Here is a 163,290-nt window from a genome sequence, read left to right as displayed (position 1 = left end):
GGGATTTTTTGTTTTATAGTGGTGAGACTTGTTTAGAGCTATTAATTAATAATTAATCCTTTTACTTTTTAATTCTTATTTGCATCGCATAATTATAAGGATCAAGTGGTGTAAATGATATTTTGTCCTGTTTCACAAATTCAAAATAGCTGTATATTTTTTCTTTTGTAAATCTTTGCGACCAAAATCTTTCTTTTGTAGCCGTAAAGCTATCTTTAGCATCAGTTATTACAGTCATTCCCATTCTTTTATAAGAGAGTTCTTGTTTTTTTCTTGTATTCTCATTGTCAATATAGCAAGCTCCAATTAAAATTTCTCCATTAGCATGTAACATTTCATAGGCAAAGGTGAAAATAGTATCAAATTTTTCATTTTTTGATAAATCGATTTTTTCTGTCAATGAATTATAATTTTCAAAAGGGAAGTTTTCAGGATAAAAATTTCCTGCAGTAAACCAAGTTGTAATAATTAAATCATACTGCTTTAGTAATTGATTTAATTTTACAGCATCTAAAAAATAAACTGTCACTTTATTTTCAATTTTTAATTTATTTACTGTGTTACGGGATAAATTAACACATATTTCGGCATTGTCAGTACCATCATATGATTCAATCATGTCCCACATTTCGGGAATTGCACTTAAATGTTTTACTATTCGAGCATTACCAATTCCTATATCTAATATGGTTATCGGACTTCCTTTTTTAAGGTATATTTCTGCAATTACTTTTTTTAGTTTTATGAATTCAGCCCATTGTGCCTGTAATAATTCTTCTGATAAATAATTTTCATCGAATGATTTTTGAGAAGTATTGGTATTGTCATACATTTCCATGATTACTTTATTTAGAAACCTATTCAAATTTAGTCATTCATTTGTAAATGAAAGAAAATATATTCTTGCAAATTTTAATTAACTATTGCGTAAATATTTTTTAATTAAGTTAAGAATGGATTAAATTATTATCCTTAGGTCTTTGTTCGGAGTTTGATTAAACTTTAAGTTGTATTTTTGTTTTAAATATATAAATATAATATGAAAAGAATTATTTTGTTTTTGACATTTTTTATGTCTTTAAACTCTCAAGCTCAGCAACGCCCAAAATTAGTGGTAGGTATAGTGGTAGACCAAATGAAAATGGAGTATTTATATCGTTTTTCAGATGATTTTTCTGCGAATGGCTTTAAAAGATTAATGAATAATGGATATACTTTTCATAATATGCATTATAATTTTGTACCAACTTATACAGCTCCCGGCCATGCAAGTATTTATACTGGAACGACTCCATCAACTCATGGAATAGTAGGAAATGATTGGTTTAATAAAGCAACAGGAAAAGATATGTATTGTACCGATGATGCTTCTGTAAAAACAGTCGGTGATGGTACAGAAAAAGAGGGAGCAATGTCCCCGAAAAACTTGCTAAGTACCACCATTACAGATGAGTTGCGAATGGCGACAAATTTTAAAGGGAAAGTAATTGGGATGAGTATTAAAGATCGTGGAGCAATTTTACCGGCTGGTCATTTTGCTAATTGGGCATTTTGGTACAGTAAAACTGGAGCTTTTATCTCAAGCACTTTTTATGGTCCTACATTACCTAATTGGGTAACCGAATTTAACCAAGAAAAACGATACCTAAATTATATTAATAAAGGTTGGGATTTATTGATGCCGATAGCCACTTACAACGAAAGTCTTCCTGATGATAATCCGTATGAAGGAAAATTAGATAAAGCTAACGCGCCTGTTTTTCCATATGATTTAAGTAAAATATATAAAGAAAAAGGAGCCGATGTTTTAAGAACTACACCTTTTGGGAATGATATCTTGGCAGAATTAGCTATGAAAGCTATAGAAAAAGAAGAATTAGGTAAAGATGATATTACTGATTTTCTTACCGTAAGTTTTTCTTCTACTGATTATGTAGGACATACTTTTGGACCTCGTTCTATGGAGTTACAGGATACTTATTTGCGTTTAGATCAAACGATAGCTCAGTTTTTAAACTATTTAGACAAGACCGTTGGTAAGGATAATTACTTGCTTTTTCTAACTGCTGATCACGCTGGTGCTGAAAATCCAAATTATCTAAAAGATAATAAATACAATGTAAAAAATATTCCATCGAAAGACATTGTTGCGGCATTAAAAAAACATTCTAATGAAACCTTTGGTTCAGATTTGATATTAGATTATTCTAACTTTAATATTTTCTTCAACAAAGAAACTATTAAACAAAGAGGTTTAGAATTAACTAAAGTAAAACAAAGTTTTAAGGACTTTTTGATGACACAAGAACAAGTTAAAAGAGTCTATACTGAAGAGGAAATTTTAGCATCTTCTGGCGACGATTATTTTTTAAGTTTTATTGCAAAGGGTTATGATCCTAAACAAAATGGAGATATTGTAATCCTTGATAAAACGGGTTATATGGAATATCAAGCGACAGGAACTACACATGGTTCACCTAATAGCTATGATACACACGTTCCGCTACTTTTTTATGGATGGCAAGTTCCAAAAGGAGAATTGCATACTAAAAAATACATTACTCAAATAGCACCGACGCTTTCTCAAATGTTGAAAATTCCATTTCCTAATGGAACAGAATCTGAAGTTTTGGAAACGCTTTTGGAAAAAAAATAAAAGATTTAAAATCTTTTTAGATGAAAAAAAACTCCTCTCTTTTTAATAAGATTGGAGTTTTTTAATTTTATGGTTGTTTCTAAAATTTATTTTCTACTTCAGCAGCCTCTAGCATTAAATAATGTAAGTCGGTGTTTTTTATGAAAGGTTTTAGTAAATCACTTCCGGGTCCGTACATGGCTAACTCACTATAATCTGCAGAGTGATCCATACTGATCCAACCTACTGAATTGTGTTTCTTTTGAATTTCAGCCAGTACTTTGAAAGGTAAATGTTTTGGATTATAGAGCCCTTCCTCTAATTTTATATTCGAATAAAAATTCAAAATTTCTTTTGCCTCATCTTCTTTTAAAATAGTTTTATTGGCATATTCAATTCTTTCAATTACTTGTGATACAGATGTTTCTGGACCAATTCCGTTTAAAATCCAATCGTTAGTTTGTGTGTAATTTTGGATCGAATCAAAATTTTCATTGGCATCTTTTCCATAGATAATTCCCGGATTTGCATTCCCATGATCTGTGGTGATAATAACCAACGTGTTTTTATCTTTTTCCGCAAAATCAATAGCAACTTTTATGGCTTCATCGTGAGCTACTTGGTCATAAAGTAATCCAGTTATGTCATTTCCATGTGCTGCCCAGTCTACTTTTCCTGCTTCAACTTGCAGTACAAAACCATTAGGATGATCTTTCATTTTAGCAATGGCACGTTCCGTCATTTCAGCTAGAGTTGGAATAGTTCCAGTAAGTTCTTTACTGCTTTCTCTGTCTTTAGAATAGGGTAGACCATCATTATGAAACACACCAAGTATTGGTTTACTGTTATCACAGGCCAACATTTCACTTTTATTTTTTACAACAGAAAATCCATTTTTTGAAAATTCTTGGTACATATCACGTTTGTCTTTACGGCTTTCAGAGGAGAAATAGTTACTTCCGCCACCCATCATGATATCAAACTTCAAGTCAAGATACATTTCAGCAATACTTTCCTGACTGTTTCTACTTTTTGAAGCAATACAAAAACCCGCAGGTGTGGCGTGTGTGATAGGAACAGTCGTAACACATCCTGCCATTTTTCCTGCTTTTTTGAATTTTTGCCATATTGGAATGTATTCCTCTCCGTTTACACCAACATTTAAAGAGCCATTTTTGACACGAAACCCACTTCCCCAAGAAGAACTTGCTGCAGCGGAATCTGTAACAATTGATGATGCTGATGCCATGTCCATCAATGCTCGTGTCACTTTGTTGTCTTTATACAATTGGATCCAATTACTCCCTATACCTGTTTTTCTATTCAAATAGATGTCAGCCATATTTAGTGTACCAATGCTCATTCCGTCACTAACGATTACAATTATATTTTTTGCTTTTTTATTTTTTTTTAAAGTGTCAAAATCTAACTCGTTCGCATTACCTTCAAAGGGATTTAAGAGTGAAGCACCAATAGCAAATAAAGAACCGTTCTTGAAAAATTTCCGTCTATTCATTCGTTTGAGTTTTTTTGTAAGAATTTCAAAAGTAAAGAAACTCTTTCACTGAATATGTTAAGGATTGATTATTTTTTGGAAAAAAAAATATTATAAAGAGATTGGTTGTGGTATCTAATAAATAATCCCATTTACGGTCGCAAATGGGATTATTTAGTTTATTCTGTTGTTACAGCAACTGGTAGCGGAATTTGATTTTTAAGAATATCTTCAAAGGTTTCATGTGCTCTGATTAAATGCCCTTCCCCGTTCATCCATAAAACTTCGGCGGGCTTGTATCTCGAGTTGTAGTTTGAAGCCATGGAGAAACAATACGCCCCTGCATTTCTAAAAGATAATATGTCTCCTTCTTTTATTTCTGCAATTTTTCTGTTATTAGCAAAAGTATCAGTTTCGCAAATGTATCCTACTACGGAGTAAAAGCGTTCTTTCCCTTTTGGATGAGAAATATTTTCGATATGATGTTGTGAACCATAAAACATTGGTCTAATCAAATGATTAAAACCACTGTCTATTCCCGCAAAAACTGTTGAAGTTGTTTGTTTAACGACATTTACTTTAGCCAAAAAGAAACCTGCTTCACTTACTAAAAATTTCCCAGGTTCAAATATCAAGGTTAATTCTTTTCCATATTCGGTACAAAAAGCATTGAATCTTTTTGATAGTTTTTTACCTAATTCTTCAATGTCAGTTTCGATATCGTCTTTTTTATAAGGCACTTTAAATCCACTTCCGAAGTCTAGGAATTCAAGGTTTTTGAAGTTTCTGGCGGCATCAAATAATATTTCTGCTGCATACAAAAACACTTCGATATCCAAAATATCAGAACCTGTGTGCATGTGAATACCCACAATGTTCATTTTTGTATTTTCAACAATACGAACTAAATGAGGCAATTGGTGTACCGAAATACCAAATTTACTATCGATATGACCAACAGATATATTTGCATTTCCACCAGCCATTACGTGCGGATTTATTCGGATGCATACAGGAACATTTGGATGTTTTGTTCCAAATTGCTCTAATATGGATAAATTATCAATATTAATTTGAACTCCCATTGCTGAAACTTCTTCAATTTCTTCAAGAGAAACACCATTTGGAGTATAAAATATTTTTTCTGGTTCAAACCCGGCATGAAGTCCTAATAGTACTTCTTGAATGGAAACCGTATCTAATCCTGAACCCATTTCTTTCAATAACTGAAGTATAGCAACATTCGACAAAGCCTTCATTGCATAATTGATGCGTAACTTTTCTACCTTTGAAAAAGCTTTAGTTAATCTATTGTATTGAGATTGTATTTTTTCGGCATCATAAACATATAATGGACTGCCAAATTGTTCTGCTAATTGTACTAAGTCTTTTGATTGCATGATTATTAATTTTGGGCAAATTTATTACTCTTTATTTAGTCCCACAAGTTAATGAACGAATTCTAACAAATTCTAACAAAAAGTTATATATTAAACATTTATTTGGAATTTTATAAAAAATAAGCCTTGACAAAATTTTTCTATCAACGGTTATGTAATGGTATCAGGAACTATAAGTTAGGTAAGTCACCATTTCCTTTCGTAGGCAAATTGGTATAACCCATTAAGTATTTATCGACTTCTCTGGCAGCTTCACGACCTTCAGATATTGCCCAAACAATTAATGATTGTCCTCTTCGCATGTCCCCCGCAGTAAAAATATGCGGAACATTCGTTTGATAATTAGTCGCTTTATAATTGCTTCTCATATCAATTTCTAAACCTAATTGATCACTTAATGTTTTTTCAGGACCTGTAAATCCAAGTGCCAATAAAGCTAAATCACAAGGCCATATTTTTTCTGAACCTTCTTTTTCTATCAATTCAGGTCTTTGTCCAGGTGTCATTTTCCAAGCCACTTCAACGGTTTTTAAACCTACAAGTTGGCCGCTTTCATTAGAAATGAATTCTTTGGTGTTGATCAACCAGTTTCTATTACAACCTTCTTCATGTGAAGAGGATGTTTTTAATTGCAATGGCCAAAATGGCCAAGGAGTAGTTTCACTTCTTCCAACGGGTGGTTTTGGTAAAATCTCAAAATTAGTAACCGATTTAGCTCCGTGTCTGTTTGAAGTTCCCACACAATCAGAACCAGTATCTCCACCACCAATAACGATCACATCTTTACCGGTCGCCATTATTTGATCAGCAACGACCTCTCCATATAAAGATTTTGTTTGTTGAGTCAAGAAAGTCATTGCTTGAACAACTCCCTTACTTTCTATTCCTTTAGTAGGTAAACTTCTTCGTTCTGTTGCGCCACCACATAATACTATAGAATCAAAAGTGTTCAATTCTTCAATACTATAGTTTACGCCAACATTGACATTCGTATTAAAAGTAATTCCTTCAGCTTCTAAAACAGCAACGCGTCTGTCTATAATCCCTTTTTCTAATTTGAAATTTGGAATTCCGTAACGCAATAATCCACCAATGGCATTGTCTCTTTCAAAAACAGTAACAGTATGTCCAGCACGATTTAATTGTTGTGCAGCTGCTAAACCAGCAGGACCAGAGCCTATTACAGCCACTGTTTTTCCTGTTCTAACTTCTGGTGGTTGTGGTTTTATCCAACCTTCTGCAAAACCTCTTTCGATAATATTTTTTTCAATATTTTCAATAGCTACTGGCTCGCTTATAATTCCTAACACACATGATTTTTCACATGGAGCCGGACATAAACGACCTGTGAATTCTGGAAAGTTATTGGTTGATTGTAGTATTTCCAAGGCGCTTTCCCATTCCTCCTGATGCACCATATCATTAAAATCGGGTATCAAATTCCCTAATGGACAAGCGCTGTGGCAAAATGGAATTCCACAATCCATGCATCTCGATCCTTGTTCTTTGATTTTATCTTTAGGTAATGTAATTGTGAATTCATTGTAATTCGATACTCTTTCTGGAACAGCAACATTACTTTCGTCGGTTCTAGTATATTCTTTAAATCCTCCTATCTTTCCCATAACTATAGTGCTAGTAGTTCTTCAATTTGTTTTTCTTCGGCCAATCTTTGCAATGCTTTTTTGTAATCTGTTGGCATTACTTTGATAAAATGGCCGCGTTGGTTTTCCCAATCTTCTAAAATTCTTTTTGCTAAAGGGCTGTTGGTATACATTGAATGATTTTTTATCAAACGTCTCAGTTTAGTAAAGTCATCATCTTCCAATATTTCAAAGGCAACCATTTCCATATTGCATAAGGTAGCGTCGAATTTTTTATTTGGATCAAAAACATACGCAATACCACCGCTCATTCCAGCTGCAAAATTTCTTCCTGTTTTTCCTAAAACTACTACAGTTCCTCCAGTCATATATTCGCATCCATGATCTCCAATTCCTTCTACAACCGCTGTTGCTCCAGAATTTCTAACACAAAAACGCTCTCCGGCCATACCATTTATATACGCTTCACCAGTGATTGCCCCATAAAGTGCAACGTTACCAATGATGATATTCTCTTCTGGTTTGAAAGTAGCTGCAGGCGGGACTTTGATGATCAGTTTACCTCCGGAAAGTCCTTTTCCTAGATAATCATTACAGTTTCCATGAATTTTAAATGATAAACCATTGGTTGCAAAAGCACCAAAACTTTGTCCAGCTGATCCTGTAAAATCGACTAATATGGTGTCTTCGGGTAAACCTTGCGCACCATATATTTTTGAAATTTCATTACTCAATATAGCGCCAACAGAACGGTCTGTGTTTTTGATATCAAAAGTAACTCTTGTTTTTTCTTTTCTATAAATGGAAGGAATAGCTGCTTTTATAATTTCAAAATCAAGTACATGTTCTAAAGCATGGTCCTGTGTAGTCGTATTGTGATTTGGAACTTCTTTGGCTTTTTCTGGCTTATATAAAATTGTAGATAAATCTAATCCACTTGCTTTATAATGTTTGATGGCTTTGTTGACATTCAATTTTTGAGATTGTCCCACCATTTCTTTAAGTGTTCTAAATCCAAGTTGTGCCATGATTTCTCTCAACTCCTCAGCAATAAAATACATGAAGTTGATGATGTGTTCCGGCGTTCCTTTGAAATTTTTTCTCAATTCAGGATCCTGCGTTGCAATACCTACTGGACACGTATTTAAGTGACATGCTCTCATCATGATACAACCAGATGCTACTAAAGGAGCCGTTGCAAAACCAAATTCCTCAGCTCCAAGTAATGCAGCAATAGCGACATCACGTCCTGTTTTCAATTGTCCGTCACATTCCAAAACTACGCGGCTTCTTAAATCATTTAAGATTAATGTTTGTTGTGCTTCGGCAAGTCCAAGTTCCCATGGAATACCGGTGTGTTGCAGTGAAGTTAACGGTGCAGCTCCAGTTCCTCCGTCGTAGCCAGAAATTAAAATCACATCGGCTTTTGCTTTAGCAACACCGGCAGCAATTGTTCCAACACCCACTTCAGAAACTAATTTTACATTAATTCTAGCTTCACGATTGGCATTTTTTAAATCAAAAATTAACTGTGATAAATCCTCAATAGAATAAATATCGTGATGTGGCGGCGGTGAAATTAATCCAACATATGGTGTTGAATTTCTCACTTCAGCAATCCAAGGCACTACTTTTTCACCTGGTAATTGTCCACCTTCTCCAGGTTTTGCACCTTGAGCCATTTTTATTTGTATCTCTTTGGCGTTTGTCAAATAGTTGATAGAAACCCCAAATCTTCCAGAAGCTACTTGTTTGATAGCACTGTTTCTGGAATCTCCATTTAAGTCTTTTTGGAAACGTTTTGGATCTTCTCCACCTTCTCCAGAATTGCTTTTTCCTCCAATTCTGTTCATGGCAATCGCTAGATTTTCATGGGCTTCTTGGCTGATAGATCCATAAGACATGGCTCCAGTTTTGAATTTTTTTACAATCTCAGTCCAAGGTTCCACTTCGTCAATTGAAATAGGGTCTAAGTTATTAAATTCAAATAAACCTCTAATAGTCATCAAGTTTTCACTTTGATTATTGACCATTTTGGAGTATTCCTTATAACTTTCAGGGCTATTTAGACGGACTGCTTGTTGTAATTTAGAAATCGTTGTTGGGTTAAACATGTGTTTTTCCCCATTTCTTCTCCATCGGTAAATTCCCCCAATTTCTAAAGGCAGTAAACTACTGACTTTTGAATTTGGAAATGCTTTTTGGTATCGTTTCTTGATTTCTTTTTCGACTTCCATCAGACCAATTCCTTCAATTCGGGAAGGAGTGTAAGGGAAATATTTAGAAGTGAATGTTTTATTTAATCCTAAAATTTCAAAAATTTGTGCAGCTCTGTACGAATGTAACGTCGAGATGCCAATTTTATTCATGATTTTCAGAATCCCTTTTGCAATAGCTTTGTTGTAATTTTTGATGGCATAATCCGCTTTTACACCAGTGATAAAACCTTCGTTTACTTGGTTATGAATTATTTCATTCACCATGTAAGGATTGATTGCGCTGGCTCCGTAACCAAATAATAAGGCAAAATGATGTGGTTCGCGAGGTTCTGCGGATTCAATTATGATTCCAAATTTAGAGCGAACTTTTAGAATGTTAAGCGAATGATGAATGTAAGAACACGCCAGTAACATTGGTATTGGAGCCATTTTTTCACTTACACCTCTGTCAGAAATAATTACAATATTGCAACCTTCAGTAACTGCTTTGAAAGTCGCTTGTACGGCTCTTTCTAAAGCACGTTCTAATCCGTTTACTCCTTTTTCTATATCATATAATGTAGAAATAGTGACTGATTTGAAATCAGCATGATCAATGTTTCTTATTTTGTCTAAATCTTCGTTTGAAATTACTGGATTTTGAATTTTTAATTTTTTACAATGCTTTGGAACAATGTCAAAAATATTATAATCTCCACCAATCGCTAAACTAATATCAGTAATAATTTCTTCACGGATACCATCCAATGGTGGATTGGTAACCTGAGCAAACAACTGCTTGAAATAGTTGTATAAAAGCTGTGGTTGATCTGATAAAACTGCTAACGGAGTGTCATTTCCCATGGAACTTAATGCTTCTGCGCCTTGAGCTCCCATCGGGTTTATGATTGTTTTTAAATCCTCTAACGTGTAGCCAAAAAGTCTTTGTCGTGTTTCAAAATCTATGTTTTCAACAGGAATTGGATTATCAGTATATGGTATTTGAGCCAATTGTACTAAATTTTCATCCAACCATTGTTGGTAAGGACGTTTGGTAACAATAGCATTTTTGATTTCGTCATCTTCAATAATTCGACCTTCGTTCATGTCCACAAGGAACATTTTTCCGGGTTCTAAACGACCATGTTGTATCACATCTTCTGGTTTGATGTCGAGAACACCAATTTCTGAAGACATAATTACGAAACCACTTTTAGTCAATGTATAACGGGAAGGACGCAATCCATTTCTATCCAATAAAGCACCAATAACGTTTCCGTCAGTAAAAGGAATAGAAGCCGGGCCATCCCAAGGCTCCATGATACAAGCGTTATATTCGTAAAATGCCTTTTTGTCGGCTGACATTGTTTGGTGTTTTTCCCAAGCTTCAGGAACGACCATCATCATGGCTTCCGGTAAAGAACGACCGGTCATTAATAACAATTCAATTACCATATCCATTGAAGCGGAATCTGATTTTCCTTCTAAAATAATTGGAAATAATTTTTTGATATCATCACCAAAAACGTCACTTTTCATCAGTTCTTCACGAGCACGCATGCGGCTAATATTGCCACGAAGTGTATTGATTTCACCATTGTGACACATATAACGGAAAGGCTGTGCCAATTCCCAAGATGGAAATGTATTGGTAGAGAAACGTTGGTGAACCAAGGCTAATCGGGTTACCAAATCATCATCTAATAAATCTGTATAGTACCTGCTGATGTCTTCAGGCATCAACAAACCTTTATATATTATGGTAGTAGTTGAGAAACTGGAAAAATAAAACATGTGACTTTCTGAGATTCTTGAATTTCGAATCGCATGTTCTGCTATTTTTCTCGCTGCAAATAATTTAGCGTTAAATTGTTGTTCTGTAAGGTCTAAACCATTTTTACCTACAAATACTTGTTTTACTGTTGGTTCTTTCTCGCCGGCTATTCGTCCTAAATTTGTTGCGTCAACCGGAACGTCTCTCCATCCTAAAATCTCTAGATTTTGATCGCGCACCGAAGTTTCAAAAGTAGTTTTACAAAAAACAACTTGGTTTTTACTTTTTGGCATAAAAACCATCCCTACTGCATACTCCTTAGTTTCCGGGATATCAAATTCACAAACTTTCTTAAAAAAATCATGTGGGATATCAAACAATATTCCTGCTCCATCTCCAGTTCTGCCATCTGAACTCACAGCACCCCGGTGTTCTAATTTGATCAGAATATCTAATGCTTTGTGTATAATATCATTTGACTTAATTCCATTTAAATTACAAATGAATCCTGCTCCGCAATTGTCGTGTTCAAATTCGGGCAAATAAAGGCCTTGTTCTTTAACTTTCATGCTTAAATTTTTTTCTACAAAATTAAAGATTTGGTAACATATAATAGGCGTAAAAGTTAAAAGCGCCTTGTTTTTACAGTTCTAACAGAAAAAGGTTAAATAAATCTCAATAATGATATTTAAACACTTCCGATTTGATTTTTCGATAAAAAGAAAATGTAAATGGGTAAAGGAAAGCACTGTTTTTGAAAGAAATACTTTGCCAATGAATTTTGCCTGATAATTATAACAAATTTGTAATTAATTTTTATATTTTTTTAAAATTGCAGTAGGTTCTGTTTTTGTTTAAAATATCTCTATTTTGATCTAATATTTAATTAAAAAAAAAATAACAGTTAAGTTGAATTTTGCTATTTTTGTGCCACTTTTATTCTGGAATAAATTCAGAAACCAGACAAATTCTATCTTATGAACATACACGAATATCAAGGAAAAGAGATTTTAGCTAGCTACGGAGTACGTATTCAACGCGGAATCGTTGCTAATAGCCCTGTAGAAGCGGTTGCTGCTGCAAAACAATTAACTGCCGAAACTGGTACAAGTTGGTATGTTGTAAAAGCCCAAGTTCATGCAGGTGGACGTGGAAAAGGTGGTGGAGTGAAACTTGCCAAAAATATCCAACAAGTAGAAGAAATTTCTGAGCAAATAATTGGAATGCAATTGATTACACCTCAAACTTCTGCTGAAGGTAAAAAAGTACACAAAGTTTTAATCGCTGAAGATGTGTATTATCCTGGCGAAAGTGAAACTTCTGAGTTTTACGTATCTGTTTTATTAAACAGAGCTACAGGTCGTAACATGATCATGTATTCTACTGAAGGTGGAATGGATATTGAAGAAGTTGCAGAACATACTCCTCATTTAATTTTTACTGAAGAAGTAGATCCTTCTGTTGGATTACAAGGTTTTCAAGCAAGAAGAATTGCTTTTAACTTAGGTCTTTCTGGAAATGCTTTCAAAGAAATGGTGAAATTCATCGATTCTTTATACAACGCTTACATAGGATCTGATGCTTCGATGTTTGAAATCAACCCGGTTTTAAAAACATCTGACAATAAAATTATGGCTGTAGATGCTAAAGTAAATATCGATGATAATGCTTTATACAGACAAAAGAAATATGCTGATATGCGTGACATTCGTGAGGAAAACCCAATCGAAGTGGAAGCAAAAGAAGTAGGATTAAACTATGTAGATCTTGACGGTACTGTTGGATGTATGGTGAACGGAGCTGGTTTAGCGATGGCAACTATGGATTTAATCAAGTACGCTGGTTTTGAGCCTGCTAACTTTCTTGACGTAGGTGGAACTGCTGATGCAAAACGTGTTGAAACTGCTTTCCGTATTATCTTAAAAGATCCAAACGTAAAAGCAATTTTAATTAATATTTTTGGTGGAATCGTTCGTTGTGACCGTGTGGCGCAAGGAGTTGTTGATGCTTACAAAAATATGGGTGATGCAATTAACGTACCTATCATTGTTCGTTTACAAGGTACAAATGCAGCTATCGCAAAAGAATTAATTGATAATTCAGGAATGCCAATTTTATCTGCTGTTGAATTTCAAGAAGCAGCTGATCAAGTAACGGCAGCACTTTCTTAATTAGAAAAAATGTTATATTTATTAAATCCTGAGTGAGAACTCAGGATTTTTTGTTTTTGGAAACTACAAGTTTTTTGTTAGAACAAATCATAATATTAATTGAAAGTGTAAAGTTTTCTGGGTTACAACAATTATCTTTGTTTCTAACTTTTTTTAGTTATTATGAAGCTCCAGATACAAAATAATTTTACTGCCGAATTGCCTGCGGATTCTAATGAAATAAATGTTCCAAGACAGGTTCATGAAGCTTGTTATTCGTACGTATTGCCAAAAAAACCATCCAATCCATCACTGATTCATGCTTCAATTGAAGTAGCTAATGCTATTGGTCTTTCTCAAGAAGATATACTTTCAACTGATTTTTTAAATACTTTTTCAGGAAGCGCAGTTTACCCGGGAACCAAACCGTATGCTATGCCTTATGCTGGACATCAATTTGGGAATTGGGCAGGACAGTTAGGAGACGGTCGTGCCATTAATCTTACTGAAGTAGTTCATGAAAATAAGACATACACTTTGCAACTGAAAGGAGCAGGTCCTACACCTTATTCCAGAACAGCTGATGGGTTTGCGGTTTTACGTTCTTCTATACGAGAGCATTTATGTGCCGAAGCGATGCATTATTTGGGAGTTCCTACGACACGTTCGCTTTCGCTAATGCTTTCTGGTGACCAAGTATTGCGCGATATTTTGTATAATGGTAATCCTGCCTATGAAAAAGGCGCTATCGTTTGTAGAGTGGCTCCTTCCTTTATCCGTTTTGGTAGTTTCGAATTATTTGCTTCCCGAGAAGACCACGTTAATCTCAAATTATTGACGGATTTTACTATAAAACATCATTTCCCTCATATTCAAAAAGAAGGAGTCGAAAAATATCTAGCCTATTTTCAAGAAGTTACCCAAACCACATTGAACATGATTGTACACTGGCAACGCGTTGGTTTTGTTCACGGAGTTATGAATACCGATAATATGTCTATTCACGGTATTACCATTGATTACGGACCTTACGGTTGGTTGGAAGATTATAATTCTGCCTGGACGCCAAATACAACCGATAATCAACATAAAAGATACCGTTTTGGCAATCAACCTGAAATCGCGCTTTGGAATCTGTACCAATTGGCGAATGCTTTGTATCCTTTGATTGAGGAGGCTAAACCGCTGCAAACTATTTTGGATGCTTTTAGTACGGATTATGAAAGAGAGTATTTGAATATGATGCAAAATAAGCTAGGGTTCCAAATCAAAAAAGAACAAGATATTATTTTGATTCAAAGTTTGACTCAATTGCTGGAACGAGTAGAAACAGATATGACTATTTTCTTTAGAAATTTAAGTAATGTAACCAAAGCTGATTCTGCAATAAAAGCTTTCAATACCATAAAAGAGGCTTTTTATAATGAAAAGGATTTGGAGGAAACAATCTTGAAAGATTGGCACGATTGGTTGGAGAAGTACAGCATTCGAATCAATGAAGGAACGCTTTCGGATGCTGAAAGAAAAGGGCAAATGAATTTAGTAAATCCAAAATACGTGCTGCGAAATTACATGTCGCAATTGTGTATTGATGACGCTGATAAAGGAGATTATTCTTTGCTAAACGAATTATTTGATATGCTTAAAAATCCGTATGACGAGCAACCAAATTTTCAAAAATGGTTTGCCAAAAGACCCGATTGGGCCAGAGATAAAGTAGGATGTTCAATGTTAAGCTGTAGCTCTTAAAGTCTTTTTATGATGAAATATTTAAAGTTCAATTAATATTGGCATGTGATCGCTCCATTGTAGCCATTCTGTTTCATGACCTATTTTAATACTTTTTATTTTATTAAAGGTTTTTTTATCAGCAAATACATAGTCAATATGATATGGTTTTAAAATATTTTTTTGCAAGTAAAAAGTTGGAGATTTCTCCTCGCCTTGTTCTTCATTAAAATATTCGTGATACAAACTTCTAATTTCAATTTCTTCTAATTCTCTTACTACATCAGAATGGTTCCACCATCTGTCCCATTTGTCCCAAATTTTATTACTATTGAAATCACCAACAATTAGAGCTTTGGACATTAAAGATTTATTGATTTGAAGATATTTCCAAAACTGTCCGATATAACCAAAAGTTGGTGAATTTGCATGATGATTCCATAAACCAATTATATTAAAATCATCATTAATATTTGCAGATATAAAATATTTTAGATCGTTTGTTTCCCAATTATTATTCGATATTTTCAAGGATTCTGTGCAAAATATACCTAGCCCTTTATTTTTGTTATCCCCAATCCAAATAAAATTTCCAGCCCATTCTTTGTAATTTTGATCGTTTGACCTTTCTGGGTCTTCACATTCTTGTATGACAATAATATCTGCTTCAAATTGCTCAAGTTGTTTAAACTTTTTTCTAAATGCTCCATTACAATTCCAGTTAATTATTCTCATAAATGATTTTAATTTCTATATTCTTTATTCAAATATAAGCAAATAAAAAATCCTGAACTCTCATCCAGGATTTTAATATCGTATTAGTTTCCAATTTCTTGAATCGCATCCGATTCATATATTTTGAAACCTTTATTATTTGTTTGTGCAATTTTCAAAAGTGCTTTAGCTACTGTTTTGCCTTCAATAGGTTTGTATTTTTTTAAATTTCCAAGGAATAAAAAGGAAAGTGTTTTCATGAAAAACGCACCCACTTTTTCTCCTAATCTAAATTCAGTTCGGTTTCCCAAAAGAAGGGAAGGTTGCAATACAGCAACGCTTTCAAAATTACAATCCTTTAGGAAATCTTGAATTTCACCTTTAGTTTTCAAATAGAAATTTACGGAATTTGCATCTGCGCTAAGAGAGGAAATAATCAAGTATTTTTGAACTTTATTCTGCAAAGCAAAAGCAGCGAACTGCCGCGGATATTCAAAATCTACTTTTCTAAACGCTTTTTTACTTCCCGCTTTTTTGATTGTTGTGCCAATCGTGCAAAAGAAATCATCGCCTACGACTAATTCTTTATAGGTTTCGGGCTTGTCAAAATCGATGATGTGTTGCGTTAATTTCGAGTGCTTTATTCCCGTATCTCTTTTAACGAAAGTGATTACTTTAGCGTAATGCGGACTTTCTAAAAGTAAATTTAATAATTCGGAACCTATTAAACCGCTGCTGCCAATAATCAATGCCGTTTTCACAGTTATGATTTTTTATTTTTGCCGAAATTAAATTTCACTTTCTCTACAACCTGAACTTTTGGAGTTCCTTTTGAGAATTGTTTTTTGAACGGTTTTTTAGCAGCAGGTTTCGATTTTGATGGACTTTCATCGCCTCTTGATCTTTCTTCGTCTCTTGGTTTTGCTTTGAATTCTGCTCTTTCCGAAGCTCCTTCTTTTACAGGAATTTGAGCTTTGTGTTTCGCTAAAACATCATTTGGATTTTTTGGATTTTCTTTCGTTCCACGTAAATGAATTACCAATGCATTTAAGAAGTTACGCAACACTTGGTCACCACATTCCATATAATTTTCATGTTTATCATCACGGAAAAAAGCACCTAATTCTGATTTAGTGATTCTGAAATCTACTAATTCTAATATTTCAACTATTTGATCGTCACGTAACATTAAAGCTACGCGAAGTTTTTTAAAGATATCGTTGTTTGTCATCATATTCTAATTTTTTACAAAGGTACGGTTTAAAAGCAATTAGAGCACAATTTTAGATTCAGAATTGGTTCTGGTTCAGAAGGTAAATTATGGTATCCAAATCTTCTTTTTTATGATTAGTAGTAATTACAATTCTGTTTAAATCTTTAGTGTCTGTCGCGTATTTAAAATTGGTTATAATAATTTTATTCGCCGTGAAAATTTCATTTATTCCTTCGATTTTCGGATAAATGAGCGGATATTCAGGATCAAAAAGGACTGCTTTGTTTTTAATTAAATGAGCATTAATGTAGTTTAAATTGTCCTTTAATTTCAGATGCTGTTGCAAATAAATCGCTGTTGCATTAGCCATGGTTTGCACAAACGCAGCATTCATTCCAGCGCTGGAGACGAAAGTGTCGTGAGTTGACATATTATTAATAAACTCAGAATCGCTTGCAATTACGCCACCTGTCAATCCAAATGCTTTTCCTAATGAAGATACCATGATTTTCCTTTTGATGTTGGGAAGATTAATTGTCGAATAAATTCCGCAACCATTTCTACCCAAAATTCCAAGTGAATGTGATTCGTCGATAACCAAAGTGATTTCTTTATTGGACGGAATAGAATTTAAAATCGTAAAATCGACTGGTTGTACATGAAATGATGGAACCGAATCCGTAAGAATCGTAATTTTTTCAGTTCTATTATCCAACAAACGAGGATTTAATTTTTCTCCGATAAAAACTGGTAAGCTATTTGGCACTTTGATGGCCGCGTGCGTATCCGGAAAGTGAAAAAACAAATCGGTTTCAGGAGTTAATGTTTCAACAACTAATTTCCCCGCCAACATACCGGAAGAAACCGTAAGTACAGCATCCGCTTTGATGAAATCGGCTAAAAATCGTTCTCCATCTTTATATGCGCTTAGTTGGATATTGGCACTTCTGGAACTTCCATAAGCTGTTCCCCAGCGCAAAATATTTTTGATAAGCAGTTTTTGAAATTCGGGATGCGTTGGCAAACCTAAATAAGCTGTTCCTCCAAAATAAAGATATTCTTCATTGTCGATTTCAATTGTTCGATCAGGAAATTGGTTGACTTTCATTTAAAATCAAATTAAAGTTACACCGGTTCCGTTTAAGTCAGAATAGGTTATTTTTCCAAAATCAATTGTCACTCCGGTTGCAATATCTTCTGCTAAAAGCAATGCGCCGTCCATATCTACATAATCCAGTTGTGGCAATAAATGCGCAATGGCTGATATTCCAACAGTCGATTCGGTCATGCAGCCCACCATCGTTTTCAGCCCTAATTTTTTGGCTTCCTGAATCATTCGTCTTCCGGGAGTAAGACCGCCACATTTTACTAATTTAACATTTACACCATGAAAATGGTTATGACATTTGGCTACATCTTCCTCTATAATACAACTTTCGTCAGCGATAATAGGCAAAACCGAGTGTTTGAAAACTTCCTTGTGTGCTTCCCAATTGTCGGCTTTCATCGGCTGTTCCAAGAATTCTACGCCTAATTTTTTTAACTCGACGGCATTATTTATGGTTTCTTCCACGTCCCAACCACAATTGGCGTCAATTCTAAAAATGGCATCAGTATGTTTTCGAAGTTCAGTTACAATGGCAATATCTTCTTTGGTTCCCAATTTTATTTTATAAATCGGCCAAGGCAGTTCTTTCATTTTTGCAACCATTTTTTCGATAGATGCAATTCCAATTGTGTAATCTGTTAATGGATTTTTGTCGATAGTGTAATTCCATAGTTCATATAATTTCTTTCCTTTTTTGCGCGCAAATAAATCATTGTATGCCATATCCATAGCGCATAGCGCAAACATATCGTGTTTTAAATACGGATGAATTTTTGACCAGAATTCCTCAGGTGTTTCATTTGTAGTGGTTTCGATTATGGTGCGAATATTTTCTAAATCGTGCATCATCACTGGAACTGTGGTCTTGTAATACGGATTAGAAGTTGCTTCGCCAAAACCGGAATAACCATCACTTTTTAATTCCACAATCAAAGAAGGCTGAGAGTCAATCGATTCTCTCGAAATCGTGAAAGTATGTCTCAATTTGAGATCGTATTCTCTTAATATTAGTTCCATTTGGGGTTTAATTTTACTATTTGTTGTGTTTGTATGAAGCAGGATTTTTCAGAAACCAAGCCATAAAATTGCATCGACAAAACCGTCGCGCCATAGTTTTTCATTGTGCTTTCCGTCTTTTACAATTGTTTTTTTATTTAAATTAAGGCAGTAACATCGATTATAATTCAGTAAATATTCCATTTTGTTCAAATCCGAAACCATATCGTCACTTTCAGCATCGCCACACATAAAATATATTTTAGATTTTATCTTTTTGGATTTTTCTGTCAGCGTGTAGATGTCTTTGCTAAACCAAAACGAAGGCGAAAAAACACCTGCTTTTCCAAAAATTGTGGGGTATTTTAAAACCGCATAATAGGAAGTCAAACCTCCCAATGAGCTTCCCATAATAATCGTATTTTTCTTTTTGGTTTTTGTTCGATATGTTTTGTCGATGTGTGGCTTTAATGTTTTTACGATAAATTCTAAATAGCTATTCGCTTTTCCGCCACCGTATTTTTCGTTTTTAAAAGGTGTTAATTCATCGATTCGTTTGTCATTTCCATGTTCGATTCCTACCACAATAACTTGCGCTTTTAGGCTGTCCAGTTTTTCATCCACATTCCATTCACCTGAATAGGAAGTTTTTGAATCAAATAAATTTTGAGCATCGTGCATATAAATTACGGAAAATTTCTTTTTTGACGTTAAATAATTTTCGGGCAAATAAATCCAAATTTTCTTTGTGGTTTGAAGTTGCGGCGCTTTAATAGTAAAAGTAGAAACTTGTTTGGAATCCGTGCTCTTCTTTGTCTCTTCGCCTTGAGCCGTAATTTTTACGATGGTGAAAAAGAAGAGTAGGAGTAGGAACTTTAGTCGAATCATTATTAGTTTTTGTGTTTTGATTTAAAAACAATATTTTAGCTAAAAATAATAATTTGATGAATACATTCGAAGAAAAGAGAAGTTTAGTTTTAGAGATGATTGCTTTTTCTACAGTTGACGGACATTTACATAAAAGGGAGTATGAATTCTTGGCAATTGTAGCTAATGAGCTGGGTTTCGAGATGAATGTTTTTAATGATTTTTTTCATCAGGAATTACCTTTATTGCCTATTAAATCTGAATTTCAACGGGTGCAGCAATTTTACAGATTGGCTCTATTAATGTATTGTGACGGAGTTTTACATGAAAAAGAAGCTGTTGCAATCCAACAAATAGCACTTGAAATGGGACTTAATCCTGTAGCTACAAAACGAATTCTTAAGCTGATGAATGAAGCGCCTAATGCAATTATTGATGCTGAAATTTTACTTAATGTTTTTCAGGAGCAACATAATTAAATGTTCATTTTTTGAGGAATTTATTCATTAATTTTTCATTTTTATTGATGTATTTATCTTTTGAAAGACATTTTTACTCCAAAGCTAGTCTGCAAATCGGGAGCATTATCCAGTCTAAGATCTTCTCTTAACGACACGTAATAAGAAAATTGCTTAACGGAGTACGTGCAAATAAAATTCCATCCTTCTAGATTTTTATACAAATGCGAGAAGGTTTGTTGCCAATGCGGTTTGATTCTTTCGCCAGTCAGAATAATGTGGTCAAAATCTTTCTTCTTGTTGTAGGATGTTTGAAAAGCATAATTGATTCCATACGAAATCGAATGGTTGTTTCTAAATTTTATTTTGTAATCAATAAGCCCATCAAGACTGTACAGAAAAGTTTGATTGCTTATGTTTACTCTGTCGCCAAACTGAATAAATCGTTGTCTCAATGCGCCAGCACTTAAGCCAATGCTTAAAATATTTTTGTCTCTCACAATGATTTTTTTTATTGCCGATGAAGAAATCCCGATGTCAGCCACTGGATTATATCTCGAAATATTGATTCCTAAATGAGTTCCAAAATTCATGTATATTTTATGGCTTTTGTTCATTTCTAATTTCGGATAGTAAAAATAATTGATCTCAATTCCCGGTATACGGAAGTCGCCGTTATTCATTGTGATGAAATTATTATTTTCATCTCCATAAGAAATTTTCGCTTGGTTTAAACCATAATAGCGTCTTGAGAAAGGATCTTCACCTCCGGCAATAGTACTGTGAAACCACTCAATAGATTCATCAGACGTAAACACTGAAAAGGGATATTTTCCTTTGTCTAATGAAAATGCACGAACGCCGAAATTAAGTTCATGATGCCCAGTTAAAGGCAAGGAAAATGTGAATTTATAAGATCGGATCACTCCGTCGGCGATGAATTCTTTGGTTTGTGCAGGAGCAGTATTAAGGTCAAATTTAAATTCTCGGTCATGCCAAGGAAAACTTGCAGCGTATTCCCGATCTGTTGGGTTTGTTAACTCATATGATTTTACATATGGCAACATCACATTTCCACTAGAAACGTCCAATGAAAAGGAGAATTTCGCAGGAGAACGAACTTTGAAATTATGGTTTATTCGCGAAATGTACATTCCTAGCGGATGATTGGACAGTAAATTTGGTTTTATGATATCGGAATTGTTTTCTATTTCAAAACTCAATATATCCTCGTTGGAGGATTGCGCTGAGGCAAATGAAATTAGTCCGAATAAAATAAAAATGAGTAAGCGATATTTCATTTGAATGCGTGAATTTTAAGAAAACAATCAGAAAATAATTACATTCAAATTTAAATAACTTTACTGGATTTAAAAGTTTTTAGACAAAAAAATGGATTCAAAAGTCATTTAAAATAAATAATATCTTGTGTTAACGTTAATATCTCGTTTTGAAAATTATTTAGGTCAGTTGTCCTTGCAGTCGTTTGATATCATCTCGTAATTTGGCAGCTTGCATAAAATCCAATTCTTTTGCTGCTTTCTCCATCGATTTGCGTTTTTCCCGAATCATTTTTTCAATTTCAGCTTTAGGTAAATAAAGGTTTTCAGGTTCTGCAGCAGTGTCTAAAGTTAAGCCTAACTCATAATCGGCTAAAGGATTTTTAGTAAAGGCACTTTCAATTTTTTTATTTAAAGCCTGCGGAGTCTGGTTGTTTTCGGTGTTATAATTGATTTGTTTGGTTCTGCGATAATTGGTTTCGTCTATGGTTTTTTGCATGCTAGCCGTAATTTTATCAGCATACATAATCGCTTTTCCGTTCAGGTTTCTTGCTGCACGGCCAATTGTTTGCGTAAGCGAACGATGGCTTCGTAAAAAACCTTCTTTATCAGCATCTAGAATGGCTACCAAAGAAACTTCTGGTAAATCCAGCCCTTCACGCAGTAAATTGACACCAATTAGTACATCAAAAATTCCTTTTCGTAAATCTTGCATGATTTCAATTCGTTCCAGAGTGTCAACTTCGGAATGAATATAGCGACAACGAATATTAACTTTGGTTAAATATTTAGCCAATTCTTCCGCCATTCTTTTGGTTAAAGTCGTCACTAAAACACGTTCGTCAATTTCAGCGCGAACCTGAATTTCTTCAATTAAATCATCGATTTGGTTTAAACTTGGTCGGATTTCAATGATAGGATCCAATAATCCCGTTGGACGAATCACTTGTTCCACAACAACGCCTTCGGTCTTTTGTAATTCATAATCGGCGGGTGTTGCCGAAACATAAATTACCTGATTTTGCATCGCTTCGAATTCTTCAAACTTCAAAGGGCGGTTGTCCATCGCAGCGGGAAGTCGAAAACCATATTCCACTAAATTTTCTTTTCGGCTTCGGTCTCCGCCATACATAGCACTGACTTGAGAAAGTGTTACATGACTTTCGTCTACCACCATTAAGTAATCTTTTGGAAAATAATCCAGCAAACAGAAAGGTCTGGTTCCAGGTAAACGACCATCCAGATATCGGGAATAATTTTCAATTCCGGAGCAGTAACCAAGTTCACGAATCATCTCCAAATCAAAATTGGTTCGTTCTTCCAGTCGTTTTGCTTCGAGATGTTTTCCAATTTCCTTGAAATAATCGACTTGTTTTACTAAATCTTGTTGGATTTCCCAGATTGCACCTTGCAAAACATCTGGAGAAGTCACAAACATATTGGCTGGATAAATCGTCAGTTTGTCAAATTTTTCAAGAATCTGAGAATTCTTGGTATCAAAACTTTCAATTTCTTCTATTTCATCGCCAAAGAAATGAATTCTATAGGCTTCATCCGCATAACTTGGGTACACATCTACAGTATCACCTTTTATCCTGAAACTTCCTGGATTAAAATCGGCTTCCGTTCTGGAATATAAACTTTGTACCAATTGATGCAATAATTTGGTACGAGAAATAATTTGTCCTTTCTCAATTGGAATCAAGTTTTTCTGAAATTCAATGGGGTTTCCAATACCGTACAAACAGGAAACAGATGCTACTACCAAAATATCTCTTCGTCCGGAAAGCAATGAGGCAGTGGTTGACATTCGCATTTTTTCCAGTTCTTCATTGATGGATAAATCCTTTTCGATGAAAACTCCGGTTACTGGCATAAAAGCTTCAGGCTGGTAATAATCGTAATAGGACACGAAATATTCCACGGCATTATTAGGAAAAAACTGCTTGAATTCCGAGTATAATTGTGCTGCCAACGTTTTGTTGTGTGCCAAAACTAAGGTTGGTCTTTGTACTTCCTGAATCACATTGGCCACTGTAAATGTTTTTCCGGATCCAGTAACTCCTAAAAGTGTCTGGAATTTTTCACCATCAATAATTCCTTGAGTCAATTTTTCAATCGCTTGTGGTTGGTCGCCTTTCGGTTGGTAATCGGATACTACTTGAAAATTCATTTGTATTAAGGGGCAAAGATTTAGAGCTGCAAAGATACAACGTTTGCAATCTTTTTTTTCCAAAGTTTAAGCCAAAAAAAACCATCCCGATGTGAAGGATGGTTTCATTTTACAAATAATATTTCTTAGAAACTGAAGCTTAATCGAGCAAAAACGAAACGACCGTTTTGACCAAATTGGGATACGTTTCTGGAATATACAAATTGATTTGCATTTGACAAATCGATTACAGCCGGAGCAGCTGTGTAGTCAATAGCTCCTGAAACTAATCTTGGACGAATCGCGGTTTGTGTACCAAGATTTGCATCTGGATAAATATCAAAAATATTATTGGCACCAATAACAATTTTGGCAGCTTCTGTAATTTTGAATCCTACAGATAAATCAGTTATGATTTTTGCTCCCCAAATTGGATGCTCAATTTCCACTGCCTGTCCATTTACAATAATACCTTCAACTCTTCCGTCTCCATTAACATCGGCAGTATTTGGATCTGTCACTTTACCAAAATAAACATTTCTCAAGAAGAAATCAAATTTTTTGTACGTTACAGAGTTTGTTAAATTAGCTTTTACTCTGGGAATAGCTTCCTGTAAATATACTCTACTAGCTTCAGAATAATATCTGTTTATCTGACCTGCAGCTTCTAACACTGGTGAAGCGTTAATTTCTCCTACTCGGTAAGTATTAGAAAAAGTTCCTGATAAATCTGTTTTTAAAGACACATTATTTCCAAAACTTGTTTTATGACTAATGACCACATCAATACCTTTTGATTCGGTGTTAATTGCGTTTGCAAAGAATGTAGCTGCAGTTGCACCAGCTGTATCAAATAATCCATTCAAAATTGCATTTGGAGTTCCTGCTGCGGGAGTTCCGCCTGGTCTTGAAAACTGATCTGTAAGCACCACTCTGTCATCAATTTTAACAATATAAGCATCTGCTGTTAAAGTTAAATTAGCCGTTGGAATTTTCGCGGTAAATCCAATACTAGCACTTTTAGATTCTTCTTGTTTTAATTTTGGAATTCCTAATAATTCTGCTGCTTGAGAATCATTACTGAAAGTTCCAACTTCAAACGGTACGCCACCTACGAATTGTGTTGCTGTTGAATTGAAATAGATTTGGTGTAACGATGGAGCTCTGAATCCAGTTGAAACTGCACCGCGCAAGTTAATGTTATCAGTGATTTTGTAACGAGAAGCTATTTTAAAATTAGTCGTATTTCCAAAATCAGAATATTTCTCAAAACGAACCGCTCCGTTAACTAACCATTTATCCGTAACGTCTAATTCTAAATCAGTATACACCGCGACACTGTTACGGTCCTTGTCAATTGCATTTGCGGGTCTGAAACCTGGAAAAACTTGTGAGCCATTTGGTCTGGCACCGTTGTAAGCAGTACTCGTCGTTCCATAAATTGCACCAGCATATCCTCCAAAAACACCATTGTAAAAATCAGTAACTTTTATGTTTGCTGGAGTAGTTCCAGTAACTACACCTCCATTAATATCATATAAATTGTATGATTCCGGTTGACCTGCATTAATAGAGAAGTTCTCATGACGGTACTCTGCTCCAAAAGCAACGTTTAATCCCGCTAGTACGTCAAATTTTCTGTTCATGTCAAAATTTGTTGTGTTTTGGGCGAAAGCTAATCCACCTGCGTCAAATTCAGTAGGAGAATTTTCTCTTAAGGAAGCATTCACAGTATTTTCAACGCCATAATCAAAAGCATTTTTCCCAAATGTGTTACTCAAGTCAAAATTCCAGTTTTCGAAGATAAGACCTCTTAAACCAGCTGCCACAGAGACATCGTTAATTGTAGAATGTATTTCCGGTAAAAAACCGTTTGGATATAATCCGGTATATGATCTGGATTGATTTGGTCTTCTGTAAAATCCTGCAGCTTCTCCATCTCTAAAACTTGTTCCCCCGAAGGCATAGGCTTCTAATTTTTCATTGATTGGGTAAGCAGCATTCAAGAAGAATTGGGCACTTTTTAAAGATGATTGTCCCACTCTCATATTGAAATTTTTTCTTTCAAGACTTCTATATGCCAATTCGCCTGCTGTAGCATCAAAATTTAATGCTGTTTGCATTTGAGAAATAGTAGTGGCGCCAAGTATTGCAGTTTGCTGCGCACCTGTGAAATAAGATACACCTGGAGCATACTGTTTTATTGTAGTAAGGATTTGAGCTGTATTTGGTGTATTTGTAATATTTCCAAAAAGTCCATTGATATTAGTCCCTGCCTCAGCTGCTCTTTGCTCTACTGCATTGTAGGCGTTAAATAAAGTTCCTGTAACTTCTTTTGCTCTGCTAGTTGCATCTCTAAGTTGCAAGCTAGCGGTTGCGTTAATAAAACTTTTTTCTTTACCAAGGCTTGTTCCGTAATTTAAATCCAATTGGTAATTTCCACCATCAAAACCGCCATCATGGTCGTTAGCGCCTTTTGAAAGATTTCCTCCACCAAAAATGTTAACGTCTAATTTGTTCGTGTTCTTCTTAACATTAATATTGATTACACCAGCAATAGCATCTGAACCATATTGCGCGGAAGCTCCGTCTCTCAAGACTTCGATTTTTTCGATTGCAAAAGCTGGAATAGCATTTAAATCCGTTCCTACTGATCCTCTACCCGGAGATCCATTAATATTTACCAATGAAGAAGTATGTCTTCTTTTTCCATTTATTAAAACCAATACTTGATCCGGTCCTAAACCTCTTAACTGCGCCGGGTCAATGTGATCTGTTCCATCAGCAACTGTTTGCGTATTTGAGGTAAACGATGGGGCAACCATGTTTAAAATCTGATTTAAGTTAACTTGTGCTCCCTGAGAAGCAATTTCTTTCATAGAAATCACATCAATAGGCACTGCAGATTCTGTTACAGTTCTGGTTGGATTGCGGGAACCAATTACGACAACATCTTGAAGTGTTTCACCACTTCCCGTTAAAGTAACATTTAATGTTGTTCCGGTTACAGTAACCGATTTCGTTTCTAATCCCACATAAGAAAATTGTAAAACGTCACCAATCTCAGCACTGATGCTATAAGTTCCATCGATTTCTGTTGTTGTTCCTTTTGTTGATCCTTTTACAATAATTGTTACACCTGGTAATGATTCTCCTTTTTCATCCACTACGCGACCTTTGATAATCTCAGCAGTTGTATTTTGATTTAATGTAGAGAAAAATTCACCATTCATTCCGGTTTTAGCAATACCTTCCTTTTGTAAAATAATTTGATTACTTACTTCGGTATAATTCATTTTTAATGGTTTCAAAATGCGTGTCAATACACTTGATAATGCTTCGTTGTTAGCATAAACACTCACTTTTTCATTCAATTGTGACATTCTCGAATTATACGAAAACTTCACATGTGCCAATTTCTCAAGTTTAGTCAGCGCAGTATCTAAGTTCAAATCGGTCACGGTAATAGTTACCTTTGTGTCCAGTTTTTTTTGACCTCTGATATTATTCGCAAATGTTATACTTGAAAAGACAAGGGCTAAGACAAATTGAAATAAGGTTATTTTCATAATTCGAATTAGTAGTCGTTGTTTAAGGACGGTTTTTTTCATAGTTTTGGACGGTTTTTATTAATATTCGTTTAAGGGTATTGGTTTAACACTACAATTGCTCTTTACAGAGAGCGGATTGATTCTATTTTGGGCGTCGAAAATGTTACAGCATTTTCGGCGCTTTTTTTATTGTAAATTTTTATTCATCGGCAAGTTGTTTTTAATTACATCCATCGGATATAAAACTAATTTGGTTACCATTCATTTCATAACTCGTATTGTTTCCAAGGCTTTTGCAAATAATTTTAAGCTTTTCAGGCAACGGTTGGTCATTTAAGGATGTTGTAAGATGGCAATTTTTTAATTTTTCTACCGGAAAATCAATTTTGATTAAATAAGCTTGCTCGATAGTTTTGAATATTTGGCTAATTGGAATATCTGTGAATTCAAAACTTAATTGTTCAATATTACCCTCGTTTTGTATCAAATTTTTGTCTAGTGTAATGTCTGTTATTTTATTGAAAATCATTTTTTTACGTATAAATCTAAGGGCCTGATTGGGAAGTAAAACAATTTCTTTTTCTTTAGAATCTTTAATTAATTGACTCGACTTAACTTTTACCTTACCTGTACGAACAATAACTTCAACATTTGGTTGATCATTATACGCTTTTATTCTAAAACTTGTACCCACGACCTTAGTAACGATTTCATTTGCATAAACTAAAAATGGTTTTTTTGGGTTTTTACTTATTTCAAAAAATCCTTCACCTGATAGGTATACTTTTCGTTCATTTCCAGTAAATATTTTTGGATAACTCAACTTGCTGTCAGGTTTTAATAAAACGGAACTACCGTCAGATAAAGTTATGATTTGCGCCTTATTTGAGTTGTTGGTTTGCTCCACAAGACCTTCCCGATTTTCATTAATGAGTTCGTTGTAGGTGATGATGTTACTTTCAGGGACATAAAGACTGTTGTAGAACCAAGTTGATAAAAGAGCAAAAAGTAAAACAGCAGCAGCTATATTTACGCTATACTTTTTCAAAAGTTTTACTATACGAATTGTAGGATCTTCTTGCTTTTCTTTTTTATCAATTTTTGCCCAAGTGCTTTGTAATGCAGTTTTAATAACGATAGGCGATAGCAATGTTTCATTTACTTTCATAGCTAATATCCATAACCTAGCTTCCTCAACTAATTTTGCGCGTTTAGGATTTTCTAAGGTCCATTCTTCCCAACCTTGTTGGTCGTTTTTGAATCGAATCCATCTTTGGAATGATTCATTGGCTAAAAAATCCTCTATTTCTGTATAATTGTTTCGTTCTAGCATCAAAAAAGTGTTACAGATACATAGAGGACGGTTTTGTTAATATATACTCACTAAATTATGATTTTTTTTTGAGTTTGTTTAAAAAAACTAAAAAAGACTTGATGATAGTAAGAAAATAAGCGAAAGGTCTCCCTTCCATTCTTTACGAAGATTCAATACAGCACGATATAACAAATTGTTTGCTGATTGATAATTGACTTGGAGCATATCGGCAATTTGTTCGACATTAAGGCCCTGATGATAGCGAAGATACAAAGCTTCTTTTTGCCGAGCAGGTAAATTATTTAATAGCTCATTGAGATGTGAAACTTTCTCTTTCGTTACTTCATCAGAAATTAGTTGATGCTCAACAGAGAAATCAAAGAGAAATTCAATCGAGTCTATTGAAGTAGTTTTGCGAAAAATATGGTCCCGCTCTTGCAAACGAGCGATTCGCTTGCGAACACTTGATAGTAGATAGGCTTTTACTACAACCGAATCATTTAGCGACTGTCTGTAAACCCAAACATCCGTAAATACATCTTGCACACAATCTTGTACTTTTTCAGGAAAAGGAGACAACGAATTTCCATACCGTACCAAATGTCCGTAGTATTTTTCAAAAAGTAATGAAAAAGCCTTTTCGTCACCCTCTTTTAGATTCCTCCAAAGAACAATGTCATCAAGAGTATCGATACATAATGTTTGACTTTTCATAATTTAGTTAGGATAGTTTAATTCTTTTCCGTGCAAATTGGTTGAAACACAATTCAATTGAGATTTTTATTAAAATATTTTTGACAAGAGCTGTACGAGTTAGCAAAAAAAAAATCAACATTCATCTGCGATAAATTGATGTTTAGAAAACTTTTTTCATTATCAGGGATGTTTAATTTAATAAACAGTCAAATTTTTTTTAACATTTTACTTAATTTTAACTTCATTAATTCGGGATTCATTCTTTCCGCTATTCTCATTTGCAATATTTTTGAAGGTCTGTTGCTAATGTTATTAATGCCTTTTTTTGCTAATTAGATCAACTTTTTAAATACTCAAAAACCTCCCGTTCTTTTATCTTATTAATACTAATCTTGCTAAACTTCTAAACGGAATTTTTTTATGTCCTAATTAATTTTTTTGAAAGCTTAGCTTTATGGTATAAAATTACTTAAACTCATATATTTCCAGAAGCAAAGAGAATGATTGTAGGATTAAATTCCTGTTTTTAATCTAATCTGAAGCAAATTTAAAATTGAATTGACGCCTTAATAATTTAATGTTTTATTAACAAACATAAGCAATTATATGTTAAAAATTATTCCTAATGGCTTAAAAACATAGAGAAATGCAACAATTTATGAATAGATGCATTTTTTTTTCGGTAAAATAAATTTTTAGAAGTTTAATTACTGATTTAATAATAGAAGTTTTTAAGGACTTCATTTTAAATGCATAATAGGAAAAAATAGAGGTACAGATTGTTTTTCCCGACTATCAAGAATGATTGGTGGGATTCAATACTTAAACAAAATAGGAGTTTTTATTCGAATTTCCAGGCCTTTTGCTGTGCTTCACTCAAAAAAGTCCAAGCAACAATTCGGCTTGTTTTTTGGCCTTGAGCCATATCAATTGTTTTAATTTCGACCGCACTTACTTTGTTTAAAGTTTTATAAAGACTGGCAAGATTTTCTCTTTTAGAAACCAAAGTGGTGAACCATAAACACTGCATGGGATATTTAGCGCTTTCGTAAATCATTTGAGTTACAAAACCTAATTCGCCACCTTCACACCATAGTTCCGCGTTATGGCCACCAAAATTTAAAACAGGTTTAGTCACTTTGCTCGTGGCGCTTCGAGATTCTAAATTATTGATTTTTCGAACCGTACTTTTCGTAGCTTCATCTTGTGAGGCATGAAAAGGAGGATTGCAAATGGTGAAGGTAAACTTGTCTTCGGGAGTGATGATGTTTTTAAAAATAAAACGCGATTCCGTTTGTTGTTGTAAACTGATAGCATCAATCAATTTTGGATTATCTTCAATGATGGCACTACAATTTTCAATTGCTTTTAAATCAATATCGGTTCCTACAAAACTCCATCCGTACGCTGAATTTCCAATGATTGGATAAATACAATTCGCACCTACACCAATATCTAAACCTTGAACGGTTTCTCCTTCAGGAATGATTCCGTTATTGCTTGAAGCCAATAAATCAGCGATATAATGAATGTAATCTGCTCTACCGGGAATCGGCGGACAAAGATAATTTTTTGGAATATCCCAGTTTTGTATGTCATAATGGGATAATAACAAAGCTTTGTTAAGCGCCTTTACCGCATCGGGATTACTAAAATCAATAGTTTCTTCCGAAGCATCTGGATTGTGCTTATTGGTAGAAACAAAAGGCTTTAATTCAGGAGATTTTTGAATTAGTTCCTCAAAATTATATCCAAATCTATCCAGATTTCTGGGATGTAAATTAGTCTTTTCGGTAATCGTTTTCGCTTTCATTTTCTTTATTTCGATGCAAATATAGTCATAACTATTTTGTAAAAGCGTTAAGAAGACTTTAAGCAATAAACAGATGGAAAATAAATCATAAAATTAGAACGTTGCGTTTTTTTCGAAACATAAAAACGGTTACTTTTATAAAAAATACTATCAGAATGACCTTTATGCCCGCTTCATTTCATTTCAAAAAGAGATACATAGTTTACAGTTTGATGTTTTTGTATATCGTAATTTGTCAATCTTGTATGACGATGCGTTTTTCAAATAAAGAAACAACAAAATTTTTTGGTGCATCTAAAACAGAATTTCAGGATAAAACAATTGCTTTTGAAGGCTATAAAATACATTATGTAGCAACGGGAAATGTGCAAAACCCGACTTTGTTTTTTGTGCATGGCTCGCCTGGTAGTTGGAATGCCTTCAAAGAATATCTTCAGGATACTTTGTTGCTTAAAAAATACCGAATGGTTGCTATTGACCGACCGGGTTTTGGATTCAGTGATTTTGGGGATGCTCAAAATTTAAAGGTACAATCTCAAAGAATAGCTGAGTTTATCAAAAAAATAGATAACAAAAAGCCGCTAGTTTTAGTAGGACATTCCGTTGGCGGGCCAGTTGTAGCTCAGTTAGCTGTAGATAATCCGTCTTGGTACAAACGATTGGTGATACTGGCAGGATCATTAGACCCGAAAGCTGAAAACCCAGAGAAATGGAGAACTGTTATCATGGCTTCTCCTTTGCGTTATTTAATTCCCGGAGCATTAAGGCCTTCTAATGATGAGTTGTGGTGGCTCAAACAAGATTTGGTGGACTTAGAGCCAGAGCTGAAAAAGATTACTTGCTATGTTACCATTATCCATGGAACAAAAGATGCTTTGGTACCGTACAATAATATTGCCTTTATGCAAAAAAAGTTTGTCAATGCTAAGTCACTGGATACAATAACGATCGAAAAAGCGAATCATTTTATTCCTTGGAGTCATTATGAGATTGTGAGAAACGCTTTATTGAATATTCAATAAATTCCTAATCCAAACATTCCATCATCAATAAATCACCTTCTTCATGTTCAATTGTTACGATTCCGTCTTTGATGACGTGATTGCTGCTTCCGGTTCTGTAACCAATGGTTAAACTGTCATCTTTCAACGGATAAAATAAGTTATCAGAATGAATTCCAGTCACGTGACCGATGGGAATTAACGAAATAGGAGTGTTCGCCGTATACCATTTTTCGAATTTCTTAGGCAATAGAAAAACTTTCGAGTGATCGTCCAGAATCACAATTTTTAACAGATTTCTGTATCTGGTAATGTTAGTAATATTGGTAATCGTATGATCGGCTCTTCTTCCCGTTGCCCAAACGACGTTTACTGCAGGAATTTTTCTTGCTATTAAATAGTCAAAAGCCTTTTCTAAATCGGTTTTATTCTGATCCGGCGTATGAATGATTTCTATGGGATATTGTGATGTTTTGTAAATTTCAGGATCAAATCCTCTGTCGAAATCTCCTAAAAGTACATCGACTTTGATGTCTAATTCCATGACTCGAACCATAGCTGAATCTAATACTACCACAAGCGGCGACCATTCGAGTAATTGACCCATTAGTTCCGGATTACAGGAAGCGCCATTGGCAATGATTAAAGCGGGTTCTTGGTCGTCGCGAACGATATGGTGTGAAGACATAATGAAGTATAAATTATAAATTATGATGTAAAAGTAAATAAAAGTTCTCGTTAAATCTCTCACGTACTAGCCCAGATGGCAATGAAAACCAAAACAGGTTGTAAACTTTAGATTTCCGGCTGTAGAAGAGCGACCAAAGGAAGCTCCTTTTACGGGCTGGAAAACTGTTTAGAACCTGTTTTTGGTTGTAATGAACAGCTGGATTGGCTCCAAATTATTCAATCGTGTAATTTCGAACATCGACTTCACTCAGGGAGAAATAGCCCAAAGGATAATTTGCCGAATCCGTGGTATTGATGATGTTTCCTCTTACGGTTGCTGGTGGAGATTGGAAGGGTCCTCCGCCATTATTTCCCGCGATACTCACTAACACACTCATGTAATTGTAATATGCTTTTGAAATTCCGTAATGGGTTACCTCAATTTTATCGTCTTTTTTTAATTCGTCATTTTGTGAAATGCTGAAGAATTCGTTACCGTTAAAAAACTCATCTTGGTCCACATAAAAGTTTGATTTTACTTGGTTTGAATACACATATTTGTAAAGGTAATAATTGCTTTCGCCGGCCGGATCTTGGTAGAACGTCTTAATTTCAATGTCGGTTCCAGTGAAACCACCTTGATTGTTTTGAATAATTTTTGTGATTTGCGTAACGGGTTTCAATGTTTCGGTTGCGGTGTAAGTATTGCCTTTACTAATAACTGTCAGTGTATAGGTTTCATTGATTACAGGAATAAAAGTAGCGCAAGTATATTCGCCGGTATTCGCAATTTCCGAAAAAGTAAAAACCACATTAGCGCTATTTTTTATAGAAACTGTTGCTCCGGAAACTTTAGGAATTTCAGTGCTGTAAAAACCGGTTGTAGTGGTTAATTTTATTTTTTGTTGATTTCCCGAAGTTCCTTTTTTCCAATTGATTGCTGCTTCAATAACTAGTTTTGGAGGCGCATTGTCTAAATCTATTTCGACAACATCTTCACAACTTGCCGAAAAAATAGCGATGAGAAGTACCAGATATAATGTTATTTTTTTCATGATTTCATGTTTTTATTTTGTGCTCTTAATCGATTTTGCCTTTAAAACTTAAAGTTATAACTCACTGCCGGAACAACCCCAAAAATTGAAGTTTTTACAGCTTCATTGCTTCCGGTATCTGTATTTTGTCTAAAATTGATAGAAGCGGCATTTTTCCGATTGTATAAATTGTAAATACTAAAAACCCATTCCCCTTTCCATTCTCTATTTTTGTTTTTTGTTGGAGTCAAAGTAGCGGCAATATCTAAGTGATGGTAAGACGGAAGACGATTTTCATTTCTCAATCCGTAACTGGGAACATTGATTCCTAAGTAGTCATATTGCCCAACAGGATACGTTACTGGCTGTCCGGTTTGCAGGGCAAAATTAGCTCCGAAAGACCATTTCTCATTCAAATTATACGATGTGGTTACAGCAACATTATGCAATTTGTCGTATACTGAATTATACCATTGACCATTGTTGATTCCAGTTTCTACTGAAGTTCTTCCCGGAGTTTGTTGCTCAGATTTTGATAATGTATAGGATATCCAGCCATTAAACTTTCCTTCGTTTTTTCGGAACATGATTTCTAAACCGTACGATCTTAATTGACCGTTCAGAATTATTTGTTCAATTGCTTTATTGGCAATCAAATCAGCGCCGTCAATATAATCCAATCGGTTTTGCACCTCTTTATAATACGTTTCTACTTCAAGGGAATACATATCGTCACTGAAGTTTTTAAAGTAACCCAAAGCCACCTGATCGGCAATTTGTGGTTTGATAAAACTATCACTTGGCGTCCAGACATCAAGTGGGGTAGGCGATGAGGTATTCGAAATGAGTTGTAAATACTGCACCATTCTGTTATAACTCGCTTTTACAGATTGATCGTTGTTGATTTGATACGCCAATGAAAAACGCGGTTCCAAGTAATTATAGCTTTGCATGACTTTATTTCTGTCATAAAACTTCGTGCCAATTGGAGTTGCTTTTTCATAAATCTGTAAAGCGGAATTGAACGTTACAGGATTATTGTCGGCATAAATATTCACGGTAGATTGTCCCAAACGATAAAACATACTGTAACGAAGTCCGTATGAAAGTGCTATTTTATCGGAGATTTCGTGATCTGCATTGATGTATAGTGCCGGTTCAAAAGCATATTTTTTATCCAATTGAGCAAAATTTATTCCAGAGTTCTCATCAGATGGTCTGATGGTTCCCGGATTGAACTCGTAATAAATTCCGTTTACCCCGTAATTCAATTTGAATTTATCCGAAATATAATTCTTGAAGTCGTATTTGATATTGTAGTTTCTAATACCGGAATCCCATTTGAAACCTACAAAATCCAAATCTAAACCGTAATAATAATCGCTGTAAATAAGTGATAAATTCGAAAATAATTTTTCAGAAAACAAGTGATTCCAACGCAGGTTTACTGTCGCATTTCCATAAATATTGGTAAAGCTTTTATTGAGGCTGAATACATCACGGCCAAAATAACCCGATAAATAAAGACTGTTATTAGAATCTAATTTATAACTCAATTTCGTATTCAAATCATAGAAATAAGCAGAGTTGTTTTTTTGTTCTTCGGAAAGCTTCAGAAATAAATGTGCGTATGAACTTCTACCACCTATAAGGAACGAACCTTTATCTTTTACCAATGGTCCTTCGGCCAAAATGCGGCTAGAAATCAATCCGATTCCTCCATTGATATGAAAACCTTTGCTGTTACCGTCTTTTTGATAAATATCCAAAACAGAAGACGCTCTTCCGCCGTAGCGAGCCGGAATTCCGCCTTTGTATAATTTTAAATCTTTGATAGCATCTGGATTAAAAACAGAGAAAAATCCAAAAACATGCGATGAATTAAAAATTGTAGCTTCGTCCAATAAAATTAAATTCTGATCCGCACCGCCACCACGAACATTGAAACCTGAGGCGCCTTCGCCAGCATTCGTAACTCCGGGAAGTAACAAAATAGATTTTAAAACATCTACTTCGCCCAGCACAACGGGCATTTTTTTGATAGCCGAAATAGAGAGTTTATTTACGCTCATTTCTGGTTTTTTGATATCAATTTTTGTTTTATTATCAGTAATAATCACTTCTTGCAAAGCAGTTTCATTACTGAATAAATTAAAATTGTTCTTTATATTTTGGTTTAGAAATATCGATTCGGAAATGGTCAGATAACCCAAATAACTTATTTGAACGGTATAATTTCCTTTTGGTAGTGTAATGGAGTAAAATCCATATTCATTGGTAGTTACGCCAGTTTTTAATTCTGGAATTACGACGTTGACACCTATTAATGTTTCATTGCTGTTGGCGTCAATAATAGTTCCGCTTAGCGTAAATTTCTCTTGGCCGAAAGAGGAGAGCGCTGACAGTAATACAACTAAAAAGGTAATAATTTTCTTTGGAGTCATTGTTTAAATTTTATCGAAATGAAAAAACGCAAAGTACACTAAATTGAATAGCAATTGTCATATAACAACTGTTAAGGTATTGCTAATATAAAAAAAAGACAACCGTTTCTGGTTGTCTTTTAAATATAGTTTATAACGTGATTAAGCGATTTTTGCCAATATAGTATTGAAAGTTTCGCTTGGACGCATTGCTTTGCTTGTTACTTCAGGATTTGGTTGGTAATGACCACCAATGTCTTGAGGTTTTCCTTGAGCTGCAATTAATTCGGCGTTGATTTTCGCTTCGTTTGCTGCAAATTCTGCTGCAATAGGAGCAAAGATAGCTTTTAAAGCAGGCTCTTTGTCTTGTGCTGCCAAAGCTTCTGCCCAATACATTGCTAAGTAAAAATGAGAACCTCGGTTGTCAATTCCTCCTAGTTTACGTGCAGGAGATTTATCAGTTGCTAAGAATTTCTCTGTTGCAACATCAAGAGTTTCCGCTAAAACAATTGCTTTAGAGTTGTTTAAAGTTTGTCCTAAATGCTCCAATGAAGCACCCAAAGCCAAGAACTCACCAAGAGAATCCCAACGTAAGTATCCTTCAGCCGTAAATTGCTCTACGTGTTTAGGAGCTGATCCACCTGCACCAGTTTCAAACAAACCACCGCCGTTCATTAAAGGAACAATAGATAGCATTTTTGCTGATGTTCCTACTTCTAAAATTGGGAATAAGTCGGTTAAGTAATCACGTAATACGTTTCCTGTTACAGAAATAGTATCCAAGCCTTTGATGATTCTTTCCAATGTGAAGTTTGTAGCTTCAATAGGATTCAGGATTTGAATATCTAAACCAGTTGTATCGTGATCTTTTAAATATTTAGTAACTTTTTCAATAAGTTCTCTATCGTGTGCTCTATTATTATCCAACCAGAAAATAGCAGGGGTATTAGATAAACGTGCTCTGTTTACAGCTAATTTAACCCAGTCTTGAATCGGGGCATCTTTTGCCTGACACATTCTGAAAATATCTTTGGCTTCTACAGCTTGTTCCATCAAAACATTTCCGTTTGTATCTACCACACGCACTACGCCGTCAGTAGTTATTTGGAATGTTTTATCATGAGAACCATATTCTTCTGCTTTTTGAGCCATCAAACCTACATTAGGAACACTTCCCATTGTAGTTGGGTCAAAAGCACCATGTTTTTTACAAAAATCAATAGTTGCTGTATAAACACCTGCATAACATCTGTCCGGTATCATGGCTACAGTATCTTGCAGTTTGCCTTCTTTATTGTACATCTGTCCTGAAGTACGAATCATAGCAGGCATAGAAGCATCTACAATCACATCCGAAGGAACATGAAGATTTGTAATTCCTTTTTCAGAATTCACCATGGCTAATGCTGGACCATTTTCAATTGCTTGGTTTAATGAAGCTTCTACTTCAGCTTGCATTGGATGTGCTGCGATTTTTGCATATACATCACCCAAACCATTTCTGGTATCAATGTTCAATTCATCAAATAGAGAAGCGTATTTTTCGAAAACAGCCGCAAAATATACTTCTACAATCGCTCCAAAAATAATTGGATCTGAAACTTTCATCATGGTCGCTTTCAGGTGAACTGAAAGTAGTACGTTTAATTTTTTTGCTTCAGCAATTGTTTTGGCAACAAACGTTTTTAAGGCGTTTAAGTTCATTACTGAACTGTCAATTATTTCACCCACTTTTAGTGGAGTGCTTGCTTTTAGAACGGTAGTTGAACCATCTTTAGCAACGAATTCGATTTTTACATCGGTAGCGTCAGCAACAGTAACTGATTTTTCACTTCCGTAAAAATCACCACTTTCCATAGAAGCTACGTGTGTTTTTGAGTCAGCAGACCAAGCTCCCATAGAATGTGGGTTTGCTTTAGCGTAATTTTTTACTGCTTTTGGTGCTCTACGATCAGAATTTCCTTCCCGTAAAACAGGATTCACTGCTGAACCTAATATTTTAGAGTATTTAGCTTTGATGGCTGTTTCTGCTTCGTTTTGCGGTTCTTCAGGGAAGTTTGGTAAATTATAGCCATGAGATTGTAATTCAGCAATAGCAGATTTTAATTGAGGAACAGACGCCGAAACATTTGGTAATTTTATGATATTAGCTTCTGGAGTAGTTGCTAATTGTCCAAGTTCTAATAAAGCATCTCCTGTTTTTTGATCTTCGGATAAGAACTCCGGGAAATTTGCTAAAATTCTTCCGGCTAATGAAATGTCTCTAGTTTCAATTTCAATGTCAGAAGTTGATGTAAATGCTTGTACAATAGGTAAAAATGAATACGTTGCCAATAAAGGCGCTTCATCAGTAAGTGTGTAAAAAATTTTTGATTTCTGTGTCATTTTTTTATTTTTATAATCGAATCACGTTAAATGTAGCTTATCTAAGGTATTTCACTTAAAATAAGGCGGACAAATATAAGAAAATCAGATGTAATAGAGGGTGGATTTTGCATAGAAAAACATGAATTTTAAGATTACTAACTTGTTATTCTTATATTGTTAGTTTTAAAGGTTCAATAATCCTAAATTATTAATTTATAAGGAAAATAGTAAACAAAAAAAAGTCCCAACAGTGTTGGGACTTTTATAGTAAAGAGATATTTGACTATCTTCTTTTGTCTTTAATCTTAGCTTTTTTACCAGTAAGTTCTCTGAAGTAGAAAATTCTAGCTCTACGAACTGCACCTTTTTTGTTGATTTCAATTTTTTGCAAAGCTGGCAAGTTTACCGGGAAGATACGCTCTACTCCAATAGCACCTGACATTTTACGAATTGTGAAAGTTTCTGTATTAGCAGAACCTCTTCTTTGGATAACAACTCCTTTGAAAAACTGTGTTCTAGTTTTTTCACCCTCTCTAATTTCGTAGTAAACAGTGATAGTATCTCCAGCTGCAAAAACTGGGAATTCTTTTCTTGTTACAAATTCGTCTTGAACGAATTTCATTAAATCTGCCATGATATTTTTTAATTATGGTTTGCATTAAATCAACATTCACGGATCTCGCCAGAGGTTGAACTAATGTGGGCGCAAAAGTATAGAAAAAAGTTTAAAGTTTAAAGTTTTTCTTGTTTAAAGTTTAGAAGTTCTTGAATACCAACTTTAAACAAGAAAAACTTTAAACTTTAAACAAACTTTTAATCTTCAAGTAAATCCGGTCTTCTATTCTTTGTGTGTTCGTAGGCCATATCTTCGCGCCATTTATCAATTTTGGCAAAATTCCCGCTGGTCAAAACCTCTGGAACTTTCCATCCGTTGTAATCCGCAGGGCGAGTGTAAATAGGTCCCGATAATAATCCATCCTGAAAACTATCCGTCAAAGCTGAGGTTTCATCACTCAAAACCCCCGGAATCAATCGGATCAAGGCATCCGATAGTACCAACGCTCCTAATTCACCACCAGACAAAACATAATCACCAATAGAGATTTCTTTCGTGATAAAATGATCGCGTACGCGTTGATCCACACCTTTATAATGTCCGCATAGGATAATGATATTCTCATACATCGACATTGTATTTGCCATTTTCTGGTTCAGGGTTTCCCCATCCGGCGACATATAAATGATTTCGTCGTAGGTTCTTTCACTTTTCAAATGCGTAATACAAGCATCAATAGGTTGCACCGTCATCACCATTCCGGCACCACCGCCATAAGGATAATCATCCACGCTTTTCTGTCTGTTGGTGGTATAATCCCGCAGATTATGAAAATGAACTTCCACCAATCCTTTGTCAATAGCACGTTTCATAATCGAAGCCTCAAACGGACTTCGCAATAATTCTGGGAGAACAGTAACAATATCAATGCGCATAATTTCTTTTATAAGTTTCAATCCCGAGGATTCGGGAGCAAAGGTACAAAGATGCTGAGGTTTTCAAATAACCAAATGCCCAATTCAACAATTAAACTTTTCTTTAGGAGCTATTTCCAGCTTTATACGCTATCTTTTCTTGCTTAAAGAAATCAAGAAAAGGATGTTGTTTCAATCTGGGCTAGGGTTTAGTTGAATTAGAACTTTTTACTTATTATATAGACTTTGCGAGATAGCACCACAAACAAAAACTGCTATGACTGATGTAGAGGTTTGTTTTGTTTTAGCAAATCCTAAAGTATTCTAAATTGTATTGATTTACAACTTTTTATTTCTGAATTTTGATATTCAATGAAAGATGATGAAAAATAAAATTCGAGTTTTAGGAAGTATAACACTGCTCTCTGTAAGTCTGTTGATTATGAATTCCTGCAGCTCTATACCTAAGGGCGCTATGGTAATTCAAGATTTTGAAAAAGATAAATACTTAGGCAACTGGTACGAAATTGCACGGCTAGATTTTATTTTTGAAAAAAATTTGAATAATACAACCGCTGAATATTCATTAAACGAGGATGGAACGATTAAGGTGGTAAATCGAGGGTATAATTACATAAAGAACAAATATGTAGCATCAACAGGTAAAGTGAAGTTTGCAGGTGATTCAAAGGAAGGAAAATTAAAAGTTTCTTTTTTTGGACCATTTTATTCGGGATACAACATTATTGAACTTGATTCAGACTATAAATATGCTTTGGTTGCAGGGAAAAGTCTGAAGTATTTGTGGTTGCTTTCGCGGGATAAAACAATGCCGCAAGAGGTAAAAGAAGCGTATTTAAAAACGGCGAAAGATCTTGGTTACAATACTTCCGAACTCATTTGGGTAAAACACGATTAGTTTATACAAATAGAAGAGTGAATTATTTACAGTCTTTTTTTGCCAAAATGGCTCAGCACAATCACTAAAAAATGGTCTTCAATTAAGTGAATCGATTTAATGAGAATTTTCAAATTGTCTAATTAAATTCGTAAATTTGCCTTTCAATAAAAATTAAAAAAAATGGAAAACGGAATATATGCTAAATTCAACACCACTAAAGGTGCTATTTTAGTAAAACTAACACACGATTTGACTCCTGGAACAGTTGGGAACTTCGTAGGATTGGCTGAAGGAAACTTAGAAAATAAAGTAAAACCACAAGGAGTTAAATTTTATGACGGATTAAAATTCCACAGAGTAATTCCTAACTTCATGATTCAAGGTGGTTGTCCGCAAGGAACAGGAACTGGAGATCCAGGATACAAATTTGATGATGAATTTCACCCAAGTTTAAAACACGATCGTCCGGGAGTTTTGGCTATGGCTAATTCAGGACCTGGAACAAACGGTTCTCAGTTCTACATCACGCACATTCCAACGGATTGGTTGGATAACAAACATACTGTTTTTGGTCATGTTGTCGAAGGTCAGGATATTGTTGATGCAGTAGAACAAGGAGATGTTTTAGAGTCTTTGGAAATCATCAGAGAAGGAGAAGAAGCTAAAAACTGGAATGCAATCGAGGCTTTCATTACTTTCAAAGGATCTCGTAACAAACGTGATGCAGCTCTAAAAGCGGAAGTGGAAGCAGCTATGGAAAAATTAGCAGCTGGTTTTGAAAAAACAGAAAGTGGTTTGCGTTACCAATTCATCCAAAGAGGTGAAGGTAAAAAAGCAGAAAGCGGAAAAACAGTATCTGTTCATTATGAAGGTTCATTAGAAAACGGAAAAGTTTTTGATTCATCGTATCCAAGAAAAAAACCAATCGAATTCAGATTGGGTCAAGGTCAGGTTATCGAAGGTTGGGACGAAGGAATTGCGTTGTTGCGCGTAGGTGACAAAGCACGTTTCGTGATTCCATCTGATTTAGGATACGGATCTCGTGGTGCTGGAGGAGCAATTCCACCAAACGCTACTTTGATTTTTGATGTAGAATTAATGGAAGTAAAATAGTTTAAACTATTCATCTATAAATTAAAAAACCCAAAACGTAAGTTTTGGGTTTTTTTATGCTTTACATTAAAATCATAAGTAATTGTAATAGAACTGACTGTTTGTTCTATGAATTTAAAAATTCAATCAAATCTTTGTTTAATTTGTCTTTTTCTATGTAAAATAATCCGTGTGGCGCTCCTTCATAAACGATAAATTTATTGTCGGGAATTAATTTCGCAGCTACTTCAGACGTAATTTCAATGGGTACAGTTTTGTCTTCATCCCCATGAATAATCAAGGTAGGAACATTTACAGCTGCCATTTCTGAACGAAAATCGGTTGTTGAAAATGATACGGCACATTCCAAAGTTGCACGAGGCGAAGCAAAAGAACACAGCATTCTGTAATAGTCCAATAAAGGAGTGCTGATTGGCTTACTGATTAAACTCACACCAAAAAATGTTTTTCCAAAATCATCTAAAAAACCAATTCGGTCAGCTTTAATTTGTTTCGCCATTTCATCGTATTTCTCCTGTGGAACTCCGTTTGGATTCGAATCTGTTTGTAATTGAAAAGGGGTTACCGATGCAATAAGAACCGCCTTTGAAATTCCTTTACCACCATGACGACTGAAATAACGAACTACTTCTCCGCCACCCATCGAAAATCCAACTAGCGCTGCATCATCTAAATCTAAATGTTCAATAATGACTTTCAAATCGTCAGCCAAAGTATGGTAATCATATCCATCCCAAGGTTGAGATGATTTCCCAAAACCCCGACGGTCATACGTTATAACTCTGCAGTTATTCTGCATCAAAGCATCAATTTGGTATTCCCACATTTCATTCGATAATGGCCAACCATGAATAAGAATTACTGGTTTTCCTTGACCATAATCTTTCACGTATAATTTTACATTTGGCGCTGTTTCAATATACAGATCTATACCAGAATTACTTTCTTTGCGCATTTCACTACCATTCATTTGACTCATTTCCATAATATTTCCTGTTTAAAAGATGAATTTAGTATTCGTCTTTTGTAAAATTATAAACATTTTACAAAAAAAGTTTTACAGAATTAGTTTGAATAGTTGCAAAATTTATAGGTTTGTTATTCAGTATTTTATTAGAAAAACTATAATATGGAAAACCTGAGCTGGACTGAATTCGAAAGAGTAGAAATGCGTGTTGGAACCATTTTAGAAATAAATGATTTTCCCGAAGCCAGAAAACCTGCGTATCAATTAACGATAGATTTTGGTTCTGAAATCGGAATCCGAAAAACATCGGCGCAAATAACCAAACGTTATCAGAAAGAAGATTTACTCAACCGCCAAATCGTAGCGGTAATCAATTTTTCTAAAAAACAAATTGGGAAATTCATGAGCGAATGCTTGGTTTTGGGCGCAGTAGGGGAAGAAGGAGATGTGATTTTATTGGCGCCCGATTTTAAAATTGAAAATGGATTGCTAATTGGGTGATTTATGACTCTAAAGTACTGACTCTTTTTACCTCTAAGGTCTCATATTTATTGTGAATAGCTAATATTATAACGCCAAACAATACTGCAGCGACAATAAGTATTGCGTTCAAAACTCCTTCTGTCCCAAAAGAGAGCTTTATTAATATTGTGGAAATGATAAAGCCTGAATTGCGAATGACTTTATTGAATTTATCCGAAAGGAAGAAGGAAAACAAAAGCAAAAGCACTTCAATTAAAATTAGAATTGTAAAAAAATCAGCAAAGAAAATCTTATTGATGTCTTTAATTGTAACAACGATTTGCGTAATTGAAAAGAAATTTTCGTAAATCCAGTGGGCTAAACTGTATATTGAAAGCACCAAAAATATAGGGATGAGCCCGATAGCAAAAATATTTTTTAGCTTTATGAATGAATTGATGTCCAACGTTTTTTGGAGTTTAGACTGATTAATTTCATTTTTTTTGTTGAGGTTGTAAAAGATAAATATTAAAAAGAACAAGATTATTGTAGACAGAATGTCAAAGGTAAAATTCACATTAGCTTTAGAATCAAACCAATTAGAATCAAACTCTAGTTTGGTTAAGTCTTTAAAAATTCTTCGGATGATAATTAGCGTAATAATTTCATATTGTTTACCTATATAGATAGTTGTTGATTTAGGAAGATAATAGACTAATAGGTAAACTTCATAAATCAAAATAAAGGAGAATGGAGTGTAAATTGCAGATATTGGATTACTTAATAATTTGGAATAATCATTAATCAAAATAATATTAAGATCAACTAAGGCGATGATCGCCAAATGCAGTAAAAAACTTATTATCGCTAATGACACAAAGAAAATTTCAGCTCTTTTTTTGGTTTTTTCAGACAAAAGTGCGGCGTACAAAAAACTAAATACTGAAGTGGCTTCTTTCATGTGTTGTCAGTAATTTTAATGCTGTTGATACGATTAATTATTTTTTATACTATGTTTACCAGTTTTGGCTGATCTCTATTTAAGTTTCAAAACAATAGAGGTTTACTGTTGCAAGTTCCTATTAGTAAAGATTATGCTATTTTTTGCCTTTGAGTTAGCACTAAAGTATCTAAACGTAGGTTTAACTCTTTTTATGGTGGGATAAATGTAATTAATTAACATGTAAAATCAGGTGGAAAACCCTCTTTTAACTTCCGTTTAAAGAGGGTTAATACTTGATTTACAGTAAGGTTTAAAAACAGATTCGGTCTTAAATTAGTAGATCGTGAGACTTTTGACTTTAATTTGAAATAAATTAGTTTACTACCATGACTTTTTTGATTCAGTTCTGTAAACAAAACATGCCTCAATAAGTTTATTTTAATTTTGATTCTTACTGGTTCTAAGCAATGAGCAATATTAAATTCCTGTTGTATTATTTTTTATATCTTATTGTCTTTTTTAATATTTTGAAGTGTATTTAAAATCAATGGTTTTAATTCAGTCATCAAAAATAAGTTCTCATTGAAAAATTTGGGGGTATTATTAGAAAAAACACAGTCTACTTTTCTATTGGAAGATTTTCCAGTTGTCCCCATTCGGTCCAAGAACCATCGTACACTGATTTGGGATTTGTACCTATCAATTCGTACGCAATTAAATCAATGCAGGCAGTAACACCAGAGCCGCAGGTGAATATTTGAGGTCTGCTGTCAGTTTTTAGTTTTTTTACTAATTCTTCTTTTGGTAAGAATTTGCCGTTTCTTAAAAGTTGTGTGTATGGCATATTTATGGAGCCGGGAATATCGCCGCTTCGCAATCCGGGTCTCGGTTCACTGCCAATTCCTTTAAATCGGTTTTCCGCGCGAGCATCAATCAGAACCGAGTCTTTAGTTTGTATGTTTTCTAAAATTTGCTCTTTGCTTTTGACCAATTCCGGATTAAATGTGGTTTCAAAATTCCCAATGGAATAGTTTGGATTTTCCGGTATTGCTTCAACAGGATACTTTTGACTAATCCATTCCGGTAGACCGCCATCCAGAACAGCAACATTTTGATGTCCCATTACTTTAAACAACCACCATGCTCTTGGACTGGAATAAACGCCCAGATTGTCATAAATTACAACGATACTATTCTCGTTAATCCCTAGTTTTCTGGCTTCAAATTCAAACTGTTCAGGACTAGGAATCGTGTTGGGTAAAGGATTATTGGTATCGCTAAACGTGTTTTTTATATCAAAAAAACGAGCGCCTTTGATGTGAATATTTTCAAGATCTGTTTCTATATTGGATTGGTTCTCTTTGAAACTGGCATCGAGGAGTATTAAGTTTGGATCTTTTAGATTTGCTTGAAGCCATGCTGTACTTACGATTGATTCTGTCATTTTAGTTGTTTCTACTGTTTAGTGAAATGTACAAAAAAAGTCCAAAAATCAAATGACTTTTGGACTTTTTTATTGGTAAGTAAGTAAAGAAAAATTAAATATCATCAAATTCTATATCAGTAAAAGTTGATGTTTGAGGTATGATTTCATCATCTGATTTTTCAGAGGCATATTCTTTTTTGAAATCTTTTTGGTGTCTTTCTGAGATAACTTCTTCGCCTTTATGGTTCAAAACATAAGAAGTCATTTCTCCTAATATTTCTGCAAAAGCAGCGAAATCTTCTTTATATAGGTAGATTTTATGTTTTTTGAAATGGAAAGATCCATCCTCTTCGGTAAATTTCTTACTTTCTGTAATGGTAATGTAGTAATCGTCAGCTTTCGTAGCTCTCACATCAAAGAAATATGTTCTTCTTCCAGCTCTTAAAACTTTAGAAAATATCTCTTCTTTTTCTAACATGTCGTGTTCTCTCATAATCCTTTCTGTCAATTTATGGTTGTTAAATAGCACTCAAAAATCTATAAAAAATATGTATTATCCAACAATTATAGCAATTCTTTTTCTGAAAGTTGTTTCAAATACAGAGCTGCGTAATACCCTTCTTGATTTATCAATTGATTATGAGAACCTTGTTGTATAATTTGTCCTTTGTCTATAATTATAATTCTATCGGCATTTTTAGCTGACGATATGCGGTGGCTTACAATTATTGTTGTTTTGTCTTTGCAAATTTCGTGCAGGTTATTCAATATTGCTTCTTCTGTCTCCGTATCAACGGCCGACAAACAATCATCAAAAAGTAAAATAGGAGGGTTCTTGATAATGGCTCTGGCAATGGAAACTCTTTGTTTTTGACCTCCGGAAAGTGTAATTCCTCTTTCACCCAACACAGTTTCGTATTGTTTATTAAAGCCCATGATGTTATCATGAACAACGGCACTTTTTGCTGCTGATTCCACTTCTTGGATGCTCGCATTCTCCTTACCAAACATAATATTATTTTTAATACTGTCTGAAAACAAGAACGCATCTTGAGGGACGATACCAATGCTATTGCGCAAATCAAAAAGATTGACGTTGCTTATTTCACTTCCGTCAATGGTTATTTTTCCATCGGTTGCATCATACATTCTGGAAATTAAGGATAAAATGGTAGATTTTCCGGATCCTGTTTTCCCTAAAATAGCTAAAGTTTCTCCTTTTTTAACGGTGAAAGATATGTTTTGCAACGCTTTGATGTTAGTATCCTCATATGTATAGCTTACGTTTTCGAAAGAGATCGAGCCTTCGATTATGGATTTATTTTCGTTTTTATTTTTTATCTCCGGTTCAATTTTAAGGAATTCATTTAATCTTTTTTGAGACGCTTCTGCTTCCTGAACCATCGAAGAAACCCAGCCAAGTGAAGCTACAGGCCACGTCAGCATGTTGACGTACAAAATAAATTCAGCAATGGTTCCAATGCTATTTATGGAACCATTGATGTACATTAAACCACCAAAATAAATTACGACTAAGTTACTGATTCCTATAAGCGCTAACATTAAAGGACCAAATAAGGATTGTACTTTGGCTAAATTCAAGCTTTTGCTTTTGCTTTCATTGGCTAAATTCACCATATTATTTTGATGTTGGTCTTCCAGTGAATATGCCTTTATCACACGGATTCCCGAAAATATTTCTTGTGAAAAACTGGAAACTTTAGATAGATATTGCTGAAAAATGGTGCTCCTTATATTGATTTCGGAACTTAACTTGAAAATTGTATACGATAAAATGGGTAAAGGTAGCAGCGTATAAAGTGTCAAAGTTGGGGATACATTATACATATAGACAATTACGATTGCAAAACGGATAACAGTATTGATTGTATACATTACCGCTGGGCCGACATACATTCTTACTTTTGAAACGTCTTCGCTGATGCGATTCATTAAATCTCCTGTACGATTTTGCTTGTAAAAGTTCTGAGATAAATTCTCATATTGCCGAAAAACTTCGTTTTTTAGATCAAATTCTATGTGTCGCGACATCACGATTAAGGTTTGTCTCATCAAAAAAGTAAGAAAACCAGCAATGATTGTGGTGGCGATAATCAGTAGAATATTCGAAATTAATTCCTCATGAATGACTGACTTTGCTATGGTTTTATCTTTGGCGAAAGCCTCAATTAATTTAAATGAATTGCTGATCAACTTTGGGGTGAAAAGCATAAATATCTGAGCAATAATGGTAAAGACAATTCCGAGTAAAAAACTGTATTTGTATTTGACGAAGTATTTGTTTAAATAACGTAATTCTTTCATTTTTTTAATATATTCTGTGTTGAGATGATTTTATTTTTTTAAATAATTTTACTTTTTTATAATTTAATAGATAAATTATTAGCGAGTTAAATTGCCGATTTGATATTTTTTAAACAAAAAATCAATGCATATTTATATTTTATGTAAATTTGAACTGTCTTTTTGACAAATTCATAATTTTATCACTATAAAAATTTACTCTATGAATGCAGCTTTCACAACTGGAAAGGAACTTCAAAAAATGGATCCCGTTTTTGGTCAATTATCATTTGATGATCACGAACAAATTGTATTTTGCAACGACAAAGATACAGGTTTAAAAGCAATTATTGGTATTCATAATTCGGTAATGGGTCCCGCTTTGGGAGGTACAAGAATGTATAATTACGCGAATGAATGGGAAGCGCTGAACGATGTTTTGCGTCTTTCTCGTGGAATGACTTTTAAAGCAGCGATTACAGGATTAAATATTGGTGGTGGTAAAGCCGTGATTATAGGAGATGCAAAAACGCAAAAAACGCCGGAGTTGATGCGCAAGTTTGGTGAATTTGTACACGGTTTAAGCGGAAGATATATTACTGCTGAAGATATGGGAATGGAAACCGCAGATATGGATATCGTAAGAGATGTAACACCTTATGTTACTGGAATTTCTGAATCGAGAGGTGGTTCTGGAAATCCATCGCCAGTTACGGCTTACGGAGTATATTTAGGGATGAAAGCGGCTGCAAAACAACAATTTGGTTCGGATGTTTTGAGTGGCAAAAAAGTATTGGTTCAAGGAATTGGTCACGTTGGTGAAACTTTAGTTGATTATTTGACCAAAGAAGGAGCGATCGTTACAATCGCTGACATCAATGACGAAAAACTGAATGAAGTAGGAACGAAGTACCATGCAGAAATTTTCAGAGGAGACGATTTATACAGCGCAGATGTTGATATTTATGCACCTTGCGCAATGGGAGCAACGTTAAATGACAATACAGTTTATAAAATCAAAGCAAAAGTAATTGCTGGTGCTGCCAATAATCAATTGGCTGATGAGAATGTTCATGGTGCAATTTTACAGGAAAGAGGCATTCTTTATGCTCCGGATTTCTTGATTAATGCTGGTGGAATCATCAATGTATATGCTGAATTAGCGCATTATGACAAAGCAGAAATCATGCGTAAAACAGAAAATATTTACAACACAACATTAGAGATATTTGATTTTGCTATTGCAAATAATATGACAACGCATAATGCTGCTTTGACTATTGCTCAAAACAGAATCAATCAAAGAAAATTAGAAAACAGTAAAAAGTAGTTTTCAGTACTCAGCTATCAGTATTCAGTGGATGTTTTAGTAGCATTTACTGAGTACTGTTGATTGATTACAATAAAATAAGCGTTTTTATATTTTATTTTAATAAATGAAATACTTATTTTTGCACCCTAATTAATAAAAGTTCTTACAAGGTGGTAAATAGAAGACACATTCGCGTTAAAGTTATGCAGTCCATTTATGCAATGCATCAAAGCGGTTCAGATAATCTGGAAAAAGAAGAAAAATTCCTTTTTTACAGTATCGATAATATTCAAGATTTATACCTTATAATGATTTCTTCGCTAATTGAAATCTGTAAAACAGAAACTATCTTTTTGCACAAATCAAGTTTGAAACATCTTGCAACTCCTGAGGAACGTAAACCCAACGAAAAATTCATCAAAAATAAGATTTTTCAAATTCTTTCCGAAAATAATTCATTAAGTATTGCACTGGAAAATCGTAAAATTAATAATTGGACGTTAAACGACGATTATATTTTATTGCTTTTAAATGATATAAAGGCAAGTCCATTGTATGCGCAATACATGAGTAGTGCCGTGAACACGTTTGAGGAAGACCGACAGTTTATCGTTGATTTATTCATGGAAGTTATTGTTCCAAATGAGAAATTGTATGACTATCTGGAGGATGATAAATTGACTTGGGTTGATGATATTCCGTTAGTGAATACCCATATTATCAAGCAATTGAAAGCGATTAAGGCTGGTGAAGATGATAATTTCCGAGTTCCAAAATTGTATAAAGACAATGAGGACAAAGATTTTGTAAAAGATTTGTTTAGAAAAACAGTGCTTAACGAATCAGAATTAGCTAAAGAATATGTAGATAAAACGCCTAATTGGGATAGTGAGAGAATTGCGGAGATTGACACTATTATTCTCAAAATGGCTATTTGTGAATTCTTGAAATTTCCATCTATTCCGGTAAAAGTAACACTTAATGAATATTTAGAGGTTGCTAAAGAATATTCTACGCCAAAAAGTAGTATTTTTATCAACGGGATTTTAGATAATTTAGTTAAAGAACTTCAAACTAACAAAAGAATTATAAAAGCCGGTCGTGGTCTAATGTAATAATTAATAAATAAAAAGAGAATTAAAATTATGGAACAATTAACTCAATTTGCACCGTTTATATTAATGTTTGTGGTGATCTATTTCTTTATGATCAGACCACAACAAAAAAGAGCAAAAAATGAAAAGGAATTTGAAAGCACACTAAAAGTTGGTGATAAAATCATCACTAAAAGCGGTCTTCACGGAAAAGTTTCTGAGCTTGCGGACACAACAGTTATTGTTGAAACGATGTCAGGAAAATTGAAAATGGAGCGTTCTGCTATTTCTATGGAAATGAGTGCAGTTTTGAACAAAAAATAATTTTCATTTTATAAATTAAAAAAAGTCTCAACCGGAAAATATTCGGATTGGGACTTTTTTTTGGATAAAAAAAATCAGATTATTTTTTATTCTTTTTATTCTTCTTTGCTTTTTTAGATTTTGCTTTGGCTTTTTTAGCTTTAATCTTCGCTTTTACTTTTGCTTTTTTGGCTTTGTCTTTTTTAGCCTTTTTCGCCTTTTTGGCTTTTGCTTTCGCTTTTTGTTTTGCTTTCTCTTTTGCGTCAGCTTTTTTTGCCTTTTTCTTGTCTTTATCTTTCATATTTAACTTCTTTTTAGTGATTTTTTTAGTGTCCTTTTTACTTGGTTGTGCAGCAGTATCATCGTTGCTTTCAGCAGAAATGGTTATCGTTTCTTCAATAATTTCAGTGATTACAGTTTCATTTTCAGGTTCGATAATTTCAGCAGGTACCACTTTAGGGTTAATAATTTTGGGTTTTCTGGTTCGGATTGGTTTTTCAACTTCAGGTTTTGCTGGAGACGGTTGTTTCGTATCCTCTTCTTTTTTTTGTATCATAGTTTGTGTTTTTAGTGTTAAATTCTGATTTATTAAAACTAATGTTTCTTCTTGATTTTAATAAATTGTTAAGTTATAGTAAGTAAATATAGTGATTTAATCAATTGTCCAATGTTAAGCTTATCTTTATTTGAATCTACATTTGCATGAATAAACGACAACGAAGTAAGCCAACTAAAGAATATAAGCAGAAATTAGAGATTAATTTTAGCATCAATTAGTAAAGTAAATCATTTCTAAGTTTGATTTTTTAAATAAAAAAAGTCCCATTCTTGAAATTTCAGGAATGGGACTTAATCTTATAGGTATTTGTCATTAAGACCAATGTTATCGAGTATCATTGGAATGATTTTATCAATCCGGGAACGTTTGGTTTCTTCTCGTTTTGCACTTTCAATGTATTCCATGAATTCATGTTGCTTGTACGCTGAAAATTTCTGAAAAGCCGCTGCTAATTCTGGATTGGCAATTAATTCTTTTTGGAAAAACTCGGATAAAATTGGCGTTTTCTTTTCAGGCTTACTCGTTTTTCCTTGCTTTTCTTTTTCAATGGCTTCCTTTATATAATTCAGGACATCAGCTTCATTGACTTCTTCTTTTGATTTAAAACGCCACTGCCGCAATGCTTTTGTAACGCCTTCTTGTGCATTCACTAATAACTGTTTTTTGTCTTCCAGTAGAACACCGTTGAAAAACCAAATGGCAAAGTAATTTTTGAATCCACCAATTCCTATTACATTTTTGCCATTGAGGACATAAACAATTCCGGCCCATTTGCTAGTTTCTTTAAGTTCAGTTTTGGCAATAATTGATTTTAGAAATTCTAATTCTTCTAACCAACTGTTGTTTTTATCCCAAATATGAGTAGCTTTTGAGGATTCCAATAGATTATTTTTTAACAGCTACTTCTAGCGCAGTCAACTCTGCAATTTTTACAATTACTTCTACTGCTTTTTGCATGCTTTCAGCTGGAACATATTCATATTTTCCGTGAAAATTATGTCCACCGGCAAATATGTTAGGGCACGGCAATCCTTTATAGGACAATTGAGAACCGTCAGTTCCTCCACGAATAGGTTTTATTAGCGGTTTGATGCCAATCTCTTTCATTGCTTTTTCGGCAATATCCACAATATGTTTCACCGGCAATACCTTTTCTTTCATATTGTAATATTGGTCTTTTATTTCGGCAGTAACTATATCTTCACCAAATTGTTTTGCAAATTTCTTATTGATTTTTTTGGTTATTTTTTCAATTAGTTCTTTGCGTTTTTCAAACTTTTTCTTGTTATGATCGCGAATGATAAGTTCCAAAACAGTTTCTTCTATACTTCCTGTTAGGTGGTGCACGTGAAAAAAACCTTCGTATCCTTTGGTTTCTTCGGGAGTTTCTCCAGAGGGCAATTCATTTAGGAAATTATTTGCAATCAACATGGAGTTGATCATTTTACCTTTGGCATAACCAGGATGAACGCTTTTTCCTTTGAAAGTAATTTTGGCTCCAGCCGCATTAAAATTTTCGTATTCTAATTCTCCTACTTGGCTTCCGTCCATTGTATAGGCCCAATCCGCTCCAAATTTCTCTACGTCAAAATGATGAGCGCCACGACCAATTTCTTCATCAGGAGTAAATCCAATTCTGATTTTTCCATGTTTGATTTCAGGATTATTGATAAGGAATTCCATAGCGGTAACAATCTCCGTGATTCCGGCTTTGTCATCGGCACCTAATAAGGTCGTTCCGTCTGTAGTGATTAGAGTTTGTCCTTTATAAAGCAATAAATCTTTGAAATAATTAGGGGAAAGGATAATGTTTTTATCTGCATTCAATACAATGTCTTTACCATCATAATTTGGGAATATTTGCGGTTTTATATTCGCACCACAAAAATCCGGAGACGTATCAAAGTGGGAAATAAACCCAATTGTAGGAACTTCATGCGTTACATTACTGGGCAAAGTTGCCATAATATACGATTTGTCATCTATTGAAACATCTTGCATTCCAATAGTTTTCAATTCTTCAACTAGTTTATTAGCTAAATCCCATTGTTTTATTGTGCTTGGTGTAGTTTCTGAATTGGCGTCAGATTCTGTATCAATAACTACATAACTGATGAAACGGTCTATGATATGTTGCATTTTTCTTTGTTTTATGCAAATATAATCTTTTTTTTAGGAGGATTTTGAAGTAAATTGAAGTCTAAATTTTGTTTAATGTAATTTTGAACGACACAAGGATTGTATGCTGATTTGTAACGGAATAGAGTAGTCATAAAAAAACCACCCGAAGGTGGTTTAAATTTAGTCTCTAGCTTTATTTAATTTTTTTTCAGCTTTCTCAAGATCTTCTTCCAGTTTGTTGATTTTGATTTGTTGCTTACTGATTTTAATATTTTCTTTTTCAATTTGAGTAGAAGAAAGGCTGCCTTTGGCAATTTTCTTATCTAATTTTTCCTTGCTTGTAATTAAGTTTCGTTGTGACTTACTTATTTTATCTTTTATATTCCGAACGGATTTCTCTCCGGAAAAAATTTGGCTTTGCTTTTTGTTAAAGTCCTTTTTTTCTTTTTCAAAACGCTCTTGTTCTTTCTCAATTTTTTTAGCTTCCTTTAAAGCTTTCTTTTCGGACTTAAGTTGGTCATTTAAGTATTTGTATCTTCTTTGGTTTTACTGCTTATTGCCGTTGCTGTTGCTGTAATTTGAGTTGAATCAACTGCTGGAATTACATTATTTTTTGCATCCACTTTTATAGTTTCATTTTTTACTTCTTGTGTAAAAAAGACCTGAACTATAAAAAACAAAAAAAGCGTTGTTGTAATTTTCAATCTCATGGGAGTAAATATTTAATTAAAAAATGTAATTTTTATAAAACGATTCGATCGGTTAATCTAAAGTGTTTCTTCTATAATTGTATCATTTTAGATAGATAGAAAGAAAAAGGATTCATTATTGGCATTTTCTTCGTTGGCTAAAGCCAAATAAAATATTATTATAACCACTTTTTGATTTGGCAAAATGATTTAAAAATTATTTTCCAAATATTTATTTATCGGTTAGATAATTCTATTTTTGCACAATACAACAACACCAACATGTACAAATTACTCTTACGCCCTATGCTTTTTTGGTTTGATCCTGAAAAAGTTCATTATTTTACTTTTTCATTGATTCGCTTTTTGTCTAAAATTCCCGGATTTAAAGCTCTTTTTAAAGCGCTTTATGAAGTAAATGATGCCAAATTAGAAACCGAAGTTTTCGGATTAAAATTTAAAAATCCAGTAGGTCTTGCAGCAGGTTTTGATAAAGATGCAAAATTGTATAAAGAGTTGTCTAATTTTGGTTTTGGTTTTATCGAAATAGGAACGCTTACGCCAAAAGGTCAGGAAGGAAATCCTAAAAAACGATTGTTTCGTTTGAAAGAAGACAGCGCTATTATCAACAGAATGGGATTTAACAACGGTGGAGTTCAGGAAGCTGTGGAACGTTTAAAACAAAATAAAGGCGTTTTGATTGGAGGAAACATTGGGAAAAACAAATTGACGCCAAACGAAGAAGCGACCTCTGATTATGAAATATGTTTTGATGCTTTATACGATCATGTTGACTATTTTGTGGTTAATGTGAGTTCGCCAAACACACCAAATCTTCGAGCATTACAAGATAAAGAACCGTTGACACAACTTTTGCAGACGCTCCAAAATAAGAATTTGGCTAAGCCAAAGCAAAAGCCAATTTTATTAAAAATTGCCCCAGATTTAACAGATGAACAATTGCTTGATATTATTGATATTGTAAAAGAAACTAAAATTGTGGGGGTTATTGCTACTAATACCACAATTTCTCGTGAAGGGTTGCAATCCGAAAATAAAACAGAAATGGGTGGATTGTCTGGAAAACCATTAACACATCGTTCTACTGAAGTAATCCGGTTTTTGTCTGAAAAAAGCAATAAAGCCTTTCCTATTATTGGAGTGGGAGGAATTCATTCAGCCGATGACGCAATTGAAAAATTGGATGCCGGAGCAAGTTTAATTCAGTTGTACACCGGTTTTATTTATGAAGGACCAGCATTGGTAAAGGCCATAAATAAGAAACTTTTAGAAAGATTACAGTAGTTTTACTTTATTTAAATAAAAAGAGACTCTGTATCAATTATGAATATAGAGTCTCTTTTCGTTGAATTAATAAAATGAAAGCAATTATTTTTTTTGGCTTTTATTGCGATATTGATGGAGCAATTTTCTATTGAAATCTTCTTCAGCCTTTCTAAGTTTAATAATTTTCACTGAGGGTAATACGCCTCGCAAATTTTGAGTGAATTTTTTTCGCAGTAAAAACAACTCTTCTTCAGTCTCTTCCATTTGAACTAAGAAATTATTAGCTTCTTTTTCAGATATTTTATCTAATGAGCCATCACTCATTCTTTTCATATAAGCGCGCATTTTTTGATGTCTCAATTCAAATTGTTTGTCATCAAATGTGTTGTAAAGCGGCCAGAACTTTTCAGCCTCATTGCCAGTAAAGTCAAGCTCAGTGGTGAAAAAAGCTACTTTCAACGCTTTTATTTTTTCTCTTTTTTCTTTCATATTTTCGCCTTGAGCGTAAAAGCTGACTGAAATAAATAAAAGGAATAGGGGTAATAATTTTCTAACGTTCATTTTGTGATTTTTTAATTAAAGCTTAAAAAGCAAGTTTGTTATTTATTCTAAAAGAAGATTTTCCAGATTTGAATTCCCAGATAAAAGATCTTCTATCGCTTCATCTTCTATTGCAATACTTGTATTCATATTGTTAATATCCTCAGTTTCCAGGCCACTTATCAAATCATATTGATTTAAATTAGATTGATAGGTGATGTAATTTTCTAATTCATTTGAATCTAATTCATTGCTGCTGGCAGATGAGTAATTATAAATTGGAATCATCAGGGCAAGTACGAAAACGGCTGCCACCATCAGAATTAAATTTTTCCTTTTTTGAAAAATAGAAATAACTTTTGGTTCACTTGCAGGCAATTGTTCCATCATTTTGATTGAAAAATTTTCAAAATAATTATCCGGCGTTTTAAATCCAGTTTCAATTTTATGCTCGTTTTCTAATTTAAATGTTTTCATATTTTCTTTAGACGTAGTTAGTATAAAAAGGTTTAATTAGTAGATACAAAAGCTTCTATTTTTTTTACTGCGATATGATAGGATGCTTTTAATCCACCAACGGAAGTTCCTAAGATCTCAGAAATTTCTTCATACTTGAGTTCTTCAAAATATTTCATTTTAAAAATCAATTGTTGTTTCTCAGGTAATAATGCGATAGCTTTTTGCAATTTTATTTGAATATCATTTCCGTCAAAAAATACATCAGCTTCCAGATTATCCAAGGTTTTGTTTTGCAATGTTTCAGATGAGATGCCACTTATTTTTGATTTTTGTTTTAAAAAAGTCAAAGCTTCATTGGTCGCAATACGGTACATCCATGAAAATAGTTTGCTTTCGCCTTTAAAATTCTTTAAATTTTGAAATACTTTAATAAAAGTATTTTGCAATACATCATCAGTATCATCGTGGTTTAAAACGATGTTACGAATGTGATTGTATAGTGGTCTTTGATAATCCAAAAGCAACCGCTGAAACGCTTGGTTTTGCGTTTTAGGGGATAACAATTGCTGAATAAATTCCTGTTCCTCTTGCAAAATTATTATTTATAGGTTAGAGTGTAATTTTTCAAAAAGGTTTAATCCACTCAATAATAATTTAAAATTCAGATTGCTCTTCTTCCTTATTCATAACTGGTTCAGGAGTTATTGCTGGTTCTACTTTCTTAATGGCAGCTGGAACATAAGATTTGACTGGAATTACTTTTGGCTGCAAAGGATAGTAAATTTCAGTTACCCATTTTGAAGGATTTTTAATTTCTGTTTTACTTGTAGTGAAAATTTCCAAGTGAGAAAATGTAGGATCTATTACAATTTTATTAGTATTAATGTATACTTTAGTTTGATCCAGTGCTTTTTGAGTATGGGAATAGTCTCCATTTAACGTTGTTTTAATGGCATCGAATGGTTCTAGTTTTTCAGCTAAAATATCACTTCCTGAACTCGTTAAAATTTGAGTTTTTATAGGCACACAAAACGAAACTTTAGTCAATCCGCTTGTTACATCATAAGTGTGATAGATTAAAAATGGTTTTCCACTCAATTCAATATTGTTTTGTTTACAGAACGTGCTGATTTTATAAAATACGATTCTTGAATTTTTAATAACATTCGAAATTTTACTGTTGAAGGTTTGTTTCAAATAAAAGGTTCCAGCCTTTTTAGCTGGTCCGTCCACTTTTACCGTATAGGTGTTTATTTCAAAATCTAGCGTTTTATCAAGATTGGCTAGGCTTTTTTCATACATTTCACCAATGATTTTATCGATACCGCCATTAAACGCGGTATATACTTTCATAGAAAAACTCATTTTTCCGACGGTTTTCCAAGTTACTTTTGTACCGCCAACCGTATCTTTAAATTTCCAAAAAACGGATGATTCAGTACCGCTATAATTCATTTTCTGAGAAATACTGTCGTTTTCTTTTACAAAAAGTGTTTTCACGTCACCGTTGCCATCTTTTCCTTCCCATGAATACGATGCTCCTGGACCAATTGTTTTACCTGGATAATTAATTTTCATTTCGGGATCTTCGGTAATCCAGGAACCAAAATCTTCCCAGTTTCTGTAATCATTAACAAAATTAAACACATTGGATTTTGGAGAGTTTATGATTTGACTTCTTTCTACGGTAAAATCTCCTTTTTGAGTGGCTATAAAAATGGATAAAGCCACAAAACTAAGCAGCAGTAAAAGAAATAAATATTTTAAAATCCTCATAATACGTAAGTTTATTAATTTTGTAAAGTTAAAGATTTAATTTACAAGTAACAGAAAGCATTAAATAAATATGATGGCAATTTTATCCAAAAAAGGAAGTATAATTTGTTTAATTATTAGAAGCGGTTAAAAAATTAATTTTCAATGCCTTAATTTTCAATTTTTAAGCAAAACAAGAATTTTGAAAGCATATCCTGATATATTTAAAACAAAAAATTCCACTGTAGAGTGGAATTGGTTTATTAATTTGGAGAAAACTAACGTTTGAAAAATATTTTTATCAGGAATAAAATACCAATAAAAACTACAAATCCTATTACAATTTTGTAATTCCCCTTGTAAAACTCATTATGAATTTTGATATCTTTTCGATAGGAATAAATTGCAGCAATAACAAATGCAACAAAAAACAAGCCTGCAAACACTAATTGACCTTGACTGAACATAATTTTAATTATTTTGGGTAAATTTAGTTAATAGTTTAGAAATAGTTGCTAATTTGCCTTTTCATTTAACAAAATAAAAAGATGCAAAAACAGATAAACTCAGTCAAAGAATTTCATACGACTTTTAAAATTGGTCATAATGAAATTCCTACCGCTAATTTAGGAGAAAGTAAGCATGAACTCCGTTATAATTTAATGAAAGAGGAAAACGAAGAATATCTTGAAGCAGTCAGAAGCAATGATTTAATAGAAATAGCGGATGCATTGGGTGACATGATGTACATTTTATGCGGAACTATTATTGAGCACGGTTTGCAACATAAAATAGAGGCCGTTTTTGACGAGATCCAACGTAGTAATATGAGTAAGTTAGGCGAAGATGGAAGCCCTATTTACCGTGAAGACGGCAAAGTGATGAAAGGACCAAATTATTTTAAACCTGATTTTTCTAAAATATTGGAACATCAATAGAAGTATAGGCGGAATCTTAATATATACAAAATACAAAAAGTGATTTTCATTGTGAAAATCGCTTTTTGTATGCATTCTGATTGTTTAAAAATTATACTTTAACAGTCCATCCAAAAGTGTCTTCTTCCAGTTTGTTTTGAATATTAGTCAATTTATCTTTCAACTGAATTGCTACTGTTTTTTCAATTTTTGGCAATTCATAGTATACGTCTTGGTATGAAAATCCTGATATCGGACTTATTACAGCCGCTGTTCCTGCACCAAAAATCTCTTTTAAAGTTCCGTTTTTTGAAGCGTCAACAAGTTCAGAAACTAATACTGGACGAATCTCTACATCAATACCTTCACTTTTAGCCAAATCGATTAGTGTTTTTCTAGTAACACCATCAAGAATTCTTTCGCTAACTGGAGCAGTCAAAAGCGTTTCGTTTATTCTAAAGAAAACATTCATTGTTCCTGCTTCTTCTAGTTTGGTATGCGTGGCATCATCTGTCCAAATTACTTGTTGGAATCCTTCCTTGTTAGCTAATTCAGTTGGATAGAACTGCGCAGCGTAATTACCTGCAGCTTTTGCAGCTCCAATTCCTCCATTAGCAGCTCTACTAAAATGTTCCGCTATAAGCACTTTGACATCACCAGAGTAATAAGATGTTACTGGAGATAAAATGATCATGAATTTGTAATCATTAGATGGATTTGCAATCACACCTGTTCCGGTAGCAATCATAAATGGTCGGATATACATCGCGTTCCCTTTACCTTTTTTGATCCAAGCTTCATCTAATTGTAATAATTGTTTTAGACCATTCATGAAAATTTCTTCAGGAACTTCCGGCATAGCCATTCTCACTGCTGATTTATTGAAACGATTGTAATTTTCATCAGGTCTAAAAAGCCAAATAGCATCATTCGTATCCTTGTAGGCTTTCATGCCCTCAAATATAGCTTGGCCGTAATGAAAAACTCTTGTTGATGGGTCTAACAAAAAGGGAGCGTAAGGTTTAATGACCGGTTGTTGCCATTCTCCGTTTTTAAAATCACATTCAAATAAATGATCTGTAAAAACGGAGCCGAAGCTTAAGTTGTTAAAATCTACCTCATTTATTTTAGAAGTAGGGGATTTTATTATTTCAATTTTGTTAGTTTGAGTTGTACTCATAGTAATGTTTGTTTTTTAATTTTTTTTAAAGTTTTAGCTAAAGCTTAAAAAATCTGGTTTCTATAAATTGGCGTTTAATATTTGCAAAATTAAATAAAAATCAGCAAATTACTTGTCAAAAAAATATTAATTATAGTCTTTGACTACGATTTATTTACGTTTTAAAAAATAAAAAAAAAATGAGCTTAATTCTATCGATTACATAATAAATAGTGATTTATAAGCAGTAAACGCATTAGTTTTCATTAATTTTGACAAGTTTAAAAAATTTCACACTCGAATAACTTTAGAAAATAATTTTGAAAAGAGAAATAATCCAAACACTGGATGGTTCAACAACCATCCACATCGCAGAATGGGACGAATGTTATCATTCTAAACACGGAGCTATTCAGGAAGCGCAACACGTATTTATAAAAAACGGACTTTCGCTGTTTCCAGACAGGAATGTTTCTATTTTAGAAATTGGTTTTGGTACCGGCCTTAATGCTTTTATTACTTTTTTGGAGTCAAAAAAAAGGAATCAAAGCATTGATTATGTTGGAGTGGAAGCGTATCCAATTACAGCAGAGGAAATAGTGTCCATGAATTATGTAGAAGAACTTAATGCAGTGGAACAAAGTTCAATTTTTGTCACCATGCATCAAAGCAATTGGGAAGAAAAGAGTATGCTGGATGATGATTTTACATTGACGAAAAGAAAACAATTTTTTGAAGAAATTAATGATGAAAACAAATTTGATTTAATTTATTTTGATGCTTTTGGTTACAGAGTGCAACCCGAACTTTGGAGTACAGCTATTTTTGAAAAAATGTTTAAGGCACTCAAAACAAATGGAGTGCTAGTTACTTATGCAGCCCGAGGTGTGGTAAAAAGAAGTATGATTGAGGTAGGTTTTACTGTAGAAAAGCTCGCAGGACCACCTGGAAAAAGAGAAATGTTTCGGGCTACAAAAAACTAAGTAGCGTTAATATGATGGTTATTTTAAGGTTTTTATTTTTGTTTTATTGCTAATTTTTTTTCTGAAATAAAAAACTAAAAACTACGTTAAATAATTATGTTGCGGTTATTATTAATGTATTTTTACACTGATTTATTAACAAAATCTAACTTTAAATCTTCATTTACTATGTCGAAAATCATGTATGATTATACAAAATCTGTCTTAGAAAGAGTAAGTTTTGATCCGTTGCTTTTTTGCAAAGAGTTAGAAAAAGCCATCAAAATGTTGTTGCCTTACGAAATGGAACAATTACGAGAATGGTTACTGAATTATACGATAGGAAAACCAGAGTTGAAGCAGTGTTTACTGATTATAAATTCATAAAAAAGAGGAACCGTAAAACCGGTTCCTTTTTTTATTTTTTATGAATAGAACTTATAATTTGTACGTTCTGAAAAACAATTGCTCCTTTTATAACTCCGGCAATCGTACTTCTAAGAGCTTCAATTATCTGAATTTTCAGTTCACTTTTAGGAAAAATAAGACTGACTTCCCGTGCCGGTTTTGGTTCCTTGAAATGGCGAAGCTTTAATTTATCTTTGTCTTTTAAATCCAGCGTATGCAAATAGGGAAGCAATGTTGTTCCTAAACCTTCGTCGGCTAATTTTATTAAGGTTTCAAAACTGCCGCTTTCTATTTGAAAATGTCCAATTTCATTTTTGCTACTGTTGTTTTTGCACAAATTTAAAATTCCGTCACGAAAGCAGTGACCATCTTGCAATAACAGAATCTCATCCAAGTTTAAGTCAGAAACTTCTATTTCTTCCTTTTGAAAATGATGGTGACTTTCGGGAATATACGCCACAAATGGCTCGAAGTACAATACAATTTCTTTGATTTTATCTTCTAATAATGGAGTTGCGGCTATGGCTGCATCGAGATGACCATTATTAAGTTTTGTAATAATTTCGTCCGTATTAAGCTCCTCGATGATGAGTTTTACTTTCGGGTATTTTTTTATAAAATTATTCAGGAACATAGGTAATAAAGTAGGCATAATAGTAGGAATTATTCCTAATCTGAATTCGCCACCTATAAATCCTTTTTGCTGTTCTACAATATCTTGTATACGATCAGCTTCGTTGACGATATTTTTAGCTTGATTGACTATCTTTTGGCCAATATCAGTTAGCTGAATCGGTTTTTTGGTTCGGTCAAATATCTGGATACTTAATTCTTCTTCAATTTTCTGAATTTGCATACTCAATGTGGGTTGAGTTACAAAACATTTTTCAGCAGCAAGTGTGAAATTTTTGTGTTCGGCTACAGCCAAAACATATTTTAATTGAGTAATTGTCATTTTTTATAGTAATATCTGATGCAAATATAAAAACAATCAATTTGACATATCGTGTAAAGTGACGTTTTCTTGCTTATTTTTGTTTAAAACAATAAATTATGAAAACAAATATTTTAGGATTACCAGTTAAAGAATCAGAATTGATCGTAAATGAATTGAATATTTTGTTGTCTAATTTTCAAGTGTATTATCAAAATTTAAGAGGAATTCACTGGAATATAAGAGGGAAACGTTTTTTTGATTTACATGTTAAATTTGAAGAATTGTATACAGATGCCCAAATCAAAATTGATTTAATCGCTGAAAGGGTTCTTACAGTTGGGGGAACTCCGCTACATACTTTTGAGGATTACATAAAAAATAATCAATTAGTTGTAGGGAAGAATGTTTCTAATGACGAGAAAGCGGTTCATTTGATTGTTACTTCATTGTCACATTTGCTAAAAATAGAAAGAGGGATTCTTAATAAATCGGGGGAAATTAATGATGAAGGAACCAACTCAATGATGAGTGATTTTATATCAGAGCAAGAAAAAACAATTTGGATGATGCAAGCGTGGTTGGAAGAAACCTTATAGTTTTAGTAACGAAATAGAATAAGCCAGATGGAATCAAAAGATTTTATTCTGGTTTTTTTTTGAATGTTAATTTTTTTTAAATTTATTAGAATTTATGTTTTTTCTACTAAACTTAATTCTATTTTTGCGAGGATGAAAACTATATCTAAAATATTTTTAATCCTATTTTTTGCATTTCTTGTCACACCAATAATTGTTACTGTGATTGAGAAAAGCGCTGATATATCTGTTTTCTATGGCATCTCAGAAGAAGAACATGCGCTCAAAGAAATCAAGGCTTTTCTTTATACAGATTATTTTTCAGAAGTTATTGTTCCAATAGAATCATCTTATAGCGCCATTCTATCTGAAAATTTATCAAAGCAAGATAAGATTTCTTCCTCCATATTTATTCCCCCACCCAACCAGGTTTAATACAAGTATGATTTTGAATTATTTCAAAATTTGTTCTCGCACTATTTTGTGCAGAAAAAACACTGTATTCAATTTTAGTTAGGTATTATGACAAAAAAAATTAATCTTTTTGCTAACCTTAAATCCGATTTTGCGTCTGGTTTAGTGGTTTTCTTGGTGGCGCTACCGTTGTGTTTAGGTATCGCAATGGCTTCGGGTGCTCCCTTATTTTCAGGAATTATTTCAGGAATTATAGGAGGAATAGTGGTAGGATATTTAAGTACTTCACATATAAGCGTATCCGGTCCAGCTGCAGGTTTAACAGCTATTGTCCTTACGGCAATCACGGATTTAGGTGCTTTTGACATTTTTTTGACTGCGGTTTTCATCGCAGGTTTGGTACAATTAATATTAGGATTTGCCAAGGCGGGAAGTATTTCTAATTATTTTCCAACAAATGTGATCGAAGGAATGTTAGCAGGTATCGGAATTATCATTATTCTGAAGCAATTGCCACACGCTTTTGGTTACGATAGTGATTTTGAAGGTGATCTAGCCTTTTTGCAAAAGGATGGCGGTAACACCTTTTCTGCGCTGTTTAGTATTTTTGATAACATTCAAATTGGCTCAATTGTAATCACAGTAGTTTCTATGGTTATTTTGATATCTTGGGATAAAGTTCCTTTTTTGAAAAAATTAAAATTAGTTCCAGGAGCTTTAATTGCGGTGGCTCTGGGTGTTATTTTAAATGAGATTTTTATGGGTACCGGAAGCGCATTAGCTATTGGAAAAGAACATTTAGTTTCGCTACCAGTTCCATTTTCTCTCGAGGAATTTAAAGCAATTATTGTCACGCCAAATCTTTCTGCAGTAATGAATCCTAAAGTATGGGTGGTTGCATTGACCATAGCAATTGTAGCGTCTATTGAGACATTATTGAGTATAGAAGCTGCTGATCGAATGGATGTACAAAAACGGTACACTGACACGAATATGGAATTAAAAGCGCAAGGAATTGGTAATATGGTGAGTTCACTTTTAGGTGGTTTACCATTGACATCAGTAATTGTGCGTTCCTCTGCGAACAGCAATTCGGGAGCCAAATCTAAACTGTCGACCATTATCCACGGATTATTATTGTTAGTGAGTGTACTTGCCATTCCAGTGATTCTGAACAAAATTCCTCTGGCTACTTTGGCAGCTATTTTAATTTTGGTAGGTTATAAATTAGCAAAACCGGCAACATTTATACATTTTTGGGAAAAAGGTAAATATCAGTTTGTCCCTTTTATTGCCACATTACTAGCTGTAGTATTTTTAGATTTATTGAAAGGTGTTACCTTGGGGATTATCATCAGTATTATTTTTGTCTTAAAGGGAAATCTAAAGAGAGCTTACTTTTTTAGAAAAGAACAATATGCCGATGGTGATGTAATTCATATTGATTTGGCTCAAGAAGTTTCTTTCTTGAATAAAGCGGCTATTAAACAAACCTTGAATCATCTTCCGGAAAATTCAAAAGTGATTATTGATGCTAAAGATACGGTTTACATTGCACATGATATATTGGATTTAATCCATGAGTTTAAAACTACAAGAGCGTTAGATAACAACATTAAAGTAAAACTAAAAGGATTTAAAAAAGCCTATCATCTGGAAAATAGTACTGATACTCAGAATCATGTTTCTATTGAGCACTATTATGATGCGGCTAAAAGAGTTATGGTTAAAAAAGAAATCACCGACGAAGATTTTCTTAAACAAGATAATGGCAACTAATTAAGGAATTTAAGTTGAAAAATAGTTCCTTTACATTGCAGTACAGTTACAGAACGTTTGTATTAAGAATAATAATAAAACAAAAATTATGAGCGATTTTTATAAAAAAATATTAGAAAATAATAAAATATGGGTTGAAAATTCGTTAGCAAGTGACCCTAATTATTTCCAGGATCTTGCTAAAGGTCAAACACCACCATTATTATGGATTGGTTGTTCAGATAGCCGTGTTCCTGCAAATGAAATCGTAGGAGCAAAGCCAGGTGAAGTTTTTGTGCATAGAAATATTGCTAACATGGTCGTTCACTCTGATATGAATATGTTGAGTGTTTTGGATTATGCCGTAAATGTTTTGAAAGTGAAACACGTTTTAGTTTGTGGACACTATGGTTGCGGCGGTGTTAAAGCAGCAATGGGAAATGATTCTATTGGGATTATCGACAACTGGATTCGTCACATTAAAGATGTATATCGTTTGCACAGTACTTACTTAGATTCGATTGCAGATGAAACAGAGCGTTTTAATACTTTTGTAGAATTAAACGTAAAAGAACAAGTTTTTGATTTAGCAAAAACATCAATTGTTCAGGCGGCTTGGAGAAACGGTCAAGATTTGACTTTACACGGATGGGCTTATGGACTTAACTCTGGTTTTGTAACAGATTTAGAGGTTAACATCAGTTCCGAAAAAGATCTGGATGCAGTTTACCAGTTGAAATTTTAATTAAATAATTATTTTATAAAATCCGCTTTTTAGACTGCCCCAAAAAGTTAGACACTATTTGGGGCAGTCTAAAAGTGGATTTTTTTATTCGGTATCCAGATTTTCATTAAAAGCAGAAGGCAATAATGTAGGTATGAATTTGATTAAAATAGGCAACAATAAACTACCGCCAGGAAGCAGAAAAATGGTTAGTGACGGAATGGTTTTACAGATTTCCAGTAATTGTTTTTTGACTTTTTTCTTTTCTTTTTCGTCCAAATCTCTGCGGGTGGAGTAGGCAAGCAGCACCATCAATTCTTTACTTTGGACAATTTCCTTTATCAATCGGTTTTTATTCCTTCCAATGAGTGTAACTACGCTCTGTGTGGTTTGGTCATAGAAGTGTTTGACAGGATTTGAGTAATTGAAATAAGGAATTTCTTTTTTGTGCTTTGTAATAAATTCATTAGTACTATTGATACTTTCATCAACGAAAGAATCTGGAACCGATACAATTTCAGCTAACGAATGCAAAAAATATCTCTCGTCATTCTCTACTTTTCCATCGCTCCACAAAGCCATTCCGGCAATGTCTATCAAATAATATTTTTCCAATTCATTTGTGAAGTAATCTAAATGTAGCGTTTCTAAACTTTGAACAGAAATTTTAGAGAATTTGCTATAGCGAATGGAAGCCTCAAAAAGTTTGATTAATAAATCATCATATTGTGATTTTTCCGACTTGATTTTTAACGCAAGTGTTACAATATTGACAACCGTTTCTTCAATCTTTTTTAGATATTTTTCGGGAATTTCACCGTGAATCAAATATTGCCTAAAAGCAAGCACGTCAATAAATAATAATGCGTTTGTCACTAGATGAGAGAAGCTTTTACTGATGATGCTGTCATTAGTCTGTACACGTTCGTCAATGATTTTTTCTAAAGTTAAAGCAGGAGAGTTTTTCGGAAGAATTTTTTTAAATAAATTAAATCCCTGAGGATTCATTTGATTGTAAAAAGCATTTGCCTGTTTGATGAAATTTTCGGAACTGATATCTTCATTAGTCAAACAAAAAACGTGATATAAAGTGTTCAAAAGTGCAACTTTTGAAATCTCTTCTTTAAACCAACCTTTCGTTTGTATAATGGTTGCGGTTTCAAAAGCAATTATATGTCCATAAATAAACCCTGTATCTCTCACTTTTTGATAAAAAATATCAGTAGTTTTAGAAACAGTATCTTTTGAAAATTTTTGTTCAATAAAAAATTTATCTATCCAACCGGATGCTGAAGGGTTAATCATTGCTTTATTTTGAAAGTACAAAGCTATACTTTTTTGCGGTAGTTTTAAAGAGTGTTTTTAGTTTAACACAGATATTACATTTAATTGATGCTGTTTTTTTAGAATTAGAACAGGAATATTTTATAATGGATAATCTAAGGAATTTATCAGGATGTATTGTCGTTTTTTAAAAGCAAAAACCCTGAAATATAGATGTATAATTCAGGGCTTTTGTTAAGGTGTTTTTATGAATTGAATAATTTTTCTGCTTCATCCCAATTGACAACATTCCAAAAAGAGGCAATATAATCGGCTCTTCGGTTTTGATTTTTAAGATAATACGCGTGTTCCCAAACGTCTAATGCTAATATAGGTTTTCCTTTTAGTCCTTTTCCTTTTAATCGCATCAGCGGATTATCCTGGTTTGCCGTTGAACCAATGACTAATTTTCCGTCTTGTAGCACTAACCAAGCCCAACCGGAACCAAATCGTTTCATTGAAGCATCACTAAATTGCTTTTTGAATTCGTCAAAAGAACCAAAAGTACTAGTTATGGCTTCCGCCAGTTTTCCTTTTGGACTTCCGCCGCCATTCGGTTTCAATAATGTCCAGAAAAGACTGTGGTTATAATGTCCACCACCATTGTTTCGGATAGATTCTGGAAATTTAGACATTTTTTCAAAAATACTTTCTAAGGATTTCGAATCATCAACTAGTTTTTCATCCAGTGTTTCAAGGGCTTTATTCAAGTTTGTAACATACGCTTGATGGTGTTTTCCATGGTGAATTTCCATGGTGGCTTTATCAATATGTGGCTCTAATGCGTCATAGGCGTATGCTAATTTTGGTAGACTGTAAATTCCTGCCGCCGCATTAATTATTTCGGAAGCTGAATTTTTATTTTCAATTTTTAATTCTGTTTCATTAGCGAAAGCAGAATTAAATAAACTAGACCCAATAATAGTCCCTGTTGAAAGTATGGCTGTTTGTTTTAAAAAATTTCTCCGTGTATTATTATTTTCCATAATGATGAATTTATCCTAAAAGAGGTATTAATATTTCTATAAAATTAGACATTTAAAGACAGAGATGGGTTAATAAAGACTTAAATTTTGGTTTCTTTGTTTGTTTAAAATGTGTTTTTCTCAACCTGAAAGGATGGGAATTATGTAAAATTCAGTTCAAATTGATAAAAATAATCTTTGTAATTTTGAATGAAAGTACAAAGGATTTCCGCGTATCATCTTCGCTTTTGAATTCAGGTAAAATGATAGGTCTAAATTTGATGTTGTATATGAATATAAAAGAACATTGTTAAGATGAAGAAGAAAGAAATAGCAGTTATAAGCTGGGATTTATTAAAACGCACGTATCAGGAATTTGATGATGATAATGCAATAAAATTGAGTGCATCATTATCGTACTATACCATATTTTCGTTGCCGCCTTTATTGATTATTATTATGTCGATTTTTAGTTTTTTCTTTGGAAGTGAAGCTGTCACAGGACGTTTTTTTGGTCAAATCAATGGAATGGTAGGTAATGAAGCTGCGATTCAAATTCAGGAAACTATAAAAAATATTGAATTGTCTAATAGCAACACTTTTGCGGCCATTTTTGGAGGTATAATGCTACTTATAGGTGCTTCAGGGGTGTTTGCTGAAATACAAAGTTCTATCAATTATATTTGGGGTTTAAAAGCAAAGCCCAATAAAGGAATTATGAAATTTATTAAAAACAGATTGATGTCATTTTCCATGATTGCGTCTGTTGGTTTTTTATTAATGGTCAGTTTGATGGTGAATACGGTAATGGATGTTATCAATGCACGATTGCTTATTTATTTCCCGGACACCACGGTTTACATATTTTATATTTTCAATATCTTGATATTATTTGCTACGACAACCATGTTGTTTGCTATCATTTTCAAAACCTTACCAGACGGAAATATCGCTTGGAAAGACGCTTTAATTGGTTCCAGTTTTACATCGTTTTTCTTTATGTTTGGTAAATTTGCTATTGGTTTTTATTTGGGAAGCTCTACCGTTGCTACCGTTTACGGTGCCGCTGGATCCGTAATCATTATTTTAATTTGGGTGTATTATTCAGCTATAATCTTATATTTTGGAGCCGAATTTACTAAAGTATACGCTAATTCACATGGGAAAAAAATTATTCCAAATGCTTATGCCGTGGGGATTAAAGTTGAAGTGACTGAAATTAAAAAGAAATAAAAGACTGCCGTTTTTTTAATATTTGACGATGTTTGAGTTTTTAAAAGAATACTTGTTTTGATGTTTTTTTTTACCGTAAAACTGGCAGTGTTTTTGTTCTATTTTGGAAGTATAAAAATTAAATATATAATTTTATGAAAAAAATAATTTTGGCATTAGCCGTCCTTTCTCTAGCATTTGTTTCTTGTAATTCGGTGAAATCAGTATCGAGAGAAGGATCTTCTATTGAAGGAAGTTGGGAGTTAAATTATATCACAGGACCAAGAATAGCTTTCGCAGGATTGTATCCAGATAAAAAACCATCCATCACTTTCAACTTAAAAGAGAGAACAGTATCCGGACGTAACAGTTGTAATAGCTATTCAGGAAAATTAAATATTGATGGTAGTAAAATTAGTTTCAAAGAACCGATGATGGTAACAAAAATGTTTTGTCCGGGAGAAGGGGAGAATGTTTACATCAATACCCTTCAAAAAATTGATTCTTATTCTGTTTCTGAAGATGGAAAAACGCTGAATTTCAAAATGGGAGACATTGTAATGATGCGTTTTGAGAAAAAATAGATTATAGACTTTTGAAGAAATAAAAAAACCGCTTTGTTTTTACAACAAGGCGGTTAAAAAAAACTAAAAACTTATTTTTATTAGAAACAATATTCATTTTCAGCTACTAATTTTGCTGTAATTGTTTCTCTTAATGCTACTACATTTGGCATGTTCGTATATTTTGTAAAACGACGCAGTCCCATTAGCATCATACGTTGTTCATCACCTTCTGCAAAAGAAATAATGCTTTCTTTACCTTTTTGATTTACAATATCTACGGCTTTATATAAATACAATTTTGCCATTGCAATTTGCTCTTGTACTTTATCTTCTCCTTCTTTTTTAGCCAGTTTTTCAGTACGCAAGATGGTACTTTCCGCCATATATACTTCGATTAACATATCTGAAGCTGCCATCAATAACTGTTGGTGAGCGTCGAGGTCTGCGCCAAATTTTTGAACAGCACTTCCGGCAACCATCATGAATGATTTCTTCAAATTTCTAACAATTTCTTTTTCCTCAGCAAATAATTCAGAATAGTCAGGTGTGTCAAAAGATGGAATTCCCATTAATTCTTCAGATACTTTCATTGCAGGTCCTAATAAATCAACATGACCTTTCATCGCTTTTTTAATCAACATTCCAACTGAAAGCATTCTGTTGATTTCATTTGTTCCTTCGTAGATACGTGCAATACGCGCATCTCTCCAAGCACTTTCCATTGGAGTATCCTCTGAGAATCCCATTCCACCAAAGATTTGAATTCCTTCATCGGCACAGTTTTGTACATCTTCAGAAACCGCTACTTTTAGGATAGAACATTCTATTGCATATTCCTCAACACCTTTTAATTCTGCTTCTTGATGAGTAATGCCTTCTGCTTCACGAGCAATAATTCTGTCTTCAATATCTTTTGCAGCTCTATAAGAAGCACTTTCTCCAGCATAACAGCTCGTTGCCATTTCTGCTAATTTTGCACGAATAGCACCAAACTGTGAGATTGCAGTATTGAACTGGATTCTTTCATTTGCATATTTCACTGAACCAGAAATCACTCTGCGTTGTGCATCCAAACAAGCAGCTGCTAATTTGATACGACCTACATTTAAAGCGTTCATGGCAATTTTGAAACCGTTTCCTCTTTCAGACAACATATTTTCAACAGGAACTTTCGTTTCACTGAAGAAAACCTGACGTGTAGAAGATGCACGAATCCCTAATTTATGCTCTTCTTCACCCATTGAAATTCCGTTGTCAGCAGTATTTTCAAGGATAAAACCGGTGATATTTTTGTCATCGCCGATACGTGCGAAAACGATAAACAAAGAACAAAATCCTGCATTCGAAATCCACATTTTTTGTCCTGTGATTTTGTAATGTGTTCCATCTTCTGATAAAACGGCTTTTGTTTTTCCAGAATTAGCATCAGATCCAGCACCTGGTTCTGTCAAACAATACGCACCAAACCATTCGCCTGAAGCTAATTTAGGAACGTATTTTTGTTTTTGTTCTTCTGTTCCGTATAAAGTGATTGGCATCGTTCCAATTCCGGTATGTGCTCCAAAAGCAGTCGAGAAAGATCCCGTTGCTCCCGAAATATAATCACAAACTAACATTGTTGATACAAATCCCATTCCTAATCCGCCATAAGCCTCAGGAACTGCAACTCCTAAAAGTCCTAAGTCTCCGGCTTTTCTCATGGTTTCTTCTGTATAGGCGTAATCTTTTTTCTCAAAACGATCTTTATGTGCCCATAATTCTTTGTCTACAAACTCTTTTACAGAGTCGCGCATCATTAATTGCTCTTCTGAAAAATCTTCTGGAGTGAAGATATCTTCGCATTTTGTTTCTTTTACTAGGAATTGACCTCCTCTTGTTTTGTCGCTCATGACTTTATTTTTAGATGATAGATTTTAGAGTAAAGAATATAGAATATAGATTTTTAAAAATGAATCTATTTTAGACCATTTTGAAAACCCATTGTCATTCTTTGAAATTCTTCTACTTTCGTTTCTAATTGGTTAAATATTTGTTCGTTTATATATTTTCTATGTTTTGCTACTATTAGCTGTGTAATTAATTCAAATGAAGAGCCTAATGAGATGTCTATGAAATGGCTAAATGATTTGTCAGTTCTTGAAGAACCTTCCGCAATATTACTCGGAATTGAGACGGAACATCGACTCAATTGTGAACTTAAATCAAATCTTTCATGTTTAGGAAAGGTTAATAGAATATCAGAAACGTCATTTGCAATTTGGATTCCAATTTGCCAGATTTTTAAATTTTTATAATTATGTCTCATGTTTTTTAGAAAATTGAAAAAAGAGAGCAGAAAAAGATTTTCCCTTATTCCAGATTAGATTGTTATTCAAAACTCTTTATTCCATATTTTCTGCTCATTATTCTAAATTCTCTGATCTATATTCTAAATTCTATGCTCTTTGCTCTTTATTCTTTACTCTATATTTTTAAAGTACCTCATAAATCCCCGCACTTCCTTGTCCTGTTCCCACACACATACTCACAATTCCGTATTTGCTTCCTCTGCGTTGCATTTCATCAAATAATTGAACAGACAATTTTGCTCCGGTACAACCTAGTGGGTGACCTAATGCAATCGCTCCACCGTTGACATTGATAATATCAGGATTTAGGTTCAATTCTCTCGTTACTGCTAATGCTTGTGAGGCGAATGCTTCGTTTAACTCAATTAAATCAATGTCATTCAACGTTAATCCTGCTTGCTTCAATGCTTTTGGAATTGCTTTTACTGGTCCAATTCCCATGATTCTTGGTTCTACTCCAGCTGATGCGAAGTTTACCAAACGGGCGATAGGAGTAAGGTTCAATTCTTTTACCATTTCTTCGCTCATGATTAGAACAAATGCTGCTCCATCACTCATTTGAGAGGAGTTACCTGCAGTTACGCTTCCGCCAGCTTCAAAAACGGGTCTTAAACCTGCCAAAGCTTCTGCAGAAGTTCCTGCTCTAGGGCCTTCATCTTTATTTACGATATACGATTTAGTCTCTTTTTTACCATTTTCATTGATAAACGTTTGCTCTACTGTAATAGGAACAATTTGTTTGTCAAATTTACCTTCGGCTTGTGCTTTTAGAGCTTTCATGTGTGATTGGTACGCAAACTCATCTTGGTCGGCACGAGATACATTGAATTGTTTGGCAACCGCTTCCGCAGTTAATCCCATTCCCCAATAATAATCTTCATTACCCGCTTTTGCAACAGCATAATCAGGAGTTGGTTTGTAACCTCCCATTGGAATAAAACTCATGCTTTCAGCTCCACCGGCAATAATACAATCCGCCATTCCAGATTGGATTTTGGCTGTAGCCATACCAATTGTTTCTAATCCTGACGCACAGTAACGGTTTACGGTTACACCCGGAACATCTTCGATTTTCAATCCCATTAAGGAAATTAATCGTCCCACGTTTAATCCTTGTTCTGCTTCCGGCATCGCATTTCCTACCATCACGTCGTCAATACGTTTTTTGTCAAAATCAGGCAACTCATTCATCATAAATTGAATCGTTTCTGCTGCCAATTCGTCAGGTCGTTTAAATCTAAACACGCCTTTTGGAGCTTTCCCCACGGCTGTTCTGTATGCTTTTACTATATAGGCTGTTTTCATTTCTAAAATGTATTAAGATTTAAGTATTAAGTATTAAGATTTTGGAAGTAGATTAGACTTTTTAGACTAATACTTAATTCTATTTCCTTAATACTTTTTCTTTCTAATTATTGGTTTTTCAGTGTTTTTTGAAGTGCGAAATTCATATTACTCACTTCGACTAATTCATTTATTATTGGTGTAATTATTATTTCATCTATTAATCCAAGACGTTTAGAAATCATTAATTGAGTGATCAATTCAAAAGTTGAACCATTTGCAATTCCTAAAAAATGTGCAAATTCATTTTTAGAATTTCTTCCAGATCCTTCAGCAATATTTGAAGGTATTGAAACAGAACATCTTTTCATTTGACTTGTAAGATTGAATTTTTCTTCTTGAGGTAGAGTAATGCAAGCACGGTAAACATTTTCAGTAATGTCCATTGCCTTTTGCCAGATTTTTAACTTTTCAAATTGGTGCATAATTGTTTTACTTTAATTACTGACTCTTGATACTTAATACTCAAATCTTAATACTCAAATTTCTAATTGCGAAGCGGTTTCCCTTTGGTTAACATAAATTGGATTCTCTCCAATGTTTTTCTTTCGGTACACAATGACAAGAAAGCTTCACGTTCCAAATCCAATAAATATTGTTCGGTTACTAAAGTTGGTTCTGATAAATCACCACCAGCCATAACATACGCCAGTTTATTAGCAATTTTCTTATCGTGTTCCGAGATGTATTTTCCGGCTTCCATTTGGTCAGTTCCAACTAAGAACATACCCAAAGCTTGTTTTCCAAGAACTTTCACATCGCTTCTGCGAATTGGTTGTGTGTAACCCGCTTCGGCCATAAGTAAAGCATGTTTCTTCGCTTCCGCAATCTGACGATCTTTATTCACCACAATAATATCTTTTCCTTGTTGTAAAAGTCCGGTATCAAAAGCTTCGTAACCTGAAGTTGACACTTTTGCCATAGCAATTGTCAAGAAATATTCTTGCAATACATTCAACTCCACATCATTTTTATGGAATAAATCTGCTGCACGCAATGCCATTTCTTTCGATCCTCCACCGCCAGGAATTACCCCAACACCAAATTCTACCAATCCCATATACGTTTCTGCTGCAGCAACAACTTTGTCAGCATGCAAACTCATTTCGCAACCACCGCCAAAAGTCATTCCGTGTGGCGCAACCACAACTGGAATTCCAGAGTAACGTACGCGCATCATCGTGTCCTGGAACATTTTGATCGCCATATTTAACTCATCGTATTCTTGCTCGACTGCCATCATGAAAATCATTCCGATATTAGCTCCTACAGAGAAATTCGCTGCTTGATTTCCAATAACCAATCCTTGATATTCTTTTTCAGATAAGTCAATCGCTTTATTGATAGCTTGTAAAACATCGCCACCAATCGTATTCATTTTAGATTGGAATTCTAAATTCAAAATTCCGTCTCCTAAATCTTGTATAATTGCTCCACTATTGCTCCACACTTTTTTGCTTTCGCGAATGTTGTTCAGGATAATAAAGGCATCCTGACCTGGAACTTTAGTTTGCGATTTTGAAGGGATATTGTAGAAAAAAGTAGCTCCTTCTTTTATAGAATAAAAACTAGTACTTCCCGAAGCTAACATTTCAGTAACCCAAGCAGCTGGCTCAAGACCTTCCGCTTTCATGATTTCGATTCCTTTTTCGACACCAATGGCATCCCAAATTTCGAAAGGGCCATTTTCCCATCCAAAACCGGCTTTCATAGCATCGTCAATCTTATATAATTCATCTGATATTTCAGGAATTCTATTGGAAACATAAGCGAACATTCCAGAAAAACTCTTTCTGTAAAATTCTCCTGCTTTGTCTTTTCCTTTTACCAAAACTTTAAAACGGTCAATTGGTTTATCAATCGTTTTTGTCAGTTCCAAAGTAGCGAAAGAAGCTTTTTTAGCAGCACGGTATTCTAAAGTATCTAAATCCAAAGACAAAATATCTTTGTCTACTTTTTTATAAAAACCTTGACCTGTTTTGCTTCCCAACCATTTATTCTCCATCATTTTGTTAACGAAGTCCGGAAGTTTAAACAACTCATGTTGTTCGTCAGTTGGGCAGTTTTCGTAGATTCCGTTGGCAACGTGTACCAAAGTATCCAATCCAACCACGTCAACCGTTCTGAAAGTAGCCGATTTTGGTCTTCCAATAACTGGACCAGTCAATTTATCCACTTCTTCAATCGTCAATCCCATTTCCTTTACCAAATGAAATAAACTTTGAATCCCGTAAATCCCGATTCTATTCCCAATAAACGCCGGAGTATCTTTGGCCACGACCGAAGTTTTTCCTAAGAATCTTGAACCATAATCTGTAAGGAAATCTAAAACTTCCGTTGCTGTTTGTGGGCCAGGAATGATTTCGAATAATTTTAAATAACGGGCAGGGTTAAAAAAGTGTGTCCCACAGAAATGCTTTTGAAAATCCTCGCTTCTTCCTTCACTCATAAAGTGAATTGGAATTCCAGACGTGTTTGAAGTCACTAAAGTTCCCGGTTTTCTGAATTTCTCAATTTGTTCAAAAACTAGTTTCTTGATGTCCAAACGTTCCACTACAACCTCAATAATCCAATCCACAGTAGCGATTTTCGCCATGTCATCAGTGGTATTTCCAGTTGTGATTCTGCTGGCAAATTTCTGACTGTAAATAGGAGAGGGTTTCGATTTAAGGGAATTGGCCAAATGCTCATTTACCAATCGGTTTCTAACGATTTTGCTTTCTAAAGTTAGTCCTTTTTTAGCTTCCGCTGCATTAAGTTCTCTTGGAACAATGTCTAATAATAGGACTTCAACCCCAATGTTAGCAAAATGGCAGGCAATTCCTGAACCCATAATTCCGGATCCAATTACTGCAACTTTTTTAATTGTGCGTTTCATATAAATAATATTTGATTTTCATTAGAAAACAACAGCGCTATTTTATTGATGGGAATCAATTTTAGCAATGTCATTCTCTGTTTTTTCAGTTTGTTCCGCCAGTTCGCTGACGCTCGTATGTATAAATATATTTTTGTCTTGAATTAATTCATTGATGGTTTCCGCTACTTCTATAAAGTGCTGAAGTTTCTCTGCCGAAATAGTTTGTTTAACCGTTTCGTTAAATTTCAATACGGTATTTTTTGACAATTCTCTTTTTTCTTTACCAAAATCCGTCAGGTAAATCAAAACGCCACGGCCATCCACAGGGTTTTTCTTGCGAATGATTAAGCCTTTTTCCTCCATAGATTTCAGGGTTCTCGTCAGGCTGGTAGCTTCCATTCCCATTTTTGGTCCTAGCGAGGTCGATGGCGTTCCACCTTCCTTATCAATACTCAATAAAGCGAAACCAGTAGCCATGCTCGCATCGTATTTCGATGCTTCTTCATTATACATTCTGGCCACTGCTTGCCAGGTGGCACGTAAAATATAATCTATCGTTTTATCTTTCATAAGTAACTATATCGATTTCAAATATAATAAAAAATACTATGCATGCATAATATATTAAACTATTTTTTTGTTAAAAACAATTAAATATAAAAAATCTCCGCTGAAATAGAGGAGATTATACCGTTTTTTAAGAGTAATTAATTTTTTTGGGGCGTATCCCTGCGGGTCGGACTGTTCGTTGTATCTTTTATAAATCCCCATCCCGAAGCTTCGGGATGAGGATTTATAAAAGGATGCCACTTCCATCCCTTACGCGAATCCTGCAAAGGAGAATGATTGGGGATTTAGTTGTAAGATCTGCTAAAGAGATGCTTCCATCGTCAGCATGACAAGATTGGCGATAATTATTTTGAATAATTTATCAATAGATGTTCCTGACCGTTAATTGTTCTATCGAAAAAGAATTTAAACTCAAAAGAATTAGTCAGGTCGCTAGATTAATTTTAGATGAAAAAAGTATAAAAAAACCACGAACATCAATTCGTGGTTTTTTGTAAACTAAATATTTTTTCTAAGACTTTTTAAACTCCCCATTATCCACATCTTTCAAGAATTTAATCACGCCCGGAAAATAGGTTTTTGGGTCATCGTATTGCGAAAGGTGGCTTCCGTTAGGGCAAAACAAGAAACGTCCGTTTTGGACTTCATTTGCAATCCATTTCATGTGTTCGGGGTCCATCGTGTCGTATTTTGAACCAATACTCAACGTAGGAACAGTCAACGTTTTTAGTCTAGCTTTGACATCCCAATTTTTAAGGGTTGCATTTCCGGTGATGCCAAATTCACTATGCCCTTGCATAAACACATATACATTAGGATTAATGTGCTTGAAACAGCGGTTGATGGATTCCGGCCAATCTTCGAGTGGCATTCTCAAAACGTGTTCGGTGTAATAATGTTTGAAAAGTAATTCGCTGTATTTTGTATTATCAAAATCATTATCTTTTTCGATATCCTGCAATTGCTTTAGGATTTTAGGATCCATTTGGGGTGCCAGAACGTCTTTTGCGTAAGCGTTATATTCCTGAGCACTCGCCATCATATTTGAGATAATTAAGCCTTTCAGGTTTTTTTGGTATTTCAAAGCGTATTCCATTGCTAGGATTCCGCCCCAAGATTGTCCCATCAGGTAAAAATTAGAACTGTCCAATCCTAATGCGATGCGTACTTGCTCTACTTCCTCCACAAAACGCTCGTTGGTCCATAAACTGTTGTCTTTAGGTTGATCGCTGTAATACGAACCCAACTGGTCGTAATAAATGTATTCAATACTTTCGTTCGGGAAATAACCGTCAAAGGCCTCGTATAATTCATGTGTCAAACCGGGACCGCCGTGCAGCAACAACACTTTTATCTTAGGATTGTTGCCCACTCGTTTGGTCCAGACTTTAAACGTTCCTTTTGGTGTTTGAATCGGAATCATTTTGATACCGCCCGTGAGTTGGTCGTCCCGTTTGGAGAAATCTAAATAATTTGCTTTTATAGGATCTTCCTTTGGTTTTTCCTGACAATTAGAAAAAACGAACACACTGATAAAAGAGCAAATCAAAACTTTTAGTTTCATACCGGAACGGTTTTGTAACGGCTAGTTGTAGATTTTATGAAATAAATCAATGTATTTTTCCATCACTATTTTTCGTTTCAATTTCAGGGTAGGCGTTAGTTGTCCGCCTTCCACAGACCATAAATCCGGTGTAAGTTCAAAACGTTTTATTTTCTCCCAATTTCCGAATTTTTCGTTCAAGTTGTCAATTTCCAACTGAATTCTTTCGATTACTTTTTCGTTGGCAATTATTTCTTCATTGCTTTTTCCAACATCGATTCCGTGGATAATAGCCCATTCTTTAATGAAATCAAAATTCGGCTGAATAAAGGCTGCCGGCATTTTTTGTCCATCACCAATAACCATAATTTGTTCAATGAAACGCGATTGCTTCATTGTATTTTCGATTAATTGTGGCGCTATGTACTTTCCTCCTGAGGTTTTGAACATTTCTTTTTTACGATCAGTAATTTTTAAAAATCCGTCTTCGTCAAAAATTCCAATATCTCCCGTGTGGAAAAATCCGTCCGTGATTACTTCATTTGTCAGTTTTTCGTCTTTATAATACCCCATCATTACGTTAGGTCCTTTGCATAGGATTTCGCCATCTTCAGCAATAATAACTTGCACATTGTCGATTACTTTACCCACAGTTCCCACTCTGAAACCACCATTTCTGATGTCATTAACGGAGATTACTGGAGAAGTTTCAGTCAAACCGTATCCTTCCATAACTGGGATTTCGGCAGCGGCAAAAATACGGGCTAATCTTGGTTGTAAAGCAGCGCTTCCGGAAACCATTAAATCCAGGTTTCCGCCCAAACCTTCTTTCCATTTGCTGAAAATCAGTTTGCGCGCAATTTTAAGTTGGAATTCGTACCAAAATCCATTTTTGCCATACGGTTCATAATTTAATCCTAGGTCGATTGCCCAAAAGAACAATCTCTTTTTGATGCCAGTTAACTCGGTTCCCTTAGCATAAATTTTATCATATACTTTCTCTAGAAGTCTTGGAACAGCTGTGATGACCGTCGGTTTCACTTCTTTGATGTTGTCACTGATTTTCTCAATAGATTCTCCAAAATAAATCGAAACACCATAATATTGGTATAAATACAAAATCATTCTTTCGAAAATATGGCAGATTGGAAGAAAACTCAATGCACGGGTTTTTCCGGCTTCAAACGGAATTCTCGAAGCACTGTCCAAAACATTCGAGACAATATTTCTGTGCGAAAGCATAACTCCTTTTGGTCTTCCTGTTGTTCCAGAAGTATAAATGATAGTAGCTAAATCTTCTGTTTTTACGTTGTTTTTACGTTGTTCCACTTCGTCTTGGTTTCCAGTGTCTACACCAAGAACTAACAAATCATTCCAGTTGGTAAAGCCTTCAATTTCATTGAAGGAATATATTTCCTTAAGCAAAGGAACTTTATGTTTAATCAGGTTTACTTTTCGAAGAACTTCGGCATCTGATACAAAACAATATATAGAACCGGAATGATTCAGGATATATTCATAATCTTCTTCAGATATAGTTGGGTAAATGGGAACAGTTTGTGCGCCGGTTTGCAGTACACCAATGTCCATAATATTCCATTCTGTTCTGTTATTGGATGAAATGATGGCAATTTTATCATCTTTATTAACACCTAATCGCAGTAAAGCTCTTGAAATAGCGTTGGCTTTAGCTATGTATTCTTGGGTCGATGTTTTTACCCAGATACCGTTCTGTTTGCTTACTAAAGCATCTGGAATAGAATTGTATTTTTCTTGCTGATAATAAGGGAAATCAAAAAGGCGGGTGATATTTATCATTATGAAATTATTGGATTTGTTTGCAAATTAAAAAAAAAATAGGGATAAATTTTAAAAATTGGAAATTATATCGCGAAATTTTGAATGGATTGTTGATTATCAACGAAATCGTTTTCTTTAAGGGATTGTCAAATAGATTTTACTGATAAAAAAGTATTTGTTTTCTAAAGTAATTGTACTCCTTTTTTGCAATTTTAGATAATTCAAGTTTTGTAAAAAGTTTAAATTAAACTTTTCTTAAGGTATTTTTGGATGGTTTACGATTTACTGTTCAAACATCAACATAAGTTTTATTGTTTAATGGCAGTAGTTTTTCAAGCATCTTGTTTAAATAGTAAAATGGAAGTACTTTTTTATATTTTTACCCCCTAAAAACGACTTTTTGTCACATAAAGTTCTAATGATTTGGTTAACTATTTATCTTTTCATTAATAATTTTTTATGATGATAACATAAAGGAATTGCTTCGCTCAACTTTTGGTTAGTTAAAAGTTAAGCGAATACAATAGGCATTTGTCTTAATCGCTTGTGTTCTAATATTTGGTTACTAATTCAAAATATTAGAGAAGGAAAATAATACAGCGCAAATTTCTAATACGTAAGTACGTACCGCAATTCCATTAACAATTTTTTTGACCCACTCATTAAATTTAAATTATTTTTTATCATTTGAGTGATCCTATTAATTAACTAATTACAAATGTGGTATTTTTTTATAATAAGTTTTTATTAATGTTTTTTATTATTTACATAAAATAAATTTATAATACTTTAATTGGCTTATTTTCTATTCAGCTTTAAGCAAATAAATCTAGGAGCATGGCATTGTGTTACAAACAACACATTTGTATTTAAATATCTATTTTTCAGTTGCAATATTGCCAATGTTAATTACGTAAATCTTACCTATGATTTTATGAAGTACTACCTCTGGCATAAGTTTCTGTAATTTGTCTGCTGTAAAATATAAAGTCAGTTATAGTTGATAGGTTTAAAACTGATATTTCAAAGCTTCCATTATTTCTAAATGGCAAATTTTGCATGCAGGGCTACTACAATAGTATTTCTTTTGATACTTATTTGCAATGAGTTATGGCTTATTTGTGTTAATTAAACACAGCGGTTCTACTATTTTTTTTGAAGAGTGTTAAATTTTATTCTCAGAAATCTATTATAGTGCAAAGTACTTAATTAAGCTTTTTGTGTAAGTAGATGTTAGAATGAAAAAGTAGTGATGCATAAGGTGGCTTAGAAAAAAATAAAATTACAGTGTAAAATTTTTGAACGCAATTTAGGAGTGCAGCGCAATTATTCTCTTTAAAAGCTTTACCATAAATTTCCAAACTTGTTTTATAGGCTACAATTAAGATTATCTCTTACCTTTATATGATGGCTAAGAGCATGTCCAGATTACCTTATTATGTCCTGGCACTTGGAGAGGTTGGGGATTAAGAAAACCAAAACTTTTAGTTTAAAACTGAATTTTACAATTAAAAACTAATTCTAAATTTAGCAAAAAAAAAATCTTACCAAGAGTATGATAGCGGTTCGCTGTTATTATTACATTATTGTTCCGTCTTCGGTAAGAATTATTTTTCCGTCTTTTTCAACTTCAAATGTAATATCTGGAGCATTTTTTTCTCCAATAATATTTCTGTAAACTTTGTATGTGTAGTTTCCATTTGAAAAAGTAATAACATGATTTCCGCCACTTCCTTCAAATTCTAATACTCCATTGTTTAAAATTATGTCAGGTTTTGAAGATTCTATTTTGTTTATTTTCCAAGAAGCATATCTGTATTTGGAATTAGATAGTTCGTCAATTCTAATCAAATAATTTTTAGTTTTTATTCTGTATGTTGGGCTATTAAAAGTTTTTATTGAAACATGCAAGTTGTCTATTTCCTTTGCTATCAAGTCTTTTTTTAAATTTTTTTCAAAGATGCTCTGATAATTTACTGCGGTTATTTTACCTTCATAACTTTCTATCCATACAATGCCATTGTCCAACATAATTCCTCTCCATCCAACTTCTGACCATTGTTTAATTTTTGAATTAACAATCTTATCTACTAGAGTTTGGTCAAAAACTTGGCTGAACCGCTGTTTAAATTCATTTTTGTCATTAATGCTTGGTATTGGATATTCTCTACGTAAAGGAAAAGAAATTATGTTTGATATTTTATGAATGTTTTTCTCTTTGAATAAAGCTATCACATTTTTGATGTTGTTTGTTTTATTGTCGTCAAGTTTTTCACTTTGAGAATAACCAATTTTGGAAACAAGTACTAGTAAAAATAATAATCTGAATTTCATTCTGTGTATTTTTATAATGGTCGCTAACGTCAGTTCGTCTAAATACGTCCAAACGAATTGTATTTAGTGAATCAAGTAGTAAATATATATGATTTAAACTGTAATTAAAATTCTTTCGGATAAAATTCGCTGTATGATTATTAAACTAAAATAGTCTGTGAAAAGCTTTTATAATAGCTTTTAGAGTTCCAGAATTAAAGCCAGAATTTAATAAATTTTGGTCAAGATCCGTCATTACGGTTTTTTTTGAGCAGTATCCCGTGAAAACGGGACAGGCTATGGAAACGAGCAAAGTTGCAATTTTTGTATGAAAAGCTGAAAATGAAGGTATTGGAAAAAGCAGAAAAAAAGCCTTTTTTACCTAAATGTCCGTGTTGTAAAACGGGTAATTTACACCGGATTGCGGTTTTTGATTAGCGTGGTCCACCTCCCGAAGCCTCGGGATGGTATCTTGGCGATAGCCGAAGTTTGAGTTCCTATAAAATCTAAATGTATGGGTAAGGTAGCTTGTGCCTAATCCCGAAACTTCGGGAAAGAAAAACACGATAGCAAATCAAAGAATACTTCTCCCAAAAAAAGAGGACCCTAAATCCTCTTGATATTCTCTCTCAAAACTTTACGATAACTCCATAGTTTCTGCCAGTGAACGGTTCTCCCGAAAAAGCGGGACAGGCTGTTCAACCGGAGTTTTATTGTTTGCGCTGCGCACGCAACGAATTTCTAGCTGTTAGGCGGTAGTAGTTTTAATCATATAGTTCTTCATCTTCTTTTATTGATTTGTCAAAGCGGAAGTCTATCAAAGTTCCTTTTATAGTTTTATAATTTCCAGTAATCTTTACAATATTCTTGTTAATAAGATTAATAACTCTAATGCCCGTTTCGTATTTTTCACCATTTGCAAAATAAGTATCATAAATCACGTACTTATTTTTGTCTATGGTGAATGCAACATAATTAAGGTCAATTCCTTCATTTTCTATTCCACCACCTCGTAACCAATATGAGTATTCAAAATTATTCCAACTAGATTTGTCTTTCTTATTTGGGTATTCTAATTCAATGTTGTTTTTTGTTCCAAATCTATAAATAATATACTTGCCATTTTTGTCACTACAAAGTGTCATTATTTTTCCTTTGTTAGTTTGAAAAGAATAAATTATTTTTTCATTTTCTAACATGTATTTCTGTCCATATAAATAGAAATTAGTGAAGAATAAAAAAGAGAAAACTATTATCGTATTTTTCATTTAACATTTAGTTTTTTACTATTACCGCCAACGTCAGTTCGTCTAAAAACCTCTAAACGAACTCTATTTGGTTAATCAGTGAGTAAATATATGTTAATTAAACTACAATTAAAACTCGTTATGGTAAAACTCGCTTTATGATTATTAAATTAAAATAGTTTATATAAAGCTTTTAAAATCGCTTTTAGAGCCCCAGAATTAAAGCTAGAATTTAATAAATTTTTGTCAAGATCCGGCATTACGGTTTTTTGAGTAGCACTTGGAAGCGACAAAAGCTGAAACTTCTACAGGGAAAACTTAAGGTAAAAGTTTTAGAAAAAGCAGAAAAGAAGCCCTTTTTACCCAAGTGTCCGTGTTGTAAAACAGGAAATTTACACCGAATAGCAGTCTTTGACCAGCGTGGACCGCCTCCCAAAGCCTCGGGATGGTATCTTGGCGGTAGCCAGAGTTCAAGTTTCTGTAAAAGCTAAATTATGGATAAGGGAACTTGTGCCTAATCCCGAAACTTCGGGAAAGGAAAACACGATAAAACTATCTTGATTTTACCGCACAAAAAAAGAGGCTCACGTGCCTCTTAATAATCTCTCTCTAAACTTTACGATAAGTGCATAGTTCCTGCCAGTGACCGGTTCTCCCGAAAAAGCGGGACAGGCTGTTCAACACGGGTTTCATTGTTTGCGCTGCGCACGCAACGAATCTCTAGCTGTTATGGGCAGTTATTTTTATTCATCAGGTATTTCAAATTCGTCAAAATCAACAATTTCGGATAATTTGATAAGTCTATTTATGTTTATATTTTTCCATACTTGTTTAAAAATTTCATCTCCACCTTCAGCATTTTTATTTACGTTTATTTTTTCAAGTTTTTTTTTAGTCAAAAAATTAATGCTTGTTTCACTCTCAATCACAACACCACCATTGCTTTGGTCATAACCAATTAATTCAAAATCTGAATTTTTAAATCTGAATGTATATTTCCAATATCCATATCTACCGTGTCCATAGTGTACACACAAGTTGCCTTTTATTATTTCAACTGATAGTTCAGGAGGAAAATATACACCACCGTCTTCGTTTTCGGATGAAAAGCAATCAAAGTTTTTTGATGCCAATTCGTAATTGTCTTTTTTGTTAAACAAAACTATAATGCCTCTTCGGTTTCGGTTTAATTCGCCACGATATTCGTCTTTAATAATTTTACTTTTATTTGTGCCTTTAATAATCAGAATAATATCTTCTATACCGTCTTTATTCAAATCTCCATTTACTTTTTCAAAAATCACATATCCTTTAGGTAAAAAGGCAGATAAAATTTTACTTTGCTCAGGTTGTCCAAATAATATTGTTGTAAAAAATGTCGTAAGAAGTAGAAATAATCCTTTCATTGTTTGTTTTTATAATTGCCCATAACGTCTTGCTAGTAGGCGATGGTCGGGCTAAATAAAGCAATTATTTTCGGATTAACACTAATTTGCCAAATACAAAACAATTTTTCCATTAAGCTAAATACCCAAATTCGTTGTAGTATCTGTGTGTGCCTTGCATGCACTTCCAATTCCTCAAAAGTAGGAATTTTATCTAGAGGGTGCAAGTCCCTTATCGGCAAGTTGTTGATTTATATTGAGCCGATTAGCACGTGGTAAGCTGGTTTGGAGCGATCCATGCAGTGAAGATTATTGCGAAAGCAATACCTTCCTTAATTTTTGTCTGTACCGAGGAACACAATTAAGCGCAGCGAGTCACGAACACCAAAAAAACAATAGTAAAGCGTGAGTAAAGCGCATAAGAGGCTAACTAAGTGGATAAGTAAACATAGCAATGCAAAGCCTTGCGACAATAGGTTTAGTTTGTAGATTCTTCAGGGATAGAAGGAAAGAGGAAATACTTACAGAAGGAAGTCTTTGCAACCACGAGTTGGTTAAGTGTAGAAGTAAGCAGAAGTTATTGTACTTTGGGGAACGAGTTGTCAATAAAAACGGTAAAAACTAATAAACAAGAAATTAAATAACGAAAGTGGTTCTTGATTTTCATCTGAACAACGCAAGTTATAGCCCCGGAAAAGCAGCACAAGTTAAACAATAATCTGAAGTAATTCCGAAGTTTCGGGACGAAACGCCGTGTGCTAGAACTTATACCTATGGTGGTGCTAGAGGCGCAGTCTGTCAGTTTCTGCCGTAGCCCTCGACGCGGTTGAGCTTTTTTTTAATTCTTGAGGAGAATTATCTGAAGTTTTTGAAAGTGAAATAGGTTTTTTTACAGTCTCACTTCGTTTTTGCGCTTGGTGAATAAGTAGATTTCGAAGCTCAAAAATTTCTTTCAGCACTGAACATGATACGAACCACAAAACTTCATTTAAGCACTGAACCCACTTTTTGCCAAACGCCTTTTAGTGGCTGTGGATTGTGCAATGTCCGATGTGTTGTCGTTTGATCGTGGGTTGGCTAAAAAAAATAAAAAAAGAAGGAAAGGGAAAAATTTTGTCTGTCTGCAATGGGCAAGCTCTTTACTCATTTTTTGTTGACTTTGTGTACTTGCAAAAAATGCATTATCTGCTTGTCCTTGTGTATAGGGTACGTTTAAAAACTATCTGCAATTTTAAATGCTGAAACTATTGCACCTTCCATATATCCGGCAAATTCAGTTGCGGTTTCTGTTCCCGAAAACAATAATTTTCCGTCCATATAGGCTTGCTGTAACAAAGGGTGACCATTGTTTTGGTGTGGTCTTTGAATAAATGAATTTCCAATTACTACATATTCATCATTCCAAATTTTATCAAAATAGTTAATGGGATTTACAACTTCTTTGCCTAAAAGTTCCGTTAATTGTTTTAATACCAATTCTTTTCTTACTTTTTGAGAATATGAAGTCGCTCCGCTATTTAAAAAGCCAGTGAAACCAAATTTATTTTCTTCAAAATTGGAGTGATCGTACATTTCTGTAACAATTCCTGAATGACTATAAAGCATTCCAGAATACCCATTATTTCTCCAAAAGGGTTTTTCATATTCCAGTACAAATTTTATTGCTCCAGACATCCACGTTTGAACTGTCGGTAAGATATCAGACAACGTAGTAGGTAAATCAGGATAAAAGTGAATTTGTGAACCTACTAATTGTGGTGGAATACATACAATAACTTTATTTGTATACAACTTTTGACCGTTAGCTGTTTCCACAATAATTTCATTTTCATGTTTTGTAATCGCAATAACTTTTGTGTTTAATTTAATGTTTTCGGGTGTTATTTTTTCGCTCAAATTGTTAATTAACATCTGAGTTCCGCCGGCTATTCTGTATGAAGGGCTTTCGGACTCAGGTATGAAAAATTCTTGTGGCGGTTCAAATGATTTAGTTTGAAATAATGAAACTCCTTTTGCAAATTGCGGATATTTTTTTAGGCCTAATTCTTTAATTAAACGTATTAAATTTGGATGCATTTCTGAAAACCAAGTTGCACCCAATTCTAAAGGAGTTTCTTTTGTCCCTTTTATAGTTTGTATTCTACCACCTAATCTTGACGAAGCTTCTAAAACAGTAGTATTTATATTTTTTTTGGACAGTAAATATGCTAACGTTAATCCGCTTAATCCACCTCCAACAATTATTACACTCATAGGTAGTTTTATCATGTTATTTTTGTTTGAACAGTTTGAGATATTGTAATAATTGTAGTTACCAGAGTATATTTAATGGCTTCAAGAAGCAGAATCTTGTCTGCTTCGTGGATTTCATTTTCAAATGATTTTGTCCTGTCAAAAATAAAGTTACCAATTTTATCTTTTTTTTTTGCCAATATCTAAATTGTTTTTGAAGTCATATATTCTTAAAAAAATTGCTGTACAACTAGTAAGACTGACATTTAACAAATCGAAATGAGTTGGAGCTAAATCAGTCCCTAAATTTGATATTGGTTCATCTGCATCAATAGTAAACTGGCGCACTTTTGATACGGTATAATATGTTTGTGTATTTGCGGTTTTTACCAAACTTAAGTGCGTTACAATCATAGTTTAATACCGATTAAAATTACTTGCGATTATGTGTAAGAACAATACTCACTTTATCTGCAATAGTTCTATAATTAGGTGAGAATTGTTGAACATTTTTAATAATTTTATCATATTCTTCTTGTTCACCATTACCTTTTACATCAAAATTAAACTGTATTTCATCAAATCCAATTGGTGCAGTAGCATCTACATTCAAAAAACCACGAAGATTTAATGCGCCTTTTATTTCTAACTTCACACTTTCTAATTTGATTCCTTTAGCTGAAGCTCCTACCACAAAGCCTACCATCATACAACCTGCCATACCTCCTAATAAATAATCTTGAGGAGTTGGGAAACTATTGCTTCCAAGTAATTCATTAGGTTCGTCAATAGTGAAATTAAAATTTTTTATAATTTCAGTTGATCCAATTTTTTGATTATGTGTTGAAACTTTTGTTTGTGTTCCTCCAAGCCATTCTGCTGTTATTCCGTAAGCTGATATTGCTTCTTCTTTTTGTTTTGTAATTAGTTCAGTGTATTGCGCTAATCCTTCTAAGTTAATTCCGTTTGACATTATTTTACTGTTTTTATTTTTTATTAATAATTGATATTATTTTAAGTCTATTTCTATGCTTAATTTCCTTTGAGCTTTTGCAATAGTTGTTTTTACGATTGTCATAAAATGAAATATGAAATCCTATGTATTTATTATTGTTAATAATTCTTAATCTAAGACAAAGAGAGATAATTGAGGTATTGAACGTTTCTCTGGCTTTTCTGAATTTAGTAATAGTAATACATGATTCTTCTAATAATTAATCTAAAATATAGCGGAATTTCACTAAAATTCCGCTATATAATTTAGTTTATTTTTTCAATCTATCTCTCAATGCTTCTGCTAATGGCGCTGCTGATGCGGGACTCTGACCTGTCATTAAAGATCCGTCTACTACTACGTTTGGTGCCCAATTGGCAACGCTTTTATAGTTAGCGCCTCTTCTTTTTAATTCTTGTTCTAAAGAAAATAATAAATGACGATCTAATTCTATTTCTGCATCTTCTGCATCTTTAAATCCTGTAAGATTTAAACCTTCTACCAAATATTTACCATTTGTTAATTTTACATCTCTTAAAATTGCTGGTGCATGACAAACCATTGCAATTGAACGACCTGATTCATAAAAATCGCGAATTAATTTTATTAAATATTGGTCTGATGCCAAATCGGTTAGTAATCCATATCCACCAGGTACAAATACAGCATCAAAGGTATTATAATCAACATTTCTTAAATTTCTAGTATGTTTTGCTGCAAACAAAGCTACAGGATCTTTCAAAAATTTATCAGTGTAAGGTGTAGGGAAAGGCGTTTTCATACTTAACAAATCTATTGGAGCTTCTCCGCCATTTGGTGATGCTAATACTACTTCATAACCAGCTTCGGTAAGAATGTAATATGGAGCAGCCAATTCTGTAAACCAAGTACCTGTTTGTTTACCGCTTAGCCCCATATCATCATAGGAAGACATTACTAATAACACTCTTTTTTGTTTGTTAATTTTATAAGAAGTGTTTTGGGCATAGCTTGTAAATCCTACTAATACCAATAATGTAATTGTTTTAATTAAATTTTTCATTTTTTTAAATTTTAATTTTTGATAATTGTTTGTTGTTAATTAATTTCTACCTGCCATTACGCCACCATCAATATCCCATATAGCACCTGTTACCCAAGAGCTTTCATCAGATAATAAAAATGAGATTGTTTTAGCAATATCTTCTGGTCTTCCTACTCTTCCTATTGGGTGAAATGAATTGAATCCCTGTAAGGTTTCTTCAATTTTATTTTCTTCAATGAAAGAACCATAAATTGGTGTTACAACAACTGCTGGAGATACCGCATTTACTCTAATGTTTTTGTCGGCTAATTCCATGGCCAAATGTTGAGTTAGACTATGCAATCCAGCTTTTGCCATTGAGTAGGCGCTTGAAGGTGTCGCTTTGATAGCTTGTTTTGCCCACATAGAGCCAATGTTTACAATTGAACCACCACCATTTGAAGCCATCACTTTAGCTACTGCTTGTGTAATAAAGAAAAAAGCTTTGTTGAAGTTGTGATAAATGTCATAATCTTGTTCAGTATGTTCTAAAAAAGATTTTGGATTGAAATACCCTGCTGCATTTACCAAGTATTTTAAATTAGGGATTTCATTGGAAAGTGAAGACGCAAAAGCGTTCACTTCGTCTAAATTAAATAAGTTAACACCTTTTGTTTTAACTGTTCCATAAGCAGATAATTCACTTTTAGTGCTTTCTAAATTTTTATCAGCTCTGCCTACAATTACAACTTCAATTCCTTGTTGTAATAAAATTTGTGCGGTGGCCTTACCCATTCCGGTTGTACCACCTAAGATTAATGCTTGTACCATTTTGTTGTTTTTAATTTTTTATAAATTTGATACTGCAAAGTTATTTGCAATGTCAATTTCAAAAAATGGACAAAATTGTAAAAGTATGGTAGTTTTAGGAAATTACTTTTCTAAACTCTGAGGGAGAAATTTTTGTATGCTTTTTAAAATACTTGACAAAATAGGAGGGATCATCAAAACCTAAACGATAACCAATTTGATTGATATTCAAATCAGAATGAAGTAATAATCGCTGAATTTCCAAAATGATACGTTCCTGTATCATTTGAGAAGGTGTTTTATTTAAAAGTTGATGAGTAAGGTCAGACAAAGTTCTTGGTGTAATCAATAGTGAATAAGCATATGCTGAAACCGAAAGTCTTTTGGTGTAGTTTTCGTCAATTAGATTGATGAACTTGATAAGCTGTATGCGTTTTTCGTCTAATACAAAAGGAATGTTGCTTTGTGATTGCTCATATTCTTTTTTTATGCGTTGTATTTGTATAAGAAAAGATTTGAGATATGCTCTTAATAATTCTTCTTTACCAAATTCTTCAACATTTTCGAATTCATTTTTTATCTGTGAGATGTATTGGTTTAAAATACTGTCGGTCTCTTTATCAATAAAAGAATAAGGTTGTTGATAGGAGTTATTAAATAAATTACATTTCAGAAAAAAATCCGTTTCACTTTCTTTTTGCACTAAAAAAGTTTCATTGAAATGTAATAAAAATCCATCATAATAGGTATTGTTGTCGAAATAGTGGACTTGATTTTTTGCAATGAAAAACACGGTGTTTTCAGAAACTTCATATTCTTTTAAATCTACATAATGTTTTCCGTTTCCTTTTTTGAACCAAATAATTTGATAATAACTGTGAATATGCGGTTTGGTTGTAAGACCCTGATGTTTGGTTATGTAGTCCTTTAAATCCTGAACGGCAAATTGAGGCTTGTCAGATTGATGTCTGTTCAAATGATACTCGTTGATAATGTTTTCTGATTGATTTGCCATTTGTGCAAAGTTACATTTTTATTTGGCTGGAAATGATGCTTGGCTTTTTTTGCTTATTGAAGAGTCGGGCGGTGTATAGGCAAAAAACAAACTTGCCAAATGCATTAGTTCAAATTTTTATTAGTGTCTGACTTTTATTTTTTTCATTCGGAGCTGTTGTCATTTGGTGGAGTTTTGTGCCATTGCCACCAACGTCAGTTTGTCTAAAAACCTCTGAACGAACACTATTTGGTTAATCAGTGAGTAAATATATGTGATTTAAACTACAATTAAAATTCTTTCTGGGAAAAGTCACTTTCCCGTTCTCAAAATAAAACAGAACTTAAAAAGCTTTTAAAAGCGCTTTTATAGTCCCAAAATACAAAGTCAGAATTTAATAAATTTTGCTCAAGATCCGTCATTACGGTTTTTTTTGAGCAGTATCCCGTGAAAACGGGACAGGCTATGGAAACGAGCAAAGTTGCAACTTTTGTATGAAAAGCTGAAAATGAAGGTATTGGAAAAATCAGAAAAAAAGCCTTTTTTACCTAAATGTCCGTGTTGTAAAACGGGTAATTTACACCGGATAGCAGTTTTTGACCAGCGTGGTCCGCCTCCCGAAGCCTCGGGATGGTATCTTGGCGGTAGCCAGAGTTCAAGGTTCTGTAAAAGCTAAATTATGGGTAAGGGAACATGTGCCTAATCCCGAAACTTCGGGAAAGGAAAACACTAGAAAACTATATTTAAAACTACTTCAAAAAAAAGAGTATACTAAATCCTCTTAATATTCACTCTCATAATTTTACGAAAACTCCATAGTATTTACGGACGTGCAGTCGGTTCCGTTCAACACGAGTTTCATTGTTCGCGCTACGCACGCAACGAAACTCTAGCTGTTATATGCTGGCCTTATTTTTTTTAGCACTGTTTGATTTTATTTTATACATTGCACAAAAAATTTAATTAAAAAATTTTGGTTTCAATTATTGGTTTCCACGGTACAAGTTTTGAAAATGCAACAAAAATTGCTAAAGGGGATTTTATTATTTCTAAAGGAAATACTGAATGGATAGGTGATGGGGCTTATTTTTTTATTGAAGGAATAAGTAAAGCTCCAAAGGAACAAGCAGAACAATGGGCAATTGCTCAAGCTTGGGATAATAATGTTAGTAAATATCGTTATAATGATATAAGTGTTATAAAGTCTGATATATTAGTTGAAGAAGATAATTTTTTAGATTTAACAACAAGTGAAGGAGTAGAGGTATTATTATATATTCTTGAACAACACGAAAAGAAGATATTAAGCATTGGGAAAAGTTTAAGTTATTTAGACGGATTAATTGTTAACTTTGCACGTGGAGAAGGATTATTAGAAGTAGATGTTGTAAAAGGTAATTTTTACATTAAATTTGCAAATGAAAGAGTATTTAAAATTAATTTAAGAACATCTAATTGTACAATATGTTCTGTTTTTGATACTAAAAAGAATTTAGAAAATAATACTATTATTAGTAATAAAAAGATAAAATAATGAAGCTAACTAAAGAATTAAAAGATAAAATTGACAAATATTTTGCCAATGTTACTCCAGCGGAATTATATAATATTTCAGTAAATAAATATGGTTTTGTTGAGAATACTAATTTTGAAATAGATAATCAGTCTTTTGCAACATTGAACGTTGATAAATACGTTTCTAATATTGATAATAGTTATGATTTTTCTAAAGAAACATCAATGCCTTTTGCTGCCTAATTATGAAAATAAGCTTAAAAGAATGTAAGGTTCAAGAAATGACTTTTTCTATTGTTAAAAATGATGATAGAAAAGAGGATTCTTTTGATTTAAAAACAAGTCAAACATTTTCAGAAGAAGAAAAAAGAAAATTTAATTTATTTTTTGAAATCAATGTTAAAGATAGAGATTTTGATTTTGACATTAAAATGTTATTTATATTTGAATTGGATGTTGATATAACAGAAGAATTTAAAGTGTCTGATTTCCCAAAAATTAATGCACCTGCTATCGCATTTCCATATTTGAGAGCTTTTATTTCAAATGTAACACTTCAGTCAGGGTTTAATCCCGTTATGCTTCCTTCAATTAATTTTGTTGAATTTGCAAAGAGTTAGTTTTTACCGATTTTTTGGGGTATTGCCTACAACTTCAGTTCGTCTAAAAACCTCTAAGCGAACATTATTGGGTTAATTGTTGAGTAAATATATGTGATTTAAACTACAATTAAAACTCTTCTTGGTAAAAGTCGCTTTATGATAATAAAAATAAAACAAAGCGTAAAAGCTTTAAAAATCGCTCTTATAGTCCCAAAATACAAATCCAATACTTTTAGATATTGTTTTAGTAGATTGTGGTCAATCAAGTTTAAAATGCGACGCAGATTGTAGGCGCAGAAAATCAATCCTACATCAGCTGAGGCATGTTTGATCGTTTTTTTGGTCATAATATAGTAAAAATCCCATTGTCGTTTTATTACACCGTAGGGATGTTCTACAATGGCTTGACGTCTACGGTAGGTTTCATAATTGTTGTCGATTCTAACTTTATTTTCATAAATCAAATGGGCGTACTGGGATCTTTCAATGAGTCTGCCTTTGGCATTTTTGGTGCATTTTTTATACAGTTCACAAGTCAAACACGCAGTAGTTTTGTAATGCTTCATCTGGGTTATTGATTTGCCGTTCTTTTTGGCGTACCAATTTCCATTGGTCGTTAGGGTTTCATTGGCAGGGCAAGTATAGGAATCGGTGGTTATGTTGTATTTAAAATGCTCTACATCAAAAGCCAAATCAGGTGCGTGAGCAGAAACTCCTGGAATGGCGACCAGCACATCAATTCCAAGGCGATTTGCATAATCAAACTCACTTCCCGTATGATAGCCTTTGTCGTAAATAGCGGTAAAATTATTGTGTCCCAAAATGTTTTTGGCTCGGCGTAACATTCCTCCCATAGCTTTGGAATCGTTTTCATTGGTCACCTTAAAATCAATGGGAATATTGTGCAGCGCATCCACTGTGGTTTGTACCGTGTAGGCTACTTCTGAGATGTTGTTGCGAGTCATGATTTGGCGACTATCGGGATCTGAAGTCGAGATTTGGGTAACGCCAGTGGCATCAATTGTATTTTGATACCCAATGTATTTTTGCCTTTGAATAGTGTGTTTCTTTATCTTCTTTGCAATAATTTGTTTTTCCAGAACATCACCATCTTCTTTGGCTAAAGCCGAGTTGTACTCTTCGAGTTTGGCATCGATGTAAGCAATGTGTCGCTCAATTTTATTGGGATTGAAATTGTTTTTCTTAGAGTTTTGTGCTCTGAGTTTGGTACTGTCACCAGCAACCAAAGCACCGCCAATAAGTTCAAAGTGCGTCGCTAGTTTTACCGTTGCCCGAAAAACGCGAGCAATGGCTTTGGGATTGTTTTTACGGAAATTAGCAATGGTGTTGTGATCAGGAACCAAACCTTTCAAAAGCCACATAAGTTCAATGTTGCGATTGCATTCTTTCTCCAAAGTTCTGGACGAACGCATGCGATTGAGGTAGCCGTAAATAAAGAGTTTGAGTAAATCCGAAGGATTATAAGCGGGTCTTCCGTTTTCGACAAAATCGAAAGTGAATCCAAAATCAGCGAGTTTAATACTGTCTACAAAAAGGTCAATGAGCCTGATTTCGTTGTCTTGTGCAATGGCATCATCTATCGATGAGGCAAAAAGCGGGAGTTGGTTTCTGTTGGTTCCGTTGATGAATTTCATTCCTAAATTTACATAAAACCAACGAGTTATGCAAATTATTTGAACGATTTTTAATACAAATGAAGTAAGGGGAAGAAACTAGGTTATTAGACAGTTTGACGGACGATAACATACGACGGCAGCCTATTTATCAACACAATTTCGGCTGCTGACTTATGTTATGTGTTATAAGTAGTACGGCAATTATCAATTAAAATATTAACTAAATAATAAATAAAAACAAAATGGAAAACACAAGCAACCCAAGCATTCAACAAGGATGGACTTTAAGAGATGAATTTGCAAACTCTGCAATGTTAGGAATTTTAAATAATGGAATAAAGATTAATGACGAAAGCAAAGTAGTTGAGGCTTATGATGCTGTTGCGTTTAACGCATTTCTTTTAGCTGATGCAATGCTAAGACAGCGAGAGTCTAAATCGTAGTATTATTTATAACGTTTTGCAGCTATAAGAAGTTGGCGATTTCGAAGCACAAAACTGTCTGCCACCACTGAACTTGATACGAAGCACAAAGCTTCATTTAACCACTGAACCGCCAATTTCTTATAGGTGCTGTTGTAAGCTGGCCTTCTGTCCACCGTCATTGTTAAGTTGTTGTATTTCTGTGCTTTTTCAGTCATTTTACTGTTTCTATTTTTCTGTCTGTTTGGCGTGTGTGTCGGCTGTTTTAAAAATTTTAGAGGGAAGGGATTTTAAAAAATAATTTTCCTTCGGGTGGCAAAGGTGGAAGCTCTTTTGCAATTTTTGGTCTGTGCGGTGGCTTGTGTGAATTGCAAATGTGCTTACACCTGTGGGCTGGATTAAATGATTTCTTCTAATGCTGATTTCCATAATATGAATCCTTTTTTGTTATCTGAATAGTCGTGTATAATTTTAGTAAAGTTTTCAGGGCTGTTTTCTAAAAAAACCTGTCTTCCTTTTTCTCTAATAATGCTTAGCTGATTGTCAATTTGTTTTACTTCTTCAATTAATGATGCTTTGTTTTTAGGGGTATGCCAAATGTAAGTCGCTTCTTCTGTGTCCAAGGTTTCCAAAACAACAAAATAACTTTGCTCTCCTGCAAGCAGAAATACAAATGAAAATGGATTAAGTACAAAACGAATTTTCATTACCTGATTTTCGTGTTTGTCTGCTAAATATTGAATGTGTTGTGAATGTTTGTATTGCTTGTTTTTGAGAATTTCATTCAACAACTCTTCTGCATTTGAATAAATTTTCCCCTGCTCTTGTAATTCGTCAGATGTAACGATATTTTGCTTTCGTGGAGTGAATTGCTTGAGCAATCCTTTATTTAAAAATTGAAATTTCACACCCTCAACTACTTCTTTATTTATATGGTCAATGTCAGTTGATAGTGCTAATTGAGAAACCAATTTTCCGTTTTCAAACTCGGCAAATATTTCTACAGTAATATTCTTTGATTTTAATGTTTTGATGAAATAGGGTTTTAATACCTCAAATTCTGGTCTTATTTCAATGTTTTCAACTTGGAATTCAAGAGTTGTATTCATCTCATTTACAGGATATTTTAACCCTACACTTCCATAATGAAACTCCAATTCCTCAATTGAAACTTTGATTTTCTTTTTTATAGTTAAAATGTGATTTGAAGTTTTGATTTCATCCTTTGGCTCATCAAATAAAGTTACTTGCTTGTCAATTTTTCGATAATAAGTATTGCGTTTCAGGAAAAGCTTATTGAGATAATCAATTTTATAGTCTCTGTAGTCGTAAATAGTAGGGTTTATTTCCGAGCGTTGCACCCTTCCGATATATTGAATTAGTTTGCCTTCAAAAGAAAATGGATAGACCAAAAATAAAGAGCTAACATTTTGTAAATCTGTTCCTTCACCAAAATATTGCCCTGTTGTAATTAACACCTGAAAATTACCTTCTTGTAATATTTTCCATTTAGCTTTTTTGGAAGTTTCTGAATCTTCTCCGCTTAGAGCAATTACTTCATAAGATTGTTTAAGAAACAAATACAGCGTGTCAATATGTTCTTTACGCTCGGTGATGATAACCGCTTTTTTCCCTTGATTCAGTTCTGTTTTTACATCTTCCAATATCAGTTTATTTCGGGCGGTATCGTGAACCAATATTTTTGATAGAGCTTCGAAATTATCAGTTTTTGAGTTATATGGAACATCTAATTCCGTATTTCGAATAATGATTTTTGCGTGTTTATAATTTTCAATTTCAGTCGGTTGAATATTGGCAATGATTTCTCCCAAATGGGTAAAAATCATTCTTCCATCATTATACTTTCTGAAAGGTGTGGCAGTTAACCCATAAAGATAATAGGTGCGTAATTTTTCAATCGTATTTCTGAAAGTTTCGGCAGGAACGTGGTGGCATTCGTCCACAATGATAGTTCCAAATTGATTTTGTAAAGATTCAATCTGTTTTGGCAAACTTTGAATAGTAGCCACAGTAATTTGCTTTCCGATTTTTGACTTCCCTTGTCCGATAACGCCAATATCTCTTTTGGGAATACCCAAAAACGCTTCAATCCGTTCTGTCCATTGCTCCAATAATTGTTTTCTATGAACAATAATAAGTGCAGGTTGTCTTTTATCGGTAATTATTTTTAACCCAAGAACTGTTTTTCCTGAACCTGGTGGGGCTACAATTACTCCGTAATCCTTTTTAGAAATTGCTTCTATTACTCCTAACTGATGATTTCGTAAAGAAGCATTGAACACATAAGAAATTGATGGATTCAATTTTCTTGCATCAACAAACCCAAATTCGATTTGTGATTCTTTACAAAATCGCAAAAGCTTTCCGATAAAACCTCTTGGAATGAAAATCTCACTTTCGGTTTCCTCAACCAATTTAAAATATCGGGCTGTTTCATAAGTATTTCTTCCTGATTTCTTTTTAATGAAAAACTCGGAATTGGCAAAATTCAATTCTTCTTTCAGGAAGTTGATAAGTGCAGGAGTCAAACCGCTTCTACTTATCCTGATATTATTATTTAAAGAAATATTCAGTTTGTCGTCTCTTGCTATCGGAGGGTTAAATTCTACTCCTGACTTTAATTCATTATACAGTTCGTCTAAATGGTCTGTGGTAACTTTTTGAATGTTTTTAAGAAAGTTCCATTGGTCAGTAATAGCTTCAAAGGTTTCATAATTTACAAAACAGCTATTTCCTTTTTCAAAAGTCGGTTTAAAAAGTGGCAGAGCAATCAAGTTTCCGAATCCTTTACCTGAAAGAAAATCCTGATTTGGAAACAGTCTGTCAAAACTTGAACTTTTGTCAAACATTGAAAATACACCCGACTGTTCTAAAATTGATACGAATATTTTTCGGCTTCTTATTGCAGGATATGGTTTATCAAAAAATATCCAAACGTGTCCACCATTTCCTGAACGAGAACGCTCCAAGTAGGCTGGAATTTCTTTTTCTTTACAAGCATTAAGAAAAGTAACGGCTTCCTTATGCCAATTGTCTTTATCAAAATCGGCTGTCAAAAACCAAGTCGTATTGTCTTGTAATAAGGGATAAACTCCAATATGATGAAAACCGTCCAAATGCTTTTGGATTTGTTCATCTGAAATTTTCAGATAAGACTTTTCGGTAAAATTCTGAAATGTCCCTCCATTCATTTTATGTGCCCGAAGACGATAAGGGTCATAAAAAACAGCTGGCATATAGCCCGATTTGTTTTCTTTCTCCCAACGAACAGCAAACACATCTTCACGTCCTTTGAAGAGGGTGTGGAATGTGCTTATATTTTCGGAATTTGAAACCATTTTCAGTGATATTGATTAATCCCAATCTTCATATTCACGCTGTTCCATTGGAGTCTTCCTGATTTCAGCAATATTAGATAATAGCTTGTTTAATGTTTTTTTGAATTCTTTTTCATTCACAGATTCTCCGAAGAAAATATCTTCAACTAAATTGAACATATCATCTTCATTAAGCCATTTTTTTATTAAGGCTTCCGCTTGATTCAAATAATCGTTATCATCTTTACAATCTGATGCCAGTAAGCCAAATTGAAGCGTTAAGTCGTGGTTGAACTTCTCGGCTTCAATGATTACTGCTGTATAGGTTGGTATTGATAAATCGTCTGTATCCATATTATTTACTCCTATTTAATCTCCTTGCCGAAAGCTTTTTCCAAATGCTATCCGCAAGCTTTATTTCTTTATCTGTAAAGCCGTAACCATCTTTCAGAATCTTCTTGTTGGTAATTTTTAAAATTTCATCAATGCTTTTTTTCTCCCGCATCATTTTGTCAATGGTTAAAAGTAAATCAGCATTTTCGGTTTGATAGGGCAGCAGTATTTTTCCTGCTTCGCTTGGCATTAATTCTAATACACCACCGCCATAACTACGACCAACAATTTCAGAAAAAGCCAAAGACAATGAATTGTAAAAACTGGCTATGAATGCGTTTTTGTCCGTGTCTTTTTTCATAAATACACGGTGCATTGTGTCGGTTGTATATGCGTTTGCTTCGTTTAAGATTAAACGAGGATAGAGGTTGTTTCTACGGATAAACAAAGCATCAGAAAGTTTGATGGAAGGAATCACAAACCAATCATCACGAATGCCTGTTTTATAGCCTTTGTTTACGCCCATTGATTCGCCTAAACGAATGTATGAGTTCGCTCCTTTATGTCCATTGATTTTCTCTTTTGCAGGGAACACCAATAAATGGGCTTTTGCCTTGGTTTGTCTGTTAAGTTTCCAATCCTTTTCCGTGAAAATTACGCTATTGACCTGAACACTTCTGCCAACCATTGGTTTTGCGTATTCTTTCAGGTCGTAAGCTTCTACAACTGGCAAAGGAACGGTGAAGTAATCATTTGCCCCTGTGGTAATGCCAACTTCTACACTGGCATAATTACTAATTGTCGGGACTTTTCGTTTTTTGGCAATCTGTTCCAAAAAGTCAATCTCCTCTTGCTCTAAAAAGTAATAAGTCCATTTATTTGACTTAAAATCTATCTTTTTAGAAGGACTTTTTAGGATGTTTACATCCAATTTTTCAAGGTCAGAAGCGTCTCTTAATTCAAGGTGTTCAATCAAATGTGAATCACTTCCGTTCTTTTCACAAAGCAACAAAACAACTTCTTGTTGTATATCAGGAAAAACCAACTTTTCAAAGGAAATGATGTTGATTTTATTGTAGAAATGTGCCAAAAACTCACGGAGTTGTTGAGCATAAGATACCTGCAACAATTCTGCGGGTATCACAAAACCAATTTTTCCTTTTTCTCTGAGCAACAAACTTGAACCAACGACAAAGGAAACCCAAGCATTGGTCAGTTTTGAATATTTTAGTTTAGCACGATTGAAAACTTTGATGGCTTCATTTTGCTGTTCTTCCTGAAAATATTGATAGCGAATGTAAGGCGGATTGCCAACTATCAAATCAAATCTCTGTGTGGTTTCATTGCAATACAAATGAAAATCTGTATTGATTACATTCTTGTTGTTGAGTTTGATTTTATCAGCTTTTTCTGCTTCCACATCATCAAATTCAATGGCTGTTACCGAGTTGAATTTATGGTTGTTCTCTTTCAATTGTTCAAGGAAAACACCATCACCACAACTTGGTTCTAAAATTTCATAATCAGAACTTCCATTGATGCCCCATTTCAAAATAAATGCAGCAATTGGTTCAGGTGTGTAAAATCCACCTCTCAATTTCTCGGCTGTTGCGTTCTTAATTAGCTTCATACAATTCTTTGATTAATGGGATTAATGAATCTTCACTACCTAAATCGTATAGTTTAGCTAATAGCTTTTCTAGGTTGGCTTTCTCTCTTGCAAATTGTCCTTGCAGTGGAGTTAAAGCTCTTTTATTTCCTGCGTTTGCATCTATTTGGTCATAAATGCTGATTAACTCTTTTTGATTTTCTACGATTTTGTCGTGAAGTGTTTTTTGTTTGGAATCTGAAAAATCAATCTTTCTGATTGGTAGGTTTTTCAAGACTTTTGTTCCTCTTGCTTTGTAGCCTCCTCTATAAACTTCACCTCTCAAATGAATAATCCACTCAACATATCTTGAATTAAGAATGGCTTGGATATAGTAAATTGAATAAGGGTTTTTATCGGACAAGTATACACTGCAATATCCTGCTGTACCACCTGCTGTATGTAAAGTTTTGTGTTTATCAATAGGATATTTCTCTCCTGATGACATAACACCAAGTATAATTTTCTCCTTTATTTCACCAAGCTCCAAATACTGGCTTCTTCCATATCTATACCATTCATTTTTTGTTTTAGGAACAGGCTTAACGTCTCTTTCTGCTAATCTTGTTTTGTGATAAGCTAGATACTTGTATGCAAAGGGAAATTTTTTCTTGAATTCTTTTTCTTCAATGAATTCAGCTTTACCTTTAATTACTTGGTATGGATAAATAACAAAAGTGTTTGGTTTTAACGTTCTGTAAGTGTTTAGTTTATCCTCTCCTTTTTTTCTAACCGTTTCGTAGTATGGCATTGTTGCTGATTTCTCAATTTTGAAACTTTTGCCTTTCTTTTCAAAATGAATATAGGTAGTATCAACCTTTGAAGGTTTAATTACAAACACATCATTCGCACTAGTTTGAATTCCATTATTGATATTCTTTTTTCCTACTATTTTTTCGAGGATTTCACTTTGATTTAAAATTGAATTATATGCGTTTTTTAAATAAGGAGGAATTAAAAACCACAAATCACTTGAAAGCTTTTTGGTTTCTATTTTATCAAATTCAATTCGTTTAAAATCTCTGATTTTCCATTCAGTGAGACTTTTTACTTCGGTAAATGAAAATTCTTTTTGTTTTTGCTTCGTGAGTATTAAAATGCTCGTGTAAGTTGTTTTATTTATAAAGACTTGATTTGCACCAAACGAAACGATTGAATGCAGATATTCTTTTTCTGCGAGTAATTCACGAAGTTTTTTACCTGCACCAACTTTTGTAAACTTGCTCGGAACGATATATCCCAAAATTCCATCAGTAGCCAATAAGTTGATTCCTTGTTCAAGAAAAAGGAAATATTTGTCAAATTGCTTATAAGCAGAATTGAAATTTGTTTTGTAAAGCGGTAATTCAAGCGGAGTTATATTTTTCATATCCTCCGACTTCATATAAGGTGGATTGCCTAAAATGACATCAAAACGAAGTTTTGAAAAATCAAATGGATTGATAACCACCTGATCTTTCTTGTTAGTTACTTGCTTCGGATTCAATAAACTGTTTCCGAAAAAGATGTTTTCAGAAAGGTCGGGTAAAACAGGTTTTGTTTTGTTGGTTGAGTTTACATCTTCACCCTCAAGTAATTTGAGAAGCAAACCAAATTTTGCTGCTTCAACTGCATTATAATCTTTATCAACACCATAAATGCAATTCAATAAAAGTTGTCGCTTAATTTCAAATGGTAATTTGTAAGTGTTGATATTGGTTTGAATGAGTTTTGACTTGTCATTTTCCAAGTAGTAATCAATCAGAATGTCATTGAGTAACTGGAATAGTTCCAATAAAAACGCCCCTGAACCACAAGAAATATCAGCAAATTTCAACTTTAGAATTTCCTTATCCGTTTTTCCTTCGCATTTTTTCAAGACGGTATTTCTTAAAATATCACTAATGATAAATGTTGGTGTAGTGATGATGTCACGGTCAACATTTTCAGGTTTTTTTACTAAAACAACAGCACCGCTTTGAACGGTCAATTTTTCTGAAAGGAAAATTTCATAAATGCTTCCTAACACATCAGAGGAAAAAACACTGAATGAATATGGGCTTTCAGGATAATACAACTGTTTGATGATTGTCCAAAATACCGAACTGATATTTTCTACAATCTTGTCTTTTAGCAATTGGTCAAACAATCCTGAATTATAGCGTTTGTCGGCTTGTTCAAACTTTTTGATTAAGGAGTTAAAATCATTTGTATTAGCAAACTTCAAAAGGGTTTGGTAATCTTCTAAATTTCTATCCTCACAAACTCGAAGAAAAATAATTCGGTTGATGTAACTCTGAACAATATCATTAAGTTGTTGCTCGTCAATTTTTGGCTCGTGTTTAAAAATTTCAGAACCTAAAACTTTTCGCCATTCGTTGATTTGGTTCAGGAATAAATTATCAATTGAATATTGATTGATTTTGCTTTCAATTTCTTTCCATTCCGTTTCAAATGCTCCTGAATAAACAGATTCCTTTCCTAAAAGCTGTTTGATTTCTTCAAATTTACTTTCGTATTCGGTATAATGGTATTTTTTTACAAGTGCCCTATTATAAGAGTCTTCTTTCTCTACTTTTACAGAAGTGTCATAAATGATTAAGTATTCAAAATTTGAAAGAACAGAAATTTTCAACTTTGCTGTAAATCCGTATCGTCTAACTTGTTTTGCTGTGTCGTTGTTTGACTCAATAGAAACACAAGGTTTCTTTGCTTCCAAAAAGTATTTTCTTTCAGAAAAAAGTCGGAAAGTGTAATCAGGTTTTTTGGAATGTTCGGAAGCATTTGCTTTTAACGCTTCTTCCAAAATCACTTCTCGTTCGTTGGTCGGTTTACCTGCATTGTTTTTAATATCCCAACCAAGCAACTCGAAAAACGGGTCTAAGAAATCACTGCGAAGCAGTGTTTCATTATACTTGCTTGTCAAGTAATAATCCCTGTCGGCTGTATATTTTTCTATGAGTTGCTTTATTGTCATTTCCTCTTATTCGCTTTAATATATTTGGCTCTTTCCTCTGCTACTTTCAGCGCTTTTATTCCTAAATCTTCATCTTGAATTTCATATAAAATCTTGTCACTTAGGAACGAAACCAAAAGTTCGTCTGGGTTGTAATCGTAAATGTCGGCAAGTTTCAGAACTACTTCTTTTGTGATTTTCCGCTCTCCACGCTCCATTTTGCTCAAAATCGCCACATCAATGTCGAGCAATGCAGCAACTTTCCTTAATGGAAGTTCCTTTTCTTCTCGAATGTGTCTTAGCTTTTCGCCTATTGTTTCTGTTGACATAACCTCTATTGACATAATGTGTCAAAATTAGGAAAAGATTTTTGATTTGTTTGCACTTATTTCAAATTATTTTCAACATTACTGTCGAGCGTTGGGAAATTGGCTCTTTTGCAAAACTTGGTTTGTGTGCCGGCTTGTGTGGTTTTGCAAATGTGCCAATGTGCGGCTGGCTAAAATTATTTTTTAAAATGTGCGGTGGGAAATTTTTTAAAACAATTGGGTTGGATTGTGTGTCGCCAAAGTCAGTCCGTAAGTTTTTGTCAAGATGTCAAAGTTCGATTTTCAGATGTCTGTTTTTTTGGAGTACTGTCGTTTTAGGCTTGCTTACAACTAGTATATAGGCGCTACAAAGTAGCGCTTATACCTCTCATTTTGGGTGGATAGGCGCTACTGCGTAGCGTATTGCTTTCAAATATACACTTTAAATATTATCTTACAAATCATCAAATGGACTTTTTATTTGTTGGATACTTTTGGTGCTCACATGAGTGTAAATTTCAGTTGTTTTACTACTATTATGTCCCAGTAATTCTTGTATATAGCGCAGATCGGTTCCGCTTTCTAGTAAATGAGTGGCGTAGCTGTGTCGCAACCAGTGCAAAGTAGCGGGTTTTGTAAGATGGACTTTATGTAATGCTTGTTTGAGTACTTGTTGTAAACTCCGGCTATCATAAGGAATCCCAGCTACTTGCCCTTCGAACAAATATTTTTTTGGTTTATATAAAGAGTAGTACTCTCTTAGCATATCTAGTATTTTAGGACTTAGAGGTACAATTCTATCTTTTTGACCTTTGGCATTTTTTAGTAGTACAATATTCCTTTGTGAGTCAATATGAACGGGCTGTAATGCTAATAATTCGCCGCAACGTAAGCCACAACTATAAATTAACGAAAGCATCATTTTGTGTTTGATATTGCTGTGGGCATCCAAGATTAATTTTATTTCTTCTTTACTCAATACGTTGGGTAATAACTTGGCTCGTTTGGGACGATGTATTTTATCCACTTCAATTTTGGTTTCTCTTACTGTCATAAAAAATAGCTTTATTGCATTAACAGTTTGGTTCTGATACGAAGCGGAAAGCTTATTCTTCAAAATATACTCGTTGTTATAGATAATCACATCCTCGTTATTAATCTCAGCAACTGGTTTTTCTCGGTAGAAAATCAAGAAAGATTTTAAGGCTTCGCTATAGGTACTAATGGTGCTTTCGCTATATCGTTTAGAACGAAGCCATTGTTTGAATTTCTCTACTTGAATAATTCCCTCGGCGGAAGGAAGAGAATTTTTAAGGGGTTCTATCTTGAAACGTTCTCTATTTTCGCTGGTATCGGGTAGGTGCCAAACCGTTTTTTGCTGGCTCCATCGGGCTCCTTCTATTTGTTTGATGCGGGCAATTAAGTCTTGATTTTTTTCAAAATAGACGGCAATCCGGTTTTCGCCTTTGTGTTTTATGGGTTTTGCAGTCCAAGTCATATCGTATTGATTTTGTGATTGAAAGATAGTGATTTTTGCAAATATTGTTTTATTAAATCAAAGTTTCTTAAAGCGCCGAGGCTTTTGCGTGAGGGATAAAAGCGGAAATCCTCCCGATTTTTCTTCGGGAGATTATAGCGGATAGCCCGACCCGATTTTTTTAGAGGGTCACGCCCAAATTGTAAATTTTAGAATCAGTAGCAGTATTTGTTTAGCATTATTTTTTAAATAAAAAGGTAGTGGACTTTGCGAAAAACTTTGCGAACTTTGCGGTAAAATAATACGAGATGAAAGGAGTATAACGCAAGTTTGAAATAAACAACTGTAGCGCTATGCAAATTACATATTGCTTAAAAAAAATATAAACTACGTATGAAATCGCCATGACAACATTTGTCGCATACACCGATGAAGATCTGGCGATAGCATATTGCTTCGCCTGTTCGCTATCGCTCGAGTCCATTAAAAAACAAATATTATCTACATATGAAAATAAATCCAAAAAACGGAATTGACAAGCTCATTTTCGGAATGAAACAAAATGATGTTACTGCTATTTACGGAAAACCAGACCGTAATTATAAAGACGAGGATGATAATGTGATTTTTGCTTACAACAAACTAAAGATGCGTTTAACGTTCTATGTCGAGGAAGATTTTAAATTGGGGTATATCGTAGCGTCTAGTCCGGGACTGGAAGTTTTTGGATATAAAATAATCAACAGAAAAATCAGTGAGGTCAAAAAAGATTTAGCTACAAAAGGAATTACTAAATTTACTCAGGAAGAGTTTGATACCTTTGAAAACTATTTTAACGAGGAAAACTGGATGATTTTTCAAACAGAATTTGATGAAGTGGTAAAATTTGAGATTGGTGCCATTATCAATCAAAAAGATGAATTTGACTGGAAATTTGGAAAGAAATAAGTGAAACGTCGATAATGCTCCAAAAAGCATAAAAGGCGATTTCTATTCCTGTAATTACGGAGAATGAATTATAAAAATAAACCCGACAGAATTTTGAAGTCTGTCGGGTTTTTTTATTGCATTTTTTTAGTTTTATTGTTTTGCAGTGGGTTGTTTTTCCAGCATTTCTAATTCGAAAATAAGCATTGTATTAGGTGGAATAACACCACCGGCGCCTCTTTCTCCATATGCTAGATTTGAAGGGATGAAAACTACTGCTTTGTCGCCAAAAGCCATATTATCCAGTCCTTCAATAAATCCTGGAATCATACCGTCTTTTTTCCCGGCTTCAAACGGAAAGGCTTGGTAGCCGTTTTGAGCGGCACGGTTTGCATCAAATTTTCCGTAAGTTTTACAAACTTCTTCATAACTGCTGTCAAATAGCGTTCCATCCTCAAAATAACCGGCATAGTGGAAATAGAATGTGGATCCGTTAGCGGGTTTTACTCCTGTTCCTTTATCGGTTATTTTGTAAGCTAATCCGGACGGAGTGGTGGTTGCTGTAGCTTTAGTAGCGACTAAATAGGCTTTTTTTGCAGCTACTACAGGACCGTATTTTTCAGTGTACGCTCTTTTGGCTTCGGCTTCAATTGCTGCTTTTTTGGCTTTGTTTTCAGCGTTGATTAAATCCTGTTTCTTTTGGTCTTCGGATTTATTGTTGAAATAATCTGCAAACACTTTTGGGGCATCAAATTTTTTGGCTAAAGCTCCTTTTCTTACGATTGTAATTTTTGTGATTACATCGTTTTGCGCAATGGAGTTTACTATAACCATTCCTTCGGTAACGTGACCAAAAATGGTGTGTTTTCCGTCTAACCAAGGCGTTGCTTTATGGGTTATAAAAAACTGGCTTCCATTAGTAGTAGGGCCGGAATTAGCCATAGAGAGGATTCCGGGTTTGTTGTGCTTCAAGTCTGTGAATTCATCTTTGAATGCATAACCAGGACCACCAGAGCCATTTCCAGAAGGATCTCCTCCTTGAATCATGAAGTCTTTGATGACACGGTGAAACTTTAAACCATCAAAGAAAGGTTTTCCTTTTAGTTTGTCATCTGTGACAAAGGTATTTTTCCCTTCGGCAAGTGCAATGAAGTTAGCCACTGTTACGGGTGCTTTTTGGTATGCTAATTCCAGTACAATATCTCCTTTGTTTGTTGCAATTGTTGCAAAAATCCCCTCGATTGCCGCTGGAGTTTTTACTGCAGGCTTTACTGGCGATTTTACAGTTGCTTTGACGCTTGTTGCCGGTTTTTTGACAGGAATAGATTTCTTTACCGTTTGAGAATGTACGTTGACCATTCCCAGAAATAATAAAAACAGAATTTTAAATTTCATGTTGTGCTATGTTAAAGGCTTAATTTTTAATATTATTGGGGCATTTTTTCTAATAATTCGATTTCAAAAATGATGTTGGCATTGGGTGGAATTACGCCACCAGCACCTGCTGCTCCATATCCTAAACGGGTTGGAATAAAAATTACGGCTTTGTCTCCAAAAGATAATTGCTCCAGTCCTTCAATGAAACCAGGAATCATGCCATCTTTTTTGCCGGCCTGAAAAGGGATGGGTTGGTATCCGTTTTGCGCCGCTCTGTTTTCATCATATTTACCGAATGTTTTAGCCACATTTTCAACACTGGCATCAAATAATTCTCCGTCTTCCAGAAAACCGGCGTAGTGAATGAAAATATTAGCGCCATTAGCTGGTTTTTTACCTCCGCTTTTCTTGATAATCACATATTGCAAACCACTAGGCGTTCTGGTAGCCTTTGCTTTTAAAGCAGTAAATTCAGCTACTTTTTGTTCGCGAACTACTTTGTATTTTTCGTTGTAAACTCTTTTGTTTTCTGCGTCGATGGCTGCTTTTTTCTTTTGATTTTCAGATTCTACAGCAAAGTAATCATTGAATATTTTTACAGCGTTGAATTTCTTGGCAGCTTCACCATTTCTGATTATGGTTACTTTATTGATGTAATCATTTTGTTCAATTTTGTTTACAACTTCCATTCCTTGTTCAACTACATGACCAAAAATAGTATGTTTTCCTTCCAGCCAAGGTGTTGCAAGATGTGTGATGAAAAATTGACTGCTGTTCGTTGTTGGTCCGTTATTGGCCATAGCCAAAACGCCACCTTTGTCAAATCTTAAATCTGAGAATTCATCTTTGAACTTATATCCGGTATCTCCAGAACCTGTTCCAAGCGGATCACCAGTTTGAATCATAAAATCTTTGATAACTCGGTGGAATTTCAAACCGTCAAAAAAGGGTTTGTTTTTAAGGTTTTCATTGGTAACAAATTCATTTTTTCCTTCGGCCAAGGCTACATAATTAGCCACTGTAATTGGTGCTTTTTCAAAATCTAATTGGACAATGATTTCACCTTTATTGGTTTCAATTTTCGCATATAAACCGTCAGGAAGGTTGTTGTATTCTTCTTTACAAGAATAAAATGAAGCAATTATCAGGAATACGAATAGAATCTTTTTTTTCATTTCTAAATTATTTTATTGAGTTATTGTATCTACGGTCTTGTTTATAATAGGGGTTGATTCTTTTGTAGGTGTTGGAACTGTTGGCGTGATTTTTAGTTTTACCTCGTTTTCTTTTTTATATGCTGCTTCCGATTTAAAATCACGTAATGTTACGGTGCAAAGTAGCGGTTGATTAGTGCCAATTCTTTTTTCGTCACCATGGTATCCATATCCCATGTGCGATGGGAAAAGAAAGTTTACTTTTTCATTTTTGCGCATCAGCTTGATTCCGTCACGCAAGCCCATCATGATATTTTGTTTGTCCACGTAATAAGTTTGTGGTCTTAATTCTAATTCCGAATAGATTATAGTTCCTTTCAAGTCTTTGATTTCATAATCAAAAAAAGCAACGTCTCCTTTTTTTGGTGTAAGCGTATCGGCTTCATTTCTTGTTTCATAGGAATACCAGTATCCTTTTTTGGATGCGAGATAAACAACATTAAGATTACTTTTAATTACATCCTGAATTTGGGTTTCCTCGTTAGCAACTAATTTTTTGTTGCGCGCCACAGATTTTTTCATGAAGCTTCCTGATGCTTGAGAAATAGGTCTCCTGGCTTCCTGATGTTGTTTGCAACTTGAAAAGAGGACAAACATAAAAAATACAATTGCGATTCCCTTGCTATTTTTCATAGGATTAGATGCTTAGTTTTGTTACTAAATCTTCAAATTTCCGAATCGTTTCTTCCATTGAAACTTCCGATTTTCCGCCGGCAGCATTCCGATGTCCGCCACCGTTAAAATGATCTCTTGCAAACTGATTGACATCAAAATCGCCTTGAGATCGGAATGAAATCTTGATAATTTTTTCTTCTTTATTTTCGATAAATATAGCGGTAAAAAGGATTCCTTTAATGCTTAGTCCGTAATTTACAATACCTTCCGTATCTCCTTTTACATAATCAAAGGAATTTAGTTCCAATTGCGTCAGTGTAGTATAGGCCGTTTTATGTTCCGTAATCACTTTCATATTCTGAAGTGCTCTTCCCAATATTTGTAATCGTCCAAAAGAACTGTTATCAAATAATAAGCTAGGAATTTCAGTGTTTTCAACGCCCAAATCAATTAGTTCAGCCACAATTCTATGGGTTGTTCCCGTAGTTTTTGGGAAACGAAACGAACCGGAATCCGTTAGAATTCCTGTATAAATGCAGGTTCCAATGGTTTTGTCAATATCTTCTTTTTTTCCAAGATGCGATATAAAGTTATAAAGCATTTCGCAAGTTGATCCAAACGAAGTGTCCGAATAAGTTACCACAGCGTATTCATCTGGTTTTTGATGATGATCTATCATTACAAAAGGAGCTCTCAGCTTGGCTAAAACGTGTTCCATTTCGCCTGTGCGATGCAATGCATTAAAGTCTAATGTGAAAATAAGTTCAGCATCTTCAAGGATTTTTGTGCAGTTTTGTTTGTCTTTTTCAAATATTTTAACGGTTTCTGAACCCGGCATCCAAGCCAGAAAATCCGGAAATTCATTTGGAGAAACCACAACAGGATGGTGATTGTTTTTTAATAAAAAATGATACAAACCCAGTGTAGAACCCATAGCGTCTCCGTCAGGACCTCTGTGCGGGATTATGGCAATTTTTTTTGGAGTTGATAGTAACAACTGTATCGCTTGTATGTCTTGTATTTTCATAGTCTGCGAAATTACATTTTTTTACTGTAATGTTGAAAACATTTATACAATTAACAAACTTTTAGAAGGTTATAAAAAGTCGGTATTTTTTCTTTTCAATTTTTGATACAAATGGTATTTTGCTCCTCTGACAATTTGAGCATTATAAATTCCCACTGGCCCCGAAGAAAAGTAGGCAATGCTGCACGCTAAACCAATGAAAATGCCGCTTTCGATCCCGAAAAGTTCCATTCCCATAACCGTACAGGCAATAGGCGTGTGGGTAGCTCCCGAAAATACCGCTACAAATCCCATTCATGCCAAAAGGGCTATTGGTAAAGGAACAAAAAGCGATAAAGCGCTTCCTAAAGTGGCACCAACAAAAAATAATGGTGTGACTTCACCTCCTTTGAATCCCGCTCCCAGCGTAAATCCTGTAAAAAGTATTTTTAGCAGGAAATCATAGGAAGCATTTGGGTTTGAAAAAGCATCGACAATCATAGGGACTCCAAGACCAATGTATTTTGTGGTTCCAATAAAATATACGGCTAGTGCTATAAAACATCCGCCCACAAAAGTGCGGAGCGGAGGAAACGCTATGGTTTTAGAAAATAAATGTCCCCAAAAGTGTGTGCTTCTGGAAAAAAGCATGGCGGCTAAACCAAATAAAATACTCACGAGAAGTACCCAAAATAGAGTCGTAAAGTTATTTTCCGGCAGAAATGGAATCGCATAAGGGGTGTGCTTTACATGCCAAAGTTCCACGGTGAAATAAGCGATATATGCAACCAAAAAAGAAAGAAAAATGCTTTTGAAATTGATTTTACTAAAATAAACAACCTCTAAAGCGAATAAAGCTCCGGCTAAAGGAGTTCCAAAAATGGAGGCAAATCCAGCGCTGATTCCCAGAATGAGTATCGTTTTTCTTTCGGAATTATTAAGCTGAAACAGTTTTGTAAACTGATCTGCAATGGCACCACCCATTTGCACGGCAGTTCCTTCTCGACCGGCTGAACCGCCAAAAAGATGGGTGATTAAAGTGCCAGATAGGACCAAAGGAGCCATCTTTAAGGGAATGATTTTCTGTGGATTTTCGTATTCTTCCAGTATTAAATTATTCCCTTTGACTACTGATTTTCCCCAATAATGATACCCTAATCCTATTAGTAAGCCGCCTATTGGCAAAAGCCAAATGATCCAGTTGTTGTTTTCTCTTATGTGAGTAACCCACTCTAAGGAAACCAGAAAAAAAGCAGATGCCGATCCGGAAAAAATACCTATTAAAATGCAGATGAAAAACCATTTGAATAGAAGTGACGAAGTTTTTTTAGTTTTCTCTGAATTCATTAGTAGAATGGGCAAAGTGTTATTTTGCAAAAGTATTATAAACCTTCTTGAATTAATGGTTTTTCGGTGGCTATTGCGGTGATTTCAATTTCGACTAAATATTCAGGAGCAACCAGTTTGCTGATTTCATAAAAACCGGTCGTGGGTTTAATCTCCTTAAAAAATAGGGCATGAGCCTTGGCAACATCTTCAAATGTAGTAATGTCAGTAGTGAAAATTCGTGTTCTGATGACATCTTCCATACTTACTTTTAAGTCTTCGAGAACTACTTGTACGCGTTCTAAAATGTTTACTGTTTGTGCATACGCATCAGTAGCTTTTACTTTTTCGCCATCAATAATAGCAACTGTACCAGATACTTCGATAGTATTTCCGATACGTACCGCTCTGCAATATCCCATCTTGTCTTCCCAAGGTGAACCGGTCAATATATTTTCTCTTTTCATTTTAGTAGTGTTTAAATCTTGTTTAGTAATAAAAATGCGATTTATGATATGGCATACTATTTGCAAGTTAGAAAAAAAAGTGAAATAAAAATACCGATTTTGGATTAAAAAAAATCAAATTTTATCAGGGATATTTTAGTTGTTTTATTCTCTTTAATGTAATAAAATGCAGATTTTGGAGTTATAAATGAAAGTTAAATTGTTGCCTGATTTTTGAATAAATACAATTGGTTTTTTATTTTTAAAATTTTACAAGCACCGGATAAACTAATTTAGAAAGTTATGAAAAGGATTTTATTTTTAATGATTGCCATCAGTATGTCTTTAAGCGGATATGCCCAGAATGAATTTAGCTCAAAATTTAAAGCGATTCCACTTAAAAATAATGCACCAAAAATAAAAAAAGCAATTCCGCCCAAAGCAGATATTCCGCCAATTAATACGCCAAACGTATTTAAAAATCCGGAAATATTGAACCCCAAACCAAGTCCTTCGCTTCCCAGTACGCCTGCAGCTAACTTCTCCATGACTCCTAAAAACGAGTTTATCAATCCCGGAGATGTTTATAAAGACAAATGGAATAAAAAAGAGGAAAATACGGAGGGCGTTGTCTATAGAAAGAATCAAAATTTGGGTAATTTCGCCACGGGATCAGTTACTGCTAAGGTAATGTATCGGGATGCAGCTTATGTTGATGGCGATAAGATTAGGGTGTATTTAAATGACAGAGTAATAGAATATCAAGTGAACCTCGATAGTGCCTTCAAGGGTTTTGAAATCGTGTTGGAAAAAGGCTTTAATAAGATAGATTTTGAAGCATTAAATCAAGGTAGTTCGGGTCCTAATACCGCCGAATTTAAAGTGTATGATGATAAAGGTGGTTTGATCTCAGCAAGCCAGTGGAATCTTGGAACTGGTTTCAAAGCCACTATTATTTTGGTAAAAGAATAAAAAAATAGGTAAGTTAAATAAGAAAAACCGTTGGATATTATGAATATTCAACGGTTTTTTATGTTTAAAGATGTTTTGTCTAAAACGGATCTGCAGTAACTTGAAATTTCATGTCTGATTTTACAGTAATATCTTGAGTTAATGATTCTTTAATAACTGCCTTAGTCCTTATTTTATAGGAAGGTGCCTTGATGTATTTGTCTAATTTTTGAGAGATACAAATTAGATTAATCGTATTTGAAGTGGAATTAATATCGTCTAAATAAGCCAATTCAATTTCATCATTAGCATCTGTTGAAATATATAGGTGTATTGATTTTAAAAAGCGGAATGTTTTATCAGTTGGTTCAGTGATAGTTAATTTTAACGCTGTCAACTTTACATCTTTTACTAAATCTGCTTTTGTATTGTTGTTTTCAAATTCTTTACTTGAATTCGTGGTTATTTCCGGTGTTACTACTTCAAATAGAGCCCCAACTGGGAAAGCACTGTCAATTGTAAAAGAGGTTTCGTCATCGATTGTAAACGTTAATAAATCATCAATTACACTGCATGAAATGGCAATAAGGCCAAAAATTGCAACTGCTATAAATTTCTTTGCTTGCATTTTCTTTCTGTTTTTACGAGATTATGAGGGCTGCAAATGTACTCTTTAATATTCTAAACCTAATTTTAGAATAAACCCAAAATTGCGATACAAGATCAGATGTCTTTTCAGTAGACAAGAGAATTTTTTTAGCAACTTAAAAGAAAATAAATATTTTTCAAAATTCAATTTTTCAATTCAAAATATAAAAAGTATTTTTGCGCATGCAACACAACGTACTTATTTTAGATTTCGGATCGCAATACACACAGCTTATTGCGCGTAGAGTTCGCGAATTAAATATATTCTGCGAAATTTTTCCTTACAATCATTTTCCGAGTGATTTATCATCTTATAAAGCAGTTATTCTTGGAGGAAGCCCTTTTTCTGTCCGTTCAGAAGATGCACCACATCCAGATTTATCTCAAATTAGAGGAAAGCTTCCTATGCTGGCCGTATGTTACGGTGCGCAATATTTATCCCATTTTAGTGGTGGAGAAGTAGCGGCCTCAAATACCAGAGAATATGGTAGAGCTAACTTGTCTTATATAAAAGAAGACGAAGTTTTCTTTGAAGGTGTTTCTGAAAACAGCCAAGTTTGGATGAGTCATAGTGACAGTATCAAAGCTTTGCCAACCAATGGCGTAAAACTGGCAAGCACTCATGATGTGGAATTTGCCGCTTACAAAATTGAAGGTGAAACAACGTATGCGATTCAATACCATCCTGAGGTTTTCCATTCTACAGATGGATCAAAAATGCTGGAAAACTTTTTAGTAAAAATAGCAGAAGTTCCTCAAAACTTTACACCAAATGCTTTTGTTGAAGAAATGGTATCCGAACTGAAAGAAAAATTACAAGACGATAAAGTCGTTCTTGGACTTTCTGGAGGAGTAGATTCTACCGTGGCGGCAGTTTTATTGCATCAAGCTATTGGAAAAAATCTATACTGTATTTTTGTAAATAATGGTTTGCTTCGTAAAAACGAATTCCAAAATGTATTGGATCAATATAAAGGAATGGGTTTGAACGTAAAAGGAGTTGATGCCGGTGATCGTTTTTTATCTGAATTAGCAGGTGTGAGTGACCCGGAAACCAAACGTAAAATTATTGGACGTGTATTCATCGAAGTTTTTGATGATGAATCTCATCTTATCGAAGATGTAAAATGGTTGGCGCAAGGAACTATTTATCCTGATGTTATTGAATCAGTTTCGGTAAAAGGCCCTTCAGCAACTATTAAATCGCACCATAATGTGGGCGGTTTGCCAGATTATATGAAATTGAAAATTGTAGAACCGCTTCGCATGCTTTTCAAAGATGAAGTGCGTAGAGTAGGAGCTACATTAGGAATTGATCCTGAATTATTAGGAAGACATCCTTTTCCGGGACCTGGATTATCGATTCGTATTTTAGGTGATATCACACCTGAAAAAGTTCAGATTTTACAAGATGTAGATGCTGTTTTTATTGACGGATTGAAATCTTGGGGATTGTATGATAAAGTGTGGCAGGCAGGAGCAATTTTACTTCCTGTAAATAGCGTAGGAGTTATGGGTGATGAACGCACATATGAAAAAGTGATTGCGCTTCGAGCTGTAGAATCTACTGATGGTATGACGGCTGATTGGGTGCATTTACCGTATGATTTCTTGATGAAAGTTTCGAATGATATCATCAATAAAGTAAAAGGTGTGAATAGAGTGGTGTATGATATCAGTTCAAAACCGCCTGCAACAATTGAGTGGGAATAATATCGTTTTTTAACATTAAGTCATTACATTTGTGATGACTTAATTGTTTTAAATCATAATTTATGAAAGAATTTTTACGAATTTTGTTTTTAGTAGTATTGTTTTCAAATGTCATTCTTGGACAAGAAAGTGTAATGCAACATACCGTTATTAAAGGGGAAACAATAACACAAATCGCATTAAAGTACAAAACAACCCCTGCGGCTATTTATAAACTTAATCCGGAATCTCAGTCCGGAATTCAAGAAAACCAACTTCTTAGTGTTCCTAATGTTGTCTTACATCAAAGTGATAGTGTTATACACATTGTAGGTCCTAAAGAAACACTTTACGGTTTAGCTACAAAATACAATGTAAAAGTTGAAGCACTTCGAGAGGTAAATGAAACAGTGCTCGTTAATGGCTTGAAAATAGGACAGGAGTTAGTCATTCCGAAATTTTTTGAATCTAAAAAAACAGGGTCTGACCAGCAAACCATCAATGCTGCTAATTCAAAAATTACTCATAAAGTATTGCCTAAAGAGTCCTTGTTTGGTATTGCAAGATTGTATAATGTGTCTGTTCAGGATTTAGACAAAGCTAATTCAGATATTTTTAAAGTAGGATTGCAAGTAGGACAAAATTTAGTCATACCAAACAAACGAAAAACGGTCGATGGTAGAACCAGAATTATTAATTCTGAAACTATTTTTCATGATGTTCAGTTTAAAGAAACTAAATACTCAATAGCCAAAAAATACGGAATTACAATTGATCAATTGGAATCACAAAATCCTGAAATTGTAAATGGATTAACTCAAGGAAATAAATTGGCTATAAATGTTAAGCAGATAGCTCCTTCAAACGAAAATGAAGAGTTGATGATTGCATTGGCAGAGAAGCAAGTAGTGCTAGAGAAAACCAAAGCTAAAAATATCCAATTAGAGGATTTAAAAGACAAGCTTACCGTTCAAAAAGAAATAAATCAAAAAGTTATTAAGGTTAATAATTTAAAAATTGACCTTAACGAGATAGATGATGCCAAAGAAGGTTCAGAGGAGAGGCTCAAGTTAGTCTTAGAAGCTAATAAAAATATTCAGGATATATTGATTTCAAAATTAGATTCATTAGTATACATGATGAATGAAGATTTGTCAGAATTAAAAAATACTGAGATTGAAAATCTAGAGAAATCAAAGCAATTGGAGGCTAAATCGTATGAAAGTATTTCTAGAACCAGTGAATTGTCATTTCAATTGAAAAAAGATTTAGCTCAAAATAGAAAAGTGTATTCTACATTGATGAATAAAGTGCAGCGTATCGCTGTTGAAAAAAACATTGAATACAAGAAGAAAGTACGGGAAAATAGTAAAGCTGATCTTGCGGAGTCTGACAATGAAATTACTTCTCTTGATACTTATAAAAAGATGGAATCAGACCAAAAACGAAGAGATGAATTAAATGAAGTGCTTCTAAAGAAAATTGATTCGTTAGGCGGAGAGAAAAAAATTGAATTAAAAAGACATATTAGTATGGCTACTTTTTACAGCAGAGAAGCAAGAAATTTTGATGATAAATTAGCGTTGGTGCGATTAAAAAGATACCAAAATAAAGCGCAGGAGTCTCAAAATCAAAATCCAGTTTCTAAAGATTTAAACCAACTAAATTTAGGGGAGATAAAAGAAGCTATAGAGCAGGATTCTTTAAGTGAGGGAAATAGATCTAAAATAGAAATATTAGATAATCTTAAAGAAGTGCCGGCAGGGTATTACATTGTTTTAGGAGATTTTAGTGAAGCAGAGGACAGAGATAAATTTATAATGAAATTGATTGATGCCGGAGAATTGAATTCCAGTTTTTTCTTTAATGTAAATATTATGTCATATTATGTTTTTACTGAATTTTTTACTACTGAAGAAGAAGCTCTTTATGAATACAAACAGAAGAAAAACAAAGAATTTTTTGAAAAAATGTTTGTTGTAAAGATTGAACAGAATTAATTTATTTAGGAAACAATTAACTACTCTTTTTAAAGTTCATCACTAATTTTACAAAAACTAAAAAATTAATTTATTATACTCAGCATGAAATATTTTTTAACATTCTTTGTTGTTCTTTTTTTTATTTATTTTCCAAGTCAGGCTCAAAATAAAGTGATACAACATAATGTAACAAAAGGAGAAACTATAAATCAAATTGCACAAAAATATAAAGTCACTCCTTATGATATTTATCAATTAAATCCAGATGCACAAAGTGGTTTGAAACCTAATACAATCTTGTTAATTCCTCGAAATTCTGGAAAGCAAGTAGTAGTTCAAACCAAAAAAAGTACTCCGTCTACAATGCATCAAGTGGCTTCAAAAGAGACTTTATATGGTATTGAGAAAAAATATGGTGTTACAGATGAAGCATTAAAACAAGCGAATCCTTTTCTTGAAAAAGAGGGTTTACAGATTGGACAGACGCTTACAATTCCTTCGAATGTTATTTTGAAAAATAATACTCCAATCACTGAAAAAGTGGTGTTTCATTATGTGCTTCCAAAAGAAACTAAATATTCTATAGCAAAGCAATACGGAATTACGATTGAGGAATTAGAGCGCAAAAATCCTGAAGTAGTCACTAATTTACCGGAAGGATTTAAATTATTGATTAAAGGTAATCCCGAAACTTTGGGACCAAAACTAGATAAAACTGTTCCGGTAACTGAATCCAAAAAAGAGATTGTTACTACAAATCCAGTAAAAACAGCTTCTGCAGTAAATTACTTAAATTATATTGTAAAGCCAAAAGAGACCTTATATAGTTTGTCTAAAATGGCAGGTATAAGTCAGGAGGAAATAACAGCACTCAACCCTGAATTGGCTCAAGGCGTTATTGAAGGTATGGTTTTGAAATTTCCTGCTACAATAGCATTTTCTCCACAAGTTAAAAAAGAGTACATAGAATTGTCAAACAACAAGCGAAGTAACGGCAGAAAAAAGCTGGTACTACTGTTGCCGTTTAACATATCCAAGATTCAAGGTGATACGGTCAATTCGACTGCAATGCGCTGAAAAAAGGATAAATTCTTGAACATGACTTTGGATTTTTATGCTGGAGCATTAATTGCTATTGATTCTGCTAAAACATTAGGACTTGATATCGATGTGAAGATATTCGATTCGCAGGAAACCAAAAACAGTTCCAATGTTGCTGCTCTGATCAAAAATAATGATTTAGAAAATTCGGATGCCATAATTGGACCATTCTACCAAAGCAATGTGGAGAAAACTGCCGAATTATTGTTGGCAAATCAAGTGCCTGTAATTTCACCTTTGTCAAAAGATTTAGGAGTTTCATACGCTAATATTTTTCAATCGATTCCAGCTCCTGAAGCAGTCAAGAATGCCATGTTCGATTATATGCGTTCTAAAGGCGGTAATATTGTAGCAGTAGTTGACAAGAAAAAAGGTTCGATAATTCAGTTTATCAAAGAGAATCACAAAGATGTACGATTTTCAGCGCTTACCGCAAACGGCGGCGTTTCTGCTGAAAATTTGAAAAGTTTATTTGTAAAAGACAAGATAAACTATGTTGTGATGGAAACAGGAAATACGGGAATGATAAAATCTACAATAGCGGCAATGTTAAGTGCTATGTCTTCTTATAAAGTACAGTTGGTAATTTTGGAACCTAATGAAACGTTGGATACTGATGAAATTAATTTTGTAAATTTAACTAAATTGAAATTAATGTATCCTTCGGTTACTCGTGAGAATGAATCTCAGGAAGCTTTAATTTTCGAAAAGGAATTTAGAAAGAAAAACAAAATTTACCCGAGTGTTTTTGCCACTCGTGGATTTGATATTACTTTTGATACAATGTTGCGTTTGTCACAAGATAAAAAATATCAGGAAACAATTGATATAGCGGCAACGGAACAAATAGACAATAAATTCGAATTTTATAAAAAAGAAGACGGTGGTTACACAAATAAAGGAATCTATATTTTATATTACGACACGGATTTAACCATAAAAGTAGCAGAATAATGACATCAATAGTGACGTATTTAGGAGATTTAAGAACGTCATCGATTCATTTGCAATCGGGAACCGAAATCCTTTCGGACGCTCCGGTAGACAATAACGGAAAAGGTGAGGCTTTTTCTCCAACGGACACTGTTGCAAACGCATTAGCAACTTGCATGATGACTATAATGGGTATCAAGGCACGAGAAATGGAAGTTGATTTGACAGGTTCTACCGCCGAAGTAATTAAAATTATGATTGCAGAACCCAGGCGTATTGGCGCGATAGAAATTGCTTTTGAGATGTATGGCACGGCTGAGGTAAAAAACAGAACAATACTGGAAAGAGTAGCGATGACTTGTCCCGTTTTTTTAAGCTTGCATCCTGAAATTGAGAAACGAATAATTTTTAACTGGAAATAAAGAGATTTGAGAAGCAAGAGATAAGAAACAAGAAGTAGTAATAGTTCTTGTTTCTTATCTCTTGCTTCTTTTTTAGTATAAAATGGATCAAAACCAAAAACAACTCATCAAGCTATCCCACACCAAAATGCCTTTTGGCAAATACGAAGGGTGGTTTCTTATTGATATTCCTGAATATTACATTGTTTGGTACAGCAATAAAGGGTTTCCTAAAGGAGAATTAGGTGAACAGCTGAAATTAATTTACGAATTGAAGCTCAACGGTCTGGAGGAGTTAATTAGGAATATAAAAAAACGTTATCCAAAACCATAGTATAGCATCTATAAGACTCCATAGATTATTAGAGAATTGTATTTTGCTTTTTTTTTAAACCAAAAAAGAGTCTGAAAATCTAACAGGCTAATATTCTAATAGTCCAATTAAATTTGTACTTTTGCCACGTTTTTTACACAACTACAACACAAACAACAACAGAATGAATCAAACGAAATATATTTTTGTTACAGGCGGTGTGACTTCTTCTTTAGGGAAAGGAATCATTGCTGCATCATTGGCAAAATTGTTACAAGCAAGAGGATACCGTACAACCATCCAAAAGTTTGACCCATACCTTAATGTAGATCCCGGGACATTAAACCCTTATGAGCATGGGGAATGTTATGTTACTGATGATGGTGCAGAAACCGATTTGGATTTAGGGCATTACGAGCGTTTCTTGAATGTTCCTACTTCTCAGGCGAATAATGTTACGACAGGAAGGATTTATCTTTCGGTTATTGAAAAAGAAAGAAGAGGAGAATTTCTTGGTAAAACGGTTCAAGTTGTACCTCATATTACCAATGAAATCAAGGAAAGAATGCAGTTGCTTGGAAATTCCGGAGACTACGATATTGTAATTACAGAAATTGGTGGAACGGTAGGAGATATTGAATCTTTGCCGTACATCGAATCTGTTCGTCAATTGGTTTGGGATTTGGGAGAACATAATGCCATTGTAATTCATCTAACTTTAATACCTTATTTGGCTGCTGCGGGAGAATTGAAAACAAAACCAACACAGCATTCTGTTAAGACGTTGATGGAGAGTGGGATAAAAGCTGACATCTTGGTTTGTAGAACTGAGCATGAACTTTCTGAAGAGTTACGCAACAAACTGGCTTTGTTTTGTAATGTAAAAAGAGAAGCGGTTATCCAGTCGATAGATGCTTCGACTATTTATGAAGTTCCTAATTTAATGTTGGAAGAAGGACTTGATGTTGTTGCGTTAAAAAAATTGGATTTGCCTAAAAAAGCTGCTCCGGATTTAAAAAACTGGAATACTTTTTTAAGAAGATTAAAAAATCCGAAACATACCGTGAATATCGGTTTGGTTGGAAAATATGTAGAAATGCAGGATTGTTATAAATCTATTTTGGAGGCGTTTATTCATGCAGGTGCTGCAAATGAAACCAAAGTAAATGTGATTTCCATTCATTCAGAACATATTGACGCGAATAATATAAGCGAGAAATTTTCTGGTTTAGACGGGATTTTGGTTGCTCCGGGTTTTGGAGAAAGAGGAATTGAAGGAAAAATTGCAGCAGTGCAATATGCTCGTGAAAATAAAGTGCCGTTCTTCGGAATTTGTTTGGGAATGCAAATGGCGATTATAGAATATTCCAGAAATATTTTGGGGTATGCTGATGCTAATTCAACCGAAATGAATGAACACACTGCTCATCCGGTGGTAAACCTTATGGAAGAGCAAAAAACAGTTACTGATAAAGGTGGTACAATGCGTCTTGGTGCATGGAAATGTGATATCAAAAAAGATTCATTGGCCTATAGAATATATGGAAAGGAAACTATTTCGGAACGTCACCGTCATCGTTATGAGTACAATAGTAATTATGTTGCGCAATTGCAAAACGCAGGATTGCTTGCTTCTGGAGTAAATCCAGATACCGGATTGGTGGAGATTATAGAAATAGAAAATCATCCGTTTTTTATTGGGGTACAATATCATCCGGAATATAAAAGTACGGTTGCAAATCCGCATCCTATTTTTGTGAATTTTGTGGCAGCAGCTGTTCTAGCGAAGAAGAAATAATATAATTCTATGGAGCTGAACTTTAAACTTTAAATTTTAAACTTTTTTTAATTACAATGGAACAAAAAAAATTCGACCTCAATTCGATTATCGGTTTTGCATTAATTTTTGGTATTTTGGTTTTTATCATGTACCAAAATCAACCTGACCCAAAAGTGGTTGCGGCTGAAAAAGCACAAAAAGAGTTATTGATCAGAGAGGCTAAAACAAAAGAGTTAGAAGCTAAAACTGTAGCAAAAGCTACGGTTGCAGTAGCAACTACGGGAGATTCTACTCAATTGGCGCAATTGCAAAAGACACTAGGGAATTTTGCGTATTCTGCGACACTTCCTTCTGCGAAGGCGGGTGTTACCATTATCGAAAACGATTTAGTGAAGCTTACAATTGCCAATAAAGGAGGGTATATTGTTGAGGCTACTTTGAAACAATTCGAAAAATTCAAAAAAGGTTCTGGACAATTAGTGCAATTGATAAAAGACAATAATGCTAATTTAAATGTACAATTACTAACGAGTGATAACCGTACTTTAAATTCTAAAGACTTGTATTTTGAACCTACTTTGACGAAAATAGGAGCAGATCAAGTATTGTCAATGAAATTGAAAGCGGGAGCCAATGAATTCTTGGAGTACAAATACATTTTGAAACCAAACGATTATATGATTGGTTTTGATATTCGCTCCCAAGGATTGAATAAAGTATTGAATACTGCAAAACCATTGGATTTAGAATGGAATTTGAAAACCTACAGAAATGAGAAAAGTGTATCATATGAAAACCGTTATACAGAAATCTATTTCGAACATGAAGAAGGGAAAATTGATTATGCCGGTTTAGGTCAAACAGAAGAATCTGATTTGGAAAAAGCAACTTTTATTGCTTTCAAACAGCACTTTTTCTCTACGATTCTCTTATCAAAAACACCTTTGGAAACAGCAAAAGTGAAGTCTGATAATTTAGTTATAGATGATAAAATTGATACTACGTATACCAAACAATTTAAAGCTAATATTCCTCTGGCGTTTACCAATGGGGAATTAGACCACAAAATGAGTTGGTATTTTGGTCCAACGGATTATAAAACATTAAAATCATACGATCTGAATCTTGAAAAAATCATTTCATTAGGTTGGGGGATTTTCGGATGGATTAACAAGTTTATATTTATTCCGTTATTCGGATTTTTAAGTTCTTACATTGCTTACGGAATTGCGATTATTATTTTTACAATAATTATAAAAATCGCGATGTCGCCTATTACTTTTAAATCTTTCTTGTCACAGGCCAAGATGAAAGTATTGCGTCCTGAAATTACAGAATTGGGTGAAAAATTCAAAAAAGACCCAATGAAAAAGCAACAGGAAACGATGAAGTTATATAACAAAGCGGGCGTGAATCCTATGGCAGGTTGTATTCCGGCTTTGATTCAATTGCCATTTATGTATGCTTCGTTTCAGTTTTTCCCGTCGGCTTTTGAATTGAGACAAAAAAGCTTCCTTTGGGCAGATGATTTATCGTCTTTTGATGAAGTTATACGTTTGCCTTTTTATATTCCTTTTTACGGAAATCACATCAGTTTGTTTCCTGTTCTTGCTTCGATTGCGATTTTCTTCTATATGAAAATGACTTCTGGTGACCAACAAATGGCTGCTCCGCAACAAGAAGGAATGCCGGATATGGCAAAAATGATGAAAATCATGATTTATGTGTCGCCAATAATGATGTTGTTTTTCTTTAATAGTTATGGTGCGGGATTGAGTTTGTATAACTTTATTTCGAATCTGATTACTATCGGAATTATGATTGTCATCAAAAGATACTTTATCGATAGTGATAAGATTCATGCGCAAATTCAAGAGAATAAATTGAAAGAGCCAAAGAAACAAGGTAAATTCCAGAAGAAACTTCAAGAAGTTATGGAACAAGCTGAAGCTCAAAAGGCACAACAGAAGAAAAAATAATTCATAAAAAAAGCTCTCAATTTTTGAGAGCTTTTTTTTTGTTTTAAAAATTACAGAGTCGGCAATAAGACTTTGTCTATGGCATGAATAACACCATTGGAACATTGTACATCAGTTATGATAATATTTGAAATTCGATCCCTTTTGTCTTTAATTTTTGCGCCACCACTAAGCTGAATTGTAAAGGTTTGTGCAGGTGTCAAAATAGGAGTTACAATTTGCCCATCTATTAAACTAGTGGCCAAAACATTAGCAGGGCTTACCACATGGTATTGTAAAACTTTAGTCAAGTCTGCTGCTGAAACTCCTGCAATTCCTCCTGGAGCTAATTCAGTATTTAATGCAGTAAAAGCAGCATTTGTAGGAGCAAAAACAGTAAACGGACCCGTTCCGGATAATGCAGTTACAAAATTGGGTTGACCTGATCGGTTTAGAACACTAACTAAAGTACTAAAATTGGCATTTGCAGCAGCATGAGTTACAATAGTTGGCAAATCAATAACTTTATCTACGATGTGTATTACACCATTAGAAGCCATGATGTCCGCAGTTGTAACTGTTGCAATTCCGTTGAGTTTCACTCCTGATGAGATGTTAACATACATACTTAGCGTATTAGTCGTGGATGCAGTTCCTTTGGCAAGAGTTTTAATGTAGCCTGTAGTTAAATCAGTTGATTTTACTGAACCATTAACTACATGATTAAGCAAAATTTGTGTTAATGCTTCTTTTGGTACATCATTTATTGTAGCATAAGGAGTTGTAGCTAGAAAAGCGGTAAAGGCTTCATTAGTTGGTGCAAAAACAGTAAATGGACCAGCTCCTTTTAAAGTAGTTGCTAAATCAGCCTTAACAAGTGCCTGAACTAAGATGCTTAAGTTAGCAGTGGCAGTTGCTTTTCCTGTAATGGTATTGTCTACAACTACATTATTATCGTCATCATCACACGATACTGCTGCGATTGAAAATAATACAATCAGAGCCCAATTTCTAATTTTAGATACATTTTTCATAGTGTTTGTTGTTTATTTGTTTCATCTAAATTAGTAAACTGATTTCTAATTTTGTTTATTTTTTATCTAAAAATGATAAACAATATGAAAATTTATTATTTTTTTTAAAGTTGTTTAATTTTTATTTTAACTGCATAAAATAGTATTTAACACGTTGTTGTTCAATATTATATGGGTTTTAGGGTTATTTTCAATACACTATTCGCAAAGAATAGTAACAGGATGCTTAAACAATTTATAAAATGCTTTATTTTAAATATTTGTAGAGAAAATTATTTCAATATCACGAAGGGAATTGGTTGGGTTTAAAATTTGAAATTTGCTGTGATTTTGTGTTGACTTAAAAGAATAGTGTATTTTATTTGCGAAATAATAGAGCGAGCACCAACTCTAATAAATTCGTATTTTTGCTAAAATAAAAAAGAAGATTCTCAGTTTTAAAGTGTGGACTAAATACAAAGTAGTAATGATAAAATATAAGATTAGTTTTTTTGCCTTTTTGATTTTTGCGCTTTTCAGCCAAAATGTTGTATCCCAAACCGATTTTAATAAATTAGATGTAAAAGGGAAAAAGCACGGGGTATGGAAAGGGTTTTATGAGGAATCTAAACGCCCAAGATATGAAGGGACTTTTGAGCACGGAAAAGAAATAGGAATTTTTAATTTTTTTGATGACACTAAAGCTAAATCTATAATTGCCACAAGGGAATTTAATGCAAAAGACAATTCGGCTTATACCATTTTTTATGATCAGAATAAAAATAAAGTCAGTGAAGGTAAAGTGGTCAATAAAGTATTTGAAGGACAATGGAAATATTACCATCTCGCCTCTAAAAATATAATGACAACGGAACACTATAGCAAAGGTAAGTTGGAAGGTTTGCGTTCCGTTTTTTATCTAAGTGGTAAAATTGCGGAAGAAATTAATTATATAAATAATTTTAAAAATGGTTTTTATAAAAAATACACCGAGAAAGGTATTCTGTTAGAAGAGTCTATTTTCAAGAATGATCAGTATAGCGGTTTGGCAATCTTTAGAGATTCTGATGGGAATATGGTTTCTAAAGGGCAATTTGTAAATGGAAAAAAATCAGGTAATTGGCAGTTTTTTGAGAAAGGAAAATTAGTTAAAGAAATGAATATGAGCTTTCCGGAAAATGCAACAAAATCTAAATTGTAATTTTTTTTAAAAATTAATTATTTTGACATAAAATAATTTTCGGTAAAATTAGTTATGATTTAATAATAGATTTATTTTTATTCAAATTATTAATGGATAAATTTAACAAGACGAATAATTCAATTTTTCACTTGTTAATTAATTGCTAATGAGTGTATTGATATTGTGTAAAAGGTTTAGTTTTGCAAAATTTAATTTATAAATTGTAATCAAAACGTACTAGCTTTGTCTTAGTTTAGTATTGCATTACGTTTATAAAAGAGTCTGTAGCCCTCTAATATTTTAGATAAATAAAACGTAATATAGATAAAATGAAAAAACTTTTTTTTGTTTTAATGTCAATTGTAATGTTGATGTTTAGTATCAAAATTTTGTCAAAAAACACTAATGATAGTTCCATAATTTCGGTGTTTAATAATGCTACAGAGGAAAAAATTTTTAATCGAGCAAAAATTATTAAGAAATTTATTGTCAATAATTCTAAATATAATAATGAAATCGCTTTCATTATTGATATGAAGATTATGTCTGGGAAAAATAGATTTTTTGTCTACGACTTAAAGAACAATGTAATAATCGATCAAGGTTTGGTTGCTCATGGTATTGGCTCACAAACACAAACTGAAGGTGAACTAATTTTTAGCAATGAACCTAATTCTCTTTCTACCTCATTAGGTAAGTACAGTATAGGATCCAGCTATAATGGGCAATTTGGAAAATCATACAAATTATTCGGGTTAGAGGAAACAAATAATAAAGCTTTTGCGAGAAATATTGTTCTTCATAAATATTCTAAAGTGCCTTTTGGAGAACAAGAGAATCCAATTTGTAAAAGTTTTGGCTGTCCAATGATAAATGTGGAATTTTATAAAAGAATTGAAAAGTTAATCGATAATTCAAAAACTAATATCATTTTAGATATTTTCTATTGATAATACAATAAAGATAAAACGCTAATCAAAAAACCTCATTCCAGAAATTCTGAATGAGGTTTTTTGATTAGCGTTTTATTTTAAAGCAACGATTTTGCGACCGAATGAAACCTTTTGTCAATCAAATTATTTACAGAAGTTGGTTCAATAATATTTTTGACACTTTCTAAAATGGATCATTCAGCAACAGTAGCAGCACTTTTTTCAAATTATTCAGTTGACTATTTTAAGGAAGAATGTAATTTAGAAAAGCAAAATAGGTAGATTTTTATTTGTTTCTAATTCAAATCAATTAGCATCTGATTCAAATTTTCACTTCATATTAAGCGCATTTTAATCTGTAAAAAATACGGATTAGTGCTTCTGGAAATGTAATAATTTTGGATAACAATTAACTTTATAGATAACAAATACTCTTGCAAATCTTTTGTAACTTTGCACCCTTGTAAAATTATAATTTTTTGTAGATGAAACGTGTTGTTGTAGGACTTTCCGGAGGTGTAGATTCAAGTGTTGCTGCTTATTTGTTGCAACAACAAGGGTACGAAGTTATTGGTCTTTTTATGAAGAATTGGCACGATGATTCGGTCACTATTTCTAATGAATGCCCGTGGCTGGAAGACAGCAATGATGCATTGCTTGTTGCCGAAAAATTAGGAATTCCATTTCAAACCGTTGATTTAAGCGAAGAATACCAAGAGAAAATCGTGGACTATATGTTCAATGAATATGAAAAAGGGAGAACTCCAAACCCTGATGTACTCTGTAATCGTGAAATAAAATTTGAGGTTTTCATGAAAATTGCTTTGAGTTTGGGCGCTGATTTTGTAGCTACAGGACATTATTGCCAGAAAACCGAAATCGAAAAGAATGGAGAAACGATTTATCAATTAATAGCCGGTGCAGATACTAATAAAGATCAGTCGTATTTTCTATGTCAATTATCACAAGAGCAATTGGCTAAATCTTTATTTCCTATTGGAGAATTAACAAAACCTGAGGTTCGTGAAATAGCCGCTCAAATGGAGTTGATTACTGCCGAGAAAAAAGATTCACAAGGTCTATGTTTTATTGGAAAAGTACGTTTGCCTGAATTTTTGCAACAAAAATTACAGCCTAAAGACGGAATTATTATCCAAATTGATAAAAATGATCCTGTTTACAGTTCTGAAATACAAGAAGGAGTAAGTGTTGAGCTTGCTTTAAAATTAGAAGCAAGAAAAATTCCGTATACGCCACAAATGGGAAAAGTTGTTGGAAAACATCAAGGTGCACATTATTTTACTATTGGACAACGAAAAGGATTAAATGTCGGAGGTACAACGGATCCATTGTTTATTATTGCTACAAATGTAGAAACCAATACAATTTATACCGGATTGACCAGTCAGCATCCTGGATTATTCAGGAAAGCTTTGCGTATCGAAAAAGAAGAAGTGCATTGGATTCGTGAAGATTTGGCTTTGGCCAATGGAGAAACAATGGAGGTAATGGCAAGAATACGGTACAGACAGCCCTTACAAAAAGCCATTTTACATCAATTCGAAAATGAAATGTACATAGCTTTTGATGAACTACAATCTGCCATAACCGAAGGACAATTTGCAGCTTGGTATTTAGGTGAAGAATTAGTTGGTTCTGGTGTAATTTCTTAGTTTAGTGCTTTATTTTAATTTCAATAAACGTTTCCTTTGCCTTAAGTAGGAGTGTCATAGAAAACTGCAATCTTGTTTCTAACCAGTGGAATTTAGCATATTTATGGCTTAACAAATAAAGTTTTATGAGAAAATTTTACTTATTTCTTTTTCTAATCATTGCTACTGCAGGTTTTTCACAACAGGATGCTTGGGTATATTTTAATGCAAAGTCCAATTCTAAATTCTTTTCCGATTCACCATTGAAAATGCTTTCTCAAAGAGCGTTGGACAGAAGAGCCAATCAAAGTATTGCCCTAGATTATAAAGATGTTCCAGTAGAAGCAACTTATATCAGTCAAATAAAATCAGTTGCTGGAATTACTGTCATGGCAAAATCTAAATGGATGAATGCGATTCATGTTCGAGGGGAACAAGCGGCTATAAATTCGTTAGCACTATTTTCTTTTGTCTCTAAAGTTGATTTTGCGGACAAATCGTTAAATCAATTGGGGAAAATTGCAAAATCCACGAAGGTAAAAAAGGGAAATAAAACGAAGAAAACTAAAATTGACTATGCTTATGGATCCTCATCGAATCAAATTAAGATGCTTAATGGACAACTATTGCATCAGCAGAATTATACCGGGTCAGGAAAAATAATTGCAATATTGGATGCTGGTTACCCAGGAGTAAACACCACACAGCCTTTTCAAAGATTAAGAGATAATGACCAAATTTTGGGTGGTTATAACTTTGTTCTTAGAGATTCAAATTTTTATACAGGTTCTTCACATGGAACATCTGTGCTTTCCACAATTGGAGGATACAAAGAGAACTCGTTAGTAGGAACGGCGCCTGATGCCTCTTATTATTTATTCATCACCGAAGATGATACATCTGAAAATCCTGTAGAAGAATCTCTTTGGGTTGAAGCTGCAGAAAAAGCGGATAGTTTAGGAGTGGATATTATAAATACTTCTTTGGGTTATTTCGATTTTGATAATGAAGCTTACAATCATACGTATAGTGAAATGAATGGCACAACTGCATTCATGTCTCGCGGTGCCGAAATTGCATTTAGCCGAGGAATGATTTTAGTTACTTCAGCTGGTAATTCAGGAAATTCATCAGATCCGCATATTGCTGTTCCTGCTGATGCTGTTTCGGTGCTTTCTGTTGGAGCAGTAACAGCTTCTGAAATAATAACTTCATTCAGTTCAACAGGGCCATCTTTTGACGGAAGGATAAAACCGGATGTCATGGCGCAAGGGCAAGCTGCTATAGTTTCAGATGCAGCAGGAAATATTGTAACAGCAAACGGAACTTCTTTTTCTGGCCCAATTATGGCAGGAATGGTAGCTTGTTTATGGCAGGCATTTCCTGAAAAAACTAATCAGGAAATCAGAGCATTAATACTACAATCATCCGATAAATTTTTGGTGCCAAATAATCAATATGGATATGGTATCCCAGATTTTGGATTGGCGGTTAGCAATGGATTAGCTTCAACATCTCTTTCGAAAGACGATTTTATAATTTATCCCAACCCGGCAAGTGATTTTGTTTCGGTTTCTTTACCGGCAAAGTTTGAAATTGGAACCGTTTTTATTTTTACCATTTTGGGACAAAAAATATTTGAACAAAAAATCACTTCTCAATCATCAATTATTTCATTGAAATCTCTTGAAAAAGGAATGTATCTTTATAAAATGAAATCTATCGGTTTCTCTAAAACGGGAAAAATAATAAAACAATAATAGCATTATTACCACATGAATAAAATCACAGCACTTTTTAAAATAAAATATCCAATTATTCAAGGAGGAATGATTTGGAACAGTGGATATAAATTAGCAAGTGCTGTCAGTAATGCAGGAGGTTTAGGTTTAATAGGAGCTGGCTCTATGTATCCTGAAGTTTTGCGCGAACACATTCATAAATGTAAAAAAGCCACTTCAAATCCTTTTGGAGTAAATGTTCCAATGTTGTATCCCAACATTGAAGAAATCATGAAAATCATTGTTGAAGAAGGCGTAAAAATCGTTTTTACTTCGGCTGGAAACCCTAAAACCTGGACTTCATATTTAAAAGAAAATGGCATAACGGTTGTGCATGTTGTCAGTAGTTCGGTATTTGCTTTGAAGGCGCAAGATGCCGGTGTTGATGCTATAGTTGCTGAAGGTTTTGAAGCCGGAGGACATAATGGAAGAGAGGAAACTACCACTCTTACGCTAATTCCTATGGTAAAAGAGAAAATAAAAATCCCATTAATTGCTGCTGGGGGTATTGCTACTGGTCGTGGAATGTTAGCCGTTATGATTCTTGGTGCAGATGGAGTTCAGGTTGGAAGTAGATTTGCAGCATCTTTGGAATCATCAGCTCATGAAAATTTCAAGGAAACTATCATAAATACTAAGGAAGGTGATACACAATTGACTCTGAAAGAATTAGCTCCGGTACGCTTAATTAAAAATAAATTTTATCAAGATGTGCAGAATTTATATCAAACTTGTCCAACAAAGGAAGATTTAGTTGTTTTATTAGGAAGAGCAAGAGCAAAAAGAGGTATGTTCGAAGGAGATTTAGTTGAAGGAGAATTAGAAATAGGACAAATAGCAGGGATTATTCATGAAATAAAGCCAGCGGGAGAAATCATTAAGGAGATGATATTCGATTTTCAAATTGCTAGGAAAGAAGTACTAAATTTTGATTTTTAAATAATGAATAAAACAAAAATATATATAATCTTGTTTTTTTTGGTTCTAGGTTTGCAAAATTCCTTTGGACAAAATTATAAGTTTAAAACCTCGGGCTTTAGTGTTTTGGAAAAAAATGAAAAAGGTAAATGGGGCAAATGGTCTGATTTAAATTTGGTTAATTTATTAGTGACATTGGACACTAACAAAAGTAGGATAGTAATTTATTCTCAGATTATTCAATTATTTGAAATTATTGAGTATCAGGAAACTGAGGAAAATGATGCTGATATTGTATATTCTTTTTCCTGTAAAGATAATGAAGGAGTCAATTGCACCCTTTCAATCATTACCCGAAAAAAGCAAGATAACAGGAAACAATTGTACATCAATTATGACAATAGGATTGTTGTTTATAATATTTTCAACATGTAAAAAGGGTCTTCTTATGTTTTTTTATTAATTAAACTATTTCTATATCTTTAATAAAATCATCATACTCTGAATAAAATACTTCCAAAGCACTCATTTTTTCATGGTAAAAATCAAAAATTTCATTCCAGTATTTTTGATTGCTAACGCCGACATTTAATTTTTCAACCCAAATGCGACTAATAGTTTTACCGCTTTCTAGAGTGTATTCTTTTTCAAAAATTAAATCTTTGATAAATTCCTCTTCTAGAATATTTTTTAAAGCTTCGAGTTTTTCAAAATAAGCAATTCTTTTTTCGTCACTTCGATGTTCGATATCTATTAGGACCTGCGCTTTTTTATTGTCTACATAAAATTTAAAAGAGAAATCTTTAATCTTAGTATCATATAACAGCCATTTGCGCGGATATTTTTCTGCAAATGCAATCCAGAATTCGCGCTTCAATCTTTGGGTTTCCACTTTGCTGTACATAATAGTTATGACTTTTGGTACTAGAAAATTTGTGCAACCGTATTTTCTAGACTACATTTATATTAAATTTCAGTGTGCAAAAATAGACTTTGATTATGGATTTTCAAGAATTTTTACAATTTGTTCCCAAATTAATTGATGCTAAGCTTCCTGCATTTGAGGCGCACATCAAAATGGCACCTTTAGAACGGTTGGAAAGTTTAAAAAATATATATTTAGAGAATAAAAATCCAAGGATAGCGGCTGTGATGATGCTTTTTTATCCTAAAAATGAGAGAACCCATTTAGTGTTGATTGTTCGGAAAACTTATGAAGGAGTTCATTCAGCACAAATTGCATTTCCTGGAGGAAAATACGAACTGGACGATGATAATTATGCTGAAACAGCTCTTCGAGAAACGCATGAAGAGGTAGGTATTCATCCGGATAAAATTGAAATTCTTAAACCGTTTACGGAATTGTATATTCCGCCAAGCAATTTTATGGTGCATCCTTTTTTGGGTATCAGTAAAGAAGAACTTGTATTTGTACCTGAACCCTCTGAAGTTGCGGAGATAATAGAATTGCCATTGTCCATTTTTCTGAGTGATGGTATTGTAGTTGATACGAATTTGTCTACTTCCTATGCAGATAACATCAATGTTCCAGCATTCAAAATTGAAAGTCACATCGTTTGGGGTGCTACTGCAATGATGTTAAGTGAATTAAAAGAAGTCTTGAAAGAAGTGCTTGGCACTTCAATTTGAAGTTAAATTAATGTGATGGAATTGTAAATAACATCAAATATTAATTTCGTAAGTTTGCTAATTGAATATTAAAAACACAAAATTTTATGGGATTGTTTAAGAGAAATCCTTTTGGTCACATACTATTTGTAAAGAAATGGTTGATTCGAATTTTCGGTGCCATCACACATAGAAGATATAGAGGATTTAATGAACTTCAAATCGAAGGTTCAGAAATTATCAGGAATTTACCGGATACCAATGTACTTTTTATTTCCAATCACCAAACCTATTTTGCTGATGTCGTTGCCATGTTTCATGTATTTAATGCCAGCTTGAGCGGACGCGATGATACTATCAAGAATGTTTGCTATTTGTGGCAACCTAAAATGAATATCTATTATGTAGCTGCCAAAGAAACTATGCAGGCGGGATTATTGCCAAGAATTATGGCTTATGCTGGTGCAATTTCAGTAGAGCGTACTTGGCGTGCCAAAGGAGTTGATGTTCAGGAGAAAAAAGATATTAACCCCGATGATACTGAAAATATAAAAATAGCTTTAAATGACGGTTGGGTAATCACTTTTCCACAAGGGACAACAAAATCGTTTAAACCGGTTCGTAAAGGAACAGCGCACATTATAAAACAGCACAGACCAATCGTAGTTCCTATAGTTATAGATGGTTTTCGTCGTTCATTTGATAAAAAAGGATTACGAATGAAGAAGAAAGGAATTCTCCAATCTTTTATTATAAAAGAACCGTTGGACATTGATTACGATAACGATACCATAGAAGAAATTGTAGAAAAAGTGGAATATGCAATTGAGCAACATCCTTCATTCCTAAAAGTTATTCCATCTGAAATTATAAAGGAGCAAGAAGAATTGAACCGATTAAGAAAATGGGAATATTAAATAAAAAAAAGAGGCAATTGCCTCTTTTTTTATAGATCGATTTTCTTTAATTCCGTATAATTTCTATTCAATTTTTTTAATAATATGCCATAAATCAATTGGTAAAAAAGCCATACAATACCTAATAAGACAATTATGAAAATTAACATCAAGATACAAGTGAAAAATATTCTAGCTCCATTATCACTTCCCGTTGTTGATTTAATTTGAATCTCATTGATAAACAATACCACAGAAACAAAAAATACAAGAAACAAATTATATCCTATATAATATCGGACTGTTTTACGTGTGTTTAAAATGCATTCCATTAATTTTTTAGTACTTGAAGTGACTGATATAGAGCGATAATTCTTATAGAATAAATACATAAAGAATAATGCTACACCATAACTTAAATAATCTAAAACAGTAATGAAAATTTCAATTGTTTCAGATTCACTTATCTTTTCATCAGGTAGTAAGAAACTCAAAGAATTTAATACTACAAATTCAATAATGCTAATAATAAAAATCCACTTTACAATCGAAGATGATTTTTTATGTATCATTTTATAAATTTCCATTTCCGTTACCTGCTCAAAAAAGTTTTCGCTCTTTTGCCAATCTTTCTTTAATAAATCCAGCTCTTTCATATTCCTTACGGATTTAATATTTTTTTTAATTTCCCTTTAATTCTATTCATTTTCACCCTCGCATTTACTTCACTAATTCCCAATGTTTCTGATATTTCCTGATAATCCTTGTCCTCCAGATACATAAATACCAACGCCTTTTCAATATCATTCAACTGGTAAACCGCTTTGTACATCAATTTCAATTGTTCCTCCTCTTCATAGTCGTATTCCACATCATTCAGGAAATGTTGTCGTCCTTCAAATTCGATAGTATTTATGGATCGTTTTGTTTTTCGGTACAATGTAATCGCCGTATTTAGCGCTACTCGATACGCCCAAGTAGAAAATTTGCTGTCACCCCTGAATTTTGGAAAAGCCTTCCACAACTGAATCGTAATTTCCTGAAACAAATCCTTGTGTGCATCATCGCCATTAGTATATAACCTACAAATCTTGTGGATTATATTCTGATTTTCCTGCAACTGCTTCACAAAAGAATGTTCTAAATTATCACTCATATATACGTTAGTAAGTCAAAACTGGTTTTTGTTACAAAGTAAGGAATAAAATAATACTTCTCAAATTTGTCATTACGAGTTACGAAGCAATCAGGAGCACAACTCCTTCATTTCATAATTAATACTCGTCCCGCTGTACATTACAATCTTTATTTCCTGATAAAAATCAGTAAATAAAGGATTTTCATTACCATCGGGGCTAACAAAGACGTTTTTTTTTCAGAAGAACATTTCTAAAACAAACAAAAATTTCGATACTATTTGATGAAATGCAACAATAGAAAACTTTGTATCTTTGGTTTTTAACAATTTTGAACTTTTTTTCAAACATGAACATCCCAAATTCAACTTTGCCCAGAATAGTCATTATAGGTGGTGGTTTTGCGGGAATCGCTTTAGCCAAAAAACTAAAAAATAAAAAAGTTCAAGTTGTTCTTCTAGACAAACACAATTACCATACATTCCAACCCTTATTATACCAAGTTGCTACAGGCGGTCTTGAAGCCGGTTCCATAGCGTATCCAATCCGAAAAGTGATCCAAGAATACGATGACGTTTATTTCAGACTCACCAATGTCCAAGAAATAGACACTGAAAATCAAAAAATAGTTACCGAAATTGGAGAATTAACTTATGATTATCTCGTGATTGCCACTGGTTCCAAAACCAATTATTTTGGCAACAAAGAAATTGAGCGCAACAGTATGGCCATGAAAACCATACCGCAATCGCTAAACATCCGCAGTCTGATTCTCGAAAATTTTGAGCAAGCTGTTTTAACCACCGATGTTGCCGAACAAAACAGTCTGATCAATTTTGTACTCGTAGGTGGCGGACCAACAGGAGTAGAGCTTGCGGGAGCTTTGGCCGAAATGAAAAAAGCCATTCTGCAAAAAGATTATCCCGATCTTGATATTGCAAAAATGGAAATCAATCTCATTCAAAGCGGGGACAGAATCCTGAATACCATGAGTGAGAAATCCTCTCAAGCTGCCGAAAAATTTCTAACAAGTTTGGGTGTAAAAATTTGGAAAAACGTCCGAGTAACCAATTATGACGGACGCACCATAACCACAAATTCCGATTTGATATTTGAAACTGCCACGGTAATCTGGACAGCAGGCGTTCAAGGAGCTCTTGTTGCTGGACTGGATGGAAAATCCTTAGTTGAAAAAGTAGAACGCATACGTGTCAATGAATTCAATCAAGTAGTTGGTTATAAAAACATTTTTGCCGTTGGTGATATTGCTTCCATGGAATCCGAAACCTATCCGCAAGGGCATCCCATGATGGCACAACCTGCCATGCAGCAAGGAGAATTATTAGGCGAAAACCTAATTAAATTAATTGAAAACAAACCCATGAAAGCTTTCGAATATAATGACAAAGGATCAATGGCAACCATAGGAAGAAATAAAGCGGTTGTCGATTTGCCAAAATACCATTTCAGTGGTGTATTTGCTTGGTTTGTATGGATGTTCGTGCACCTGTTTTCCCTTATTGGATTCAAAAATAAAGCCGTCGTTTTCCTGAATTGGGTCTACAATTATATTCGTTTTGATCGGGAAGGAAGATTAATCATTAGGCCTTACAAAAAGAAAAGTTTTACAACATTTACGAGTGATGAAGTATAGAAAAATGAGTTATGAATGATAAGTTTTAAGGTCTTGTTCATAACTCATAACTCTTTATCGTTGTAATAATTCACCATCAAATTCACAAATTTACTATAACCTTCTATGCCGTCTTTTTGTTGGTTTACTTTCAGGAATTGGTCGTAAAAAGCATGAAAACCTTTATCGATAATCGTGTCGTATTGTTTCCAGAAATGTTCACTTTCTTTATAATTTTTCAAAATCCCGGGATTTACAGTTTTCAATAATTGTTTAAAAACAGCCTCGTCTCGGGCTTGCCAATTGCCTAAACAATATCTCAAAGCCATGCTGTAACCTGCATATTGAATGTATAAATCATCATTTTTTACAGAAGCTAAAAACCCAATAAAGTTGCATTCGCTTTCGCTTGCGTAACCCATCTGATGTGCCATTTCATGATTCGTAGTCATAGGAAAACTATACATTGGACCCAAATAATTAACCTGTGCTTCATTGGTAAACGGATTTAAATAGCCTCCAAAACCCATATACGTCAACGGCAGGCTAAACAATGATTTCTTGGTGCTTAACTTGGAATAGGAAAAATAAGGATATTCCGCGGATAGGTTTTTGTACCCATTCAGACTCATTTCAAAAACCTGTTCTTGTGAGTAGGGAAATACCACTTTCGAGCTGTCGTTTTTTGTGAGTTGGTTTTGAACGGTATTGGTTTTAGCAATTATTTTTTTGGTGAAAGCCAGTAAATCAGTATCTGAATAGTCTTTTTGAATTTCCATTTTTTCAAAAAGCGGTTCACGGTAGTAATTCAGCGCCCAAAGGACATGAAACAAAAAGTAAAAAACCGAAACAAAACTCAAAATACTAAAAATAGTGTCTTTCCAATCGGATTTCCAAGTTTTTCGTCTATTCCAAAGCCATTTTAAAATAAATAAAATAAGGATAAAATAAAGGCAGTCACCCACAGAAAAAGGAATTCCACCCAAAACACTTCTCGAAAATAACGAAAGAATCGGATAAAAACCATTGCTGTACCAATTTTCTACCTGTTCCGGGTAAAAGGGAATAATTTGCAAAAGCAGTATTTGGATCAATAGAAAGGAGGAAAGGAAATATTTTGTTTTCAATGTTTGAATTTTGGAAATGTAAATATAATTACAATATCAATTACTATAATAAGGAATTTAAACTTTGTAACTTTGGGACTTGTAAATGTTAAACCTCAAACAAAAATAAATGAGTCAAGAAATAAGAAATCTGGAACCAAAAGCACTTTGGAATAAGTTTGCAGATTTAAATGCCGTGCCTCGTCCTTCAAAAAAAGAAGAACGCGTAATTGAGTTCATGAAAAACTTTGGAAATAATTTAGGATTGGAGACTTTCGAAGACGAAATTCGCAACGTAATTATCCGCAAACCGGCAACTGCTGGAATGGAAAACCGAAAAGCAATTGTGCTTCAAGGGCATTTAGATATGGTACACCAAAAAAATGCGGACACTACTTTTGATTTTGATACACAAGGAATCGATATGTATGTAGATGGAGATTGGGTTCGCGCTCGCGGAACAACTCTTGGTGCTGATAACGGTCTTGGAGTTGCAGCTATTATGGCAATTTTAGAAAGTACGGATATTCCGCATCCTGCAATAGAAGCATTGTTTACTATTGACGAAGAAACAGGAATGACAGGAGCGTTGAACCTAAAAGGAGGTATTCTTCAAGGTCAAATTCTTTTGAATATGGATACCGAAGAAGATGATGAAATCGACATTGGTTGTGCTGGAGGTATTGATGTAACGGCTACTGCTGAGTATGATGAAGAAGAAACTCCAGAAGGGTCTGTTGGATATACGATTACCGTAAAAGGATTGAAAGGTGGGCATTCTGGAATGGATATTCACAAAGGGTTGGGTAATGCCAACAAAATCATGAACCGATTATTGTTTGATGGTTTTGATAATTTTGGTTTACAAATTTCTGAAATAAAAGGAGGAAGTTTACGTAATGCGATTCCTCGTGAAAGTCAGGCAAAAGTAATTATTGCTGAAGTATACGATGAAGCTTTTGTTTTTGACATGCAGCAAATTGTAAATGAAATCAAAACAGAGTTTAAAACAACGGAGCCAAATTTAGAAGTTGTTTTTGAGAAAATGGAGGCAGCTCCTGCTAAAGTAATGCCTACAATTGCTCAGTTTTACTTTGTAAGATCGATGTATACTGCTCACAATGGAGTGTATAGAATGAGTGCTGATTTTGACGATTTAGTCGAAACATCAAATAACATTGCCAAAGTAATTGTTGGAGACGGGCAACTTTCAGTACAATGTTTAACTCGTTCTTCGGTTGAAACCTCTAAGTTTGATTTGGCTAATGCGCTGCGTTCCGCTTTTGAATTAATGGGTTGTGAAGTAGAATTCTCAGGCTCGTATCCTGGTTGGACGCCAAATTCAGAGTCAGAGATTCTGGATGTTTTAGTTCCAATTTACGAAAAACAAAACGGTGAAAAACCAAAAGTAGTAGCGTGTCACGCAGGATTAGAATGTGGAATTCTAGGGACTAATTATCCAGATATGGATATGATTTCTTTTGGACCAACGATTCACGGTGCACATTCCCCTGATGAACGAGCGAGTATTTCTTCTTCTCAGAAATTCTGGAAATTTGTATTGGAAATATTAGAAAATATTCCGGTGAAATAATATTTAGTTATTGAAAAAGTGATTGGTGTTCAGTTGTTAAGGAGTCAGTATTTAAACTGAACACTTCTTTTTAAACTGAACACTGACCACTAATTATTAGTCTCTTTTAGGAGCGTTCTTCTTATCTCTCTTTTCTTCTTTCTTTTCTTTAGCCGTTTTTAAAGGCTCTTTTTTCGCAGTTTTTTTTGCGTCTTGACTTTTTGCCATGATATAGATATTTAGGTTATGTTTTTAATTCTTGATTCAGGTAAATGTATATAATATTTTTGATTTGTTTTAAATATTATTTTAAAAAATCCCTATCGATGATTAATAATTCAACGCCGGTAGCTGCTATAGACCGATGCGAACTTTCATTGTCTGAGACGATATAAGTCATTCCTTTGGAAAGTATAACTTGTTCTCCAGATTCTAATTCACTAATGAAATCTCCTTCAAGACAATGTACAATATGGCCTTTCTGGCACCAGTGGTCTGCTAGATATCCTTTGGAATAGGTTACTTTGCGAATTCTAAGTCCACCTAATTGTATAGTTTGCCAATGCGCAATTCCTGTTGTGCCGATATGTTCAGTTTTTTCTATTGAATCCCAATCAATAGTTTGAAAAGGTATAGTAGACATATATTTTACTTTTTAAATTGTTGAAATTTTGATTTAAATGGTATCATTCCAAAATAAAATTCCCCAATTTCTTTTAGAATTGAGGAATGATTTAATTTGTGAAAGCTTGTTTACTAAGATTTAATTAGATGTTTTATTTTTTCTTTAAAACTTTATATTCTTCATAACAGCCGCTGATAGCGTCCATAATCTGTAAGTCGTTAGCTGTTTTTATAAAGGATTCAGAGTAGTTGCAACGTTGCAAAATTTCAGGTATTTCATTTTTGTCAATTCCTAAAAGTACGGCGATAGTTTCTCTATCAAATTTTGATTCCAAAAGATTACGCACGGTATCATCTTTCTTCATTTCTTTAAGTTTCTTGAGCTCTTTTGGTTTATTACCAAAAAAGTTATACAACATATCTGCCGGATTAAAGATGGAGCCAAGAACTCTTCCAAAGGCATTTGGAGAATATTCACCTGCTTCATATCCTTGTGTTAAACCTGAAATACTATAGCGATAATTTTCTTTTACGGGAATAATTTTGGTGTCTACTTCAAGATAACCGGTTAGATTAAAAGGTCGTATTACCACTTCTTCAAGTGCGATTGCTTTTTCGGTAAGTTGAATTTTAGTGCTTTTATTTTTGATCCAGTCATTGGTCACTCGAACGCGAAGGGATTGAAATCCCAGACTGGTGATGTGAAGTGTGTCGTTCACTTGAACGTCTATCTCAAAAAATCCTCCTGAATCAGTTGTTGCGCCTCTTACTTTATTGATGTTAATGATATTTACGCTAGATAAAGGTTGTTTGGTAGTATTGCTGATGATAATTCCATCGACTTTTTGGGAGGCTTCTTTAACTTGCGCAAAAGCGCTTATGGACAGTACTAAAAAAAAGAAAACTACAAAATATTTCATAAACTGATTTAAGACTTTAAAAGTAATAAAACAGGATTGAATATTTTGTAGTTCCAGTATAATTATAAGAAAATTAACAATACCTGTTAGTCTCTTCTTGGTCTTCTTGGTCTTGGTGAGTCACCAAAGCTTTCAGAACGTCTTGGTGCTCTATCAGAAGAACCTTCAGTTCTAGGTCTGTCAGATGAAAAACCACCTTCTCTTCTTGGAGCATCACTTCTTCCGCCAAATCCACCTTCTCTAGGAGCTGAATTTCTGTCGCTTCTAAAACCACCACCACCAGAACCTTCTCTTCTTGGTGCAAAACTACCTTCTCTTCTTGGAGCTGAACTTCTTCCGCCACCAAAACTTCCACCTGAACTTCTTCCATTATGGTCACGTCTTCCGCCACCGTCATTTTTAGAAATTTCAACATTGATTCTACGTCCTTCTAATTGTACGTTGTTCAATATTTCCATTACTTTATCAGTATGTTCCGGATCAGTGTTAAAGAAAGAGAAACCTTCTTTTACATCTACTTTGTAAACATCATCACGACCTAAGTCTAATGTTTCTTTCAAGTAATCTTTCAATGACATCCAATCAAAGTTATCTCTAGAACCTATGTTCACAAAATATCTTGTTGCACCGCCATTGTTATTTTCTCTTGGAGCACCATCTCTATCATCACGTTCACGTCTTTCAGAACCTGAAGCTTGATTAGAAATATCTCTTGTTTTTTTGTAATAATTGATGAAACGATTGAATTCAACCGATACCATTTTCTTGATTAATTCCTCTTTAGACAAACCTTCAAGTACGCTGTTGATTGCAGGAAGGTAAGTATCAATTTCATGATCAACTTCCGTATCTTTAATTTTAGTCGCTAAGTGTAATAATTGGATTTCGCAGATTTCAATTCCAGATGGGATTGTTTTTTCTTCGAATTTTTGCTTTATGATTCTTTCTATTGAAGAAATCTTGCGCAATTCACTTTTAGTTACAATTACGATAGAAGTCCCTAATTTACCAGCACGGCCAGTACGACCAGAACGGTGATTGTACGTTTCGATTTCGTCAGGTAATTGATAGTTTACTACGTGAGTAATGTTGTCAACGTCAATTCCACGTGCAGCTACGTCAGTTGCTACAAGCATTTGGATTTGTCTTCCACGGAAGGATTTCATTACACCATCGCGTTGCGCCTGAGATAAATCTCCGTGCAATGCAGCAGCGCTGTATCCATCTTCGATCAATTTTTCAGCAACAGCCTGCGTATCTCTTTTGGTACGACAAAAAACTACTGAGAAAATGTCTGGATTAGAATCGGCTAAACGTTTCAAAGCTTCGTAACGGTCACGTGCATTTACAAGGTAAAATTCGTGTGAAACTGTAGCGGAACCCGAGTTTTTAGCTCCAACTGTAATTTCAATTGGATCTTTCATGAATTGTTTTCCAATACGTGCTACTTCAGCAGGCATTGTTGCAGAGAATAACCATGTGTTTTTTTCGTCTGGCGTAGTCGAAAGGATGTTTACGATATCTTCGTAGAAACCCATGTTCAACATTTCGTCAGCTTCGTCAAGAATACAGTAGTTGATTTGAGAAATGTTTACCAAACCTCTATTAATCATGTCTTGCATTCTTCCTGGAGTTGCCACAATAATCTGTGCGCCTCTCTTTATGTCTCTCGCTTGTTCTGTAATGCTAGCTCCACCGTAAACTGCTACCACATTAATACCTTTTTCGTATTTAGAGTAGTTTTTAATTTCGTTGGTAATCTGCAAACAAAGTTCGCGTGTTGGAGATAAAATTAATGCCTGTGTGTTTCTGTTGTTGACATCAATTTTCTGAATAACTGGAAAACCAAAAGCTGCCGTTTTCCCTGTCCCTGTCTGAGCCAACGCAACCATATCTGTATCTTTTTCCAATAATAGGGGAATCGCTTTCTCCTGTACTTCGGTCGGATTTTCAAATCCTAGATCTAAAATCGCCTTCAGTAACGATTCACTCAATCCTAATTGTTCAAATTTATTCATATGTATTTTTAAAATAGGGTGCAAAATTACTGTTTATAATTCATATAAACTAATGCTATTTTAAGATTTAATGATTTATTATAATTTGATTATCAGAAAGTTATGTTTTTGTTTGCAAATTGTAGGTTTTACTTTAAGTAATTGAGTGTGAAATTATGGCTTGAATATCAATTTTTTGTTAGAAAATGTTGTATCCAATCGTTATTTATTCTTTTGCAAAAAAGCGATTAATTGTTGTGTTGCCTTTCCTCTATGACTTATTTTGTTTTTTATGTTTAAAGCTAATTGGGCGAATGTTTCAGTAAATCCTTCTGGCTGAAAAATAGGATCGTACCCAAAACCCTGATTTCCAATTTTTTCCAAAGTAATCTCACCTTTTGCAATTCCTGTAAAAAGATGTTGCTCTCCTTTTAAATTTAACGCGATCACGGTTTTAAATTGCGCTGCTCTATTATTTTTATCGGATAGATTTATTAATAATTTATTCATATTATCTTCGGAATTGCGTTGTTCACCAGCATAACGTGCGGAGAAAACACCTGGTTCTCCATTTAAAGCGTCCACTTCGAGTCCAGTGTCATCGGCAAAACAATCAAATCCATATTTTTGCGTGACATAATTTGCTTTTTGGATTGCATTCCCTTCAATAGTATCTGCAGTTTCTGGAATGTCTTCAAAACAGCCAATACTTTCTAAACTTAGAATGGTTATAGATTCAGGAAGCATGCTTTGTAATTCGTAGATTTTATTTTTATTGTTTGAAGCGAAAACGAGTTGCATTTTTTTAGTTTTAATATCCAAATATACATTTTCTATATCTTAAGGACTCATATACTACCGTTTTTTATTTGTTCAATTTTAAATTTGAGTCGTTCGTATGAGAAATACATTTCATAAAAAAACAGGTCTATTTTAAAACGTTAAAAATCAAACTATTAAATAAAAGTTAAACTACTGGTTTGCGTGTGTTTATGTGTGTTTTATATCTATCTTTGAATGTGGTTTTGATTGATCACTTGAATAATTTACCAGTTTGTGGTGATAATATTCAGATACTCAATTATACTGAACGGTAGCGTTGATAATGGTAAATCGAAACTAACAATTGGAGGTCTCTCACGAGACCTCCTTTTTTTTGCAAAATATTTTCTGAAACAGTTATAGAAAATAGACAGTGGTTAAAAAGCTTCTATGTAATTAAAAATCAGTATGTTAATAATTAGTTAAACTACTGTGCGTTAGTTTTTTATGTTTAAAATAGTTCTATCTTTGAGTATGGTTTTGGTTTATTGTTGAATATATCCATCTGCAAAGAGAAGAGTATTTAATAGTTAGTAGCATCGAAAGATACAATCTGATAACAACAAACCAAAGTCCATATTTGGAGGCCCTTTAAAAAGGCCTCCTTTTTTTTTTATTTAGCACCCTAAATAACATTCTCATATTAAATTTTTATAAAAACAGTTTAGAAAGCTATGTATTCAGGTTTCTTTTCAAAATCAAATTTTTAAAATCAAATAAAGGAAACAAAAAAAAACATTAATTTAATAATTTAAATAAAAGTTAAAATATTGATTTTCAATTAGTTTAATTAAAAATAGTTGTATATTTGAATGTGATTCTGATTAATTACTTGGGATGTTAATCTTATAATGAGATTGATAACTTATAATTGACCCTATCAGTAACGGTATGAGTTAGTATTGGTAAATCAGAATCAACAATTGGAGGACTCTCAAAGTCCTCCTTTTTTTTATTGTTTAAATTAAAATTTCCTCTTTATATAGAAACTGATAGTAATATGTTAATTACGTGTTAAAGTATTGATTTTTAATTATTTATGTATTTTAAAATCTTAAATTTATATGTGGTTTTGATTAATTACTTGAGTATATCCATCTTACAATAAGATTTGATAATTCAATAATCAGCTATACTTGTAACAGTATGAGTTGATAATGGTAAATCAGAATCAACAATTGGAGGGCTGTAAAAGTCCTCCTTTTTTTTATTTAATTTAATGTTTGGTGACACTTTTTAAGTTATCAGGAAAATATAAATCAGATAAATGAGTAAATTCATCCCCACGCATAAAAATATTAATATCTACTTCAGAGAAGCTTTTTTTACCTGCGGCTGCAAGAAGTTCATTGGCAGAATGTAAAGTATTTTTATGAAAATGAAAAACGCATTCCGCTTTATCAGTAACCACTAATCCTTTCATCAGCATTTTATTTTGTGTTGCAACTCCCGTAGGGCATTCATTATTGTTGCATCGCAAGGCTTGGATACATCCCAAAGAAAACATAAAACCGCGCGCACTGTTACAAATGTCAGCACCTAGAGCAACTGCTCTTAATATAGAATATCCTGAGATGATTTTGCCACTGCTAATAATGCGGATTTTGTCCCTAATTCCAAAACGTACTAATGTTTTATTTACAAAAATAAGTCCTGGTTCTAATGGCATTCCTACACCATCAGCAAATTCTAGTGGAGCCGCGCCGGTTCCTCCTTCGGCACCATCAACAGTAATGAAATCGGGATAGCAGTTTTGATTAATCATTTCTTGGCAAATCATTTCGAATTCCCGAGTCTCTCCAATGCATAATTTAAAACCAATTGGCTTTCCATTAGATAACTCGCGTAATGTTACTATGAAATCAATTAAACCTTTAGTGTCTTCAAAAGCTGAATGATTGGGAGGAGAAAGTATGGTTGTATGTGGTAAAACACCTCTTATTTTAGCAATTTGAACCGTATTTTTTGCTGCAGGCAATACACCTCCGTGACCTGGTTTTGCTCCTTGTGATAATTTGATTTCAATCATTTTTACTTCGGGTAAATTTGCTTTTTCAGCAAATCTTCCTCCATCAAAACCACCTCTGTCATCTAGACAACCAAAATATCCGGTTCCTATTTGCCAGCATACATCGCCACCTTGTTGATGGAATTCAGTTAAGCCTCCTTCTCCAGTATTGTGATAGAATTTTCCTTGTTGTGCACCTTTGTTGAGTGCTATTATTGCATTTTCACTTAATGAACCAAAACTCATTGCCGAAATATTTAATAACGAGGCTGAGTATGGTTGGGAACAATCTGGTCCGCCAATTGTAACCCGAGGGAGCTCATTATTGACTATTGCAGGGAAAATAGAATGTTTAATTCCTTCATAATTTGAGTCGTTTAGATTGATTTGTGTTCCAAACGGTGTTGTCGAATCAATATTTTTGGCTCTTTGATACACAAGGGAACGTTCGTTTCTTGAAAAAGGTTTGCCGTCAGTGCTGCGTTCTATAAAATATTGTTGGATCTCAGGAGCTATCATTTCGAATAAATATCTGAAATAACCTAAAACAGGAAAATTTCTTAAAATAGCATGTTTGTGCTGCAAAGTATTGGCAAAACCAACAACTAAAAGCAAAATCAATAGCAGCATTAGCAGTAGCCCTTTTTGAAAAAAGAAATAAATTACAGCTGTAATAAGTAGTGCGGATATTCCGATAAGGAAAAATTTTTGTCTCATTTTAAACTTGAATATAATTTCCCTACGAAATTAATTACATTTTGGCATAAATTTAAATTTACGCCTCTATTTCTAAATATTTTTTATTTAAAAAATAAGGTAACATAAATTTAACCTTTTGCTTCGATTTATAGTGATAAGTTAAAATAATTTTTGGGTGGAGTTTTTTTGGGTATGTTCGAAATAAAATATTTTTCTTTTTTATAAAATCGAAAGTTAATAATTAGTAAAAATATAATTTTATCAAAATTGTAGCCAATCGTAAATCAATATAAATTTTTATTCTATTTTATTTTACCAATTTATTTTTAACTCCGTTTAAAATTATTCCAACAGTAGAAAACTGCATGTCGTCGAATATTTCTAATCATTTTCTATAGTATTTTAATCTTTGCTGACTTATTTAAAAAATAAAACTAACTGATTTTTATGAAAAATATTCAAACATTTCTTTTAATGCTCTTTTTTACAAATTGCTACTCTCAATATGTTTTTGAAAAAAAAGCGCTTCCCGAAAAAGTATCTTTAGAAAGTTTTACTGAAATTATTAATGCTGAAGACGAAGTATTAGATATTCAAGAAGTAATCTTAAAGTTTGATCAACAAGAACCTAAGTTAAAAGCTTCAATTCAAAAATATTTTGGTTACACAAATGATAATTTTTGGCCGAAGTTGCAATCCAAAATAAAACAAATCAATCATTAAACTATTTACTTTCAACTGCAACTCCAATGACTAACTTGGTTGAACTGTATATAGTCGATGAACAATCAAAAAAAAATAAAAAAATTGTAAATGGTGCTTCTTTAAACTACTCAAAAAGGATTTTAGCTAGTAACGAGGTTCTTTTTGATTTAAGTATTAATCCTGACACTAATCTGGATTTATATATACATTATAGCACCACTGGAGGTGTTGTTGCAATACCTATGGAACTTTATAGTTATGAGAGTTTCTATAAAAATACAATTCAAAAAAAGTTTATTAATGGTATTTTTTATGGCCTTGTAATACAGTTTTCATTGTTTTTGATTTTTTTATATTTTGCAATGCGGGGAGCCAAAATAGTAACTTTAGCATTTTTTATTTTCTTAAGTGGATTAATAGCTTTTATGCTTGATGGTTATTTTTCCGTAAATTTTAATCATGAATCAGGAGTTTTTCTAAATAATATATTTTTATTAATTCTGATACTTACAGGTTTGTTTTTAGGAAAGTTTGGAGAATTATCACTAAAAATTAAAAAAAATAATAAAAAATTATTTTATGTTTTTCAAATTTTTTATGTCTTAAATATTAGTTTGTTTCCTTTACAGTGTATTTTTAAAACACATTTTGCCTTATTTTTAATTCTTTCAAATTTATTCGGTTTTATATTGTTTTTATTAATTGGATTTGCGCTTCTAACTTTCAAAAATAGAAAAGATAAGATAATAATATTTTTTGTATTAGGAAATATCTCCCTATTTGTGGGCTATTTAATTTATACTTTGAAAATTTATGGAATATTGGATTCAACTACAGTAATTGAAAGTAGTACTAAAATTTCAATAGCACTTGCTATGATTTTATTTACAATTAGAGAGGTTGTCTATCTTTTTAGATTAAGAATTTTAAAAAATAATTTAAGTGAAAAGGCTTTGATTAAAGCGCAAGAAATTAAAGATTTAAAATGTTATCTGCTTTGTAATATTAGCCACGAATTGAGAACACCCTTGAATGTGATTATGAATTTAAACAGAGACATTTTAGAGAAAAATATTGACACATCCATTAATAAAAAGTGCGAAAATATTCAAAATTCCTCTGAAAATTTATTAAATTCAATTAATGATATTCTTGATTTTTCCAAAATTGAGAAAAAAGAATTGAAGTTAGATAATTTAGCTTTTAATCCATTACAGACTTTGACTCGAATTAGAAAAACGCAGGAGCTGAGAGTCACAGAAAAGGGGTTGAAATTTAATTTTTCTGAAAGTGAAGGTTTTCCAAACTTAGTAATTGGGGATGAGTCGAGGTTTTCACAGATTATTAATAATTTGCTGAATAATGCTATTAAATTTACTTCAGTAGGTTTTGTTGATTTTGATATTAAATCTAAAGTAATACCCAATAACAAAGTTAGACTAACTGTCTCCATAACTGATTCGGGTGTTGGTATTGAAAATGAAAAAATAGATAGAATATTTGATTCTTTTAGTCAGAATAGCATTGACAATAAACGGGCATATGGTGGAATAGGATTAGGATTATACATTGTAAAATCTTTAATTGATATGCAAGGTGGCGTAGTTGAAGTAAAAAGTGTTTTAGGTAAAGGAACAAATTTTAAAATTAGTATAGACTTTGATATTGTAGTACAATCACAAATGGAAATAGTTGCTGCTGTACCTGCAGTTTATGATTTGGAAGGGAAAAGCATATTAGTAGTAGAGGATAATAAAATGAATCAAATGATTATTGATGTAATAACCAAAAAATGGTTGAATACAAAAGTTTTATATGCTAATAATGGTCAGGAAGCACTGGATGCATTTAAAACAAATCAATTTGATATTGTATTAATGGATCTACAAATGCCAATCATGGATGGGTATGAAGCAACAATTGCCATTAGAAATGGTGAAGCTGGACCACACAACAGTAACATTCCAATTATTGCAGTTACCGCCGATGTGATGGAAACCACAAAAGATCGTGTCAAAGAAATAGGGATGAATGATTATTTGTCTAAACCAATTAAGAAAGAAACGTTATATAATGCGATTAAAGAATTAGTTTAACTAAAACGCAATCGCACATAAACGTGTTTGATTCCTTTTTTATCAGAATCTCTTTCGTCGATTTCTAATATGTCAGTTAATGATTTGAGCATAGGAGTAAGTTTAGAAAAGCCATAATTTCTTGGATCGAATTCTGGTTTTTTCTTAACAATCAAATTTCCTACGTCGCCTAAAAATGCCCAGCCACTGTCATCAGCAATATCTTCTATAGTTGATTCAATCAATTCAATAGTATGTAAATCGACTTTGTTTAAGCTTTTTGGAGTTGTTTTTTTAGTATCGGTTGCGGTTCTTTTCGGTAATTTCTTTTTAATGGCGCCATCTAAAACTTCGATGTAAATAAATCGGTCACAGGCTACAATGAATGAGTTTGGCGTTTTTTGTTCGCCAATACCAATGACTTTCATACCGGATTCTCTCAATCGGATGGCTAAACGTGTAAAATCAGAGTCGCTGGATACAATACAAAATCCATCTACTTTATCGGAATACAATAAATCCATAGCGTCAATAATCATCGCTGAATCCGAAGAGTTTTTCCCAACCGTATAGCTGTATTGTTGAATAGGAGTGATGGCGTGTTCTAATAAGACACTTTTCCATCCTCCGGCATTCGGTTTTGTCCAATCGGCGTAAATACGTTTGGTGGTGGGTGTACCAAATTTAGCAATTTCTTCCATCATTCCTTTTACATTGCTGTACGGAACATTGTCAGCATCAATGAGAACGGCTAATTTTAATTCTTTTGTATCTTGTGACATTTTACTAATAATATTGATTTTCGTATTTAAAGGTACAGATTATTCTTTTGAATTGTATTTTTTTTATTTTTTGGATGCCAAATCTTTAATTGAAACGTCATTGATTCGAACATCTTTTAATACTGCTTCGCCATTTTTTACAGCCACCAAAGCGTAAGTTTCGTTTTTCTTTTTAATAGAGAATTCCCGATAGATTTTTTCGGATTTTTGCGCAATATCTTCATTCATATAATACCGATTGAAAGGAAAATCAATTATTATTTTGGAGTCCATATACCCTAAACTAATTTTTGTTTTAATATACGATTCGCTATTTTTTGGTTTCATTTTAGAAATAGAACTGATTTTGGCGAACCCATTTTTGTCGATAGTGAGTGTTGCAAAAATGGTTTCACCGTTACTCCATTTAATATTGTTTTGCACCGTGATTTCTCTTTCTTTAAAGAATAACGCAATGTACTTCCCTCTAAAAGGATCATAAGGATCTATTGGAGCTGTCTGAAATTTGAATTCTGTTCCAGTTTTCATAATATCTTCCTGATTGAACATCATTTGCAATGGAACGTATAATTGAGCGATAACAACCAAGATGAAAATTAGGACTGTGATTTTCTTATTTTTCATTTTGGTTTCTTTTTTTAAGGATGAAATAATTAGCCAAGAAGAATCCTAAACCAATCATTATAAATAGAATTCCCCGAAGGACAAAACTTAAATGCGTATCGAAAAATCGACACGTAATAAGGATAGTAATAAGGAGTAATCCAAAATTCAATAGTCCCAAATGATTTAGTTTGATGCCGCGTTTGACTTCGAAGATGCCAATAAATAATACGATTACATTTGCCACTATTGAAAACTCATAGCCGCTATTAAGAGTGAGGATATTCATCAAGAATACAAGCTCTAAAAGAGAAACTTCCTTAAAATTCGTTTGCCTGTTTTTTTTGTAAAATAAGAGAGCGGCAATCAATGTGAGTGCACAAGCAGTTATGAATTCTATCGATAGCAATGTTTCTGAAATTGAATCTGTTTTGTAAAAAGATTTATTCCAAAACCATTTAAAACTATATAGGAGTAATAGATAAAGTATTCCTAGTTTTCCAATAATCAGAAAGCTGTTATTTTTTAATTTTTGTTTGTCAAAGAATGACGTTTTACCAATGAAATAAAAAATCGTGAACAAACTCATGTAGCCTAAATGTAGTAAATGACTATTTTTATGGGCAATAGTACCGAGGCAAATTACAATTGAAACAGCAATAAACCAGTTGTGAAACAACGTAAAATTGCTTAATGCTTTGGTTTTGATCAGCTGATAATAATGAGGAGCGATTCCTAAAAGCAATAACCAATATAAAAAAGAATGAGTACTTGGATAGGTAAAGTAATTAGCATTACATCCATAATACGTAATCCCAGCAATATATAGGAGAGAAACTATTGAGGATTGAAGCAGATAAACCAGCGGCAAACTCAATAGCATCCAGGTAATTATAAAAGAATTTAAATCTCCCGGAATATTATAAACCTGAGTTACTAATGAAATGCTTGCGCCGATGGCAAAAAATAAAAAAACGGACGAAGTTTCTTTCCAAACAGTACTTTCGGATTTTTTTAAAAGAGAATACCCACATAGTAATTGACCAATTAGAAGCGGAAGGAACGATAGGATTATTTTAGTTAATCGGGAAAGATTGTCCCAATTGTGAGCGAAAACAAGAATAATTCCAAGTCCAACGAGTATAGCTCCCAAAATTCCAAAAATAGAAGAAAGTCTGTTGTGGTTTTCTTCCTTTTTTTGGTGGAAATATTCGCGTATTTTTTCGGCGGTTTCTCTAGTCACTACGTTCGCGTGGAGTAGTTCTTCCAGTTCATTTATTATTTTGTCAGACATAAACTATAATTCTATAAATCAAATATACAAAGATTATCATTGAAAACGACTCGAAGCTTCTGGTTTAGTCTAATCCTTGTTAAGTTCGATTAGTTCATTTTGCGTGACCATGGCAAGAAATCACGCATTATTTCATAATCTCATAAATCATAAATTAAACAACAGAAATTAGTACTAAAGAGACATTACGATAAAGCTTGAAAAATAAATTTACTTTCAAGTCCTTTATAAAATTTAAATAATTATTTTTGCAACTTCTTAAAATTAAAATTATTACTTGATATATTATGGTAAAAGATTTATTCGAAAGGATTCAAAACAATAAAGGACCTTTAGGAAAATGGGCTTCACAAGCAGAAGGTTACTTTGTTTTTCCTAAATTGGAAGGTGAGTTGGGGCCAAGAATGCAGTTTGGTGGAAAAGACATTTTGAATTGGAGTTTAAATGACTACTTAGGTCTTGCTAATCACCCAGAAGTGCGTCAGGCAGATACGGAAGCAGCAGCACAATTTGGTGCGGCTTACCCAATGGGAGCGCGTATGATGAGCGGTCACACTAAATATCATGAGCAATTAGAGAATGAATTGGCAGCTTTTGTTATGAAAGAATCGGCATATTTATTGAATTTTGGTTACCAAGGGATTATGTCAACAATTGACGCTTTGGTTACAAAAAATGATGTAATTGTATATGATGTTGATGCGCATGCTTGTATTATTGATGGTGTTCGTTTGCACATGGGAAAACGTTTTACATACCGTCATAATGATCTTGCCAGTATGGAAAAAAACTTGGAACGTGCTACAAAATTAGCTGAAGTAACAGGAGGAGGAATTCTTTTTATTACTGAAGGTGTTTTTGGAATGCGTGGACAACAAGGAAAATTAAAGGAAATTGTTGCCATGAAGGAAAGATTTAATTTCCGTTTGTTGGTTGATGATGCACATGGTTTTGGAACACTTGGAAAAACAGGTGCCGGAGCAGGTGAGGAGCAAGGTTGCCAAGACGGAATTGATGTTTATTTCTCTACTTTTGCTAAATCAATGGCTAACATTGGTGCTTTTATAGCTGCTGACAAAGATATCATTGATTATTTGAAATACAACTTACGTTCTCAAATGTTTGCCAAAGCATTGCCAATGATACAAACAATTGGTTCTTTGAAACGATTAGAATTGTTGCGTAATCATCCGGAATTGAAAGATAAATTGTGGGAAAATGTAAATGCGTTGCAAAACGGATTGAGAGAGCGTAATTTCAATATTGGAGATACAAATACTTGCGTAACTCCAGTATATCTTGAAGGAAGTGTGCCAGAAGCAATGATTATGGTTAACGATTTAAGAGAAAATTACGGGATTTTCTTATCGATTGTTATTTATCCTGTGATTCCAAAAGGGATTATCTTGTTGAGAATGATTCCTACAACGTCTCATACTTTATCAGATGTTGCTGAAACACTAACTGCTTTTGAAGCAATTCGTGAAAAATTAGAAAATGGTACTTACAAGGAAATCGCCAGCAGAACAAAGGTTGATTTGGACGCATAATTAAGTCATTAAATGTATATGTAAATCCATCAGTCTTCGGGCTGATGGATTTTTTTTTGAAAGGTATTCCATCAAGAAGTCGTATATTTAGTAAACTAAAGTTGAAAATGTATGAAAAAAGAAATTATATTGGGTGTCGTTTTTATGACTTTTTTTATTTCTTGTAAAAAAGAAATGGCAACAGAAGAACCTCTTGTTGCCTCAGAAAAAATTGTTGTTAAAGAATCAGAATTTCAAGAATGTTACCAGGCAATTCTTAAAAAGGATACTATTTCGTTGACTTTGAAGATAAAAAACGGTGAGCTTTCCTCAGGAAACTTAAGTTATAATTTTTATGAGAAAGATAAAAGCGAAGGAACACTTGTTGGGGAACTTAAAGGTGATACGCTTTATGCGGATTATACTTTTATGTCCGAAGGAACTTCTTCGGTCCGCGAAGTTGTTTTCTTAAAAAAAGGCGATTCTTATGTTGAAGGTTTTGGAGATGTGGTTGATTACAATAAAGGCAAAGTGACTTTCAAAGATAAAAAACAATTAAAATTTGATGGAAGTATAGTTTTGTCAAAAGTAGATTGTAAAATGTGATTTTATTAAAAACATGTGATAATTAAAACCAAAAAATCCATCAGTGAGACGTTGATGGATTTTTTAGTTTTGCAAAAAAATGCAATTTAATTACAATTCTTTTCTATAAGTGCATCGTCGTTTGTGAATTTGAGGATTAAAATGTTTCCATAAATTAATACTTGCGGCGTTGTCAGCCAATTCGGGAGTTCTGAAACAATTTATGATCCCTCTCTCTCTGAAAGTTTCGTAATATTCTTTAAATATAATGGCTGTAACCGCTTTATTTTGGTATTCTGGCAATACACCTATAAGGTAAAAAATCACGTCTTTACTTTGCTTTTTGGCTCGGAGTAAATGAAGGAATCCAAACGGGAATAATTTTCCTTTTGCCTTTTGAATCGCCTCAGAAAAGGACGGCATTACAATACTGAAAGCAACTATATTATGGTCTTTGTCTTCCACAAATTTTATAAATTCAGGATTAATGAAGCTGATGTATTTTTTCTTGAAATATTCTTTTTGCGTGTCCGAAATGGCTACAAATGAAGATAGAGACGCATAAGACTTATTAAATAAATCAAACATTTTATCCACATGTGGCATTACTTCTTTGGTAGTTTTGAAATTAAGCGGACTTAATTGATACCTTCTTTTAACCAAATCATTTGCCTTTTCAAAAAACTCTGGTTTTACGTTTGAAAAAGGAAATTTACTTTCAATATATTCTTTTTCCTTGACGTAACCTAATTCTTCGAAATGAGTCGCATAATACGGATTATTGTACCACGTAATCATCGTTCCTATCGTGTCAAAGCCTTCGGTAAGCACGCCTACTTTATCCAAGTTTGAAAAACCCATCGGGCCTTCAACATATTCCAGATTGTTTTTTCGTCCTAATTCATACACTTTTTCTAAAAGTGCTCTGGTCACTTCAATATCATCAATTACGTCAAACCATCCAAAACGCACTTTCATTTTTTGTTGGTCTTTTACCTCGCTCCAATTGATGATTGCAACAATTCTACCTACTATTTCGTTATTTCTTTTAGCCACATAAAAATACGCTTCTGCAGTTTCAAAAGCGGGATTTTTAGTTTTATCAAATCCTTCTAATTCCTCACCAATTAGCGGCGGAACCCAGTTTTTATTGTTTTTGTATAGTGAAAAAGGGAATTTTATAAATTCAGTTAATTCGCTTTTCGTTTTTGCTTCGTGTATTGTAATCATTCTATTTTTGAAATTCTATGTTTATCCTTTTTTTGTCTTTTTTGCTCTTTTCTCCGCTTTCTTTCCTGAGTCACCAGAGTCAATATTTATGCGTACTTCTTTATAATTACCATCGTAACGCCATGAAAAACCAATACCGCCGTATAGGGCAGAAGGTGTGTCTTTTAAGCTTGTACTAATCGAAGCGTCAATTTGCATGTTTTTATTCAATAAATAAGCGGCTCCTCCGCGAACAATGGCATCGCTGTAAAAATCACTTTTGAAGCCTTGATTTTCTACAAATCCGGACCATTTATCATTAAATCCTCGGGTTAAAGTCAATACATAGCCATAACTAGGAAAGTCAGTTGTTATATAATCAGCTATTATATTGGTTACAAAAACCCATCTTCCGTCACCTAAATGGTTCTGAGTTATTAACATTATTTTGGGGGAGATGCTAGAATCTGCAGAAAAGGAATATGGATTATCTGCCATTATTAAATTGGCTCCGGCAAAAACAGAAACGGCAGGTACCAATTGGCGCCATCTGAAGCCGTGATTAGCTTTCCAACTGTAAAGATTGACCTTTTTCTGGGAGTTTTTGAAAGGATCGTAAATCAAATATTTAGCTCCTAAAACGGTTTGCTTGAAGTCTGCTCTTTTCGAACTGTTGAATAAGGTGGTGTATTTCTCGTTTTGGTATTGTATGTCGGCAATCAATTCTAATTTTTCCATGAATAATCCCCATCTTAAGGTTGCGTCAATCCCAAAACCATTGGCATCATAATTCAACAAACTATGATTTTGTTTGATACCATAAACGCCTGTTTCTATCTGGATTACTGATTTTCCAACGGCAAATGCCGACATGGTTTCGCCCGGTCTGTTCGAATTGATTTGATCAGTATATTGGCCATAATGAATACTTGGAATCATTAAAACAGCAACGATCAGTAAGATTTTGATTTTGGACATATTATTTTTTTTGAGTTAAAAAGTAATAACGCTTTTCAAATGTACTATATTTTATTATTTATTTAAGAGAGATATTTTAATTTTGAACGGTTGATTTATTATTTTTGGAAAAAATTACATTTATATGCAAACAGCTTCCTTTATGGGTTTTATAAAAGCAATAATTTATATGATTGCTTTCTACTATATTTTTAGATTTTTAGCAAAATTGTTTTTGCCATTAATAGTTAAAAAAGTAGTCGAAAAAGCAGGTGAAAATATGCAGAAGCAGCAACAGCAAGCACAAGATAATACTTGGAAAAAAACACAAAGTAAGGATGAAGTGATCTACAATACTGCAAATACTAAAAATCCACGTGAAACCAAAAAAGTGGGAGATTATGTTGATTACGAAGAAATAGATTAAATTTGTCGTAATTAGCAGATTTTTTATTCTAATCCAAACTTTTTTAAATTGAAAATAATAAATAGGTTCTATCCGCACGCCCTTGCCATACTTGGTTTTGTACTCGTTTCAATACTCTATTTTTATCCTGTATTACAAGGAAAACAAATCTTTCAATCGGATATTGTACAGTATACCGGAATGGCCAAAGAGCAAAATGACTTTAGGACCACGGATCATGTAGAACCTTACTGGACTAATTCAGCTTTTGGCGGAATGCCAACGTACCAATTAGGAGCGAAGTATCCACACGATTACATTGGCGCTTTAGATGATGCATTACGATTTTTACCGCGTCCTGCGGATTATTTATTCTTGTATTTTCTTGGATTTTACGGTTTGATGCTCGTTTTAAAAGTCGATCCTTTGAAAGCCTTTTTTGGAGCATTGGCTTTCGGTTTATCTACCTATTTAATTATCATTCTCGGCGTTGGTCATAATGCTAAAGCGCATGCTATTGCTTATATGCCACTTGTTATCGCTGGATTTATTCTGGTTTTTCAAAAAAAATATATTTTGGGAGGATTGATAACCCTTTTTGCGACAGCATTAGAAATCAATGCGAATCACTTCCAAATGACCTATTATTTATTGATTTTTTTATTGATTCTTTCTGGGTATTTTTTTTATCAGCAAATCAAAGAAAAGGAATATAAATCGCTGTTGTATTCTTTTGGGACGTTAGCCATAGCGGGAATTTTTGCTCTTGGAGCAAATGCGACTAATTTATTGGCAACAGCCGAATATGCTGATTTCAGTACGCGTGGAAAAAGTGAATTGAGTTATAATCCTGATGGTTCAAAAAATACAAACAGCAGTGCGCTGACACATGATTACATCACTGAATACAGTTATGGAATAACCGAAAGTTTTAATCTTATAGCACCTCGACTTTTTGGTGGTTCTAATAATGAAGCTGTAGGGAGGAATAGCAATATGTTCGAATTTATGATTGGTCAGGGTGTTCCGGAAGACCAAGCTGTTGATTTTGTTTCCGGAATGCCAACCTATTGGGGCGATCAGCCTATTGTCGCGGCGCCAGCTTATATAGGAGTGGTGGTTTTCTTTTTGGGAATCTTGGCTTTATTCATTGATAAACGCAAAATAAAATATGTATTTCTTTCGGGAGCTGTGGTTGCGTTGATACTTTCTTGGGGGAAAAATTTCCCTTTATTGACAGACTTTTTTATTGATTATGTTCCAATGTACAATAAATTCAGAGCAGTTTCTTCGATACAAGTTATTCTTGAATTGTGTTTCCCTGTTTTGGCAATTATGGGATTGCAGTCTTTCTTTCAATTGGATAAAAAACTACAATGGAAAGCGTTATATGAAACATCAATTTTAGGTCTTGGAATTATTATTATCTTGTTTTTGAGCAAAAGTATGTTCAGTTTTTCTGGGGGTAATGATGCTTATTTTCAACAAACCTATGGTCCAGATTTTGTAAATGCGTTGAAGCAGGATAGGATGAGTTTGTACAGTGCTGATTTATTACGTTCGGGTTTCTTTATCTTGGTAACTGCAGGCGTTTTATGGATGTCGATAAAAGATCGATTTGCCCAAAACACGGCTATTATAATCGTAGGATTATTGATGGTTTCCGATTTGTTTTTCGTGGATAAAAATTATGTTTCAGGAAAAGATTTCGTTAGCGGAAGAGAAGTAGAAGTTCCTTTTCAAGAGTCCCCTTCGGATGTTGAGATTCTAAAAGACACCTCACATTATAGAGTTTTCGAAGTTTCGGGGAATTTATCCAGTGCGAGAGCCTCTTATTTTCATAAATCGATTGGCGGTTACAGTGCGGTGAAACCACGAAGAATGCAACAGTTATTTGATTACCAAGTTGCCAATAACAATATGGAAATCCTTAATATGCTGGACGTAAAATATGTGATTCAAACCAATAAAGAAGGAAAAGAATTTCCAACTTCAAACCCAAATGCTAATGGAAATGCTTGGTTTGTAAACCAAGTAAAATTGGTTAATTCTGCTGATGAAGAGATGAAAGCGTTGGATAGTTTAGACTCTAAAAATGTGGCAGTTGTAAATACTAAAGATTTTCAAATTAAAAATATGGCTTTCGCCAAAGACAGTTCAGCGACTATAACTTTAGAAAATTATAAACCTAACTACTTGAAATATGTATCAAACAATTCAAAAGAAGGTTTAGCCGTTTTCTCCGAAATGTATTATGGAAAAGGATGGAACGCGTATATTGATGGAAAAAGTGTGTCTCATATTAGAGTTGATTACGTTTTAAGAGGATTGCAAATTCCAGCAGGAAAACACAAAATAGAATTTAAGTTTGAACCACAAGTCGTAAAAACCGGAAGTACCATAACGTTGATTAGTTCCATAGGAATGCTGTTGCTTTTAGTTGGCGGGATTTATTTTGAAAGAAAGAAAGTTTAAATATTAAATTATGAAAGAATTATTACGTTTAAAATCGTTTCAACAAATATTGTTTTGGCTTTTTCTTTTAGGAATTATTATTGGCGTTTTATTAACGCTATATTTCATTAATCCGGATAAATTTAGATTTATATTGTTACTGCCATCAGTACCAGTTTTATACTTTATTTCAAAAGGATTGTTTAAAAACAGTACTTTGTTTTTTATGGATTTAAAATCAATTACGACAAAAATCTAACTTTGGAACTAAAGAAAATTTTAATAATTACCTATTATTGGCCACCTGCGGGCGGTCCAGGCGTGCAGCGTTGGCTTAAGTTTGTCAAGTATTTACCAGACTTTGGCGTTCAGCCGATTGTTTATATTCCGGAGAATCCTACATATCCTATTATTGATGAAAATTTGGTTAAACAAGTTTCGGATAAAGCAATTATTCTGAAACAGAAAATTTTTGAACCGTATCAACTGGCTTCTTTTCTTTCGAAAAACAAAACCAAAAAAATCAGCTCGGGAATTATTCCAAATCAGAAAAAGCAATCTTTTCTGGACAAAACCTTTCTTTGGATTCGTGGGAATCTTTTCATTCCGGATGCGCGCGTTTTTTGGGTTAAACCGTCGGTTGCTTATTTGGAGAAATACATTTTAGACAATGATATCGATACTATCATAACTTCCGGACCACCGCACAGTCTGCATTTGATTGGATTAGAATTGAAACAAAAATTAGATTTAAAATGGTTTGCGGATTTCCGTGATCCATGGACGACTATTGGCTATCATAAATCCTTGCGACTATCTAGTTTTGCTGCCAAAAAACATAAAGCTCTGGAACATCAGGTTTTGAATACAGCGGACACAATTATAGTCACGAGTAAAACTACCAAAACTGAATTTCAAGCGATTACCACTAAACCTATTTCGGTAATAACGAATGGTTATGACACGGAACAAGTCGAAAAACAAACTTTAGATACTAAATTTAGTTTAGCACATATTGGTTCTTTTCTTTCCGAAAGAAATCCTTCGATTTTATGGGAAAGTTTAATTGAACTGACACATGAGATTCCAGATTTCAAATCACATTTAGAAATTAAACTAATCGGCGCAGTCAGTCAGGAAGTTTTAGAAACTATTTCTCAATTTGGACTTAGTTCCTATTTGAATAATTTGGGTTATGTTTCTCATGCAGAAGCGATTGCGCACCAACGAAAATCGCAGGTTTTGTTGCTCATCGAAATCAATTCTGAAGATACTAAAAGCATTATTCCCGGAAAATTATTTGAGTATATGGTTTCAAACCTGCCAATTATTGCCATTGGTCCCAAGGATTCTGACTTTGCCGAAATTATTACGAATACCAATACAGGCATATTTTTTGATTATTCGGAGAAAATGAAACTTAAAAGTGTAATTTTGGAATTTTATAATCAGTTTTTGGAAGGCAAATTACAATCAAATGGAGTTGGATTGCAAAACTATTCCAGAAGAAACCTAACCAAAGAATTGGTTGAATTGCTTAAAAGTTTAAATTAAAAGCGTGGTTTCTTAATACCTCGCATGATAAATAATGGGAATAGTATTAAATCAATCTTTAAAGAATACGATAATTACCTATTTGGGTTTTGGAATTGGCGCCATAAATACGCTGTATTTATACCCTATTTTTTTAGGCGCTACGTATTATGCTTTAACGAATTATATCCTTTCAGTTGCCAATGTTATCATGCCTTTATTTGCAATAGGAATGCAAAATACGTTAGTGAAATTTTATTCCCAATATCAAACTGATGAAGAACGATCTCGATTTTTATCCTTTACCGTACTTTTTCCATTGCTTTTATCGATTCCTTTAATTTTGATTGGATATATTTTCTTCGATGATATTTTATTCTTTGTTTCAAAGAAAAATCCGGTGGTCAAGGATTTTATCTGGCTTATTCCATTTATAGGGTTGTGCATGGCTTATTTTGAAATTTTTTATGCTTGGGCCAGAGTTCATATGCACTCCGTTTTTGGGAATTTTGTCAAAGAAGTAGGACTAAGGTTGTTTTCGTTATTAGCGTTGATTGGCGTCTATTATAAATGGTTAACGGTAGTTGATTTTGTTTACATTACTGCTGGTATTTATTTTTTGGCACTCATTATTACAATGGGATATGCCTTTTATATCAAAAGACCAAGTTTTCAATTTACAATTCCGCATAACGTAAAAGGTTTGATGGAGTACACTTTTTATATTATTTTATCAGGAAGTGTGGCTAATTTGCTTTTGGATGGCGATAAAATAATGCTGAATCAATATATGGTTATCGAAAATATAGCCTATTATTCAATTGCAACCTTTATTGCTTTGGTAATATCAGTTCCAAGTCGGGCGATGCATCAAATTGTTTATCCCATCACTGCAAAACTGATGCATGATAACAAATTCGATGAGTTAAATGTTTTATACAAAAAAACGTCAATAAATTTACAAGTCGTGGGTGGCTTTGTGATGTTGGGTATTTTTGTCAATATCAATCAGTTGTATGAAATGGTTCCCAAAGAATATAGCGGAGGGATTTTAGTTGTGTTTATGATTGGATTGTCTAAATATTTTGATTTGATATTAGGGAATAACAATGCTATTATTTTTAATACTAAATATTATCGAGCTGTTTTGTTTCTAGGAGTTTTCTTAGTAGTTGTAGCCATTGGATTAAACATGATTTTTATTCCTTTGTACGGAATTATGGGATCTGCTTTTGCTACATTATTATCAATAACTTTATATAGTATAGCCAAATTGCTTTTTGTAGTTAAACGTTTGCATTTGTATCCATTTACCAAACAAACATTGTATTCTCTGGCAATAACACTGTTGTTGTTTTTAATGTTTTACTTCTGGGAGTTCCCTTTCAATCCAATGATTAATATTGTCCTGAAATCGGTTTTAATAACCCTATTATATGTTTATATTAATTACAAATTTGTTATTTCTGTCGAAATAAATCAAGCTATTGATTTGGTTTTTAAGAAATTAAAAATTATTTCTTAGTATTTTTATTTGATAGATAAAGGAAATAACTCTTTCATTTTCTCATATTTATGAAAAGTCTTTTTTTATTTAAAAATTTTAAATATCACTAAAAGTGGGTATTGTGGAGTTTTAATTTTGCTATTATTTTTGTGAAAGTTATATAAACGTATAACCGCAAAAAAATAGACGAATCGCAATGAAAAATAGTTCTTCCGCAATAAACGCAAATGATGCTGATTTAATTAAATTTACATCTATTCTAACCGATAAAACCAATAATGGATTTGTAGTTTTAGAACGAAATGATAAATTACCCTATGCGGTTTTATTAAAGAAGAAAAAAAAGGTGGACCATGTTTTTAATTTTTGCATCTTTTGTGCTACGTTTGGACTTTGGTCCATAGCTTGGATTTACATTACGCAAGTTTCATCAAAAGCTAAAAAAATTCTGATAGCAATTGATGAAGACGGAAATCCTTTTGAAGAAAAATGTTATATGGGATAATATTTATAATTTATCTTTCAAATATTTTCC

General features: G+C 33.6%; 143 protein-coding genes and 4 pseudogenes (1 of these 147 cut by a window edge). 58 read left to right on the top strand and 89 right to left on the bottom strand.

The features are described 5' to 3' along the window. Positions 1-61: 61 nt before the first annotated feature. Positions 62-838 (bottom strand): hypothetical protein, encoded by a 777-nt coding sequence (locus AC0J6S_RS16770; RefSeq protein ID WP_474954863.1) that lies wholly within the window; start codon positions 836-838, stop codon positions 62-64. Between the two features lie 201 nt (positions 839-1,039). On the opposite strand from AC0J6S_RS16770, the gene pafA reads away from it, so the two are divergent. Further along, the gene (gene pafA, locus AC0J6S_RS16765; protein WP_474954862.1) at positions 1,040-2,656 is read left to right on the top strand and encodes an alkaline phosphatase PafA; all 1,617 of its coding nucleotides are present in this window, start codon (positions 1,040-1,042) and stop codon (positions 2,654-2,656) included. Between the two features lie 79 nt (positions 2,657-2,735). On the opposite strand, the gene AC0J6S_RS16760 is transcribed toward pafA, so the two are convergent. From AC0J6S_RS16760 to gltB, 4 genes are all read right to left on the bottom strand, one after another. Then, the gene (locus tag AC0J6S_RS16760; RefSeq protein WP_474954861.1) at positions 2,736-4,151 is read right to left on the bottom strand and encodes an alkaline phosphatase; all 1,416 of its coding nucleotides are present in this window, start codon (positions 4,149-4,151) and stop codon (positions 2,736-2,738) included. Positions 4,152-4,309: 158 nt separating this feature from the next. Next, on the bottom strand, positions 4,310-5,530 hold the full coding sequence (gene lysA / locus AC0J6S_RS16755; RefSeq protein ID WP_474954860.1) for a diaminopimelate decarboxylase: 1,221 nt from the start codon (positions 5,528-5,530) through the stop codon (positions 4,310-4,312). 170 nt (positions 5,531-5,700) lie between these two features. Continuing rightward, complete coding sequence (locus tag AC0J6S_RS16750) at positions 5,701-7,155, bottom strand: glutamate synthase subunit beta (RefSeq protein WP_474954859.1); 1,455 nt, start codon at positions 7,153-7,155, stop codon at positions 5,701-5,703. Between the two features lie 2 nt (positions 7,156-7,157). Then, entirely contained in the window at positions 7,158-11,675 is a 4,518-nt protein-coding gene (gene gltB, locus AC0J6S_RS16745) for a glutamate synthase large subunit (RefSeq protein ID WP_474954858.1), read from the bottom strand. A 408-nt stretch (positions 11,676-12,083) separates the two neighbouring features. Between gltB and sucC the strand changes: the two genes are divergently transcribed. Beyond that, positions 12,084-13,277, top strand: coding sequence for an ADP-forming succinate--CoA ligase subunit beta (gene sucC / locus AC0J6S_RS16740; RefSeq protein ID WP_474954857.1), 1,194 nt, complete (start codon positions 12,084-12,086; stop codon positions 13,275-13,277). Positions 13,278-13,436: 159 nt separating this feature from the next. Beyond that, entirely contained in the window at positions 13,437-15,005 is a 1,569-nt protein-coding gene (locus tag AC0J6S_RS16735; protein WP_474956384.1) for a protein adenylyltransferase SelO, read from the top strand. 21 nt (positions 15,006-15,026) lie between these two features. Here AC0J6S_RS16735 and AC0J6S_RS16730 read toward each other — a convergent pair whose 3' ends face one another. The 6 genes from AC0J6S_RS16730 to AC0J6S_RS16705 form a co-directional block, all read right to left on the bottom strand. Further along, positions 15,027-15,719 (bottom strand): endonuclease/exonuclease/phosphatase family protein, encoded by a 693-nt coding sequence (locus AC0J6S_RS16730; protein WP_474954856.1) that lies wholly within the window; start codon positions 15,717-15,719, stop codon positions 15,027-15,029. 83 nt (positions 15,720-15,802) lie between these two features. Further along, on the bottom strand, positions 15,803-16,459 hold the full coding sequence (locus tag AC0J6S_RS16725; RefSeq protein WP_474954855.1) for a Rossmann-fold NAD(P)-binding domain-containing protein: 657 nt from the start codon (positions 16,457-16,459) through the stop codon (positions 15,803-15,805). Positions 16,460-16,461: 2 nt separating this feature from the next. After that, positions 16,462-16,929, bottom strand: coding sequence for a DUF1456 family protein (locus tag AC0J6S_RS16720; protein ID WP_474956383.1), 468 nt, complete (start codon positions 16,927-16,929; stop codon positions 16,462-16,464). A 58-nt stretch (positions 16,930-16,987) separates the two neighbouring features. Further along, positions 16,988-18,019 (bottom strand): aminotransferase class I/II-fold pyridoxal phosphate-dependent enzyme, encoded by a 1,032-nt coding sequence (locus AC0J6S_RS16715; protein ID WP_474954854.1) that lies wholly within the window; start codon positions 18,017-18,019, stop codon positions 16,988-16,990. Between the two features lie 6 nt (positions 18,020-18,025). After that, on the bottom strand, positions 18,026-19,036 hold the full coding sequence (locus tag AC0J6S_RS16710) for a dipeptide epimerase (RefSeq protein ID WP_474954853.1): 1,011 nt from the start codon (positions 19,034-19,036) through the stop codon (positions 18,026-18,028). A 48-nt stretch (positions 19,037-19,084) separates the two neighbouring features. Continuing rightward, a complete protein-coding gene (locus AC0J6S_RS16705) occupies positions 19,085-19,903 on the bottom strand; it encodes an alpha/beta hydrolase (RefSeq protein ID WP_474954852.1) in 819 nt (272 codons plus the stop codon). 56 nt (positions 19,904-19,959) lie between these two features. On the opposite strand from AC0J6S_RS16705, the gene AC0J6S_RS16700 reads away from it, so the two are divergent. Continuing rightward, the gene (locus tag AC0J6S_RS16700) at positions 19,960-20,361 is read left to right on the top strand and encodes an excinuclease ABC subunit B (RefSeq protein ID WP_474954851.1); all 402 of its coding nucleotides are present in this window, start codon (positions 19,960-19,962) and stop codon (positions 20,359-20,361) included. 53 nt (positions 20,362-20,414) lie between these two features. Here AC0J6S_RS16700 and AC0J6S_RS16695 read toward each other — a convergent pair whose 3' ends face one another. The 6 genes from AC0J6S_RS16695 to rlmF form a co-directional block, all read right to left on the bottom strand. After that, positions 20,415-21,641 (bottom strand): hypothetical protein, encoded by a 1,227-nt coding sequence (locus AC0J6S_RS16695; protein ID WP_474954850.1) that lies wholly within the window; start codon positions 21,639-21,641, stop codon positions 20,415-20,417. A 160-nt stretch (positions 21,642-21,801) separates the two neighbouring features. Continuing rightward, positions 21,802-23,793 carry an excinuclease ABC subunit UvrB gene (uvrB, locus tag AC0J6S_RS16690; protein WP_474954849.1) on the bottom strand — a complete coding sequence of 664 codons (1,992 nt, stop codon included), beginning with the start codon at positions 23,791-23,793 and terminating at the stop codon, positions 21,802-21,804. Positions 23,794-23,918: 125 nt separating this feature from the next. After that, positions 23,919-27,005, bottom strand: coding sequence for a TonB-dependent receptor (locus AC0J6S_RS16685; protein ID WP_474956382.1), 3,087 nt, complete (start codon positions 27,003-27,005; stop codon positions 23,919-23,921). Between the two features lie 538 nt (positions 27,006-27,543). Further along, on the bottom strand, positions 27,544-28,656 hold the full coding sequence (locus AC0J6S_RS16680; RefSeq protein WP_474954848.1) for a FecR family protein: 1,113 nt from the start codon (positions 28,654-28,656) through the stop codon (positions 27,544-27,546). Between the two features lie 87 nt (positions 28,657-28,743). After that, on the bottom strand, positions 28,744-29,352 hold the full coding sequence (locus AC0J6S_RS16675) for an RNA polymerase sigma factor (RefSeq protein ID WP_474954847.1): 609 nt from the start codon (positions 29,350-29,352) through the stop codon (positions 28,744-28,746). 823 nt (positions 29,353-30,175) lie between these two features. Beyond that, on the bottom strand, positions 30,176-31,147 hold the full coding sequence (rlmF, locus tag AC0J6S_RS16670; RefSeq protein WP_474954846.1) for a 23S rRNA (adenine(1618)-N(6))-methyltransferase RlmF: 972 nt from the start codon (positions 31,145-31,147) through the stop codon (positions 30,176-30,178). Positions 31,148-31,302: 155 nt separating this feature from the next. On the opposite strand from rlmF, the gene AC0J6S_RS16665 reads away from it, so the two are divergent. Beyond that, the gene (locus AC0J6S_RS16665) at positions 31,303-32,169 is read left to right on the top strand and encodes an alpha/beta fold hydrolase (RefSeq protein WP_474954845.1); all 867 of its coding nucleotides are present in this window, start codon (positions 31,303-31,305) and stop codon (positions 32,167-32,169) included. 4 nt (positions 32,170-32,173) lie between these two features. Here AC0J6S_RS16665 and AC0J6S_RS16660 read toward each other — a convergent pair whose 3' ends face one another. The 6 genes from AC0J6S_RS16660 to trmD form a co-directional block, all read right to left on the bottom strand. After that, the gene (locus AC0J6S_RS16660) at positions 32,174-32,836 is read right to left on the bottom strand and encodes a thiamine diphosphokinase (RefSeq protein ID WP_474954844.1); all 663 of its coding nucleotides are present in this window, start codon (positions 32,834-32,836) and stop codon (positions 32,174-32,176) included. 214 nt (positions 32,837-33,050) lie between these two features. Continuing rightward, complete coding sequence (locus AC0J6S_RS16655; protein WP_474954843.1) at positions 33,051-33,872, bottom strand: DUF4249 domain-containing protein; 822 nt, start codon at positions 33,870-33,872, stop codon at positions 33,051-33,053. A 41-nt stretch (positions 33,873-33,913) separates the two neighbouring features. Beyond that, positions 33,914-36,295: a TonB-dependent receptor gene (locus tag AC0J6S_RS16650; RefSeq protein WP_474954842.1), complete on the bottom strand. Its 2,382-nt coding sequence runs from the start codon at positions 36,293-36,295 to the stop codon at positions 33,914-33,916. Positions 36,296-36,436: 141 nt separating this feature from the next. Beyond that, positions 36,437-38,659, bottom strand: coding sequence for an NADP-dependent isocitrate dehydrogenase (locus AC0J6S_RS16645; RefSeq protein ID WP_474954841.1), 2,223 nt, complete (start codon positions 38,657-38,659; stop codon positions 36,437-36,439). Between the two features lie 265 nt (positions 38,660-38,924). Then, positions 38,925-39,275 carry a 50S ribosomal protein L19 gene (rplS, locus tag AC0J6S_RS16640; RefSeq protein ID WP_073354306.1) on the bottom strand — a complete coding sequence of 117 codons (351 nt, stop codon included), beginning with the start codon at positions 39,273-39,275 and terminating at the stop codon, positions 38,925-38,927. A 179-nt stretch (positions 39,276-39,454) separates the two neighbouring features. After that, positions 39,455-40,132, bottom strand: coding sequence for a tRNA (guanosine(37)-N1)-methyltransferase TrmD (trmD, locus tag AC0J6S_RS16635; RefSeq protein WP_091166587.1), 678 nt, complete (start codon positions 40,130-40,132; stop codon positions 39,455-39,457). Between the two features lie 361 nt (positions 40,133-40,493). Between trmD and AC0J6S_RS16630 the strand changes: the two genes are divergently transcribed. Continuing rightward, a complete protein-coding gene (locus AC0J6S_RS16630; RefSeq protein ID WP_474956381.1) occupies positions 40,494-41,030 on the top strand; it encodes a lipocalin family protein in 537 nt (178 codons plus the stop codon). Positions 41,031-41,192: 162 nt separating this feature from the next. Next, positions 41,193-42,125 carry a peptidylprolyl isomerase gene (locus AC0J6S_RS16625; RefSeq protein ID WP_474954840.1) on the top strand — a complete coding sequence of 311 codons (933 nt, stop codon included), beginning with the start codon at positions 41,193-41,195 and terminating at the stop codon, positions 42,123-42,125. 106 nt (positions 42,126-42,231) lie between these two features. Here AC0J6S_RS16625 and AC0J6S_RS16620 read toward each other — a convergent pair whose 3' ends face one another. Next, entirely contained in the window at positions 42,232-43,110 is an 879-nt protein-coding gene (locus AC0J6S_RS16620) for an alpha/beta fold hydrolase (RefSeq protein WP_474954839.1), read from the bottom strand. A 144-nt stretch (positions 43,111-43,254) separates the two neighbouring features. Between AC0J6S_RS16620 and AC0J6S_RS16615 the strand changes: the two genes are divergently transcribed. Then, a complete protein-coding gene (locus tag AC0J6S_RS16615; protein ID WP_474954838.1) occupies positions 43,255-43,593 on the top strand; it encodes a tRNA-binding protein in 339 nt (112 codons plus the stop codon). 1 nt (position 43,594) lies between these two features. On the opposite strand, the gene AC0J6S_RS16610 is transcribed toward AC0J6S_RS16615, so the two are convergent. The 4 genes from AC0J6S_RS16610 to AC0J6S_RS16595 form a co-directional block, all read right to left on the bottom strand. After that, entirely contained in the window at positions 43,595-44,515 is a 921-nt protein-coding gene (locus AC0J6S_RS16610) for a hypothetical protein (protein WP_474954837.1), read from the bottom strand. 601 nt (positions 44,516-45,116) lie between these two features. Next, positions 45,117-45,941, bottom strand: coding sequence for a sulfurtransferase (locus tag AC0J6S_RS16605; protein WP_474954836.1), 825 nt, complete (start codon positions 45,939-45,941; stop codon positions 45,117-45,119). 94 nt (positions 45,942-46,035) lie between these two features. Further along, a complete protein-coding gene (locus tag AC0J6S_RS16600) occupies positions 46,036-46,416 on the bottom strand; it encodes a PUR family DNA/RNA-binding protein (RefSeq protein ID WP_099715976.1) in 381 nt (126 codons plus the stop codon). A gap of 71 nt (positions 46,417-46,487) precedes the next feature. Then, complete coding sequence (locus AC0J6S_RS16595) at positions 46,488-48,248, bottom strand: ABC transporter ATP-binding protein (protein WP_474954835.1); 1,761 nt, start codon at positions 48,246-48,248, stop codon at positions 46,488-46,490. A 202-nt stretch (positions 48,249-48,450) separates the two neighbouring features. On the opposite strand from AC0J6S_RS16595, the gene AC0J6S_RS16590 reads away from it, so the two are divergent. The 3 genes from AC0J6S_RS16590 to yajC all read left to right on the top strand — a co-directional run bounded on the left by AC0J6S_RS16590 (position 48,451) and on the right by yajC (position 50,957). Beyond that, a complete protein-coding gene (locus AC0J6S_RS16590) occupies positions 48,451-49,557 on the top strand; it encodes a Glu/Leu/Phe/Val family dehydrogenase (protein WP_474954834.1) in 1,107 nt (368 codons plus the stop codon). Between the two features lie 185 nt (positions 49,558-49,742). Beyond that, on the top strand, positions 49,743-50,654 hold the full coding sequence (gene nusB / locus AC0J6S_RS16585; RefSeq protein ID WP_474956380.1) for a transcription antitermination factor NusB: 912 nt from the start codon (positions 49,743-49,745) through the stop codon (positions 50,652-50,654). 30 nt (positions 50,655-50,684) lie between these two features. Next, on the top strand, positions 50,685-50,957 hold the full coding sequence (gene yajC, locus AC0J6S_RS16580) for a preprotein translocase subunit YajC (protein WP_091208108.1): 273 nt from the start codon (positions 50,685-50,687) through the stop codon (positions 50,955-50,957). A 79-nt stretch (positions 50,958-51,036) separates the two neighbouring features. On the opposite strand, the gene AC0J6S_RS16575 is transcribed toward yajC, so the two are convergent. The 4 genes from AC0J6S_RS16575 to AC0J6S_RS16560 all read right to left on the bottom strand — a co-directional run bounded on the left by AC0J6S_RS16575 (position 51,037) and on the right by AC0J6S_RS16560 (position 54,326). Further along, positions 51,037-51,492, bottom strand: a complete 456-nt coding sequence (locus AC0J6S_RS16575) for a hypothetical protein (protein WP_474954833.1) — start codon at positions 51,490-51,492, stop codon at positions 51,037-51,039. 299 nt (positions 51,493-51,791) lie between these two features. Then, positions 51,792-52,376, bottom strand: coding sequence for a YdeI/OmpD-associated family protein (locus tag AC0J6S_RS16570; protein WP_474954832.1), 585 nt, complete (start codon positions 52,374-52,376; stop codon positions 51,792-51,794). Positions 52,377-52,380: 4 nt separating this feature from the next. Beyond that, on the bottom strand, positions 52,381-53,634 hold the full coding sequence (gene pepT, locus AC0J6S_RS16565) for a peptidase T (protein ID WP_474954831.1): 1,254 nt from the start codon (positions 53,632-53,634) through the stop codon (positions 52,381-52,383). Between the two features lie 503 nt (positions 53,635-54,137). Then, a complete protein-coding gene (locus AC0J6S_RS16560) occupies positions 54,138-54,326 on the bottom strand; it encodes a hypothetical protein (RefSeq protein WP_474954830.1) in 189 nt (62 codons plus the stop codon). Between the two features lie 261 nt (positions 54,327-54,587). Here AC0J6S_RS16560 and AC0J6S_RS16555 point away from each other — a divergent pair, with 261 nt between their 5' ends. After that, complete coding sequence (locus AC0J6S_RS16555) at positions 54,588-55,610, top strand: quinone-dependent dihydroorotate dehydrogenase (RefSeq protein WP_474954829.1); 1,023 nt, start codon at positions 54,588-54,590, stop codon at positions 55,608-55,610. Between the two features lie 84 nt (positions 55,611-55,694). Here AC0J6S_RS16555 and AC0J6S_RS16550 read toward each other — a convergent pair whose 3' ends face one another. From AC0J6S_RS16550 to AC0J6S_RS16530, 5 genes are all read right to left on the bottom strand, one after another. Further along, a complete protein-coding gene (locus AC0J6S_RS16550; RefSeq protein ID WP_474954828.1) occupies positions 55,695-56,153 on the bottom strand; it encodes a sensor of ECF-type sigma factor in 459 nt (152 codons plus the stop codon). A gap of 42 nt (positions 56,154-56,195) precedes the next feature. After that, entirely contained in the window at positions 56,196-56,609 is a 414-nt protein-coding gene (locus AC0J6S_RS16545) for a hypothetical protein (protein WP_474954827.1), read from the bottom strand. 32 nt (positions 56,610-56,641) lie between these two features. Next, on the bottom strand, positions 56,642-57,184 hold the full coding sequence (locus tag AC0J6S_RS16540; RefSeq protein ID WP_474954826.1) for an RNA polymerase sigma factor: 543 nt from the start codon (positions 57,182-57,184) through the stop codon (positions 56,642-56,644). A gap of 61 nt (positions 57,185-57,245) precedes the next feature. Continuing rightward, a complete protein-coding gene (locus AC0J6S_RS16535; protein ID WP_474954825.1) occupies positions 57,246-58,367 on the bottom strand; it encodes an SRPBCC family protein in 1,122 nt (373 codons plus the stop codon). A 257-nt stretch (positions 58,368-58,624) separates the two neighbouring features. Further along, positions 58,625-58,813: a hypothetical protein gene (locus tag AC0J6S_RS16530; RefSeq protein WP_113633273.1), complete on the bottom strand. Its 189-nt coding sequence runs from the start codon at positions 58,811-58,813 to the stop codon at positions 58,625-58,627. An 81-nt stretch (positions 58,814-58,894) separates the two neighbouring features. On the opposite strand from AC0J6S_RS16530, the gene AC0J6S_RS16525 reads away from it, so the two are divergent. Next, positions 58,895-59,284: a pyrophosphohydrolase domain-containing protein gene (locus AC0J6S_RS16525; protein ID WP_474954824.1), complete on the top strand. Its 390-nt coding sequence runs from the start codon at positions 58,895-58,897 to the stop codon at positions 59,282-59,284. A 91-nt stretch (positions 59,285-59,375) separates the two neighbouring features. Here the strand turns inward: AC0J6S_RS16525 and AC0J6S_RS16520 are convergent, their stop codons facing one another. Then, positions 59,376-60,443: a branched-chain amino acid aminotransferase gene (locus AC0J6S_RS16520; RefSeq protein ID WP_474954823.1), complete on the bottom strand. Its 1,068-nt coding sequence runs from the start codon at positions 60,441-60,443 to the stop codon at positions 59,376-59,378. A 299-nt stretch (positions 60,444-60,742) separates the two neighbouring features. Here AC0J6S_RS16520 and mnmC2 point away from each other — a divergent pair, with 299 nt between their 5' ends. Next, complete coding sequence (gene mnmC2, locus AC0J6S_RS16515; protein ID WP_474954822.1) at positions 60,743-61,405, top strand: tRNA (5-methylaminomethyl-2-thiouridine)(34)-methyltransferase MnmC2; 663 nt, start codon at positions 60,743-60,745, stop codon at positions 61,403-61,405. Positions 61,406-61,573: 168 nt separating this feature from the next. Continuing rightward, positions 61,574-61,771, top strand: a complete 198-nt coding sequence (locus tag AC0J6S_RS16510; RefSeq protein ID WP_474954821.1) for a hypothetical protein — start codon at positions 61,574-61,576, stop codon at positions 61,769-61,771. A 31-nt stretch (positions 61,772-61,802) separates the two neighbouring features. On the opposite strand, the gene AC0J6S_RS16505 is transcribed toward AC0J6S_RS16510, so the two are convergent. Then, complete coding sequence (locus AC0J6S_RS16505; protein ID WP_474954820.1) at positions 61,803-62,747, bottom strand: hydrogen peroxide-inducible genes activator; 945 nt, start codon at positions 62,745-62,747, stop codon at positions 61,803-61,805. A gap of 98 nt (positions 62,748-62,845) precedes the next feature. Here AC0J6S_RS16505 and AC0J6S_RS16500 point away from each other — a divergent pair, with 98 nt between their 5' ends. The 4 genes from AC0J6S_RS16500 to can all read left to right on the top strand — a co-directional run bounded on the left by AC0J6S_RS16500 (position 62,846) and on the right by can (position 66,221). Then, positions 62,846-63,325, top strand: a complete 480-nt coding sequence (locus AC0J6S_RS16500; RefSeq protein WP_474954819.1) for a Dps family protein — start codon at positions 62,846-62,848, stop codon at positions 63,323-63,325. Between the two features lie 132 nt (positions 63,326-63,457). Beyond that, positions 63,458-63,739: a hypothetical protein gene (locus tag AC0J6S_RS16495; protein WP_474954818.1), complete on the top strand. Its 282-nt coding sequence runs from the start codon at positions 63,458-63,460 to the stop codon at positions 63,737-63,739. Between the two features lie 87 nt (positions 63,740-63,826). Next, positions 63,827-65,497: a SulP family inorganic anion transporter gene (locus tag AC0J6S_RS16490; RefSeq protein ID WP_474954817.1), complete on the top strand. Its 1,671-nt coding sequence runs from the start codon at positions 63,827-63,829 to the stop codon at positions 65,495-65,497. An 88-nt stretch (positions 65,498-65,585) separates the two neighbouring features. Further along, complete coding sequence (can, locus tag AC0J6S_RS16485; protein ID WP_474954816.1) at positions 65,586-66,221, top strand: carbonate dehydratase; 636 nt, start codon at positions 65,586-65,588, stop codon at positions 66,219-66,221. 84 nt (positions 66,222-66,305) lie between these two features. Here can and AC0J6S_RS16480 read toward each other — a convergent pair whose 3' ends face one another. Beyond that, complete coding sequence (locus AC0J6S_RS16480) at positions 66,306-67,505, bottom strand: LETM1-related biofilm-associated protein (protein ID WP_474954815.1); 1,200 nt, start codon at positions 67,503-67,505, stop codon at positions 66,306-66,308. A 224-nt stretch (positions 67,506-67,729) separates the two neighbouring features. Further along, positions 67,730-68,362, bottom strand: coding sequence for a superoxide dismutase (locus tag AC0J6S_RS16475; protein ID WP_474956379.1), 633 nt, complete (start codon positions 68,360-68,362; stop codon positions 67,730-67,732). Between the two features lie 441 nt (positions 68,363-68,803). Between AC0J6S_RS16475 and AC0J6S_RS16470 the strand changes: the two genes are divergently transcribed. Both AC0J6S_RS16470 and AC0J6S_RS16465 read left to right on the top strand, forming a co-directional pair. Then, positions 68,804-69,721, top strand: coding sequence for a YihY/virulence factor BrkB family protein (locus tag AC0J6S_RS16470; RefSeq protein ID WP_113667106.1), 918 nt, complete (start codon positions 68,804-68,806; stop codon positions 69,719-69,721). A 134-nt stretch (positions 69,722-69,855) separates the two neighbouring features. Next, a complete protein-coding gene (locus AC0J6S_RS16465; protein ID WP_474954814.1) occupies positions 69,856-70,284 on the top strand; it encodes an META domain-containing protein in 429 nt (142 codons plus the stop codon). Between the two features lie 80 nt (positions 70,285-70,364). Here AC0J6S_RS16465 and AC0J6S_RS16460 read toward each other — a convergent pair whose 3' ends face one another. The 9 genes from AC0J6S_RS16460 to AC0J6S_RS16420 form a co-directional block, all read right to left on the bottom strand. Beyond that, on the bottom strand, positions 70,365-72,155 hold the full coding sequence (locus AC0J6S_RS16460) for an acyl-CoA dehydrogenase family protein (RefSeq protein ID WP_474954813.1): 1,791 nt from the start codon (positions 72,153-72,155) through the stop codon (positions 70,365-70,367). Positions 72,156-72,220: 65 nt separating this feature from the next. After that, complete coding sequence (locus AC0J6S_RS16455) at positions 72,221-72,571, bottom strand: four helix bundle protein (RefSeq protein ID WP_474954812.1); 351 nt, start codon at positions 72,569-72,571, stop codon at positions 72,221-72,223. A 166-nt stretch (positions 72,572-72,737) separates the two neighbouring features. Continuing rightward, positions 72,738-73,919, bottom strand: coding sequence for an acetyl-CoA C-acyltransferase (locus AC0J6S_RS16450; protein WP_474954811.1), 1,182 nt, complete (start codon positions 73,917-73,919; stop codon positions 72,738-72,740). 107 nt (positions 73,920-74,026) lie between these two features. Next, positions 74,027-74,383 (bottom strand): four helix bundle protein, encoded by a 357-nt coding sequence (locus AC0J6S_RS16445; protein ID WP_474954810.1) that lies wholly within the window; start codon positions 74,381-74,383, stop codon positions 74,027-74,029. 62 nt (positions 74,384-74,445) lie between these two features. Next, complete coding sequence (locus AC0J6S_RS16440) at positions 74,446-76,836, bottom strand: 3-hydroxyacyl-CoA dehydrogenase/enoyl-CoA hydratase family protein (RefSeq protein ID WP_474954809.1); 2,391 nt, start codon at positions 76,834-76,836, stop codon at positions 74,446-74,448. 42 nt (positions 76,837-76,878) lie between these two features. Beyond that, a complete protein-coding gene (locus AC0J6S_RS16435) occupies positions 76,879-77,388 on the bottom strand; it encodes a MarR family winged helix-turn-helix transcriptional regulator (protein WP_474954808.1) in 510 nt (169 codons plus the stop codon). Positions 77,389-77,899: 511 nt separating this feature from the next. Continuing rightward, a complete protein-coding gene (locus AC0J6S_RS16430) occupies positions 77,900-78,952 on the bottom strand; it encodes a proline iminopeptidase-family hydrolase (protein ID WP_474954807.1) in 1,053 nt (350 codons plus the stop codon). A 21-nt stretch (positions 78,953-78,973) separates the two neighbouring features. Next, a complete protein-coding gene (locus AC0J6S_RS16425) occupies positions 78,974-80,749 on the bottom strand; it encodes an AMP-dependent synthetase/ligase (RefSeq protein ID WP_474954806.1) in 1,776 nt (591 codons plus the stop codon). A 1,560-nt stretch (positions 80,750-82,309) separates the two neighbouring features. Beyond that, positions 82,310-83,065: a hypothetical protein gene (locus AC0J6S_RS16420; RefSeq protein ID WP_474954805.1), complete on the bottom strand. Its 756-nt coding sequence runs from the start codon at positions 83,063-83,065 to the stop codon at positions 82,310-82,312. Between the two features lie 279 nt (positions 83,066-83,344). Between AC0J6S_RS16420 and AC0J6S_RS16415 the strand changes: the two are divergent. Next, a pseudogene (locus AC0J6S_RS16415) lies at positions 83,345-83,554 on the top strand (IS91 family transposase); the annotation flags it as partial. Positions 83,555-83,808: 254 nt separating this feature from the next. On the opposite strand, the gene AC0J6S_RS16410 reads toward AC0J6S_RS16415, so the two are convergent. Next, positions 83,809-84,312 (bottom strand): hypothetical protein, encoded by a 504-nt coding sequence (locus AC0J6S_RS16410; RefSeq protein WP_474954804.1) that lies wholly within the window; start codon positions 84,310-84,312, stop codon positions 83,809-83,811. 221 nt (positions 84,313-84,533) lie between these two features. Between AC0J6S_RS16410 and AC0J6S_RS16405 the strand changes: the two are divergent. Beyond that, a pseudogene (locus AC0J6S_RS16405) lies at positions 84,534-84,782 on the top strand (IS91 family transposase); the annotation flags it as partial. A 252-nt stretch (positions 84,783-85,034) separates the two neighbouring features. On the opposite strand, the gene AC0J6S_RS16400 reads toward AC0J6S_RS16405, so the two are convergent. The 7 genes from AC0J6S_RS16400 to AC0J6S_RS16370 all read right to left on the bottom strand — a co-directional run bounded on the left by AC0J6S_RS16400 (position 85,035) and on the right by AC0J6S_RS16370 (position 91,730). Next, positions 85,035-85,697, bottom strand: a complete 663-nt coding sequence (locus AC0J6S_RS16400) for a hypothetical protein (protein WP_474954803.1) — start codon at positions 85,695-85,697, stop codon at positions 85,035-85,037. Between the two features lie 1,191 nt (positions 85,698-86,888). After that, positions 86,889-87,944: a flavin monoamine oxidase family protein gene (locus AC0J6S_RS16395; protein ID WP_474954802.1), complete on the bottom strand. Its 1,056-nt coding sequence runs from the start codon at positions 87,942-87,944 to the stop codon at positions 86,889-86,891. A 144-nt stretch (positions 87,945-88,088) separates the two neighbouring features. Next, positions 88,089-88,322: an OsmC family protein gene (locus AC0J6S_RS16390; RefSeq protein ID WP_474954801.1), complete on the bottom strand. Its 234-nt coding sequence runs from the start codon at positions 88,320-88,322 to the stop codon at positions 88,089-88,091. A gap of 19 nt (positions 88,323-88,341) precedes the next feature. Continuing rightward, positions 88,342-88,881, bottom strand: coding sequence for an OsmC family protein (locus AC0J6S_RS16385; protein WP_474954800.1), 540 nt, complete (start codon positions 88,879-88,881; stop codon positions 88,342-88,344). A 292-nt stretch (positions 88,882-89,173) separates the two neighbouring features. Continuing rightward, on the bottom strand, positions 89,174-89,944 hold the full coding sequence (locus AC0J6S_RS16380) for a type 1 glutamine amidotransferase domain-containing protein (RefSeq protein ID WP_474954799.1): 771 nt from the start codon (positions 89,942-89,944) through the stop codon (positions 89,174-89,176). Between the two features lie 39 nt (positions 89,945-89,983). Next, positions 89,984-90,736 (bottom strand): SDR family NAD(P)-dependent oxidoreductase, encoded by a 753-nt coding sequence (locus AC0J6S_RS16375; protein WP_474954798.1) that lies wholly within the window; start codon positions 90,734-90,736, stop codon positions 89,984-89,986. Positions 90,737-90,830: 94 nt separating this feature from the next. Beyond that, a complete protein-coding gene (locus AC0J6S_RS16370; protein WP_474954797.1) occupies positions 90,831-91,730 on the bottom strand; it encodes an AraC family transcriptional regulator in 900 nt (299 codons plus the stop codon). A 445-nt stretch (positions 91,731-92,175) separates the two neighbouring features. Here AC0J6S_RS16370 and AC0J6S_RS16365 point away from each other — a divergent pair. The 4 genes and pseudogenes from AC0J6S_RS16365 to AC0J6S_RS16350 all read left to right on the top strand — a co-directional run. Further along, positions 92,176-92,385 (top strand): annotated as a pseudogene (locus AC0J6S_RS16365) (IS91 family transposase); the annotation flags it as partial. A 297-nt stretch (positions 92,386-92,682) separates the two neighbouring features. Next, the gene (locus AC0J6S_RS16360; RefSeq protein ID WP_474954796.1) at positions 92,683-93,243 is read left to right on the top strand and encodes a hypothetical protein; all 561 of its coding nucleotides are present in this window, start codon (positions 92,683-92,685) and stop codon (positions 93,241-93,243) included. Then, entirely contained in the window at positions 93,243-93,467 is a 225-nt protein-coding gene (locus AC0J6S_RS16355) for a hypothetical protein (protein WP_474954795.1), read from the top strand. The genes AC0J6S_RS16360 and AC0J6S_RS16355 overlap by 1 nt, the downstream gene beginning before the upstream one ends. Positions 93,468-93,469: 2 nt before the next feature. Then, positions 93,470-93,844, top strand: coding sequence for a protein-export chaperone SecB (locus AC0J6S_RS16350; protein WP_474954794.1), 375 nt, complete (start codon positions 93,470-93,472; stop codon positions 93,842-93,844). Between the two features lie 98 nt (positions 93,845-93,942). Here AC0J6S_RS16350 and AC0J6S_RS16345 read toward each other — a convergent pair whose 3' ends face one another. Further along, positions 93,943-95,481, bottom strand: coding sequence for an IS1182 family transposase (locus AC0J6S_RS16345; RefSeq protein WP_474954793.1), 1,539 nt, complete (start codon positions 95,479-95,481; stop codon positions 93,943-93,945). A gap of 224 nt (positions 95,482-95,705) precedes the next feature. On the opposite strand from AC0J6S_RS16345, the gene AC0J6S_RS16340 reads away from it, so the two are divergent. Further along, complete coding sequence (locus AC0J6S_RS16340; protein WP_474954792.1) at positions 95,706-95,906, top strand: hypothetical protein; 201 nt, start codon at positions 95,706-95,708, stop codon at positions 95,904-95,906. A gap of 2 nt (positions 95,907-95,908) precedes the next feature. Here AC0J6S_RS16340 and AC0J6S_RS16335 read toward each other — a convergent pair whose 3' ends face one another. From AC0J6S_RS16335 to AC0J6S_RS16305, 7 genes are all read right to left on the bottom strand, one after another. Next, the gene (locus tag AC0J6S_RS16335) at positions 95,909-96,103 is read right to left on the bottom strand and encodes a hypothetical protein (RefSeq protein ID WP_474954791.1); all 195 of its coding nucleotides are present in this window, start codon (positions 96,101-96,103) and stop codon (positions 95,909-95,911) included. Between the two features lie 180 nt (positions 96,104-96,283). Beyond that, positions 96,284-99,244, bottom strand: a complete 2,961-nt coding sequence (locus AC0J6S_RS16330) for a TOTE conflict system archaeo-eukaryotic primase domain-containing protein (protein WP_474954790.1) — start codon at positions 99,242-99,244, stop codon at positions 96,284-96,286. Between the two features lie 15 nt (positions 99,245-99,259). Then, positions 99,260-99,577: a hypothetical protein gene (locus AC0J6S_RS16325; RefSeq protein ID WP_474954789.1), complete on the bottom strand. Its 318-nt coding sequence runs from the start codon at positions 99,575-99,577 to the stop codon at positions 99,260-99,262. A gap of 1 nt (position 99,578) precedes the next feature. Continuing rightward, the gene (locus tag AC0J6S_RS16320; protein WP_474954788.1) at positions 99,579-101,186 is read right to left on the bottom strand and encodes an Eco57I restriction-modification methylase domain-containing protein; all 1,608 of its coding nucleotides are present in this window, start codon (positions 101,184-101,186) and stop codon (positions 99,579-99,581) included. Next, entirely contained in the window at positions 101,173-104,160 is a 2,988-nt protein-coding gene (locus AC0J6S_RS16315) for an Eco57I restriction-modification methylase domain-containing protein (protein WP_474954787.1), read from the bottom strand. Before AC0J6S_RS16315 ends, AC0J6S_RS16320 begins: the two co-directional genes overlap by 14 nt. Further along, on the bottom strand, positions 104,157-104,468 hold the full coding sequence (locus tag AC0J6S_RS16310; protein WP_474954786.1) for a helix-turn-helix domain-containing protein: 312 nt from the start codon (positions 104,466-104,468) through the stop codon (positions 104,157-104,159). The genes AC0J6S_RS16315 and AC0J6S_RS16310 overlap by 4 nt, the downstream gene beginning before the upstream one ends. A gap of 433 nt (positions 104,469-104,901) precedes the next feature. Further along, positions 104,902-105,945 (bottom strand): tyrosine-type recombinase/integrase, encoded by a 1,044-nt coding sequence (locus AC0J6S_RS16305; RefSeq protein WP_474954785.1) that lies wholly within the window; start codon positions 105,943-105,945, stop codon positions 104,902-104,904. Positions 105,946-106,431: 486 nt separating this feature from the next. On the opposite strand from AC0J6S_RS16305, the gene AC0J6S_RS16300 reads away from it, so the two are divergent. Continuing rightward, positions 106,432-106,872, top strand: coding sequence for a hypothetical protein (locus AC0J6S_RS16300; protein ID WP_474954784.1), 441 nt, complete (start codon positions 106,432-106,434; stop codon positions 106,870-106,872). Between the two features lie 132 nt (positions 106,873-107,004). Here AC0J6S_RS16300 and AC0J6S_RS16295 read toward each other — a convergent pair whose 3' ends face one another. The 6 genes and pseudogenes from AC0J6S_RS16295 to AC0J6S_RS16270 all read right to left on the bottom strand — a co-directional run bounded on the left by AC0J6S_RS16295 (position 107,005) and on the right by AC0J6S_RS16270 (position 112,856). After that, positions 107,005-108,246, bottom strand: a complete 1,242-nt coding sequence (locus AC0J6S_RS16295; RefSeq protein ID WP_474954783.1) for a peptidylprolyl isomerase — start codon at positions 108,244-108,246, stop codon at positions 107,005-107,007. 32 nt (positions 108,247-108,278) lie between these two features. Further along, positions 108,279-109,403 carry a peptidylprolyl isomerase gene (locus AC0J6S_RS16290; protein WP_474954782.1) on the bottom strand — a complete coding sequence of 375 codons (1,125 nt, stop codon included), beginning with the start codon at positions 109,401-109,403 and terminating at the stop codon, positions 108,279-108,281. 12 nt (positions 109,404-109,415) lie between these two features. Continuing rightward, the gene (gldI, locus tag AC0J6S_RS16285; protein ID WP_474954781.1) at positions 109,416-110,075 is read right to left on the bottom strand and encodes a gliding motility-associated peptidyl-prolyl isomerase GldI; all 660 of its coding nucleotides are present in this window, start codon (positions 110,073-110,075) and stop codon (positions 109,416-109,418) included. A 4-nt stretch (positions 110,076-110,079) separates the two neighbouring features. Beyond that, positions 110,080-111,084, bottom strand: coding sequence for a DHH family phosphoesterase (locus tag AC0J6S_RS16280; protein ID WP_474954780.1), 1,005 nt, complete (start codon positions 111,082-111,084; stop codon positions 110,080-110,082). A gap of 69 nt (positions 111,085-111,153) precedes the next feature. Then, positions 111,154-112,410: pseudogene (locus AC0J6S_RS16275) on the bottom strand (voltage-gated chloride channel family protein). A gap of 35 nt (positions 112,411-112,445) precedes the next feature. Then, on the bottom strand, positions 112,446-112,856 hold the full coding sequence (locus tag AC0J6S_RS16270; protein WP_474954779.1) for a RidA family protein: 411 nt from the start codon (positions 112,854-112,856) through the stop codon (positions 112,446-112,448). A 282-nt stretch (positions 112,857-113,138) separates the two neighbouring features. On the opposite strand from AC0J6S_RS16270, the gene AC0J6S_RS16265 reads away from it, so the two are divergent. Next, entirely contained in the window at positions 113,139-113,807 is a 669-nt protein-coding gene (locus AC0J6S_RS16265) for a hypothetical protein (protein ID WP_474954778.1), read from the top strand. A gap of 79 nt (positions 113,808-113,886) precedes the next feature. Here the strand turns inward: AC0J6S_RS16265 and AC0J6S_RS16260 are convergent, their stop codons facing one another. Next, positions 113,887-114,414, bottom strand: coding sequence for a hypothetical protein (locus AC0J6S_RS16260; RefSeq protein ID WP_474954777.1), 528 nt, complete (start codon positions 114,412-114,414; stop codon positions 113,887-113,889). A 203-nt stretch (positions 114,415-114,617) separates the two neighbouring features. Here AC0J6S_RS16260 and guaA point away from each other — a divergent pair, with 203 nt between their 5' ends. From guaA to yidC, 8 genes are all read left to right on the top strand, one after another. Further along, positions 114,618-116,147, top strand: coding sequence for a glutamine-hydrolyzing GMP synthase (gene guaA / locus AC0J6S_RS16255; RefSeq protein WP_474954776.1), 1,530 nt, complete (start codon positions 114,618-114,620; stop codon positions 116,145-116,147). 62 nt (positions 116,148-116,209) lie between these two features. Further along, a complete protein-coding gene (locus AC0J6S_RS16250) occupies positions 116,210-118,126 on the top strand; it encodes a LysM peptidoglycan-binding domain-containing protein (protein WP_474954775.1) in 1,917 nt (638 codons plus the stop codon). A gap of 84 nt (positions 118,127-118,210) precedes the next feature. Beyond that, positions 118,211-119,185 carry a LysM peptidoglycan-binding domain-containing protein gene (locus AC0J6S_RS16245; RefSeq protein WP_474954774.1) on the top strand — a complete coding sequence of 325 codons (975 nt, stop codon included), beginning with the start codon at positions 118,211-118,213 and terminating at the stop codon, positions 119,183-119,185. Positions 119,186-119,206: 21 nt separating this feature from the next. Beyond that, positions 119,207-120,163, top strand: coding sequence for an ABC transporter substrate-binding protein (locus AC0J6S_RS16240; RefSeq protein WP_474954773.1), 957 nt, complete (start codon positions 119,207-119,209; stop codon positions 120,161-120,163). Beyond that, positions 120,163-120,564 (top strand): OsmC family protein, encoded by a 402-nt coding sequence (locus tag AC0J6S_RS16235; protein ID WP_474954772.1) that lies wholly within the window; start codon positions 120,163-120,165, stop codon positions 120,562-120,564. The genes AC0J6S_RS16240 and AC0J6S_RS16235 overlap by 1 nt, the downstream gene beginning before the upstream one ends. A gap of 82 nt (positions 120,565-120,646) precedes the next feature. Next, positions 120,647-120,877 carry a DUF3820 family protein gene (locus AC0J6S_RS16230; RefSeq protein WP_474954771.1) on the top strand — a complete coding sequence of 77 codons (231 nt, stop codon included), beginning with the start codon at positions 120,647-120,649 and terminating at the stop codon, positions 120,875-120,877. A gap of 163 nt (positions 120,878-121,040) precedes the next feature. Then, positions 121,041-122,654 (top strand): CTP synthase, encoded by a 1,614-nt coding sequence (locus AC0J6S_RS16225; RefSeq protein ID WP_474954770.1) that lies wholly within the window; start codon positions 121,041-121,043, stop codon positions 122,652-122,654. Between the two features lie 56 nt (positions 122,655-122,710). Then, positions 122,711-124,615 (top strand): membrane protein insertase YidC, encoded by a 1,905-nt coding sequence (yidC, locus tag AC0J6S_RS16220; RefSeq protein WP_474954769.1) that lies wholly within the window; start codon positions 122,711-122,713, stop codon positions 124,613-124,615. A 50-nt stretch (positions 124,616-124,665) separates the two neighbouring features. Here yidC and AC0J6S_RS16215 read toward each other — a convergent pair whose 3' ends face one another. Continuing rightward, positions 124,666-125,628, bottom strand: coding sequence for a fasciclin domain-containing protein (locus AC0J6S_RS16215; protein ID WP_474954768.1), 963 nt, complete (start codon positions 125,626-125,628; stop codon positions 124,666-124,668). A gap of 466 nt (positions 125,629-126,094) precedes the next feature. On the opposite strand from AC0J6S_RS16215, the gene AC0J6S_RS16210 reads away from it, so the two are divergent. From AC0J6S_RS16210 to AC0J6S_RS16185, 6 genes are all read left to right on the top strand, one after another. After that, on the top strand, positions 126,095-126,808 hold the full coding sequence (locus tag AC0J6S_RS16210; RefSeq protein WP_474954767.1) for a toxin-antitoxin system YwqK family antitoxin: 714 nt from the start codon (positions 126,095-126,097) through the stop codon (positions 126,806-126,808). Between the two features lie 311 nt (positions 126,809-127,119). After that, positions 127,120-127,740 carry a murein L,D-transpeptidase catalytic domain-containing protein gene (locus AC0J6S_RS16205; RefSeq protein ID WP_474954766.1) on the top strand — a complete coding sequence of 207 codons (621 nt, stop codon included), beginning with the start codon at positions 127,120-127,122 and terminating at the stop codon, positions 127,738-127,740. 467 nt (positions 127,741-128,207) lie between these two features. After that, positions 128,208-129,395 carry a tRNA 2-thiouridine(34) synthase MnmA gene (mnmA, locus tag AC0J6S_RS16200; RefSeq protein WP_474954765.1) on the top strand — a complete coding sequence of 396 codons (1,188 nt, stop codon included), beginning with the start codon at positions 128,208-128,210 and terminating at the stop codon, positions 129,393-129,395. Between the two features lie 125 nt (positions 129,396-129,520). Beyond that, entirely contained in the window at positions 129,521-131,134 is a 1,614-nt protein-coding gene (locus tag AC0J6S_RS16195; RefSeq protein ID WP_474954764.1) for a S8 family peptidase, read from the top strand. Between the two features lie 15 nt (positions 131,135-131,149). After that, positions 131,150-132,094 carry an NAD(P)H-dependent flavin oxidoreductase gene (locus tag AC0J6S_RS16190; RefSeq protein ID WP_474954763.1) on the top strand — a complete coding sequence of 315 codons (945 nt, stop codon included), beginning with the start codon at positions 131,150-131,152 and terminating at the stop codon, positions 132,092-132,094. A gap of 3 nt (positions 132,095-132,097) precedes the next feature. Further along, positions 132,098-132,508, top strand: a complete 411-nt coding sequence (locus AC0J6S_RS16185; protein ID WP_395381338.1) for a hypothetical protein — start codon at positions 132,098-132,100, stop codon at positions 132,506-132,508. A 28-nt stretch (positions 132,509-132,536) separates the two neighbouring features. Here AC0J6S_RS16185 and AC0J6S_RS16180 read toward each other — a convergent pair whose 3' ends face one another. Then, positions 132,537-132,977 (bottom strand): DUF4268 domain-containing protein, encoded by a 441-nt coding sequence (locus AC0J6S_RS16180; RefSeq protein WP_474954762.1) that lies wholly within the window; start codon positions 132,975-132,977, stop codon positions 132,537-132,539. Between the two features lie 95 nt (positions 132,978-133,072). Between AC0J6S_RS16180 and AC0J6S_RS16175 the strand changes: the two genes are divergently transcribed. Beyond that, positions 133,073-133,723, top strand: coding sequence for an NUDIX hydrolase (locus tag AC0J6S_RS16175; RefSeq protein ID WP_474954761.1), 651 nt, complete (start codon positions 133,073-133,075; stop codon positions 133,721-133,723). A gap of 86 nt (positions 133,724-133,809) precedes the next feature. Further along, complete coding sequence (locus tag AC0J6S_RS16170; RefSeq protein WP_474954760.1) at positions 133,810-134,619, top strand: lysophospholipid acyltransferase family protein; 810 nt, start codon at positions 133,810-133,812, stop codon at positions 134,617-134,619. Positions 134,620-134,648: 29 nt separating this feature from the next. Here AC0J6S_RS16170 and AC0J6S_RS16165 read toward each other — a convergent pair whose 3' ends face one another. Both AC0J6S_RS16165 and AC0J6S_RS16160 read right to left on the bottom strand, forming a co-directional pair. Next, positions 134,649-135,254 (bottom strand): hypothetical protein, encoded by a 606-nt coding sequence (locus tag AC0J6S_RS16165; protein ID WP_474954759.1) that lies wholly within the window; start codon positions 135,252-135,254, stop codon positions 134,649-134,651. A 5-nt stretch (positions 135,255-135,259) separates the two neighbouring features. Further along, complete coding sequence (locus tag AC0J6S_RS16160) at positions 135,260-135,754, bottom strand: RNA polymerase sigma factor (protein ID WP_474954758.1); 495 nt, start codon at positions 135,752-135,754, stop codon at positions 135,260-135,262. 329 nt (positions 135,755-136,083) lie between these two features. Here AC0J6S_RS16160 and AC0J6S_RS16155 point away from each other — a divergent pair, with 329 nt between their 5' ends. Then, the gene (locus tag AC0J6S_RS16155; RefSeq protein WP_474954757.1) at positions 136,084-137,388 is read left to right on the top strand and encodes an NAD(P)/FAD-dependent oxidoreductase; all 1,305 of its coding nucleotides are present in this window, start codon (positions 136,084-136,086) and stop codon (positions 137,386-137,388) included. Between the two features lie 44 nt (positions 137,389-137,432). Here AC0J6S_RS16155 and AC0J6S_RS16150 read toward each other — a convergent pair whose 3' ends face one another. Beyond that, the gene (locus AC0J6S_RS16150) at positions 137,433-138,494 is read right to left on the bottom strand and encodes a DUF3810 domain-containing protein (protein ID WP_474954756.1); all 1,062 of its coding nucleotides are present in this window, start codon (positions 138,492-138,494) and stop codon (positions 137,433-137,435) included. 109 nt (positions 138,495-138,603) lie between these two features. Here AC0J6S_RS16150 and AC0J6S_RS16145 point away from each other — a divergent pair, with 109 nt between their 5' ends. Beyond that, positions 138,604-140,067, top strand: a complete 1,464-nt coding sequence (locus AC0J6S_RS16145) for an aminoacyl-histidine dipeptidase (RefSeq protein ID WP_474954755.1) — start codon at positions 138,604-138,606, stop codon at positions 140,065-140,067. 283 nt (positions 140,068-140,350) lie between these two features. On the opposite strand, the gene AC0J6S_RS16140 is transcribed toward AC0J6S_RS16145, so the two are convergent. The 5 genes from AC0J6S_RS16140 to AC0J6S_RS16120 form a co-directional block, all read right to left on the bottom strand. After that, on the bottom strand, positions 140,351-140,689 hold the full coding sequence (locus AC0J6S_RS16140) for a DHCW motif cupin fold protein (RefSeq protein ID WP_474954754.1): 339 nt from the start codon (positions 140,687-140,689) through the stop codon (positions 140,351-140,353). A 133-nt stretch (positions 140,690-140,822) separates the two neighbouring features. Continuing rightward, the gene (locus AC0J6S_RS16135; protein ID WP_474954753.1) at positions 140,823-141,590 is read right to left on the bottom strand and encodes a carboxypeptidase-like regulatory domain-containing protein; all 768 of its coding nucleotides are present in this window, start codon (positions 141,588-141,590) and stop codon (positions 140,823-140,825) included. Between the two features lie 86 nt (positions 141,591-141,676). After that, entirely contained in the window at positions 141,677-143,608 is a 1,932-nt protein-coding gene (locus AC0J6S_RS16130) for a DEAD/DEAH box helicase (RefSeq protein ID WP_474954752.1), read from the bottom strand. Between the two features lie 201 nt (positions 143,609-143,809). Beyond that, positions 143,810-144,388 carry a non-canonical purine NTP diphosphatase gene (locus tag AC0J6S_RS16125; protein WP_474954751.1) on the bottom strand — a complete coding sequence of 193 codons (579 nt, stop codon included), beginning with the start codon at positions 144,386-144,388 and terminating at the stop codon, positions 143,810-143,812. Positions 144,389-145,625: 1,237 nt separating this feature from the next. After that, on the bottom strand, positions 145,626-147,134 hold the full coding sequence (locus tag AC0J6S_RS16120; RefSeq protein ID WP_474954750.1) for an FMN-binding glutamate synthase family protein: 1,509 nt from the start codon (positions 147,132-147,134) through the stop codon (positions 145,626-145,628). 429 nt (positions 147,135-147,563) lie between these two features. Here AC0J6S_RS16120 and AC0J6S_RS16115 point away from each other — a divergent pair, with 429 nt between their 5' ends. Together AC0J6S_RS16115 and AC0J6S_RS16110 are read left to right on the top strand one after the other, a co-directional pair. After that, entirely contained in the window at positions 147,564-147,839 is a 276-nt protein-coding gene (locus tag AC0J6S_RS16115; RefSeq protein WP_474954749.1) for a hypothetical protein, read from the top strand. Next, the gene (locus tag AC0J6S_RS16110; protein WP_474954748.1) at positions 147,797-149,917 is read left to right on the top strand and encodes a hybrid sensor histidine kinase/response regulator; all 2,121 of its coding nucleotides are present in this window, start codon (positions 147,797-147,799) and stop codon (positions 149,915-149,917) included. The genes AC0J6S_RS16115 and AC0J6S_RS16110 overlap by 43 nt, the downstream gene beginning before the upstream one ends. Here the strand turns inward: AC0J6S_RS16110 and AC0J6S_RS16105 are convergent. The 3 genes from AC0J6S_RS16105 to AC0J6S_RS16095 all read right to left on the bottom strand — a co-directional run bounded on the left by AC0J6S_RS16105 (position 149,914) and on the right by AC0J6S_RS16095 (position 152,575). Next, entirely contained in the window at positions 149,914-150,678 is a 765-nt protein-coding gene (locus AC0J6S_RS16105) for an NYN domain-containing protein (RefSeq protein ID WP_113666742.1), read from the bottom strand. The genes AC0J6S_RS16110 and AC0J6S_RS16105 overlap by 4 nt on opposite strands. Before the next feature lie 63 nt (positions 150,679-150,741). Continuing rightward, positions 150,742-151,302 carry a GDYXXLXY domain-containing protein gene (locus AC0J6S_RS16100; RefSeq protein WP_474954747.1) on the bottom strand — a complete coding sequence of 187 codons (561 nt, stop codon included), beginning with the start codon at positions 151,300-151,302 and terminating at the stop codon, positions 150,742-150,744. Further along, positions 151,292-152,575: a DUF2157 domain-containing protein gene (locus AC0J6S_RS16095; RefSeq protein WP_474954746.1), complete on the bottom strand. Its 1,284-nt coding sequence runs from the start codon at positions 152,573-152,575 to the stop codon at positions 151,292-151,294. The genes AC0J6S_RS16100 and AC0J6S_RS16095 overlap by 11 nt, the downstream gene beginning before the upstream one ends. A 287-nt stretch (positions 152,576-152,862) precedes the next feature. Between AC0J6S_RS16095 and capB the strand changes: the two genes are divergently transcribed. Further along, positions 152,863-154,125 (top strand): cysteate-C-fatty acyltransferase, encoded by a 1,263-nt coding sequence (gene capB / locus AC0J6S_RS16090; protein WP_474954745.1) that lies wholly within the window; start codon positions 152,863-152,865, stop codon positions 154,123-154,125. Between the two features lie 111 nt (positions 154,126-154,236). Then, complete coding sequence (locus AC0J6S_RS16085; RefSeq protein ID WP_474954744.1) at positions 154,237-154,710, top strand: hypothetical protein; 474 nt, start codon at positions 154,237-154,239, stop codon at positions 154,708-154,710. 90 nt (positions 154,711-154,800) lie between these two features. On the opposite strand, the gene AC0J6S_RS16080 is transcribed toward AC0J6S_RS16085, so the two are convergent. Then, positions 154,801-155,919: a GTP cyclohydrolase gene (locus AC0J6S_RS16080; RefSeq protein ID WP_474954743.1), complete on the bottom strand. Its 1,119-nt coding sequence runs from the start codon at positions 155,917-155,919 to the stop codon at positions 154,801-154,803. Between the two features lie 21 nt (positions 155,920-155,940). Then, positions 155,941-156,876, bottom strand: a complete 936-nt coding sequence (locus tag AC0J6S_RS16075; protein ID WP_474954742.1) for a transporter — start codon at positions 156,874-156,876, stop codon at positions 155,941-155,943. 124 nt (positions 156,877-157,000) lie between these two features. On the opposite strand from AC0J6S_RS16075, the gene AC0J6S_RS16070 reads away from it, so the two are divergent. The 6 genes from AC0J6S_RS16070 to AC0J6S_RS16045 all read left to right on the top strand — a co-directional run bounded on the left by AC0J6S_RS16070 (position 157,001) and on the right by AC0J6S_RS16045 (position 163,260). Further along, positions 157,001-157,282: a DUF4834 family protein gene (locus AC0J6S_RS16070; protein ID WP_474954741.1), complete on the top strand. Its 282-nt coding sequence runs from the start codon at positions 157,001-157,003 to the stop codon at positions 157,280-157,282. 48 nt (positions 157,283-157,330) lie between these two features. Next, a complete protein-coding gene (locus AC0J6S_RS16065; protein ID WP_474954740.1) occupies positions 157,331-159,736 on the top strand; it encodes a YfhO family protein in 2,406 nt (801 codons plus the stop codon). Between the two features lie 10 nt (positions 159,737-159,746). Next, positions 159,747-159,974 (top strand): hypothetical protein, encoded by a 228-nt coding sequence (locus tag AC0J6S_RS16060; protein WP_474954739.1) that lies wholly within the window; start codon positions 159,747-159,749, stop codon positions 159,972-159,974. Between the two features lie 2 nt (positions 159,975-159,976). Beyond that, on the top strand, positions 159,977-161,269 hold the full coding sequence (locus AC0J6S_RS16055; RefSeq protein WP_474954738.1) for a glycosyltransferase family 4 protein: 1,293 nt from the start codon (positions 159,977-159,979) through the stop codon (positions 161,267-161,269). Between the two features lie 34 nt (positions 161,270-161,303). Beyond that, positions 161,304-162,773, top strand: coding sequence for a lipopolysaccharide biosynthesis protein (locus tag AC0J6S_RS16050; protein ID WP_474954737.1), 1,470 nt, complete (start codon positions 161,304-161,306; stop codon positions 162,771-162,773). Positions 162,774-162,951: 178 nt separating this feature from the next. Continuing rightward, complete coding sequence (locus tag AC0J6S_RS16045; RefSeq protein ID WP_474954736.1) at positions 162,952-163,260, top strand: hypothetical protein; 309 nt, start codon at positions 162,952-162,954, stop codon at positions 163,258-163,260. Positions 163,261-163,263: 3 nt separating this feature from the next. On the opposite strand, the gene uvrA is transcribed toward AC0J6S_RS16045, so the two are convergent. Further along, a protein-coding gene (gene uvrA, locus AC0J6S_RS16040; protein ID WP_474954735.1) for an excinuclease ABC subunit UvrA crosses the window boundary here: on the bottom strand, positions 163,264-163,290 show its end. The gene runs 2,769 nt beyond the window's last position; only the last 27 of its 2,796 coding nucleotides appear in the window; the start codon falls outside the window, past its right edge; its stop codon occupies positions 163,264-163,266.

Source organism: Flavobacterium sp. TS_SC_5 (assembly GCF_056156265.1).
This window is presented reverse-complemented; position numbering and strand designations above follow the sequence as displayed.

Bases quoted from the DNA above. Each gene is read 5' to 3' on its own strand.
- AC0J6S_RS16770 (WP_474954863.1), bottom strand. From the start codon at position 838: ATGGAAATGTATGACAATACCAATACTTCTCAAAAATCATTCGATGAA.
- pafA (WP_474954862.1), top strand. From the start codon at position 1,040: ATGAAAAGAATTATTTTGTTTTTGACATTTTTTATGTCTTTAAACTCT.
- AC0J6S_RS16760 (WP_474954861.1), bottom strand. From the start codon at position 4,151: ATGAATAGACGGAAATTTTTCAAGAACGGTTCTTTATTTGCTATTGGT.
- lysA (WP_474954860.1), bottom strand. From the start codon at position 5,530: ATGCAATCAAAAGACTTAGTACAATTAGCAGAACAATTTGGCAGTCCA.
- AC0J6S_RS16750 (WP_474954859.1), bottom strand. From the start codon at position 7,155: ATGGGAAAGATAGGAGGATTTAAAGAATATACTAGAACCGACGAAAGT.
- gltB (WP_474954858.1), bottom strand. From the start codon at position 11,675: ATGAAAGTTAAAGAACAAGGCCTTTATTTGCCCGAATTTGAACACGAC.
- sucC (WP_474954857.1), top strand. From the start codon at position 12,084: ATGAACATACACGAATATCAAGGAAAAGAGATTTTAGCTAGCTACGGA.
- AC0J6S_RS16730 (WP_474954856.1), bottom strand. From the start codon at position 15,719: ATGAGAATAATTAACTGGAATTGTAATGGAGCATTTAGAAAAAAGTTT.
- AC0J6S_RS16720 (WP_474956383.1), bottom strand. From the start codon at position 16,929: ATGACAAACAACGATATCTTTAAAAAACTTCGCGTAGCTTTAATGTTA.
- AC0J6S_RS16715 (WP_474954854.1), bottom strand. From the start codon at position 18,019: ATGAAAGTCAACCAATTTCCTGATCGAACAATTGAAATCGACAATGAA.
- AC0J6S_RS16710 (WP_474954853.1), bottom strand. From the start codon at position 19,036: ATGGAACTAATATTAAGAGAATACGATCTCAAATTGAGACATACTTTC.
- AC0J6S_RS16705 (WP_474954852.1), bottom strand. From the start codon at position 19,903: ATGATTCGACTAAAGTTCCTACTCCTACTCTTCTTTTTCACCATCGTA.
- AC0J6S_RS16700 (WP_474954851.1), top strand. From the start codon at position 19,960: ATGAATACATTCGAAGAAAAGAGAAGTTTAGTTTTAGAGATGATTGCT.
- AC0J6S_RS16695 (WP_474954850.1), bottom strand. From the start codon at position 21,641: ATGAAATATCGCTTACTCATTTTTATTTTATTCGGACTAATTTCATTT.
- uvrB (WP_474954849.1), bottom strand. From the start codon at position 23,793: ATGAATTTTCAAGTAGTATCCGATTACCAACCGAAAGGCGACCAACCA.
- AC0J6S_RS16685 (WP_474956382.1), bottom strand. From the start codon at position 27,005: ATGAATGGTGAATTTTTCTCTACATTAAATCAAAATACAACTGCTGAG.
- AC0J6S_RS16680 (WP_474954848.1), bottom strand. From the start codon at position 28,656: ATGCTAGAACGAAACAATTATACAGAAATAGAGGATTTTTTAGCCAAT.
- AC0J6S_RS16675 (WP_474954847.1), bottom strand. From the start codon at position 29,352: ATGAAAAGTCAAACATTATGTATCGATACTCTTGATGACATTGTTCTT.
- rlmF (WP_474954846.1), bottom strand. From the start codon at position 31,147: ATGAAAGCGAAAACGATTACCGAAAAGACTAATTTACATCCCAGAAAT.
- AC0J6S_RS16665 (WP_474954845.1), top strand. From the start codon at position 31,303: ATGACCTTTATGCCCGCTTCATTTCATTTCAAAAAGAGATACATAGTT.
- AC0J6S_RS16660 (WP_474954844.1), bottom strand. From the start codon at position 32,836: ATGTCTTCACACCATATCGTTCGCGACGACCAAGAACCCGCTTTAATC.
- AC0J6S_RS16655 (WP_474954843.1), bottom strand. From the start codon at position 33,872: ATGAAAAAAATAACATTATATCTGGTACTTCTCATCGCTATTTTTTCG.
- AC0J6S_RS16650 (WP_474954842.1), bottom strand. From the start codon at position 36,295: ATGACTCCAAAGAAAATTATTACCTTTTTAGTTGTATTACTGTCAGCG.
- AC0J6S_RS16645 (WP_474954841.1), bottom strand. From the start codon at position 38,659: ATGACACAGAAATCAAAAATTTTTTACACACTTACTGATGAAGCGCCT.
- rplS (WP_073354306.1), bottom strand. From the start codon at position 39,275: ATGGCAGATTTAATGAAATTCGTTCAAGACGAATTTGTAACAAGAAAA.
- trmD (WP_091166587.1), bottom strand. From the start codon at position 40,132: ATGCGCATTGATATTGTTACTGTTCTCCCAGAATTATTGCGAAGTCCG.
- AC0J6S_RS16630 (WP_474956381.1), top strand. From the start codon at position 40,494: ATGAAAAATAAAATTCGAGTTTTAGGAAGTATAACACTGCTCTCTGTA.
- AC0J6S_RS16625 (WP_474954840.1), top strand. From the start codon at position 41,193: ATGGAAAACGGAATATATGCTAAATTCAACACCACTAAAGGTGCTATT.
- AC0J6S_RS16620 (WP_474954839.1), bottom strand. From the start codon at position 43,110: ATGGAAATGAGTCAAATGAATGGTAGTGAAATGCGCAAAGAAAGTAAT.
- AC0J6S_RS16615 (WP_474954838.1), top strand. From the start codon at position 43,255: ATGGAAAACCTGAGCTGGACTGAATTCGAAAGAGTAGAAATGCGTGTT.
- AC0J6S_RS16610 (WP_474954837.1), bottom strand. From the start codon at position 44,515: ATGAAAGAAGCCACTTCAGTATTTAGTTTTTTGTACGCCGCACTTTTG.
- AC0J6S_RS16605 (WP_474954836.1), bottom strand. From the start codon at position 45,941: ATGACAGAATCAATCGTAAGTACAGCATGGCTTCAAGCAAATCTAAAA.
- AC0J6S_RS16600 (WP_099715976.1), bottom strand. From the start codon at position 46,416: ATGAGAGAACACGACATGTTAGAAAAAGAAGAGATATTTTCTAAAGTT.
- AC0J6S_RS16595 (WP_474954835.1), bottom strand. From the start codon at position 48,248: ATGAAAGAATTACGTTATTTAAACAAATACTTCGTCAAATACAAATAC.
- AC0J6S_RS16590 (WP_474954834.1), top strand. From the start codon at position 48,451: ATGAATGCAGCTTTCACAACTGGAAAGGAACTTCAAAAAATGGATCCC.
- nusB (WP_474956380.1), top strand. From the start codon at position 49,743: ATGCAGTCCATTTATGCAATGCATCAAAGCGGTTCAGATAATCTGGAA.
- yajC (WP_091208108.1), top strand. From the start codon at position 50,685: ATGGAACAATTAACTCAATTTGCACCGTTTATATTAATGTTTGTGGTG.
- AC0J6S_RS16575 (WP_474954833.1), bottom strand. From the start codon at position 51,492: ATGATACAAAAAAAAGAAGAGGATACGAAACAACCGTCTCCAGCAAAA.
- pepT (WP_474954831.1), bottom strand. From the start codon at position 53,634: ATGCAACATATCATAGACCGTTTCATCAGTTATGTAGTTATTGATACA.
- AC0J6S_RS16560 (WP_474954830.1), bottom strand. From the start codon at position 54,326: ATGAGATTGAAAATTACAACAACGCTTTTTTTGTTTTTTATAGTTCAG.
- AC0J6S_RS16555 (WP_474954829.1), top strand. From the start codon at position 54,588: ATGTACAAATTACTCTTACGCCCTATGCTTTTTTGGTTTGATCCTGAA.
- AC0J6S_RS16550 (WP_474954828.1), bottom strand. From the start codon at position 56,153: ATGAACGTTAGAAAATTATTACCCCTATTCCTTTTATTTATTTCAGTC.
- AC0J6S_RS16545 (WP_474954827.1), bottom strand. From the start codon at position 56,609: ATGAAAACATTTAAATTAGAAAACGAGCATAAAATTGAAACTGGATTT.
- AC0J6S_RS16535 (WP_474954825.1), bottom strand. From the start codon at position 58,367: ATGAGGATTTTAAAATATTTATTTCTTTTACTGCTGCTTAGTTTTGTG.
- AC0J6S_RS16530 (WP_113633273.1), bottom strand. From the start codon at position 58,813: ATGTTCAGTCAAGGTCAATTAGTGTTTGCAGGCTTGTTTTTTGTTGCA.
- AC0J6S_RS16525 (WP_474954824.1), top strand. From the start codon at position 58,895: ATGCAAAAACAGATAAACTCAGTCAAAGAATTTCATACGACTTTTAAA.
- AC0J6S_RS16520 (WP_474954823.1), bottom strand. From the start codon at position 60,443: ATGAGTACAACTCAAACTAACAAAATTGAAATAATAAAATCCCCTACT.
- AC0J6S_RS16510 (WP_474954821.1), top strand. From the start codon at position 61,574: ATGTCGAAAATCATGTATGATTATACAAAATCTGTCTTAGAAAGAGTA.
- AC0J6S_RS16505 (WP_474954820.1), bottom strand. From the start codon at position 62,747: ATGACAATTACTCAATTAAAATATGTTTTGGCTGTAGCCGAACACAAA.
- AC0J6S_RS16500 (WP_474954819.1), top strand. From the start codon at position 62,846: ATGAAAACAAATATTTTAGGATTACCAGTTAAAGAATCAGAATTGATC.
- AC0J6S_RS16495 (WP_474954818.1), top strand. From the start codon at position 63,458: ATGAAAACTATATCTAAAATATTTTTAATCCTATTTTTTGCATTTCTT.
- AC0J6S_RS16490 (WP_474954817.1), top strand. From the start codon at position 63,827: ATGACAAAAAAAATTAATCTTTTTGCTAACCTTAAATCCGATTTTGCG.
- can (WP_474954816.1), top strand. From the start codon at position 65,586: ATGAGCGATTTTTATAAAAAAATATTAGAAAATAATAAAATATGGGTT.
- AC0J6S_RS16480 (WP_474954815.1), bottom strand. From the start codon at position 67,505: ATGATTAACCCTTCAGCATCCGGTTGGATAGATAAATTTTTTATTGAA.
- AC0J6S_RS16470 (WP_113667106.1), top strand. From the start codon at position 68,804: ATGAAGAAGAAAGAAATAGCAGTTATAAGCTGGGATTTATTAAAACGC.
- AC0J6S_RS16465 (WP_474954814.1), top strand. From the start codon at position 69,856: ATGAAAAAAATAATTTTGGCATTAGCCGTCCTTTCTCTAGCATTTGTT.
- AC0J6S_RS16460 (WP_474954813.1), bottom strand. From the start codon at position 72,155: ATGAGCGACAAAACAAGAGGAGGTCAATTCCTAGTAAAAGAAACAAAA.
- AC0J6S_RS16455 (WP_474954812.1), bottom strand. From the start codon at position 72,571: ATGAGACATAATTATAAAAATTTAAAAATCTGGCAAATTGGAATCCAA.
- AC0J6S_RS16450 (WP_474954811.1), bottom strand. From the start codon at position 73,919: ATGAAAACAGCCTATATAGTAAAAGCATACAGAACAGCCGTGGGGAAA.
- AC0J6S_RS16445 (WP_474954810.1), bottom strand. From the start codon at position 74,383: ATGCACCAATTTGAAAAGTTAAAAATCTGGCAAAAGGCAATGGACATT.
- AC0J6S_RS16440 (WP_474954809.1), bottom strand. From the start codon at position 76,836: ATGAAACGCACAATTAAAAAAGTTGCAGTAATTGGATCCGGAATTATG.
- AC0J6S_RS16435 (WP_474954808.1), bottom strand. From the start codon at position 77,388: ATGAAAGATAAAACGATAGATTATATTTTACGTGCCACCTGGCAAGCA.
- AC0J6S_RS16430 (WP_474954807.1), bottom strand. From the start codon at position 78,952: ATGAAACTAAAAGTTTTGATTTGCTCTTTTATCAGTGTGTTCGTTTTT.
- AC0J6S_RS16425 (WP_474954806.1), bottom strand. From the start codon at position 80,749: ATGATAAATATCACCCGCCTTTTTGATTTCCCTTATTATCAGCAAGAA.
- AC0J6S_RS16420 (WP_474954805.1), bottom strand. From the start codon at position 83,065: ATGAAATTCAGATTATTATTTTTACTAGTACTTGTTTCCAAAATTGGT.
- AC0J6S_RS16410 (WP_474954804.1), bottom strand. From the start codon at position 84,312: ATGAAAAATACGATAATAGTTTTCTCTTTTTTATTCTTCACTAATTTC.
- AC0J6S_RS16400 (WP_474954803.1), bottom strand. From the start codon at position 85,697: ATGAAAGGATTATTTCTACTTCTTACGACATTTTTTACAACAATATTA.
- AC0J6S_RS16395 (WP_474954802.1), bottom strand. From the start codon at position 87,944: ATGATAAAACTACCTATGAGTGTAATAATTGTTGGAGGTGGATTAAGC.
- AC0J6S_RS16390 (WP_474954801.1), bottom strand. From the start codon at position 88,322: ATGATTGTAACGCACTTAAGTTTGGTAAAAACCGCAAATACACAAACA.
- AC0J6S_RS16385 (WP_474954800.1), bottom strand. From the start codon at position 88,881: ATGTCAAACGGAATTAACTTAGAAGGATTAGCGCAATACACTGAACTA.
- AC0J6S_RS16380 (WP_474954799.1), bottom strand. From the start codon at position 89,944: ATGAAAAATTTAATTAAAACAATTACATTATTGGTATTAGTAGGATTT.
- AC0J6S_RS16375 (WP_474954798.1), bottom strand. From the start codon at position 90,736: ATGGTACAAGCATTAATCTTAGGTGGTACAACCGGAATGGGTAAGGCC.
- AC0J6S_RS16370 (WP_474954797.1), bottom strand. From the start codon at position 91,730: ATGGCAAATCAATCAGAAAACATTATCAACGAGTATCATTTGAACAGA.
- AC0J6S_RS16355 (WP_474954795.1), top strand. From the start codon at position 93,243: ATGAAGCTAACTAAAGAATTAAAAGATAAAATTGACAAATATTTTGCC.
- AC0J6S_RS16350 (WP_474954794.1), top strand. From the start codon at position 93,470: ATGAAAATAAGCTTAAAAGAATGTAAGGTTCAAGAAATGACTTTTTCT.
- AC0J6S_RS16345 (WP_474954793.1), bottom strand. From the start codon at position 95,481: ATGAAATTCATCAACGGAACCAACAGAAACCAACTCCCGCTTTTTGCC.
- AC0J6S_RS16340 (WP_474954792.1), top strand. From the start codon at position 95,706: ATGGAAAACACAAGCAACCCAAGCATTCAACAAGGATGGACTTTAAGA.
- AC0J6S_RS16335 (WP_474954791.1), bottom strand. From the start codon at position 96,103: ATGACTGAAAAAGCACAGAAATACAACAACTTAACAATGACGGTGGAC.
- AC0J6S_RS16330 (WP_474954790.1), bottom strand. From the start codon at position 99,244: ATGGTTTCAAATTCCGAAAATATAAGCACATTCCACACCCTCTTCAAA.
- AC0J6S_RS16325 (WP_474954789.1), bottom strand. From the start codon at position 99,577: ATGGATACAGACGATTTATCAATACCAACCTATACAGCAGTAATCATT.
- AC0J6S_RS16320 (WP_474954788.1), bottom strand. From the start codon at position 101,186: ATGAAGCTAATTAAGAACGCAACAGCCGAGAAATTGAGAGGTGGATTT.
- AC0J6S_RS16315 (WP_474954787.1), bottom strand. From the start codon at position 104,160: ATGACAATAAAGCAACTCATAGAAAAATATACAGCCGACAGGGATTAT.
- AC0J6S_RS16310 (WP_474954786.1), bottom strand. From the start codon at position 104,468: ATGTCAACAGAAACAATAGGCGAAAAGCTAAGACACATTCGAGAAGAA.
- AC0J6S_RS16305 (WP_474954785.1), bottom strand. From the start codon at position 105,945: ATGACTTGGACTGCAAAACCCATAAAACACAAAGGCGAAAACCGGATT.
- AC0J6S_RS16300 (WP_474954784.1), top strand. From the start codon at position 106,432: ATGAAAATAAATCCAAAAAACGGAATTGACAAGCTCATTTTCGGAATG.
- AC0J6S_RS16295 (WP_474954783.1), bottom strand. From the start codon at position 108,246: ATGAAATTTAAAATTCTGTTTTTATTATTTCTGGGAATGGTCAACGTA.
- AC0J6S_RS16290 (WP_474954782.1), bottom strand. From the start codon at position 109,403: ATGAAAAAAAAGATTCTATTCGTATTCCTGATAATTGCTTCATTTTAT.
- gldI (WP_474954781.1), bottom strand. From the start codon at position 110,075: ATGAAAAATAGCAAGGGAATCGCAATTGTATTTTTTATGTTTGTCCTC.
- AC0J6S_RS16280 (WP_474954780.1), bottom strand. From the start codon at position 111,084: ATGAAAATACAAGACATACAAGCGATACAGTTGTTACTATCAACTCCA.
- AC0J6S_RS16270 (WP_474954779.1), bottom strand. From the start codon at position 112,856: ATGAAAAGAGAAAATATATTGACCGGTTCACCTTGGGAAGACAAGATG.
- AC0J6S_RS16265 (WP_474954778.1), top strand. From the start codon at position 113,139: ATGAAAAGGATTTTATTTTTAATGATTGCCATCAGTATGTCTTTAAGC.
- AC0J6S_RS16260 (WP_474954777.1), bottom strand. From the start codon at position 114,414: ATGCAAGCAAAGAAATTTATAGCAGTTGCAATTTTTGGCCTTATTGCC.
- guaA (WP_474954776.1), top strand. From the start codon at position 114,618: ATGCAACACAACGTACTTATTTTAGATTTCGGATCGCAATACACACAG.
- AC0J6S_RS16250 (WP_474954775.1), top strand. From the start codon at position 116,210: ATGAAAGAATTTTTACGAATTTTGTTTTTAGTAGTATTGTTTTCAAAT.
- AC0J6S_RS16245 (WP_474954774.1), top strand. From the start codon at position 118,211: ATGAAATATTTTTTAACATTCTTTGTTGTTCTTTTTTTTATTTATTTT.
- AC0J6S_RS16240 (WP_474954773.1), top strand. From the start codon at position 119,207: ATGACTTTGGATTTTTATGCTGGAGCATTAATTGCTATTGATTCTGCT.
- AC0J6S_RS16235 (WP_474954772.1), top strand. From the start codon at position 120,163: ATGACATCAATAGTGACGTATTTAGGAGATTTAAGAACGTCATCGATT.
- AC0J6S_RS16230 (WP_474954771.1), top strand. From the start codon at position 120,647: ATGGATCAAAACCAAAAACAACTCATCAAGCTATCCCACACCAAAATG.
- AC0J6S_RS16225 (WP_474954770.1), top strand. From the start codon at position 121,041: ATGAATCAAACGAAATATATTTTTGTTACAGGCGGTGTGACTTCTTCT.
- yidC (WP_474954769.1), top strand. From the start codon at position 122,711: ATGGAACAAAAAAAATTCGACCTCAATTCGATTATCGGTTTTGCATTA.
- AC0J6S_RS16215 (WP_474954768.1), bottom strand. From the start codon at position 125,628: ATGAAAAATGTATCTAAAATTAGAAATTGGGCTCTGATTGTATTATTT.
- AC0J6S_RS16210 (WP_474954767.1), top strand. From the start codon at position 126,095: ATGATAAAATATAAGATTAGTTTTTTTGCCTTTTTGATTTTTGCGCTT.
- AC0J6S_RS16205 (WP_474954766.1), top strand. From the start codon at position 127,120: ATGAAAAAACTTTTTTTTGTTTTAATGTCAATTGTAATGTTGATGTTT.
- mnmA (WP_474954765.1), top strand. From the start codon at position 128,208: ATGAAACGTGTTGTTGTAGGACTTTCCGGAGGTGTAGATTCAAGTGTT.
- AC0J6S_RS16195 (WP_474954764.1), top strand. From the start codon at position 129,521: ATGAGAAAATTTTACTTATTTCTTTTTCTAATCATTGCTACTGCAGGT.
- AC0J6S_RS16190 (WP_474954763.1), top strand. From the start codon at position 131,150: ATGAATAAAATCACAGCACTTTTTAAAATAAAATATCCAATTATTCAA.
- AC0J6S_RS16185 (WP_395381338.1), top strand. From the start codon at position 132,098: ATGAATAAAACAAAAATATATATAATCTTGTTTTTTTTGGTTCTAGGT.
- AC0J6S_RS16180 (WP_474954762.1), bottom strand. From the start codon at position 132,977: ATGTACAGCAAAGTGGAAACCCAAAGATTGAAGCGCGAATTCTGGATT.
- AC0J6S_RS16175 (WP_474954761.1), top strand. From the start codon at position 133,073: ATGGATTTTCAAGAATTTTTACAATTTGTTCCCAAATTAATTGATGCT.
- AC0J6S_RS16170 (WP_474954760.1), top strand. From the start codon at position 133,810: ATGGGATTGTTTAAGAGAAATCCTTTTGGTCACATACTATTTGTAAAG.
- AC0J6S_RS16165 (WP_474954759.1), bottom strand. From the start codon at position 135,254: ATGAAAGAGCTGGATTTATTAAAGAAAGATTGGCAAAAGAGCGAAAAC.
- AC0J6S_RS16160 (WP_474954758.1), bottom strand. From the start codon at position 135,754: ATGAGTGATAATTTAGAACATTCTTTTGTGAAGCAGTTGCAGGAAAAT.
- AC0J6S_RS16155 (WP_474954757.1), top strand. From the start codon at position 136,084: ATGAACATCCCAAATTCAACTTTGCCCAGAATAGTCATTATAGGTGGT.
- AC0J6S_RS16145 (WP_474954755.1), top strand. From the start codon at position 138,604: ATGAGTCAAGAAATAAGAAATCTGGAACCAAAAGCACTTTGGAATAAG.
- AC0J6S_RS16140 (WP_474954754.1), bottom strand. From the start codon at position 140,689: ATGTCTACTATACCTTTTCAAACTATTGATTGGGATTCAATAGAAAAA.
- AC0J6S_RS16135 (WP_474954753.1), bottom strand. From the start codon at position 141,590: ATGAAATATTTTGTAGTTTTCTTTTTTTTAGTACTGTCCATAAGCGCT.
- AC0J6S_RS16130 (WP_474954752.1), bottom strand. From the start codon at position 143,608: ATGAATAAATTTGAACAATTAGGATTGAGTGAATCGTTACTGAAGGCG.
- AC0J6S_RS16125 (WP_474954751.1), bottom strand. From the start codon at position 144,388: ATGCAACTCGTTTTCGCTTCAAACAATAAAAATAAAATCTACGAATTA.
- AC0J6S_RS16120 (WP_474954750.1), bottom strand. From the start codon at position 147,134: ATGAGACAAAAATTTTTCCTTATCGGAATATCCGCACTACTTATTACA.
- AC0J6S_RS16115 (WP_474954749.1), top strand. From the start codon at position 147,564: ATGAAAAATATTCAAACATTTCTTTTAATGCTCTTTTTTACAAATTGC.
- AC0J6S_RS16105 (WP_113666742.1), bottom strand. From the start codon at position 150,678: ATGTCACAAGATACAAAAGAATTAAAATTAGCCGTTCTCATTGATGCT.
- AC0J6S_RS16100 (WP_474954747.1), bottom strand. From the start codon at position 151,302: ATGAAAAATAAGAAAATCACAGTCCTAATTTTCATCTTGGTTGTTATC.
- AC0J6S_RS16095 (WP_474954746.1), bottom strand. From the start codon at position 152,575: ATGTCTGACAAAATAATAAATGAACTGGAAGAACTACTCCACGCGAAC.
- capB (WP_474954745.1), top strand. From the start codon at position 152,863: ATGGTAAAAGATTTATTCGAAAGGATTCAAAACAATAAAGGACCTTTA.
- AC0J6S_RS16085 (WP_474954744.1), top strand. From the start codon at position 154,237: ATGAAAAAAGAAATTATATTGGGTGTCGTTTTTATGACTTTTTTTATT.
- AC0J6S_RS16080 (WP_474954743.1), bottom strand. From the start codon at position 155,919: ATGATTACAATACACGAAGCAAAAACGAAAAGCGAATTAACTGAATTT.
- AC0J6S_RS16075 (WP_474954742.1), bottom strand. From the start codon at position 156,876: ATGTCCAAAATCAAAATCTTACTGATCGTTGCTGTTTTAATGATTCCA.
- AC0J6S_RS16070 (WP_474954741.1), top strand. From the start codon at position 157,001: ATGCAAACAGCTTCCTTTATGGGTTTTATAAAAGCAATAATTTATATG.
- AC0J6S_RS16060 (WP_474954739.1), top strand. From the start codon at position 159,747: ATGAAAGAATTATTACGTTTAAAATCGTTTCAACAAATATTGTTTTGG.
- AC0J6S_RS16050 (WP_474954737.1), top strand. From the start codon at position 161,304: ATGGGAATAGTATTAAATCAATCTTTAAAGAATACGATAATTACCTAT.
- AC0J6S_RS16045 (WP_474954736.1), top strand. From the start codon at position 162,952: ATGAAAAATAGTTCTTCCGCAATAAACGCAAATGATGCTGATTTAATT.